General features: G+C 51.3%; 196 protein-coding genes and 9 pseudogenes (1 of these 205 cut by a window edge). 127 read left to right on the forward strand and 78 right to left on the reverse strand.

Annotated features, from left to right (window positions below; genetic code table 11):
- The 12 genes and pseudogenes from AWM70_RS19215 to dnaB form a co-directional block, all read left to right on the forward strand.
- Window positions 1–1,277, forward strand: the 3' portion of a protein-coding gene (locus tag AWM70_RS19215) for an ABC transporter substrate-binding protein (RefSeq protein WP_068699107.1). Its footprint begins 493 nt before the window's first position; 1,277 of the gene's 1,770 nt are visible here — the last part of the coding sequence; the start codon falls outside the window, past its left edge; it ends in the stop codon at window positions 1,275–1,277.
- Window positions 1,278–1,347: 70 nt separating this feature from the next.
- The gene (locus tag AWM70_RS19220) at window positions 1,348–2,310 is read left to right on the forward strand and encodes an ABC transporter permease (protein ID WP_068699109.1); all 963 of its coding nucleotides are present in this window, start codon (window positions 1,348–1,350) and stop codon (window positions 2,308–2,310) included.
- A 12-nt stretch (window positions 2,311–2,322) separates the two neighbouring features.
- Window positions 2,323–3,252, forward strand: a complete 930-nt coding sequence (gene opp4C / locus AWM70_RS19225; RefSeq protein WP_068699111.1) for an oligopeptide ABC transporter permease — start codon at window positions 2,323–2,325, stop codon at window positions 3,250–3,252.
- A gap of 12 nt (window positions 3,253–3,264) precedes the next feature.
- Complete coding sequence (locus AWM70_RS19230) at window positions 3,265–4,272, forward strand: ABC transporter ATP-binding protein (protein WP_237167757.1); 1,008 nt, start codon at window positions 3,265–3,267, stop codon at window positions 4,270–4,272.
- Window positions 4,269–5,234, forward strand: a complete 966-nt coding sequence (locus AWM70_RS19235; protein WP_068699112.1) for an ABC transporter ATP-binding protein — start codon at window positions 4,269–4,271, stop codon at window positions 5,232–5,234. Before AWM70_RS19230 ends, AWM70_RS19235 begins: the two co-directional genes overlap by 4 nt.
- Window positions 5,235–5,525: 291 nt before the next feature.
- Window positions 5,526–6,494 (forward strand): LCP family protein, encoded by a 969-nt coding sequence (locus AWM70_RS19240; protein WP_068700861.1) that lies wholly within the window; start codon window positions 5,526–5,528, stop codon window positions 6,492–6,494.
- 158 nt (window positions 6,495–6,652) lie between these two features.
- A pseudogene (locus AWM70_RS19245) lies at window positions 6,653–7,076 on the forward strand (CBS domain-containing protein).
- Between the two features lie 122 nt (window positions 7,077–7,198).
- A complete protein-coding gene (locus AWM70_RS19250; protein WP_068699116.1) occupies window positions 7,199–7,501 on the forward strand; it encodes a MazG-like family protein in 303 nt (100 codons plus the stop codon).
- Window positions 7,498–8,421, forward strand: a complete 924-nt coding sequence (locus AWM70_RS19255; RefSeq protein WP_237167758.1) for a DUF2232 domain-containing protein — start codon at window positions 7,498–7,500, stop codon at window positions 8,419–8,421. The genes AWM70_RS19250 and AWM70_RS19255 overlap by 4 nt, the downstream gene beginning before the upstream one ends.
- Window positions 8,422–8,433: 12 nt before the next feature.
- On the forward strand, window positions 8,434–10,410 hold the full coding sequence (locus AWM70_RS19260) for a DHH family phosphoesterase (RefSeq protein ID WP_068699120.1): 1,977 nt from the start codon (window positions 8,434–8,436) through the stop codon (window positions 10,408–10,410).
- Window positions 10,407–10,853, forward strand: a complete 447-nt coding sequence (gene rplI / locus AWM70_RS19265) for a 50S ribosomal protein L9 (RefSeq protein ID WP_068699122.1) — start codon at window positions 10,407–10,409, stop codon at window positions 10,851–10,853. Before AWM70_RS19260 ends, rplI begins: the two co-directional genes overlap by 4 nt.
- 1 nt (window position 10,854) lies before the next feature.
- Window positions 10,855–12,216 (forward strand): replicative DNA helicase, encoded by a 1,362-nt coding sequence (gene dnaB / locus AWM70_RS19270; protein ID WP_068699124.1) that lies wholly within the window; start codon window positions 10,855–10,857, stop codon window positions 12,214–12,216.
- Window positions 12,217–12,251: 35 nt separating this feature from the next.
- Here the strand turns inward: dnaB and AWM70_RS19275 are convergent, their stop codons facing one another.
- Window positions 12,252–13,343, reverse strand: a complete 1,092-nt coding sequence (locus tag AWM70_RS19275) for an alpha/beta fold hydrolase (RefSeq protein WP_068699126.1) — start codon at window positions 13,341–13,343, stop codon at window positions 12,252–12,254.
- A gap of 470 nt (window positions 13,344–13,813) precedes the next feature.
- Here AWM70_RS19275 and AWM70_RS19280 point away from each other — a divergent pair, with 470 nt between their 5' ends.
- From AWM70_RS19280 to AWM70_RS19290, 3 genes are all read left to right on the forward strand, one after another.
- On the forward strand, window positions 13,814–15,100 hold the full coding sequence (locus AWM70_RS19280; RefSeq protein WP_068699128.1) for an adenylosuccinate synthase: 1,287 nt from the start codon (window positions 13,814–13,816) through the stop codon (window positions 15,098–15,100).
- Window positions 15,101–15,309: 209 nt separating this feature from the next.
- Complete coding sequence (locus AWM70_RS19285) at window positions 15,310–16,968, forward strand: sigma-70 family RNA polymerase sigma factor (RefSeq protein ID WP_068699130.1); 1,659 nt, start codon at window positions 15,310–15,312, stop codon at window positions 16,966–16,968.
- Window positions 16,969–17,105: 137 nt separating this feature from the next.
- A complete protein-coding gene (locus tag AWM70_RS19290; RefSeq protein WP_068699132.1) occupies window positions 17,106–18,158 on the forward strand; it encodes a Glu/Leu/Phe/Val family dehydrogenase in 1,053 nt (350 codons plus the stop codon).
- A 125-nt stretch (window positions 18,159–18,283) separates the two neighbouring features.
- On the opposite strand, the gene AWM70_RS19295 is transcribed toward AWM70_RS19290, so the two are convergent.
- Window positions 18,284–19,303: an alpha/beta fold hydrolase gene (locus AWM70_RS19295; RefSeq protein WP_068699134.1), complete on the reverse strand. Its 1,020-nt coding sequence runs from the start codon at window positions 19,301–19,303 to the stop codon at window positions 18,284–18,286.
- Between the two features lie 146 nt (window positions 19,304–19,449).
- Between AWM70_RS19295 and AWM70_RS19300 the strand changes: the two genes are divergently transcribed.
- Window positions 19,450–20,334, forward strand: a complete 885-nt coding sequence (locus tag AWM70_RS19300) for a LysR family transcriptional regulator (RefSeq protein WP_068699136.1) — start codon at window positions 19,450–19,452, stop codon at window positions 20,332–20,334.
- 147 nt (window positions 20,335–20,481) lie between these two features.
- On the opposite strand, the gene AWM70_RS19305 is transcribed toward AWM70_RS19300, so the two are convergent.
- A complete protein-coding gene (locus AWM70_RS19305) occupies window positions 20,482–21,420 on the reverse strand; it encodes a hypothetical protein (protein WP_068699138.1) in 939 nt (312 codons plus the stop codon).
- A 316-nt stretch (window positions 21,421–21,736) separates the two neighbouring features.
- On the opposite strand from AWM70_RS19305, the gene AWM70_RS19310 reads away from it, so the two are divergent.
- The 9 genes and pseudogenes from AWM70_RS19310 (at window position 21,737) to AWM70_RS19350 (ending at window position 32,494) form a co-directional block, all read left to right on the forward strand.
- The gene (locus AWM70_RS19310; RefSeq protein WP_083180431.1) at window positions 21,737–22,867 is read left to right on the forward strand and encodes a DUF4097 family beta strand repeat-containing protein; all 1,131 of its coding nucleotides are present in this window, start codon (window positions 21,737–21,739) and stop codon (window positions 22,865–22,867) included.
- Between the two features lie 171 nt (window positions 22,868–23,038).
- A complete protein-coding gene (locus tag AWM70_RS19315; protein ID WP_068699141.1) occupies window positions 23,039–24,034 on the forward strand; it encodes an acrylyl-CoA reductase family protein in 996 nt (331 codons plus the stop codon).
- A 255-nt stretch (window positions 24,035–24,289) separates the two neighbouring features.
- A complete protein-coding gene (locus tag AWM70_RS19320) occupies window positions 24,290–25,042 on the forward strand; it encodes a hypothetical protein (protein ID WP_068699143.1) in 753 nt (250 codons plus the stop codon).
- Between the two features lie 270 nt (window positions 25,043–25,312).
- Window positions 25,313–26,863 (forward strand): M23 family metallopeptidase, encoded by a 1,551-nt coding sequence (locus AWM70_RS19325; RefSeq protein ID WP_068699145.1) that lies wholly within the window; start codon window positions 25,313–25,315, stop codon window positions 26,861–26,863.
- A gap of 194 nt (window positions 26,864–27,057) precedes the next feature.
- On the forward strand, window positions 27,058–27,777 hold the full coding sequence (gene yycF / locus AWM70_RS19330; RefSeq protein ID WP_068699148.1) for a response regulator YycF: 720 nt from the start codon (window positions 27,058–27,060) through the stop codon (window positions 27,775–27,777).
- A gap of 76 nt (window positions 27,778–27,853) precedes the next feature.
- Window positions 27,854–29,527: pseudogene (gene walK, locus AWM70_RS19335) on the forward strand (cell wall metabolism sensor histidine kinase WalK); the annotation flags it as partial.
- A gap of 77 nt (window positions 29,528–29,604) precedes the next feature.
- On the forward strand, window positions 29,605–30,882 hold the full coding sequence (locus tag AWM70_RS19340) for a YycH family regulatory protein (protein WP_068699152.1): 1,278 nt from the start codon (window positions 29,605–29,607) through the stop codon (window positions 30,880–30,882).
- Window positions 30,883–30,935: 53 nt separating this feature from the next.
- A complete protein-coding gene (gene yycI, locus AWM70_RS19345; RefSeq protein WP_068699154.1) occupies window positions 30,936–31,679 on the forward strand; it encodes a two-component system regulatory protein YycI in 744 nt (247 codons plus the stop codon).
- An 8-nt stretch (window positions 31,680–31,687) separates the two neighbouring features.
- On the forward strand, window positions 31,688–32,494 hold the full coding sequence (locus AWM70_RS19350) for an MBL fold metallo-hydrolase (RefSeq protein WP_068699156.1): 807 nt from the start codon (window positions 31,688–31,690) through the stop codon (window positions 32,492–32,494).
- Here AWM70_RS19350 and AWM70_RS19355 read toward each other — a convergent pair.
- Window positions 32,463–32,669: a hypothetical protein gene (locus AWM70_RS19355; RefSeq protein ID WP_068699158.1), complete on the reverse strand. Its 207-nt coding sequence runs from the start codon at window positions 32,667–32,669 to the stop codon at window positions 32,463–32,465. The two genes, AWM70_RS19350 and AWM70_RS19355, sit on opposite strands and share 32 nt — an antisense overlap.
- Before the next feature lie 602 nt (window positions 32,670–33,271).
- Here AWM70_RS19355 and AWM70_RS19360 point away from each other — a divergent pair.
- From AWM70_RS19360 to rlmH, 4 genes are all read left to right on the forward strand, one after another.
- On the forward strand, window positions 33,272–33,487 hold the full coding sequence (locus AWM70_RS19360; protein ID WP_068699160.1) for a hypothetical protein: 216 nt from the start codon (window positions 33,272–33,274) through the stop codon (window positions 33,485–33,487).
- Between the two features lie 59 nt (window positions 33,488–33,546).
- Window positions 33,547–34,878 carry a S1C family serine protease gene (locus AWM70_RS19365; protein ID WP_068699162.1) on the forward strand — a complete coding sequence of 444 codons (1,332 nt, stop codon included), beginning with the start codon at window positions 33,547–33,549 and terminating at the stop codon, window positions 34,876–34,878.
- Window positions 34,879–35,194: 316 nt separating this feature from the next.
- Window positions 35,195–35,362, forward strand: coding sequence for a CxxH/CxxC protein (locus AWM70_RS19370; protein ID WP_068700863.1), 168 nt, complete (start codon window positions 35,195–35,197; stop codon window positions 35,360–35,362).
- A gap of 364 nt (window positions 35,363–35,726) precedes the next feature.
- On the forward strand, window positions 35,727–36,206 hold the full coding sequence (rlmH, locus tag AWM70_RS23960) for a 23S rRNA (pseudouridine(1915)-N(3))-methyltransferase RlmH (RefSeq protein WP_237167937.1): 480 nt from the start codon (window positions 35,727–35,729) through the stop codon (window positions 36,204–36,206).
- Window positions 36,207–36,896: 690 nt separating this feature from the next.
- Here the strand turns inward: rlmH and AWM70_RS23965 are convergent.
- Window positions 36,897–37,889: pseudogene (locus AWM70_RS23965) on the reverse strand (recombinase family protein); the annotation flags it as partial.
- Between the two features lie 6 nt (window positions 37,890–37,895).
- A complete protein-coding gene (locus AWM70_RS19380; protein ID WP_068699166.1) occupies window positions 37,896–38,570 on the reverse strand; it encodes a helix-turn-helix transcriptional regulator in 675 nt (224 codons plus the stop codon).
- 107 nt (window positions 38,571–38,677) lie between these two features.
- Between AWM70_RS19380 and AWM70_RS19385 the strand changes: the two genes are divergently transcribed.
- Both AWM70_RS19385 and AWM70_RS19390 read left to right on the forward strand, forming a co-directional pair.
- A complete protein-coding gene (locus AWM70_RS19385) occupies window positions 38,678–38,869 on the forward strand; it encodes a hypothetical protein (protein ID WP_068699168.1) in 192 nt (63 codons plus the stop codon).
- Window positions 38,870–38,936: 67 nt separating this feature from the next.
- Complete coding sequence (locus AWM70_RS19390; RefSeq protein WP_068699170.1) at window positions 38,937–40,034, forward strand: hypothetical protein; 1,098 nt, start codon at window positions 38,937–38,939, stop codon at window positions 40,032–40,034.
- A gap of 258 nt (window positions 40,035–40,292) precedes the next feature.
- On the opposite strand, the gene radC is transcribed toward AWM70_RS19390, so the two are convergent.
- The 4 genes from radC to AWM70_RS19415 all read right to left on the reverse strand — a co-directional run bounded on the left by radC (window position 40,293) and on the right by AWM70_RS19415 (window position 42,438).
- Window positions 40,293–40,910: a RadC family protein gene (gene radC / locus AWM70_RS19395; protein WP_068699172.1), complete on the reverse strand. Its 618-nt coding sequence runs from the start codon at window positions 40,908–40,910 to the stop codon at window positions 40,293–40,295.
- 111 nt (window positions 40,911–41,021) lie between these two features.
- Window positions 41,022–41,201: a hypothetical protein gene (locus AWM70_RS19400; RefSeq protein ID WP_068699174.1), complete on the reverse strand. Its 180-nt coding sequence runs from the start codon at window positions 41,199–41,201 to the stop codon at window positions 41,022–41,024.
- A 339-nt stretch (window positions 41,202–41,540) separates the two neighbouring features.
- Window positions 41,541–41,759 carry a hypothetical protein gene (locus AWM70_RS19410; protein ID WP_068699178.1) on the reverse strand — a complete coding sequence of 73 codons (219 nt, stop codon included), beginning with the start codon at window positions 41,757–41,759 and terminating at the stop codon, window positions 41,541–41,543.
- Window positions 41,760–42,075: 316 nt separating this feature from the next.
- Window positions 42,076–42,438: a helix-turn-helix domain-containing protein gene (locus AWM70_RS19415; protein ID WP_068699180.1), complete on the reverse strand. Its 363-nt coding sequence runs from the start codon at window positions 42,436–42,438 to the stop codon at window positions 42,076–42,078.
- Between the two features lie 167 nt (window positions 42,439–42,605).
- On the opposite strand from AWM70_RS19415, the gene AWM70_RS19420 reads away from it, so the two are divergent.
- The 4 genes from AWM70_RS19420 (at window position 42,606) to AWM70_RS19435 (ending at window position 45,745) form a co-directional block, all read left to right on the forward strand.
- Window positions 42,606–44,348 carry an S-layer homology domain-containing protein gene (locus AWM70_RS19420; protein WP_068699182.1) on the forward strand — a complete coding sequence of 581 codons (1,743 nt, stop codon included), beginning with the start codon at window positions 42,606–42,608 and terminating at the stop codon, window positions 44,346–44,348.
- 75 nt (window positions 44,349–44,423) lie between these two features.
- The gene (locus AWM70_RS19425; protein WP_068699184.1) at window positions 44,424–44,738 is read left to right on the forward strand and encodes a hypothetical protein; all 315 of its coding nucleotides are present in this window, start codon (window positions 44,424–44,426) and stop codon (window positions 44,736–44,738) included.
- 102 nt (window positions 44,739–44,840) lie between these two features.
- On the forward strand, window positions 44,841–45,032 hold the full coding sequence (locus AWM70_RS19430) for a hypothetical protein (protein ID WP_059050395.1): 192 nt from the start codon (window positions 44,841–44,843) through the stop codon (window positions 45,030–45,032).
- Between the two features lie 110 nt (window positions 45,033–45,142).
- The gene (locus tag AWM70_RS19435) at window positions 45,143–45,745 is read left to right on the forward strand and encodes an ankyrin repeat domain-containing protein (RefSeq protein ID WP_068699186.1); all 603 of its coding nucleotides are present in this window, start codon (window positions 45,143–45,145) and stop codon (window positions 45,743–45,745) included.
- 272 nt (window positions 45,746–46,017) lie between these two features.
- Here the strand turns inward: AWM70_RS19435 and AWM70_RS19440 are convergent, their stop codons facing one another.
- Window positions 46,018–46,419 carry a 23S rRNA (pseudouridine(1915)-N(3))-methyltransferase RlmH gene (locus AWM70_RS19440; RefSeq protein ID WP_068699188.1) on the reverse strand — a complete coding sequence of 134 codons (402 nt, stop codon included), beginning with the start codon at window positions 46,417–46,419 and terminating at the stop codon, window positions 46,018–46,020.
- 226 nt (window positions 46,420–46,645) lie between these two features.
- Here AWM70_RS19440 and AWM70_RS19445 point away from each other — a divergent pair, with 226 nt between their 5' ends.
- The 7 genes from AWM70_RS19445 to AWM70_RS19475 all read left to right on the forward strand — a co-directional run bounded on the left by AWM70_RS19445 (window position 46,646) and on the right by AWM70_RS19475 (window position 54,033).
- Window positions 46,646–47,848: an ABC-three component system protein gene (locus AWM70_RS19445; RefSeq protein WP_151208776.1), complete on the forward strand. Its 1,203-nt coding sequence runs from the start codon at window positions 46,646–46,648 to the stop codon at window positions 47,846–47,848.
- The gene (locus AWM70_RS19450; protein WP_068699192.1) at window positions 47,845–48,336 is read left to right on the forward strand and encodes a three component ABC system middle component; all 492 of its coding nucleotides are present in this window, start codon (window positions 47,845–47,847) and stop codon (window positions 48,334–48,336) included. The genes AWM70_RS19445 and AWM70_RS19450 overlap by 4 nt, the downstream gene beginning before the upstream one ends.
- Window position 48,337: 1 nt before the next feature.
- The gene (locus AWM70_RS19455) at window positions 48,338–50,266 is read left to right on the forward strand and encodes a DUF3732 domain-containing protein (protein WP_068699194.1); all 1,929 of its coding nucleotides are present in this window, start codon (window positions 48,338–48,340) and stop codon (window positions 50,264–50,266) included.
- Window positions 50,267–50,410: 144 nt separating this feature from the next.
- Window positions 50,411–51,556: a hypothetical protein gene (locus AWM70_RS19460; protein WP_151208777.1), complete on the forward strand. Its 1,146-nt coding sequence runs from the start codon at window positions 50,411–50,413 to the stop codon at window positions 51,554–51,556.
- A gap of 19 nt (window positions 51,557–51,575) precedes the next feature.
- Entirely contained in the window at window positions 51,576–51,761 is a 186-nt protein-coding gene (locus AWM70_RS19465; protein ID WP_068699198.1) for a hypothetical protein, read from the forward strand.
- Window positions 51,762–51,838: 77 nt separating this feature from the next.
- On the forward strand, window positions 51,839–53,668 hold the full coding sequence (locus tag AWM70_RS19470; RefSeq protein ID WP_068699200.1) for a DEAD/DEAH box helicase: 1,830 nt from the start codon (window positions 51,839–51,841) through the stop codon (window positions 53,666–53,668).
- Window positions 53,669–53,700: 32 nt separating this feature from the next.
- Window positions 53,701–54,033 carry a hypothetical protein gene (locus AWM70_RS19475; protein ID WP_068699202.1) on the forward strand — a complete coding sequence of 111 codons (333 nt, stop codon included), beginning with the start codon at window positions 53,701–53,703 and terminating at the stop codon, window positions 54,031–54,033.
- A 192-nt stretch (window positions 54,034–54,225) separates the two neighbouring features.
- On the opposite strand, the gene AWM70_RS19480 is transcribed toward AWM70_RS19475, so the two are convergent.
- Both AWM70_RS19480 and AWM70_RS19485 read right to left on the reverse strand, forming a co-directional pair.
- On the reverse strand, window positions 54,226–54,708 hold the full coding sequence (locus tag AWM70_RS19480) for a hypothetical protein (RefSeq protein WP_068699203.1): 483 nt from the start codon (window positions 54,706–54,708) through the stop codon (window positions 54,226–54,228).
- 223 nt (window positions 54,709–54,931) lie between these two features.
- On the reverse strand, window positions 54,932–56,260 hold the full coding sequence (locus AWM70_RS19485) for an IS3 family transposase (protein ID WP_068693520.1): 1,329 nt from the start codon (window positions 56,258–56,260) through the stop codon (window positions 54,932–54,934).
- Between the two features lie 455 nt (window positions 56,261–56,715).
- On the opposite strand from AWM70_RS19485, the gene AWM70_RS22975 reads away from it, so the two are divergent.
- The 7 genes from AWM70_RS22975 to AWM70_RS24140 all read left to right on the forward strand — a co-directional run bounded on the left by AWM70_RS22975 (window position 56,716) and on the right by AWM70_RS24140 (window position 62,744).
- Window positions 56,716–57,075, forward strand: a complete 360-nt coding sequence (locus AWM70_RS22975; protein ID WP_151208778.1) for a GNAT family N-acetyltransferase — start codon at window positions 56,716–56,718, stop codon at window positions 57,073–57,075.
- A 39-nt stretch (window positions 57,076–57,114) separates the two neighbouring features.
- Entirely contained in the window at window positions 57,115–58,674 is a 1,560-nt protein-coding gene (locus AWM70_RS19495) for an SAM-dependent methyltransferase (RefSeq protein ID WP_068699206.1), read from the forward strand.
- Between the two features lie 203 nt (window positions 58,675–58,877).
- Window positions 58,878–59,618 (forward strand): SDR family NAD(P)-dependent oxidoreductase, encoded by a 741-nt coding sequence (locus AWM70_RS19500; RefSeq protein WP_068699208.1) that lies wholly within the window; start codon window positions 58,878–58,880, stop codon window positions 59,616–59,618.
- A 442-nt stretch (window positions 59,619–60,060) separates the two neighbouring features.
- Window positions 60,061–60,267 carry a winged helix-turn-helix domain-containing protein gene (locus AWM70_RS19505; RefSeq protein WP_068699210.1) on the forward strand — a complete coding sequence of 69 codons (207 nt, stop codon included), beginning with the start codon at window positions 60,061–60,063 and terminating at the stop codon, window positions 60,265–60,267.
- A 20-nt stretch (window positions 60,268–60,287) separates the two neighbouring features.
- Window positions 60,288–61,664, forward strand: coding sequence for a sensor histidine kinase (locus AWM70_RS19510; protein WP_068699212.1), 1,377 nt, complete (start codon window positions 60,288–60,290; stop codon window positions 61,662–61,664).
- Between the two features lie 96 nt (window positions 61,665–61,760).
- Window positions 61,761–62,429, forward strand: a complete 669-nt coding sequence (locus tag AWM70_RS19515; protein ID WP_068699214.1) for a hypothetical protein — start codon at window positions 61,761–61,763, stop codon at window positions 62,427–62,429.
- 180 nt (window positions 62,430–62,609) lie between these two features.
- Window positions 62,610–62,744: a hypothetical protein gene (locus tag AWM70_RS24140; RefSeq protein WP_257784533.1), complete on the forward strand. Its 135-nt coding sequence runs from the start codon at window positions 62,610–62,612 to the stop codon at window positions 62,742–62,744.
- 172 nt (window positions 62,745–62,916) lie between these two features.
- Here AWM70_RS24140 and AWM70_RS19520 read toward each other — a convergent pair whose 3' ends face one another.
- The gene (locus AWM70_RS19520) at window positions 62,917–63,870 is read right to left on the reverse strand and encodes an aldo/keto reductase (protein WP_068700865.1); all 954 of its coding nucleotides are present in this window, start codon (window positions 63,868–63,870) and stop codon (window positions 62,917–62,919) included.
- Window positions 63,871–63,971: 101 nt separating this feature from the next.
- The gene (locus tag AWM70_RS19525; RefSeq protein WP_068699216.1) at window positions 63,972–64,790 is read right to left on the reverse strand and encodes a helix-turn-helix transcriptional regulator; all 819 of its coding nucleotides are present in this window, start codon (window positions 64,788–64,790) and stop codon (window positions 63,972–63,974) included.
- A gap of 683 nt (window positions 64,791–65,473) precedes the next feature.
- Between AWM70_RS19525 and AWM70_RS19535 the strand changes: the two genes are divergently transcribed.
- Complete coding sequence (locus tag AWM70_RS19535) at window positions 65,474–65,986, forward strand: hypothetical protein (RefSeq protein WP_068699220.1); 513 nt, start codon at window positions 65,474–65,476, stop codon at window positions 65,984–65,986.
- Between the two features lie 200 nt (window positions 65,987–66,186).
- A complete protein-coding gene (locus tag AWM70_RS19540; RefSeq protein WP_237167759.1) occupies window positions 66,187–66,987 on the forward strand; it encodes a nitroreductase family protein in 801 nt (266 codons plus the stop codon).
- Between the two features lie 66 nt (window positions 66,988–67,053).
- On the opposite strand, the gene AWM70_RS19545 is transcribed toward AWM70_RS19540, so the two are convergent.
- The gene (locus tag AWM70_RS19545; RefSeq protein WP_068699224.1) at window positions 67,054–67,719 is read right to left on the reverse strand and encodes a TetR/AcrR family transcriptional regulator; all 666 of its coding nucleotides are present in this window, start codon (window positions 67,717–67,719) and stop codon (window positions 67,054–67,056) included.
- 147 nt (window positions 67,720–67,866) lie between these two features.
- Here AWM70_RS19545 and AWM70_RS19550 point away from each other — a divergent pair, with 147 nt between their 5' ends.
- Window positions 67,867–69,303 (forward strand): MDR family MFS transporter, encoded by a 1,437-nt coding sequence (locus AWM70_RS19550; RefSeq protein WP_068699226.1) that lies wholly within the window; start codon window positions 67,867–67,869, stop codon window positions 69,301–69,303.
- 162 nt (window positions 69,304–69,465) lie between these two features.
- A complete protein-coding gene (locus tag AWM70_RS19555) occupies window positions 69,466–70,863 on the forward strand; it encodes an MATE family efflux transporter (protein ID WP_068699228.1) in 1,398 nt (465 codons plus the stop codon).
- Between the two features lie 125 nt (window positions 70,864–70,988).
- Here the strand turns inward: AWM70_RS19555 and AWM70_RS19560 are convergent, their stop codons facing one another.
- A complete protein-coding gene (locus AWM70_RS19560) occupies window positions 70,989–71,966 on the reverse strand; it encodes a helix-turn-helix transcriptional regulator (protein ID WP_068699230.1) in 978 nt (325 codons plus the stop codon).
- A 118-nt stretch (window positions 71,967–72,084) separates the two neighbouring features.
- Here AWM70_RS19560 and AWM70_RS19565 point away from each other — a divergent pair, with 118 nt between their 5' ends.
- The 3 genes from AWM70_RS19565 to helD all read left to right on the forward strand — a co-directional run bounded on the left by AWM70_RS19565 (window position 72,085) and on the right by helD (window position 75,694).
- Window positions 72,085–72,576 carry a GyrI-like domain-containing protein gene (locus AWM70_RS19565; RefSeq protein WP_068699232.1) on the forward strand — a complete coding sequence of 164 codons (492 nt, stop codon included), beginning with the start codon at window positions 72,085–72,087 and terminating at the stop codon, window positions 72,574–72,576.
- 18 nt (window positions 72,577–72,594) lie between these two features.
- Window positions 72,595–73,059: a phage tail protein gene (locus AWM70_RS19570; protein ID WP_068699234.1), complete on the forward strand. Its 465-nt coding sequence runs from the start codon at window positions 72,595–72,597 to the stop codon at window positions 73,057–73,059.
- Between the two features lie 208 nt (window positions 73,060–73,267).
- Entirely contained in the window at window positions 73,268–75,694 is a 2,427-nt protein-coding gene (helD, locus tag AWM70_RS19575; RefSeq protein WP_068699237.1) for an RNA polymerase recycling motor HelD, read from the forward strand.
- Window positions 75,695–75,781: 87 nt separating this feature from the next.
- On the opposite strand, the gene AWM70_RS19580 is transcribed toward helD, so the two are convergent.
- Complete coding sequence (locus AWM70_RS19580) at window positions 75,782–76,495, reverse strand: DUF421 domain-containing protein (RefSeq protein WP_068700867.1); 714 nt, start codon at window positions 76,493–76,495, stop codon at window positions 75,782–75,784.
- A gap of 194 nt (window positions 76,496–76,689) precedes the next feature.
- On the opposite strand from AWM70_RS19580, the gene AWM70_RS23550 reads away from it, so the two are divergent.
- Entirely contained in the window at window positions 76,690–76,854 is a 165-nt protein-coding gene (locus AWM70_RS23550; protein WP_169823475.1) for a response regulator, read from the forward strand.
- Window positions 76,855–77,040: 186 nt separating this feature from the next.
- Here the strand turns inward: AWM70_RS23550 and AWM70_RS19585 are convergent, their stop codons facing one another.
- The 4 genes from AWM70_RS19585 to AWM70_RS19600 all read right to left on the reverse strand — a co-directional run bounded on the left by AWM70_RS19585 (window position 77,041) and on the right by AWM70_RS19600 (window position 81,015).
- Window positions 77,041–78,333, reverse strand: coding sequence for an MFS transporter (locus AWM70_RS19585; RefSeq protein ID WP_068700869.1), 1,293 nt, complete (start codon window positions 78,331–78,333; stop codon window positions 77,041–77,043).
- A 317-nt stretch (window positions 78,334–78,650) separates the two neighbouring features.
- The gene (locus tag AWM70_RS19590; protein WP_068699239.1) at window positions 78,651–79,850 is read right to left on the reverse strand and encodes a macrolide family glycosyltransferase; all 1,200 of its coding nucleotides are present in this window, start codon (window positions 79,848–79,850) and stop codon (window positions 78,651–78,653) included.
- Between the two features lie 24 nt (window positions 79,851–79,874).
- Window positions 79,875–80,636: an SDR family oxidoreductase gene (locus AWM70_RS19595; protein WP_068699241.1), complete on the reverse strand. Its 762-nt coding sequence runs from the start codon at window positions 80,634–80,636 to the stop codon at window positions 79,875–79,877.
- A 16-nt stretch (window positions 80,637–80,652) separates the two neighbouring features.
- Complete coding sequence (locus AWM70_RS19600) at window positions 80,653–81,015, reverse strand: MerR family transcriptional regulator (RefSeq protein ID WP_083180437.1); 363 nt, start codon at window positions 81,013–81,015, stop codon at window positions 80,653–80,655.
- 156 nt (window positions 81,016–81,171) lie between these two features.
- On the opposite strand from AWM70_RS19600, the gene AWM70_RS19605 reads away from it, so the two are divergent.
- The 4 genes from AWM70_RS19605 (at window position 81,172) to AWM70_RS19620 (ending at window position 86,051) form a co-directional block, all read left to right on the forward strand.
- Window positions 81,172–81,852 (forward strand): YdeI/OmpD-associated family protein, encoded by a 681-nt coding sequence (locus AWM70_RS19605; protein ID WP_068699243.1) that lies wholly within the window; start codon window positions 81,172–81,174, stop codon window positions 81,850–81,852.
- Window positions 81,853–82,058: 206 nt separating this feature from the next.
- The gene (locus AWM70_RS19610; RefSeq protein WP_068699245.1) at window positions 82,059–82,784 is read left to right on the forward strand and encodes a hypothetical protein; all 726 of its coding nucleotides are present in this window, start codon (window positions 82,059–82,061) and stop codon (window positions 82,782–82,784) included.
- Window positions 82,785–82,823: 39 nt separating this feature from the next.
- On the forward strand, window positions 82,824–84,155 hold the full coding sequence (locus AWM70_RS19615) for a polysaccharide deacetylase family protein (RefSeq protein ID WP_068699247.1): 1,332 nt from the start codon (window positions 82,824–82,826) through the stop codon (window positions 84,153–84,155).
- Between the two features lie 195 nt (window positions 84,156–84,350).
- Complete coding sequence (locus AWM70_RS19620; RefSeq protein WP_068699249.1) at window positions 84,351–86,051, forward strand: histidine kinase N-terminal 7TM domain-containing diguanylate cyclase; 1,701 nt, start codon at window positions 84,351–84,353, stop codon at window positions 86,049–86,051.
- A 107-nt stretch (window positions 86,052–86,158) separates the two neighbouring features.
- Here AWM70_RS19620 and AWM70_RS19625 read toward each other — a convergent pair whose 3' ends face one another.
- Window positions 86,159–86,977 (reverse strand): SDR family oxidoreductase, encoded by an 819-nt coding sequence (locus AWM70_RS19625; RefSeq protein ID WP_068699251.1) that lies wholly within the window; start codon window positions 86,975–86,977, stop codon window positions 86,159–86,161.
- 234 nt (window positions 86,978–87,211) lie between these two features.
- Between AWM70_RS19625 and AWM70_RS19630 the strand changes: the two genes are divergently transcribed.
- Window positions 87,212–87,673 (forward strand): hypothetical protein, encoded by a 462-nt coding sequence (locus AWM70_RS19630; RefSeq protein WP_068700872.1) that lies wholly within the window; start codon window positions 87,212–87,214, stop codon window positions 87,671–87,673.
- A gap of 132 nt (window positions 87,674–87,805) precedes the next feature.
- Here AWM70_RS19630 and AWM70_RS19635 read toward each other — a convergent pair whose 3' ends face one another.
- Complete coding sequence (locus AWM70_RS19635; protein WP_068700874.1) at window positions 87,806–88,888, reverse strand: GntR family transcriptional regulator; 1,083 nt, start codon at window positions 88,886–88,888, stop codon at window positions 87,806–87,808.
- A 351-nt stretch (window positions 88,889–89,239) separates the two neighbouring features.
- Between AWM70_RS19635 and AWM70_RS19640 the strand changes: the two genes are divergently transcribed.
- Genes AWM70_RS19640 through araA form a run of 3 tightly spaced genes read left to right on the forward strand, consistent with a single transcriptional unit; the run spans window position 89,240 to window position 93,011 of the window.
- Window positions 89,240–90,844, forward strand: coding sequence for a xylulokinase (locus AWM70_RS19640; RefSeq protein ID WP_068699253.1), 1,605 nt, complete (start codon window positions 89,240–89,242; stop codon window positions 90,842–90,844).
- A 16-nt stretch (window positions 90,845–90,860) separates the two neighbouring features.
- On the forward strand, window positions 90,861–91,556 hold the full coding sequence (locus AWM70_RS19645; protein WP_068699255.1) for an L-ribulose-5-phosphate 4-epimerase: 696 nt from the start codon (window positions 90,861–90,863) through the stop codon (window positions 91,554–91,556).
- 30 nt (window positions 91,557–91,586) lie between these two features.
- Window positions 91,587–93,011 carry an L-arabinose isomerase gene (araA, locus tag AWM70_RS19650; protein WP_068699257.1) on the forward strand — a complete coding sequence of 475 codons (1,425 nt, stop codon included), beginning with the start codon at window positions 91,587–91,589 and terminating at the stop codon, window positions 93,009–93,011.
- Window positions 93,012–93,149: 138 nt separating this feature from the next.
- Here the strand turns inward: araA and AWM70_RS19655 are convergent, their stop codons facing one another.
- From AWM70_RS19655 to AWM70_RS24060, 9 genes and pseudogenes are all read right to left on the reverse strand, one after another.
- Window positions 93,150–93,464, reverse strand: coding sequence for a hypothetical protein (locus AWM70_RS19655; protein WP_099093111.1), 315 nt, complete (start codon window positions 93,462–93,464; stop codon window positions 93,150–93,152).
- Between the two features lie 213 nt (window positions 93,465–93,677).
- The gene (locus AWM70_RS19660) at window positions 93,678–94,478 is read right to left on the reverse strand and encodes an SDR family NAD(P)-dependent oxidoreductase (protein ID WP_068699259.1); all 801 of its coding nucleotides are present in this window, start codon (window positions 94,476–94,478) and stop codon (window positions 93,678–93,680) included.
- A gap of 154 nt (window positions 94,479–94,632) precedes the next feature.
- Window positions 94,633–94,830 (reverse strand): annotated as a pseudogene (locus AWM70_RS19665) (tRNA-binding protein); the annotation flags it as partial.
- A gap of 48 nt (window positions 94,831–94,878) precedes the next feature.
- Window positions 94,879–95,202 carry a putative quinol monooxygenase gene (locus AWM70_RS19670; RefSeq protein WP_068699261.1) on the reverse strand — a complete coding sequence of 108 codons (324 nt, stop codon included), beginning with the start codon at window positions 95,200–95,202 and terminating at the stop codon, window positions 94,879–94,881.
- 104 nt (window positions 95,203–95,306) lie between these two features.
- The gene (locus AWM70_RS19675) at window positions 95,307–96,401 is read right to left on the reverse strand and encodes an FAD-dependent monooxygenase (RefSeq protein ID WP_068699263.1); all 1,095 of its coding nucleotides are present in this window, start codon (window positions 96,399–96,401) and stop codon (window positions 95,307–95,309) included.
- Window positions 96,402–96,446: 45 nt separating this feature from the next.
- Window positions 96,447–97,298 (reverse strand): SDR family NAD(P)-dependent oxidoreductase, encoded by an 852-nt coding sequence (locus tag AWM70_RS19680; protein WP_068699265.1) that lies wholly within the window; start codon window positions 97,296–97,298, stop codon window positions 96,447–96,449.
- 348 nt (window positions 97,299–97,646) lie between these two features.
- On the reverse strand, window positions 97,647–98,222 hold the full coding sequence (locus tag AWM70_RS19685) for a TetR/AcrR family transcriptional regulator (RefSeq protein WP_068699267.1): 576 nt from the start codon (window positions 98,220–98,222) through the stop codon (window positions 97,647–97,649).
- 243 nt (window positions 98,223–98,465) lie between these two features.
- Complete coding sequence (locus AWM70_RS24055) at window positions 98,466–98,798, reverse strand: SDR family oxidoreductase (RefSeq protein ID WP_250637501.1); 333 nt, start codon at window positions 98,796–98,798, stop codon at window positions 98,466–98,468.
- 124 nt (window positions 98,799–98,922) lie between these two features.
- A complete protein-coding gene (locus AWM70_RS24060) occupies window positions 98,923–99,213 on the reverse strand; it encodes an SDR family NAD(P)-dependent oxidoreductase (RefSeq protein WP_250637502.1) in 291 nt (96 codons plus the stop codon).
- Between the two features lie 278 nt (window positions 99,214–99,491).
- Between AWM70_RS24060 and AWM70_RS19695 the strand changes: the two genes are divergently transcribed.
- Window positions 99,492–99,908 carry an MmyB family transcriptional regulator gene (locus AWM70_RS19695; RefSeq protein ID WP_237167938.1) on the forward strand — a complete coding sequence of 139 codons (417 nt, stop codon included), beginning with the start codon at window positions 99,492–99,494 and terminating at the stop codon, window positions 99,906–99,908.
- Window positions 99,909–100,184: 276 nt separating this feature from the next.
- On the opposite strand, the gene AWM70_RS19700 is transcribed toward AWM70_RS19695, so the two are convergent.
- Both AWM70_RS19700 and AWM70_RS19705 read right to left on the reverse strand, forming a co-directional pair.
- Window positions 100,185–100,532 (reverse strand): winged helix-turn-helix transcriptional regulator, encoded by a 348-nt coding sequence (locus AWM70_RS19700; RefSeq protein WP_068699271.1) that lies wholly within the window; start codon window positions 100,530–100,532, stop codon window positions 100,185–100,187.
- 160 nt (window positions 100,533–100,692) lie between these two features.
- Entirely contained in the window at window positions 100,693–101,439 is a 747-nt protein-coding gene (locus tag AWM70_RS19705; RefSeq protein ID WP_068699273.1) for an SDR family NAD(P)-dependent oxidoreductase, read from the reverse strand.
- A gap of 608 nt (window positions 101,440–102,047) precedes the next feature.
- Here AWM70_RS19705 and AWM70_RS19710 point away from each other — a divergent pair.
- Window positions 102,048–102,548 (forward strand): DinB family protein, encoded by a 501-nt coding sequence (locus AWM70_RS19710; protein ID WP_068699275.1) that lies wholly within the window; start codon window positions 102,048–102,050, stop codon window positions 102,546–102,548.
- Between the two features lie 80 nt (window positions 102,549–102,628).
- On the opposite strand, the gene AWM70_RS19715 is transcribed toward AWM70_RS19710, so the two are convergent.
- Genes AWM70_RS19715 through AWM70_RS19725 form a run of 3 tightly spaced genes read right to left on the reverse strand, consistent with a single transcriptional unit; the run spans window position 102,629 to window position 106,576 of the window.
- Complete coding sequence (locus AWM70_RS19715; RefSeq protein WP_068699277.1) at window positions 102,629–103,828, reverse strand: Ger(x)C family spore germination protein; 1,200 nt, start codon at window positions 103,826–103,828, stop codon at window positions 102,629–102,631.
- Window positions 103,821–104,924 (reverse strand): GerAB/ArcD/ProY family transporter, encoded by a 1,104-nt coding sequence (locus AWM70_RS19720; protein ID WP_068699279.1) that lies wholly within the window; start codon window positions 104,922–104,924, stop codon window positions 103,821–103,823. Before AWM70_RS19720 ends, AWM70_RS19715 begins: the two co-directional genes overlap by 8 nt.
- Window positions 104,925–104,947: 23 nt before the next feature.
- Window positions 104,948–106,576 (reverse strand): spore germination protein, encoded by a 1,629-nt coding sequence (locus AWM70_RS19725; RefSeq protein ID WP_068699281.1) that lies wholly within the window; start codon window positions 106,574–106,576, stop codon window positions 104,948–104,950.
- Between the two features lie 348 nt (window positions 106,577–106,924).
- On the opposite strand from AWM70_RS19725, the gene mqo reads away from it, so the two are divergent.
- The 3 genes from mqo (at window position 106,925) to AWM70_RS19740 (ending at window position 112,763) form a co-directional block, all read left to right on the forward strand.
- Window positions 106,925–108,415, forward strand: coding sequence for a malate dehydrogenase (quinone) (gene mqo / locus AWM70_RS19730; protein WP_068699283.1), 1,491 nt, complete (start codon window positions 106,925–106,927; stop codon window positions 108,413–108,415).
- 196 nt (window positions 108,416–108,611) lie between these two features.
- A complete protein-coding gene (locus AWM70_RS19735) occupies window positions 108,612–111,536 on the forward strand; it encodes a glycoside hydrolase family 3 protein (RefSeq protein ID WP_068699285.1) in 2,925 nt (974 codons plus the stop codon).
- Between the two features lie 174 nt (window positions 111,537–111,710).
- Entirely contained in the window at window positions 111,711–112,763 is a 1,053-nt protein-coding gene (locus AWM70_RS19740) for an SMI1/KNR4 family protein (RefSeq protein WP_068699287.1), read from the forward strand.
- 188 nt (window positions 112,764–112,951) lie between these two features.
- Here AWM70_RS19740 and nspC read toward each other — a convergent pair whose 3' ends face one another.
- From nspC to AWM70_RS19770, 6 genes are all read right to left on the reverse strand, one after another.
- Window positions 112,952–114,079, reverse strand: a complete 1,128-nt coding sequence (nspC, locus tag AWM70_RS19745) for a carboxynorspermidine decarboxylase (RefSeq protein WP_068699289.1) — start codon at window positions 114,077–114,079, stop codon at window positions 112,952–112,954.
- A complete protein-coding gene (locus AWM70_RS19750; RefSeq protein ID WP_068699291.1) occupies window positions 114,080–115,330 on the reverse strand; it encodes a saccharopine dehydrogenase family protein in 1,251 nt (416 codons plus the stop codon).
- 614 nt (window positions 115,331–115,944) lie between these two features.
- The gene (locus AWM70_RS19755) at window positions 115,945–116,793 is read right to left on the reverse strand and encodes a hypothetical protein (protein WP_068699293.1); all 849 of its coding nucleotides are present in this window, start codon (window positions 116,791–116,793) and stop codon (window positions 115,945–115,947) included.
- Between the two features lie 110 nt (window positions 116,794–116,903).
- Window positions 116,904–117,548, reverse strand: coding sequence for a peroxiredoxin-like family protein (locus AWM70_RS19760; protein ID WP_068699297.1), 645 nt, complete (start codon window positions 117,546–117,548; stop codon window positions 116,904–116,906).
- A 235-nt stretch (window positions 117,549–117,783) separates the two neighbouring features.
- Window positions 117,784–118,416, reverse strand: coding sequence for a TetR/AcrR family transcriptional regulator (locus tag AWM70_RS19765; protein WP_068700878.1), 633 nt, complete (start codon window positions 118,414–118,416; stop codon window positions 117,784–117,786).
- 64 nt (window positions 118,417–118,480) lie between these two features.
- Window positions 118,481–121,882 carry a DEAD/DEAH box helicase gene (locus tag AWM70_RS19770; protein WP_068699299.1) on the reverse strand — a complete coding sequence of 1,134 codons (3,402 nt, stop codon included), beginning with the start codon at window positions 121,880–121,882 and terminating at the stop codon, window positions 118,481–118,483.
- A gap of 139 nt (window positions 121,883–122,021) precedes the next feature.
- Between AWM70_RS19770 and AWM70_RS19775 the strand changes: the two genes are divergently transcribed.
- The 3 genes from AWM70_RS19775 (at window position 122,022) to AWM70_RS19785 (ending at window position 127,504) form a co-directional block, all read left to right on the forward strand.
- Window positions 122,022–123,071, forward strand: a complete 1,050-nt coding sequence (locus AWM70_RS19775) for a threonine aldolase family protein (protein WP_068699301.1) — start codon at window positions 122,022–122,024, stop codon at window positions 123,069–123,071.
- 234 nt (window positions 123,072–123,305) lie between these two features.
- A complete protein-coding gene (locus tag AWM70_RS19780) occupies window positions 123,306–124,559 on the forward strand; it encodes a sensor histidine kinase (RefSeq protein ID WP_068699303.1) in 1,254 nt (417 codons plus the stop codon).
- A gap of 239 nt (window positions 124,560–124,798) precedes the next feature.
- A complete protein-coding gene (locus tag AWM70_RS19785; protein WP_068699305.1) occupies window positions 124,799–127,504 on the forward strand; it encodes a right-handed parallel beta-helix repeat-containing protein in 2,706 nt (901 codons plus the stop codon).
- 112 nt (window positions 127,505–127,616) lie between these two features.
- Here the strand turns inward: AWM70_RS19785 and AWM70_RS19790 are convergent, their stop codons facing one another.
- The 5 genes from AWM70_RS19790 to AWM70_RS19810 form a co-directional block, all read right to left on the reverse strand.
- Window positions 127,617–129,638, reverse strand: a complete 2,022-nt coding sequence (locus tag AWM70_RS19790; protein WP_068699306.1) for a methyl-accepting chemotaxis protein — start codon at window positions 129,636–129,638, stop codon at window positions 127,617–127,619.
- Window positions 129,639–130,067: 429 nt separating this feature from the next.
- The gene (locus AWM70_RS19795) at window positions 130,068–130,802 is read right to left on the reverse strand and encodes an MBL fold metallo-hydrolase (RefSeq protein WP_068699308.1); all 735 of its coding nucleotides are present in this window, start codon (window positions 130,800–130,802) and stop codon (window positions 130,068–130,070) included.
- Window positions 130,803–130,914: 112 nt separating this feature from the next.
- Window positions 130,915–131,907: a sigma-70 family RNA polymerase sigma factor gene (locus AWM70_RS19800; RefSeq protein ID WP_068700880.1), complete on the reverse strand. Its 993-nt coding sequence runs from the start codon at window positions 131,905–131,907 to the stop codon at window positions 130,915–130,917.
- Window positions 131,908–132,000: 93 nt separating this feature from the next.
- Window positions 132,001–132,456: a carboxymuconolactone decarboxylase family protein gene (locus tag AWM70_RS19805; RefSeq protein WP_068699310.1), complete on the reverse strand. Its 456-nt coding sequence runs from the start codon at window positions 132,454–132,456 to the stop codon at window positions 132,001–132,003.
- Between the two features lie 192 nt (window positions 132,457–132,648).
- Window positions 132,649–137,172: a S8 family serine peptidase gene (locus AWM70_RS19810; protein WP_068699312.1), complete on the reverse strand. Its 4,524-nt coding sequence runs from the start codon at window positions 137,170–137,172 to the stop codon at window positions 132,649–132,651.
- Window positions 137,173–137,445: 273 nt separating this feature from the next.
- Here AWM70_RS19810 and AWM70_RS19815 point away from each other — a divergent pair, with 273 nt between their 5' ends.
- Together AWM70_RS19815 and AWM70_RS19820 are read left to right on the forward strand one after the other, a co-directional pair.
- Entirely contained in the window at window positions 137,446–138,504 is a 1,059-nt protein-coding gene (locus AWM70_RS19815) for an LLM class flavin-dependent oxidoreductase (protein WP_068699314.1), read from the forward strand.
- Window positions 138,505–138,747: 243 nt separating this feature from the next.
- Window positions 138,748–139,659, forward strand: coding sequence for a DMT family transporter (locus AWM70_RS19820; RefSeq protein ID WP_068699316.1), 912 nt, complete (start codon window positions 138,748–138,750; stop codon window positions 139,657–139,659).
- Between the two features lie 153 nt (window positions 139,660–139,812).
- Here AWM70_RS19820 and AWM70_RS19825 read toward each other — a convergent pair whose 3' ends face one another.
- Window positions 139,813–140,853: a zinc-binding alcohol dehydrogenase family protein gene (locus AWM70_RS19825; protein ID WP_418303189.1), complete on the reverse strand. Its 1,041-nt coding sequence runs from the start codon at window positions 140,851–140,853 to the stop codon at window positions 139,813–139,815.
- 123 nt (window positions 140,854–140,976) lie between these two features.
- Between AWM70_RS19825 and AWM70_RS19830 the strand changes: the two genes are divergently transcribed.
- The 5 genes from AWM70_RS19830 to AWM70_RS19855 all read left to right on the forward strand — a co-directional run bounded on the left by AWM70_RS19830 (window position 140,977) and on the right by AWM70_RS19855 (window position 146,979).
- The gene (locus AWM70_RS19830) at window positions 140,977–141,357 is read left to right on the forward strand and encodes a winged helix-turn-helix transcriptional regulator (RefSeq protein ID WP_068699322.1); all 381 of its coding nucleotides are present in this window, start codon (window positions 140,977–140,979) and stop codon (window positions 141,355–141,357) included.
- Window positions 141,358–141,626: 269 nt separating this feature from the next.
- Entirely contained in the window at window positions 141,627–142,079 is a 453-nt protein-coding gene (locus tag AWM70_RS19835) for an acyl-CoA thioesterase (protein ID WP_068699324.1), read from the forward strand.
- Between the two features lie 30 nt (window positions 142,080–142,109).
- The gene (gene fabF / locus AWM70_RS19840; RefSeq protein ID WP_068699326.1) at window positions 142,110–143,351 is read left to right on the forward strand and encodes a beta-ketoacyl-ACP synthase II; all 1,242 of its coding nucleotides are present in this window, start codon (window positions 142,110–142,112) and stop codon (window positions 143,349–143,351) included.
- 36 nt (window positions 143,352–143,387) lie between these two features.
- Complete coding sequence (locus AWM70_RS19845; protein WP_237167760.1) at window positions 143,388–145,046, forward strand: class I adenylate-forming enzyme family protein; 1,659 nt, start codon at window positions 143,388–143,390, stop codon at window positions 145,044–145,046.
- A gap of 592 nt (window positions 145,047–145,638) precedes the next feature.
- Window positions 145,639–146,979, forward strand: coding sequence for a glycosyltransferase family 2 protein (locus tag AWM70_RS19855; protein ID WP_068699330.1), 1,341 nt, complete (start codon window positions 145,639–145,641; stop codon window positions 146,977–146,979).
- Between the two features lie 247 nt (window positions 146,980–147,226).
- On the opposite strand, the gene AWM70_RS19860 is transcribed toward AWM70_RS19855, so the two are convergent.
- Both AWM70_RS19860 and AWM70_RS19865 read right to left on the reverse strand, forming a co-directional pair.
- Window positions 147,227–147,634, reverse strand: coding sequence for a DUF1453 family protein (locus tag AWM70_RS19860; RefSeq protein WP_068699332.1), 408 nt, complete (start codon window positions 147,632–147,634; stop codon window positions 147,227–147,229).
- A gap of 185 nt (window positions 147,635–147,819) precedes the next feature.
- Window positions 147,820–147,987: pseudogene (locus AWM70_RS19865) on the reverse strand (IS200/IS605 family transposase); the annotation flags it as partial.
- 71 nt (window positions 147,988–148,058) lie between these two features.
- Between AWM70_RS19865 and AWM70_RS19875 the strand changes: the two are divergent.
- A pseudogene (locus AWM70_RS19875) lies at window positions 148,059–149,209 on the forward strand (IS3 family transposase).
- 4 nt (window positions 149,210–149,213) lie between these two features.
- On the opposite strand, the pseudogene tnpA reads toward AWM70_RS19875, so the two are convergent.
- Window positions 149,214–149,549, reverse strand: a pseudogene (gene tnpA, locus AWM70_RS22980) (IS200/IS605 family transposase); the annotation flags it as partial.
- 491 nt (window positions 149,550–150,040) lie between these two features.
- On the opposite strand from tnpA, the gene AWM70_RS19880 reads away from it, so the two are divergent.
- Both AWM70_RS19880 and AWM70_RS19885 read left to right on the forward strand, forming a co-directional pair.
- Window positions 150,041–151,192 carry a sensor histidine kinase gene (locus AWM70_RS19880; RefSeq protein ID WP_169823476.1) on the forward strand — a complete coding sequence of 384 codons (1,152 nt, stop codon included), beginning with the start codon at window positions 150,041–150,043 and terminating at the stop codon, window positions 151,190–151,192.
- A 78-nt stretch (window positions 151,193–151,270) separates the two neighbouring features.
- On the forward strand, window positions 151,271–151,984 hold the full coding sequence (locus AWM70_RS19885; RefSeq protein ID WP_068699339.1) for a response regulator transcription factor: 714 nt from the start codon (window positions 151,271–151,273) through the stop codon (window positions 151,982–151,984).
- A gap of 119 nt (window positions 151,985–152,103) precedes the next feature.
- On the opposite strand, the pseudogene AWM70_RS19890 reads toward AWM70_RS19885, so the two are convergent.
- The 4 genes and pseudogenes from AWM70_RS19890 to AWM70_RS19905 form a co-directional block, all read right to left on the reverse strand.
- A pseudogene (locus tag AWM70_RS19890) lies at window positions 152,104–153,645 on the reverse strand (catalase); the annotation flags it as partial.
- 214 nt (window positions 153,646–153,859) lie between these two features.
- Window positions 153,860–155,158 (reverse strand): ABC transporter substrate-binding protein, encoded by a 1,299-nt coding sequence (locus tag AWM70_RS19895; RefSeq protein WP_068699343.1) that lies wholly within the window; start codon window positions 155,156–155,158, stop codon window positions 153,860–153,862.
- 124 nt (window positions 155,159–155,282) lie between these two features.
- Entirely contained in the window at window positions 155,283–156,122 is an 840-nt protein-coding gene (locus tag AWM70_RS19900) for a carbohydrate ABC transporter permease (RefSeq protein ID WP_068699344.1), read from the reverse strand.
- Complete coding sequence (locus AWM70_RS19905) at window positions 156,122–157,006, reverse strand: carbohydrate ABC transporter permease (protein ID WP_068699346.1); 885 nt, start codon at window positions 157,004–157,006, stop codon at window positions 156,122–156,124. Before AWM70_RS19905 ends, AWM70_RS19900 begins: the two co-directional genes overlap by 1 nt.
- Window positions 157,007–157,178: 172 nt before the next feature.
- On the opposite strand from AWM70_RS19905, the gene AWM70_RS19910 reads away from it, so the two are divergent.
- The 3 genes from AWM70_RS19910 (at window position 157,179) to AWM70_RS19920 (ending at window position 162,678) form a co-directional block, all read left to right on the forward strand.
- On the forward strand, window positions 157,179–159,104 hold the full coding sequence (locus tag AWM70_RS19910) for a cache domain-containing sensor histidine kinase (RefSeq protein ID WP_068699347.1): 1,926 nt from the start codon (window positions 157,179–157,181) through the stop codon (window positions 159,102–159,104).
- A complete protein-coding gene (locus AWM70_RS19915) occupies window positions 159,101–160,735 on the forward strand; it encodes a helix-turn-helix domain-containing protein (RefSeq protein WP_068699349.1) in 1,635 nt (544 codons plus the stop codon). Before AWM70_RS19910 ends, AWM70_RS19915 begins: the two co-directional genes overlap by 4 nt.
- 233 nt (window positions 160,736–160,968) lie before the next feature.
- Window positions 160,969–162,678, forward strand: coding sequence for a methyl-accepting chemotaxis protein (locus AWM70_RS19920; RefSeq protein ID WP_068699351.1), 1,710 nt, complete (start codon window positions 160,969–160,971; stop codon window positions 162,676–162,678).
- A 218-nt stretch (window positions 162,679–162,896) separates the two neighbouring features.
- Here the strand turns inward: AWM70_RS19920 and AWM70_RS19925 are convergent, their stop codons facing one another.
- The 6 genes from AWM70_RS19925 to AWM70_RS19950 all read right to left on the reverse strand — a co-directional run bounded on the left by AWM70_RS19925 (window position 162,897) and on the right by AWM70_RS19950 (window position 168,727).
- Complete coding sequence (locus AWM70_RS19925) at window positions 162,897–163,505, reverse strand: response regulator transcription factor (protein WP_068699353.1); 609 nt, start codon at window positions 163,503–163,505, stop codon at window positions 162,897–162,899.
- Window positions 163,502–164,626, reverse strand: coding sequence for a sensor histidine kinase (locus AWM70_RS19930; protein WP_083180443.1), 1,125 nt, complete (start codon window positions 164,624–164,626; stop codon window positions 163,502–163,504). Before AWM70_RS19930 ends, AWM70_RS19925 begins: the two co-directional genes overlap by 4 nt.
- A gap of 41 nt (window positions 164,627–164,667) precedes the next feature.
- Complete coding sequence (locus AWM70_RS19935) at window positions 164,668–165,414, reverse strand: ABC transporter permease (protein WP_068699357.1); 747 nt, start codon at window positions 165,412–165,414, stop codon at window positions 164,668–164,670.
- On the reverse strand, window positions 165,404–166,363 hold the full coding sequence (locus tag AWM70_RS19940) for an ABC transporter ATP-binding protein (protein ID WP_068699359.1): 960 nt from the start codon (window positions 166,361–166,363) through the stop codon (window positions 165,404–165,406). The genes AWM70_RS19935 and AWM70_RS19940 overlap by 11 nt, the downstream gene beginning before the upstream one ends.
- A 208-nt stretch (window positions 166,364–166,571) precedes the next feature.
- On the reverse strand, window positions 166,572–167,414 hold the full coding sequence (locus AWM70_RS19945; protein ID WP_068699368.1) for an aldo/keto reductase: 843 nt from the start codon (window positions 167,412–167,414) through the stop codon (window positions 166,572–166,574).
- An 83-nt stretch (window positions 167,415–167,497) separates the two neighbouring features.
- Window positions 167,498–168,727 carry an MFS transporter gene (locus AWM70_RS19950; RefSeq protein WP_068699370.1) on the reverse strand — a complete coding sequence of 410 codons (1,230 nt, stop codon included), beginning with the start codon at window positions 168,725–168,727 and terminating at the stop codon, window positions 167,498–167,500.
- Between the two features lie 183 nt (window positions 168,728–168,910).
- On the opposite strand from AWM70_RS19950, the gene AWM70_RS19955 reads away from it, so the two are divergent.
- The 7 genes from AWM70_RS19955 (at window position 168,911) to AWM70_RS19985 (ending at window position 178,616) form a co-directional block, all read left to right on the forward strand.
- The gene (locus AWM70_RS19955) at window positions 168,911–169,294 is read left to right on the forward strand and encodes a winged helix-turn-helix transcriptional regulator (RefSeq protein ID WP_068699372.1); all 384 of its coding nucleotides are present in this window, start codon (window positions 168,911–168,913) and stop codon (window positions 169,292–169,294) included.
- A gap of 231 nt (window positions 169,295–169,525) precedes the next feature.
- On the forward strand, window positions 169,526–171,487 hold the full coding sequence (locus tag AWM70_RS19960) for a beta-N-acetylhexosaminidase (protein WP_068699374.1): 1,962 nt from the start codon (window positions 169,526–169,528) through the stop codon (window positions 171,485–171,487).
- A 313-nt stretch (window positions 171,488–171,800) separates the two neighbouring features.
- Window positions 171,801–173,597, forward strand: a complete 1,797-nt coding sequence (locus tag AWM70_RS19965) for a cache domain-containing sensor histidine kinase (RefSeq protein ID WP_068699375.1) — start codon at window positions 171,801–171,803, stop codon at window positions 173,595–173,597.
- Window positions 173,594–175,195 carry a response regulator gene (locus AWM70_RS19970; protein WP_068699378.1) on the forward strand — a complete coding sequence of 534 codons (1,602 nt, stop codon included), beginning with the start codon at window positions 173,594–173,596 and terminating at the stop codon, window positions 175,193–175,195. Before AWM70_RS19965 ends, AWM70_RS19970 begins: the two co-directional genes overlap by 4 nt.
- Window positions 175,196–175,405: 210 nt before the next feature.
- Window positions 175,406–176,752 (forward strand): extracellular solute-binding protein, encoded by a 1,347-nt coding sequence (locus AWM70_RS19975; protein ID WP_068699380.1) that lies wholly within the window; start codon window positions 175,406–175,408, stop codon window positions 176,750–176,752.
- 104 nt (window positions 176,753–176,856) lie between these two features.
- Window positions 176,857–177,732, forward strand: coding sequence for a carbohydrate ABC transporter permease (locus AWM70_RS19980; protein ID WP_068699382.1), 876 nt, complete (start codon window positions 176,857–176,859; stop codon window positions 177,730–177,732).
- Window positions 177,729–178,616 carry a carbohydrate ABC transporter permease gene (locus AWM70_RS19985; protein WP_099093113.1) on the forward strand — a complete coding sequence of 296 codons (888 nt, stop codon included), beginning with the start codon at window positions 177,729–177,731 and terminating at the stop codon, window positions 178,614–178,616. The genes AWM70_RS19980 and AWM70_RS19985 overlap by 4 nt, the downstream gene beginning before the upstream one ends.
- Before the next feature lie 111 nt (window positions 178,617–178,727).
- On the opposite strand, the gene AWM70_RS19990 is transcribed toward AWM70_RS19985, so the two are convergent.
- Window positions 178,728–179,021 (reverse strand): small, acid-soluble spore protein, alpha/beta type, encoded by a 294-nt coding sequence (locus AWM70_RS19990; protein ID WP_083180444.1) that lies wholly within the window; start codon window positions 179,019–179,021, stop codon window positions 178,728–178,730.
- A gap of 191 nt (window positions 179,022–179,212) precedes the next feature.
- Between AWM70_RS19990 and AWM70_RS19995 the strand changes: the two genes are divergently transcribed.
- Window positions 179,213–179,482 (forward strand): ACT domain-containing protein, encoded by a 270-nt coding sequence (locus AWM70_RS19995; protein ID WP_068700886.1) that lies wholly within the window; start codon window positions 179,213–179,215, stop codon window positions 179,480–179,482.
- A gap of 82 nt (window positions 179,483–179,564) precedes the next feature.
- Window positions 179,565–180,920 carry a PFL family protein gene (locus tag AWM70_RS20000; RefSeq protein ID WP_241270817.1) on the forward strand — a complete coding sequence of 452 codons (1,356 nt, stop codon included), beginning with the start codon at window positions 179,565–179,567 and terminating at the stop codon, window positions 180,918–180,920.
- A gap of 167 nt (window positions 180,921–181,087) precedes the next feature.
- On the opposite strand, the gene AWM70_RS20005 is transcribed toward AWM70_RS20000, so the two are convergent.
- Complete coding sequence (locus tag AWM70_RS20005) at window positions 181,088–181,354, reverse strand: hypothetical protein (protein WP_068699387.1); 267 nt, start codon at window positions 181,352–181,354, stop codon at window positions 181,088–181,090.
- 308 nt (window positions 181,355–181,662) lie between these two features.
- On the opposite strand from AWM70_RS20005, the gene AWM70_RS20010 reads away from it, so the two are divergent.
- From AWM70_RS20010 to AWM70_RS20045, 8 genes are all read left to right on the forward strand, one after another.
- The gene (locus AWM70_RS20010; protein ID WP_068700888.1) at window positions 181,663–184,419 is read left to right on the forward strand and encodes a bifunctional diguanylate cyclase/phosphodiesterase; all 2,757 of its coding nucleotides are present in this window, start codon (window positions 181,663–181,665) and stop codon (window positions 184,417–184,419) included.
- Between the two features lie 38 nt (window positions 184,420–184,457).
- Window positions 184,458–186,107 (forward strand): thiamine pyrophosphate-binding protein, encoded by a 1,650-nt coding sequence (locus tag AWM70_RS20015; RefSeq protein ID WP_068699389.1) that lies wholly within the window; start codon window positions 184,458–184,460, stop codon window positions 186,105–186,107.
- Between the two features lie 319 nt (window positions 186,108–186,426).
- Window positions 186,427–186,804, forward strand: a complete 378-nt coding sequence (locus AWM70_RS20020) for a Na-translocating system protein MpsC family protein (protein ID WP_237167761.1) — start codon at window positions 186,427–186,429, stop codon at window positions 186,802–186,804.
- A 183-nt stretch (window positions 186,805–186,987) separates the two neighbouring features.
- Window positions 186,988–187,770 carry an ABC transporter ATP-binding protein gene (locus AWM70_RS20025; protein ID WP_068699393.1) on the forward strand — a complete coding sequence of 261 codons (783 nt, stop codon included), beginning with the start codon at window positions 186,988–186,990 and terminating at the stop codon, window positions 187,768–187,770.
- Between the two features lie 55 nt (window positions 187,771–187,825).
- Complete coding sequence (locus AWM70_RS20030) at window positions 187,826–188,710, forward strand: ABC transporter permease (RefSeq protein WP_068699394.1); 885 nt, start codon at window positions 187,826–187,828, stop codon at window positions 188,708–188,710.
- Between the two features lie 44 nt (window positions 188,711–188,754).
- Window positions 188,755–189,795, forward strand: a complete 1,041-nt coding sequence (locus AWM70_RS20035; RefSeq protein ID WP_068699396.1) for an ABC transporter substrate-binding protein — start codon at window positions 188,755–188,757, stop codon at window positions 189,793–189,795.
- Window positions 189,796–189,837: 42 nt separating this feature from the next.
- Window positions 189,838–190,470 (forward strand): cysteine hydrolase family protein, encoded by a 633-nt coding sequence (locus AWM70_RS20040; RefSeq protein ID WP_068699397.1) that lies wholly within the window; start codon window positions 189,838–189,840, stop codon window positions 190,468–190,470.
- Window positions 190,434–192,056 (forward strand): MFS transporter, encoded by a 1,623-nt coding sequence (locus tag AWM70_RS20045; protein WP_068699399.1) that lies wholly within the window; start codon window positions 190,434–190,436, stop codon window positions 192,054–192,056. Before AWM70_RS20040 ends, AWM70_RS20045 begins: the two co-directional genes overlap by 37 nt.
- A gap of 166 nt (window positions 192,057–192,222) precedes the next feature.
- Here the strand turns inward: AWM70_RS20045 and AWM70_RS20050 are convergent.
- The 3 genes and pseudogenes from AWM70_RS20050 to AWM70_RS23320 form a co-directional block, all read right to left on the reverse strand.
- Window positions 192,223–192,911, reverse strand: a pseudogene (locus tag AWM70_RS20050) (ATP-binding cassette domain-containing protein).
- 477 nt (window positions 192,912–193,388) lie between these two features.
- A complete protein-coding gene (locus AWM70_RS20055) occupies window positions 193,389–194,012 on the reverse strand; it encodes a hypothetical protein (protein ID WP_068699401.1) in 624 nt (207 codons plus the stop codon).
- A gap of 91 nt (window positions 194,013–194,103) precedes the next feature.
- On the reverse strand, window positions 194,104–194,712 hold the full coding sequence (locus AWM70_RS23320; protein WP_151208780.1) for a hypothetical protein: 609 nt from the start codon (window positions 194,710–194,712) through the stop codon (window positions 194,104–194,106).
- 274 nt (window positions 194,713–194,986) lie between these two features.
- On the opposite strand from AWM70_RS23320, the gene AWM70_RS24365 reads away from it, so the two are divergent.
- A complete protein-coding gene (locus AWM70_RS24365; protein ID WP_169823477.1) occupies window positions 194,987–195,154 on the forward strand; it encodes a hypothetical protein in 168 nt (55 codons plus the stop codon).
- 260 nt (window positions 195,155–195,414) lie between these two features.
- Here the strand turns inward: AWM70_RS24365 and AWM70_RS20060 are convergent, their stop codons facing one another.
- Window positions 195,415–196,173 carry a hypothetical protein gene (locus AWM70_RS20060; protein ID WP_083180446.1) on the reverse strand — a complete coding sequence of 253 codons (759 nt, stop codon included), beginning with the start codon at window positions 196,171–196,173 and terminating at the stop codon, window positions 195,415–195,417.
- A gap of 40 nt (window positions 196,174–196,213) precedes the next feature.
- A complete protein-coding gene (locus tag AWM70_RS20065) occupies window positions 196,214–196,765 on the reverse strand; it encodes a GNAT family N-acetyltransferase (protein WP_068699403.1) in 552 nt (183 codons plus the stop codon).
- A 558-nt stretch (window positions 196,766–197,323) separates the two neighbouring features.
- Here AWM70_RS20065 and AWM70_RS20070 point away from each other — a divergent pair.
- Entirely contained in the window at window positions 197,324–199,279 is a 1,956-nt protein-coding gene (locus tag AWM70_RS20070) for a fructose-1,6-bisphosphatase (RefSeq protein WP_099093115.1), read from the forward strand.
- Window positions 199,280–199,372: 93 nt separating this feature from the next.
- Here AWM70_RS20070 and AWM70_RS20075 read toward each other — a convergent pair whose 3' ends face one another.
- Window positions 199,373–200,332 carry a GNAT family N-acetyltransferase gene (locus tag AWM70_RS20075; protein WP_068699407.1) on the reverse strand — a complete coding sequence of 320 codons (960 nt, stop codon included), beginning with the start codon at window positions 200,330–200,332 and terminating at the stop codon, window positions 199,373–199,375.
- 267 nt (window positions 200,333–200,599) lie between these two features.
- Between AWM70_RS20075 and AWM70_RS20080 the strand changes: the two genes are divergently transcribed.
- The 17 genes from AWM70_RS20080 (at window position 200,600) to AWM70_RS20160 (ending at window position 221,743) form a co-directional block, all read left to right on the forward strand.
- Window positions 200,600–201,994 carry a glycosyl hydrolase family 28-related protein gene (locus tag AWM70_RS20080; protein ID WP_068699409.1) on the forward strand — a complete coding sequence of 465 codons (1,395 nt, stop codon included), beginning with the start codon at window positions 200,600–200,602 and terminating at the stop codon, window positions 201,992–201,994.
- A 191-nt stretch (window positions 201,995–202,185) separates the two neighbouring features.
- Entirely contained in the window at window positions 202,186–203,151 is a 966-nt protein-coding gene (locus tag AWM70_RS20085) for a polysaccharide deacetylase family protein (protein WP_083180448.1), read from the forward strand.
- On the forward strand, window positions 203,148–203,789 hold the full coding sequence (locus AWM70_RS20090) for a YveK family protein (protein WP_068699415.1): 642 nt from the start codon (window positions 203,148–203,150) through the stop codon (window positions 203,787–203,789). The genes AWM70_RS20085 and AWM70_RS20090 overlap by 4 nt, the downstream gene beginning before the upstream one ends.
- A 95-nt stretch (window positions 203,790–203,884) precedes the next feature.
- A complete protein-coding gene (locus AWM70_RS20095; protein WP_068699417.1) occupies window positions 203,885–204,883 on the forward strand; it encodes a Gfo/Idh/MocA family protein in 999 nt (332 codons plus the stop codon).
- Window positions 204,884–204,940: 57 nt separating this feature from the next.
- A complete protein-coding gene (locus AWM70_RS20100) occupies window positions 204,941–206,278 on the forward strand; it encodes a nucleotide sugar dehydrogenase (RefSeq protein WP_068699419.1) in 1,338 nt (445 codons plus the stop codon).
- Between the two features lie 36 nt (window positions 206,279–206,314).
- Complete coding sequence (locus tag AWM70_RS20105) at window positions 206,315–206,899, forward strand: acyltransferase (protein ID WP_068699421.1); 585 nt, start codon at window positions 206,315–206,317, stop codon at window positions 206,897–206,899.
- Between the two features lie 2 nt (window positions 206,900–206,901).
- Window positions 206,902–208,026, forward strand: a complete 1,125-nt coding sequence (locus tag AWM70_RS20110) for a DegT/DnrJ/EryC1/StrS family aminotransferase (RefSeq protein ID WP_237167762.1) — start codon at window positions 206,902–206,904, stop codon at window positions 208,024–208,026.
- Window positions 208,027–208,032: 6 nt separating this feature from the next.
- Window positions 208,033–209,628: a lipopolysaccharide biosynthesis protein gene (locus tag AWM70_RS20115; protein WP_068699423.1), complete on the forward strand. Its 1,596-nt coding sequence runs from the start codon at window positions 208,033–208,035 to the stop codon at window positions 209,626–209,628.
- Window positions 209,629–209,665: 37 nt separating this feature from the next.
- Complete coding sequence (locus AWM70_RS20120) at window positions 209,666–211,456, forward strand: polysaccharide deacetylase family protein (protein ID WP_068699425.1); 1,791 nt, start codon at window positions 209,666–209,668, stop codon at window positions 211,454–211,456.
- 5 nt (window positions 211,457–211,461) lie between these two features.
- Window positions 211,462–212,850 (forward strand): glycosyltransferase family protein, encoded by a 1,389-nt coding sequence (locus AWM70_RS20125; protein WP_151208781.1) that lies wholly within the window; start codon window positions 211,462–211,464, stop codon window positions 212,848–212,850.
- Window positions 212,847–214,130 (forward strand): O-antigen ligase family protein, encoded by a 1,284-nt coding sequence (locus tag AWM70_RS20130; protein WP_068699428.1) that lies wholly within the window; start codon window positions 212,847–212,849, stop codon window positions 214,128–214,130. The genes AWM70_RS20125 and AWM70_RS20130 overlap by 4 nt, the downstream gene beginning before the upstream one ends.
- Window positions 214,096–215,250: a glycosyltransferase gene (locus tag AWM70_RS20135; protein WP_068699429.1), complete on the forward strand. Its 1,155-nt coding sequence runs from the start codon at window positions 214,096–214,098 to the stop codon at window positions 215,248–215,250. The genes AWM70_RS20130 and AWM70_RS20135 overlap by 35 nt, the downstream gene beginning before the upstream one ends.
- Window positions 215,183–216,436: a glycosyltransferase family 4 protein gene (locus AWM70_RS20140; RefSeq protein WP_083180450.1), complete on the forward strand. Its 1,254-nt coding sequence runs from the start codon at window positions 215,183–215,185 to the stop codon at window positions 216,434–216,436. The genes AWM70_RS20135 and AWM70_RS20140 overlap by 68 nt, the downstream gene beginning before the upstream one ends.
- Window positions 216,433–217,866, forward strand: coding sequence for a sugar transferase (locus AWM70_RS20145; RefSeq protein WP_068699430.1), 1,434 nt, complete (start codon window positions 216,433–216,435; stop codon window positions 217,864–217,866). Before AWM70_RS20140 ends, AWM70_RS20145 begins: the two co-directional genes overlap by 4 nt.
- Window positions 217,867–217,904: 38 nt before the next feature.
- A complete protein-coding gene (locus AWM70_RS22990; RefSeq protein WP_083180451.1) occupies window positions 217,905–219,071 on the forward strand; it encodes an LCP family protein in 1,167 nt (388 codons plus the stop codon).
- A 70-nt stretch (window positions 219,072–219,141) separates the two neighbouring features.
- The gene (locus AWM70_RS20155) at window positions 219,142–220,083 is read left to right on the forward strand and encodes an NAD-dependent epimerase/dehydratase family protein (RefSeq protein WP_068699432.1); all 942 of its coding nucleotides are present in this window, start codon (window positions 219,142–219,144) and stop codon (window positions 220,081–220,083) included.
- A gap of 244 nt (window positions 220,084–220,327) precedes the next feature.
- The gene (locus AWM70_RS20160) at window positions 220,328–221,743 is read left to right on the forward strand and encodes a hypothetical protein (RefSeq protein WP_068699434.1); all 1,416 of its coding nucleotides are present in this window, start codon (window positions 220,328–220,330) and stop codon (window positions 221,741–221,743) included.
- Between the two features lie 134 nt (window positions 221,744–221,877).
- Here AWM70_RS20160 and AWM70_RS20165 read toward each other — a convergent pair whose 3' ends face one another.
- Window positions 221,878–222,468 carry a P-loop nucleotide/nucleoside kinase family protein gene (locus AWM70_RS20165; RefSeq protein WP_068699436.1) on the reverse strand — a complete coding sequence of 197 codons (591 nt, stop codon included), beginning with the start codon at window positions 222,466–222,468 and terminating at the stop codon, window positions 221,878–221,880.
- A gap of 272 nt (window positions 222,469–222,740) precedes the next feature.
- Between AWM70_RS20165 and AWM70_RS20170 the strand changes: the two genes are divergently transcribed.
- Window positions 222,741–223,238 (forward strand): glutathione peroxidase, encoded by a 498-nt coding sequence (locus tag AWM70_RS20170; protein WP_068699437.1) that lies wholly within the window; start codon window positions 222,741–222,743, stop codon window positions 223,236–223,238.
- A 156-nt stretch (window positions 223,239–223,394) separates the two neighbouring features.
- On the opposite strand, the gene AWM70_RS20175 is transcribed toward AWM70_RS20170, so the two are convergent.
- Window positions 223,395–224,522: a DUF4179 domain-containing protein gene (locus AWM70_RS20175; protein WP_068699438.1), complete on the reverse strand. Its 1,128-nt coding sequence runs from the start codon at window positions 224,520–224,522 to the stop codon at window positions 223,395–223,397.
- On the reverse strand, window positions 224,509–225,048 hold the full coding sequence (locus tag AWM70_RS20180; RefSeq protein ID WP_068699440.1) for an RNA polymerase sigma factor: 540 nt from the start codon (window positions 225,046–225,048) through the stop codon (window positions 224,509–224,511). Before AWM70_RS20180 ends, AWM70_RS20175 begins: the two co-directional genes overlap by 14 nt.
- Window positions 225,049–225,288: 240 nt before the next feature.
- Here AWM70_RS20180 and rlmN point away from each other — a divergent pair, with 240 nt between their 5' ends.
- Window positions 225,289–226,347 (forward strand): dual-specificity RNA methyltransferase RlmN, encoded by a 1,059-nt coding sequence (gene rlmN / locus AWM70_RS20185; RefSeq protein WP_068699442.1) that lies wholly within the window; start codon window positions 225,289–225,291, stop codon window positions 226,345–226,347.
- A 120-nt stretch (window positions 226,348–226,467) separates the two neighbouring features.
- Here the strand turns inward: rlmN and AWM70_RS20190 are convergent, their stop codons facing one another.
- Window positions 226,468–226,980: a hypothetical protein gene (locus AWM70_RS20190; protein WP_237167763.1), complete on the reverse strand. Its 513-nt coding sequence runs from the start codon at window positions 226,978–226,980 to the stop codon at window positions 226,468–226,470.
- Window positions 226,981–227,135: 155 nt separating this feature from the next.
- Here AWM70_RS20190 and AWM70_RS20195 point away from each other — a divergent pair, with 155 nt between their 5' ends.
- Window positions 227,136–227,429: a DUF6509 family protein gene (locus AWM70_RS20195; protein WP_068699444.1), complete on the forward strand. Its 294-nt coding sequence runs from the start codon at window positions 227,136–227,138 to the stop codon at window positions 227,427–227,429.
- Window positions 227,430–227,542: 113 nt separating this feature from the next.
- Here AWM70_RS20195 and AWM70_RS20200 read toward each other — a convergent pair whose 3' ends face one another.
- Window positions 227,543–227,911 carry a DUF423 domain-containing protein gene (locus AWM70_RS20200; RefSeq protein ID WP_099093116.1) on the reverse strand — a complete coding sequence of 123 codons (369 nt, stop codon included), beginning with the start codon at window positions 227,909–227,911 and terminating at the stop codon, window positions 227,543–227,545.
- Between the two features lie 223 nt (window positions 227,912–228,134).
- Between AWM70_RS20200 and greA the strand changes: the two genes are divergently transcribed.
- Together greA and AWM70_RS23555 are read left to right on the forward strand one after the other, a co-directional pair.
- A complete protein-coding gene (greA, locus tag AWM70_RS20205; protein ID WP_068699448.1) occupies window positions 228,135–228,614 on the forward strand; it encodes a transcription elongation factor GreA in 480 nt (159 codons plus the stop codon).
- A gap of 188 nt (window positions 228,615–228,802) precedes the next feature.
- Entirely contained in the window at window positions 228,803–228,961 is a 159-nt protein-coding gene (locus AWM70_RS23555) for a hypothetical protein (RefSeq protein WP_169823478.1), read from the forward strand.
- A gap of 115 nt (window positions 228,962–229,076) precedes the next feature.
- Here the strand turns inward: AWM70_RS23555 and AWM70_RS20210 are convergent, their stop codons facing one another.
- Window positions 229,077–229,370, reverse strand: a complete 294-nt coding sequence (locus tag AWM70_RS20210) for a VOC family protein (protein WP_068699450.1) — start codon at window positions 229,368–229,370, stop codon at window positions 229,077–229,079.
- A 53-nt stretch (window positions 229,371–229,423) separates the two neighbouring features.
- Window positions 229,424–230,428, reverse strand: coding sequence for an asparaginase (locus AWM70_RS20215; protein ID WP_068699453.1), 1,005 nt, complete (start codon window positions 230,426–230,428; stop codon window positions 229,424–229,426).
- Window positions 230,429–230,686 lie beyond the last annotated feature (258 nt).

The following is a 230,686-nucleotide window of genomic DNA, read 5'->3' on the forward strand; positions in this document are numbered from 1 at the left end:
ATTTTGCATTGAAAGTCCTCCTGGATCCTACCTATGACGGCGAATCGGATCTGACACTGGCTAACATTGTGGGAACCAAAGAATATAAAGAAGGCTCCGCTACAGAGATCTCTGGCGTGAAAATTATCGACGATAACACGATTCAAATCGATGTAACCGATTATGACGCCTTGACGCAAGTATATCTGGGTACAATTCCTTTCATTTCTGAAGCTTATTATGGCAAAGGCTTCAAGAAAGGCAGCCTGGATTCCATTAAATCCTTGAACGCGAAACCACTTGGCAGCGGCCCATACGTATTGAGCAACTACAAAGCAGGCCAAGAAGTTGACTTTACAGCTAACGCTGATTACTTCAAGGGCGCTCCAAAAATTCCGAACCTGATCTACAGAGTAACTACCGAAGGTACTAACCTTGCTTTGATTCAATCCGGTGAAACGGATATGGACAATATCACGGTATCCCCGGATAACATTGAAGAACTTAAAGCAATGGGCTTTGTAGATGTAAACATTCTGCCTAACAACGGCTACGGCTTCATTGGTATGAACCTTAAAGAAGACAAGTTCGCAGACCAAAAGGTTCGTCAAGCCTTGACTTACGGTTTGAACCGTAAAGATATCGTAGAAAGTGTCTACGGCGATTATGCGAATGTCATTGACATTCCCGAATCTAAAGTATCTTGGGCATATACAGATGAAGGGATCACTCACTACGACTTCGATCCAGAGAAAGCTAAACAGCTCTTGGATGAAGCGGGCTGGAAAGTAGGTTCCGACGGTATTCGTGAGAAAGACGGCAAGAAGTTTGAAATTAACTTTTCAGCTACCGCGGATAACCCGGTTGTAGATGCGCTGCTGCCAATCATGACTCAGAACTATAAAGACTTGGGCATTAATTTGAAAGCTGAAACGCTGGACTTCAATGCGATCATGGACAAAGCAGACAAAGGCGATTTCGATATGTACTTTGCAGCATGGGGCTTGACACCTGACCCAGACAATACCGTTTACATCACTAATGGTGCACAAAACCGCTTCGGCTACTCCAACGCTACTGTTGATAAACTGATGGCTAAAGGCAGAAAAGAACTGGATCTTGAAGAACGTAAAAAAATCTACAAACAAATGTACCAAGAGCTGAACAAAGATGTTCCAGCCATCCTGATGTATCAAAGAACCAACATGTATGGCATCAGCGGCCGTGTAAGCGGATTTGACCTTTCGCCGTATAAAGATTTCGATTTGAGCTTGTATCAAGCAGAGCTTCAACAATAAAACATCACAAGGATATGCTCAGCTCCATTAGGAGCTGGGCATATCGATTTATAAGCCAGGAGGAATTAAAATGAGGCAGTATATCATCCGGCGTCTTCTGCAGTTGATTCCTACGCTGATTGGGATCTCGATTATTGTGTTTGCGATTTCGGCAATGGTTCCGGGGGATTTCATTACGGCGAAGAACAATCCGAATATGACCGCAGAGAAAGCAGAGGATCTCAGACACATTTATGGTCTGGATAAACCGGAATACCAACGATATTTTATTTGGGCAGGCAACATGCTTAAAGGAAATATGGGGGACTCTCTGCAGCATAAGATGCCTGTAACCTCGGTCATCAATACTTATGTCTGGAATTCCTTTATTATTGCTTTCGCAACCTTGATCTTAAGCTGGATTATTGCAGTGATAACCGGGGTATTCTCGGCCAAATTCCAATATTCCTTTTTTGATAGGATAGTCACGTTAGTAGTCTTCTTATGTATGTCACTACCGTCGTTTTTTATAGGCCTTTTATTAATTAAACTATTAGCACTGGATTGGAAGTTGTTCCCGGTCGCGGGGATGACGACAGCCGGGCTGAATGCTAGCGGATGGGCTTATATCAAAGATGTAGCTTATCATATGTTCCTGCCGACAGTTGTATTAACGATGCTTAGTACAGGCAGCCTTACCCGATATTTCCGGGCAGGCATGCTTGAGGTAATCCGTCAGGATTATATCCGGACAGCACGAGCAAAAGGACTTAAAGAGGTTACGGTTATCTTCAAACATGCACTTCGAAATGCGTTGCTGCCAGCGATTACATTGCTTGGCTTTGAATTGCCGGCTTTGTTCAGCGGGGCGATGATTCTGGAGAAGGTCTTTGTTTGGCCGGGTATCGGGCAAGTCTATCTGGAATCTATTAATATGCGGGATTATCCGTTTATGTTAGGTTTTACGATATTTTTGGCTGTATTAACACTCCTGGGTAATCTGCTCGCCGATGTTCTCTACGGAATTGCAGATCCAAGAATTCGCTTAAAGTAGGAGGAGGTCCAGATGTCCTTGGAGGCAACATCAGTAGATATGAATACCCAAGTACCAGCGAAACCAGTTAAAGCCGATTCTCCGTGGAGAATTGCGGTTCGTCGATTTATCGGGAACAAACTGGCTTTTGGCGGACTTATCATCGTTATATTAATGTTTTTGATCTGTTTCTTAGGCCCATTATTTTCGCCCTACAATTTGTACGATTATAAATTAACAGACAAGAATTTGGCACCCAATGCTGCCCATTGGTTTGGAACAGACAAACTGGGAAGAGATATTTTATTGCGGACCATGCTTGCCGGCCGGATTTCCTTAACGGTAGGCTTGGTTGCAACGATTATTACAGTTTTGGTGGGAGCAACGCTTGGTGCGGTGGCAGGTTTCTATAAAGGTTTTGTAGATACCATCATCATGCGTATTGCGGATATTTTCTCTTCAATTCCGAGCGTGCCTATTTTGATTATTTTCGGTACGGTTCTGTCGGACTTGAAGGTAGACCCTGCTAACCGGATCTATTTCCTGATGTTAAGCATAGGTATTTTAAGCTGGATGGGTTTAGCCCGGCTTGTTCGAGGGCAAATCCTGACATTACGGGAGCAGGAGTTTATGCTGGCGACGGATGCTTTGGGGCTTAAAGATAACCGTAAAATTTTCCGTCACCTTCTGCCCAACACAATTCCGATTATTATCGTTTCTGCAACTTTGAGTGTAGCGGGCGCGATTCTTGCCGAATCTGCACTTAGTTTCTTGGGGATCGGCGTTATTCCTCCAACACCATCATGGGGAAATATGATCTCTGCGGCTAACAATCTGATTGATTTCCGTAAGAGACCTTGGCTGTGGATTCCGCCGGGCATGTGTATCTTGATCACTGTAACTGCGGTCAATCTGATTGGTGATGCCCTCCGTGATGCCCTTGACCCTAAAATGAAAAAGTAGGAGATACGATCTATGGCTAAACAAATGGTGGATACCAAGACACTCGTAGAATTCAAAAATTTGAAAACCCACTTCCATACATCGGCCGGGGTCGTGAAAGCGGTTGATGATGTAAGCTTTAGCATAAGAGAAGGCGAAACCCTTTGCGTCGTAGGGGAATCGGGCTGCGGTAAAAGCGTTACAGCGATGTCTCTGATGAGACTGATCGAAACGCCTCCGGGAGAAATTGCCGGCGGAGAAATTCTGTTTGAAGGCACTGATTTGCTAAAGCTCAGCAAAAGAGAAATGAGCCGGCTTCGCGGCAATGAGATCGCGATGATCTTCCAGGAGCCGATGTCTTCCCTGAACCCGGTATTAACCATCGGGGAACAAATCTCCGAACCCTTGATTATGCACATGAACATGAACCGCAAAGAGGCCAAGCAACGGGCGATCGAGCTTATTACGCTTGTAGGGATCCCGCGGGCGGAAGAAATTTTCCACGCGTATCCGCACGAGCTGAGTGGCGGCATGCGGCAGCGGATCATGATTGCGATTGCGCTGAGCTGTGATCCAAAGCTGCTGATTGCCGACGAACCGACAACCGCGCTGGATGTAACGATTCAAGCCCAGATTCTGGACTTGATGCGTGATATCAAATCCAAAGTCAACACGTCCATCATGCTGATTACGCATGATCTTGGGGTCGTAGCCGAGATGGCGGACTTTGTAGTTGTTATGTACGCCGGCAAAGTCATTGAGGAAGCGCCGGTTATCGATTTGTTTAAAGACCCTCAGCATCCTTACACTAAAGGTTTGCTGAAAGCCAAACCGGTTTTGAACCAGAAGCAGGAACGTCTGTATTCTATCCCGGGCCAGGTGCCAAATCCGGTTGAACTGGGCAACAACTGTCATTTCCATGACCGCTGCGAGTTCTGTATGGAAATCTGCAAAACAAAAGCGCCACCGCTTCGTACGCACGGCGACAGCAAACATAAAACAGCGTGCTGGCTGTATGAAGAGGAGGGAAAAGTACAATGACAGAAGCTTTAGTTGAAGTCCAGAATCTTAAGAAGTACTTCCCGATCACCGGAGGCGTGTTCTCTCGTACAGTCGGAAATGTTAAGGCGGTTGACGGCGTTACCTTTACGATCAACAAAGGCGAATCCTTTGGCCTTGTAGGCGAGTCGGGCTGCGGAAAAAGCACGATTGGCCGTACGCTGCTCCGCTTGAATGACAAGACGGAAGGCAAGGTTTTATTTAAAGGTCAGGACATTCATGAATTGTCCAAATCCGAGCTCAGAGCTATACGTCCGAAGATGCAAATCGTGTTCCAGGATCCGTTCAGTTCCCTAAACCCAAGAATCAAAATCGGCGAGGCCATTGGGGAAGCACTGCTTAGTCATGGTTTGGTTGACCGCAAAGATTTGAAGGACCGTGTAATGGAAACTCTGAAAATTTGTGGTCTCGCGACTTATCATTACAATCGTTATCCGCATGAGTTCTCCGGCGGTCAGCGCCAGCGGATTGGAATTGCCCGCGCGCTGATCCTTAATCCTGAATTTATCGTGGCGGACGAACCGGTATCGGCGCTTGACGTATCTATTCAGGCTCAGATTATCAACCTTTTGTCCGATCTGCAGGAAGAGAAGCAGTTGACGTATTTGTTCATTTCCCACGATCTGAGCGTTGTTGAGCATTTGTGCAACCGCGTAGGGGTCATGTACCTCGGTTCAATGGTAGAAATGGCAAGCAAGGAAGAATTGTTTGGCAATCCGCTGCATCCTTATACCAAAGCGCTGATGTCGGCCATTCCGATTCCGGACCCGACTTTAAAGCGCGAACGCATCGTGCTTCAAGGCGATTTGCCAAGCCCCGCTAATCCGCCATCGGGCTGTAAGTTCCATACCCGCTGCCCAATGGCAACGGATCTGTGCAAGCAGCAGGAACCGGAGTATCGCGATGTGGGCAACCAGCACTTTGTGGCTTGTCACTACGCTTAATCTGGCAAGAGTGAACTATGGATTGGGGTCCTTGGCTCACGGGTACTAGAATGTTATTTTCTGTTGAGGATCTTCGTCATTCCTAACAAATAGAGAGGGGGGCCGGTTTATTTACCGTGTCCTTCTCTATTTTTTTCCTTTTTTTATTTCCTCATCCGTTGATAGGGGTTACAATGGTAGATAAGTGTGTTTTCCCAGCAAATTCGAGATCCAGGATATAGTTTTGGAGGATATAAGGAATGGAGAAAAGAAGGAGTATCCGGAGAAAGAAAAAAAAAGAGCGGTAAGGTACTGGCGATTGCGCTGCTGGTACTGATTATTGCGGGCGGCGGAGCTTATGTTTTTCGGGAGCAGCTTGCTTTGGCGGCTTTTGATTTGTTCTTGTCGGGAAGCGTGGAGAAGCAGTTGGAGAAATCTTATGCGCCGCTGGAGAGTGAGGCACCAACCTCAATTCCGGTTAAAATAGAAAAGAGCGCTCCTTTTACAGCGCTGCTGCTGGGAGTCGATCAAAGAGACAATGAGCCGGCCCGCTCGGATACAATTATTTATAGCGTGGTTAGACCCGAAGACTCCCGTGTCCTTCTTGTATCCATTCCCCGCGACACTTATGTGAATATTATCGGGAAAGACAAGAAAGATAAAATTAATCACGCTTACGCTTTTGGCGGCGAGAAGATGGCCAAGGATACGGTACAGCATTTTCTGGGGTACCCTGCCGAATATTATGCGGCCATTAACTTTAACGGGCTTAAAGAGGTGGTTGATGCTTTGGGCGGTGTTGAGCTGCCGATCACGAAAGATATCGTGAACAAACAAGCCGACCATGAGAAATTTACGATCAAAGCCAATCAGCCGATTTATGGCGGTGTGGATGCGCTGAACTATGTACGATACAGGGAAGACAGTGATTTCGAGCGGACTAAACGTCATCAGATCTTTCTGAACGCCTTTGTGAATCGGGTGCTGAATTTGAATCAGGTAACCAAAATCCCACAGCTTATTGATATTATGGGCAAGAACTTCAAGACGGATATGCCGCCTTCTATGATCATTGATTTATCCAAGCAGCTGCTTACGGGTGAGCACCCGCAGATGAGCAGCTTTACCATCATGGGCGAGGGCAGACGGATTGACAATATTTTTTATGATATGGTGAATGAGGACGATCTTGCTTTTGCCAAACAAATGATTGAGAATTGGACCAACCCGGATACGTCCGCAGATGAATTGCTGCTGCCGGAAGCCCGGCCCCAGGACTGAATGTTTGCTCAATAGCGCTCATAGATATATAGTAAAATTAGTGAAGATACAAATGAACTTCGGCAGTCCGGGATCGGCTGCCGATTTTTCGCTAAAGCGACGAAAGATCAAATTTAAATGAAAAGCAAGACGCGAAAGGTTAGGGAGGCACTTGTTTTATGAATATTGCATTTTTTTTTACTTCCAAAAAGTGAAGTAGCTGCAATGACCGAAGATTCCACGCTCAGGCAGACGCTGGAGCGGATGGAGCACCACCGGTATACGGCTGTTCCCATTATTGACAAAGAAGGCGAGTATGTCGGAACGGTGACGGAAGGGGACCTGCTGTGGTACATGAAAAATTCGAACGGCCGGGTTCATTTTGAGAACGCTTCGAAATTTCTGCTCAAAGATGTACCGCTCCGTGTGCATAATAAACCTGTTCGGATAGATGCGGACATGGAGGATTTAATTAATTTGGCCAAAGTGCAGAACTTTGTCCCTGTAGTGGATGACCGCAACCGTTTTATCGGCATTGTGCGCCGCAGCCAGATCATCGAATACTGCGAGAAGCTGGTAACCAAGGAATCCCAGTCGCAGTAAGACTTATTTCCCATTGGAAAGCGGGGCGCTTACAAAGCAAGGCGGCTTCTTTAGCATCCGGCATTTATGTTATAATCGGGAATAAAGCTTGTTCCCGCTGGTGAAAAGGAGCGTTCTCTAACATGCATAAAGAAATGGATGTTGCCAAACGTGCAAAAGTCATTGAGTGGCTGAAGACGGAGGTTGTGGACCACGTATCCCGGTTGTTCAAATCGTTATGGGAAGGAAGCAGTCTGAAAGTGGTGGACAGCTTGGCCAGTCTGGTGGTCAGCTGCTATATTTTGGGCCGCCGGTTGGGGATTTCTTATGGAGACCTCGATGCAAGCATTGTAGAGAAGTTGAAGAAACATAAACAAGAAGGTCACCAGCTGGAGGATTGGTATCAAGATATCTCCGCCCTGGAAGAACATATGCGTAAGAGGTGAACATATTGAAATTGCGCTGGACATCCATCGCTTGGAGCATCGTTTATTTGCTGCTGCTCCTGTCTTTAAAATCTCCATTGATTGTGATTACTTCATTTTTTATGCTGCTGCCGGGTCTGGTGCTGTTTACACTGCTGCCGATCCGTTCGTTTATCGTGCATATCATACCGATCCTCGTGATCGTGGCTTTGCTGGCTGGACCGGCTTATGTCCTGTTATCGATCTACTTCCTCATTCCGTCGATGCTGATGGGGCTTGCTTACAAGCGCAGGGCAGCTGCTTTTAAAGCGATTGCGATTGGCGCAGGCACAATCCTCGTGGAATTTCTGATTGTGCTGCTGCTCAGTAAAGCATTGTTTGATTTTAATTTATCAGAGCTGATCGAGAGTACCTTTAACATGACGGCAGCTCCTCTTGAGGGCATGTCAGGAGAAACGGTAGCCGGTTCCATGGGCTTAACGTCCGATGCGATTGAACAGCTGTCGCAATTGACGGTCAGACTGCTTCCTTTTACCCTTTCGGTCTGTGCGCTCGTCATTGCCTGGGTAGGGCATGCGCTGGCGCGGCCAACACTTGCCAGTCTGGGCCAGGTCGTTCCCAAGCTGCAGCCGCTGAGAACCTGGAGACTTCCGCGTTCTTTGGTATGGTATTACCTCGTGGCGCTGCTGCTCAGCATGTTCGTAGGAAGCGGATCCGGGTTTCTAAATACCGTTCTGCTGAACATGATCCCGATGCTCGGGTTCTGTTTCATGATTCAGACGGCAAGCTTCTTCTTCTTTCTCGCTTATGAACGCAAGTGGAATGCATTTATTCCGATTGTGCTTATCATTGTCATGTTGTTCTTCCAGCCGCTGCGGATTATCGGCATTTTGGATATTTTATTCCCGCTTCGCGACAAGATTTCCAGATCTGGACGATAAGGGTGAGAAGGCATGCCTAAACTATTGCAAAAAAGATGGCACGGCTACCAGTCCGTTTGGGCCTTTGCCCTGCTGCTTCTGCTGGTCATCTTCATTTCGGTGTACAATTGGGCGCTTGGGCTGATCGGGCTGGTGCTGGTTTGTGTACTGGCTTTTACGATGCTGAAGGCTGAACGGCGGTTCAGAACCGAGCTGGTCAATTATGTGACCGATTTGACTTACCGAATCAAGAGGGTAGAAGGCGAAGCGATCAGCCGGCTGCCATTCGGGGTTATTCTGTACAGCGAGGACCAGACGATTGAGTGGCATAACCGGTTTATCTCCGGCGTGTTCGACCGGAATTCGGTTGTGAATCAACCCTTGAAGGAACTGCTGCCCCAGCTGCCGCCGCTGAGCCGAAAGGATCAGGAACAAGCTGCTGCGGTCGCCGAGGTGCTGGTTAATGAACGGTACTACCGGCTGACCATTGTGCCGGAGGAACGGCTGATCTATTTCCAGGATATTACCGAATTCGCGACGCTGCGTGAGCGCTATGACAATGAGCGTCTGGCGCTGGGAATTGTGATGCTGGATAACCTGGATGAAGCTTCCCAGGGGATGGACGACCAGCAGCGTTCGGCGCTGATTGCACGGATGACAACGCTGCTGACCGATTGGGCGAAGCAGTACCGCGTCTACTTGCGGAGGTTGTCGTCCGAGCGGTATCTGATGATGCTGGACCATAAGGCGCTGCAGGAGATGGAGCAAAGCCGGTTTGTCATTCTGGACGAGGTGCGGGAAATGACCGCGGATCTGAAGGTGCCGGTGACGCTGAGCATCGGCCTCGCTTTCGGAACCGAGCATATCAGCGAGCTGGGCGAACTGGCCCAATCGAGTCTGGATATGGCGCTCGGTCGCGGGGGCGACCAGGCTGCGGTGAAAGCCGGTCAGCGGCTGTCCTTTTACGGCGGCAAATCGAACGCCGTAGAGAAGCGGACGCGGGTGCGGGCCCGCGTCATTGCACACGCGCTGCGCGACCTGATGCAGGAGAGCGACCGCGTGATCATTATGGGCCACAAAGTACCCGATATGGACGTGATCGGGGCTTCAATCGGCGTGATGAAGGCCGCCGATCAGTATAAAGTGGAGGCCCATATCGTGCTGGAGGGCAGCAACCCGGGCATCGACCGGTTGATGGAGCGGATCAAGCAGGATGAGCCGCTGGCCAAAAGGTTCATTACGCCGGACCTGGCGCTGGAGATGATGACAGAGCATACCCTGCTTGTCGTCGTAGACACCCATAAAGGTTCGATGACGATCGAACCCCGGATTGTAGAGCGGGCAAGACGGGTTGTGGTGGTGGACCATCACCGCCGCGGCGAGGAGTTCATCAACGATGCCGTGCTCGTTTATCTGGAGCCGTACGCTTCTTCGGCTTGCGAGCTTGTCACCGAGCTGCTGCAGTACATTCACGAGAAGGTTCAACTGAGCCCGCTGGAAGCTACGGCTCTGCTGGCAGGCATTACCGTGGACACGAAACATTTTGCGCTTCATACTGGATCACGTACCTTTGAGGCCGCAGGTTTCCTTCGGCGAAGCGGCGCCGATACGGTGATGGTGCAGCGGATTTTGAAGGAAGACCTGCAGGAATACATTGAGAAAGCCGAAATTATTAAACATGCACGTATGATCTACGGCCACATCGCTCTAGCGGTAACCGAGCCTAACCGCAAGCTGCCGCAGCTGCTGATTGCCCAAGTAGCGGATACGCTGCTCAATATGACGAACGTACTTGCTTCTTTCGTCATCAGCGAACGACCGGACGGTCTGATTGGAATTAGCGCCCGTTCGCTGGGCGGCATGAACGTTCAGGTTGTCATGGAGCGGCTGGGCGGCGGCGGCCATTTAACGAATGCGGCGGCCCAATTGGAGGGAACTCAGGCAGAAGCCGAGGAGAGACTCCTGGCCGTGCTGGAATCCATAGACAAGGAAGAGGGGTTATTCGAATGAAGGTTATTTTTCTGAAGGACATGAAAGGCCAAGGCAAAAAAGGGGAAATCAAAGAAGTATCCGAAGGATATGCACAGAACTTCCTGCTCCCGCGCGGAGTTGCAAAACCGGCTACTGAAGGCAATGTGAAAAGCCAGGAAATGCAGAACCTGTCCGAGCAGAAACGCAAAGCCCAGGAGAAAGAGGAAGCGATTGCGCTCGGCAAAAAGCTGGAGGAAACTACGGTTAACCTGAAAGCGAAAGCCGGCGAAGGCGGCCGGCTGTTCGGCGCTATCACCAGTAAGCAGGTTGCCGAAGCCTTGCAGAAAGAGCACGGAATCAAAATCGACAAACGCAAAATTGAAATGCAGGACCCGATCCGCACTTTGGGTGTAACCCAGGTGCCGGTGAAGCTTCATCCAGATGTAAAATCGACGATGAAGGTACACGTCGTGGAGGAATAAGATGGGCGGAGATCTGATGATTGACCGGATCCCGCCGCAAAATCTGGAGGCGGAGCAGGCCGTGCTTGGCGCGATTTTGCTCCAATCCGAAGCCCTCATCACCGCCATGGAACGTGTCCGGGATGAGGATTTTTACAATACGGGCCATCAGCTCATCTATGAGACCATGGTCGAGCTTGGCGAAGAGGGGAAACCGATTGACCTGGTGACCCTCACGGCCCGTCTTCAGGACAAGGGTCAGCTTGAAAATATCGGCGGGGTCAGCTATTTGGCCAAGCTTGCACATGCCGTGCCAACTGCGGCTAACGTGGATTATTATGCCCGCATTATCGAAGAGAAGTCGATGATGCGCCGGTTGATCCGGACGGCTACACAAATCGTCAGCGACGGTTATACAGGCGGCGAGGATGTCGGCGATCTGCTCAGCGATGCCGAGCGCCGCATTCTGGAAATATCCAACCGCCGCTCCGGCAGCGGCTTTATTGCTATCCGCGATGTGCTGATGGAGGTGTTCGAGAAGGTCGAAACGCTCCACCAGAACCGGGGAAGCACCACCGGGGTTTCCTCCGGCTTTGTCGATCTGGACCGGATGACCTCAGGCTTCCAGCGCTCCGACCTGATCATCGTGGCCGCTCGTCCTTCCGTAGGTAAAACCGCCTTCGCCCTCAACATCGCGCAGAATGCGGCCGTACGGGGCAAAGAGACGGTGGCCATCTTCAGTCTGGAGATGAGCGCCGCGCAGCTGGTGCAGCGGATGATCTGCGCTGAAGCGAATCTGGACGCAAACGTCATGCGGACAGGTGACATCAAAAGCGATGACGATTGGTCGAAGCTGACGATGGGCATTGCCGCTCTCTCTGAAGCGGAAATTTATATCGACGATACGCCGGGCGTAACAGTGGCTGATATTCGCGCCAAATGCCGCCGTCTCAAGAAAGAGCGCGGCCTTGGCATGATCGTCATCGACTACCTGCAGCTCATTCACGGCCGGGGCAAGGCCGGCGAGAACCGGCAGCAGGAAGTCTCTGAAATCTCGCGTACGCTGAAGCAGATCGCGCGTGAGCTGGAAGTGCCGGTCATCGCCTTGTCCCAGCTCTCCCGGGGTGTGGAGCAGCGGCAGGACAAACGTCCGATGATGTCCGACCTTCGGGAATCCGGTTCAATCGAGCAGGATGCCGATATCGTAGCGTTCTTGTACCGGGACGATTACTACAACCAGGAAACCGAGAAGAAGAACATCATCGAAATCATCATCGCCAAGCAGCGTAACGGCCCGGTCGGGACCGTGGAGCTGGTGTTCTTGAAGAATTACAATAAGTTCGCCAATTATGAGCGGGCGCATACAGATGCATTTGCGGGCTGACGTTTAACGTCGGGCCCGTTTTATTTTCCGGGAAATCATGATGCTCCAACTAAAAAACAGAAAAAGGGCAGCATTAAAAAATGCCGCCCCTTAAATTCAGGACTTTCTAAGTTTCTTAAAGGTTCCTCGTATATCTTCGACAATGGCTTCCGGATTCTCCCATCCTGTGAAGTGTCCTCCTGTCTCATGAGCTTTAAGATAGGTTGTGTTGTACCACGCTGCATCAGGACTACTGATGAACGCTTGAACACGATTCTCTGTAGTAACGCCTGGAGGATTCTCCGCCGCAAGGAAGGTAATCCCGGTAGGTGCTTCGACGATCGGGGTCCGATCATGGGAAGGCTGCAAGGATAGCGGTTCGCGTTCGTGTACATCCGAATAGTCATCTCTATGCTATTGCTGAACCAGTAAATAGAGGCCATAGTCAGAATCTCGTCTTTGGTGTATTTGCTTTCAATGTCTCCATTTGTGTCCCCCCACTTTAACCAGCGGGTCATGATCCAGGCAAGAAGGCCGACCGGGGAGTCATTCAGTCCATAGGACAAAGGTGCAGAGTCAAGCATATGGACGGCAACGTGAGAGACGTAAGTTCGTTGGAACTTAAGAATGCCATCCCGAATGTCATCAGGTGTGCCTTCAGGAACCATAAATCCGTTAGTTAGATCCCATGGACGTTCCCCCTGGAAGATATTGAGCAGAATAGCATGGCCCAAATGGATGCCATAAAGAGAATTTGCATATTTGTGGCCAAGCTGCCCCGTAATTAAAGCACCATAATCCGAACCGCTGGCCGCATATTTTTGATGTCCCAGGGTTTGCGTCATAAATTTATGGAAAATATCGGCGATCTTCCCGAAATTCAAATCGGGTTTATCAAGCGGTGTGGAGAAGCCAAAACCTGGAAGGGAAGGGACATAAACATCAAAGGCATCTGCAGGATCCCCGCCGTAGGCCGCTGGATCTGTTAAAGGACCAATCACTTTGCTCCAGTGCCAGAAGGTCCAAGGCCAGCCATGGCTAATAATTAGCGGAATAGGGTTTGGACCCTTGCCAGGCTCATGAATGAAGTCGATGGATGTATTCCGTTTTGACCCGAGTGATTTATGAAAGAATCGAGTTGAACTCATTCGTAAATCTTCCATAAGCTCAGGCAAATAGCTGCATAAGCACTTTGGGAATCCCTCGATAGAAGGCAAGGATTTCGGAAACAAACAGGCCAACCCTTTTAGATCGAATGTTCATTCTATAATATAAAGGGTTTGTTGCGTTCCGTCAATAGCTCAAAATGCTCCCTTTCTTTGGATTGAAGGATTCTGGAATAATGCGTGGATTCAGATACACACGGTTGCAGAATTGCGTTCATTTCCGAACGATGTCAACAGCTGGGTGTGGAATGTTCGCTTTTTAATTTGACTTTAAAATCGCAGACTGGTACACTGAAATTGCTGCCGCAGTGTGGCAGATCGTTAAAGCGATTTAGTAGTCAGGAGAATACCGGGGCAGGACTGCTTCAGGATTCTTTGGCCTTGTCATGGCTTTATAGCGGTTTTTATGGCATAGAAAATTAGATGCGTTAAGCATTCGCGGAGGTATGTACATGTCGACAGTAGTTGTTGTGGGAACGCAGTGGGGAGACGAAGGTAAAGGCAAAATTACGGATTATCTGGCAGAGAGCGCAGATGTGGTGGCGCGCTACCAAGGCGGTAACAATGCCGGCCACACAATACTGATTGACGGGAAGAAGTACAAGCTGAGCCTTATTCCGTCGGGTGTTTTTTATGAAGATAAACTTTGTGTGATCGGGAACGGCATGGTAATTAATCCAGAAGCGCTGCTTCAGGAGATTGCTTATATTCGGGAAAATGGTTTTACAGCGAATAATTTGAAAATCAGCGACCGGGCGCATGTGATCATGCCTTATCATATGGTACTTGACGCGCTCGAGGAAGACCGCAAAGGACCGAACAAAATTGGCACAACCCGTAAAGGGATCGGTCCGGCGTACATGGATAAAGCCGCACGTACGGGCATTCGGATTTCCGATCTGATGGATGCGGAAGAATTCGAACTTAAACTTCGCCATCTGATGGCCGAGAAAAATCATATTATCCAGCAGGTATACGGTGCTGAGCCGCTGGATGTAGAAGAAACGCTGAAGAAATACCTGGACTATGCCGAGCAGATTCGTCCTTACGTGACGGATACTTCAGTTGTGCTGAACGATGCCATCGACGAGAACCGCAAGGTGCTGTTCGAGGGTGCTCAAGGCGTGATGCTGGATATCGACCAAGGCACTTATCCGTTTGTAACGTCTTCCAACCCGTCGGCCGGCGGCGTCTGCATCGGCTCCGGCGTTGGCCCGTCCAAGATTCAGCAGGTCATTGGCGTTGCCAAAGCCTATACGACCCGCGTAGGCGACGGCCCATTCCCGACCGAGCTGTTTGACGCCGTCGGTGATCAAATCCGTGAAACGGGCCATGAATACGGCACCATAACCGGCCGCGCGCGCCGCGTAGGCTGGTTCGACAGCGTGGTTGTCCGCCATGCCCGCCGCGTCAGTGGTCTGACCGGCTTGTCCCTGAATTCGCTGGACGTGCTGACCGGACTGGAAACGGTAAAAATCTGTACGGGTTACAAATACCGCGGCGAAGTGATCACGCATTACCCGTCGAGTCTCAAAATGCTCGGTGAATGCGAAGCGGTATATGAAGAGCTGCCAGGCTGGTCCGAGGACATCTCCGATGCGAAGACCCTGGAAGATTTGCCGGAAAATACCCGGCGCTACGTGGAACGTGTATCTGATTTGACCGGGATTCCGATCGCAATCTTCTCCGTCGGCCGCAACCGCGAGCAGACCAACCAAGTATTGCCGATTTATATCTAAGTTCTATCTAAGAATGGTAAGTTAACGTTGTCCGGTAAAGCCGCAGTCTTTCTCTATGGAGAGGCTGCGGCTTTTTTTGCAGGCCGGGCGGTAATGCACGTAATGCAGCTTCATTTACGCCGCGTATCCTACAAGCGGATCGCCGGACGTAACCTTTTGCCTCCCTGCGGGCACCTGTTAATGAAGCATACGGGAAGGAGATGAGCTACATGCCAAAACGCAGCGGCAGACGGCCCGGATCTTCCGTCAGTCCTGATCAGACAGCTGGATTGAAGAGAGAGGTCCGCCAAAACCAAGAACAGCAAGAACAGCCGGTCCATTTGCTGGTCCGGCAGGCGGCGGGCGGCGATCAGAATGCTGTGGAGGAGCTGGTCAGACGGTTCAGCGGCATGGCGCTGGCAGTGGCTTATGATAAGCTGCAGGACCCACATCTGGCGGAGGATGCGGTTCAGGACGCCTTGACGGAGGCTTTGGCCAATTTGCGGAACCTGCGGAAGCCGGAGGCTTTTCCGGGCTGGTTCAAAAGGATGGTGGAGCGAAAAGGCTACAAGCTGCTCCGAACCCGGACTAGACAAGACCGGGGTGCCATATCCGATGAAGAAGTGATGCGGCATCAGCCTGCCCATAATGGAGAAGGCGATCCTGCGCTGGTATGGGAGCAAAGGGAGCTTAGGAATTCGTTATACGCTTCTATTGAGGGACTTTCACCCGGTCAAAGGCTGGCAGTGAAGCTGTTTTATTTGAATGGCTATTCGCTGTCCGAAATTTCGGCTTTTCTCGGCATTTCGGTTGCCGCTTTGAAAAAACGGCTGTTCGACGCCCGCTCCCGGCTCAAACAATCGCTCCCCGTTGCTGACTTTATTCAGGTCTACAGCCATCTTTATGAGGGAGGAACACGTATGCTGCATTTGGTCAACGGCGATCACGTCGCAGAGAAATTAAAACAGGGGGAGGTTCAAGGAGATATCCTGCCTTGGCGGGAGCTTTATACCTTTGGACCGGTAGCGTTCGATATGAGAAACGAGGAGCTGCGCAAACGGCGTGCTGCTTATCTGGAGCATACCCTGGGGATTCCGGAAGATTTGTATATCGGTCAATGTGTAGAACAGGAGGCCAAACTCGAAAGAGCCGGTCAATATGATGAGATTGTTTTATGGTTTGAGCACGATTTGTACGATCAGACCATGCTGGCTTATTTATTAACCGAGCTTGACCGGTTGGGTCCGTCCTCCGGAGCCGGCCAGGTCCCGATCAGCCTGCTGTGCATCGGGGATTTTCCGGGGATCGAGATTTTTCGGGGCTTGGGACAGCTTACGCCCGAGCAGCTAGCCTCTTTGTCGGGAACATGGAAACGAGTCGGGGAAGCCGAGCTTATGCTGGGCAGGAAGTTCTGGGAGGCGTACACTTCCCCCGACCCGAAGGTCCATGCAGCGTTTCTGAAAGAGGATTTAAGCGCGCTTCCTTTTGCCAGATCTGCTTTCGAGGCTCACCTGGCCCGGCTGCCCTCGGCATTTAACGGACTGGGTTTGATGGAGCAGACTGTGCTGGAATTGATCGGGAGCGGTATCCAACATCCGCATGAGTTATTCCGGCAGGCTGGCCTGCGGCTGAATGTCCTCGGGTTAGGGGATTTGGAGTTTTGGTATGGGTTAAGCCGGATGTGCCGGGGCCCGCAGGCTCTGCTGAATATCCGGGGACTCAGCGCTTTTCCGGATTACAGGCATACGGCTCCGGACTTCAGGGATTGTACGCTGGAACTCACCTCGTTTGGCCGCCAGGTGCTGCAAGGAGAGCAACATGCAGCGGATCTGGCAGATGCCGGGCTTTGGGCAGGCGGCCTCAATGGGGGAGCAGCGGAACCGGAATAAAGATTATAGTTCATGTCAGGTATATTTATCTTCTCTTAGGCGCTGCTACGGACCTGCCCTTCACCCGCTGAATACACTGAAAGTCAATGAATCTATTCAGCTGTGGCATCATCAGCGGGAACAAGGAGATGAAGGAGATGCAGGTTTGGGAAGCGATGGGTGGCGGAGGATTTGAAGAGATTATTTTTGCAAGCGACCCGGCAAACGGGCTGAAAGCCGTCATCGTCCTGCACAATACGCAGGCCGGCCCCGCCCTCGGCGGCTGCCGGATGTGGAACTACGCTTCCGAAGAGGAGGCGCTGGCGGACGCGATGAAGCTGGCGCGGAGCATGACCTACAAATCGGCCATCTCCGGTCTGCCTTATGGCGGCGGGAAGGCCGTAATATGGGGCGACCCGTCCAAGGACAAATCGGAAGCGATGTTCCGTTCGTTCGGCCGGTTTCTGCAGCGGCTGAACGGACGGTATGTCACCGGGGTGGACCTGGGCACCACCGTGCGGGACATGGATGCCATTGCCCAGGAAACGTCTTATGTCACGGATATGACCGGCACGCTGGGCGGGAGCGGCAATTATACGGCCGAAATGACCGCTTACGGCGTCTATTTGGGCATTGAGGCCTCTTTGCAGGAAGCGGAGGGCAGCCGATCGCTGGCGGGAATCAGGGTCGCCGTCCAGGGGCTCGGCAAAGTGGGTTATGCTCTTTGCCGGTATCTGCGGAAGGCGGGGGCGGAGCTGCTCGTGAGCGACGTGAACGGAGCGCTCACGGACCGGGCAGTCCGCGAATTCGGCGCCTCGGCGGTATCGCCGGGCGCCATCTACGCGCAGGACTGCGAGGTGTTTGCGCCATGCGCACTAGGCGGCGTGCTGGACCGCCGGGTGCTGGCGCAGCTCTCGTGCCGCGTGGTGGCCGGCGCGGCTAACAATCAGCTGGCCGGGCCTGAGGCGGCCGCTGAGCTGAAAGCCCGGGGCATTCTGTATGCCCCGGATTACACCATCAACGCCGGCGGCATTATTGCCACGGCGTTGGAGCTGGCGGGAAGCGGCGCCGAGGATATCCGGCGCCGCGTCGAAACCATCGGCCCTACTTTGGCCGAGGTGTACCGCCTGGCCCGCAGCGCTGGCCTGGACACGGCGCAGGCGGCAGGCCAGCTAGCTGAAGCGAAGCTGGCGGCCCTGCAGCGGCCGTGATTATTCCGGGTGTCTCGATTAGCTGCAACAAACAAACCTCCTGAGGAACGAAGCTCCCTGCTCCGCTCTTCAGGAGGTTTTTCAGCTGTCAGCCCCCTCCAGCCAGGGCCTTCGCCAACGATCTTTTATTCGTGAGGGCCAAGGGCTAACAAGCGTTTCAGGTTATCATCAATAAACAGATTATCCGCACTGTTGATTCCACGGCCGGCAAAATGGCCCCAGATGGACGGAATTGGCTTAAAGTCGGCATTAGGCATAAATTTGGCTTCGTAGGCATTATCGTCGGCTGAGCAGAAGAGGTCCGTGCTCCCCGGCATGATGCAGGCTAGAGCCTTAATGCTTTTAAGCGCCTTCTCGAAATCCCCGTTGTAGGAAGGATTCGCACTAATATCTGCATGCTGGCCTGTCTCTAACATGGCAAGTACATTATGCGGATCCATCTTCATAAAGCTATGCTCCCAGACCCCGGTCACAAAGGCTTCCAAGGAGTCAAAACCTAACTCCCGGTACAGCTCCTCCCTATAAAACGCCTGTGACAGTCCCCATCCGGCATAAACCCGGCCAACGGCGCGCATGTCTTCGGAAGTCAGCTGGTTTAGCTTGCTTGAATCAAAGCCTGTTCCTGCCAGCAGCGCGGCCTTCAGACTGTCCAGCACCACAAACGTATGAGGCCAAGTCTTGGCAATTCCCGCGAAAGGCGCAATTCGTTCCACCATCTCCGGGTAACTTGCCCCCCACTGAAAGGCTTGAATGCCGCCCATGGACCAGCCCACTACGAGTGCGATCTTTTGAATGCCAAATTTGTCGGTCACCAGCCGATGCTGGAAACTAACGTTGTCATAGAGGGTTACCTGGGGAAAATGAGCCCGGTCAAACGGGGGGGCCGTGTTGCTGGGAGATGAAGATAACCCGTTGCCCAGCAGATTGGGAACGATAATAAAATATTTGTCCGGATCCAGAGCCATTCCGCTGCCAATCAGCCATTCATTCTGAGTATGCTGGTCACCAAATGCAGTCGGATAGACGATAACATTATCTTTCTGTGCATTTAGTCTCCCATAAGTCTTATAGGCCAGGAAAGCGTTCGGCAAAATCACTCCTGATTGCAAGGCGACATCACCCAAATTAAAAATTTCATAATCCATCTAGAGGCCTCCCTTCAAAATGAAACCACATGTTCAAGGTCAGTTGTGATTTCTTGTGCTTAGTATAGAGCTGTGATACTCTCAGTGAAAGTGAATAGAAATCATAGTAGTATTCAATAATTTTGAAGGTATGGGGGTATCGTTAGATGGAGCTGCGTCAACTGAATACATTCTGTACGGTTGCATCAACCTTAAATTTCACTCGGGCCGCAGAGGTGCTGAATTACGTGCCCTCCAACGTCACCATGCAAATAAAAGCCTTGGAGGAGGAGCTGGACGTTCGTCTCTTTGACCGCTTGGGCAAGCAGCTGGTTCTCACAGCAGCGGGTAAACGCTTTTTGATTCATGCCCGGAGCGTTCTGGATAAATTGGACGAAGCCCGCAGCGTTGTTCACGATAACGAGTCTTTAAGCGGTACTCTGACGATAAGTGCCAATGAGGTTATTTGCGCGTACCGGCTTCCTGCTGTCTTTCGGCGCTTTCGTTCGCAGCATCCCGGCGTTCGTCTGATCTTCCGCTCCGTTCCCAATCAAGAGCTCAAACAAACGCTTTTTGAGGGAAGCTCAGATATCGTCTACATGCTTGACGAACCTATTCGCTCGAGCGGACTTGCCGTAGAACCGCTGCTGGAAGAAACCTTCCGCCTGTTTGCTGCTCCGGATCACCCGCTTGCCAGGCAAAAGGAGCTGCAGCTGGAGGATTTTCACGGAGAAGTGTTCCTGACCAATGAAAAAGGCTGTCCTTATCGAACCATGTTTGACCGGTCATTTGAGAAAGAGGGCATTGACAGCATTACGTATTTAGAGTTTCAAAGTGCGGAAGCCATTAAACAATGCGCCATTTCGGGAATCGGTATAGCTTTTCTCCCAGAAATCGTAACGGAAGCCGAGGTAGAGCGCGGTGAACTTGTTGCCCTTCCCTGGCAAATTCCCGATCTGCGTGTGTATACACAGATGTTGTGGCATAAAGACAAGTGGCTTTCACCCATCCTGTTGTCTTTCATAGAAGCGGCGAGAGAAGTTCTGGCTTAAACGCCTGTGGACTAAGGGCATGCTCCAAAAGGGTCCGGCGGTGTGAAGAATAACCTTCGAGACGCGAAGGCGTACCCGTCAGGCTGCCCATTCTGGAGAAGCATAAGCATTAGCAGGAAACTTGGGAAGAATGAGTCCGGCAAAGGGCTAACGGCCTGCCTCAATGGCCCCCGTTTTGTTCTCCAGCACATGGGCGGTCACCAGATAATCCCGGTCCTCGTGGTCATCATCTACAAAATCCCACAGCAGGGTATACTCTGCGTGAAGCTTAAATTTCTCCAGAATCGGCTTCTGCAGATGAGCAAATGTCCCTGGCAGGCATAAACCCGCTTGGGCGAACTCGGACAGATGCTTGTAAACCTGGCCAAGGTTGTCCCGGAGCCGGCCTTCGGTCAGCGCTTCGGCTTTCAGCCTGGCCGGGCTGAGGGAGCCGGTTTTTTTCAGCTGCTGAAGCAGCAGGACATCCGTTAAATGGATCACAACCCCGCGGTCCATCAGCCGCTCATGCAGGCCATCAAAGATACTCACATGAATCCGTTCAATCAACCGGTCCAGCTGGGCGCCGAATTCGGGCGTATACAGAGTTCTGCTGTTCTCCTTGTAGAAGAAAGCCGAAATCAGCTGCGAAGAGAAACAGAGGTTCATAACGACGTCAAAGGGCGGCTTCAGTTTGGAAAAATCAACGGAGGGGGTGAGCGATGCCGCCTTCTCTTTCAATTCGCCCAGCGTTTGGACCTCGTTCCCGATTCCGGTCAGGTCGATGATCGCTTTGCTGAACTTGCCCGGCTGTTCGGCTTTGGCCAGAAGGCGGTCAAGCGCCTTCTCATCAATATCGACAATCGTGATCCGTTCAAAGACAGACTCGATAAATGAGATCGGCACATCATTCCCATTCCCAGCGCCGAGCAGCAGCAGATGCCCGCGTCCACATCCGCTTCCGGTCAGCGTCTGCTCCAGCACCCGGCGGATTTGTTCCCGGTAACCGCTCCAATGCTCCCAGTCATGCCGGGTTGTATGGTTTCGCAGCGTATTGGCGTTGCGGATTTTGGCGTAGGGGACGTGGACTCTTCTCTTAAATAGATTCATAGCGGACTCCCTTTTTTCTATAAGATCAAGATTTAAAGTTCTATTTCGAATATGGCGCGATTATATCGCTTTTTGCAAGCGGGGGACAAGTTTAATACGGTTTTAACGAAGAGTGTTCAAAATAAAAGCAGGAATCAAGCAGCATTTGCAGTTGTATTTACTTCCGGAAAACAGGAGAATACAAGTATCAGGCTCTATACATACTCCATGATGTTCCACAGAAGCTGTAAGGAAGGGTGCACCAAGCGGGCAACAGGGATTTAGCCATCATCGTGAACTTGGCACCAGGCAAAGTCAAACATTCAGAGGGGGAAGGATGTTGAGGAGAGACAGGCAATGGACCAAACTGCTGGCGGGCGTCTCGCTGGGGCTGATGCTCTTGAGCACCGGCTGTACGCACGAAACGGGCCTTAACGGCAAAGAGAAAGGACTGGCGGCTGCGGCCGCAGAGGAACTTGCTGGCGTGCTGGACTCGTCAGAAACTGGAACGTCCGGAATGCCTGAATCAGCAGGAGTGCCAAAGTCGCCTGAAACACCGGGCACACTAGAGGATGACGGAGCAATCCGTACCGTAACAGATGTGCAGAAATTCACATTTGACAAAGGCGTTATGACAGAGGAGATTACCAGCAAGCTGAAAAAGGTCGCCATTTCCAATGAGAACGGAACGGTTCAATTAAAGCAAGGCACGGGTACGCAGCTCGAAATCCATACGATTATTGAAGTCGGCAAAGCGACCCAGGAAGAGGCAAAGAGTCTTGCTGCCCAATCGGAAGTACAGGTGAAGCAGGAACGACGCCAAAATCTTACCATCAGCGCCAGTACGAGGTCTTCCAAGTCTCAAAGCGGCCATGAGGTGAGCATCCACATGATCATCTCGCTGCCGCAGACCTTCAAAGCCGACTTGAAAGGCAAAATCGGAAATGGCGATGTAGTGATATCGGATTTGCCGGAGACGGGAAAGATCAAATGGGTTACGGACAATGGCAGCCAGACGATCAGTCGGGTCGGTGCCGACCTTACTCTCCAGTCCGGGAACGGCCGTATTCAAGTTCAGGACGCCAGAAGGAACGTGAAAGCCGAGGTTTCAAACGGCCAGATTGAAGCGGTTCAGGTGGGGGGGGCGCTTGACACCAAAATCAGCCGCGGCCAGCTTGTCGTCCAAGAGGCGGCTTCCACCGTGAAGGCGGCCGTTGAGACCGGGAATATTGCCATTGCCAGCAGCCAAGTGGGCGGGAATTGGCAAGTATCGTCTGAGGTCGGGGATATCAGGCTCGCTTGGCCGAAGGAGGCTTCGGTCAAAGTGGCTGCCGCTGCTTCACTGGGTCAGGTTTATTCAGATTTTGACCTTAAGCTGAACAAGAACCGGGCATCCGGTTCGCTGAATAAAGGCAAATACAGCATTAAGGCTTCTACGCTCGGGCAAATTCAGCTGCAGGAGAGCTAAGGGGTTACCTGGTTTCTGCGGGGCCAGCGCTCTACCGGTGGGCCATGCCAATGGTGCAACTGCAATGGCCCAAAGGCAATGGTGTAACTGCAATGGCCCAATATTCAATTGGTCAGGCCGCCGGTCTCGCGGCACCACACATCCATCAAGTACAACCATGGGGGGATCCAAATGTCTGAAACATTTAAAGCACTGCTCGTCGAAAATGAAGAAACCTTTAAAGTCGGCATTCAAACCGTCTCGCTGGCAGATCTGCCGGAAGGCGACGTCCTGATCAAAGTTGTATACTCCAGCGTCAACTACAAAGATGGGCTGGCTAGTATTCCGAACGGCAATATTTTAAAGACCTATCCGTTCATTCCGGGCATTGACTTGTCCGGTTATGTGGTTTCCTCCAGCAACGAACGGTTTAAACCCGGACAGCCGGTGATTGCAACCAGCTACGGCATCGGGGTTTCGCATTTCGGCGGATTCAGCCAATTCGCCCGGATTCCGGCGGAATGGATTGTTCCTCTGCCGGAAGGGCTTGATCTGAAAGAGGCGATGATTTACGGGACGGCCGGTTTTACGGCGGCTCTGTCGATCCAGCGGCTGGAGGAGAACGGGCTGGCTCCCGGATTTGGCAAAGTGCTGGTGACGGGCGCCACCGGCGGGGTCGGAGCTTCGGCCGTAGCCATGCTGTCCGTCAAAGGTTATGAGGTGGAGGCCAGCACGGGCAAATCCTCGGAAACGGAATACCTGAAGGCGCTTGGCGCGTCCGAAGTCATTCCCCGGATTGAGGAAGAAAGCGACAAGCCGAAGCCGCTGAACAAACAGCTCTGGCAGGCGGCCGTGGACCCGGTTGGCGGCCGGACGCTTGCCTCGATCCTAAGCCGGCTGGCTTATCGCGGCTCCGTTGCGGTGAGCGGACTGACCGGCGGGACGGGGGTCCCGACCACGGTGATGCCGTTTATTTTACGCGGCGTGAACCTGCTTGGCATTGATTCGGTCTTCTGTCCTTATGAGATTCGGGTAAAAGTATGGGAACGGATGGGCCGGGATTTAAAGCCGACCGACATGGAGCAGCTGGTCAGCCGGGAAATTGGGCTGGAGGGTCTGCCGCAGGCACTGGACGATATTTTGAAATCGCGGACAAGAGGACGTATTCTGGTCAATATGGAAATGTGAAGAAGCTGAAACAAAGAAATAAACGGGAAAAGGCCTTTCTGAAGCGTGCGAGCGCGCTGGAGAGGTCTTTTTTTTCGAAGTTTTTGATAGGGAAGGTAGAAAACGGGCGTCTGGCGGGCATACTGGTTACCACGGAACCGGAGCCTGCGCACGCCTAAAGAGGAGAGGGGCGGGACCGGTCACAGCAGGCAGTTTCAAGCTCTAATGCTGATTTATTCGCATGTGTTTGGCCTGAGGTTAAGGAGGAATAGGAGAATGAAATGGGTTAACCGCATTTTGCTGGGGGCGGCAGCGACGATTCTGGTCTGCGCCCTGACTGTGCTGACCACCGGACTGGTCGTTAACGCTTATGTCCAATCGCTGCTGAGCAGCTTGAACATCAAATGGGAAGGCCAGCCCTCCGGATTAAGCAGTGTGCTAAAGCTCGGCTGGGGCGGCCCGTCCACTAACAAATTGTCCGGGGAGCAGGAGCCGGATCATCAGGCTGCACGTGGGCTGCCGGGCGGTGCTGACTTGGGTGGAGGTACGGATGAGGACGGTGCAGTTGAGGGCGGTACGGGCGACGGATCCGGAACCCCGCCAGCATCAAGCACAGACGGAGCCGGAGGTTCCGGCGACGGAAGTACAGGCGGTACGGCCGGCGGTGGAAGGACAGGTACCGAGGCGGCAAACGGCCAGGCAGCAGAAGACTCCGGCGGCACTTACACCGACGAGGATGCGCTTCCGGTCATGGGCAGCGGCATCGCTTCGGACGCGGCTGGGAAGCAGGGGGAGGAGCCGGTCGTCACACCGGATCAGCTGTCGGCCAAGAAGGACGATATTCCGGCGAAAGAGAAAGAAGAAGTGTTCTCCATGCTGATGAACAAGCTGCCGGAGAACGAAATGCAGAAGATTACAACGGCCATGGAAGGTGGCCTGACAGAAAGCGAGCTGCTTGAGATCCAGCAGATTCTGTCCAAGTATTTGAGCAAAGACGACTATGCAAAAATGCTCGAAATCCTCAAATAAATTCAGCATGTTCACAAAAGATTTGTAAATTCTGCTCTTTAAAATGAGAATCCGAATAGAAAAGAAAATTTTAGAAGAAATCGGACTAACCAAGCTCAAACCCGCGGCTGACGCGGGTTTTTCTCATTTGTGAACAAAGTTGAAATTGTTCCCGAGGCTATGTTAAAGTTAGCATAGTGTAAAAAGGTTAAAATTTTGAAACTATTTTTTGTCGAATGTAACGGTTTAAAACCAGGTTTGACAGCAAGTTTCAGGGTGAAGGAGAGCAAGATGAACGATCTGAATCAGGAACAAGTTCAAAAGGACCAAGCCCAGTCGAGGTTAATGCAGTTTATTAAATCCAGAAAAATCATACTGAGTGCAGGCACGGTCCTGCTGGCTGGCGGCATCTTTCTGGCCGGTCATCAATATGTCGAAGCTAACAAAGTCCCTTACTACCATGTCTATTATAATGGCCAGGAGATTGGCGGCATCAAAACTACGTCCCAGCTGAAGCAGGCTTACAAGGAGAGGCAGGCCGAACTGGACAAGCAATATCCGGACGCGAACATCGTCTTGCAGACAGACGGCGTAACCACCGAGCTGCAAAAGGAATATAAAGCCGATGTAGACAGCAAAGCTACGCTGGACAAGCTGGAACAGCTGCTTCCCTACCATGCGGAAGGCGTTGAGATCAAGATCGACGGGAAGACTGTAGCTGTAGTGAAAGACGAGGAAGCGGCGGCAGCCGTTCTTAATCAGGTAAAAAACAAATACGTCCCCGGTGCGGCTCCAGTTTCCGCAGAGGCGATTAAATTGACCAGCCTGTCGGCCAGCGGCAGCACGGCCGTTCCGACGCGGCTAGCCAAAACGAAGAAGTCAGCGGCCGCTGATTCCGCAGCTTCTACCTCTGCTCCTCAGGTGGAATCCGTCAAGTTTGTGGAGGATGTTGAGGCAGAGCCTTATACCGGCAGCGCAGATCAAGTCCTGTCAGTTGAAGAGGCCGCCAAGCGGCTTCTGCAGGACAAAGAGGAATCTGTCACTTACAAGGTGAGAGAAGGAGATACCATCTCCGCGATTGCCAAACGGATGGGCACGACGCAGAAAGAAATTTTTCAGCTGAATCCCGGTTTGTCCGAGCTCAAGATGCAAATCGGCCAGGAATTGAACATCAAGAAGGCGAGCCATACTTTGACGGTTCAATCCGTTGAACGAACTTACACATCAGTGGTAACCGAACCGCCTGTGGAGACTAAAACCAATCCGGAGCTGGCCGCAGGCAAGACGGTCATTGCTTCTCCGGGCGCGCACGGCAGCAAGATTATGAACTATCAGGTCATTAAGGAGAACGGGCAGGTCGTCAGCAAGCAGTTCATCGGCCAAACCGTGACCAAGGAGACCTCGCCGAAGATTATCGTCAAAGGCACCAAGAAGATCGTTAAGGCTTCAGCCCAAAAAACATCAGCAGGTTCGTCCTATATGTTCGCTTGGCCGGTATCTTCGCCGACGATTACAAGTCCTTTCGGCACCCGCTGGGGAGATATGCATAAAGGCATCGATGTGGTCTCCTCCAACCATACGATCAGGGCTGCAGCGGACGGCAAAGTTACTTTCACCGGTGTGAAGACGGGTTACGGCAACTGCATCGTGATCAAACACGCCAATGGATATGAAACTTTGTATGGACATTTGAGCAAAATCAGCGTCAGCAACGGGGAGACCGTCAGCCAGGGCGACAAAATCGGCGTCATGGGCAGTACAGGGCGCTCTACCGGCACGCATCTGCATTTCGAGATCCATAAAAATGGAGAACTTCAGAGCCCTACGAAATATTTGAACTGATCTAACTAAATAAAGCATCCTATTTCTATAGCAGACTAGAAACCGGAACCATCCGCCTCGGCGGGTGGTTTTTTCGGTTGGGAGCCGCGATAAGAGAAGGCCGGATTTTTTGAAGCAATTTAGGAGGAGACTATCCAGGTATGCTAAAATAGAGCCAGAACAAGAAAGCTGGTTAGGCGGGTGAATCTATTCATATGCAGGGGAAAATCCTGGTCGTAGACGATGAACAGCCGATTGCGGATATTTTGAAATTTAATTTGGAGAAAGAAGGCTACGAGGTCATTCTGGCCTTCGACGGCATTGAAGCCGTGGAGCTGGCTTTCTCGGAGCGGCCTGATCTGATTTTGCTTGATCTAATGCTGCCGGGCAAAGACGGGATGGATGTGTGCCGCGAGGTTCGGGCCCGGCTGGAGACGCCGATCATCATGCTGACCGCCAAAGACGGCGAGATCGACAAGGTGCTTGGCCTAGAGCTGGGAGCGGACGATTATGTGACGAAGCCGTTCAGCGCCCGGGAGCTGCTGGCCCGCGTGAAGGCGCAGATGCGCCGCCAGGCGAAAGCCCAGGTGTCAGGGGAAGAGGCGCCGGCCGTCCCGCAGGGCATTCATCTGTATGACCTGTTTATTGATACGGACATGTATACGGTGTATAAGAACGGTGAACCGCTGGATCTGACACATCGCGAGTATGAGCTGCTTTATTATATGGCCCGCAATGCCGGAAAAGTGATGACGCGCGAGCATCTGCTCCAGGCGGTGTGGGGGTTTGAATATTTCGGCGACGTCCGGACGGTGGACGTGACGATCCGCCGGCTGCGGGAGAAGATCGAAAGCGATCCGGGCAAACCGGAGGTTATCCTGACCCGCCGGGGGCTCGGTTATTTGATTCGCAGTACGAAGAATGGCGGGTTCTAGTATGAAGCTGCCTTCTTTCGTCCGCACGATTCAGGCGCGCCTGATCATAATTTACGTGCTGCTGATCCTGATCGCCATGCAGCTGATCGGCGTCTATTTCGTCAGCGCGATGAAGAATTCGCTGATCAGCAATTTCACAAAGGATCTGGAATCCCGGGCCGAGCTGCTGTCGGTGCTGGTGGCCCAGAATTTGGGCGGAACGACGGCCGGAGCGGGAGCCGCTGACGAGTCCTTGGACAACCTGCGGGTGCTGGCGAACAACCTCTTCAACATCAACGGAGCTGAGATTCAGGTGCTGGACGCAAGCGGCAAGGTGCTGACGACGTCCAAACCTTCCCACGCCGACTATGTCGGGCGCAAGAATACGCAAACCGTGGTCAGCCGGGCTCTGCAGGGCATCAGCGACAACGAGGAATATATTATTGACGATGACGATATCCGGAAAAAGGTCGTTGCCAAGCCGGTCGTCAGCGGCGGCAAAATCGTCGGTGCCATCTACATCGCCGCTTCCATGAGCGATTTGTACAGCACGATGGAGCGGATTAACAGCATTTTTATATCAGGATTACTGATTGCCCTTGTGCTGACGGCCATTCTGGGCGTCATTCTCGCCCATACCATCACGTCGCCGATCAAGGAGCTGACCCGACGGGCGAATGCGGTAGCGGAAGGCGATTTCAACCAGATCATGCCCGTGCTGGGCAGCGACGAAATCGGCCAGCTCAGCCATGCGTTCAACTACATGACGAGCCGGCTGCGCGACGCGCTGGCCCAGAATGAGGAAGAGAAGGAGAAGCTCGCCTCCATTCTGACGAACATGAGCGACGGCGTAATCGCTACCGATGAAGCCGGGAAAATCATCCTGATGAACCGCCGCGCAGCCGCCATGCTCCAATTGGAGCATGACGAGAACGGCCGGGACATCGCGGATGTGCTCCAGCTGCCTTCGGCGCAGCAGGAGAACCTGCTGCAGGGCACGCTGCCGCCAGCCCTGCTGGAGACGGGCGGAACGCAAGGCGAGCTTTCGCTGGTCCGCGTGACGTTTACGCCGATCCACCGCAGGGGGCTAGGCATCATCGGCACGATCGCCGTGCTCCAGGACGTGACGGAGCAGGAGAAGCTTGACACGGCCCGGCGCGAATTCGTCGCCAACGTGTCGCATGAGCTGCGCACGCCGCTCACGACGATCAAGAGCTATACGGAAGCCCTTGAGGACGGGGCCTTGGAGCATCCGGAGCTGGGCCCACGTTTTGTGCATGTCATCCAGAATGAAACGGAGCGTATGATCCGGCTGGTTACAGACCTGCTGCACCTGTCGCGGCTGGATTCCAAAGAAGCCTCGCTGCGCAAGCAGCAGACCGACCTGAGAGAAATGCTGGAGGATGTGGAGGACCGCTTCGCCTTCCAGATGAAGCAGAAAGGCATTACCTCGCATATTCAGCTGGAAGACGAGATCGACCCGGTCTGGATGGACCGCGATCAGATTGACCAGGTGCTGGACAATCTCGTTTCTAATGCGATGAAATATACGCCCGAAGGCGGAGCCATCACGATTGGAGCCGCCGAGACCGAGGACGGCATGGTCGAAATTTCGGTCGAGGACAATGGAATCGGCATTCCGAAAAAGGATTTAAGCCGCATCTTCGAGCGGTTCTACCGGGTTGACAAGGCCAGATCGCGCAATATGGGCGGCACCGGGCTCGGTTTGTCGATTGCCCGGGAAATTGTAATGGCTCACGGAGGCAAGATTGAGCTGTATTCGGAGCTCACCAAAGGCACAAAGGTGACCTTTACGCTGCCCATCCGGTCTGAAGGGAGCGAACAGGCATGAAAGAGACGCTGAAATCGGTTGCGCTTGCGTTTCTGATCGCGGCCAGCCTGGTACAGAGCTATTTCCTTATTTACAGGCTGCCGGGCACCAATCCGGTCGTGAAGACGGCGAACGATTACGTCGCCACGGAGAATATGGGAGTGGAGCTGGAGGCTTCCAGCATGATTTTTCCGAAGCAGCTGGTGGTGCATCTGGGCGGTAATAAACATACGGTTTTCTATCCGGATTCAACATTCTATAATCTGATCTTCTCCCGTCTTCAGGGGCGGCAGTTTGACGGCTTCCAGCGGGATGTGGCGCAAAGCCGGGACTGGGCGAAGATCCGCAGCGAAGATGAAGGCATCGAGCTGGAGTTCGGGACGGGGGTTCCGGTCCCGCTGCTGCAGAAAATTATGCAGATTGCGCCGGATCCGCTGTTTGAGAGCGAAAGCATTGACCGGATTTTTCTATACAGCTCCAAGAACGAAGACAAGGTGCACGTCTTCTTCTTCAGCGTACAGGGCGATGTCGTCTATGAAGCGGCCAAAGCGGACTTGACGGTGCAGGATTTGAAGCAGCATGTGGATTTCGGGCGCAGCTGGATGCCTTATACGCTGGTGGATAATACCTATTATGTGCCGGACAAGCCGGTCGAGATGGTGGAGAGCACGATGGAGACGGGCCAGTATACGCTGGAGCAGATGCAGCGCAGCTTGTTCTTCGATCCAAGCATTACGCGAAATATCCGGGAGAAGGACGGCTCGGAAATCTACACGGACTCCAAACGGAGTCTGCAGGTCAGGCAGAACCGGAACTGGATCAACTATACCGATCCGGCGGTTCCGGCGGCCGGCGAGACCAGCCCGGACAAAAACGCGCTGTCCGCGGTTGACTTCGTGAACCAGCATGGCGGCTGGAGCGGGCGTTACCGAATGGAGCTCGGGGCTGAGACGGACGGCAAACAAACGATCCGCTTCCAGCAGTATTACGATAATTACCCGATTATTGATGTGCCGGATTTCCACTATGGCATCATGAGGCTGGAAATGCGCGAGGGTACAACGACTGTGTATGAACGTTCGCTGATTTATCTGAAGACGGAGAATCAGTCCAAACGAATGGTCCAGCTCCCTTATGGCGAGGAATTGCAGGCTCGAATAGCAGCAGCGGCCAAGGGCAGCAAGGTAGCGGCGCTGTATCCGGGTTATTGGCCGTCTATGGGAGAGGCCGGAATGACGCTGAAGGCGGTATGGGTGCTCGAGCTGCAGGACGGGACCGTACAGGTGCTGCAGTAAGCAGACGGCGGTGCTGCCTGCACAAAACCGCAACGTGAAGGAGGTTAACGGATTTGGATTGGAGCCGGGCGAAAAATGTGCTGATCTACGCGTTTTTACTGCTGAATCTGGTGCTGGGCTACCAGCTTTGGAACGATTTGCGCGAGCAGGCGGATGAAAGTCCGGATCTGACCTCTCTCGCCGGTAATGTGCAGAGAGCGATGGACAACAAGAACATCAAGGTAGCCGCCGCGATTCCAACGGAAACGCCGGAGCTGCCTAAGATCAGCTACCGGTTTGTCGATGCGAATGGCGAGAAGCCGATGATGCTGGACAAGACGGTGTACAGCAAGCTAATTTTTTCACCTGAGGAATTGGTTTCGGGACTTGCGGACAGCATTCCCGACATTGGCAATTACCGCTATGACCCGGTAGAGGACGGAGAAGGGAAGTTTGTGATGCATCCGCTGGTCGAAGGGAAATATCCGCTGTTCCGGGTCAACCTGGTGCTTTACTACAGCGAACAGCGGATTGTCTCCTATACGGAGCAGCGGATCGAAATCAGCTCGATCGGGGAGGAAGAAGGGCAGCGAGTGCTGTCGGCCTCCAAGGCGCTGGGCAACCTGGTAGAGAACTATTTGCCGAATGACTCGGTTGTCAAATCGATTGAGCTCGGGTATTATGGGGAATTGTTCAACTCGGATGCGCAGGTAGCTGCACCGGCATGGCGTTTTGCGCTTGAAAGCGGAGAGGTGTTCTATGTGCAGGGCATCAGCGGAGATGTCATCAGCGCCGGGAGTGACAAAACAAAGGAGTAATGGGGAAAATGGGTATACGCTTTACGGTATTGTCCAGCGGATCAACGGGGAACGCCACGGTGATCGCTTATGAAGATATTAAATTGATGATTGACGCAGGCTTCAGTGCCCGCCGGATTGACGAGCTGCTGGCCGAGAGGGAAGTAACCGGCAGCGAGCTGAACGGGATTCTGGTCACGCACGAGCATTCCGATCATATTAAGGGACTTGGCGCGGTGGCGCGCAAATATAATTTGCCGGTGTATGCCAATGAGCTGACCTGGGCCGCCATGGAGAAACATATCGGGGCGATTCCGGACGAGAACCGGCGGATGTTCGGCACAGGGGAGACGCGTGATTTCGGCTCGCTGCGGGTAGAATCTTTCCCGGTGTCGCATGATGCGGCCGAGCCTGTGGGCTACTGCTTCTATGATGGCAAAGAGAAGCTCAGCGTCGTAACCGACCTGGGATATGCCAGCGACCGGGTGATGCAGGCCATCTCCGGTTCGGACGTGCTGGTGCTGGAGGCGAATCATGACGTGGAGATGCTGCGGATGGGCCGTTATCCGTGGAACCTCAAACGCCGGATTCTCGGCGATATGGGGCACTTGTCCAACGAAGCGGCGGGCGAAGTGATGAGCCTATTGATGAACGGCCGCGTGAAGCGGACGTATCTGGCTCACCTGAGCCGCGAGCACAACATGCTCGACCTGGCGAAGATGTCCGTCCGGGAAGCGATGGAGGATCGCGGCTGCTTCTTCAAAGACAGCGAGTTCAAGCTCTGCGAAACGTATTATGACCGCCCTACGCCATGGGATAAGGTGGGGGATTTATAAACCCGTCCAGCCGGAGGGCCCGTTCCTCGATTTCTTCGCGGGTAAGGATGCCTTTTTCAATTAAGAGCTCCATCATCACGCTGAGCATCAGCAGATTGTGGTAATGACCGTCCTTCAGATCGGCAAGCTTGGCGAGCATATTGACTTCGTTCATCGGGGAGAAAGAGGATTCCATCGTTGATCGCTCCTTGATCCTAAATTTTAAAGGGTTGAAGTGGACAGGACACTGGGGTCCGGGCTTTTATCTTGCATGAAATTTCGAGAGATATTTCCGAAAGGCTCAGTCCGCTTGGCTTGGCCGGCTTTCCGCAGAGATGACGGGGGCCGGTTTTTTTTTGCAGAACAGGGTAAAGTCGGCCGGGAAAAAGGGTAATAAAAAGGGTCGAGAGACGGCTTGCAGCGGTGCTTAAGGAGGCCATAAGGCCTTTTGTCGAAAAAGGGTCCCGAATTGCCGATATTTGGTTCATTTTACCTATATGAATGGTCTTCAATGGTAGGCAGATTGTGATAAAATGAATCTATCAATGGTTACTAGTATAGTCGCCAGGCTGGCGAAATATTCCTGAATTCGTCGATGCTCCCAAAGAAGGGAATCGGCTTGAAGAAATTCCTGGGAAGAAGAGCAACAATCCCGTCTGTTTAACCGTTAGATAAGAGAAGGTATAGGAAAAGGTACGGACAGCTGTTACGACTCGCCGCAGCGGCGAAGCTGGATCCTGATGGGAAGCCGTTGAAGCAAGTGACGGACTGAAGATGGACCGGGCAGCATGAGCATAATTGAGCATTTTGAACCAGAACAATGACCTGGAAACGGAGCTTCGGAAAGAAGCGGCTTTAGGGGCAGCAAAGCTGGAGAATATCGGCTATCCGGCCGCATATGATGAAGATGGATTCTGCTCTGCGGCCCCTTTTACCTCCTGTTTTGAAAATGAAATGAAACGCGGTGGAACTGGCCGTGTGATCGGGAATCGCCTTCCGGATGTTTTTGGCTGAGACAGCCGGAAGTGACAGCAGCAAGCAGCCGGAAGAAAGCACGGAGGGGAGCATGTTAAATGGGATTGTTTGATGATGAGTTTTATTCCACGAAAGTATCCAGAAAGGCCCGCATGATCAAAGGGGCCGAAGGAAAATGGAGCACCCCGCGCAAGACCCGCAGAGGGTTAACCACAACACAAATTGCCGTTCTTTGTTCGGTAGTCAGCTCAGTGATTGCTGTTATTTTGTTCAGTTATATTACAGGACTCCCCTCCTCGACCAAACATGCCGGTGCGCTTGCAGTCAGCGCAAGCAGCGGCGACGATTATGATGAGAAGATTATACAGGCTTCAGCCAAGGTCCGCCCTGCGGTGGTCAGCATTGTTAACTATCAATCCGGGAGCATGTCCGAAAGTGTGCCTGAGGACCCTTCCTCCTCCTCTTCGGCACTCGGCTCGGGTGTCATCATCAAGAAAGACGGCGGCAAGGCTTACATCGTGACGAATAATCACGTGATCGAAGATACTCGCAACCTGGTTGTTGTGACGGCCGATGGCCTGTCCAAGAAAGCCAAAATTGTCGGCCAGGATGTGGTTACCGATATCGCTTTGCTGGAGATTGACGACAAAGGGATTACCGCGGTGGCCGACATCGGCGACTCCACCAAGCTGCGCCTTGGCGAGACGGTGATTGCGGTCGGCAATCCTCTGGGTCTCAGCGGCACGCAAACGTCCGGCATCATCAGTTATACGCACCGGATCGTGCCGGTGTCTCTGAATCAGGACGGCGTATATGACTGGGAGCAAGAGGTAATCCAGACGGATGCCGCCATTAACGAAGGCAACAGCGGCGGCGCTTTGGCCGATTTGAACGGCAAGGTGATCGGCATCAATACGATGAAGATTGCCGATACCGGGGTTGAAGGGCTTGGCTTCGCAATTCCTACGGATCAAGTGATGAAGACGGTTGATGAACTGATGAAATATGGCAAGGTTTCCCGGCCTTATCTCGGCGTGTATTCGCTTGACCTGGATAATCCGTATTCGCCTTTGACGGATGAGCAGCGCCAGGACTTGAAGCTTCCGGAGGATGTGAAGCAGGGTGTTCTTGTGCTGGAAGCCCATGGACCTGCCGCCCAGGCCGGCCTGGAGCTGAACGATGTCATCGTCCAGCTTGACAGAACGAAGATCACTTCGACGCTGGAGCTGCGAAAATATTTGTACGACGATAAAGAGATCGGCGAGAACATGGACGTGACCTTCTACCGCGACGGCAAGCTGCAGACGACTACCGTGAAGCTGATCGAGAAGCCAGCCGATGCGGAAGCGAATCCGGATGGCGATGGTTCGTCGGATCCGTCCGGTCAGGACGGAGCGGAGCAGGATCCTACAGAGCAGGGGAACGGTTAAGGCGGAAGGCTGCCTAGGCGCTGCCTACGCTGGTTCCCGGGAACATCTGGAGCGTTGGGGCGTTCCGGGATCATACAATACCTTCCTGTTGGGACCGCTGGAGCTGACTTAGCCGTACGCTGGGTGGGAGAGGTTCTTGCCAAGCAGGAAAGAGGAAAAGCTGCAGGGAAGACGAATAAACAAAGGCAGGAATTCCAAACTAATGGGTGTTGGGATGCACAGCAGCAGGCCGTTCTTCCGGAGCGCTTGGGGAGGCGGCTTTGCAGCAAACGTCCGGCCTTCAGGGCCGGGCGCAAGAGAGAGGATGCTTGACGGAATGTACGTAGTATGCAAAGAACATCTGGAACTGGCGATCGACATGTTTGTGGATGAATATGAAGATGCGCCTGACGTCGTAGACCTGAAAGAAACCGAGTTCGCTGACTGGGATCCCCCGGCCAAATGCGCGGAATGCGAGAAAGCGGGACAGTTCTTGGTGGTATAAGGGACTTGGATTTTGAAGGAGTAAGATTGCAAGACTCCTGAAGAAATAAGTGACTAACTGCGTAAGGGATTAGCTGAGTAAGCGAAAAGAGCGGGTTGACCGGGAGCGGAAGCGTACGGTTGAGGCGCTCTTTTTTGTGTGCTTCGTTGTGGGTGGTTCGTTCTGGACTCCGTGATTGGACAGAATAGTTGAACGGAGGGATTCGGCATAGGGGAGACATATTTCGGGGGATTTTTTTAAAGAATATAATGGTCGGAAGAGTGATTTGTAGGAAGGAAAATGGCGGGGGAAGAATGGGAAATTAGAGAAGGCCTGTTGGATTCCTTACCCCTTAACCGTTTACATAGATGGAGGTTTTTAAATTTTGTTTATTCAAATTATCGGTGTAGGCAAATTGAAGGAAAAATATCTGGTCCAGGGCATAGCCGAATACGCCAAACGCCTTGGCCCGTACGTGAAGTTCCAAATCATCGAGGTCCCCGATGAAAAAGCGCCCGACACCCTCAGCTTCGCTGAGGTCGGCATTGTCAAAGACCGCGAGGGCGAACGCATCCTCGCGCATGTGAAGGGCGATGCGCATGTCATCGCCCTTACGCTCGACGGCAAGCTCTGGAGCTCGGAAGAGCTTGCCGCAGAGCTCGACAGGCTCGGCACCTACGGGTCGAGCCATGTCGTGTTCATCATCGGCGGCAGCCACGGGCTCGCCGATGCCGTGCTGCGCCGGGCACAGCAGAAGCTGTGCTTCGGGCGCATGACCCTGCCGCATCAGCTCATGCGGCTGGTGCTGACGGAGCAGATTTATCAGGCGGTGAAGATAAATCGGGGGGAACCGTATCGCCTTTAAGGGTAAAATAGAAAGGGACTCCATGATGGAATCCCCCCGATTTTCACCGGATAAGCTGTTGCCTGAATCCAGCATCCACGCTTCAACAGGAGCGATGTAGTTGTATGACTCGTCCGCCGCAAGGCGGGTAAGCAGGTTGAAGGAATCGTGGTTGATGCGATCAATCGTAAAGTCGAAGTGCAGATGGATAGCCTTGACCTGACGACCCTTGCCCCGTGGTGCTTCCGGGGTGATCTGGATGCTCTCGACCATTAGCCGCAACAGTACTTTCTGTTCTTCGGCATCCACCGCCATCAGCTTGTCTTTTATGTGCATCAATAGATGATGCAGGGCGGTTGCGTCAACAGGTGTGCTGTTATCCTCGGCGATCTTTGCTTCGATAGCTTCAAGATTCTCTTGTAGCTGTTCATGTTGCGTATGTGCTTTCATAAGCTCAGGTTTGAGAATCGGGACTAGATCAGGTTCATTCATCAGGTTGTCCTTAAGCTTTTGCAGCTTTCTGCCCACGTTGTTCATTTCATCCAGTATGGCCTTCTTTTCTGCCTGTAACGGGGCCTCTGCACCCAAACGAAGCTTGTTGATGTTGTCTGCCAGTTGCCGGGCAATGTCCGGTCTGGAGGCGACACGTACAAGCTCCTCAAGCAACTGCTCCTCGGCTACATCCGCACGGATGCTATTGGAGCGGCAGACCGTTTTTCCCTTGTTATGAAATTGCCCGCATGTATAGTAGCGGTATGATTGACCTTTGGCTCCTTTGGAACGAGCCGGAACCATCCCGTGACCGCATACCGGGCATTTCAGCAGTCCGCTGAGAATGTAGGGCTGATGGGAGCGGGCTGGCTTGTAGGAGCGTTCCCCAAGCTTGTTATGGACGCTGTTCCACAGCTCTAGTGGAATTAGCGGGTCGTGTAAAGCATCCACCAGCAGAAAATCCGGGTTCTTCCCTTTTCGGCGTTTCTCCGCCCAATCGACAACCTGATTGTATCTGATCTTTCCAATGTACATGGGATTGTTGAGGATCGTCTTGATGCTGTTTGTACTGAAGGGCTTGCCTGTCTTCGACCGATAGCCTTCTTCATTGAGCCGCCGGGTAATGGCCTTGAAGCCCATACCCTGATCGGCATACTCAAAGATTTTACGGACGATGACGGCTTCGTTCTCATTGATGACAAGTTCCTTGTTCACGCTGTCGTAGCCCAGCGTTTTTCCTCCGTTGTACCTTCCTTCCTTGGCTCGTTGCTCCATTCCCATCCTCACACGACCAATGATTGTGTTACGTTCCAATTCGGCAAAGGAGCCGAGAATCTGGAATGATGCCTTTCCGAAAGGAGTCGTTGTATCAATTTGTTCACTTAAACTTACCAGTCTGACTCTTTTTCGTTCCAAAGTGTCGTTGATTTCCAGAACATCCTTCAGCTTGCGGGCCAGACGGTCAGTTTTGTAGATGACCAAGATATCAAATTTATGCTGGCTTGCATCCGTCAGCAGCTTTTGCATTTGTGGACGGCCGGAGATGCTTTTTCCGCTTTTCCCTTCGTCAACATATTCACTTACGATCTCAAAATCATTACGTTCGCAATACTTTCTGATCTCGTCAATCTGTGCGGTAATGCTGAATCCTTCCTTGGCTTGCTCTTCGGTGCTTACACGGGCATACAGAGCGGCTCTGATTGCAGGGGTCATAGGGTGTTAGCTCCTTTCATTGTCTCCTTCAGGTTGGTAGGTTGCGATAAGCTCATTGCGTGCTTTTATCCAGGCATCTTCCGGAATGGATGGATAGGCTTGAGGATAGATTGCCAAAGCGTTGTACAACTCGGATGCAACAATAACCGGATGCGGCTGAGTGTATAGTTTCTCGACGGTTTCCGTTGCCTGAAACTCACTGATGAGCCGGGCAAGAGCCGAGATAAATTCTGGCTTGTCCAATGGCCTGTAGGAACGAAGATCATGAATGAGTCTGACGGTGTTATCGTTTCGATACTCATACAGTACGGCACCGATAACGGAGGTTCGTGCAATCTCTTTTCCGGTTTCTGTGAGATTGTCATCATTGCCCGCAGGCTCACCGATGGCAATAGGACGGTAGGGACCTTCATAGAAGTCGTCAGTCAAGGCATCGAACGGCAATCCGAGGTCTTGCGTGATTTTGTGCATCAGTTGATAGGCAGGCTTCTTGGAATCGCCACGTTCAATGGAGATGATCGTCTGATGCTTGACGCCAATGCGTTCACTGATTGCAACGGTGGTGAATGCTTTATCCGTATGAAGCTTGCCAATTTCCTTCCGAAACAGGCGAAGGCGGCTGCCAAGATCAGCCGATCTCAGAAGCTCAAACTCCTCCGGTGTTAATGTACGACGCGGCATAACCGAATCAGTCCTTTCAGTCAGGGTGATATTTACAGCCAGTATAAACCATGCTATATTGCTTGTAAATAAGTATTAATACTTAAATATAAATATTGGAGGCTGTTATGGATTACATAAAACCTGTAGAGATTGATCTGAATGAGATGGATGATGAACCGTTCCGGCTCTATTATGAGAAGCAAGCTAAAAAGGAACAGTTCACCAGACAGCTTGCATATACATTGAATAAACTTCTCGATTCCGGGCAGGAAATGCAAAATAACCGTTGCTCCCCAACAACTGGTCTGCAAGAATGACACGCAACCTCCTTCAAACCCTTATCCAGCAAGGCTTCCCGGCAGAAAAATATAACGGGGTGAGTTCATGTATATTTATCCAACCAATCGTACTCAATCAGTTATGGAGACACAGCCTGTCATTCAGAACATCCTTGGCAGACAGAAGGTTGAGCCGTTTTATTGTCCTTACGATAAACTTGTCTTGGCAGCGGATAGCTGCCCGGATTCGAGCTTCATCAGGTTAATTCGGCCCGCGAGAATCTGGATTGACGATGATGATTTCTATTACAGACACAAGTTCCTGCATACCCTGTTCAGCGTTTGCTGGGGGCAGATGAATCCTGATGCCGCAACAACGTCAATCATGATCAATCCGTGGAAGCATCAGCTTACGCCGGATGACATTATGCAACTGGTAGAGCTAGTCATGGGCAGTATACATTCCGTCAAAATAGCCAGCTTTGATGAAAAAACAGACCTGCTCCGAAGTATGAACGCCGAAGAAACTGCAAAAAGACTGTACGTAGGTTATCAACGCAAGCCTCCAGAGGACTACGAACAACTTGGGCAAACTTACTATTACGGCAGTCGGTCAGGTCAGCAGGTCAAGAACTATGATAAAGCCGAAGAGCAGGGCAAACATGACCAAACATGGACACGCATTGAGCGGACGCGAAGAATTCGCGACAAGGTCAGCAGGGCCACGCTCAAGGATTTCCTCTACAACGAACGACAGGATGCTTTCAAGCACACGGTGCTTGTAGATATTGACAAGATTGATGGCAGAACCAAGATACAGCGGCTTCTCAAGGCAACAGGAAGCTTTCAAGAAGCATTCATGAATCTTGACGCCGCGGAGAAGCGTAAGTTGAAGCGACATGAAATATTTGCATGTCCTTCTGTTGATCTTGGCTCCTTGTTTCGTACCGAGCTTGACAGATGGATGTCGCTGTCGCCAAAGCTGTACTCTGTCTTCAAGACGTATGCCTTATTCAGAGAATGCTGGAGCGGCAAGAGTGGCTACGGACAGCTTGACCACCAATTGGACTGGAGCAATCTGCAATCCGGTACTGCTACGCTGACAACATCTCAGAGAGTAGTGATGGATAGTTACTCAGGCAAATGGAACTACGGAAGCTATGGCAACTCTTTTAGCTGTATACCGTGCATCGAACAGAGCTAGTCAAGGCCGAGCGGATGCGAGCTTGTTTCAGTCTTGACTGGCGGCTCGTTACACCGACACTCTATTCCGTCCTTGGCGTTAGCCAAGGGACGCCACGCGGCGAGTGACGGGAGGTGAAGGAGGGCAGTCGTCCTCCTTCGGCCCTCAGGGCAGTGGGTGGTTTGAACTGCACGTATGATGCCGGGACGCGAGCGATAGCGAGCGGCTCCATCACTCTATCTATTTCAATTCGGTTACAAATAACTCATCTATACGGGTCTACATTAGCCCTTGCTCTTTCATAGAGACGTAGCGACCATCCCCCAGAACCAGATGATCCAGTACATCCACGCCGACGATGTTCCCGCTCTCGACCAAGCGTTTTGTTAGCTGGATGTCTTCCGGCGATGGAGTCGGGTCGCCACTGGGGTGATTATGGCATACCAGCACAGAAGCCGCAGAACGCTTTACAGCGGTACGAAATACCATATGAGGCGTGACAATAGCGGCATTGAGTGAACCAATTGAAAGTGTTTCTGGTTGTCCGATCAAGTGATTCTTGGTATTCAGGAACAGTACGACGAAATGCTCCTGTTGCAGATACCGTAGCTCGGGCATCAACAGGTCAACCGCATCCTGCGGCCTGCGGATGATCTGCGGTATGGTGTTGGTAGGTCTGCCCAACTTGCGTGCTAACTGCAACGCGGCGGTAATCTGACGAGCCTTTATTTTGCCTACGCCCTTGATTGACAACAACTCGAACTCAGTGACGTTCATCAGCTCTTGCATGGTAGGAAAACGGTCAAAGATTTCATCAATAATGTATGAGCCGGGTTTCTCAGCGAGTGCATCGCCTAGCAGTGATTTGATCGTAGACAATTCGTTCGGATGGTTCATATTTACTTCCTCCAATAAACGCAAAAGGGAGAAGTCAGATTCGACTTCTCCCATTGCGTGATATGATGTTGTTCGGTATGATGATTACATGTTAGTTTTCTTTGAGTCGCCTCATTTGTGGGCGGCTTCTTTTTCTATTTCTTCAATCTGCATCTGAATCAGGACGAGCCTTACAAGAGCCTGAGCGTATCTCCTGCCGTCCTCTGAATCGAATTGGGCATCTGTGTCCATCATCTGCATTGCGACTTCCAGACGGGCTTTCTGAGCAATTAAATGCCTGAGCTTTTCCACGTTCCTCACCTCCCTTCAGGAAAATAAAAATAGCCTGCTGTCGTCTCCTGACGATGCGGCCATCTGCATAATTCCTATTCAATTGAGCCTTTGTGCAATTCAGTTGCCAAAACACTGTGCGGACTAAACTTCCATTCGCACCGTACATGGCTGAGCAGTGAATTGAATCAGCATCGTCACTTGCCCGTTCTGGAGTGCAACAACTGCAAATCTCCGTTCATCCAATTGCACACTGTAGATGAATCCCTTCTGTTCGCAAAATCCTAAATACTCTTTGGAACTGTTATTCTTAAAAGCCTGATAGTTCATTGTCTGATCTTCCTCTCTGAATAAATTAGCTTACGCCTTGACGATACGTTCTTGGTGCCACTGTAACTGCTGTGGAAACTCACGGCGAAAGTAGGCAATCATCCAGCGTGCGGCAGTGTCTTCATCCACCTGATACGTTCGGCGGCAATAGATGTACAACACCGTTCCGGCCATGCGAATGCCTCCGTTCATGACCAGTTGCTTCAGCAACTCTTCCATCTCCGCAGGTAAGCCTTTCTTAACAACCATCTGCATTCATCTCCTTTATCCGGCGTCATCTCACAGCCGATGATCTTGTCTCTGTCAGGCAACGACAAATAGCCCACTCAGCGTTTAAGCGGGCTACTTTGCGTATGCTGTTGTTCGCAGTGGTGATCCATTCAAGTGATCTTGAGTGATCGGAGCCAGCAACAGCAAAAGATATGAAAACAAAAAAAGGACTGCGATCTACTGTAATCAACAGCAGAAGCAGTCCATGTGGGGAGGGGTGGGGCATGAAACGGCAGGCCCACCCCTTTGTTATTTAAGGCGTGGTGCCTCGGGGAAATTGGTATATTTTTCTGGCCTATATGCGGCGGCTATCGCCTTTTTCAAATGTATCCACAAACTCTTGAACAATCTTAAGTAAAAATCTGATTTCTTGAATATCGCGATTAACGAGTAATGGTTGAAACATTTCGATTAACTGGTGTTTATCCTCATTCATTATGTTGGTGTCTTCATAAAGGAAAAGTTCATGGGGCTTGATCTTTAATGCCTGCATAATCTTCTCAAGCGATTCTAACGAGATATTGCGTGCCCCTCGCTCTGTATCTGATAAATATTTCTCACTTAAACCGGACAATTCGGAAAGTCTCTCTTGTGTTATTCCCTGTGCCTTACGGACAAGCCTGATCTTCTCACCTACCATTTTCACAAACTCGGACATGTCATCACCTCTACTACCAAGGGTAGAGGACATGTATGAACAGCATAACACCATTAAAGTTCATCTTAAGTACATTTATAAGTGACCTTTTGAGTCGTATATAGTAAAATATGCCTGATGATACTCATCAAAATAGATTTCAATTTTTGTTAAGGGGGTACAACAGCATGATTAGAAAGTTTTTTATTGGCATGGCTGTAACTGCACTAGCGACAGGATACATAGTGACTACAACAGCCTCCGCCGCATTGCCAACCTACGGAGAAGAGTGGCAGAACGCAGAAACAACACAACAAAACGTAAGCTTCACCGATCTTCCATCGACACATTGGGCTTACAACTACATAGCCGAGATGGTGAACCGCAAAGTAATCAGCGGCTATCCTGACGGCAAATTCAGGCCGAATAACACGATCACACGGGCTGAGTTCGCAAAAATCATGGTCACGGCTTCCGGCATCACGCCTAAGAAGGTAAATTATTCTTCCTTCTCCGACATCCCGGCAACCAATTGGGCTTCGCCATTCGTGGAATCCGTGAAGGACTACATGACTGGTTATCGAACCGCAGACGGCAATTATATCTTTAATCCAACCGCACCAGCAACTCGTGAAGATGTGGCTGTCGCCCTCGTCAAGCTTAAAGGCTATGACGCTAATCGCCTGCCAGACCAAAGCACCATTGAAGCGATGTTCAAGGACTACGCTGGCATTTCCGAATCCGCAAAGAGCTATGTTGCCTTGGCAGTGGAGAATGGGCTTGTATCTGGCTTTCAGGACGAGACGTTCCGTCCGCAGGCGACAATCACCCGTGCAGAAGCAACCGTTATGCTTTGGAGGGCTTATCAATATGGCAATGACAACAAAGAGATCGGCGGCGGACAGACAACGACGAACCCAACACCAACTACTCCATCCACACCAAATCCAACTACACCTGGTTCACCTGCACCGAACACACCTGTAGATCAACCATCTGCATCCACACCATCCGCAAAATTTACGGTAGAAACACTGGTGGGAGGCTCAGGTGCTGGTGATGTAGATGGGCCTGTGCGGACAGCAAAGATCAATCAGATTGACAGCATGGTCGTAGATAAGAGCAACAATGTCTACTTCCTCGACAGTCAGAAGATGAAGATACGCAAATTCAATAGCTCTAACGGTACAGTTGAGACATTCAAGACAATCAATCAGGATTTCAATTGGGATTACAAGGATGCAGATGGGAATGCGAAGCACTATGACTACAAAAATCTCACGCCGCTGAAACTGGCTTACAATCCGGCTAGCAACAAGCTATACCTCGCGGCCAAAGTATCTGCAAGAACAATCTTTTATGACATCACAGGGGGAGTCAGCGTAGCGGCCTATGACTTTGACCATGAAGAAGCTCGCTTCGTGGACTTTATTGCTTTTCCAGATGCGGAAAGCATCCTGTATGGCGTTACTGGCACTCATGAGTCTCATGTTTATGAAGGTAGGTTGAATCAATCTCAGGTCGAGTGTATCGCCAGCAGCACAAGCTACAATGCTCTGGATCTGTCCGATTACTATGGCTACGCTCCTGTCGCCGCCGCTCATGCAACTGCAAACAATCTATATGTGTTTGGTCGGAGCAAAATGTACAATCTGCAACTGTTTCCTGTGAAAGTGGATATGGTTGCTGAATATTCGGATATTCGATTCGACAGTGTAGCTGCATACAACGGGAAGCTGTATATGAGCAATGCAGGAACCGTCTACGAAATGGGAACGGGCGGAAATATGACGACCTTCATCAACGAAAATGACTTGATCTACAAGGACGGGACACAGATTCGCCAGATGAAGCAGATGGACTTCGATAACAGCGGCAATGTCATTTTCTACGACGACGCCAGCAAGTCCATCCGCAGAATCAACCTGTAATCCATTTGAGAGCGGAGTCGAAGCTACTTGATGGCTTCGCTCTTTTTTTAAAGCAATGTTGAAGGGGGAATCGAAATGAACTTCATTGCAAGAGTCATAGCACAATTTATTGGGAGAATTGTCGTCGGCTTTATCATCGTCGGGTTGTTCATCGTATCTTATTTTCTTGTCATGGATTTCGTTGTAGGCGGTTTTGCGGAAGAAAACATGAATGGAATTCTGATTGTCACAGGCATCTACATATCGGCGTTCTTTTATCTGTTCATTAACACACCAATGAAGTACGCCTTGATTATCACTGCGTTTACCGGATTAGGTAGTGAGCTTGCCAAGGAGCTTGCAACCGATGCCGCCAAGAAATCCATTCAGGATGAATTGGAGCGGTATTGACAGCGATGCGGACGAGAAGACGTAGTTGCGGATGACACATATCCGCAGTGGACGATAAATTGCAGAGCAAAAGTACAAGGGGAGAAAGGACTGAATAAACGAATGGAAACAACCGCATTGATGCTGAAGATCGTCGGAGCCATTATACAAATTACCAGCATTGCCTACACAATCACAGCAATAGCGAAGAAGAAACGTAAACACATCTGGATTGGCATCGCTTTGTTTGTTGTTGCATTCCTGCTGCTGAATCAGGCAACGCATATGGAAGATCGGCTTCGCGGCGGCTATTGAGCCAGAGAGGATTTTAATGAAATGACTCTGCGAATGATCAGAGTTGGTCTGGGGTGGATGACAATGAAAATGCGGAGGGTGTATGAGATTGGACTCCTGTTGCTTTGCCAATGGCTCTGACAGGATGCTCCATTTTAGAGCGTGTGCTGACTTCTCAGCAGTCTGAACAAAGAGTAACGGACGGCATGTTCACAGAGCTAAATTCAGCAATCATGGAAGGAAATCTGACCGAGGTACGACGACTACTGGATGGGGGAGCTTCGCCAAACATCGCGGCTGATTATGGAGTTGGATCGGAGTCGATTCCTGTAGGTAACTTGTCGTTGGCGGTCAACTTCAATGAAGACCCGGTGCCGATGGTGAAGATATTGCTGGAAGCGGGGGCTGATCCGTCAGAAGACTTTCCTGCTATGCACGATGCCATAGAGAAGGGCAATCTGGAGGTAGTGGAGTTGTTTGCTCAATACAGTGCGGATGTAGATAGCGGTCTGCAATCCGCAGTGATGCTCGCTCAGGTTGCTATTGTACGTATGTTGCTGGATCATGGTGCTGATCCGAATAAAGGCGTGACGCTGGCGAGGACGACCTACAATGCAGGTATGCTGAAACTGCTTGAAGAGGCTGGAGCTACAATCGACAACAGGCCAAGGCATGAAACGCATCTAGAGGACTACATCAAAACAGAAGAAGGTGGGGTTATAAGGATACATTGAGGTGGGCGAGTAACATGAACAGCGGAGAGGATGGAGTTTGTCCTTTCCGCTCTTTGCATGTTTATAGGCCATTGCCGCGAGGTTGGATATTCTCAGTTGCACCTATGTTACAAAACTTTGGTTTAGAGAATATATAGAATAGACACAGAAGTCCGAAGTTTTCTAAGTATATATTAGGAGCACTTTAAAGGCGGGAATTCTGGTGATAATGCGGTGTATCGGTAAAATCAAAGCAAATCTTATTAAACACGCCCAATAGCATTAATTGATTATTATTTATGGTAGGGATGATTGTGGATAATACGGAATGCTCGATAAAGTTGCTCAATCAATATAGTTGTTTGCAATCCTTTGTCCATGTCCATTTGACTCAGCATCAGTTTCTCATCGTATGGTGCGGTTTCTGAGCCGATAATAATGGAGATATCCGATGTCCCCGAAACTCCTAAATCATTAATCTTCTCCGCAAGTTCCTCTGACGACAGCGATTGCTTGGTGTTGGTCACAACAATCTTATAGCTGCTGTCACTAAGCTTCTTTTCAAGCTGATCCTCTCTTTTGAGATGAATTAGCTTAATTGTGCAGTATCGACTTAAACGCTTTTCATATTCCTTTATAGCTTCAAGATAGAACTTTTCTACTTTTTCGCAGATTGTATATATTGTGAACCTCATGACGATACCTCAATTTTAATATGGTAATTTATCAAATGAATGGAGATATTATAGCACCTTTCTGTTCTTTTCAGAAATTATATTGCTTCTTAATCGGAGCTGGGATGGTTCTTAAGACCAATAGGAATCGAAAAATAGTCCGTTTGTACGGGGAAAGGATTGATAAAAAAATAAACAAGAATTAAGATAGAATAAGATAGGGAAAATTTGGTTGATAGGACAGGGGTTGATTAAAATTACTGACTTTTCGGCTAACGCACAGGCTCTGGGATACTTCTACCAGGCCAGATATGCATTATATATGTTATTGAAATCTAATCCTGATTTACATATTTCCATTGAAAAACTAGATGACATTGCTTTTGAAAAAGACGGAACTCCTATTGAACTAATCCAAACAAAACATCACATGAATTCTGTTTCTTCTTTAACTAATTCTTGTTCTGATTTATGGAAGACCATACGTATTTGGAGTACAGCAGTTCAAAATGGTGAAGTCAGCACTGAATCGATAAAATTCACTTTGATTACGACAGGAGTAGCTCCAGAAGGGTCAATTGCCAGTAAATTGTATCCTTATCAGGAGTATAGGGACGTTCAAACAGCTCTATCACTTCTTAATGAGGTTGCTGAAAAATCAACAAGCCATTCAAACAGAATGGCATATGAGGTTTTTTTGGGATTATCTGAGATACAACGTGAACAACTAATAAGTTGTGTTTACGTTTTAGATGCTTCTCCTAATATAGTGGATACAAAAGAAGATATTCTAAGAGAACTAAGGTATGCTACAAGGCCGGAATTTAAGGAAGCCGTCTATCAAAGGTTGGAAGGCATTTGGTTTAACAAAGTGATACAACACTTATCCAGTGATTCATTGAACACAATTTCGCAAACCGAGATTGTGGATTACATAAATGATCTTCAAGAGCAATTCCATCAAGATAATCTACCGATCGACTTTTTAGATTACATTGCTCCCGCAGAAGAATCAATTGCCGAGCACCAAAGAGTTTTTATTGAACAATTAAAATTGGTTGCAGTTAGTCAGCCTCGTATTCAAAAAGCCATCAGCGACTATTATAGAGCTTATGAGCAGCGTTCAAGGTGGGTAAGGGATGAATTGTTATTTGTAAATGAACTTGAAATGTATGAGACGCGGTTGATTGATGAATGGGAACGACGTTTTGAAGCTATGAAAGAGGACTTTGAGGATGATTCTGAACCACAAATAAAAAAGGCTGGAAGAGCACTATTCAACTGGATGGACCAGGAGGCTAATATCCACATTCGCCCACGTTGTACAGAACCATATGTAATGCGTGGGAGTTACCATCTGCTATCCAACCAACTAAGAGTAGGTTGGCATGCTGACTTTATCAATAGACTTGAGAATATAATAGAAAGATCCTTGGAGGGAGTGAGATGAAGTCTTGGTATGAGCGTCCTCAGGAGATTGCATATCTTTTAAATCCAGCCTTTTGTGGTGAAGTTATTCGTCGGAGTATCACAAAATACTACGAGAATACAGATATACCATTTCAGTATCCTCTTTTGTATTTAATACTACCTATTGTATTACATAGAGTGACAAGGGATAAATTCCCCTCTTCTAGCCGTAAGCAGATGCATGTTTGGTTACAAGAAAACCAGAGCGTTCGTATAGGCTTTGCAAGCAGGGCAAAGGAATTAGTTCCGATTACTAAAGAGTCAGTTATCTTTTTAATGCAGTTAGATGCGTTGGCAATTGATAATAATGGAAACGTTCAAGTGCCTAAATATAGAAAAGTGAAATTAGATGGACATACAGATGGTGAGATAGCCGAGATAATGAATAAGGCAGAAATGATAGGTAAATGGTTTTCTCGTGCAGGAACTGTCTCAACAATATACACCATGTGGGGAGTGAAACCTTAAATTGCAGATACTGGAGATCGTGTTATATAGCCACAAAGGGCAAAAACGAGTTGTAAATTTTGAACCTGGGAAAGTCAATATTATTACGGGTAGTTCAGGTACTGGAAAGTCGGCATTAATTGAGATTGTTGAATACTGCTTGGGTAGAGGAAAATGCCTCGTTCCCGAGGGAATTATTCGTGATACAGTTTCATGGTATGGAGTAAGATTGAAGTTTGAATCTGATGAAGTATTTATCGGGAGAGCTAATCCAGCAAAATCAGCTCTTAGCACAAATGCATCTTATTTGGAAATAGGTAGTGTAGTTCCTAGCCCAGATAGTATCCCTGTAGCAAACACAACTAGCGATGCAATCTCGGACTTCTTGACACAGAAGATAGGAATTTCACCTAATATTCATACGCCCCCTATTGGACAAACAAGAGATGCATTAGAAGCAAATATTAAACATGCTCTTTTTTACTGCTTCCAGCAACAAGACGAAATCGCAAGTAAGAGATATCTATTCCATAGACAATCTGAAGACTTTATGAAACAAACAATAAAAGATACTCTGCCTTACTTTTTAGGAGCTATTCAAGAAGATAGGTTAGCATTAGAGCAAGAACTAGCTCGTTCTAAACGGGAATTGAAGAAAGCGGAGCAAATACTAAAAGAAGCTGAATTGATAAGAGGAGAGGGCGTTAGTAAGGCGGTTGGCCTACTCTCAGAAGCACGTGAAGTTGGTTTAATTGATGCCGCGGCAAACTACCAAAATATCGCATTAGTCGAACTGGTAAGGTTGCTACAACCTTTATCAGAATGGAAACCAGGAGAAGTTGAGTTTCCTGGAGCTGAAAAGTTAACTCAACTTCAAGTTGAGCTTCATAGAACTAGAATTGATTACAATGAGAAAACTGAGGCAATTAGGGCTGCGAGAACTTTTGTCAATGAAGCAAATGGATACGCTGAAGAAGTACAGCAACAAGAATTTAGACTGGAGTCAATAAACTTATTTAATACGGGTAACCATGATCCTAACACTTGTCCACTATGCTCTAGTTACGTGGAAGAATTAGCACCTCATGCTACTGCAATTAGTAATTCATTGCAACAGGTGAGAGAAAACTTGGAAACCGCTGTGAAAGAGCGACCGAGATTGAGGGAATACATTGAGAATCTGGAGAGGGAGCAAGAAGGATTATTAAAAAGGATTCAAGAATTGAATCAAGAGATTGACGGCATTTTTCGAGAACAGACTGCAGCTAGACAGCTACGCGATTTGAATGTTAGGCGTGGTAGAGTAGCAGGGCGTATTAGCTTATGGCTAGAGAGTGTTAATGTAGACAATGACATAACTAAATACGTGGAAGCAGTAAATCAAGCTAAACAAAAAGTAATCCTATTAGAAAGTCAATTAGATGAGGAAAATAAACAAGAAAGATTGCAATCAATTTTAAATCGAATTGGAATTCAAATGACAGAATGGTCTAATAATTTAAATTTGGAGCATAGTGGCGATCCTGTAAGGTTTGATCTGACCAATGTCACGGTAGTAATAGATAGAGAAGACAGACCAATAACTTTAGAAAGAATGGGTAGTGGGCAGAATTGGGTAGCATATCATTTGTTGGTGCATTTGGCACTTCACAAATTTCTTGTTCAACACAGCAGACCAGTACCTAGATTTTTATTTTTGGATCAACCTACACAGGTTTATTATCCTAGGGATCAAGACAGCGAACTTCTTGGCTCTATAAACCATCTTATTGATGATGATAAATTGGCAGTAAGAAGGATGTTTGACCTTATATTCAATGTTATTGAGAGCCTTTCGCCAAACTTTCAAGTAATTATAACAGACCATGCAGACTTGGCGGATTCTAGGTTCCAATCTGCTGTTGTGGAACGATGGAGAGGAGATGCATTAATTCCAGACGATTGGCGGTAGACTCATCTATACTTAAATCGTTGTTATCACAAAATGATTGATTAATACGAACAATAGATTGAACAGACGGGATCCAAATTAATAAAGAACTATTTTCCACAATGGTATGGGGTGAGGTCTTCGCTTAAGAGTGTGAGGATGCATATGAAGAATACAAAAAAATTATTGTTAAAAGAGTCTACATTATTAGTAGATCTTGCATTCATTTTCTTTATTTTATGTGGAGTTAGCACAATATTTGTTATCTATACCCCAAAAGAAGTATTAGTTAGAATAATTGAATGGAATCGTGATTTGGAGTGGTCACAAAATTGGTGGGGACTGTATACAGTCTATTTAATTGAAGCTTTTTTAATTTCTTTTTTTTGGGATTTAATATTGTACAGGTTCTTTTTTGTAACAAACTTTTTCTATAGAGAGTTAACGAATCGATTAATTAAGAAAAGATGGTTGATAGTTAAATTGATTCGAATAAAATATGGCTTTGATAAGATATACTACTACTTAAGACCCGGGATGATTAAAAGTTCTAGTACGAGTGATAAAGAATTAATTGATGAGATAACGGCTCCTAAAGTATATGAATGGATTAAGTTTCTGTTCTTCGTAGTAATATCATTTCATTCATTACTAGCTGGTATTTTAACATTTTTAACCTATGAAGGATCCCCAATAGGTAAAGTTATTAGTTATAGCAAAGATAAATGGGGGGAGGGGCTTCATTTTTTATTAGACAACTTAACGAAATTATCTGCGGTTGTGGTGTTTGTGTTGTTAATTTTCTTATGGTATTTCGTAAGTAAATATGGTGTGACAAGAAGAGCCATCGCCCAGGCTAATAAGAAGAAATTAGAAGATGTTATACAGTTATTTAGAAAACTGGATGAACCAATTAGTAAAGTTATTTTGAAGGGCTCCGAAAATATTCAATATGCTTTTAACTGTTATGATCTAATTCAAGAGTTTTGGGTTTTCAATAAATACCCGAATGTATTTATAAAGAGTCATAGAAATTACTTAATAACAGAGTGGGAAAGAGAAGGCTCAAATTATTTTTTATTCAACGATATTGCTGAAATAGATGATGTAATTAAAGGCCTTGAAATTCTAAATTCCCCAGAAAATAAAAAATTCACATATTGGTTTTCAAGGTACAGATTTGAACTGGTAAGGTTTATAAACATGACAAGCATTCGCGTTGATAAGTTAGGGACATACGATAGACTCCTTTTCACTAAAAAAGGATTTAGCAGCATTACAGAAAAAAAAACCTTCAAGATTTGTTGTTAAAGATGAAAACGTTAAACATATGAATGTAGAAAAACTAAAAGATGAAAAAGACTTTTTTATCCGTTATGTGCTGAATAGAAATATTATCGAAGGAATAGAATTACTTTATGCTTTTTATAGATACATTGAAACATTGAATAAAGTAATGCACATTGAATCAGATAAGCTTGGTAGGGGAATTCGACTATTTACTGGTAAGGAATAAGGTGGATGCTCTTATCAGCATGAATTGATGCATAATGTAAAAATTATATGGAGGCATAAACTATCAGGGGGATAAATATGTACTTTCAAAAAACATTTGCTCACATTGAGGGAAATCCTAACCTTCGAGAACCACAAGTTCAAGGATACTTAAGAGTGAAAGAATATTTTGAATCTCCAGTTGATCATAAACCTGCGTTAGTTACTTTGCCTACAGGAGTGGGGAAAACTGGACTTATGGCTATCTTGCCTTACGGCATAGCTAAGGACAGGGTTTTAATTGTTACTCCAAATCGGACAATTCGTAATACAGTTACTGATAGCCTTGATCCAAGATACGAGCATAACTTCTGGTGGAATCGCAAAGTCATTAATGTTCCATCCAACTTGCCTGAAGTTATTGAATATGAAGGTGATCCAAGAACACTAGAACAAGCCAAAATTGTGATTACTAACATTCATCGAATTCAATCCCACAATACAAGTTCATTATTACAGAAGGTACCGCGGGATTTTTTCGATATGATTATTATCGACGAAGCACATCATTCTCCAGCAGCATCATGGGTAGAGATGGAAGATTATTTCAATTCGGCAAAGATTGTTAAAATAACGGGTACTCCTTTTAGATCGGACAAAAAGGAAATCTATGCTGAGGATATTTATTCATATCCGCTCAGTCGGGCGATGATAAAAGGCTACGTGAAGCAGCTTGTAAAAAAAGAGTATATACCAGATCAGTTGACCTTCAAGGTACAAGGATTTGAGGAAGACGTATCATTGGAGGAAGTATTGAAACTAAAAGACAGCGACTGGGTGGAACGAACGGTAGCCTACTCAACACAGTGCAGTGAAGCTGTTGTAAAAAGAAGCCTCCAAATCATGACTGAGAAAAGAGAAGCAACAGGAGTACCTCATAAAATCATTGCTGTTGCTTGTTCCATTGAACATGCAAGGGAGATTAAACAGCTATACGAGGCGGCAGAATGTCCTGCATCAATTATACACAGTGACATGGAACCTTCTGAACAAGATCGGGAAAGGGTGGACTTTCACAATGATCGAACGCATGTAATTGTAAATGTCGGAATGCTTGGTGAAGGATACGACCATCCCTACATCTCTATTGCCGCGATATTCCGGCCATTTAAGAGCTTATCGGCATACGCACAATTTGCAGGAAGAGCATTGCGTTCAATACCGGATGCAAAAGACGCGGCAATAGATAATGTTGCACATCTCGTATATCACAACGCACTTGGACTAGAGGAGCTGTGGGAGTACTACAGTAAAGAACAACAAAAGGCTGAGATCATCGACCGGTTAGAGAAATTATTCGAGGAGAATGAAGGTGGAGGCTCCTCTGACGGTAATGGTGGATCAGAGCTTGATGTTGGGGAAGCTAGACAATCAGAAAGCTATAGAGAAGAACTGAAGACATTTGTTGGTGATGAAACCATATTGGAAGCGTATGAAGAGGCAATTCGTCAGAGCAGAAACAAGACCGAAGAAGCATTAGAAGCACTAAGGTCAAAGGGTATTCCGGTTACTGACGAGATGATTAAACTTATCGAAGGGTCTACGTTTGAAGATATTGCGAAATCGAAAAGACCCGACCTTGAATTGAAAGAGCGTCGACAAGAATTAAAAACATACATTGAAAATGGAATCGCGGAAATATTAACTGCAAAGGGTCTGAACCCCAAAGGGAAAGCAGAAGATATTGCTACAAAGTTGGGTTATTATCGTGATACACAACTAGCCTTAGATGGACTATGCGTCAAAATAATTAACGAACAATTGCTGAAGGCGATTGGGTATCCAAGAAAGCAATGGTCTATTGCCGACTTTAAGCAAGCAAGGCCACTGGCTGAAAAACATGTGGCATATTTATCGGAAAGACTTTAGAATGAGTTTATTAACCGAAAGGAGGGTAACAATTGCTTAGTGTGCAGGAATTAAAAGTAAAGTTAGCACATGTTCTTGCCAATAAGGGGATTCCTCCTTTTGTGTTGGCAAACAATATTAGCGAAGCAAATTATGATGAGATTTCCCTGTACAAACGAGATCAAATGATTATCGTTGACATGTACTACAAAGATGAAGAAACAGGTGAACCGCTACAATTTAGGTATACGTACAACAAGGAAGAGGTACTGCTCAAATCAGAAATGATAATAGCAGGACGTTCAAGTGTAATGTGGGATAGAGAAGCAGAAATAGCTAGTTTGAGCAAGCAAATTCAGCAAGCTGAAGCTTTGGTCAAGTTATAAGCGTGAGGGGCCTAGGAGATGATCCAGGCCCCTTTGCTTTTGAGGTGTGTAGCGGAGTTTAGTTTACCCTAAAAACCGATACGGTGAACCGTATCACAAGTAGGGCGAAATTTTATGAGAAGAGGCCGCTCCAGTGTGTTAATTGTATTGTCTTTTGGATATTACTGTTGTTGCTAGTTGGCAACAGTACGCTCAGCTAACATGGCGTACTAATTCCTTTAGTTCCTTTACCGCCTTCTTTTTGATCAATCTATTTTTGATAATCATGTCTTTATTTTTACGGTGAATCTTTTTTAGGTATTCTGTATGTTCGTTTTTATGAGCAATTGGGATGAAAAGATTACTTACAAAGAAGAGGACAATATTTCTGATTTTCTCTATCGTCTCAGCGGGAATCTTCATTTTGTAAGTTGAACTGTCATCATGGATGACAAGGCTTGAATCTCTCTGAATAGCTTTGTAGTCGTAATCAAAATGATAAAATTTATGGGTATACAGATGTTCGTCGCGAATATCGTTTCGTAGGGGATTCCTTTCGTTAAAGATTCTACGATTATCCAGAAGTGTCGGATCGATCTCCCCACGGATAAACTCCCAATTTTTCTTGATGGAAGTGGTCTCTGTAACATACTCCAAGTAATCGTAATACTTAGGGCCAAATTTTCGAAGGTTCATTACATTGACGACCTTCTCCATTAAGATACGGAATTGCTGTAGTGGAAAATACTCATAACCTACCCGGTAATGTAAACAATTGTTGTATTCAAAGGCGAGTCGCTTCAGTGTTTCCTTGATTCGTATTTCAACGTCATTTTTCGGATTGTATTTTTGGAGGGCCTCCTTCAGAATGAACTGTACCCTTTGTCAAGGACACTTGTAAAAAAAGGGACTTGTGGTTTTAAGCCGCAGATAAAAGATGATTCCTGTACTGTACAGGAGTCATCTTTTTACGTCCCCATTGATATCTGTGGTTGTTGTAATACTGTATGTATCGGTTTACTTCCTGTTTGAGGCTCTCGAAGGTTGTACAGCTATGGTGATCCACATGGTCTTTGAGATGACCAAAGAAAGACTCCTGCGGAGCGTTATCCCAACAGTTACCGCGTCTGGACATCGACTGGCCAAGCTTGTACTTCTTGAGCAGCTTTTGAAAGGCTGGGCTTGTATAGTGGCTGCCCTGGTCGGAATGGATAAAAGCTCCTTTAGGCAGTTTAAGCCGCTTTTGCTTCATCAACTTTTCTACGGTATCAGCTGCTAAATCCAGCGTCATTCGGTCCGAGAGATGTTGAGCCAAAACTTCGCCTGTGGAAGCATCCAGTAAGGTGGATAAATAGGCCATTTGGGAAGATCCATAAGGCAGATAGGTGATGTCCGTGAGCAGGGCGAGACCGGGGATTTCTTTTCGGAAATCTCTTTGCAAAAGATTGGGCACGGTCCGGTGCTCCTGAGTGGCTTTGGCCATTCGTTTGTAGGGATTGGGTTTCCGGTGAGGACAGACGATATTGAATTTTTTCATGAGTCTGCGAATCCGTTTGAGGTTATACACAATGCCAAACTCATTCTCTAAGGTCATCTTGATGGAGCGAGCTCCTTTCTTGAAACCTCGGCGATCAAAGGCTTTCTTCACCCACTTTACGCTTTCCTCATCTTTTTGAGCTCGTTTGATGCGTACATCCGCGGTTTGCAGGTAATGATAGTAGCCAGATCTTGAGACCCCTAGGAGCTCACAAAAATACCGGGTCATCCGCTTAAATCCCTGGTTCATTGCTTGATGAATCCATTCAAATCTATGACTTTCGCTTGGATTGTTTTTCTCTAAGCATAGCCTCCTTTCGTTCTTGTCGAACTTTTTTAGCAAGTCAATCTGCGACTCGAGAAGTTTGATTTTCGCTTCTTGTTTGGCCATGATTTCAGCAGGTGTAAGCTCTCTTTGCCGTGGACGTCCTGAAGCCCCTCTTCTGGAGTCGGTGAGTCCGATAATCCCATCCCGTTCGTAGGCCTTCTTCCAACGATCTGCGCACTGCTCCACCCGCGTCATGCCGATGAGAGACACGTCAAATCCAGCCGTCTCAAAGATTTCTCTAGGTGTTTTCCCTGACAGATACTGATCGATGAAAAGGCGTTTAAATTCATCTGTGTATGTTAATGATTTTTCACTAACCTTAGCGATATATGGATTTTTAGATAAAGCCTTGCGCTCTGCTTGGTTAAAATGTTTCTTACTCATGTCATCCCCTCCATTGCCTCTTCCAGTATACAAAAAGTACCCATAGCCCAGACACCTTTTTTTTCAAAGTGTCCAGTCTATGGGTACCAGTTTAGCCCAGACACCTTTTTTTTCAAAGTGTCCAGTCTATGGGTACCAGTTTATAGAGAGCAGCATTTTTGTTATATCGGACCAAATTCTTGTACCCGGCCATGGACAAGAACTTGGTCCTAAACTCCACATCATTGGATCTAGGCAGTAGTTTGAATAATTGCTTTAGTTACATAGCCATTCAAGTACAGGGAAACGATAGTTGAATCATCCAAAATCAGGCCACTGACTACTTCTGTGACCTTCTTTGCATGTTACATAAGCTTGATTACAGCACCTAGGGCGGGATCAAAGGTTGGCAATTATACGTTACGGCTGCTTCTTTTGTATTCATGATGTTTGAGGGAGTGAAATTATGTTGACCGATGTCATCATTCGAAGTGCGGTCGCTAGCGATGTCAATGCGCTGCGCGACATTTCAGGTCGTCGGCTTCGCGTCGGTACGTCCTGTCGGCGGCTTTCTCGAGCTTGAGGACCTGTTCACTGATCCCGATTGGATGCGCCAAGGCGTTGCGAGCGCACTGATCGCCAACATTACGCATCGCGGCTTACACATAGAGGTGTCCGCCAACCCGCTCGTTTTGGGGTTTTACGAATCGGTGGGTTTCGTCGTCAGGGGTGTCGCTGACACAGAGGGTGGGCCGGTGCCCCGGATGTACCATGGGAAGCAGCTTGCCTACGATAGCGCTGCTTTCCAGCAGGCAGGAATTTTTAATAAGTGCTAACATGAAATCGAACTAACTTCAGAGAGCAGGGTCGCTTAAATGACAAGCAACAAGGAACAACATTACCGATTCAGTGAGGCGCCGATATGGGATGTGCAGCGCCGGTATTATGAGGAACAAGGAACGAAGGCTTGGAACAATGACCAAGTTCCTCAGTATATAACGAGTAATCCGATGATCGCTGCCGCTTATGCGGAAGTCATGTTTGGTTTTCTTCAAGATCGGGCGAATAAGGGGGAGGATTCCGAACCCGTCGTTATTGTGGAGCTTGGAGCAGGAGCGGGGCGGTTTGCTTATCATGTGTTGGATGAGTTGTGCCGGCTGAGAGACTACGCGGGGATTTCCTTGCCTCCATTCCGCTATGTAATGACGGATTTGGCGCTTAACAATGTACTGGCGTGGAAGGAACATCCGGCTCTGCAAGCTTTTGTTGCCGAGGGATTACTGGATTTTGCCCAATACGATGCTGTCCATGATACCGTACTGAATCTCGTCGTATCTGGCACGGCGATCAATGAAAGGGAGTTAAAGCAGCCGTTAATCGTTGTTGCGAACTATTTTTTTGACAGTATTCCGCAAGAGTTGATTTATGTAGGCGACGGAAAAATTTATGAAGCCGACGTTTATGTCCAAGGTCTCGAACATATGGATTCGCTAAAACCATCAGAATGGTTGGAACGAATAAAGTTGCGTTATGAGCACCGACGGGCACCTGAGTACGAACAGGAAACGTATCCTTACCGTGATGTGATTTCTACCTATCAGGAGCACCTGGAAGACTCGCACATTTTATTCCCTGCTGCTGGTTTAACTTGTTTAGAGCGTTTGAATCTTTTATCGCAGGCTGGATTCTTGTTGATAACGGCAGACAAAGGAGATCACTTGCTGGATCATTGGAAATTCGCGGAACCGCCGGAGTTGATTTTGCATGGAAGTTTTTCTTTGACGGCAAACTATCATGCGATCCAATATTTCTTTGAGCAAAGGGGAGCCCTGGCGTTATTCCCCCTGCATCATTATAACAATATCAATGTCGGGTGTATTCTCCATTTGGACAAACCAATGGAATATGTAAATTCGAGGTTAGCTTACCGTCGATGTATGGAACGGTTTGGTCCGGACGATTTTTTTAATATGAAGGTATGGGTAGATCGTCATGTAGAGAGCATGGGCATGCAGGAATTATTAAGCTTTTGGCGTCTGGGCGGATATGATGCGGAGTTTTTTATTCAGAGCGTGAAGCAGATATCCCGATTGTTGCCGGATGCAGACGACGATGAGAAGCAGGACCTGCTCAGGGGCATCCAGAAGATGTGGTCATCGTACTATGTCATGGAACAGCGTTATGATCTTGCGCTTGACGCCGGATTGATTCTGTTTGAAATGGGGATGTTCGAACACTCCAAACAGTGTTTGGAAATATCGGTACAGCAAAACCCGGATGAGGTCGTATCAACCGTATATTATTGTCTGGCCGTCTGTTGTTTCGAGTTAGAGATCGAAGAAGAGGCATGGACGTACGTCAGAAAATTATTGGAAATGGAACCTGGTCATGAAGAGGCATTGGCATTAATGAACCAGTTCGATAGCAACATTTAGGCATACCAGTTGCCTTCAGCAGAGAAAAGAGGGTTATACTCTACTTGAAATGTGAAGCTTGACTTCAACTAAGATTTAAGTCCTATAATGAACCTGTTGTATCGTATCAAATGATCTAAGGCGTTATGGAGAATGCTAACGATTGTTTCGTTTACGATTACGTGTGTGTATCCAAATAAAAAACGAAAAGGGGTTCATTCACTATGAAAGCACTTGTCACGGGCGCAAATAAAGGAATTGGTTTCGAAATCGCTCGAAGTCTTGGGAAACGTGGTTATGATATTCTTGTTGGGGCGCGTGATGAAGCCCGTGGACGGGCAGCAGTCGAAAAACTTGTCGCAGAAGACCTACAAGCGGCGTTCATCAAGATTGATTTGAATGATTTAGACAGCTTGCGCGAAGCGGCTAAAAGGGTTGACTCGCTCGATATTTTGGTCAATAATGCTGGAATTCCTGATAGTGCCAAGCCTGGGCGTGCGCCGCTCGACATCGCCAAACCTACCATGGACTATACAACTGAGGATCTGCGCACGACGATGGAAACGAATTTTCTAGGCACCCATGAACTCATAAAAAATCTGCTGCCATCTCTGACAGACAACGCAAAAATTGTCAACATCACCGTCCCCATTTCGCCGACCGACTTTTGGCACCCGCTTGCTTACATTACGAGCAAAGCAGCACTTAATGTGATGACACTGACCTTCGCTTACGAGTTCGAAAAAATGGGCAGCCACCGCCAGATTTTCGGCATCATGCCTGGCGCTGTCGCAACCGACTTGAACGGCATGGAGGCTGGTGGACACGGCGGATTCGTCAAGTCTCCCGAAGCTGCTGGAGAGCTGAGTACTGACATTATTGTGTCTGATAAGAATCAAAATGGGCAAATCATTCAGTACGATGGTAAGATCGTTACCGATTATGAGATTCAGCTGAGAGGCTAGAAACATCAATATTCTGTTATTGATATGGCTTCGGACGTTCCTTTAGGGCACCCTTTCTCGGGTGCTCTAAAACGCCTTGCCAAACCTATCTATGCGCTGGAAAGGAACCTAACAGTTCGGACCTAAAAGTCGGCTAGATACTATAGCGGGAGTTTGAATGATCTAAATATAAAACGCGCTTAAACCAGAGACGGCCCAATGCTGATTGAGTAGGGCTGTTTTTTTAGGGTTGTCTTTTTGTTGACAAGGAAGCAATACCAAGATAAGATAACATTGTTTACTGGGAAACAAAACGCAATTTAACAAATCAATGGAAGTTCGTCGACGATTGAACGATGGACAAGTTTGGTTTCACCGCCAGACGGGTCTGCCTATCTAATCACGCAATCTACAGTCTTTTTTTATGGCTAATAGGAGAGTGTGAACATGAATATGGTTTCGTGTGATTACTGGTATCATTGAATTCGTTGCCGTTACAAGGGATGAACTTTTGGAGCTCGTGTGGGGCTATGATTATTTGGGGGACAGCCGCAGCGTGGATATGACCATCATGCGGTTAAGAAAGAAGCTGGAGGATGACACGGAAAATCCTAAATATGTGAAAACCGTCTACGGCTTCGGCTACCAGCTTGGAGGTGGCTCCAACTGAAATATGCAACGCGGCTGCTGTTGAATTATTTATTTTTCTCCGTATTATCCTTTGCCATTATTATTATTTCCGTGAATAAAGCTATCGACTATTTTAGTTTTGTGACTATAGAGAAGAAAATGATGAAGCAGGCTGACTTGTATGAGCTGTCTTTTAGAGAAATCCTTGCCATGCAGGATAGAACGCCGGCTGAGGAATCGTCTGCCGAGGTGGCGAGGGCCGTTTTGGAAAGGCTGAAATCTGCAGGCCAGGAAGTGCGGATCTACGACAGCAGCCAGAAGCTGTTGGGATGGGCCGCCGATGGAATTATCATCAATAAGGGAACGCCTCCAATGTTTAAGGAAAATATCCAAAATGCCCTCAAAGGGAATTATGCTTATACGATTACCGACGCCAAATTGCTCTATTTCGCAGTGCCCATTCAAGATAAATATTATCAAAACAGCTTTGTATTTGAGTTTGTTGAGGACCTTTCGTATTTCTACGTGATGATGGATCAAATCCGCTACATTTTGTTTGCCGGGGCGGCAGGATTTCTGGTTCTAATTACGCTGGCAAGCTTATTTATTGCCCGTAATACGACAAAGCCGATCCAATATCTGCTTGGGGCCACGGAGAAATTCTCCAAACAGCAGTTCCAGCGGGTTAAGTTGAACAGAAAAGACGAGCTGGGGATGCTTGCCGCAGGACTAAACCAAATGGGCATTCAATTAAATGAATATATCCAGCACCAGAAGCAGTTTGTCTCGAATGTTTCTCATGAACTGAAGACACCGCTTGCGGCCATCCGGGGATTTTCCCAATATTTATATGAGGGTGAAAATAAGGACAAGGATTTGCAAAAGATCTATGCTCATCTTGTAAATGAATCGGACAGGCTGACCCTGCTTATCAATGAGCTGCTGCTGTTAGCCCGGTTTGACAAGGCGGGTTCGGATGAAATGGGCAAGGAAAAGACGGATTTATCCGGGTTAACCGAAAGTGTGGCCGCAGAAATGCGGTCAAAGGCGGAGGACAAAGGTATCCTGCTGGACATCAAGCCGGGAAAACAAGTCTTCGCCGTCGTCAATCCAACCCTGATGTCGCATGCAGTCGCGAATATTATAGATAACGCCATAAAGTATTCCCATGCCGGCAAACGGGTTAGAATCGAGACGTTTATCAGGCAGGAGACGGGGGTCATCCAAATAAGGGACGAGGGCGTCGGGATCCGTGAAGAGGAAATTGCCCGGGTGCAGGAGCGATTTTATCGGGCGGAAAATGCCCGCGTGGCCAAAGGTTCGGGATTGGGGCTCTCCATATGCAAAGAAATTGTCGAGAAATTTGACGGTAAATTGGAGATGGAAAGCGAAGTGGGCGTAGGGACCACCGTGTCCATCCTGCTCCCTTTAGCGTGAAGTTACAAGAATGATACAAGATTGTGATTAAACTAATAATTTGTTTTCATATGATGACTTCATAAGATTAAGAAATCATTATGGGAGGGTAACCGTATGAAAGCATTAAGCAAACCAGCAGAACTAATGCTGTCTATAGTCCTTCTTGGGACGTTATTGGCGGGATGTCAGGGAAACGGGGAAAGTAGTTCGCCGGAGGCTTCCGCTCCCGCCCCTTCATCGAGCAGTAACCCGGCCGGCGGAAGCGCCGATTCCGGGGTAATCAAGGAAGGAACGATTCCCAAGGACGGGAATGTGATCCTGAAAGAGCTTGCTTTTGTCTACAAGGACAATACCATTGCCCTTTCCGATATCGTTGACGACGCAAAACTCGAAAGCATGCTGGGGAAAGCGGAAGAGAAAAAATCCCACACCTATACAGCAGACGATAAGACTAATATGGATCAGCTAATTGGCCGCACAAAAAATCTATACACCTTTCCAGGGCTCGAAATCGAAACCTTCAATACGGGAGAAGGGACCGATTTCTATATCACTACGATTGAAATTACCGCCCCTGAATATGCCACAATCCGCAATATTAAAGTCGGCGACAGTCTTGAAGAGCTTAAGAAAACGTATCCCGAAGGGAACCTGACGGGAAATGGAGCGACCAGCGCGGAGGATGAATACCGGTATACGTCGGCCAACTATGTGGATGTAATGACGTTCCATATCAAGGATGACGAAGTGGAAAGCATTGAAATGTACACGCTTCTAGATTGAGTGTTATGAAGTTCGCTTAACCTTAACACTAGTCAAGAAAATGCGGCCCAAGGTTCCTTATTTAGATAGAATTCACGGGCCACGTCTTCTGACCGCCGTCGCAGATGCCGCTTGGTTCAAGTATCATACCAGCTGCTGCAGGAGCGGAAAGAGCTGGTGGAGGGCTGATACATCAAGACCATGGAGTATGAACTCAAGCTGAGCAGTGATGAGGAAGAACTTTCAGCGGCCCTGGCGAGAACAGGGATAGCGAAAAGTGAATTACACCGAAAAGGCTGGTCAGCGGTCTTCCTGCTTGTATCGGAGGAACTTTGAGAATCATCTATAATTGATATAAAGGCCTCGCGTGCAGGTAACTTCAGGGGGTGTTTTTCTTTATCAATACTACAGAAACAAGGACAGAAAGAACGCTGGGGAATAAACCAACTTTAGCCGTACGGGTTCCCACCGTACGGCTAAAGTTGGTTATAAAAAGCCACGTGCTTGATCAGAAGGTGCCGAAGCGGCTGCCTGCGGCCACACCTTTGGGGGAAATGCGTTCAATCTCGGCCAGATCGTCAGCTGTCAATTTAACTTTTATCGCACCTAGGTTTTCTTGTATACGTTCCAACCGTTTTGTTCCCGGAATGGGAACAAAACGCTCGCCTTGTGCCAGGAGCCAGGCTAAACTCAATTGAGCCGGGGTGCAGCCCTTTTCGGTGGCCATTTTCTCAATCAAGGAGACGACCCCAACGTTCTTGGCGAAGTTCTCACCCTGAAACCGCGAGTAGTAGCGCCGGTAGTCGTCTTCCGGCAAATCCTCGAATTTCTTGATCTGGCCGGTCAAGAAGCCGCGGCCAAGGGGACTGTAAGGGACTAGACCGATACCGAGCTCCTTAAGAACCGGAAGAACCTCATCCTCCACTTCCCGGCTCCATAGGGAATATTCGGTTTCGACAGCGGTAATGGGATGTACCGCATGTGCCCGCCGGATCAGTTCGGCCGGCGCTTCCGATAACCCGATATATCTGATCTTCCCTTGCTTAACGAGGTCAGACATCGTGCCGACTGTTTCCTCAATGGGGATATTAGGATCGGGACGATGCTGATAGTATAGATCAATGTAATCCAGTCCAAGGCTGTAGAGACTGGCATCAACAGATTTTTTAATGTAGGCGGGATCCCCTTTTGGACCCTGTCCGTGTGTAATCCCGAACTTGGTGGCAATAACGGCCTGATCTCGTCGGTCTTTAAGCGCGCGCCCGACAAGCTTCTCATTTTCCCCGAAACGTCCGAGCTGGTATTCTGACCCGTAAAGATCGGCAGTATCAAACATCGTAACACCCATATCCAGTGCTCCCTGAATGGTTCGCACCGATTCATCGTTATCAGGCATCATCATCGTTCCGAGACCGATAGCCGACACTTCAAGTCCTTCATTCCCTAGTTTTCTTTGTTGCAGCATAAGATTCCCTCATTTCTGGATTAGGATCATTTGAGCATAGGTTTATCCTAATTGATCCTGTCAGAGGCAACCACACAACGTTTTTACTAGTAAAAAACTTAACAGTCTGTAGTTGAACTATCTATAACCGGTGTGTAAATGCAAATGTTAATATCCGGTCGATCCGTCAGATTGACCAATGACTGAATATCATAATGGACAGTTTGCTGGACAGCAGAGGACTGTAAAGAGATCCGTTTTACTTTCTTGAGTTGAATCTCATACTGATTCCAGATTCGTTCGAATTCGGAGCTGTTCTGAGTAAGATGCTTTACTGTCTCCTCAAACCAAGGATCATCCCTGTGTTGATCATAATAAGTTCGGAACACACCTACCGAGTACCTTGAGAATTCCTCTATATTCAGAATTTGACGTCGCATTTCTGAATCTTCGAACAACAAACGGATGAAGTAACGTTCCTTGACAGGGATGGAGCCGAAGTCGAAGAACATCTCCTCGGCAGCCTTGTTCCATGCGAGCACTTCAGTCCTCTCATTGGTTATATGTGAAGGAAATGACAGCTGTTCGATAATCCTCTGCATCTGCGGATCCACGGCAGCTGCGGCCAACAAAGGGGTCTCGGCAGCATGAGGGTTCCATAACTGATATAAATGTCCCTTTTCTTCAGGAGATAAACGGAGGGCAGCCGCGATGCTGTCAATCACGTCTTTCGAAGGGGTCAAATCCCGTCCTTGTTCCAGCCATGTATAGTAGGTGATGCTTACACCCGCTAGTACGGCAACTTCTTCCCTCCGTAATCCAGGTGTCCTTCGTTGGCCGTTTGTGATCTCCACGCCTGCAGCTCCTGGAGAAAGTCGCTCCCTGCGTGATTTGAGAAATGCCCCCATTGCTTTCGCTTTGCTGCTCGTAACAGTCATAGATCGAACACCACCTAGAATGGGAATTTGAGAAATTTCATTAGCATAAAAAGCAACTTTAAAATAGTATAGCATTTTTACTATTCAGCCAACTGTTCACTGGTTGCTTTCGTTCAACTTGTTCTCATCAGATCCCGTGTATTTTGGGCAGTTCTTGTATAAACTAATCCCAAATCATTGAAGACAAGACGGTGACCTAACATGTTAACGGTTTGGACGTTTCTAATTTTAGCAGCGCTATCTTTTTTTTCTATGTACGTCTTAATAAAGAAAATGAACGTTATTAATGTCTTGGGCAGTTATTTTTTTTCAAATGTGCTGATCACGAATACAGGTGTAATTATTAATTTGAATTTAAAATTAACCAAACAAGATCCATCCAATCCTCTTATTTTTTGGACACAGAAAATTCCCGAGTTATCCCTCAAGCCGGCGTTGCTTTTGTGGATGATTTATATTTTGTTTTCTAATCGGTCTTTGATCAGTAAAGGGATTTATGCTCTCATTTGCTTAATCGCGCTGGTTTCCATTGAGTTATTTTTTGTCCATATTCAATATTTGCAATGGGTAAAATGGAATGTCTTTTACACCTATTTGAGATACGGTTTGATCCTTGTAATATTGGCTGTTTACTCTTTCTATTTACAGAAACTGATTAATAAAAACAAAGAGGTAAACACGATATGATTTTACCCCTCCCACAGAAATTTGATATGAACGAAATATTTATTATCTTTTCTACCGTCATGCTGTTTGCCTTGATGTTTGTAGTGCCCAGACGAGTGTCTGCTGTCACCATCATGGTTATTTGGACCTTTAATGTCTTTCTTGCTTTGTTGGCTGATATTATCCTTAGTGTAAAACCCTATGAACTTTATTTTACGGTCGATCACCAAACGCATGAACTCTTTGATGTAATCCTTCACTTTATCACTTATCCTGCGCTTCCTTACTTTGTAGTAAACGTTTATAGATTTAACAAACCCCAAGGCCTGAAATATTTCCTTTATCTTATTTTTTGGGCGGTGTTGGCGATCACAAGCGAATGGATTTCGGTGAAATTTCATGTGTTTACCTATACCGGTTGGAAGCTGTATCTATCCTTCCTGGTTTATTTGGCTGTATTTGCCGTCAATATTTGGCTTGCAGGTTTTATTGAAAGGAGACATCCTTACAAACGGACTTCAGTTAGTTGAATAGGGCACGTGATAATGGACACACCAGGTTTATTCAAGCCCTTTCCCTCCCTCGATTCCTTTCTTATAAGGAATTCAGATGGATAGGAAATTGCCTGGACTAAATCCGATAACTAAAGGCGAAGAAATCAGAATAGGTTCCCGGGTAGTGGACACCCCTAAAGAAAATTCGATAGAATTAAAGAAATATTTTTGGGGGAGTGAGTGCTTTGGAATTTAACGACGTCATACACGGCCATACATCTATTCGTGAATATGAGGATAGGGAAGTAAGTCAGGAGATGCTGGATCAAATTTTGGAGGCAGGGATTCGGGCATCTTCCAGCGGTAACATGCAGTCTTACTCCATTATTGTAACGCGGGATAAAGAGCTGAAGAAAAAGCTGTATACGCCGCATATGGAACAATCAATGGTGGTGGATGCCCCGGTTCTGCTGACTTTTTGTGCGGATTTCAACCGGATGAGAAAATGGCTGGAGCTGAACGATGCTCCGGTTCATTTCGATAATTTCATGAGTTTTATGATTGGCGCCATTGACGCCACTTTGGCTGCGCAGAACGTCGCTTTGGCAGCGGAAAATGCGGGACTCGGCATTTGCTACATGGGCTCAACGCTTGCCAACTGTGATCAGATTGGTGAACGGCTGAACCTGCCGCCCAATGTCGTCCCTGTAGTAGGTTATTCACTGGGTTATCCGGCAGAGGCGCCTGCCCTTCGCGACCGGCTGCCCATGAGCGGGCTTGTTCATTACGAGCAGTACCAGGATTATTCGGAGGAAGACATTCAAGCCATTTATAAAGAAAGAAATGAAAAGGGATGGCAGCGGTACATGAGTGTTCCCAGACTTAAAGAGATGATAGAGGAATTGGGATTAAAAAATCTGGCTCAAGTCTATACGATCGCCAAATACACGAAGGAATCCCACCTCGAATTTTCACAAACCGTGCTGAACTATTTGGAGAAGCAGAACTTTATGAAAAATGACGCTGATTCGAATTGAAATTTAAATGTATTCAGATCAGCGTTAGCAAATAATAAGGATGAGCGGAGCACCTTTCGCTCATCCTTATTTATTTTCTTTTAATACAAGAGGCAGAAAGATCAAATCCACAATCTCGACAACGGCCTCATCGGTCAGCGGCGTATGCGTCGTAAGCAGCTCGAACCGGATCAGGTCTACAGGTAGGGAAATGACGCGTTCGGGCAGCTCCTCGACCTTCACCTCTCCGCGACGTTCCGCGTTCTGCAGAATATTTTTCATGGCTACGACAAGCAAATCCTCCGATCGCGGAGGCAGGGTCAGGTTGGAATGCAGCTCCGCCCCATGAAATTCAACCATCAGACCATGAATCGTCTCGGCCCCGATTATCTGCATCAGTTTATTTAGCCTGTCCAGCAGGGCAAGCACGTCTTGTCTCAGATTCCCCGTGTCCGGAGCTTCCAGGGAAGGTTTGGGGATATGTTTCATAAGCGCGGCGATGACCAGCTTTGCTTTGTTTGGCCATCTTCTATAGACGGCATTCTTATTGGTCTTCGCCCGTGCAGCGACAGCTTCCATCGTCAGCCGGGAATAACCGTTCTCCTGCAGTTCTTCCCATGCCGCCAAGAGAATGGCATTCTCCAGCACGTCCCCGCGCCGCCGCGACTTTGCCGTTTGTTCCTTCCCCTGATTTCCCCGTTGTCCTTCTGAATTGCGAGCTTTTGATTGATGATCCTGCGCATGTTCCGCCATATCAAATTCCTTCTTCCCAAGCTGAATTTCGTTCCTTCTTGAGGGCTCTTGTAAATAGTATATTGCATTTTCTCACGAATGGTAATATGATGACATCAAATAAGGTACGGTACGTACTGTACCCTAAATAATCAAGGAGTGGATAACATGGCTAAAAGTGAAGCAGAGGTCCTCATCAAACCTCCCAAAGAAAAAATAGACCCCGGTATTTTGAAAATTGCACTTATTCTGGTGTTCGGCGCTATCGCTTCCCAGCTGGATTCAACGATGGTCAATGTGGCGATTCATACCCTCGCAATGGACCTGCACAGCACGGTGTCGGCGATTCAGTGGGTCATCACGGGTTATGTACTGACCATGGGCCTGGCGGTTCCGATTTCGGGTTGGGCGATTCAGCGGTTTGGCGGGAAAACTGTATATATGTTCTCCCTGTGGGTATTTCTCATTTCTTCCGTTTTATGCTCTCTGGCGTGGAACCCCGGCAGTCTGATCTTCTTCCGGCTAATTCAGGGGATTGGCGCGGGACTGCTCATCCCGACGATGCAGAACGTGCTTGTTCAATCGGCAGGAGGCCGCGGCCTTGGCAAGCTGATTTCGATCATTAGCATTCCGGCCCTGCTGGGTCCGATTCTTGGCCCGGTCATTGGCGGGCTGATCATGGACAATATGAGCTGGCGGTGGATCTTCTACGTGAATATTCCGATCATGATCGCCGCACTTTGGCTGTCTTGGAGACACATTCCGGAGGATCAATCAGCTAACCATAAACCAAGGCTGGACGTGATGGGATTCCTTTTATTGTCCCCGGCGTTTGCAGTTCTGATTTACGGCATTTCGCAAATTAGTTCACATGGACAGTTCCTCTCGGCGGGCGTGCTTGTTCCTTTGGCCGCCGGACTTGTTCTGCTCGCTGCCTACATCGTGTATGCCTTGCGATCAAGCCAGCCTCCGCTGGTAGATTTGCATTTATTCCGTTCCCGGCATTTCCTGGCGTCGAACGCCACCTTGTTTCTGTCGGGTATGGTCATGAACGGGGCGCAGCTCCTGCTCCCGCTATATTACGAGCAGGTTCGCGGCGAAAGCGTACTGATGACAGGGATTCTCTTGATTCCTCAAGGGGTAGGGATGCTGTTGACACGAAGCTGGATCGGGGGAATGGCTGACCGGGTTGGGGCAAGGAGCATCGTCCTCGTCAGCTTGGTTGTGACCCTTGTCGGCAGCATCCCCTTTGCATACGCAGGGGCGGATACCAACCATTTTCTGTTGGGCGCGGCGCAGTTTGTACGGGGGGCGGCGTTAAACGGTATCCTGATTCCGATTATGGTTTCCGCGTATAAAGGATTAAAGAAGGAGCAAATCCCGCATGCAAGCATCTCTACACGGATCTTCCAGACCGTTGGGGGCGCGTTCGGCTCCGCCGTCCTGGCAACCGTTATCGGGCAACAATTGCAGGGAGGGGCGGAGGCCAGTCTTACCTCTCTGGTCCATGCGTATCAAATCGCTTTCTGGTGGACTGTAGGGTTTGCTGCTGTCTGCTTTCTGCCGGCCCTCTTCCTGTCTGGTCGAGAACAAATAAAGGGGTAAATGGAGTTTGGCCGCAGCCTGTGTCTGCGGCTCTATTGAAACGTCCCTATTTTACCAAACGTGCACATTTAAATAAATTTCTCCGTAGACGTACGGAGCCCGCGGGAGCTACACTAGGAAAAGCGACAAGGAATAAATAAACTTAGCGGGAGCTTGTATAACGTGACCTTATTAGACCGTACTCCATCATGGAAGAAACTTAGCTTGTTCGCCGTAACATGGCCTATTTTTATCGATTCGGTACTGCGGATGCTGCTTGGCACAGTCGACGTGTTTATGTTGAGCCGCATTTCCGACGAGGCTACGGGGGCAGTGGGTTTAGCCAACGAAATCATTTATTTCTGCATTTTGATGTTCGGTTTTGTCGGAATCGGTACCAGTGTAGCGGTTACCCAGTATATCGGTGCCGGAAGGGAGAAAGAGGCGAGCCGAATTTCGGCGATGGCTATTTCGCTCAACCTGATCTTCGGGATCCTTGTCAGCCTTGTTCTGGTTGGTTTCGGGGAATCCCTGCTGCGGCTGCTGAACTTAAACCCCGAACAAGTTGACATCGCAAGCCGTTATCTGAAGATTATCGGCGGATTTATTTGGGTTGAGGCGCTTTCTTATGCGGTGTCGTCGGTCATTCGTTCGAGCGGGAACACCCAAAGCGTGATGTATGTGACCTTGGGCGTCAATGTCCTGCATATCACAGGGAACTATTTGCTTATTTTCGGTAATCTCGGTTTTCCGGAATTGGGCGTTACGGGGGCTGCCGTTTCCACGGTGATTAGCCGTTTGCTCGGCACAGTTGTTCTATTTCTCATTTTGTATCGCCGGGTCCCGGCACCGATTCGCCGCAAGGATTACGTTTCCTGGAAAGCTTCTTATGTCAAACAGATTACGAGTGTCGGATTGCCGGCGGCGGGCGAACATCTTTCCTGGCAGTCGCAGTATCTCATGGTGATCAGCTTTGTCAACATGATCGGCATTACGGCGTTGAATACGCATGTTTATGTCATGAACATATCGAATTATTTTATGGCGCTGGCGATGTCGATCGGGGCGGGGACCGAAATCATTGTCGGGCAAATGGTCGGCTCGGGGGACATGAAAGCGGCTTACCAGCGGTTGATGAAAAGCGTGAGGATCAGCTTCATGTTGACCTTGGTCATCGTTGGGGCGGCCTCAATATTCAGGCATCAGCTGATCAGCATGTTTACCGATGACCCTGAGATCATTGCGGCGGGAGCGGGTATTTTTCTGCTGTCCATCGTGCTTGAACCCGGAAGAACCTTTAACACGGTGATCATCAATTCGCTGCGTGCGGCCGGGGATGCACGCTTCCCCGTCTTGATGGGCATGATCTCGATGTGGGGAGTTTCGGTGCCGCTGGCTTATTTGCTCGGTGTTCATTTCGGGATCGGACTGCTCGGCGTATGGATTGCTTTTACGCTGGATGAATGGCTGCGCGGGGTGATGATGCTGCTCCGCTGGAGAAGCCGGGCCTGGGAGAAGAAAGCGCTGGTGAAGCCGGCTGCTGTTCCGGACAACGGCGTGGGTGTGAGAGCGCAGGCTTAATCAGATGTGTAACCATCTACGCTTCGATTGGATGACCTTCCGTTCCCAAGACGGTTGGCTTCAACAAAGGTGACGATCAGAAAAGGTAGACCGCTATCCTTGGTGAGGGACGGTCTACTTTTTCTTTAAGTAGGTAAGCAAAGTCTCTTGAAGTGATCCAGCCTCCCCCGCAGCCCCTCCAAAATCTCCTCTGGTGCTTCTCTAATCCTTGCATCCTCCCCCAGAAATAGCATCCAGTTCAACATTTCCGCCAATTCTTCGGGTTTATCTGCCTGCACAAAAGTACTTACAACCGCCGTGGTTTGATAAGGATCCGTATAGGCAATAAATGCTTTTAAGGGATGGTATTTCTTGTACTGGGCAATAGCTCGCGGTCCCACTTCAAGGACAAGATTGATTTCTTCTTCCTGTTTGCCGAGTTTTTCAAAGATCTTCTTCGGACTTAACCTTCTCTTCTCCGGATAGGGCGTGACATCGGCCAGTTGGTCCACGGGAACAATCCTTTTCTTTCCGTCCTTTAAGTCAAAGCCTTCGATCGCCCACAGGCCCCTATTATGATAAAGGTGCAGAAGGTAAAGAGAATAGGTCCGGATGATCTCCCCTTCTTTAACGCTGACCGTTAAATAGCTGTCCATAAGCAGGTTCTGGATAAGCTTCTCCAGCATGGGGTGGGGAAGGTCCGAAAGCTCAAGCAGATCCGGATTATGAGGGTTGGTTCCTTCAAATAGGAGTATCTGATTCAGCAGCACAAGATCGTCCTGCTGGGTTGCTGAGATAAGGCCCAGTAATTTCTCGGCTAAGGACTGCCGGCTCTTCAGATACGGAAGCTGCGCATTTCTGGTGGCCATAAAGGCAATAAACAGCGCTTTAACCTCGTTATCCGTAAAACGCACACCAGGCAGGAGCGTGTTATGCATCACAAAATAACCGCCATCCCTGCCGACCTCCGCGACAAGCGGCATCCCCAGGGCTTCGATTTCCCGGATGTCCCGGATCGCCGTCGAACGGGAAACGCCAAATTCCTGCATGATTTCAGCAATGGTAAAGCGGGAACGGTTGTTGATATACCGCATAAGGGTGTTAATCCGTTCAACTTTTTTCATGGAAACTCCTAAACAGGTCCATTTTTTGATACTATTTAAGGCTATCATAAACTCATCAAGAACAGAAAACAACTCGACATCCGCTGACTAAATTTGAAAAAAAGGAAGGTTATAACCAATGACAAACTTTACGTTGGAAGAGAAAGACAGCTTTATCGTGTATGGACTGGGAACCGAGCTTAAGAGCCATTACACGGACTTTGCCGGCCTAAACAAGGAGAAATCCGACTTCTGGCAGGCGGTCAGCGAGGATGGCAGGCTTGATGCGTTAAAAGAGCTGGCTGCGAACGACTACCTTTTTGTAGTAAATGAAGCGGTGAACAACAAGATGATGTTTTATGCCGGTGTCCTGACAGAGGAAGCGCAAGCGGCGCCAGCAGCGGAAGGGTCCAGGGTAATTCAGTTCCCTAAAGGAGAATACCTGGTGGTTAGAGGGGAAGGGAAGACGGTCGATGAATTGAATACCAAGCTGACCGGCCTTGCCTTTGGTCAAGCCCTGCCGGAAGCCCAGCATCATGCTTATGTAGGCGGGCCCAATACAGCGGTTGTGATGGGAGAGCAGGAAGGCTTGCTTGTCGGCGAGATGTGGATTCCGGTTGTAAGGAAATAAAGAGAGGGGCTGTCGGAAGTGTCTTATATCGTTGATTTTAAAAAGGTTTCCACAGTGGGGCTGGAATCTTCGCCTGTGGCAGAAACGCTGGCCGGTCTGCGCGCCAATGAAGCCCGTTATTTCATGAATAAATACAAACATGAATTTACGGTTGTGCCGGCTGAAGAAAGCCAGGAAACGCTGGATTATGTTAACCGGGTCTTGAAAGAGGAACGGGACATCGTGTTTGCGGCTAAACCTTTGGAGACGTCGCGTTTTCAGGTGGAGAATATCGACTGGGCTTTCGTTTTTTATGAGAGTGGACTTGAAGTCAACGTCTTATATACGGTGGATGACCCTAAGAAACGGGCCGTCGGCTTCAAGCTTTCCGAGGGAATGGAAGTACCGGCCGAGCTGGAAGGGAAGTTTAAGTTTGCCCGGCAGAAGTCAAAATTGGCTGGAACGATTCGCGGTTCGTTTTTTGTTATTAAAGGCGAATATTAATTAAAAAAAGCAAAACCCGGCAAATCTGCCGGGTTTTGCTATGTATATTAAATTGCGTATAAAGAGCCGCTATGGTATCATGAAAAAACCGTGCGTGCCTTTTTTAAAAACCTCACAATAAACCTATCTTATCTACACTTTAATCTTACCATAGGACACAGCGGTTGTCAAATGTGCTTTTCGGAAATATCGGAAGGGGTGTTCGGGAATGGTCAACGAGCAGGATTGGAACCAGGAGCAGGAACGGCTGAGTGAGGTGACGGGACAGCTGCAGGAGCGAATCGCCGAGCTGGAGCCGGAGGTGGACGGACTGCAGAACCAGGCGGGGGAAATCCGCAAACGCTTCTGGGAAGAAGTAACCGTCAATACGGCTTCCGATGAGGATTTTGAGGAAACGTTCCACAGCATCAAACAGCAGGAAGCGTTGTTGTCGGAACGGGAGCGGAGCTACCGGCTGAAGCTGCAGCAATGGAAAAATCTGCAGCGGCTGCTGCCTTCTCCTTACTTCGGGCGTATTGATTTTACGGAGAATGGGCTTGGCATCAAAGAGCAGGTTTATATCGGGGTATCGTCTTTCGTTGATTCAGAAGGCTTGAATTTTCTGATTTACGACTGGCGGACGCCTATTGCGAGCATGTATTACGACTATTCCCCCGGGCCGGCCGCATATGACACGCCGGGCGGACGCATCGAAGGCGCTATGGAGCTGAAACGGCAGTATCAAATCCGGAATGGCCAGCTTCAGAACGTATTCGATACGAGCTTAACCATCGGCGATGAGTTGCTGCAGCAGGTCCTCGGCAAAGGTGCGGACTCGCAGATGAGGAGCATCGTGGCGACTATCCAGAAGGAGCAAAACGCGATTATCCGCGACGACCAAAGCCGGATGCTCATTGTTCAAGGGGCGGCGGGCAGCGGAAAAACCTCAGCGGCCCTGCAGCGCGTGGCTTATTTGCTTTATAAAGACCGGGAGCGGTTAAAGGCCGATCAGGTCGTTCTTTTTTCACCCAATCCGATGTTTAACAGCTATGTATCGACCGTGCTTCCCGAGCTCGGCGAAGAGAACATGCAGCAGGCGACCTTCCAGGAATACCTGGAGTACGGGCTTGGCGCCGCGCTGCGTTTAGAGGATCCGTTTGACCAGATCGAATACGTGCTGACCGAACAAACCACGCGGGAGTATGAAGCCCGGCTCAAGGGGATCGAATATAAGGCGTCGGCCTCCTTCCTTCAAGCCCTACAAAATTATGCCGGGTGGCTGGGACAGGAAGGCATGCGGTTTAACGGCATCCGGTTCCGGGACCGCGATCTGATCACGGCTGAGCAAATGGAAGCGCAGTTTTACAGCTATGATCCTTCCATCCGGCTCGCGGTTCGTGTAGGTATGCTGCAGGAGTGGCTGCTGAAGGAGCTAACCTTGCTGGAGCGCAAGGAGCGAACGGAGCTTTGGGTGCAGGAGGAGCTGAATTACCTCGATAATGAGCAATACGCCGCCGTGCATAAGGAGCTGCATAAAGAGAGAGGCGTTTTTGATTTTGCCGAGAAATATGAAGAGATTCAAGAACTCCTGCAGAACAAACCGCGGCGGGATGAGGGCGACTTCGATTATGCAGAGCGGGAGGAAGAGCTGCTGAGCCGGCAGATCGTTAAAGAGCAGTTTAAACCGCTCAGAAGAAGCGTGAAAAAGATGCGATTCATCGACATGGCTGGACTGTATGCCCAGTTGTTCGGCAGCCCGGACGTTTATGCGGCGATGACGAAGGAGAAGCACATTCCGGAGCATTGGGCGGAGATTTGCGAACAAACCCGGGAGAAGCTTAGCCGGCTCGAGTTGTTCTACGAGGATGCGACGCCGTTTCTGTATCTGAAAGAGCTGGTCGAGGGCGTGCGGATCAATACGCAGGTCAAACACGTCTTCGTCGATGAAGGCCAGGATTATTCGATGTTTCAATATGAATTTCTGAATAAACTGTTCCCCCGGGCCCGCATGACAGTGCTCGGCGATTTTGGCCAGGCCATCTTTACCCAGGCCACAGAGCTGTACGGGGCGGATTCGCCGCTGATCCAGCTCTATGGGGAGCCGGACACCCGCTTGATTCGGCTTGTCCGCAGCTACCGGTCCACCCGCGAGATCGTGGAGTTCACGAGATCCATGCTGCCTGGCGGCCAGGAGATCGTGCCCTTTGACAGAAGCGGAGGGAAACCGCTCCTCACGCAGGCGGCAGGTAAAGGTCAATTGGCGGCGCAAATAGCGGAAGATGTGGCGGTGCTCCAAGCGGAGGGTTTTGCCTCTATCGCGGTTATTACCAAAACCGCCGCCGAAAGCATCGAAGCCCACAGCCTGCTGACTGCTCACGGAGGCATACAGTTGCGGCTCATTACCAAAGAGACGCCAACCTTTGAGAACGGAGCCGTGGTCATTCCCGCCTATCTGGCGAAGGGTGTGGAATTCGACGCCGTTCTGATTTACGACGCATCTGCGGACGTTTATCACCGGGAAAGCGAACGCAAGCTTTTTTATACGGCTTGTACCCGCGCCATGCACCGGCTTCAGCTGTACGCTGCGGGGGCGTGGACGCCGTTCATCAAGGCTGTGGATGCTTCTTTGTATGAAGTGAAAGAGCTGAGAGATTAAAAGCGCGAACAGCAGAAGCGGTACTAGAGGCACTCCATTTGGAGTGCCTTTTGTTTTAAATAGCACAGGTACAGGGGCGCCCAGCCCCTAATGCTGAATTGGCGGCAGGTCCGCTGAAATGGGGTCGGAGATATAAATCTGGCCCTCCTGATCGATGGAGGCAAAGAAAATATCCTCCTGGCGCAGGCCTTTAGCTTGCAGTTGGGCATCCAGCCAGGATCGCTCTTTGTGAATATAGCTTAACGATTCTTCATAGACGACACCTTCCACAATCAGGGGATAAGATACATCCTTATTGGGTTTAGGAAGTCTCGTATGATTCGGGAGCGGAGCGGAAGGGGACTCCTTTTTATACACGGTTAACTTGCCGTTAGCCTCGAGAATCGCAAATTCGACATCGGCGATATGGAAGACATCTTTTTCACGCAGCATTTGCAGAATGTTATCTATGGAGTACCTTACTTTCTTCAGGTTTTGGACCACAAATGTGCCCTGGTTGATGACAATAGTCGGCTCGAAGGTGATCAGCTTACCGAATTTTCTGGATTTAATCACCAGGAATGAAACGCCCCGCTGCAGGAGGGCAATTAGTACAATCGCAACAGCCGTATGGATATGATTAATGTTGGGATCAGCAATATCGGCCCCAACGACCGCTCCCAAAGCGAGGATGACGAGAAAGTCGAACACCGGAAGCTCGCCGATGGATCTTTTGCCCATAAACAAACCAGCAATCAGCATGAGGGGGAAGATCGTGATGATCCTCCCGGCTACGAGAAGCGAATCTTTGACGGTATCCATCCACATTTAGACTTACCCTGCCTTTATCAATAATTTGTCAGGCGTTTTAATGGGTATCTTACCCTATTGTTCCTTTAACATACCCGGCGAATCCCGATACTCCCTGCGGCAGGACAGGTGTACATGAAATTATCTGCTTCTTTTCTTACAAGAAAAAGTGAATAATTTCCATGTAGAAGAGAGGGGTGTGTGGCATGGAGCTACGGTTTGCAATTGTATTTCTCAAAGAAGCCGGATTTGAGATCGTTACTTGTATGAGCGGCAAGGCAGCCTGCATGTCAGCCCTCGATGAAACCCCGGTGGATGTAGTCCTTATGGATATTATGTTAGGCGATACGATGTCGTCCTGCTCAAACTGATTGCAGAAGGAAAGACGCAGCAGGAAATTGCCGATATGAAGGCTGGGAACGATATGCCGCCACGACGCTGCGTGTCGACCGTACGCTGATGGCCGAATGCTTCTCCAACATTATCAGCCATGCGGTGGAAGCTATGTCCGGACCGGAGCATCCCTTTGTGTTAGCGGCGACAGGTTTAGCAGCGGGTTAACGGTTTGTAGCGCCGGGCTGGGATTCGGCTGTCTTCCCGAAGGCCCGCCGGCCGGCCAGCCCAACCCCAAGTGCCAGCAGAGTAAGAGCTGCTGCCAGCACATACAGATTTACAATGCCGATCCATTCGGCCAGCCCGGCCATAGCCAGCAGCGAAATGCAGAATACGAGATTCAGCAGGGAGGCTTGGGCCGACAGCACCTTCGGCAGCGTTCCTTTGTCTACGCTGCGTTGAATCAAGGTGCGCCGGTTGATGACCGACAGCTCGGCGAACGGTCCCATCAGCAGCACCAGAATGAGTGCGATAACAGGGCAGGTGGTGAGCGCGTATAAGGCGGTCAGGATGCCGTACCCGGCCATGCCGATCAGCATGGCGGACAGGAAGCGGCTGCCGATGGTCCGGACCAGTGCAAGCACCAGCAGTCCGCCGCCAACAGTCCCCGCAAAATACGCCGCATTAATAAAGCCCCACCATTCTTCGCCTTGTCCTAATGCAACCTGAACGAAAGCGAGTGTAAAAGCACCGACCCAGACCGACCCGCCAAGCATGTCAATGATATCCATAAAGGTGAGCAGCCGCAGGTTTGGCATTCGCCAGATCATTTTCCAGCCTTCAGTCAGGGTATGCCATCTGGAAGACGGAGCAGGGGGATTGGGATCAGATGAATCCGCGGTTTGCAGCTCTGCTTGCTCCACAGGTTCAAGCCCTGCCGGCTCTTTGACACCCAGCGTCATAGCTGCCGCCAGTCCATAGATGACAGCGGTCAGCAGCAGGGTATGACTGGGCCCCAGCCAAGCGACGATCATGCCGCTTAGCCCCCAGCCGGCAAACTGCACTACCTGGTCGCTCACGCTGATCAGGCTGTTGGCTCTGAGCAGCCCCTGCTCATGCTCCACTAGCCGCGGCACAAGCGCGTTGCGGGCAGGGACTGTCCAGCCGTCAAGGAAGGACATAATAAATACAAGCGCAAACACAAGGACAAATGAAGCGCTGCTCCCGTTAACCTGCAGGTAGACAGCCAGACCTACGAACAGCAGAAACTGGCCCGTCTGCGACAGAAGCAACAGGGCGGGCAGCTTGAAGCGGTGGATGAGCAGCGGGGCGATCAGTCCGCTAATCATCTGGGCGCCGCTGCGCATCAAGGGCATCAACGCAGCAGATACCAAAGATTCGGTCTGGTTAAGCACCAATACCGTAAGCGCCATAATGTATAGGACATCTGCAGCATTTGCCGCCGTTTGAGTAGTCCACAGATAATAAAAGGGACGAGTTAAGGCTGATGATTTCATTACAAGCGGGTCTCCAATTCTAAAGGTGCAAATAAAAGATGTAAAACAGGAAGATAAGAACAAGGATACGTGAATTTGCAGGTTTTTACAATTGAATTCGATCATCAAGCTCGTTTGGACCCTGGGAAAGGCCGGTTTAAGCTGCTCGTCCGCTGTTCCCTTCAAAAAGGGCAAAACGACAAAAAGAAGCCGCTCCACATCCATGGAAAAGCCTGAATACCGGATGTACCAGGTTCCCATGAAAGAGGAGAGCTTCTTTTATTTGCGGCATGATGTTGAGCTGCAGAGCGAACTATAAGGAGAAGCGTAATGCCTATTTAATTCAGCTGCAGACCACGTCTATATTTCAAAATCTCTTCAGCGGCTTGCCGCTGCCCACCCGCCTTCCGGAACGAAGCGCCAAGTTCGGCAGCGGCCGCTCGCATGGAGTCATCCTCCAATACGCGTTCCGCCGCCGCTCGGAGATCCTCGGCCGTCAGGTCCTGCTGATTGAATTGAAGGCCCGCGCCTAGCTCGGCCACACGCCGGGCCAGGGCCGGCTGGTCGGCGCTTTGCGGGATAACAATCAGGGGCACCCCATAATAGAGACCTTCATGAACACTGTTCATGCCCCCGTGAGTGATGAACAGACCGGCACGCTGCAGCACCTCGAGCTGCGGTACATAAGGGCGGACGATAAAATTCGCCGGAAGGCTGCCTAACGCCGCAATCTCTGTTTGTCTGCCGACAGACAGAATGACGGTATATTTCGTATCGGCGAAGGCCGTCAAACAAAGCTTATAGAAATCCAAAGCTTGATTAAAAACCGTACCGAGCGAGATGTAGATCAGGTTCTCCGTGCCTGCATCCAGCAGCAGGGACTCCTGTTGCGGGCGCGGAGCCAGGGAAGGCCCTACGAATTTGTAGGTATCATCAAAGCTTTCTCCGCCTGGCTGGAAAGCTTTCGAGGTGTAGACGAGCGTCATCGGTGCAGGATTGCAGAAGATTTCGTAGGCGGAGCCCGCCTGCACCTCGTATTTGGCTTCTGCCTCGCTGATCAGCTGCCGCAGCTCCTGTTCAGCTTGTTCGTTTACCTCGGCCGGATAAGCCTTCAAGAGCTGTTCCTGCATAAGCTCGAAATCGGCCGGTCCCACGGCGAAACTGGTGCAGGAGCTGATGGCCGGAAGCTTCAGAATCTGCGCCAGCAGGCGTCCGCAGCCGAACATCGAGTCATGGATCATGTAATCGAACCTTTCTCCTTGAATCTGCTCCAGAACGCTTGGAATCACAATGTCAGCTGTACGCAGCAGGCCGCTCACTCGTCCCCAGGGACTTCTTCCCCCGGCAAGGAAAGCTTTTACAAAGGCCTCACCGTCAAACGTAATCACCTTTGCCCCGGTCGATTCGGCGAGTGTCCGGAATGAGTCGGATACGAAATATACGACTTCCTCACCGCGGCTGATCAATTCCCTGATAACGCCCAGGGTCGGCTGGATATGGCCTTCAGAACCTCCGTTGATCCATAACACGCGTGCCATAAGTTCATCACCTTCAATTGCAAATTAGTCGATCATGTTTTTGGTTGCACTGTACATCTTCGCGGTGTATTCGTCGATTTCGTCCCGCGACATGCGCAGGCGGGGTGCCGACGACCCATATCCGATTTCTTCCTGGCCTGCTTTCAATCCTTCAAAAATGCCATCAGCGAAGGCGTCCAGCGGTTCTCCGCCTGTATGCAGGCCTGTTCCGCCCAGATCGGTATTAACGGCCGGAGGAGCTACTTCAATCACTTCCACGGAAGTCTCGGACAGCTGATGTCTAAGGCTCATGGTGAAGGAGTGAAGCGCCGCTTTCGTTGCCGAATAAATTGGAGCGATGACAAATGGAGTAAAGGCCAGACCGGAGGTCACGTTAAGGATGGCCGCCGCTTCTTTTTTCGCAAAATAAGGAGCAAACAGCATGGAGAGGTGGAAAGGAGCCTCGATATTCGTGGCGATTTCTTGATTGAAATAACTCCAATCGTTCTTCGCGTCTGCCCGCAGGACACTGAATCGCTGCTGGATGCCTGCGTTGTTCACCAGCACATTAACTTCCGGATAATTGGCGGTTACCCAATCAAACAAGGCTGTCCGGTCCGCTTCCAAGCTCAAATCACTTGCACGCGTAATCAGGCCGGGAAGTTTCTGTTTCGCTTCCTCAAGCACCTGCTCTCGCCGCCCGGTTACAATCACCTGGTTGCCGGCTTGGATAAAACGTTCTGCAAAAGCCAGGCCGATGCCGGAGCCTCCGCCGGTAATAAGGATCGTATTTCCTGAAAGTTTCATATCTTTTCCTCATTTCTTATGATTTTTGATGGGTATATCGATCAATCTTATAATCAATGCTCTTTAGGGATTCCGTCATGGATGAAATTTCAGCCAGCACCTTCTGCTTGTGCGCCTTCATCATCTCAAGCCGCTGTTCCACCGTGCTGTTCCCTTCCACTACCCAATCCATGTACTGCTTAATACTGCTTATGGGCATGTGGGTGTTTTTTAGGCGAATTACGGTTTCAAGCAGAGCTGTTTGATCTTCTGAAAATAACCGTCTGCCCGCTCCATCACGTTCAATAAAGGGCAGCAGCCCTTTCTTTTCATAATAGCGTATCGTGGATTCCGGAATATTAAATTTAGCTGAAACCTCGCTAATCGAATAATACTTCATTTTGGAGACCTCCATCATATCCTTTCTCGTCGACAGGAATAGGATACGACTTAAACTGTGGTTTAAGTCAAGCCCGCAATCCAAGTTGTTCAGCTATTTTATTTAAAGAGTATCGGCGAAAATAAGAAATAAGAAACCTGTTAGGAGGATTCCGATATGACCAAGTCCATTGTTGAGAAATTGAATCTGAGCAAATTTAAGCAGAGGGCTGTTCTGAACCAGCCGGCGGATGACGACAGCCTATCAGAGCTTAAAGAGCATGATACGGAATTGGCGAACGGTCCATATGATCTGATTTTTGCGTATGTTCTTGATATGGGTTCCCTGAAGGAGCTGGTCCGGAAAGTGATCGACGGCGGCCTTTTAAATCAAGGGGGATATTTGTATGCCGCCTATCCGAAGAAAGGCAACAAAGTCTACCCGACGTATATTCATAGGGACAGTCTATTTGAAGGGCTGGGAGCCGGTGAAGACGGATATATAGGAGCAAGCAGCCTGAAGTTTGCTCGTATGGTGGGTTTAAACGAGGTATTCACCGTAGTTGGCTTCAAAGCGGAGAAACGGAGCAGTAAAGATACCCCAGACCCCTCTTCCAAGCCAAGCGGGCGTGTCGACGATTACCTGCCCCTAATCCCTGACGTAGAGCGGGATCTGGAAGACAGTCCGCAGATTCTGGCGTTCTATCAATCCCTTACCCCCGGCTACAAGAAGGATTGGGCCCGGTACATTTATAGCGCCGTACAAGAGAGCACAAGGGCCAAACGAAGAGCAGAAATGAAACAGATTTTAGGCGAGGGCTACAAAAGCCTTGACCATTACCGGCGGGGAAAGTCCTAAATAGAGGATAGTAGCAGAGGGTACCCATACAAAGCGACAGTGTATGGCATAAAGACCTACTTTGCAAAAGATATAGATTCTTTTGGACTATGTAAATTAACGCAAATAGATACTTTTGAACCAATTAAAAACAGGTGTTTTCCACTATAATATAGAGTATAATTTTCGACATTTGTCAACATTTTCCTAGAAAAGGTGAGTTCTCTATGTTTTCTCCTTTCCAGAAGAAGAAGGGTAGTTTTGAGCAGCAATCGCAAGAGGATTTAGGCACAGGGAGGGGTTTGGTTCCTTCCGAAGAGGAAGTGCTGGGTGAATCGGCAGAGTTTGAAGCAAGTGAAGAGCCGGCAGGTGCAATTTTTGTTCACAATAAAAGTCAGATGGACAAAAGATCGCTTGATCTCGTCTTTGCCGTGGAGCAGATGATCAAGGCCAAGCAGCATCTTGAGGTCAGCTTTAATGATTTGCAGGACCGTTTGGGTCATGCCCATGGACAAAATGACAGGCTGAACAGAGATCTCAAGAATTTGGGCCAGGTGATCGAGGAACGCGAGAAAAGCATTATGGAGCTTGAGCAGCGGCTGAGCGACAAGAATTTGAAGGTCGATCAGATGATGGAGGACTACAGGGAGCTTCAGGCCACGTTGTCGGGGGAAATAGAAGAGCTTAAAACGGTGATCGAGTTCGAACGCCAGAACTACAAAAGTCTGCTTCAGAAGTATAACGAAGCGGCGGCGGATAAGAACAAGAAAATCAACGAGCTGGAAGAGAAGAATTCCAGACTCGAAGTGGAGCTCTCCCAGATGAAGCAGAAATTTGAAGCCCTTCGTCAGGAGAAGACCCATCTCCTCAATCTTGTAAACGATTTTACCAACCGGATGACTTCTCCATTTGCAGCAAACGGAGACCCGCTTCATGGAAGTTCAGCTGAATAAGTTCATCTAGGGCCGGACAAAAAGAAGGATGAAGATCGTATGGAGGCATACAGCACGCAGGTAGTGGAACTGCTGTCGCTTGGGAAGACCTCTGAGGGTATCCATCAAATGAAGGTCGTCGTCACCCAAGAGGACAAGCAGGATAGTTATTTAATAGATATTGACGAGTTTACATTTCTGGAATTGGAAGCCTGCCAGCCGTTGTGTGAAGGACGGGCCCGGATTTCTCTTTATCCCAAATGGGATCCTTACCGAAATACATATTATAGCAGTATCATCAGAACTACAGGTTTTTCCCGGGAGACTTTGTATTTTGCCTGCAGCAAAGAATTTCAGAACCAGATCAAGCAAATGAGACAAGGCCAGCTTCCGCCGGCTTCTGCTAACGGCAAGCAGCAGGAACGGCGGGGAAGATCAGCATCAGAAGAACACGCTGCAGAGGTATCCGATGCGGGTTGGACCCGTTATTTGCAGCCCTTATATACCCGAGCACCCAAAATGGCCAATCTGCTTTTGGTCGGGTTTATTTTCTTAGTGCTTATCTCTATTCCTTATCACAGCAAAGCCGACCCGGCAGGGTTGGCGGACGGACACGCAGACGCAGCACAGGAGGCCGAAGAAAGCAAAGGTTTCCATGAAGCGGTTATTCCCGCCTTCGCTACCCAGAAGAGGCTGGATCAGCTTGAGGCCGCTCACCCCGCGCGCCCGGCGGGGACAAAGGCGGGCGCTTCCGGCAATCTAACTGCGGATAAAGAGGTTCTGGACGAAGGGCAGAAGAACTACAAGATCATTGACGTCGCTGAAGAGAAGAAATTATTCGGATTGCCTAAAGGGTATGTGGCGTTGACCTTTGACGACGGGCCTTCACGATTTACCGAGAAGATTGTAGACATTCTGTCCGAGAACAAAGTGGCAGCAACCTTTCTGTTCGTCGGCCAGAACGCCAAACGTAATCCGGACGCCGTGATCTACGCTAGCCAACACGGCATGTCCATCGGCAATCATTCCTGGGATCACCAGGAAATGACGAAAGTGGCTCCGGCCGAGCAGGTTCAGAACCTGGCGGAGACGGCCAGCCTGCTGGAGTCCTTAACGCATACGCCGGTTACTTTGTTTCGTCCGCCATACGGTGCGGTTGACGACAAGCTGTTTGGCGTGGCAAGAAAGCAGCATATGAAGACGCTTATGTGGAACCGGGATCCCGAAGACTGGAACCATAAGCGGGCAGTGGATATTGTCCGGTATTTCCACGGACTTGAAGCCTCCGGAGGGATTTATGTGCTTCATGAAGACAAGAGCACGCTTGAAGCGCTTCCGGATATCGTGAAATATTTGAAGGATAGACATTTGACGTTTGCTATTTTTAAATAATTTTTGAGATTGATGAAGACCATCGACGGATGGTCTTTTTTGTGCTTTTCCAGGAAAGCCGGAGGGAATTTTTGTATTTAACTATTTTTTATTAAGGAATATACTAAGAACAAGAATCTTCTAATTGAGAATAACTGGATAAATAATAACATTTTAAAAGGAATTAGAGCCGACGGATGGAAAAGGAGAAGTTTTGTGAACCTATTAGCATGGTATGATCTTTTTTTGTTCCTTCTATTGTTTGCTTTATTTGTTTATATGTTTGCTACCGTCCGGATCACCAACTTGCGTAAGGCTTACTTTCTGTTTCATTTCTTTATGATGCTTTGGCCGCTCTGCCAATTTGCTACGGATATTATTAAGGATCCGGAAATGCAGCTGTTCTACGTTACGTTGTCCTTTGTTTCTTTATCCCTGCTCGGCAGCGGTTGGCTGCTGCTGACTATTTTCCTTACCGGCTATTCCGGGCGGTTGGGAAGAAGGTCCCGGATTCTGCTGGTGCTGCCGGCGGTGATTGCCGCTGCCGGAGTAATGGTGAACCCGTTTCAGCTGTTTGTCCGTCCGCTGGAGGGCGGCTATATGCATAGAGCGTATGGCCCTTGGTTTTGGCTGATGATCGCAATCCTGTTGAGTTATTTTTTTGCATCGCTTTCTTTGCTGCTGAGGACCGTCAGGAATTCCAAAACGCTGCTGGCGATTCGCAAACAAGTGAAAATCACCCTATGGGGGATATTTGTATTGGCCACTTTTGCCTGCAGCGATCTGATTCTAAATGTGGTGCTGAGGAAATGGCTGCCGATTATTCCCGGTTTAACTTCGGTGGGGATTTTTATCTCCGCTTTGTTCTTCGGCTATGTGATCAAGAGATATAACATGTTTGATCTGGTCTCCATTGCGCATGAAGATATGATCAATACCATTCCTTACGGCATCCTGGTATTGGACGAGAATGAGTCCGTTATTGAAGTCAACACGGCGCTGCAGCGGTTTATGGATCTCAGTTTGGGCGACTATTTCGACCTGGAGAGCTTCCTTGATTCGGTACGTGTGGAGGGCAGCAGCAGGGAATTTCTCGAACATTACCGACATAAAGACAATACGTCAGCAGAGCTGGAGATTATCTTTGAGCGGGAAACCGTGCGGCATTTCATTTTGCAGGCTGTCCCGATTTTGGACGCTAACCGGCTGCAGATTGGCCGGATCCTGACGTTTCAGGATGTGTCCCAGGAGCGCTATCTCGTTCAGGAGCTGAACCGGCAGAACGAAATCCTTCAAGAGCGCAACCATTCCCTGGATAGCATTCGCAACGAGTTATACATAGCTAATCAAAGATTAAAGGAAATGGCGCTGACAGACAGCTTGACGGACTGCTATAACCGTCACTATTTGACCCAGCATCTGACGCATGAGGTTGCCGCTAATATGCAGATGGGGACGCCATTTTCACTCATCTTGTTTGATATTGATTTCTTCAAATCAATCAATGACCGGTATGGGCATATAATAGGGGACGAAGTCCTTTATCGTACGGCGCAGACGGTCAAGCAGTCGATTCGGAGCACCGATATTCTAGCCCGTTATGGCGGGGAGGAGTTTATGATCTATCTTCCGGATACGGACCGCAAGCTCGCTGAAGTCCTGGCAGAAGAAGTGAGGCTGCTGGTGGAGTCCAATCATATCCGGGTCGGGCAGAATCCTGAACCGGTAGCCATTACCATCAGTATGGGGATCTTGTCGGTTGACGATTTCACCGGGGCCAATGAACCTGCCGAGGACCAGCTGGAAGATTATTTAATGGGGCTGCTTGCAGAAGTGGACAAGGCGCTTTATAAAGCCAAGGAGAAGGGACGCAACCGGATCGAAATTGCAGACTTCCAGCCTGTATATTGGGGCTAAACTAAGAAGAAGAGCCGGTTATCGGAAAGATAGCCCGCTCTTCTTCGTTCCTATGACATGCCTATGCTATTTTCATTAAACTGAATGTTCACTCTAATCAACTTGCATTAAAAATTTTTAGCCATAGCCTCCAAATAGTCTTCAATCGGCATGGAATTTCTGAGGGCCATCAGGTTGTTACCGGCTTCTCCGATAACGGTGCGGAATTTCTTGCTTTTCCCGGTCGCCAGATCCACGATAGCGTCGACGATGATTTGAGGGTCGTCTAAAGTACCTCTGGACTCCGAGTTCATCATCATATTTTTTAATTTCAGGATCATTTCATCATAGTCCTTCACGTTCTCATCCTGGCTCCAAGCGATGCTGTCCGTAAAATGGTTGCCTTTCGAGCCGCCCTGCTCAATCAATCTCAGCTCGATATTAAACGGACGCAGTTCATAATACAAGCCCTCCGTCAATCCCTCCAAAGCAAACTTGGACATGTTATAAAGCGACCCGAGCGGCACGGCCGTCGTGATGCCCATGAACGAGCTGATATTGATAAACATGCCACCGCCGTTAGCCCGGTAATGCGGCAGAAATTGGCGGATCACATTGATCGGTCCCCGAGTGTTTACGGCGAACTGCCAGTCGATTGCAGCCTCTTCGGCCAGCTCAAGCGGACCATAGGTCCCCATTCCGGCATTATTGATAACCACCTCGATGGTCCCGAAAGCTTCTACAGCCTGCTGCACGGCGGTCTGGACCTGATCCACCCGGGTCACGTCCAGCTTAAATATTTTAATATTGTCATATGCGGTTAGTTCTGTTTCTTTCTCGGGGGTGCGCATGGTCGCGGCTACATTCCAGCCCATTTGGGCAAAGCGGATGGCCGTTAATTTGCCTAACCCCGAACTGGTGCCTGTAATAAAGACGGTTTTACTCATGGTTTATCCTCCTAAATTCATTTTAAATTGAATGTTCATTCTAAAAAAACCAAAGTATTCTTTGGATAGAACGTTCATTCTAATCCTAAAGCATCCTTCCCTTTTTGTCAAAAGGGTGCCAGCCGCTTGGAGAGCCTCAATGCTAATAGATGCCTCCGGAGGATTCATGCATAAGGAGGAATCCAACCGTGCAAAATATTCCGGTATAAGAAACTAAAGGAGGGACGAATGACCGTGAGCAACCAACTTATTTTATGGGCGACATTTGTGATCCCGTGGGCCAGTTTAATTTTTATGAAGAAGGACAGCATCCGAAGATACCTTCCGGCGGGCATGATGTCTGCATTCTTGAGTATTTTGGTTTGTGATATCGGGGTGGGCTGCAATTGGTGGGCTTTTCGGGAAACCACCTACCCGCTGGGAGTCTTCTCTTCGTACGTCTATGGATTATTTCCGGTCGTGCCGATGTGGATCTTGTATTTCACATATAAACGGTTCTGGCTGTTCTTCGGGGTGGAGATCTTGGCGAACGCGCTCTTCGCTTTTGTCATTCTGCGCTGGTTCGACAGGCTGGGGTTAGTCAGCTTTAATAGAGGCTGGCATGTATTTATTGCCGAGATTCTGATTACGCTGATCTTCTACGGATTTCAAAGGTGGCAGGAATCGGCCCGCCAGGAAAACCGCGTGAGGCATTGATTTTGATGGTATAAGCTGGTTTTAGAAAAAGGCCGGAACGGTGGAGCACAGGCCAAAAAAATCAAGCCGCGGGCGGCTGCCCACGGCTTTTCTGCTCCTGTACTGTCTAACATAAACGTCCAACGGGAAGGACTATCTCTTGTTTACCGTCTCGCCTTCGATCAGCACGGGCTGATAATAGGTGCTGCTGGGCAAATCCTTTTTCCCCTGCAGCTTCTTGATAATCCAATCCGCTGCATCACGGCCCATTTGCTCCTGCGGATGGGTCAAGGTCGTCAGCTTGATGTTTGCATTTTTAGCAATATAGGAATTATCCTGCCCAATTATTGACAATTCGTCCGGTATGGAGAGCCCCAGTTGTCTGCATACATTTACGACCTCCAGCCCCACCTCGTCGTTATAACAAACCAGCGCGGTCAATTCCTCTCTGTTGTCGTCCAGAAATTTCCTCAAATTGGCGTTTAGAGCATGTTTGGTTTCGGTATTAAAAGAAAGCACCTGCTCCGGCCGGAACCGCAGCTTGGCTTCCCCCAGCGCTTTTATATACCCCTTCATGCGGTATTTCCCCTGCAGGTCGTCCATTTTGGCAACCAGCCCGATCTGGGTGTGTCCTTTGGCAATCAATTCCCGGGTCGCCAGATAGCTGGACTGTACGTCATCCAGGCAGAAGAAAGGCACGTCCAGCTCTTCATAATAAGCGTTGATCATAATAAATGGCACATCCTGCTCTTTAAACGACAGGTAATAAGCGATATTGGGATTGTACAAATTGCTTTTGGTAGGCTCGATAATCAGACCGTCTACGCCGAAGGAGAGCATCATTTCCAAAGCTTTCTTCTCCTGGGCGACGTCATTGTTAGTGCTGGCCAGAAGCAGCGAATAGTTATCTTCGTTCAGACGCCCCTCAATGCCGCGGATGATCGAAGGGAAGATGTAATCGGAAATGTAAGTCGTAATCACGCCGATCGTTCGGTTGGCCGGATTCCCGCCTGACTTTGACCGGTATTGATTGCTGACATAGGTGCCGGACCCTTTCTCGCTTCTTAAAAATCCCTCGTTGGACAACTCCAGAATCGCCTTCCGAACCGTCTGCCGGCTCACTTTGTAGGTCTCCTGAAGCGCAGCTTCCGTCGGGATTTGATCCCCCGGATTGTATCCTCCCGAAAGAATCTGACTTTTAAGCTCCTCTATAATTACCTGATATTTAGGTTTCACGCGATCCTCTTCTTTCAAAGTTGTTCGTATTCCTATTCATGGGTCTGAAAAATTTGTATGGTCGTATTGTATCACTCTTTTTTGAGTGGGGAAAGAACCCTGCTCTATTTGTACGTACAAATCCTTTATGAATAATGGTTGGCAAATAAATAATTCGCTTTCATAACTTTAAATGTATCTCTGTATAAATAGATATGAGCCTTTAAACGAAGTTATGGTTTTATATATGTATGTATAAATATTATTAATAATTGACAAATGTACGTACATAAACCTATACTAGGCCCATAAAGGAAAGCGCCTTCTTCTTACATATGTAGGAGGGGAACGATAGCGGGGAGGGAGTGCAAAGTGTCAGACCAGGCAAAGGTGAAGCAGTCAATCTCCCGGGGAGAGACTTCCTTGGGAATCGAATTCGGTTCGACCCGGATCAAAGCGGTGCTGATTGATTCCCGTTTCGAAACCATTGCATCCGGAAGTTATGAATGGGAGAACCGCCTTCAGGACGGATTCTGGACGTACAGCCTGGCGGATGTGATGACGGGGCTTCGGGAAGCTTACAGCGAGATGAAGCAGGAGGTAGAACGTAAATACGGCATCACGATTCGAACAGTCGGCTCAATCGGCTTCTCGGCTATGATGCATGGATACATGGCTTTTGACAGCTCGGGAGAGCTGCTGGTTCCTTTCCGAACCTGGCGCAATGCGACCACCGGCGCTGCGGCCAAACAGCTAACGGATTTATTCCAGTTCAACATCCCCGAACGGTGGAGTATTGCCCATTTGTATCAGGCGGTTCTTAACGGGGAAGACCATGTAGCCCGTATTGATTACATGACTACCTTATCCGGCTTCATTCACTGGCTGCTTACCGGTGACAAAGCCATCGGCATCGGGGATGCGTCCGGCATGTTCCCGATTGATGAATCCGCGCAGGATTACAACAAAGCGATGCTCGAACAATTCGACGAGCTTGTTGCTGATAAAGGGTATCCTTGGAAGCTGAAGGACCTGCTGCCCAAGGTCTATGTCTCCGGCGAGCAGGCCGGCGTGTTGAGCGAAGCGGGAGCCGGAATGCTGGATCCCTCGCTGGACCTGCAGCCGGGCATCCCGCTGTGTCCCCCGGAAGGCGATGCGGGAACGGGAATGGTCGCTACGAACAGCGTACGCAAGCGCACCGGCAACGTATCCGTGGGAACGTCCGTATTTGCGATGATGGTGCTGGAGAAGGAACTATCCCAGGTTTACCCGGAAATCGACCTGGTTACGACGCCAAGCGGAAGTCCGGTAGGGATGGTGCATGCGAACAATTGCTCCAGCGATATGAACGCCTGGCTGGGGTTGTTCCGTGAATTCTCCGAGGCGATGGGGCACCAGGCCGATTCGGAGAAACTGTTCGGCGTCATGCTTGGCAAAGCTCTGGAAGCCGATCCGGACGGCGGAGGTTTGCTCAGCTATGGTTATTACTCCGGCGAGAACCTTACCGGTCTTGAGCAGGGCCGCCCGCTGTTCGTCCGCTCGCCTGAAAGCCGGTTCAACCTGGCCAATTTTATGCGGACTCACCTGTTCTCCGCATTTGGCGCTTTGCGGCTTGGCATGGAGATTCTGACGCAGCAGGAGAAGGTGTCTATTGACCGCATATGGGCGCATGGCGGCTTATTCAAGACACCGGTAGTAGGGCAGAAGATCGTGGCAGCAGCGATGAATACGCCGGTTTCGGTCATGGCGACGGCCAGCGAAGGCGGAGCCTGGGGCATGGCGATTCTGGCTTCCTATATGAGCAGCAAAGAAGCGGGAGAGGGCCTGGAGGACTTTCTAGACCACAGAGTCTTCAAAGACGTGCCTGCTCTGGAAATGGAGCCGGACGAAACGGATGTTAAAGGCTTTGAAGCGTTTATCAAGCGGTACAAACAAGGCTTGGCGATTGAGCAGGCCGCAGTGGATTATCTGGTTTGAGTAAGGAGGGATAAACATGCTGGAACAGTTGAAGGAAGAAGTCTATCAAGCGAATCTGGATTTGCCCAGACATGGGCTTGTGAAATATACGTGGGGAAATGTAAGCGCGGTGGACCGCGAAAGCGGATATTTTGTGATCAAACCGAGCGGCATCGAATACGACAAACTGAAACCGTCTGATATGGTCGTCGTCGACCTGGAGGGCAACGTAGTTGAGGGACCCTACCGGCCTTCCTCGGATACGCCGACCCATGCCGTGTTATACAAGCACTATCCGCAAATCGGCGGCATCGTGCATACCCATTCCACCTGGGCAACGGTTTGGGCACAGGCAGGTTTGGATGTGCCTGTCATGGGCACTACACATGCGGATACCTTCTATGGTTCCATTCCTTGTGCCCGTTTCTTGACGAAAGAAGAGGTTGATCGGGATTATGAGGCGGAAACCGGCCGAGTTATCGTTGAAACGTTTGAAGAACGAGGTTTGGATGTACTGGCCGTTCCGGGCGTGCTGCTGCACGGCCATGCGCCGTTTACCTGGGGGAAAGACGCCAAATCAGCGGTGATGAACAGCGTTGTGCTGGAAGAGGTTTGTAAAATGAACTTGTTCGCAAGGGAATTAAACCGTTTTGCGAAAGAACTGCCGCAGCCGATTCTTGATAAACACTATTTGCGCAAACACGGGGCCAATGCTTATTACGGACAGAAATAAATCATTTTTTAGAAAAGGGGAGGATGGTCAATGTCAACCTTGGGAGCGAAGGAGTTTTGGTTTATCGTAGGTTCGCAGCATCTTTATGGGGAAGAAGCGCTGGCGGAAGTGAAGGCCCATGCGCAGACCATGACCGATGCTTTAAATGAAAGCGGGCTACTGCCTTATCCGCTGGTTCTGCAGGAGCTGGCCGTTAGTGCAGACACAATCACAAGCCTGATGAAAGAGGTCAACTACCGGGACGAGGTGGCCGGCGTCATCACATGGATGCATACGTTCTCACCGGCGAAAATGTGGATTCGCGGAACAAAACTTCTGCAGAAGCCCCTGCTTCATCTCGCTACGCAGTTCAACGAAAGCATCCCTTGGTCGACGATCGACATGGACTTCATGAACCTGAACCAGGCCGCGCATGGCGACCGGGAATACGGCTTTATCAACGCCCGGCTCAAGAAACGCAACAAAATCGTGGTCGGGTATTGGGAGCGCCCGGAGGTGCAGCAGCAGATCGCGGCTTGGATGGACGTGGCGGTGGCCTACAACGAAAGCTTCAACATTAAAGTGGCCCGCTTTGGAGATAACATGCGCAATGTTGGCGTTACCGAAGGGGATAAGGTGGAAGCGCAAATTCAGTTTGGGTGGACGGTGGACTATTTTGGCATTGGCGACCTGGTCGAATACGTGAATGTGGTTAAGGATGAAGAGGTAGACCGTTTGTTCAAGGAATATGCCGAGCTTTACGAATTTGATTACGGTGCCTATAGCAGAGAAGATTGGGAAGCCAGCGTTAAAGTGCAGGCCCGTTATGAAATTGCAATTAAAAGATTTCTGGACAACGGCGGGTATAAGGCTTTTACAACAAACTTTGAAGATTTGCATGGCATGAAGCAGCTTCCAGGACTGGCCGTTCAGCGCCTGATGGCACAGGGATACGGCTTTGCCGGTGAGGGGGATTGGAAGACGGCGGCGCTGGACCGTTTGCTGAAAATCATGAGCCATAACCAGTCCACCGGCTTTATGGAGGACTACACCTACGAGCTGGCCCCTGGACAGGAATCGATTCTCCAGTCGCATATGCTGGAGGTGGATCCGACCTTGGCCGGGAATAGACCGAAGATCGTCGTCTCCCCGCTTGGCATTGGCGGCAAGGAAGATCCGGCACGTCTGGTGTTCGATGGCAAATCCGGCGACGGCGTTGTCGTTTCAATGGCTGACTTTGGCACACATTTCAAGCTTCTGATCAATGAGGTTTCCGCCTTTGAGCCGGCGGTTCCGGCTCCCAAACTTCCCGTAGCCCGCGTGCTTTGGAACGTGAAGCCGAACTTCCAGGACGGGGTGAAAGCCTGGATCGAGAACGGCGGCGGGCATCATACCGTGGTTTCGCTGAACCTGACAACGGATCAAATTGAAACCTATGCCAAGCTTGTAGGACTGGAATACGTGATCATCAAGTAGGGGGAGGTTGCAGCTAGCCTGAGCCCCAAATCATAATAGTCAGCCCGCTTACGGGGCCTTACAAATCAGGCCGGAGCCAAAGCTCCGGCCTTTTTGTGCTATTCTACAATTTTGAGTCTATTCCGTAGTTTTAAACCTTTATTTCTCTATCCACAAAAAAAGGTAGTGCTTACCATTAAGGCGATATTCCCAAACGCGTACTTTTCCTTCATATCTTCTATGTCTGACTAATTCATAAACAAGGGCATGGACTAACTTAGGATCAGTTGAGATGTATCCATTGTAATCATGACCTATTTTATTGTAAGAATCAGATAGTACCCATTCAGAGGCTTCTCTTAATGTATCGAAATGTACATGGTCTTCAAACCATGTAATACCCTTGGGTAATTTACTATTTTTTAATTTATCCGGAAGAGCCTCCAAATAACTTCCATCGCCATCATAATACATTTCGTTTAATTCCCCTCCTCCCGCTTATGAATCCTTAACAATAAATACTCCTTGGTTGAGCAGAACTTATCCCTCCGGAATCACCGCTAATGGAGAAGTTAAAAGATTTGTTATTAAACTAACTTTCCCGTTAGCTTAATGAGGCTGCGATACATTTTCGTGGCAACCTCATTAACATCCTTTATTTAACTATCATTTCACGACCCTTTCGGTTTAAATCGTTTTAATCATATTTCCATCAATAACATAATCCGCTCCGGTAATCATTGAAGCCCGCTCCGAAGCAAGGAAAACTGCAAGGTTTGCAATATCTTCGGCTTCTGCAAATTTCCCCAAGGTTATACCAGCCATTTTAGGCAGCTCTTCAAAAACTTTTTCGGAATCCATCGCTGCAAATGAACCGATTGTTTTGGCCATTCCGTTTTCAGGGTCTTGCCACAAAGGGGTTACTACCGGTCCAGGGGAGATTGAGTTAACTCTAATATTTCGGGGTCCAAACTCACCAGCCAGCATTTTCGTCAAATTATTAAGTGCCGCTTTGGTAGTGCCATAAATAGGCAATAACATTTCGGGCATCCGTGCATTTACTGAAGAGATATTTACAATTGCCCTCTCATCGTTCTTTAGGATATGCGGTAATGCTGCTTGAGTAAAACGAACAACGCTAAACAAATTTAAATCATAAAGTTGTTCCCATTCCTCATTTGGCGTAGCCAAAAAACCTTCTCCTCTTCTCTTGTCAACCGCCCCGATACTATTGATTAAAATGTCGATTCTGCCGAACACTTCACCGAGTTTCTTAGAAAGTTCAGCTGTATTGCGTTCCATACTGACATCAATCGGTAGATGTTTGACTGATTTTTTTTCAACAAGATCAGCCAATTCCTCCGTTAAAGTCCGACTTACCGCGACGACACTTGCCCCTTCCTCGATAAATTTTCGAACGATAGCGAGTCCAATTCCTTTACTTGCTCCGGTAACGACAGCTACTTTATTGGTTAATTTAAGATCCATGTTTACCTCCTAAAGCTTCCGCTTTTAAAATTTAAATTTGATTTCCAAGCATTATTCCTTTGATGAAAACAATGTTTACAACTAATTACATCGTACAATTTAGGTAGATCCTTATTTTCACGCAATAGGTGTTCCATTAGGCATTTCAGTATCCGGCTTTAATAGAATTCCCTATAATTTCCTCAACCTTGTAATGCTTAGTTATTTGTGCACTTGAGGATTTCAGCCCGATCTCCGGTCCAAAATCAATTTTTAGCTTTATCGCAGGGATCTTTGCTTCTTCAAAAAACTCCGCTTCCTTAATCGTTCCGACACGGATATCTAGTGCTGCAAAATCATCGATCGTTGCCAACGTTTGGCCTCATCCCCACTAAAGCCTTTAACCCCTCGGTGCTGCATTTTACTGCGCTGGGCGGAACGGCTGCAGGAGTCGAATCCCTTCCTCAATAGATCCCTCCATCAGTTCTAAAAGCTGGGGCACCAGTTCCTGCATCCGTGGGGCGCTCAGGTGCCGATCGAGAGCATCCCGGTTTTCCCAGCGCTCGTAGATGATGAATGTACCGGGCTGGCCTTCTACCTCGTGAGCCTCATAGTCAATATTGCCCAAGTCGTTGCGCGACGGAGTGACAGCAGCGGTCATAAATGCCTTCATCTCGGCTTCTCTCCCTGCCTTAGCTCTTGCCTCCCAAAGTACAGTAACGTTACGGTTCTTTGTATCGTTCATTCTAATTCCTCCTAATTTATAAATACTTCGATTTTGGCTTTACCGTTTTCTCGGGGGGTCAAATTCCCCGTTTACACTTGTATCAATGGCTTAGCTTAATGCTGTTATAAGCTCCCAAAAGTGCGATTAAAGCCTTGGCCCGCAAAAACATCTTGACGAACTATATCTAAACGGCGTGTTTGATATTCGCTCAAAGCATTTATTATCGAATTCGGATACTTTTTAAGGGCATCCATAATGGCAACCGTATCATCAAGTGAGTCATTAAAGCCTGCCCCTGTCATTGGCGACATGGTATGTGCTGCGTCGCCGATCATGGCAATTCTTCCTTTTGACAAGATATTAGGGATGTATTCATTAACAGGTGCCCCGATTAAACTGCGATCCTTAATTGCGATTTGCAAAACGGCATCCTCTTCTTTACTCCAATTGGCTTGGCTGGTTTGTGATAATTCTTCTAGCAGCGAATCCGGAACAGCTTCACCGTATAAGGAATGCTGAGCAATCCCGTCCTTTAACACGCCTAATTCAGACAGCAATGGATTATGCGAGTGATCAAACCAGCAAAAACCTATCCACCGCTGGCCGGGCTGGGTTCCCCCCTCTTTCCCCGGCATCACCGCAGTTGTCAATTTACCGGCTGCACTATCGCTGAAATAAGCGCTCGAAAGCTGCCGTTTTCTCCAGTCCCTCTTTGGCAGTAAATTTTCATCCACTTTCCCTACCCAAGCCAGATAGCCAGCATAATCTGCAAATGGTTTGTCAGGGCTTAAATAACGGCGGACCATACTTCGATATCCATCTGCGCCAATCAAGAAGTCTCCTTTAAACGTCTGCTCCTCTTCACTGGTAGCCCAGGCAGATGATTCATTTTGCCCAACACTAGCAATTCGTGTATGGTGCTGAAGGGTAATGCCAGGTTCTTTAGCGACTGCGTTGAGTAAACGTTCTTGAATGGCTGACCAGGCTTCAACATGGTTGTTACCATTGGATGCCAAGTGTCTCAATTCTCGTTCAATTTCACTATTATGATAAGGCTTTGTGTGTAAGCGAATAAAAGTACCATTTCTTAAGGATGAATCTGCAGCACGTTCAAGAATGGTCACTGTATAACCAGAACGGGATAACGCAAGCCCCATCATTAGACCACCTAAAGATCCACCTACAATAATGGCATGTTCAACCTGTTGTTGTGACATGATTCCTTCTCCTGTTTTGTAATGGGGAATTCGTAAAAAAATCCGTTACTGCAGCTTCATCTGGCTACGGAGCATCCGATCGAGGAGTTTGTCGGGGAGAATACGGACCAGTCGGGTCAGCAGGGCCGAATCGCGGCCGACCGTATAGCGGGTGCGCGGCTTGCTTACGTGGATGGCTCGCGAAACCACGGCTGCCACTTTCTCGGGGCGGATACCGGCCGTAGCCCAGGTTTCAGCCTGAGCCTTCACGGCATCAAAAAGACGATCATGGCGCCGGTGCTGGTCCGGCGTCATCAATTTCGCCAGCCGCTCCGCTGTCGTAATCCCTTGTTCCGACAGGCCCGTGCTAACGCCACCCGGCGTGATCATGATGACCTTGAGGCCAAACGAGGACATCTCTCTGCGGAGACTGTCATTGATCGCTTCCATAGCATACTTTGCAGCCGAATAAATGCCGAACCCGGGCATGGAAACCTTGCCCCCAAGCGAACCGATATTGACCACTCGCCCTCCGCTGTTCAGCAAGGCCGGGGTAAGCGCCTGAATAACCGCGACCTGTCCGATCACGCTGACTTCGATCTGGCGGCGAAATTCATCCAGCGGAACCATCTCGAGAGGGGCATTAACGGCGATGCCGGCATTGTTGACCACGGCCCGCAAAGGGCGACCAAGCGGATCTAACGCCACCCGTTCGGCCAGCGCCTTTAGGGTGTTGATACGGGTAACATCGACGATCACCGGTTCGATATTCTTGCGTTTAATTTTGTCGGCGTCTTCCTGACGACGAACCCCTGCTAAAACATGAAAGCCTTCGGCGGCAAGCTGCTCCGCGGTAGCCCTGCCGATGCCGCTGGACGTACCTGTGACGACGACCAGTTCTTGAGTTTTGAATGGCATAGTAACCCTCCTGAGTTTGATAAGATGTGGATCACGGTATAGCACTGTTATACGGTTATTATAGCACTGCTATATAAAGTTGTCTATAGCGGTGCTATATTTTTTTGAAGTGTTGTTCTGTGGTCTGAACATGGCTTTGACGGGCGCGCGTGATGCACTCGGCGTGCCACATTTCACCTGTCACACTACTGGAATCCAAGAGAACGAATGCTCGCATCCTCCAAACATAAAAAAGATCGCCATCCTCCCGGAGGTCCAGGTTGGATAGGCGATCTTTCTTATGCGTCTTCTAGTATCTTCTAAATTGAATATTTGCCTGGAGTCTCCAGGCTCTGTCACCCGAATCCTTCATTCTGAATCGTTGTCTGTCCTTGGGATCAAAATGATCTGCATGACGCTTTCCCGAATGAGATCAACGACGTCGGGCTGGGGTGGGGGTGCCTTACGAACCTGGGCTGTCACATACAGCCAAGAGGCCGTATTGGCGGAAGCCCAGACCAGATCTGCTGCTGCCTCAGCGGACACAGCCAGTTTGCCTTCGGCGGCGGCTCTCTGAATATTTTTTACCAGGGCTTGGTACGACTGATCTGCCGCCTCGATATGGGCACCCTCAAGCAACCGCCCCATCATCGCCGCATAAATCCGAGGACGGGCTGCCGCGAAGCGGACATAGTCATCCCATCCTTGACGAAGAGCGATCTCTGGAATGGTGGACTCCACAGCGGCAATCTTGCTTTCAAATAACTGTTTGAACGCTTCCACTATAGCTGCACTTAGGAGCCCATCGGCACTGCCGAAATGGTGATAGAGAGTAGGCGCTGTAACCTGCGCGATGGCAGTTACGGCTCGCGTCGAAAATTGGGCTCCTCCCTCCTCTTCGAGTACCTTAAGAGCAGCTGCTAATATTTTGTCATATGTGTTCATACGTCCATTATAGCAGTGCTATATCCGAATGTCCATTAGGAGGGTTGTACTCCTGTGACCAATATTCCTGTATTGGTGACCAGATACCTAATTCAAGGGCTATGATCAAGTCATAATTTCACATGAATCGTACGGAATTAGCAGTATAAATAAGTGCAAAGCGGAGATATTTGTGAGGTACAGCCTCTTCCGGGTGGGTTTTGATGGAAGAGGCTTACGTTCACCGTTCATATTTCAAGAAACTTAAACCAAGGTAGAACCGCCATCTACGACAATGATCTGACCGGTGGAATATTTTTCGCGCATTAGGCAGAGATATGCCTCAGCGCCGTCCTCCGGTTCACCGACTCGCCCAACCGGCAATGATTTCCCAGTATGTTCATACATTGCGTTCCGTTGTTCCTCAGGAATACCGTCCCACAACCCGGTACGCATAAGTCCGAAGCAAACGGCGTTGACGCGATGCCGGCTCAGCTCGACGGCCAACGCCCTTGTGGGTGCCTCAACAGCGCCGCATATGCTGGCTGAGACAGTAAACCCCTTATGAGGACGAACTCCGGCAACGCCGGAAGTCAACGTAATTGACCCTCCCCGTCTGATGTTTCGGCTGCCATATTTGGCGCCATGAACGCTCCCCAGTATCGCACGTTAAACAATCGGCGTACTGTATCGACATCGGTAGTGTCCAGACTTTCAACCGTCAGTGGGTCGCCGGAGTAAAGACCAAGTGATCGAATTCCCCGATTTCGCTGAAAAATTGACGAACTTGTTCCTCATTTGTCAGATCAACCGCATATCCCTGGCTGCCTTCGGACAAACGCGAAACGGCACGGTCAGCTTTTTCTTTTTGACTGGACACAATGACCAAGGATGCCCCTTCCCATGCAGCGGCTTCGGCTGCCGCAAACCCGATTCCGGACGTTCCTCCAAGAACAACAACACGCTTGCCCTTGAAACTATGCCCACGTTCGATCTGTTCTGACTTCACCATAAAATTCTCCTTCGTATTTGATGGTTGGACTGACCTTGCAATATGATGCTCTTCAGCCGCGATCAGCTAATCCATGGAACAGTACGGATCTCCGACTCTCCTTCACGACGGAAGATAAGTAGATTATAATGAGTCATAAAATCGGCAAATAGGTCTGGATTTATAGTACCAAAAGCGGACGATTCCGTTCCCATTTCCCTGCAGCGGATTCTGGACAGAATGGGACCTACCCGGCCTACATTATCGACAGGCACTGGAACGTTCTCGCATGGAACCGAATATCGGGGACGTTATGTGGAGACTTAAGCCGAGCCCCGGAGCTCGAAAGAAATATGCTCTGGCGCGTCTTCGAAGTAGAGGACAGCAAGTCTCGTATCGTTAACTGGGAGAATGTCGCCTCTACGATGGTGGCTCATTTCAGAAATCGGTTTGCCTTGTACATGAACGATTCGTGGTATCAAGGGCTATTCAACAAGTTATATGACAGGAGCAAGGAGTTCAGAACGTTATGGGATCGACAAGAGGTTTCCGGTATATTGGAAGGGGAAGAAATAATCCGTCTTCCAGAAGCTGGCCTGCTGACTTTCCGTTACCCTACGTTTACAATCTCTGAAAGCAGCGTTTTTGCAATGAGGGTGTTCACGCCACATGAAGACTCAGGAATCGATGAACAATTGGAAGAGTTACTGAAGTAAGTTCATGATCCCAAAACAACATTTCTTTGTTGCCGCAGTTTTCTGCATAAAGGCCCTATGTTATTGTGAAAGAAAAAGTACCGCAAATGAAAAAATCGCCCGAATCCTGATCACGCTAGGTGGCCGGACTCGGGCGGTTTTCATTTTGAACAGCTACCATCGGCAATCGGTACAAAGTTCTTGTCTTTGGTTTAGGGAAAGAACTTGTACCGATAAAACAAAAAAAGCCGCTAAAATAGCGACTTCAAATGGGACTACGCTCTTGTCCCCCGACAGTTAATCCAGATACAAAATCTCAATCTCGCCCGGAGCGAAGGATTGCTCTGCGTAATTCCCCCCCCAATCACAAAGCGAACTCAAAATAGGTTCAAGTGATTGACCCAGTTCCGTCGTTGAATATTCCACCTTAGGCGGTACCTGATTGTACATCTTTCTGCGAATTAATCCGTCTGTTTCCAGTTCCCGAAGAGTTTGAATCAGCATCTTTTGCGATATATTATGAACGAGTCGCTTAAGCTCTCCCGTCCGTTTAGGTCCTTTTATTAAATAGTACAGAACAAGCCCCTTCCACTTTCCTCCGATAACCTCTAGTGTAACTTCCAGTTCACAGAAAAATGTTTTCATATCAATGCACCATCTCCCGACCTAAGAATATCCCCTTCATGTATCGCTTGATCCTTCAAGGATCACTGAAGGAACAATTGAACGTTACATGGAGGGGATAATACAATCGCATTTAAGTTGATTTAAAAATCTTTGTCGTTTGAAAATTATTATGTCCTGGTTAAACTTGAGCTACTCCGCCATCTACGAATAATTCAACGCCGTTCATATAGCTGCTTTCATTAGAGGCTAGGAACATGACAGCATTGGAGATCTCTTCAACCTGCCCCACTCTGCCGAGCGGAATATCATTTTTTGCCTGTTCCAGGACATGATCTAGTTCAGAGCCAAATAACTCATCGTACGCCGGCGTTACGATTGTTCCCGGACTAAGGATGTTTATACGAATTTCGGTCCCTCTCATATCAAGAATCCAGCTGCGGACAAGCTGTCTGATCGCTGCCTTGGATGCACCATAGATACTAAACGCTGGCATCCCCGTCGAGCCAGCAGTGGATCCCGTTAGAATAATCGAGCCTCTTTTATTTGGAAACAAAGCTAATGCCTTTTGTACTGTAAAGATGGTTCCTTTCACGTTGACATCGAAAGTCTTGTAGTATTGTGCTTCTGTAATTTCTCCTAATGGAAGAAATGACCCTAGTCCGGCATTTGCAAAGAGAATGTCCAAGTGTCCCTTTTCTCGCTTAACGGTTTCGAATAATATATCTAGATCTTCCGATTTAGATATGTCACCTCGGACACCTGTAACATTCTTTCCGATCTGCTTTACTGCTTCATCCAGTTCACGTTGTCTGCGTCCCGTGATAAAAACGTAAGCCCCTTCTTTTACGAACTGTTGTGCCGACGCGAGACCAATGCCGCTTGTACCTCCGGTTACAACTGCTACCTTCCCGTCAAATTTCCCCATTCTAGTACACTCCTTTTATAATGATTTATATGGTATAGGATGCTCTGTCTGCCTCATAAACCTCCTATGAACGATAGTATGGGGGAAAAGTTACAAGAAAAACAGTACCCACTTTTTTGTGATATAGTCACCAAAAAGTGATAATTGAGGCGGCACAAGCGCTAGGTATTCCCATTAGCAAGACGCCAAACTAACAATAAAGTTGCGCTATCAACTGCCCGTTAGCTTAATATTGTGTGGGTTGGATAAACGTTTGCTGGGTATGGTGCTCTTAGCTGTCCGCTTGGTTTCAAAACACCGGCAGAAATAAGACTAAAGGTAACTTCTGTTGGCTGACCTAATAATACATATCCAAATGGAGTAATTTCAATCCCCCATTGGAGATCTTTGCATGGCGTTTGTTGAGATGTAAACATGGTTTCACCCATCAAGCTTGTTACTCTGCGGGTAAGTATAAGTACCCGAAGGAAGTAGGGTATCAGTATTCGCGAAAATTTTGTTCTGTTGATGACAGGATCTGTCACTATTAAAGATTAAGATAAGAGCGTGGAAGGGAAACTGAAGCAGAAGAGTGATTTGAAAATTTAAAAGGCCAGGAGAGATGAGGCATGTATTTTACAGTACAGGATTGGATTGCTGAATGGAACAAAGAAGCGGCATTAACCCAGAAGGTTCTGGATGCTTTAACGGATGATTCGCTACATCAGCAGGTGTACCCGGAGGGCCGCACGCTGGGAAGAATCGCCTGGCATTTTGTCTCTAACATCCCCGATTATTTGAAGAAATTCGGAGTGGAGGTCGCTAAAGTTCCCTATCCGGATGAGATACCGTCAGCCAGGGAGATTGCGGAGACGTTCAAAGCGGTGAGCCTGCAGGTTGCGGATGCTCTGGAAGCGCAGTGGACGGAGGAAACTTTGAAGCAGACGCAAAACGCCTTCGGGAGAATGGAATCGAATGCTTCCATCTTTATGGGTTTGATCAAACATATTATCCACCATAGAGGACAAGCCACCGTGCTGATGCGCCAGGCCGGGCTGCAAATTCCCGCAGTATACGGGCCTTCCAAAGAAGGCTGGGCCCAGCTCGGCGTAACAACACCCCCGCTTTGATCCTACGTTAACCCCTTTATAACCGGTGTGAAAAACGAATACCGACTGCAGCATGCAGCCGGTTTTTGGTTTATGGAGCTTCAGTCCTCCGTAAATGAACCGAAATCTGTAATCTTCAGCTTGTAGGAGAAGGAAACTTTTGACCGGCTGAACGTTTCGTCCCAGTCCTCCTTAACCCTCTTCCAAACCGCAGGGTGCTCAATAGCTAACCTGTCGCCAAAGCCGGCTCCATCCACTTTATATTTGGACTGCAAATCATGCATCAGCTTCTGCATCATTTGAGCGAGCCTCTCCTGAACGAACTGGCCGGCTTTCTCCGCGAATTCGTTGGAAGACGGTGTATCGCTGTTGTTCCACGTTTCGATAAGACGGCCTTCCGTGGAGATAAATACCTTGAACGAAATAGTGTCGCCGTCAACGTAGCTCCGGATCTTGGATTTCATGGACTTGACCTCATAAGTGAGCGGCTCGTTGTCCCAGTCGTACGTTTTTATCGCTCCCGAATGCCCTTTGCCGGTAAGCCAGGCCAGACATTCGGTATCCTCCTGATCCAGGCTTCCAATCCAATGACCCGTAGAACCTCGGATAATGCTTGCGCCGGATAATGCGATTTCACCGCCTCCTGTGACCAGGTTCTGCAGGATAAAACTTTTTTTCGAATGCATTAGCGCGTCCAGCTTGGATAAGGAGACGACATTCAGCACTTTGCTGGTTCTCTGCAGGCTTCGCTGCATCCCTATGATGTGAAAGGCTGGAATATCATTCGGCTCTGTTGTGATCAAGGCATCCTTGGCCAAGCCCTCGGTAATATAGACTGCGGTGCTGGGCCGAATGTCGTTGTCACGCAGTACAAAATCCGTCACCTGCTCTATCGTTTGTTTCCTCAGCAGGTCGGCGGACATGATCATTACCTTTAGATGATGGCCTATGATCGGCCGGTCAAGACGGATGGAGAACTGGCGAAAGATTTCAAGCACGGAGTCTCCGCTGCCAGAGACGTTATGATAGGGTCTCTTGGCTGCCCCTTTATTTTTGTCCTGCGTCCCGATGAGTTTTGTAGGCACGATCTGGACGGTAACCATCACTTTATCCCGTTTGGTGTAACCTCCTCCTTTGGCCTCGAACTCTTTCTCTGTCGGGGCAGGTTCTCCCCGGTCAAGCGCCATGCCGGGGTAGATCGCCAAATCCTCGATTTCCTGGGAACTCCAGCACCCCGCCAGAAGCATCGGAAGGAGCAGCAGACACAAGCTGACCCCGATCCGTGCAATTGTTCTATACATGCTGTTTCAATCCTTTCGTGCGGAAGAGCCAAATTAAGGAAAGCAATACCGGCAGCAGCAGAAACAGGATCAGCCCCATCATGCCGATGGCACTCCCTAGCGTAAACAGATCCTGAACGCTTTTGGGGACCATGGCCGACAGGAAAATCAGCGGGACCATGCCCAGGGCAACCGGCATGAAGGAACATTTGAAGACCTGGGATACCCCCAGCGAGGCTTGGAAAAAGAAGCTGCAAAAGTTGCAAAACATTTGCATCAGCCAAACCACCATAAGGGGGAACTCAAGCCGCTCTACAAAGAACCCGGTGATTTCAAAGCTTCGAACCAGATCGAAGGTTGGCCAGGTGCTGGTAATGATGGAGTCGATCGACAGGCCGCCAATCACGAAGATGACCGTCAGAAGATACAAGCAGATCGGAATGGCGATTCCGCCCAGCATCGCCTTGGCGGCCTGGTTGGGATGCTGCATGAAGGCAACCAGCGTCATCACGACCTCGCATCCCGTATAGATCAGGATCGAGGATTTCAAGCCGCGAAATACCGGGAGAATTCCGTCACCCAGCACAGGACGCAGATTGTTGATATCGAATATGCGCAGGCTCACGCCGAAAGAGACAAGCAGCACGAACAGGGTGATCGGCAATACGATTTGAAAGACTCTTGCGATGGAGTTGATGCCGCCGCAGACCAGGTAGGTGCCGGCCCAAACAAAGGGAAGGGTTACAGCCCAGATGGGGGTGCCCTCGAGCAGGAAGAACAGCGTAACTTCGGCCAGCGTACGGATTTCAAAGCCGGCAGTAATGACGAAATAAAGGATCAGCAGCAGGCATAGCAGTCCGCCTGGGAACTTTCCTACAATTCTTCCGGCATACTGAAAAACGGTCTGGCCCGGGAACCGCTGGCAAAGCTTGACCATGAGCAGAATGACAAACACGATAATGACGCCGCCCAGCAGGATGGTCAGCCAGGAGTCGGGGGTCTTCATGGCTTGGGTGATGCTTCGCGGCATCGTGAGAATACCGGCCCCCAGTATAGTATTTGTAAGAAATACAGCAGCTTGCGAGGTCGTGATTTTATCATCAGTACGAACAAACAAGGCCATCCCTCCTACTATAAGTTTTAGGACTTCCTTTTGCTTTTTTGCGTTTTAAGCATGGCCGGTCTCTGCCTCATCAAAGAAAGAGGCGCCCGGAAGAAGAGATCCTTCCAGTCTCTGAGACGGAAAGGAGACGCCGGGGTCAAATAGGGAACTCCGAAGCTCTTGAGTTTGGTCAAATGGCTGCACAGTAGCAGGAAGAACAGAGTTGTGCCAAACATGCCGAGAACCGCCGCAAACAGCATGCCGACAAAACGCAGCACTCTCAGGGTGATGCCGGCGCTGTAAACCGGAATGGAGAAAGAGGAAATAGCTGTGACGGCAACCACAATCACCAGGAAAGGGCTGACAATCCCCGCCTGAACGGCAGCATCCCCGATGATGAGACCACCGACGATTCCCATGGCCGGGCCGATCGGTTTTGGCAGCCGAATTCCGGCTTCCCGCAGGATTTCGATAGAGAACTCCAGAATCAACACCTCAATGAACGGGGGAAAAGGAACCCCCTGCCGCGTTTCGATGATGGACAAGGCCAGCTCTGTAGGGATCAGGCCGGGGTGAAACGCAATAAACGAAATATAGAACGCAGGTGCCATCAAAGATACAAAGGCCGCTACAAAACGCAGCATCCGGAGCAGCGAGCCTGACAGCCAGCGATCATAATAATCCTCGGGGGATTGAAGCAGCATGCTGAAGGTTGTCGGCACGATAAGAGCAAAAGGCGTGCCGTCCAACAGAAGGGCTATTCTTCCTTCCATCAGGGCATTGATGACCCGGTCGGGTCTTTCGGTATTATGAACTTGCTGGAAAGGGCTCGAATAGCTATCTTCAATCAACTGTTCAACGTATCCGGACTCGGCCAGGAAATCGGCGTTGATTTTCCGGATGCGAGCCGTTACCTCCTGCAGAAGCTCTGGGTTGACAATGTCCTTCATATAAGCGACCACAAGATCCTTCTGAATGCTTGTACCGATCCGGAAGCCTTTCATTTCCAACTGATCGCTGTAGCCCTGGCGCCGCAGCATCGAGGTATTCTCGCTCAGCACTTCCGAGAAACCGAGCCGCGGACCACGCAGCAGTGCTTCGGATAAGGGCTCCGAAATAGAACGGTTGGACCCGTTCGGCAGCTCGATCAGGAATCCGCTGGGCAGCCCTTCGATCAACAGTCCGGCAAATCCATACAGCACGGAACGGTTAAAGCTGTCCAGATCAGGGGCTTCGGTCAGAATGTTGAACGGCAGCTGTTCCCCTGCCTTCCCGGAGCCGGAAAGGGACTCTTGAGTAGCCTCGAACGCCAGAAATTCCATGATGCGCATATTGAGCAGAGCTTCGCTTTGCATGCCGTCAACGAAGTAGAGCGTGGCCCGGGCATTCAGCTTGGTCATCGTAAATTCCCTCGCCGTCAAGTCGCTGTTGGCTCCAATCCGGGAACGAATCGTCTCGGTATCGGTTTGATAGTCCCCGCTGAAGGGGGTGCTGGAGGGGGTGGCGTCAGCATCGGATGCCGGCTTCTTGGAAGCGTCGTTTCTTCGGTCATCAATAAGCGAATAAAACCGTTTGTATATTTTGCTGGCGAGAATAGGGACCAGAAGAGCTATCAAGGCCTGAACAAAGATCTTCCAGTCCGGGATTTGACGAAGGATGAAAGACATAAGTCACAATCTCCCTGCTTTGAATTAATGAATGTATAGGGAGTTTTCCAAATTTTTGACGCTTTTAGTCATCTTTTTTCAAAGAAACGAGCAGCAAAAACGAATACGTCTATGTAAGCTCTCGCTCTTCTGCGGCGAATAGGTGAAGGTGGGCCGTGGTAATTATCTGATTTTTAGATCTATAAAAAATGAAATAAATGATTAAAATCTCCAACCATTAGTGATAAACTAAGATCAGGATTGGTCCAGAAAAAGGTATGCGGCCAGGCCGTATATCAGGTTTGTTTGGCGACTAAGCAGGAGCGCATGTATCCTTCCTGCAAATTGTGGGGTAGAAGGACGGTAATGATGAGCAACCGACAAAATCAAACTGAAGTTATTTTAATTGGTGCCGGTATCATGAGTGCGACTTTAGGGTCATTGCTGAAAGAACTAGTCCCGTATTGGAGAATCACCGTATTTGAACGGCGCGGCGGGGCAGGGGAGGAAAGCTCCAATGAATGGAACAATGCGGGCACGGGACATTCTTCTTTGTGCGAGCTTAACTACACCGTAGAACAGCCTGATGGAACCATTGATATTAGCAAAGCAGTCAAAGTTAACGAGGAGTATCAATTCTCCAAGCAGTTTTGGGCGCATCTCGTCAAGAGCGGACGGGTACCCGATCCGCGGGACTTTATTATGCCGGTGCCCCATATGAGTTTTGTGCAGGGCGAGCGGGACGTTGCTTTTTTGAAAAAAAGATTTGAAGCGCTTTCAACCAACCCGCTTTTTCCAGGCATGGAGTTCTCTGACGATCCGGGCAAGCTGAAAGAATGGATTCCGCTCATGATGAAAGACCGCACGGTTAATCAGCCAATCGCGGCTACAAGAATCGAAACGGGCACGGATGTTAATTTCGGAGCGCTGACGCGCATCCTGTTCAAGCAATTAAAGGATCAGAATGTTGATATTCACTACAACCATCAGGTAAAGGATATCAAACGAGCCGCGGACGGCTTGTGGGAAGTAAAAGTCAAGAATTTGGGGAACGGCATGACCGAACGTCATGCAGCCAAATTCGTTTTTATCGGCGGAGGCGGAGGCAGTCTGCATTTGCTCCAGAAATCCGGTATTCCGGAAGGGAAAGGCATTGGCGGCTTTCCGGTCAGCGGACTGTTTATGGTGTGCAAGAAGCCGGAGATCGTGCAGCAGCATCGTGCCAAAGTGTACGGACAGGCACCTGTCGGCGCGCCGCCGATGTCTGTACCCCACTTGGACACCCGGGTAATCGACAGGAAAGAATCGCTGTTCTTTGGTCCTTTTGCCGGTTTCTCGCCGAAATTCCTTAAATTCGGTTCGATGTTCGATCTGATTACCTCTGTAAAACTTCATAACCTGACTACGATGCTGGCGGCCGGGGTTAAAAATTTCCAGCTGACCAAATATCTCGTCCAGCAGCTGATGTTATCGAAGGAGCAGCGGATCGAGGCTTTGCGGGAATTCGTTCCGGACGCCAAAGGCGAAGACTGGGAGCTGGTGGTTGCGGGACAGCGCGTGCAGATCATTAAAGATACTGCGGCCGGCAAAGGGACGCTGCAATTCGGCACCGAGGTGATCAGCGCAGCAGACGGCTCGATAGCCGCTTTGCTTGGTGCTTCGCCAGGAGCTTCCACCGCTGTTTCGGTTATGCTGGAAGTCATCCGCAGATGTTTCCCGCAGCATTTGAAGGAATGGGAGCCGAAGATTAAGCAAATGATCCCGTCCTACGGCTTGTCTTTAGTGCAGCATCCTGAACTTATCCAAGATATTCATATCTCCACCGCTGAGGCGCTCGGCCTCGGGAATCGTACCCATTAGGGCGAGCAGGGTTCCTGAGGGCGGGACCCGTTGCGATAGGGGCTCCGATAAGGGCGTAAAGGGCAGACCGGCCGGTCTGCTCTTTTTTTAACTTTTCATCCACTAATATTCTATGAAAAAGCCTCTAATTATTCGGGTAGCCGGGGGAAGCTGTGTTAGGTAAAATGACGCGTAAGGACTGACACTAAGGAGGTTCATGATGTCTACAACAGCTTATCCGTTTCAGAACACGTCCCTTCCGCTGGAGGAACGGGTGAACGATTTGGTTTCCCGGTTCACGCTGGAGGAGAAAGTGGGGCTGATGATTCAATATCAAACGGCCGTCGAACGTCTTGGAGTGAAGGCATATAAACATGGCACCGAAGCGGCCCACGGCATGGCCTGGCTCGGGGAAGCCACCGGTTATCCGCAGCCAATCGGCCTGGGCTGCACCTGGGATATCGAACTGATGCAGCAAATTGGCAGCGCTATCAGCGATGAGGCGAGAGGGTTCTACAAACGAAACCCGGAAATCAACGGATTGACCCTCTGGGCGCCTACCGTCGATATGGAGCGGGATCCGCGCTGGGGCCGTACCGAAGAAGCGTATGGCGAGGATCCGATCTTGGCCGGGAAGCTGACGGCGGCTTTGGTTAAAGGCATCCAAGGCGATCATCCGACTTATTTGAAAGCGATTGCGACGTTAAAACATTTTATCGCTAATAACAACGAGGTTGGCCGCGGTGATCAGTCGGTCAGCATTGATCCGCGCAATATGCGCGAATATTACCTGAAGGCTTTTGAAATCCCGTTTAAAGAAGGCGGCGCCCAGTCGATGATGACGGCGTACAACGCTATCAACGGTGTTCCGGCCAACCTGAATCCGGACGTGAACGGCATTGTGAAGCAGGAATGGGGCATGGACGGCTTTGTGGTCAGCGATGCTTTTGACGTATCCGGTACGGTTCGCGATCACGGTTATTTGGACAGTTACAAGGAAGCGGTGGCCCGTTCGATCAAGGAGGGCGGCATCGACAGCTTGACCGACGACGGCGAGCTGATGAAGCAGTCGATTCGCGAGGCGCTGCAGGAAGGGCTGCTGACGGAAAGCGATCTCGATGCGGCGCTGCGCAATACGTTCCGCGTCCGCTTCCGGCTGGGTGAATTCGATCCGGAGGAAGAGAATCCATATGCGGCGATTGGCGAGTCGGAGATTCTTCATCCGGAGCATGCCAAGCTCGCCCGAGAAGCAGCTGGCAAAGCCATCGTGCTGCTGAAGAACGAAGGCGGCATGCTGCCGCTCCAGGCCGACAAGCTTAAGAAGGTGGCGGTAATCGGTCCGCTTGGCGGCACCGTATACCGCGACTGGTACAGCGGCTCCCTTCCTTATGCGGTTACGCCGCTGCAGGGTATCCGGGAGAAGCTGGCCGGTCATGGCGCGGCGATCGCGTTCAGTGAAGGCACGGACCGTATGAAGCTGAAGGAGAAACAAAGCGGCCGGTATGTGCGGGTACAAGATGGCGGGCAGGCGGCCTTGGCTGCGGACGCAGAGACCGCGGAGCAAGCCTCCGTGTTTGAGGTCACGGATTGGGGCTGGAGCAGCCATACGATCATCGCCGAGCCAAGCGGTAAATATTTGACGACCGATGACCGCATCGTTAAGGCCTCCGCCGACCAGATCTGGGAATGGTTCACGAAAGAAGTGTTTCTGGTTCGTCCGGCGGAGGCGGGAGCAGAAGCAGGAGAGGGATTGGATCCCATAACCCTCTCCACCTGGAACGATAAGCCGGTTACCGTGAAAGAAGAAACCGGCGAGCTGCTGGTCGGCAGCGGCAGCGCTGAGGAGACCGCTAACGAGATCAATGTTGCCGGCGCGGCCTCCGTTGCGGGACGGGAAGAGGAGTCGGCCGCAGCGGCTGTATTCAAAGTGGAGAAGGTAACGGATAAATTCCAGGCTGCCAAGGAAGCGGCAGGCGCTGCGGATGTAGCCCTGGTATTCGTTGGCAATCATCCTTTGATCAACGGCAAGGAAACGATCGACCGGCCGGATATCACCCTGCCGGAAACCCAGGAGCAGCTGATCAAGGAAGTGATGTCCGTGAATCCGAACACGATTGTTGTGGTCGTGGGCAGCTATCCGTACGCTCTGAACTGGGCGGATGAGCATGTTCCCGCTATCGTCTATACGACTCACGCCGGACAGGAGCTTGGCCATGGCATAGCGGATGTGCTGTTTGGCGATGTGAATCCGGCCGGCCGCCTGAACATGACCTGGTACAAATCGGTGGATCAGCTGCCGGAATTTATGGATTATGACATCATTCAAAGCGGCAGAACCTACCGGTATTTCGAAGGAGAGCCGCTGTATCCGTTTGGACACGGCTTGTCTTACAGCAGCTTCCGTTATGAAGAGCTGAAGCTGGATCAATGCCGGGTTAAGGCGGATCAAGATGACGCCATCGGCGTTACCGTCCGCGTGACCAACACCTCGGACCGTCCGGGCGAAGAAGTGGTGCAGCTGTATGGCCATGCCGGACAGTCGCGCGTGAAACGGCCGCTCAAACAGCTGCTCGCGTTTCGGCGGGTTCGGATTCAGCCGGGCGAGACGGCTGAAGTGAGCTTCACACTGCCGCTGTCCGAGCTGGCCGTGTGGGATGTGACGCGCGAGCGCTTCTGCGTGGAGACCGGTCCCTATGATCTAATGGCCGGTCCGTCCTCAGGGCATCTGCCGCTCAGCGCGGTGGTTCAGGTGCAGGGCGAGGTGATCCCGCCGCGCGACCTGAAGCAGCCTGTGAAGGCGGTCAACTATGACGCCTGCGAAGGCGTGCTGCTCGGCGAATGCCGGGAAGACGGCAGCGCCGTGGAAGTGAAGACGCAATCAGGCTGGATTGCGTTCAAGGACGCCGAGTTTGGCGATGGCGCCAGTACGGTGAAGCTGCGCGCAGCCAGCCGAACGGCGGGCGCGGCCGAAATCCGGCTGCAGGGGCCGCACGGCCCGCTTGCGGGACGTGCCGAGCTGACAGCCGGAGGCGCGCAGGAGTGGCGCGCTTACACCGCCGAGCTGAGCGGCGTCAGCGGGCGGCAGGACATCTATATTGTCCTGACCGGCCAAACATCGCTTAGTACCTTCCAATTTCAATGATCGGGCGAATATGGACAATGGATTTAATGATTTCAGAGAGGAAGTCCCCTTTTACAAGTCTCCTGGTAAAGGGGGACTTTTTGCTTTCTGCCGCTGCTGAGAGGGCTGTAGTGGAGAGTGCCCCTGTGCAGATGGTATAATTTACATCGAATTTAGTATCGGGAGGCATGAAGGATGAATGAGGATCTTCGGGCAAGGCTGGAAGCGTATCATGAAGCCGATGAATACGAGCAAATTGTAGAGGCTGTCGGTGAAATTCCGGCTGCGGATAGAGATTATGAGCTGGTCAGCCATTTGGGCAGAGCCCTAAACAACCTGGAGCGTTATGAAGAGGCGGCGGCACAGTTCCTGACGGTGGCGGAAGAGGGGAAGGACGATCCGCTTTGGCATTACCGCTTGGGACTGGCTTACTACTATCTGGAGCAATATGAGAATGCCAAACGGGAATTTACGATCGCCGATCAGCTGGATCCCGGGGATGAAGATACGCTGGAGTTCCTGGAATGGATTCGGGAGAAAATGGAGCAGGAACCCGCAGCCGAGCCTGGCGAATCCTCTGCATCTGAGGCGGAAGGCAAAGCTGCCGTGAATGATGCAGCTGACAAAGCTGACGAAGCTGACGGGGCAGAGACAGCTAATGCTGCTGGTGTCCCTGCTGCAGTCGGAGCAAACGTGCTTGCAGAATCGACGGCGGCTTTGGCTTCTACGGCTGTAGGCAGCGGAACCGGAGACTCCGATTTTTGGGAGGACAGCGCAGAAGCGTCTGAAACCTATGTGCTTGCTCCGCCTTCGGACGAGCTGATTGCTTCCGTGGAAGAGGAGCTTGTCTTCAAGCTGCCGTCTGACTACGTGGAGTTTATGAGAATACATAACGGCGGCGTTCCCCGCAATCGGGTATTCCCTGTACAGCAGGTTGCTGCTGAAGAGCCGATTACCATTTCCGCCATTCTGGGCATCGGCCGTGACAAAAGCCATTCGCTGTGTGGAGACCGCGGCAGCCGTTATCTGATCGAGAAAGAAGGTTTCCCAGAGTTCGGCGTGGTCATCTGTGAATGCCCGGACGAACATCAGGCGGTTATGCTGGATTACCGGGAAGCCGGCAACGACGGCGAACCGGAGGTCGTTCATGTGGATGGAGGGAACAAGAACAAAGTCACGCGGCTGGCTCCGAATTTCAGTGCCTTCGTTCAGGGATTGGCAAGAGATACAAGAAATACAACCGAATAAGCAAACGGTATGAAAGATAAAAACGGCTGCCCCACTTTCAAGGGGCAGCCGTTTTTGGATGGATTGGCCGGGCCGTTGAGGCGCCAGCCTTGACGTAAGCCAATTTCGTCGAAATTTCAGGGCTTAAAAAATGCGGACACAAGTATACTTGAATAGGGCTTTATTTCGTTTAAGCCAAACCGCTCCGCTTACGCAAGACGCATTTTGAAATCTTCATATCCGAACTCGTGCTGGACCTTGCAGTCCCCAGATTTCTCCTTCAGCACAAGAGCGGGAAGCGGCATGCCGTTAAACGTGGTGTTCTTCACCATCGAATAGATGGCCATGTCGCCGAAGACCAGCCGGTCGCCGGGCTTCAGAGGTTCATCAAAGGAATAATCCCCGATGTTATCCCCGGAAAGGCAGGTCGGCCCGCCGAGGCGGTAAGTGTAGGCCTTCTCGCCGGGTTCACCGGAACCAAGCAGCGGCGGACGGTAAGGCATCTCCAGCACGTCCGGCATATGGCAGGAAGCGGAGGTATCGAGAATCGCGATATCCATGCCGTTTCTCATTGTATCGAGCACCGTAGTGACCAGGTAACCGGCGTTCAGCGCAACCGCTTCGCCCGGTTCCAGGTACACCTTCAAGCCATATTTGGTTTGCATCCGTTTGATGCAGGCTTCCAGCAGCGGAATGTCATAGTCCTCTCTGGTAATATGATGGCCGCCGCCGAAGTTGATCCATTCCATCTTGGACAGATAAGGCCCAAATTTCTCTTCGATTGCATCCAGCGTGGTAGCCAGATCATCCGAATTCTGCTGGCACAGCGTATGGAAATGCAGACCGGAAATTCCGTCAAGCAGATCAGGACGGAAGTTGTCGATCGTCACGCCGAATCTGGAGCCCACGGCGCAAGGGTTGTAAATGTCGTGTCCTACCTGGGTGGAGCATTCCGGGTTGATGCGCAGGCCAATCTTCTTGCCGGCCGCCAGCACCTTGGCTCCGAATTTCTCCACCTGGGAGAACGAGTTAAAGATAATATGGTCGCAAAGCGAGATAATCTCGTCAATTTGATCTTCGCGGTAAGCGGGGGCAAAGACATGGTTTTCTTTGCCCATTTCATCGTGTCCGAGGCGTGCTTCATAAAGACCGCTGGACGCCGTGCCGCTCAGATATTTGCCGATCAAAGGATACGTGGTGTACATCGAGAAGGCCTTTTGAGCCAAAATGATGCTGGCACCGGTACGTTCCATGACTCCGGCCAAAATTTTCAGGTTGTTCTCCAGAAGCTGTTCATCTACTACGTAACAAGGTGTGGGCAGGTCTTCAAACCGCATTTACTTCACAACCTCTGCTTCCCGCTTAGCGGACTTCTCGTCTTCCGGATAAGCGTCAACGATTTGCGGATTGAAGTCTTCAACCCATGGAAGTCCCCATTGGTTCAGGGCGTCCATGAATGGATCCGGATCGAACTCTTCGACGTTGTAAACGCCCGGCTTGTTCCAGTGTCCTTGCAGGATCATCATCGCGCCGATCATGGCCGGAACGCCGGTTGTGTAAGAAACAGCCTGGGAGCCCACTTCTCTGTAGCATGCTTCATGGTCACAAACGTTGTATACATAGTAGAGTTTGTCTTCGCCGTCTTTTTTGCCTTTAAAGATACAGCCGATGTTCGTTTTGCCTTTCGTGCGAGGTCCAAGGGATGCTGGATCGGGCAGAACGGCTTTCAGGAACTGCAGCGGAATGATTTGTTTGCCTTCGAATTCGATCGGCTCAATGGAAGTCATGCCAACGTTCTCGAGTGCTTTCAGGTGTGTCAGGTAACTTTGGCCGAAGGTCATGAAGAAACGGATGCGTTTCAGCCCGGGGATGTTAGCCGCCAGGGACTCCAGCTCTTCATGGTACAGGAGATACATGTCTTTTTCGCCGACTTCAGCGAAGTTGTAGACGCGTTTGATCTCCATCGGTTTGGTTTCGATCCACTCGCCGTTCTCCCAGTATCTGCCGTTCGCGGAGACCTCGCGGATGTTGATCTCAGGGTTGAAGTTGGTGGCGAAAGGATAACCATGGTCGCCGCCGTTGCAGTCCAGGATGTCGATATATTCAATTTCATCAAAATAATGCTTCAGAGCATAAGCGGAGAATACGCCTGTCACGCCCGGGTCAAAGCCGCTGCCGAGCAAAGCGGTGATGCCGGCTTTCTCGAAACGCTCGCGGTATTCCCACTGCCATTTGTATTCGAATTTCGCTGTGTCTTCCGGTTCGTAGTTAGCCGTATCCATGTAGTGCGTTTTGGTGGCCAGGCAGGCGTCCATGATGGTCAGGTCCTGATAAGGCAGAGCCAGGTTCATGACGATGTCCGGTTTGACTTCGTTGATCAGGGCGATCAGCTCGTCAACATTGTTGGCGTCAACTTGAGCCGTCGTGATTTTGGTTTTACCGCCGTCCAATTTCGCTTTCAGCTCGTCGCATTTGGATTTTGTGCGGCTGGCGATGCAGATTTCCTCAAACACTTCGCTGTTCTGAACACATTTGTGGACCGCTACGGAGGCAACTCCGCCCGCTCCGATAATAAGCGCTTTTCCCATTTTCTCCATTCTCCTCTTCATCTTTTTTTGTGAGAAACAGTCACGTAACAAAATAAAAAAGCAAGTGAACAAAACGCATCAACTGCGCATCATCACTTGCTTGCGATATCATTCGAAATTAAGAAAGCCCTAAAAATGACCGGACAAGCCCGGCATCCATCAGCCATAAAAAATCCTGTTATGGATAAGCTCTTAATATTCAAATATATCGGGTTGGGATCAGAGTCTATTTAGCAAATAATTCGCCTTTACCACTCTTATTGACCGTTTCACAAGTTGATGTGCAGATGCACTGGTTGTAAAGTAACCAACTTATAAAATTTGAGCTTTTAACTCAATCAATAAGGCAACAAGAGTTGCCAATCGGCATTTGACCCGGCTGTCCGTATGGCCTTAACTTCTTGAAGAAGTGGTCAAAAATTATCTGCTTGGAAAGACCTGAATAAATATATTGAATATTAGCTTTCCAAAAATCATGCAAACCCATAATAACAGGTACTGCCCCAAAGAGCAATGGAAAAATATAATTTTTTTGAAATATCTTAAATAAGTTTTTTTTTCGTTTCTGAACGGTGGTTGATTTTATTTCAGCAAATTCTCAGCTTGGCTGGGCTCTAGAATCTGCCCGGTTGACGTCTCCAGCCGGCGAAGACGTTATTCGCATAGCTCGCCCAAATCATCAATAAAGAAGCGATGGCGAGATAAATCAGGGTATAGAACCAAAATGCCGTATGGATGACAAGCACCCCTGTTCCGTATAGAACCATATCTACTGCATAAACGAGCAGAGGCGCCAGCAGACGCCAGCCCAGCTTTGAGAAGCGGAACGTAAATAGGGCGAAGATCAACCCTTTAACAAATCCGACCAATGACGCAATGAACACATCGTCTCTATATATACCCGCATAGAACCCGTAATGGTAGAACCGTAATCCGGCAACGGACATGATGAACATGACGGTGGCCGCATTGCTCCAGGATATCATCCAAAGCGAAACAAACCTCACCCATTTGGGTCCGGATCTGAGGATGCCTGTCCACCATCGGGCCAAACCAAAGAAGAACAGAAGGGCTGCGAAGGTGTACTCCCGCCTCCACCAAAGCCTCCGGTAAATGCCCAGGTGCTCGAACACCCATTCAACGCCGAGCAGGCTGAGAGCAAGACAAACAAGCCACTGGAGCGTCAGGGAATAGGCCGACGCCAGCAGGGCGAGGGCAGGAATTATGAACAAATTCGAGGGGAAAGATCCCAATATGTTATCGTAATACGGTTTGGATAATACAGCCGGGAGATACAGATAGCCGTCCCCTACGACCAGAACCCAGAACTCGGCGACAAAAACCATCCCGGAGAAACAGAGGAACAAGGCAATGAACCCAGGTTCCCGTTTGTTCAGAACTGCAAAAGTTAAAAGGGCGATGCTGAGCAGAGCAAGAAGTAAATAAGGAACAAAGTTAGGCATTGGGCATGCCCCCATTTTCTTCTTAATATATCTCCGGTGCCGGGGGGTTATTCATGACAAGAGAAAAGGCCCTTCACGGGAAGGGCCTGACATGTCTTCGCATTTTTCGATTACAGCTTTCTTAACTCATCCAGAATATCTTCGGGGTCAAACCGCTGCATAAAGTCCGGATTCACGTAAGCCGAGCGGATGGTGCCGGATTCGTCGATCATAAAAGTGGACGGGATCGGCAGAATCCAGCGGTTTGTCGCGTTATATTCGGCCAGATCCATCCCCATCTTGTTCTTCATGATATCCTGGAGGTACTCCGGAACGTCGTACAAGATGTTATAGAAGGCTGCAACCAGGCCATGATTGTCGCTGAGCACCTGGAAGGTCAGCTCTTCCTTCTCCTTCTGGGACAGCGTGTTGTCCGGGCTCTGTGGGCTGATCGCTATGAGTTGGGCGCCAAGCTCCTCGATTTGAGGCAGAACCTTCTGGTAGGCCTTAAGCTGCATATTGCAGAAAGGACACCATCCCCCGCGGTAAAAAGTCAATACGACAGGTCCTTTGGACAGCTCGTCGTACAAATTAACCGTTTCTCCTAAAGCATTTTTCAAAGTGAAATCTTTGGCCTTCCGCCCTTCCTTCAAACCAAAAGGAATTCCCGATTCCTGCTGTTCCCGGATCTGCCGGAACAATTCAGACTGGATTTCCAGAGGTGTATGGGCAATAAATTCTTGTTTGGCATCCGCCAGCGATTGAGTTAAAGACATAATAGTTCCTCCTCTTGGAGCTTAATTCCTTTTGTCGTGAAGTTAAGGGTTGTATGTTTTGGAGTAATTGCTCCATTTTCTCTTGACTTCATCTTACTTGAATTTTTTTGGAGTGTCAACTCCAAAAAATAAGCTTGCTGTTCAGACATAAAAATCCCCCCGACCCTCTATGAAGGGTTCGGGGGGACGGACCGGAATGAGAGTAAACCTCCTTTGCTTGTTAGATGGGCAAGACCTAGATCAGATGTGAACGGATATGCTCGATCATGGCATCGAGTCCGGCTTCAAGCGGACCGGCCTCTTTGTGTATCTTCGAGAGCAGCAGGCCGCCCTGCAGGGCGGACAGCACAGCAAGGGCCAGACGTTCTGGACGCGCATGCTTCTGCATTTCGCCGCGATCGTACATGGCCTGAAGTCCTTTGCGGATGGCCAGCTCCCATTTCAGGAAACCGGCGACCAGCTCCTCTCTTGCGGCTGGCTCCAGATCGGCCAGTTCACTTCCCAGCGAACCGATGGGGCAGCCGCCCAGAAATTGCTGCTCGGTCTGGTATTGGACAATCGCATCACGCCAGGCCTGCAAGGCTTCTATGCTGTCAAGATGGCTCAGCAAAGGCTCCTGGGAGCCCAGCACCTGTTCATTCTGATAAAGGATCACGGCCAGCACGAGCTCCCGCTTCTCTTTGAAATAATGATACAGCTGAGAAGAGCTGACGCCTGCTTCCTGCTGAACATCCTCAACGCTGGTACCGGCCACCCCGCGCTCAAACATCAGTTTGGCAGCAGCGGCGACGATGCGGGCGCGGGTCTCCTTCCCTTTCTTCGTCAGCTTCGGTTCTTTGACGGTATGGTTTTCCTTTGTCGTATTCATGTTCTCAGTATAGCAAAGTGGAGTCTGCAATCCAAAAATCAAGGACGGCTTTCCTAAAAATAGCTTACAGCATTAAAATCTCCCGCAGCTCCTGCTCGGTCAGGGAAGAACCGCCAGCGGCTTCTCCCCCTTGGCCCATCACTTCATCAATAAGCTGCTTCTTATTGTGCTGAAGCTCGTACATTTTCTCCTCCATTGTATCCTTGGCGATCAGCCGGATCACCTGGACAACCTCCTTCTGCCCCATACGGTGAGCGCGGTCTGCAGCCTGCTGCTCGACGGCCGGGTTCCACCACAGGTCATAAAGGATGACCGTGTCGGCTCCTGTCAGGTTAAGACCGGTGCCACCCGCCTTCATCGAGATCAGGAACACGTCCATTTCGCCTTCGTTAAAGCGGCGGCAAAGCTCGACCCGTTCCCGAGCCGGCGTAGATCCATCAAGGTAGAAATAAGGAATACCCACATCGTCCAGCGCGCCGCCGATCAGTCCGAGCATTTCCGTGAATTGGGAGAAGATGAGCATCCGTTTGCGGTTGGCCCGTCCTTCCTCCACGATCTCCATCAGCTGCTCTAGTTTCGCAGAGCTTCCCTTATAGCCCTCTACAAACAAGGCCGGATGGCAGCAGATCTGGCGGAGCCGGGTCAGTCCGGCGAGGATTTTGATCCGGCTCTTCTGGTAACCGTCTACGCTTAGATGCTTCAGCGTATCCTGCTGGAGTTTGGCCAAATAAGCGGCGTAAAGCTTCTTCTGCTCGGGCAGCAGCTCGGTCGGCTTCATGGATTCGATCTTCTCCGGCAGGTCTTGAAGCACATCCCTCTTCCATCTGCGGAGCATAAAAGGTTTCGCCCGTTTGGCGACTTCCTTACGCGTTAGATTGCCGAAGGTTTTCAGATCCTGGAACAAGGCCGGGAATACGACATGGAAAATAGACCACAGCTCCTCCAGACGGTTCTCGACCGGAGTGCCTGTCAAAGCGAACCGGAATCCGGCCTGGATGGACTTGACTGCCCGTGCGGTTTGGGTGCCGGGATTCTTGAACGCCTGCGCTTCATCCAGAATAAGCGTGTGAAACGGCCCCTTGGCATACTGCTCTTGATCCCGCAACAGAAGCGGATAGGAGGTTACGACGATATCGACTTCCTCAAGCCTCCTTAGCTTGGCTGCCCGCTCCGTCTGAGTGCCGTCCGCAATGAGCACCCGAATGTCCGGCGCAAACTTCCGCAGCTCGTCGCGCCAGTTATAGATGAGCGATCCCGGCGAGATGACAAGGGCCGGCCGGTTCTGCTGCCTGATCTCCGGCAGAACGGAAGCGATGTAAGCAATGCTCTGCAGCGTTTTGCCCAGCCCCATATCGTCGGCCAATATACCGCCAAACCCGTAATGAGCGAGCGTTTTGAGCCATTGATACCCCAGCTTCTGATAATCGCGAAGCACCGGCGAAAGCGAGGCCGGAACCGGAAAATCCAGGTTGTCCGGATTCCGCAGATTGTCCAGAAGCTGTCTGACCGGACGGTCCAGCTTGACGATTCCGGAGCCGGAGCTTGGGCTGATCAAAGGCAGCCCTCGGGTTAAAGGCAGCCTGATCTTGTTGCCCTCGATCTCGTGGTGCAGCAGTCCCGTCTCCTTGAGGAACTCGGCCATCTCCTGCAGCTCGCCGCTGTCAAGCGGCAGCAGGGAGCCGCTTGGCAGGCGGTAATATCTTCGTTTCTCCTCCAGGGATTTAATCAGGCTGCGGATTTCCGTCTCGGGAATCCAGCCCATGTTCAAGCGGAACTCCAGCCAGTTCAGCGTTTCGGTGGCCGATACCTGAAGGCTGACCTTCGGCAGCTCATCCAGCTTGTGGACCCGGATCTTCACCGCTGTTGTGGCATAGACCTTCAGCAGCTTCTCCAGCTGCGGGACGACCGTATAAAGAAAATGGAACTCGGGCTCTTCCTCGTCCATATAGTATCCGGCTTCTGTCTTCGTGAACGGCTGCTGCTCCAGGATGTCGAGGATTTGCTGCTCTTTCTCGGCATCGCGGACCAGAATCCGGTGGCTGCCCGGCTGCGTGCGCTCCTCCTCCAGCGGGTTAATGACCACCGTATCGTATTGAAACTCCACGGCGGCGAGCAGCCGGTCACGGACCCGGTCCAGGTACAGCTTGGCCTGGAGCGGAGCCTGTGTAACCTTCCCGGCGACAGCGGGGGCGATGCTGACGGAGCCAAGACGCTTGAAGCCGGGAACGGCTTTTTTCATAAAGGCTTCGATATGGCTGCCCGGAACCTGGACCGCGAGCGAATCGCCTTTGGAGATCCCCTCTTCGAGAATGGCTTTCAGCTCGGCCAGCTGCTTGCAGGTCTTGGATGAAAGCGGCAGCAGTCTGCCTTCAAGGAATGCCAATCTATAAGGCTCCAGGACTTTGATTCGTTCCAGCCCCTCTGCGCGCCATTCGTAATCTTCAGACCCGGAGCCGGCCTTGTCCAGCTCGAAACGAAGCGGCAGCGGCTCCTCCGAGACGGAGATGCCTTCATATTTCTGCCCTCCGTCCATAAGCGTCACTTTGGGAGCCCTAAGCAGCAGCGGCAGCAGGTTCTTCCAGACCTGCGGGGGGAGCAGCAGCTGGCGGCCGCTGCTTGCTCCCGGCGCAAAAATAGCTCCTAGCCGGTCTGTATCCCGGTACAGCGCGCGGTCCTGCAGCCCTTCGCCAAGCAGCTGAAGGATGGCCTCATCCTCTGCGGCAAAGCTGTGCAGCTCAGGATCGTAGCTGAACCTTGGCGCGAGGACGGCGCTTTCCCCGCGGCGAAGCTGATCCAGGAAGGAGGCGATATTTTTGACGATATACAGGGATTTAGGACCGACCTTCAGCTCGATGCCGAACAGGGCGGTGTGCGGGTTAAATTCGAGCAGTTTGATTATGAACTCGACCTGCAGCAGGCTCCGGGTTTCGACCAGTGTGCGGTTATGAACGGGTCTTACCGGCCTGTCTTCGAAGAGGCCAAGGAGACGTTCGGCGAGGGCGAAGGCGGGGGCGGGGGAGTCGCCTCCGCTTTCCGGCTGGTTCAAGCCGAGCGAAGCGGGAGCCGAGGGAGTCAGTCCGTCAGGAGTCCGGGGAGCAGGACGACCAACGCCAGCCGGAGCAAGAAGGGCACCAGACTCGCGGCTCACGCCGAGCCTATCGTTATCGGCCTGCTGAAGCTCGTACAGCCGGAGCAGCACGGCTGCAACGTGGCAGCAATAGGCATCGTAGGAATCCAAAGTAGGACAGGAGCAGACGGCCTCCGGACGGCCATTGCGGCTAAGTTTTTCTAAATCCAGCTGGGCTTGGTGACGTCCTTGGTGGGTGACTTCCGCCGTATAGCGGCCGGTTCCCTCCTCAAACTGGATAAACGACACCTTTTGGCCGCGGTTGATCCGTTCCCCTTTCTGATAGGCGTAGGCTCCGCACCACTGCTTGATCGATTTCTTGGTTAATTTGATACTCATCGGACCGGTCCTTTCCATCTTGATAGAACAGATGTTTGTTGGATTTATTGTAGCACAAAAAATCCATTGCCCGGTCTCCTGCTGGATTGCGTATAATAGAAACCGCAGGGTTAAACGGTTAAATGGGAGGCAGACAGCCATGATTCGATTTGAAAGCGACTATACGGAAGGCGCCCATGTGCGCATTTTACAGAGACTGCTGGAGACCAACGAGGAGCAAACGAGCGGTTACGGAACGGACGAGCACTGCGAACGGGCGCGGGAGTACATTCGTACGGCCTGTAGGGCGCCGCATGCGGACGTGCATTTTCTGGTGGGGGGCACGCAGACGAATACGACGGTAATCGCATCAATTCTGCGCCCGCATCAAGGCGTAATCGCCGCTGTAACCGGCCATATCGCCGGCCATGAGACAGGGGCAATCGAGGCGGCCGGGCATAAAGTATTGACCGTGCCGAGCGAAGACGGCAAAATCACAGCCGCGCAGGTCAAAGAAGTATACGAAGCTCACTGGAACGACCCGACCCATGAGCATGTCGTCCAGCCGGGCATGGTGTATATCTCCCAGTCCACAGAGAACGGCACGATTTACAGCAAAGCTGAGCTGGAGGCCCTCCATCAGGCAAGCCGGGAATGCGGCCTGCCGCTGTTTATAGACGGAGCCCGCCTGGGTTACGCTCTTGCGGCTGCGGACAGCGATGTCACGCTTGCCGATCTGGCCGGGCTGTGCGATGTATTTTACATTGGCGGAACCAAGGTCGGGGCCATGATGGGCGAAGCGGTGGTTATCGTGAATGAAGCGCTGGGCAGGGATTTCCGTTACCATATCAAACAAAGGGGCGGCATGCTGGCCAAAGGCCGGATGCTCGGCATTCAGTTTGAGACTTTGTTTGAAGACGGCCTATACCTCGAAATATCCAAACATGCGGTAGAGATGGCGGACCGAATTCAGCGGGCGATCGCGGAGCTGGGGTACTCCTTCAAATATGCTTCGACTACGAACCAGCAGTTTCCAATCCTTCCGGACAAGCTGCTGGAGGAACTGAGATTGAACTATACGTTCTCCACCTGGGAGAAAACGGCAGACGAGCATTACACCGTTGTGCGCTTCTGCACCAGCTGGGCGACCAAGGCGGAGCATGTGACCGGATTGATCAATGAGATCAAGCGGCTGCACGCTCAGTTATAAGTTTGTTAAACAAGGGAGTATTGCGTTTTTTCCACACACGTCGTTGAACGGGCAGCAAGGCATTCGAAGATTCCCTTCGGGTGCCTTTTTATTTTGAACAGACATGTCAAATTTTTCTCAAGATTAACTTTACTTGCCATATCGAGGTATCGTAAAGTTCTATAGTATAGACCCAAGCCCAAACGCACATAGACTCCGTTCTCCCACACCAAAGGTCGAAAGGAAGATTGAATCTTGTTTGAAGCTTTGCTGCTGAATTTCCTGTTTCTGCTGGTTCCTGTGGTGATCTACCTGCTCTTTTTCGAGAACAGACCACATTCGTTTAACCGCTGGCTTCTTGTTCTGCTGTCGGCGATAACGATGAGTCTATGCATGATTCTGCCTATACGGCTCGAGACGGGCTTTACCTTTGATTTAAGATACATTCCATTTATTCTTGTGGCTTTGTTCGGGGGTTATGCCAATGTGCTTCCGTTATACGCCATATTAAATATTTCCAGGTTTTATGTAGGCGGGGAAGGAGTTCTTCCGTCCTTTCTGTTCTCAACGTTTGTCCTGCTGCTGGTGCCGCTGTTTAGCAAGAGGTTTATTCTTTTATCCCCCAGGAAAAGGATTTTGGCCGCCTCCACGGCTTCCTTTCTGATGATGGCTTGCTATTTGATCAGCCTGATCTTTGTGATCGGACACACGGACCGGCAGTTCTGGATCCTTACGCTTAACGCCTTGGCCACCTATTCGATTATGACCGCCATTATTATGATTCTAATCGAACGAATTCTTGCCAATATCCAAAAACGTGACCGAATGATCCAGACCGAGCATCTCAACGTGGTCAGCGAGCTGGCGGCGAGCGTGTCGCATGAGATCCGGAATCCATTAACCGTGACGAGCGGCTTTTTGCAGCTTCTGAACCAGTCTAACAACCTTTCCACGAGGGAAAAAGAGTTCATCGACCTGTCGCTTCAGGAGCTCCAGCGTGCCGAACAAATTGTCAGCGACTTCCTGTCTTTTGCCAAACCGCAATCGGCCAATATGGTCTATTCCAATATGCAGGAGGAGCTGGAATACACCAGAAATATCATCCTGCCTTACGCCTCGATCAACGAAGTGGAGGTGCAATTTCGCTTCAATAACAAGCTGAAGACAAGTTATGACCGCAATCAGGTGCAGCAGTGTCTGATCAATTTGTACAAGAACGCCATAGAAGCTATGAAAAGCAAAGGGGGCGGCGTTCTGAGCATCGATATATCGGATAAGAAACAGAACATCATGATCAGCATCCACGATACCGGGGTGGGCATGACCAAGGAAGAAATTTCGCGTCTGGGCAAACCGTATTATTCGACGAAATCGGAAGGAACCGGTCTTGGCATGCTGATGGTGTACAGCACCGTTCACAAGCTGAAGGGGAGCATTGAGGTTCAGAGCGAGAAGGGCCACGGTACAACCTTTCTGCTGACCATTCCGGCCGAACCGCTGCCTTCGTGACTTAAATGGATAAAGCTCAGGCGGCCGCCCGGCCGCCTTTTGTTTTGGGTTGTACCCCTTGCAGGGGAAGATAAACTCGACGCAAGTCAAGGACTTGATCGAAAGTCCGGATTTCGCATGTAAAAGTCCGGATATTGCCCGGAAGCCCGGCTTATGATGAAACTGCCCAAACAGACGATGGAGGCCCAGTTCCCACCTTCATGGTCAGGGTCAGATCCCCATTAAGAAGGAGGCATCCCATGTTAAGGAGATTCACTTCGGACAAGTTGATCGTTTATTTGCTTACCCTGTCGTTAATCGTTCTGCAGACGCCTTTCTCCCCGTCTGCCTTTGCGGCATCCGCGGTTTATGAAGCCGAATCGGCTATGTTGTCCGGCGGCGCTGCTCAAGCCGGCGATCATACAGGTTATACGGGAAGCGGTTTTGTCGGCGGGTACACCGATGGCAACAAAGGCAGTGCTTCCACCACTTTTTATGTAAGCGTTTCCCATCAAGGGGAATATGCAGCTGAGCTCCGGTATGCCAACGGAACCGGCTCGGCCAAAACACTCAGTCTCTACCTTAACGGAGCCAATCTTAAACAAATCTCGCTGCCGGCCACTTCGGACTGGAATACTTGGGGCACTCAATTGGAAAAGATTCAGTTGAACGCGGGCAGTAACACGCTTGCCTATAAATTTGATGCTTCCGATACAGGCAATGTGAATTTGGACCATTTATCGCTCAGCGCTTCGCTGGGAACCAACCTGGCTTTTGGTAAATCCGCTGCGGCAAACTATAATTATCCAGGCTTCTCAGCAGCCAATGCGGTAGACGGTAGCAGCTCCACTTATTATGAAGGCGCAGCGGTCAGCTATCCGAACACGCTGACCGTTGATCTGGGAAGTGTGCAAAATGTGGATACGGCCGTACTCAAGCTGCCGCCCTCATGGGGAGCGAGAAGCCAGACTTTTTCCATACTTGGCAGCACCAACAATTCAACCTACAGCACGCTTGCGGCCTCCAAAGCTTATACGTTTGACCCGGTTTCCAATAATAATACGGTTCAAGTTTCTTTGACGGCTGCGGCTGTCCGGTATGTAAGAGTGAGCTTTACGGCTAACACGGGGGCAACCGGTGGCCAGGCAGCAGAGTTTGAAATTTATAATACGGGTTCGGCCGCGCCTAGTCCGTCTCCTAGTCCTTCGCCAACCCCAACCCCGACGCCGACACCGACGCCGACACCGACGCCTACTCCAACACCAACGCCGTCCCCAGGCACTTACGGGGCGACTATGCCTTATGACACCTTTGAAGCCGAAGACGTGTCTCACACGGGAACTGTCATCGGCCCGTTTACTACGGCGGGAGATCTAGCATCAGAGGCATCGGGCCGGAAAGCGGTCAAGCTGACCTCCGCCGGACAATATGTGCAGTTCACGCTGTCTAAAGCGGCTCAAGGCTTAACCATCCGCTACGCGCTTCCGGATAATGCCGACGGTACGGGCATCGATTCGGCTATCAGCCTGTATATTGGAGGTACTTTGTACAAAGACGTGAACCTGACGTCCAGATATGCCTGGAATTATGGGGAATGGAATACGGAAGGCGGACAAATCAGATGGTCCAACAATCCAAACGCCGTTTCTAACACACCGCACCATATGTATGACGAAGTTTCGGTTCTGCTGGATCGGTCCTACCCGGCCGGAACCGTAATCAAGCTGCAGCGGAACTCTTCGAACCTGAATTTCGGCTCGGCGGCATACGTGGCCATAGATCTGCTGGAGGCCGAGGCTGTTCCGGCACCGTTAACGATGCCTTCGAACTTCGTGTCGATTACCCAGTACGGCGCTTCTGCCAATGACGGCGTAGATGACACCGCTGCCTTCAACAGTGCCATCAATGCCGTCAAGAATTCCGGCGGAACGCTGAAAGGCGTCTGGATTCCGGCAGGCACTTTTACACTGAACAACGGCACTAAAGGAGCGGGCTATGACGGTACAGGAACCCGGCTGTATCTGGATAGCGGCATATCTGTCAAAGGCGCAGGCATTTGGTACTCCAAGCTTTCGGGCGATTATGCGGGATTTTATTTGCGGGGCGGCAATGTCACCTTGTCGGATTTCAAAATCAGCGCGAGCGATATCATCCGGGATGATTACAATGGCGTCTCCGGCATTGAGGGGAACGGCACAAATGCTACCCTGACCCATCTGTGGATCGAACATACCAAAGTGGGGATTTGGCTGACTAATCAAACGAGCGGAGCGTCCGTCTCGAACAACCGAATCCGGGATGTCTGGGCGGACGGCCTGAACCTCCACTATGGCACCTCCAACACAACAGTGACCAACAACTCGATTCGCAACAGCGGAGACGACGGCATGGCCATGTGGTCCGATACCTATCTGGATACAAACAACACGTTCAGCTATAACACCGTACAGCTTCCAACCCTAGCAAATAATATTGCCGTTTATGGGGGGAAGGACAACCGGATTATCGGCAACCTTGTGACGGATACCGTGCTGAGCGGTTCAGGGATTTCATTTGGCACAAACTTTAATCCGCCGTCTTTGACCGGAACGCTGACCATCCAGAACAATAAACTGCAGCGGACAGGTTCGATGCATCGGGATTACGGATATCCAATCGGCGCTGTTTGGGCTTATTGGGTCAATAACAACGGAAAAGCGCAGAATCTGTCCGTGAACGTCTCCGGCAATACGATTCAGGACAGCACCTATTCCGGCATTTTTGTAGAGGAGCCGGCACCCGGCATTTCAGTCCAGTATGCTTCCAACACCATATTGAATGCTGGTACTTACGGGGTATACATCCGAGAATCGGCTTCGGGCGCTTCAACCTTCATGAACAATACGGTAAGCGGGGGAGCGCCTTCCGGACAATTCAAGAACGACTCTCCGAATTTTACGGCTTCTGGTACGGGGAATAGCTGGTAGAAACGGTTGACCAAGAGGGGAATGCCATAAAAAAGCAGCCCGCAGCGGGATAATTACTTCCTGCTGCGGGCTGCTTTTGCAAAGAGCATAGTGGTCTGGTACGGCGGATTTGCTAGATTTGACTAGTCTTAAATTTTGCCACCAGTTCTTCCAATTCGAAAGCCATTAAACTGAGCGACTCGGAGGAAGCGGAAATTGTCTCCATGTAGCGGTGCTGTTCTTCCGCTTTGGCGGAAATGCCGCTCAGCTCTTCCAGCGCGCCTCTTGAAATGCTGACCATTTCCTGCATGGAGGCCGAAACCTCCTCGGTGCTGGCTGAAAGCTGCTGGGTAGCCGCAGAGACTTCGTTGATCTGATTGGACACTTCGCTTACGGCGTGAACGATAGTGGCGAAGACATTGCCTACCTGCTCGATCTGAGCAACGCTCTTGGATACCTCTTCTCTTTCTGCCGTAATGGAATTGGAAGTCTCGGCCGCAGCATCGCGGATTTGCGACATGATGTCCGCAATCGTTCCGGTCGACCGCGCGGTTTGTTCGGCGAGCTTCTTCACCTCGTCGGCGACGACTGCAAAACCTCGGCCGTGCTCTCCGGCGCGGGCAGCCTCAATAGAGGCGTTGAGGGACAACAGATTAGTCTGCTGTGCAATCTCCGAGATGTATCGGACAATCTGATCGATCTCCGAGGAGTGCGACTCCAGCTTCTCAATCATAGCTGCTGAACGGTCGGCGGCCTGGCTGACGCTGGCGATCTGGACGACCGCGGCCTGTACGACCTGATCCCCCTGCGAAATTTGCTCCTGAACGTGCATGGTTCTTTCGTTTACAATGCTGGAGGATTCAGCGATCCGCTGGATACCGATCGACATTTCCTCCATCGCGGATGCCGATTGTTCAGAGCCTTCAACCTGCACTTCGGAGCCCTTCGTCATTTGAGCGACGGCGCGGGCGGTTTGCTCCGTGGCGCTCAAGGAATCCAGTGAAATTGCCGTTAGCTGCTTAGAGGATGCGGCCGTATGCTGAACGGCTTCCCCCAGCTTCTTCAGGGTCAGCGTGAACGAATCCAGCATCAGATTGGTATGCTCCTTGAGCTGCTCCATTTCATCCCGGCCTTTAACCGGAAGCCGTTCGGTCAGGTCGCCGCCAGAAGCCTTCTTCATGAGCCGGATCAGCACATAAACTGGGCGGAGAATATAGCTCGCTGTGAAATAAGAGATCACGGCTATGACCAGGGCGCACACCATAATAAAAATATAACCAAACTGCTCCGAGTGCCGGGCGTCCTTCATCAAATCGCTTTCTTCCCCTGCGGCCACCACCCGCCAGCCGGTTAATCCGACCTGAGTATAGGAGGCCATTTCAGAGGTTCCATCTTGTGTTTTGTAGGTTGTACTTCCTTGCTGGTTCCTTAGAATGTCATGCTCAAAAATAGCTACAGCTGCGGGGGATTCGAAATCCTTTACGTTTTTGCCGATCCGGTCCGCTTCCGGATAAGCAAGGTATGTACCCGTCTTGGACAGCAGGAAAGCGCTGCTCGTCTCGCTCATTTTATTGCGATTAAGCTGCTCCAGGATTTGACCCGGACTCACCACAGCCTGGATAACACCCACGAGTTCGCTGGCGTCCCCCAGCAGAGGGTAGTCGATAATAATGATGTTCTGTTTCGTTTCAAGATCCTGCGTAATATCAGAAATGCCGACGTTCTTCTCTTTCTGGATTCGCTTAAAATTATCATATTGCGATATATCAAACGTTTTGGAGGATTCATTGACCAAATGCCCTTGTCCATCCGAAAAAGCATAGGAAATCACGTCCGGGTTCATCGCTTTCATCATTTTCAGCTGAGCTACGACCGTCTGTGAATTCCCCTGCAGAAAAACATCCCGGTACTGCTCCGCCATGGATTCCAGAGCGGCTACCTTTGACTGCAGCAGATCATTAAGCTGACTTGCGTTGGTAGACGCGATAATCGCCTGCTGCTGCCGGATCTCCTTCACCAGAATGCCCGAATAGAGACGGGTAGAAATTGTAGCGACAAGCACGACGGGGATAACCGTCAGGACGAGAAGGAGCGCAATCAGCTTGAGCTTTAACGACAGCGATCCCTTTCTGAACTCTCCCAACCTAACCTTCATAAACCAAACTTCCTTTCTCATTATGCGATATCTGAGCTGCTATAGAATTTGCGCAGATTGTTCCAGTGTAGTATAGATTCCTGCGAAATTCCATGCTGAGTAATGGATAAATTTACAACACGAAAGAGACGGCGTTAACGGGTGCGGGTTTCATGATTTTAATAGGCAGGAAGATGCCTGTATGTAAATATAGAGAGGGGACGGCTTCTTCCGCCGCGCTAGAGGTTATCGGAGGCAAGTGAGGCCGGGGATCGAAAATGGAACAACCGGAGCTGGCGCAGCTCCGGTTGCTCTTTGGATATGGAAGCATATATGGCGATGGCGATCACCATAGCTAAATTCATCGGTTGCCTAAAGCAAAACCGCAGACCACCGATGGACGGAGAGCCGTCCAGGGGTTGTGAAAGGACCGAGCGGTCTGAACAGGCGTTAAATATCGTAAATCTTATGCTGCTTCAGGAAGTCCATGCCATCGGTCTTTCCTTCAAATTGATCAAACTCGTCCCCATAATGCATGAGCGAAATCATGGCTTTAATAGGTTCCGGGAACGACTTCAGCTCCTCCAGCGTAGTATGCACCGCTCCCTGACCAGTCAGCTGGCATTCGTGGAAGATTCGGCGCACGCCGCGTTCGTTCACGAGCTTATAGACCAGGTCCGGCTGAAAGGTCATGTCCGCGCTGTAGAAGACGTCGCCGTTCAGCAGCAGGGAATAGCTGTTCTTGCCCGGCATGTGAGGCGTCCGGAAGATTTCGACGGTGAGGCCTTTGAACAGCTCGTAGGTTTGTCCTTCCTTCAGCGGGCGAACGTCGAAGAAAGCATCCAGACTATCCACGCCTTCCTCGCCCATGGCGCCTTTCAGCGTGTTCTCCCAAAGCGGCTTGACCAGCGTCTCAGCAATATACAGAACTGGACGTTTCTGGTAGATGAATTTGCACTGAAAGCCGAATTCCTCAAGTCCTCCAACGTGATCGCCGTGAATGTGCGTAATGAGGCAGGCATCAATATCGCCAAAATTTTTACCGAGCTGGTAAAGGGAGGCGGGCGCTGTAATGCCGCAGTCGATCATCAAGGTGAAATCATCGCCGAGCAGCAGGGCGTTGTTATTATAGTTTTTCTTGGCGAAAGCACTTCCCGTGCCCAGCATTTGCAGCTGTAATCCCATAATAGAGTCCTCCTTGGAATGTGAGTCCTTTGTCTAACCCGAATAGTATCATAAAAAAGGGACCGGCCAAAGAGGGGGAACCGCGGTTCCCCCTCTTTGGCCTGGAAATGGATTATTTGTTCCTTTGCTGTTCGCCCGACAGGAAATTGGAGATGCGCTTTAGCTTCTGCGGACTTACGATCAAATACAGGCTTTGGATCTGCGTCTGATCCTGGCTGAGGGCCAGGCATAACACCGCCGAAACCTGGTCCTGCTCCCGAAAGATAAGCTGAAGCTCCCCGTTTACCGGAAGGCATACAGCTTCTGCTTTCCGCAGAGTGCTAAAGATACGCGGGGAGCTTAGCAGCGCCAGCACACCCTTGCGGCCTTTCATTGGGCGAAGCACGGTATGGACGGAGTCGCCGCCATCTGAAATAAAGACCGGCTGCTCGGCAAGCAGCGCCAGCAAAGACCGGGTGTCGTGGGCCATAAAAGCTTTTGTGAAGCGTTCCAGCAATTGCCGTCTATCCAAGTCCTCCCCGGGCGGAAAAGCATAATGGTTTTCCGGAAGGAGCCCGCCTGCGGGCAGATTTTTACGGGCGCGACTGTAGACCTGCCGGCAGTTGCTCTCCGTCTTGCCAAGCATTTCTGCAATTTCTTTATAGGAGTACCTGAAGGCCTCGCGAAGTATAAAGATCGCACGCTCCAGCGGGTTTAACCGTTCGAGCAGGACAAGAAAAGCGTACGAAATCATGTCCTTCTGCTCTGCTACAGCCTCCGGGGCAACCGGGGTGCTCCCGTGCGAGAGTTCGGAGTGGGGGAGGGAGGCAGCCGCCGAACCGGCATAGCTGAAGGATATATCACCACCGGAGCCGGGAAGGGGTTCCGGGAGCCATTCTCCCACATAGGTTTCCCGCTGCTTGCGAGCGCTGTTCAGCAGGTTCAGGCAACGGTTTACCGTCATTTTGGCGATATAAGATTTGGGGTTTTGAATTTCCTCCCTGGGTTTCTGCTGCAGCTCTATAAAGCAGTCCTGGATTATGTCTTCCGCGTCCTCCATCGTCCCCAGCATGCGGTAAGAGATGGATAAAGCGTATCTTCGGTAGCCGTAATACCAGTCTTCCAGAGGGACCCCCGGCGGGCTGCCCGTTTCTTGAACTCTATGCGATGAGTGCGCTTCCTGTTTGTTGCCAGGCAATGAAGCGGCCTCCCCTCAGTGTCAGTGTGCTCCGAAACAACCCGGATACATGCCGGTGGAAATAGCGATCCGGTTCCAGTTGTTTATAGTATTGATCGCCATAATCAAGTTCATATATTCCTCTTCGCTGAAATGTACTCTGATCCGTGCATACAAGTCATCGGACACGCCGCCCTTATGGATCAAGGTCACGGCTTCAGCCAATTCAAGAACGGCGCATTCTTTCTCCGTGAACAGGCCCGGTACTTCGTGCCATAAGGCGATCAGCAAAATTTGATCCCGGTAATCGCCCAGCTTTAGCAGGTCTTTCGCGTGCATGTCCAAGCAAAAAGAACAGCCGTTGATTTGCGATACTCTGATCTTAATCAGTTCATATAATACTTTATCAGGAACATGCCCCGATGCGAACCCCTCCAAGGTCTTCATGGCCTGATAGGCTCCTGCATTTGCTTTCATATGGTTGAATCTTAAACTCATTTCCTTCGCCTCCGTATGGTTAAATGGTCTACCTAATAGGAGACAAGATGGCTTACGGATTTGTGACAAAGACAGAAAATAACAGCATTTATAGAAGTGGATTAGCGGGCGGGGACAAGTCTTTTCACCAAACAGAAGGGCAGCTGCCGGGTTCTACCGGCAGCTGCCCTTGATGGGGATATGACTTCTACCTTAATTCGTGAAGTCTCTAAACATTCGGTATACGACTACAGCCGCTTCCGCCCTTGTTGCCGATTGGCCGCCGTTGAAGCGGTTATTGGCGCTTCCCTGCATGAGGCCGAGCCGGGAGACTTGGTCCACGGCTGCTTGTGACCATGAAGGGATCCCCGCCTGATCGGCATAATGGACAGGTTGTCCGCTTCCTGCTCCGGCATTAGCACCGCCTAATAGATTGAGGGATCTCGATAAAATAGCGGCCATTTCCGCCCGGGTGATGGTCCGGTTCGGAGCAAAGGTATGGTCGGCATAACCGCTGATTATTCCCTTGGCAACCGCGGTTTGAACGGCCTGTGCATACCAGCTCCCGGCCTTTACATCGGTAAACGGAGCCGGTTTGGCGCTGGTCTCCTCCTCAAGCCCGAGCGTTCTGAGCAGCAGGGCCACAAATTCTGCGCGGGTTACCTCTTTGGCAGGCGTAAAGTGGTTTGCGCCTGTGCCCGCAATGATATCTTTGGACGACAATACTTCAATTGCGTTAGCCGCCCATGGATAATTCGATGGGCTTACATCTGCGAATGCAACCTTCCTGGCCATGAACAGATAACGGCCGGGGCTGGTAATCTTGGCTGAGATCTTTCCGTCTTTCAACCGGCCAATATGCTGGATCAAGCCGCCCCCAGGCGTAATCTCATAAAGATTAATGGTCTCCCCGTTCAAGCTGCCGATAGGGAGGGCTTCCAGCGGAAGGGCAACGTCAGCCGGCTCCGCAAGGGATGCCGCGTTGATTGCAGTCCCATTTGTGTTCAGCAGTGAGAAGTCATAATAAATGCCAAGCGGTGTATAGCTATTATTTAAAGCAAGACTGCTCGTCAAACGTTTGGTTTCTGACTCGGATGCCGGTTTTACTTCGGCATAAGCCGCATTGGCCGGCAGGTTCGCCTTGGCTGGAAAGGTTACAGTAAAGCCGTTATCCAGGGCAAGGGTGGTTGGCCCGCTGGTCGAAAGGGCCTCTCGTTCTCCTTCATCCGGAGTTTGCGGGATAACGGGCTCGCTTGGCGTCGGGCCGCTAGGTGCCGGACTGCTCGGCGCCGGAGCGCCAGATGCCGGGGCTCCAGATGACGGAGCGCCTGACCCCGGAACGCCGGGTGCCGGATCGGAAGGCCCCGTGGAGCCACCGCCGCCACCGCCGACGCCGCCCGCAGCAGCGCTTGCAACGGTAACCCCGACTTGCGCGGTTAAACCTTCATATTGGATGGCGATTGTGGTGCGGCCGGGTTCTTTCCCCGTAATGAGTCCGCTGCTTACTCCTGCAATTTGAGGGTCGGCTGCGGTATAGGACGCTGCCTTGGAAACGTCATGCTCCTTGCCGTCGGTTCCCGTATAATAGACCTCCAGTTGCTGGCGTCCGCCTTCCTGTAAAGAAACGGATGAAGGCTGTACTCGCAGCTTAGGCTCTTTAAGATTAAATTGTAACGTTTGGGCTGGATTAATCTGGCCGTTCCCGGCGGCATCATATACATAAAGCTTGTAGCTATTGCTGCCAGAGGCAACAGGCACCTGGATGGTGAAATGTCCGCTGCTGTCGATTGTCCCGTCTGCTTGTTTCATTTGTCCGTTAGCCTGATATGCAGCAGCTACACCGATCAAATCGTCCAGGTTCAGGTCCTTGTAGCCAACCAGCTGATCGGCGAGCAGATCATAAGTGATTGTCCCGGATATCGTGCCGGAATGGCCGGCTGGATCTAACTTGATGCCCGGATCGTCAAGCTGGAATTCCGGAGCTTGGGTATCGACCAGGAATGAGGTCATCTGACTTTTTAACGGAACGGAATCTCCCAAGGTGCTGCCTACATAAGGCACAAGGAAATATACCCCGTCTGGAAGAATGTCGCCGTTTATAGTTCCGTTCCAATCCTCGATCCTGTAGCTTCCCGGGTTCAGTCCTTCACCCTCTTTTGTTTCAGCCAGCGTGCCTATCCACGCTCCTCCATCTGCCGGATAGACATCCAGGGAGAAATAACCGGTGGATTGACTCAGCGTAAATGAAATATCAGCGGTATCCGCTGTTCCGTCTGCATTCGGAGAGAAGGCAACCGGATCGACTGTCAAATCAGATACAGCATCGCCCTGCGGAGCATCACCGACATATAAAGCCATCGGGATCCGGATCACATCGCCGTTCCCCTCAGAGGTCAAAGTGAGCTGCCCTTCATAAAGCTGCTGCTGCCGAGCCGTATCGGCTACCTGAATGGACACTTTGAAGGAATCCTGTCCATCCGCCTGCAAGCTTATGGAAGGGACAGAGGTCTCCGCTTCACCCGGGGCATCCCCATACCAGGAGGTGGTAATGGAATACTCGCTTGCGGCATGGGAGAGATCCCTGACCTCCACCTCGCGGTCATAAGTTTGGCCGGAGCTTACATATCCCAGGGAGAGACTGCCGGTATAGTAAGGGGTCGAAACGCCGCTTTCAACCGATTGGGTGGACTCTTTCACTATAGCCAAAGCAGAGGCGTTCATAGTCTGATCAAGGTCAATCCGGCCGGCCCCCTGATCCATAAAGGAATAGCGATCCCCGCTCTGGTTGTTCATATTTATGGTGTTGTTCATCATCAAAGCTTTGAGCTCGTCCGGGGCAAGTTTCGGATAATACTGCTTTAGCAGCGCCGCGGCGCCTGCGATATGAGGCGCAGCCATACTTGTTCCGCTTTCAGCTTCGTACCAGCCTTCATATTCAGGCACGCTGGATTCGATGTTTACGCCCGGAGCTGACAGATCAGGTTTGATTTTATAAGAAGGTTTGGCCGGTCCCCGGGAACTGAATGAAGCCAGAGTATCCTGCTCCACCGCGCTCCCGAACTTGGCGTATTGCGTCACCAGGGCCATAGCTGCGCGGATGGCTTCCCCATCCGTGCCTGAAAGAGCATAAACCGGAATGTGAATCGAGGTATCCCCGCCCAGCGTTCCGCTCTCCAGCGCTTCAGGAACATTATTATAAATGAGGACTGCAGCAGCGCCGGCTTGCTGAGCGTTTTGTGCTTTTGCCGAGAAGTCGATTTCCCCGCGCTTAATCAAGGCGACTTTTCCAGTTACGTCTTTCCCTGAAAAATCCTCAGCTCTGCCTAATCCGGCATCCACCAGCTCGTAAGAGCCGCTCAGACTTCCTTGATCTGAAGATTGATCAAACCGATTCATCAGAAAACGGACATTCTCCATGGGCATAACTGTGACGACAGGTATGGTCTGCGGAGAGCTGGAGGCGCCGACCGTAATCGCCATTTCCGAGGTTCCCGGGTCCCCGACGGTTGCTGCGCCGGGACCGGAGTTTCCGGCGGATACCACGGCCACTACGCCGGCTAATACGGCATTGTTCAAAGCCACGGATTCCGCGGAATTCTCATTATTGCTCTCTGAGCCCAAGGAGAGGTTGATCACGTCCATCCGGTCTGCTACGGCCCTCTCAATGCCGGCGATGACCGTGTCCGTAGTTCCGCTCCCATAGGGACCCAGCACTTTGTAGGCATGAAGCTCGGCCCTAGGAGCTACGCCTGTAACGCCGGGCTGTCCGTCAGTCCCAGCCCCCTGGCCTGCAATAATGCCGGAGACATGTGTGCCATGAGAGGTCCAATAAGGGTGACCGTCTTCGTCTTTTTCCGGGAGGTTCGGGTTCTGCTGTTTGGCTTTCTGGTAGTCCTCCACGGTTGTTTCATAAGGCTCGGAGTCGTTATTTACCAAGTCGTATCCCCAATCACCGGTCAGGATTACGCCTTGCAGATCCGGATGATCCTTTGCGATCCCGGTATCAATAACTCCCACTTTAACTCCGTTTCCTTTGATGCCTTGCTCCCAGAAGGAGCTGCTTCCGATAAACTCGGCGCTTCCAGCAGGTGAAGCTGGTTCTGCCGAAGCTCCATCCTCCTCGGTAGCGTACACCTTGTTGTTGGGGTAGACGGCTTTGACGCCGGGGAGAGCCAACAAATCGTCTACTTGATCAGAGGGGATGGTCAAAGAGTAACCGTTAAAAATGCCGGAATACTGCCGGTGAAACTGGGCATTCAGTTTGTTCAAAGCTTGAGATTTAAACGTCTGCTGTTCCAGCCGGATGCTGGATTTATGGGCTTCTGACGAGCTGGAACGTAAAGTGTTTTCCTTGGCTTCATATACCTTCACAGGTTCTTCTTGAAGCTCAACGATGATGGAAACAGGCTCTTTGCTGTCTGAAAAGGGGACGAAGCTTTCCGGTTCGGTGGATACCTCGTCGGAAGAATCCTGTTTCTCGATGGCTGGTGTTTCGCCTGTGCTTGTGCCCGGCTCCTGCTTAGCCTTTAGGCTGGATAAATCCCTGTCCTGCAGCTTGACGTTGTCGCTCTTGATTAAGGGCTCGGAGGAAAGCGGGGGGACATCCAGCTTGGGAGTCAAACGGGCATCTCCCTGGCTGTCCGGACTAACAAGATTTTCCTGAGCGTTTACTCCTGGCAGGGCTAGCGTAAAGGCCAGCAAGAAGCTTGCTATACTTGCGATGATTCTCCTGCTCAAACTCTCATCTCCTTCAGGATGTGGTTAACTGCGTTTAGAAAAAGGCGATTAGTATATATACCCAGCTTTGGCGCAATGAACCGGTTCCTGGCTAGCTTGGGAAAATGGTCCCGGCTTTCCTGCTTGCAAAATCCCGCAAAAAGAGGCAAAATAGAGGAAGTATAAATATGTAACCAACTTACAAATGTTTAGTTATAAACAGGAGAGATTACGGTTTACCGATTGGTAAAAGCTAAAGGTACAGCAACCATGATCATTTAGGAGGGATTTTCCGTGGAAATAGGAATCAGCACTTTTGTAGAAACAACGCCGGATCCCAAGACCGGTGAAGTCATCAGTCACGCACAGCGTTTGCGCGAGGTCGTAGAGGAAATTGTTTTGGCCGACGAGGTAGGCCTGGACGTGTTTGGCGTCGGTGAGCACCACCGCGCTGATTATGCAGCCTCCAATCCGGCGATTGTGCTGGCTGCGGCTGCGCCCCAAACGAAACGTATCCGTTTGACCAGTGCGGTAACGGTACTGTCATCGGCAGATCCGGTCCGTGTATTCCAGGATTTTGCCGCCCTGGACGGCATTTCGAACGGACGTGCCGAAATTATGGCGGGCCGGGGTTCTTTTATCGAATCCTTCCCGCTGTTCGGATACGATCTGAACGATTATGATGAGCTGTTTGACGAGAAGCTGGAGCTGCTGCTCAAGATCCGGGCTTCGGAGAAAGTCACCTGGAAAGGCGGGCACCGTCCCGCCATCAACGACCTTGGCGTGTATCCTCGCCCGGTTCAGGATCCCCTTCCGGTCTGGATCGGCAGCGGCGGCAATCAGGAGTCCGTCGTCCGTGCCGGTCTGCTCGGCCTGCCATTGGTGCTGGCCATTATAGGCGGCAGCCCTGTGCAGTTTGCGCCGCTCGTTGATCTGTACAAACGGGCAGCGGCGCATGCCGGGCATGATGTATCCAAGCTGCCGGTTGCTTCGCACTCCCACGGCTTTGTCGCCGAGGAGACGGAGCTTGCGGCGGACAAATTTTTCCCGTCGACGCAGGCCGCCATGTCCAAGCTGGGCCGCGAACGCGGATGGGGACGCTACGACCGGGCGGCATTCGATGCGGCTCGCAGCTTCCAAGGGGCATTATATGTCGGAGGCCCCGAAGCGGTAGCGAACAAAATCATCCATCTGCGCAAGCATGTCGGCATCACCCGCTTTATGCTGCATACGCCGGTCGGCACTATGCCTCATGCCGAGGTTATGCGGTCGATCGAGCTGCTTGGCAAGGAAGTCGCGCCTCGTGTCCGCGAAGAAATCGCCAAATGGGAAGCTGAAGGCGGAGCGAAATAAATGGCTTCGCAGGCCGTTAATCCTTAAATCTTTAATCACAATAGAACAGAACGTCCAGAGAACGTCCAGGCGATCGGGAGTGTCCGGCATCGGCACCCCGGCTTTACGCTTTGGGCGTTTTTTTTTATCCGAAAAATGTTCAGCTCTACTCTGTTTTTCATGGTAAACTTTTCAAAGTGCGCCTTTGTCCCTGCTTGTACGCGGATTAATTTCCTAACCTGATATAGAAAGAAGGCATGTCCTATGAACCGTTCGCTGTACTTCGCTTTGATTCTCTTGAGCTTGATTTGGGGAGGGTCTTTCCTATTCGTTAAAATCCTGCTGGACGACTACGGTCCTTGGGGGGTGGCTTTTATGAGATCATCCTTTGGCTTGGTTGTGATCGTGGGGATTATGCTTGTCACTCGCAGGCCGTTTGGATTCAAAAATATCCGCTGGCTGCCGATGGCGGCGATTTCCCTGATTAATACAGCTGTCCCCTGGGCGCTGATCGGCTTCAGCGAAACCCGGCTGACCAGCGGCATGGCTTCCATCCTGAACGCGACCACACCGCTCTGGACTCTCGTTATTGGTGTGGTGCTGTTCCAAGCAGCTACGACTCGCAGGCAGTGGCTTGGGATGGTCATTGCGCTCGTCGGACTTGTGATTCTGGTTGGGCTGCGGCCCGGCACTTTGACCTCGGTAGATCCTGTTGGGCTTACAGGCATGCTGGGAGCTACCTTGTGCTACGGCTTCGGCACGCAGCTGACCAAACGTTATCTGCCGGGATTGACGCTGTATCAGACGACCTTTGGCACTTTGGTATCGGCAATGCTCGGCAGCGGGGTTATGGCCTTTTCCACGGAACAAGTCTCCTTCGCTCACCTGGCCTCCCTTCCTGTACTTGGGGCTGTTATCGGCCTCGGGGTGTTCGGCTCGGGTCTCGCTTATGTCCTATTTTACTTTATGGTGCAGAAGGGCAGCCCCGAGTTTGCCACCATGGTCACTTACCTTGTTCCCGTAACGGCGCTGGTCTGGGGATTCACGCTGCTGGACGAAACGGTGAGCTGGAACATGCTGGCCGGTTTGTGTTTTATTCTCGGCGGAGTTTATTTAGCGGGCAGCAAAGGCAGGAAGAAGACACCGGGACGGGAGCAGGAGATCACAGCCGTTTAGCCTGCCGGCTTAAAGAGCGTCCATTGGTTGACCAGGCTGCCTTATAGAAAAAAAAACAAACAACCATGGAATCCCTCGTCGGGACCCATGGTTGTTCCGTATATAATGAAGAACTTGTCCTCAGCCCGGGGCCGGGAATTCCAACCCCTTCCCTTAACCTTCAAAGTTCTCGAGCACCAGCTTGCCGATCATGCGGTTCTCTTCAACTTGGAGATGGGCCTTGCGCAGGTTGGCGGCATTAATCGGCGAGAGGGTCTCCGTCAGCGTGGATTCGATGCGGCCTTGTTCAATCCAGTCGGCCAGTTCATCAAGCAGCCGGTGCTGCTCAATCATATCTTCCGTTTCATATTTGGAGCGGGTGAACATAAACTCCCAGGCGAAGGTTACGCTTTTGTTTTTGAGCAGGGTCAGATCCAGCGGCTCGCTGGTTTCCACAATGGAGCAGATGTGGCCCAGCGGTTTGATGACGGCCTCCATGGCCTTCCAGTGTTTTTCGGTGCTGTGCAGGCACAGGATGTAATCGACCTCGCTAATGCCTTCTTTCTCAAGCTGGGTGCGGAAATCCTCATAATGGCTGATCACGTAGTCAGCCCCGTGGTCACGGACCCATTTCTCTGTTTCCGGACGGGAGGCCGTCCCGATAACGGTCAATCCGACTTCACGGGCCAGCTGCAGGGCAATCGAACCTACGCCACCGGCAGCCCCGATGATCAGCAGCTTTTTGCCTTGGTTATCCTCTTTATTTTTGGAGATGGCAAGTCTTTCGAACAATCCTTCCCACGCCGTAATGGCCGTTAATGGCAGGGCGGCAGCTGCCGCGAAATCCAGATTTGCCGGCTTCCGGCCCACAATCCGTTCGTCCACGAGATGAAACTCGCTGTTTCCGCCCTGGCGGATAAGGCTGCCTGCATAATACACCTCGTCTCCCGCTTTAAACAGGGAGGTTTCGGAGCCGGTTTGCTCAACGATGCCGGCAACGTCCCAGCCCAGAATTTTTGGTGTTTCCTCGACTCTGGCTTTAGGCGCTCTCACTTTAACGTCCACGGGATTTACGGAGATGGCTTTTACGCGGACCAGCAGGTCGCGGCCGGCTGGCACCGGTTTCTCCACCTGCAGATCCTGCAGACTTTGTTCATCATTAGCCGGTAAATAGCGGTATAATCCAACTGCCTTCATTTGTTCTGTCATGTTCATTTCCACCTTTCGAAATAAGAATTGTCGTAAACTCAATATATGTGATATAGTTCTCGATAACAAGTACACACATTAATGTTGTATAGGCACATAAAGTATACTGTAAACGGGAGGTTATATAAGATGAGAAATCGAAAAAGCGGCTATGGCGAATGCCCGAATGGTGAAGGATGTCCGGTTGAATATACGCTTGATGTAATCGGCGGCAAATGGAAAGGCGTGATCCTTTATCACCTTCTGGACGGCAGAAAACGGTTCAATGAGCTGCGCAGAATATGCCCGACGATTACCCAGCGAATGCTGACCCTGCAGCTCCGCGAGCTGGAAAGTGACGGCATCGTGGAACGGATCGTTTACCAGCAGGTTCCGCCTAAAGTAGAATACCTGCTAACCGATTTCGGCATGACGCTCGCACCGATTATCGCCGCCATGAAAGAGTGGGGAGTCACCTATAAGAACAAGGTCGGGGAAGTCCGGACAGACGGCAGAGCCGAGACGGAATGATCTGGGACCAACTCTAAATAGAATGAACTCAGAGCCTTTTCCTGTCTGTTAACCGGCAGGGCGAGTTTTTTTTATTTTCAAAAAGGCGGTTCATGCAGGTATGTCCAGATCTGTTCCGGGTTATCCAGTATATAGGGGATAAAAAAAACACTCGCTAACTTTTTGTTCGTAAATTTTAAAAATAAGCAAGACAAAGAACCGAAATCATATATAATTGTATATATAGCAATATTGAAATAAAACGATGAACAGTTAAGGAGGGAGCGCTTATGCCGGATTCTTACCCTCTTTCCGTAATGGGAATGAAGGTGACCTGGGGCGATTGTGACGCGGCGGGTATTTCGTATTATGCAAGAACGTTTGACTGGTTCACGAATGCCCGGATGAAGCATCTTGCCGACTATGGGCTGCCTTACATGCCGACCTTCCATGACCTCGGCATCGCGCTTGTATGTCTAAAGGCTGACTGTGAATACAAAAGAATGGTACGTCCGGAAGAAGAAATTACGGTACATACTTCCTTAACGACGCTGACGCGTACCCGGATGGCATATCAATACCGGATTTATAAACAGAACGGGGATTTGGTTGCCGAAGGGACAACCTTCCATGCTTGTGTCGACCCGGAAGGCAATCCGTTTAATTTGAAACGGCGGCATCCGGAGCTGTGGGAGCAGCTGATGGAGAAATGGCCCGTATTTCAAGAACGGGAAGCAGATTGATCATCAATCGGTAAAAATGAGGTGCAGCAAATGGCAAAAGAGCCAAAAGACCGGATCGTCATCACCGGGATGGGGGCCGTAACCCCGCTTGGAATTGGCGTCCAAGAATACTGGAACCGTTTGAAAAATGGGGAAACCGGCGTAGCCCCAATTACCCGGTTTGACGCCAGCGGCCTTCCGGCCCAAATCGCCGCGGAAGTGAAAGACTTCGAGCCGGCCGATTACATGCCAAGGAAGCTTGTCGGTCAAACGGATATTTTTATGCAGTTCGCCTTGGCGGCAGCTGCAGAAGCGCTGGAGGACGCCAAGCCGGATGCCGCCCCTGAGCGGATGGGCGTTGTGCTCGGCACGGCACTGGGCGGGATTGCAACGACGACAGCAGCTCAGGAGCAGGTCACCAAAAGCGGCAGCTTCCGGGTGAGTCCGCATTTGGTGCCCAAGATGCTTGGTAATATTGCAGCTGGTTATATCGGCATTACATATGGGTTTAAAGGGCCTAGCCTGACGCTCAGCACGGCTTGCTCTTCCAGTGCCGATGCTGTTGGCATGGCCTCGATGCTGCTTCGCAGCGGACAAGCTGATGCTGTCCTGGCTGTTGGGGCGGAGTCGATTCTGTGCCAGCTGATGGATGCGGGCTTGTCTACAGCAAGGGCGCTGTCTACACGGAACGAGGCGCCTGAGAAGGCCAGCCGTCCGTTCGACTTGAACCGCGACGGATTCGTCATGGGTGAAGGCGGAGGGGCGCTTGTGCTGGAGACGCTGGAATCGGCGCTGCGGCGCGGAGCGGATATTAAAGCCGAGCTGCTCGGTTATGCCAACAGCAATGATGCTTATCATGTTACATCGCCCGAACCGGAAGGACGAGGCGCTATTTTGTGTATGCAGAATGCGCTGCAACAGGCCGGAATCGGGCCGTCCGCCATTGATTATATCAATGCGCACGCTACGTCGACCAAGCTGGGTGACCAGATCGAGACGAAGGCGATCAAAGCTGTATTTGGGGAGCGGGCTTACAAGCTGGCTGTCAGCTCGACCAAAGGCGCAACCGGCCATTTGATGGGGGCCGGCGGCGTAACGGAGCTGATTGCCTGCATTCAGGCGATCCGTGAAGGCGTTGTTCCACCTACGCTTAACTATGATACGCCGGACCCGGAATGCGATTTGAATTACGTGCCGAACCAGGCGCAAGAGCGTGAAGTGAACGTGGCGATGTCCAATTCGTTTGGCTTCGGCGGTCAGAACGCCTCTTTGATCGTAGGCAAATTTATCTGATTTTATCAACTTATCCGATTTGGAGGGAGATCTAACGTGGAATACACTTATGACGTGACTATGTTCAAAGAAACCTTTGAGCATGAATATACTTATATCAAAGGATTTATGCGCAATGTGCACCGGTTCGCCAGCCGGCCGGCCGTCACCTGTACGCAGCGTGAACGTACTTGGACTTACAGCGAGCTGAACCGGGACGTAAATAAGCTGGCGAACGCCCTGCTGGCTGACGGTGTATCGAAGAATGAGATCGTCACTTACCAGCTGCTGAATTCCGTGGAATTTGTGCTCAGCTACCTTGCCCCGCAGAAGCTCGGCGCGATCAACTCTCCGATCAACTTCCGTTTATCCCCTGGCGAAACCGCCTATATTCTCGATGACAGCAAACCCGCTGTATACATCTATGATGCAGAGATTAAGGAAATCGCGCTTCAGGCTTTGGAGATGGCTGCTCATCAACCGCGCCGGATCGTGATGGTCGATCTGACAGGTCATGATAACGAAGCGCCTGAAGGCCATATCACCATGTCCGATTACCTGGCCGGTCAATCCGATCAGGAGCCGCAGACCGATGTCCGTCCTCACATTTACGATGAGAATACCCGTCTATATACGTCCGGCACCACAGGAAGACCTAAAGGCGTGCCGCTCAACCATATTAATGATGTGCTCTCCGCTCATGACGTTGCGATGCATTTCCCTTTAAGTCCCGTTGATAAAACGATGAACATGAGCCCTTGGTTCCACCGCGGCGGCCTTCATTCCGGCGGTCCTACACCTACGCTGTACGTGGGCGGCGAAGTGGTCATTCTCCGTTATTTCCATCCCAAGACAGCCCTTGAATTTGCCGAGAAATACGGGATCACTTTCCTGATCGGCGCACCGCCTATGCTGAAAATGCTGCACGACAGCCAGCTCAAGACGCCGTCCGATCTGTCGAAGCTGAAAGGCATTGTTACGATGGGGGCGCCTTTGGAGCGCGAGGACTGCATCAAATACCAGCAGGTGCTGACACCGAACATCTTCAACGGTTACGGCACAACGGAGGCGTTCTGGAACACCTTCCTGCGGCCTTACGACCTGCCTGAAATGACCGGTTCGGCCGGACGTTCCTGTACCGATGATGACATGGCCGTCGTTAAGGTCTATCCGGACCGCAAGGCCGAGCCTGACGACGTTGTGGCCAAAGATGGCAGCGAAGTCGGCGAGATCATCGTTAGGGCGCCTGGGAAGACCACGTATTCTTACGTCAACAATCCGGATCAAAGCGAGAAGGTGTTCTATAAAGGCTGGATCTATATTGGCGATATGGGGACTTGGGATGAGAACGAGTTCGTAACCGTCGTTGGCCGCAAGAACGACATGATCGTCTCCTCCGGTGAGAATATCCATCCGATACAGATTGAAGAAATTCTGAACCAGCACCCTGGCGTCAAGGAATCGGTGGTGGTCGGCGTGCCTGACGAGCTGCGCGGCGAAGCCGTGGTCGCTTACATCATCAAGGATGATCCGGAGCTGACTGCCAAAGAGCTCAACAAATACTGCAGCAATCATCCGATGCTGGCGGCTTATAAGAAACCGCGCTTCTACCGGTTTATTGATGAACTGCCTTACACGGCTACCGGCAAAAAGAAACATTTTGTCGTCAGAGCTTTAGCGGTGGAGGATCAGAAGAACGGGCTGCTGGAGCGATAATCCCGAACAGTAAGAAACGAAACGACCGTGCAAGAGGTTGGTCCTCGCACGGTCGTTTTTATTTTTATTATGAATGAAGAGCTGCGGGTTTAAGAGAAAACCGCGCCTTAGCGGGTGGTTGATTTATGATATAATTCTAAATATTAGAAAACGGAGGTGGTTTCAACATGGTCATGGAGCCTAGCCAACTAAACTCGGTAGATGAAGATCTTGCTCAGAGAAGAGCTAAAGAGAAAAAGGAAGACGTCGACTATCATCGCAAGCCTTTGTTGAGACACCTCGTGAATACCTTGATTGTATTGGGCATTCTTGCCATAGTTGTCTTTGTTTTTGTTATCTTAATTGCAAATTCCAGATAATTGGATTCTGAACAAGTTTATGCTGCTGCATACGCTGCTTCATCCAGGACCAGTCTGTGGCGGGAGGTCCGGTAAGGGTAGCCCTGGTGGGTCAGCTTCCTTCTTAGTTCATGCAGAGCTTTAAGATCTCCGCTCAAAGTCTCCTTCTGCTCCCATTATCCAGCCGGAAGCAGGGCGTGTCTGCGTATGGTCCTTCCTTGCTTTGCATAGGGTGAAGGAGGGGGGGATGACGGATGATCATCGCGGTGTTATCAGCAGAGCAGACCATAGCAGCCAGACTGACAGTCGATTCAGTGAAGGAGCTTTTCCCTGATGCCGAGCTGGTTTCGTTAAGGACGGAGGAATTGCCGGAGTTCCGGACATTTTTACAGGGAAGCGGAGATTCGTTCTGTCTGACCCTGCGGGCCGGCGTCCGGCTGCTGCCGGATTTCAAGAGCTATTTGGAGCAGGCCGTATCCTCTCCGCAAGCCGCCTGTTTGGACCTGTGGCGAATGATAAGAGACAGGGAGGAGGCTGGAGAAGCCGGGACGGAGCCGGATGAGGGCAATGAATTTGACGAAGGGCCGTACCTCTGGAGAACCGAAATGCTGGCTCAGACCGGCTTTGCGGGAAGAGACCGGCTGCCTTTTGCAGCTTATATAGAGCTTGAATTGTGGAACCGGCTGATTGCTGCCAGGAGGTTCTCTGCGCAGCAGGTCAAAGTTCCGGTGAATTCAGGCTGGCAGGATGACAGACCGAAGCCGCCGAGATGGCAGAACAGCCATGAAGAACGGGGCTTTCTTATACCTATGCTGAAGCATCAGGAGGTTGTGCCGCTGGACAGACCGCCGCTGTTCTCTGTATTTATGATCCTGCATAATGAAGCCGCTAATGTCCCCTGGGCAATCCGCAGCGTCATCAACCAGTCCTTCAGGGACTGGGAGCTGCTCATCGTAGACGACGGCTCCGGAGATGGTACAATTGAGGCCATCCACACTTATTTGGAGGAGGAGTACCTCGTACCCCTGGAACCAGACAACCGCCGCATCCTGATCCTCAGAAACGAAACCAACCGTGGAAAAAGCGCGGGCCTAAACCAGGCGCTGCAAGCCGCCCGCGGCCGATGGGTAGTTGAGCTGGACGGGGATGACTGGCTGGGGCCGGACGCCCTCATGGACCTTCAGCAAGCGGCCGACAACTCGGCTTCGGAGCGGGTGTTGTGGTACGGAGATTATGTGGAGTGGCAGGAGGTATCCGGCGGCAGGCTCTTCTATGTTGGAGAACGTAGATTTGAACCCCCGTACACGGCAAGCCGGATTACGGCTGAAGGATATCCTGCAGCACCTCGCTGCTACCGGACCGACGTTCTGCATAAGCTTGGCGGCTGGGCGCAGAGCGATCCCTACGGCGGCCGTCTGTATGAAGATATGCATCAGCTGCTCCGCCTTTCGCCGGAGGGGCCTTTTGGCCACATTCCTCGCCTCCTTTACCACCGGCGGATCAGAAAGGGCAGCATAACGAAGCGGCATTCGGCGGAATATCGCAAATGGCGGGCATGGGCGGCTGCCGTTTATGGAGAAACGGGGCCGCTCTGATGCACGGCGTCCGAGAAAGAAGTACCTGGTGTATGCCTGTGATGTAGCTGTTATCGGGCATGCCCGTCCTGACCGATAGGAGCTGACCCGGCGGCTGGCCGAGCCGTTTGCCAAGATGGACTGGGAGCATTACCGGCAGGAGAGAAGCTGGTAGGAGGATGGAAAAATAAAAAAAAGCTATCCCGGGCTGTGATCCGTCGGACAGCTTTTTAACTTTTCATACGGCTTTATAGCCTTGGGGAAAGGCTCAGCTTCTCCCGGTTTGTTCCCGGCCTTGGAGCAGCGCGGAGCGGATTTCCGGATGAAGCCGGTACAGCAGGAGGCCACGGACGGCCCAAGCGACACCGATGCCGGCGAAGATCAGCCAGTTGCCTTCCGAGAAATGAGTGAATCCGTCGGCTCCTTCAAATACCCAGCGGACCAGCAGCCGGTAGGCGAGCAGAACGATCCAGCACAGAAAATAACCGAAGCCGCCTTTGGTGTACAGCTCCCCTCCCCGGTACTCAAGCCGGGTGGTGTAAGCCTGGCCGATACCGACCACGGCGGCCAGCAGCACCGTGACCAATAGTTCGGCAGCGCTTTGGCCCGGAAGCGGGTGCGGCATTGATCGCAGCATTTCGTAGAAAGCGATGATCGGCAGCAGGAAGAACTGCACGCGTCTTACTTTTCTTGCTTTAAATTGTCTGAAAATAACGAAAAATCAGAACCACCCGTCCAACGGGTGGTTTGCACTAGGGGTATAACCCCTTGTTGCCAAACTGCGCCTAAAGACGCTAGCCTGACCACAAAGCGTTCAGGCTCAGTGTTATTTGTCTCTTTCACTTACCAGTTAAACTGGTTTTACTTTTTCTTGCTCTTGTTGCTGCTGAATGGATCTTCATACTCTTTTACACTCAGCTTATCCACTGCCTGGTCATGTGCCTCTTGCTCTCGAATGTATTTGGCGACGGTGGCTTCATTTAGCCCCACTGTACTTACGTAGTAGCCTTCCGCCCAGAATTTACGATTCTGAAGTTAGACTGAATAGTAGACACAGAATATACTGAAAGGAGCAGCATTAGAAAAGGAGACTGTGTCCCATGAAAAAACCTGTGTATGACGAAGCCTTCAAGCGTCAGACGGTGCAACATATTAAGGAAAGTGGCCAAACGGTGGCGGAAGTCGCCCGAGAGCTGAAGATCAACGACAACACCGTGTACGGTTGGGTTAAGAAGTTTGGAACAGATCCGGAAGTGGTTGCAGCCCAGGTGTTCAAATCGGACGAGCATCAGATGCGGGAAATGCAGAAGCGAATCCGAGAGCTGCAAGAGGAAAATGAAATCTTAAAAAAAGCGATGCACTACTTCGCGAAAGACCGTCGGTAAAGTATTCGTTCATTCATGAACACCGCTTCGAGTACCGATTGGAGAAGTTGTGCATTGTCCTGAAAGTCTCTCGTAGCGGGTACTACAAATGGCGGTGCAGACCGGAAAGTGAACGAGAAAAACATCACCGGGAGATGACGGAGCACGTCCGTAAGGCCTACGAAGAGTCCAGAAGGCTTTACGGGAGCCCGAAACTCACCAGGCAGTTGAATCGTCAAGGGATTCAGATCTCCGAACGCACGGTCGGTCGAATCATGAAAAAACAAGGCTTACGCTCACGTACCGTAAAGAAGTACAAGGCGACTACCAACTCCAAGCATGCGCTTCCCGTTCAAGACAATGTGCTGGGCCGCGAGTTTCAAGCCACGAAGCCGGGGGAGAAATGGGTAACGGATATCACCTATGTCTGGACCGTGGAAGGATGGTTGTATCTGGCGAGTGTCATGGACCTATACTCTCGCAGAATTGTCGGTTGGCAAATGGGTGAGCGGATGACCAAGGAACTCGTGATTGGGGCCCTTCAGCAGGCCTATGGCCGAGGGCGTCCAGACCCTGGATTACTTCACCATTCCGATCGGGGAAGCCAATACGCCTCTCACGATTACCAGAAACAGCTGTTAACATATGAGATGATCGGAAGCATGAGCCGAAAGGGGAATTGCTACGATAATGCCTGCATCGAGTCATTCCATAGTGTCCTCAAAAAGGAACTGATTTACCTGAACCACTATGAAACGAGGGAACAAGCGAAGCAGAGTATTTTCGAGTACATTGAGTTCTTCTACAACACTCGGCGTATCCATTCCTCTATTGATTACCATACCCCCATGGAGTATGAACTGCTTTACCTAAACCAGGCTGCTTAAAATCTGTGTCTACTATCTTGACAGAGGTCCAATTCCCATACTTATACTTCAAATTGGCATGCTTCTCAAAGATCATGAGTGCGCTTTTCCCTTTTAAATAGCCCATAAAGGAAGACACAGATATTTTCGGTGGAATCGCCACCAGCATGTGCACATGATCCGGCATCATATGTCCTTCTAATATCTCGACTCCCTTGTATTTACATAGACGCTTCATGATTTCAATTAGATCTCGTCTCACTTGATTGTAGATCTCTTTACGTCTATACTTCGGGGTGAACACAATGTGATACTTACACATCCACTTTGTGTGCGCTAAACTAAAGTTTTTATTTGCCATTTAAGACCATCCTTTCGAATTGAGCCTGAACATCTCAATTTTATCGGGATGGTCTTATTGGTGTAACCCTAGATCCCTCCACCCGCATAGCGGGTGGTTTTATATTTCGCGCGTTTCACGCGCTCAACAGGCTGAAGCCTAAAAATAATAACTGCCGCGATCAGAAGCGGCACAATAAACTCGTTCAATGGATGTTCCTCCTAAATGGTTTTGGATTGTATTTTCGTTTTGCGTCAATGAAACTGTATACAGCTTATCAGTCTTCCGGGTTCTAGCGCCTCTGCCGGCAGTTGATTTGTTTAAGTTCTTTCTCTATCCGGAGATAGAGAAGAGATCCGGACCGGTTATGATACAATGGCCATAAACTTATCGGGAATCAGAGGTCGAATCGGAGATACAGAAGTCAAAGAGGAAAGAAGGAGCCCATGTTGTCCGCAGGTAACAAAACAAGACTAAGATCGTTCAGACGGTATACGCTAATAACGATCGCGTTGGCTTTTTTTCTTTTATCCGAATATCAGCCCGGAAGCGGGGCAGGGGTCTTTATTTTAGTTCCTTACGGGTTTGTGTATTTTTGGCTGTTTGCCAACCGGGGCAGGGGCTGGAACGGGCTGGAGATCGTTGTTCTGCCGCTGTGCCTAATGGCTGGGGTGGCCATCGGGTATTTTGCCGGCGGAGAATATCCGGGGCCGAATCTGCTTTGGCCGTTGATCTTCTTCCTGGCCGTTCCCCCCAAGAAATTTGAATGGACAGCGAGGGGGCTCGCGGCCTGCGCAGGCATTGAGATTGTGATTTTAACGTACAGCGGGAGCATTCCCTATACAGCGCTCTTTGCTGTCTTTGGCGTATATATGGCTATTCAGGGCCGAGCCCGGCTCAAGAATGCCTACAGCGTCATCCAGCAGCAGCTCAAAGAATTGAACAAGACGCACGAAGAGCTGCAGGAGGCTCATAAGCAGCTGCAGGAAGCGACCGTAAACTCGATGCGGTATGCCGCGCTTTCGGAGCGCACGAGGATAGCCCGGGATATTCATGATGGCCTCGGCCATCATTTGACCTCGATGATTGTGCAGCTGCAGGCGCTCGAGATGATGCTGGAAAGCGAACCCGAGGCTGCTCCCGAAGCCGTGGAAGGTTTGATCCGGACGGCCCGCGCGGGGATGCAGGAGGTTAGGCTGGCCGTGCATGAATGGAAGGAAGATGAAAGCGGGTTAGGTCTGGCCGCCCTTCGGGGGCTGATTTCGCAAACCGCTGCAAATACAAATCTCCGCATTCAATGGGAGGAGACCCAGGATTTATCCGATTGGGACCCGGCCATGTCGATCGTGCTTTACCGGATTCTGCAGGAGGCGTTGACCAACGTCATGCGCCATGCGGAAGCGGACGAGGTGAAGATCCGTCTCCTTGAAGAAGATGATTTATTAAAGGTAACCCTGCAGGATAACGGGAGTTACCGCCATGAACCCGGCCAGCCGCTCGGCTTTGGCCAGCAAGGCATTCAGGAACGCTGTCAATCGGTTGGCGGCACCTGCCGGTTCGGGCAAAATGAGCCCAGCGGGCTGACCTTGACGATCGAGCTTCCTCTTCGGCCGCCCGGTTTTAAAGCGAAGGACAAGGCCGAGCCATGCGACTTTGACAGCTGAGGCGTCAGCGCGGGGAGAACGGCAGCCTTGGATTGAAATGAGGAAGAAGCGGCGTTGAAGAAGACGTTTAGCCACTTCATGCAGGAGGAAGATATTTTGGATATTTGGAAACCCATTCGAATCGTGCTGGCAGAGGATCAATTGTTAATTCGCGAGAGCCTGCGTTTTATTCTGAACCATCAGGAGGACATGGAGGTGGTCGGCGAAGCGGGGGACGGGGAAGAGGCCGTCGAGGTAGCGCAGAAGACCCGGCCTGACCTGATGCTGATGGATGTGCAAATGCCTAAAGCGACAGGGCTTGAGGCCACCGTGCAGATCGTAAAGCAGCTGCCCGGCGTCAAAATCGTGCTGCTGACGACCTTTGATATCCAGGACTACGTATTTGATGGAATTCGGGCCGGAGCCTGCGGATACCTGCTCAAAGATACGCCTACGAAAGAACTTTTATCAAGCATCCGGGCCATCTCGGCCGGGGCCGCTTTATTCAACAGCAAGCAGGCGGGTTCCGTCATGTCGCAGTTCATTGCCCTGAAACCGGAAGGGCCGGAGGCGGAATCGAACACGGAGGGGGAGAACGTTCCTCAGGCCTTCCTGCTGGAGCCGCTGACCGAACGGGAAAAGGAAGTGCTGCAGCAGATGGGCTACGGGAAGAAAAATGGGGAAATCGCTGCAACGCTGTACGTTTCCGAAGGAACCGTAAAAACGCATGTCCACAACATTATCCAGAAGCTTGGCGCCCGGGACCGGACCCAGGCGGTGGTGCTGGCGATCCGAAGCGGTTTGATTGATTAAATGCAAACGAAACACCCGATCCGAAGTCCCGCGGATCGGGTGTTTGATTTACAATGCCATCAGGGGGAGGCCTCTGACTTATGTCGGAAGCCTCCCGCCTTAACTTGTTTTACTTAAACTTAATAGCCGTCCGTCTTATGTCCGGATTTCTCCGCGATTTCCGCACCCTCGCGGAAGGCGGCGGAGCCGGTATGGCTCATGCCGGCTTTGGCTTTGTCCAGGCCGTCCTTGACTCTTTGCCCGTAGTCAGCGTCAGCTTTGGTGAAATGCTCGATCATTTTCTCCTGGATGACCGGCTGGCATACTTTAAGCGCATCCACCAGGTTGCTGATCAGCTCGTCGCGTTCCCAGTCCTCGAATTTGCGGTACGTTTCGCCGGCCTGCTTGTAGTCGTTGGTCCGTTCGATAGATTGACGAACCAACTTGGCATTGTAGGAAGGCTCGTGATCCTTGCCGGCAGGCGGGGCTTCCTTTAATCCGCCGAGAGAAGACGGCTCGTAATCAACATGAGGGTTCTGGCCCGGTGCCTTGTCAACACGGTATTCCATCTGGCCGTCGCGCTGGTTGGTGGCGACATGCGTCTTCGGCGCATTGATTGGCAGCTGCAAATAGTTGGTGCCAACGCGATAGCGCTGAGTATCGGAATAAGCAAAGGTGCGGCCCTGCAGCATTTTATCGTCGGAGAAGTCCAGGCCGTCCACCAACACGCCCGTCCCGAAAGCCGCCTGCTCCACTTCGGCGAAATAGTTCTCCGGATTTTTGTTCAATACCATTTTTCCGACTGGCAGGAACGGCCATTTCTCCTGGTCCCACAGCTTGGTATCGTCCAGCGGATCGAAATCCAGCTCTGCATGCTCGTCGTCGCTCATGATCTGCACGCACAGCTCCCATTCCGGATAGTCGCCGCGCTCGATCGCTTCATACAGGTCCTGAGTCGCATGGCTGGTGTTCTTGGCCTGAATGGCGTCGGCTTCCTTCTGCGTCAAATTCTTAATGCCTTGTTTAGGCTCCCAATGGTATTTGACGAGCACCGCTTCGCCGTCCTTGTTCACCCATTTGTAGGTGTTGACGCCGGAGCCCTGCATTTGCCGGTAATTGGCCGGAATCCCCCAAGGAGAGAAGACGAACGTGATCATATGAATCGCTTCCGGGCTGTTGGCGACAAAATCGAACATGCCTTCCGGATTGGCCAGGTTGTTGACCGGATCGGGGCGGAACGAGTGGACCATGTCCGGGAACTTAAGCGGGTCTCGGATGAAGAATATCTTCAGGTTGTTGCCGACCAGATCCCAGTTGCCGTCTTCGGTATAGAATTTAGTGGCGAACCCGCGCGGATCGCGGAACATCTCCGGGGAATGCCCGCCATGGATCACCGTGGAAAAACGCACAAACACCGGCGTCTGCTTCCCCGCCTCCTGGAACAGCTTGGCGCGCGTGTATTTGGACACAGGCTCGTCGCCGACCTTGCCGTAGGCCTCAAAGTAGCCGTGCGCACCGGCGCCGCGCGCGTGAACGACGCGCTGCGGGATACGTTCGCGGTCAAAGTGGGACATTTTCTCCAGAAAATGATAGTTCTCAAGCGTCGAAGGCCCGCGGTCGCCGACCGTTCTGATGTTCTGATTATTGGTGATCGGGTGGCCCTGACGGTTCGTCAGCGTCATGTTGTTGTCCTTTTGGTCCATTATTAGCTCACACATCCTTTTAGCTGGTTATAGATGTACTTTTTGCCAAGGGAAATGGAATTATGCGGAAGTGGGGAAATTTAAATATTTGTTTGATAGGACAAGAAGGACCCCACTCTCTATAAAACCGGAGAGCGGAGTCCTCTAATCTGTGTCGTTGAAAACGGATTAAGTTTGAATTGCAGCGGCCGTCTTATTTCTTCATCATATCGGCAACGGTCTTATCGAATTTGGCCAGCATTTCGTCTTTGCTGATGCGGCCGCCTTGATATTCCTGCATCGCTGCGCCGAAGCCTTGGGTCGTGCCGTCCGGGAAGCGGTCCCAGAACCAGCCGAGCGCCGTAGAGTTCAGAGCTTTGACGCCGTCGGCGATGGCGCCGATATCTTCTTTCGTAGCGTCGATGTTCGTTTCGGCAGGCATGAAGTGGAACTCCTGCGTCAAATATTTTTTGCCGGTATCGGAAGTCACCATCCAGTCCAGGAATTTCTTCGCTTCGTCCGGATGAGCGGATTTGCTGTTGACGATCCAGTTGTTCGGCACGCCGATCAGCACATGGCCGGCCTGGTCGTTAATGGAGATCGGCAGCACGCCGAGGTTTAGGTCCGGATTAACTTTGTCGATGTCGCCTTGTACCCAGTTCCCTTGCGGCAGCATAGCCGCCTGACCGGCCGCGAAGGTGGCCACCTGAGTCGCATAGTCGGTGGTCAGCATGTCCTTCTGCGCGTTCTGGAACACGAGATCCACGTAGTTGAGCCACTGTTTGAATACTTCGTTGCCTGCGGCCGTCGTTTTGCCGGCTTTCCAGTCCTCCACGAATTTGGCGGGGTCCGGCTGGTTGGCGATCGCCACGTTCACCATATGGATGCCGAGGGACCACCATTCATTGGTCGCTTCAAACGGCGTGATACCGGCGTCTTTGAGTTTCTTCACCGCATCGGTCAACTCGGGCAGCGTTTTGGGTTCAGTTGTAATGCCCGCTTTGGCAAACAGATCTTTGTTGTAAATGATGCCGTAGCCTTCCGTATTCATCGGCATGCCGTACAGCTTGCCGTCCACGGTGGTAGGCGCTTTAGTCGTTTCCAGCAGGTTCGGCACCCACGCTTGGTCGGACAGATCGGTTGCCCGGTCCATGTAAGGCTCCAGCGCGGCGTAGCCGCCGTTGTTGTAGATTTCAGGCTCTGTGCCGGACGCGATGGCTGCTTTCAGCAGTGCGCCGTAATCTTCGCCGCCGCCGTGCGTTTCCACGTCGACATGGACGCCGGTTTCCTTCTCGTATTCTTTCGCCAGCTGATTGAGCTGCTCGGCAATTTCCACTTTAAACTGGAACACCTTGATTGAAACGTCTTTAGCAGGAGCGTTGCTGGCGGACGTACCGCTGTTCGTGCTGCTTCCGCCGTTGCTGGCTGAATTGCCGCTATTGTTAGAACCGCAGCCTGTGGCCATAACCATGGCGAGCAAAGTAGTGACCCCGACCATTAGAACCTTTTTCATGTTTGGAAATCCCCTTCCAAATCTTTATTTTGTAAACGTTTACTTCTAACTCAAGTATAGAAACGGATGATTGTTTCTGCGACTTCCTGCATTGAACAAAAAGGTGGAACATATTGATTTTGAATTATCCTTTAACCGAGCCGGCGGTGATGCCTTCGACAATATATTTTTGCAGGAACAGGAAGAAGATAATGACCGGCGCAATGCCGATGGCAAGACCCGGAAGGGCCAGGTTCCACTGCTTCGTATATTGCCCAAAAAACTTCGTGATCCCGATCGGGATCGTCGTCAGGTCGTTGTTGCCGCCGATCAGCAGGACCGGAAGCAGATAGTCGTTCCAGATCCAAAGCGTGTTCAAAATAATGTTGGTCACGATGATTGGCGTCAGCAGCGGGAACACGATTTTCCAGAATACCCCGTAAGGGGAGCATCCGTCAACCACCGCGGCTTCTTCGATTTCTAAAGGCACCGATTTGATAAACCCGTGGAACAGGAACATCGAAAGCGCCAGACCGAAGCCGAGATAACAGATGATAATGCCGTACAGGTGCCCCCGAATCTCCAGCAGGGACGTAATCCGCACCAGCTGGAGCATAACGGATTGAAATGGAATGATCATGGACGAAATCAGTACGGTGAACAAAATTTTATTAAAAACGGTAGGCCGCCGCACAAGGCGGTAAGCCGTCATGGAGCTGATGATAACGATGCCGATGACGCTGCAGATCGTAATAATAAACGAGTTCCGGAACACCAGCGGGAAGTTGATGGCGTCCCAGACCTTCGAGTAATTGTCCCAGAGGAACTGCTTTGGCCAGGAGGCCGCGTCGATCAGAATTTCGCCTAAATTCTTGAATGAATTCACAAGCACAAAATAAAACGGCGACAGGAACAAAAGCGCCAGCAGGATCGCCGCAATTTCCAGGATCAGGGTCGAAACTTTGTAGCGTTCGCGGGTTTCCATCAGGCTTCGACCTCCTTGCTTTTCGTAATCCAGACCTGAACAACCGTAATGATGGATACCGCGAAGAAAAAGATCATCGCTTTGGCCGTGCCCAGCCCGTAACGGTTATTGTTCAGCGCTTCGGCGTAAACGTTGAAAGCCAGCGACTGGGTGGAGGTACCCGGCCCGCCTTTCGTAAGCGACAGGTTAAGGTCGAACATTTTGAACGCGTTGGAGGTGGTCAGGAACAAACAAATCGTGATCGCCGGCATGATCAGCGGCAAAATGATTTTGCGGAGCAGCTGCCAGTAGCTGGCGCCGTCGATGCGGGCCGCTTCGAGCAGATCCTTCGGCATGCCGGCCAAAGCCGCGATATAAATGACCATCATATAACCGGCCGTCTGCCAGATAAAGACGATGCAGATGCCCCAGAAGGCCGTCGCAGGGGTGCCGAGCCAAGGCAGGTTAAACAGAGGAATATGCGTCAGATCGCCGATCGCGCCAAACCCCTTGGTGAAAATAAACTGCCAGATGAAGCCGAGCAGGATGCCGCCGATAACGTTTGGCAGGAAAAAGACCGTCCGCAGGGCGTTCTTCGCCTTGAGCGGTTTGGTCAGCAGCAGCGCCAGCAGGAAGGCCAGCACATTTGCGCCGATGACCGTAGCCAGCGTGAAACGTAGCGTAAACCCGAAGGAATGCCAGAAGTTCGGATCATCCGTAAAAATTCGTGTCAAGTTGTGCATGCCCGTCCATTTGGCTTTATCAAGATCCAGACCGTCCCAGTCTGTAAAGGAGTAATAGAAGCCGAGCAGAAACGGAATAAAAACGATGGCCAGGAAAAACAGCACGCCCGGCCCTACAAAAACCAGCTGCTGCATCCATTCGCTGCGTTGTTTGCGTGTCATAAACCTTCTCCCCTTTCGTATTGTGAGTATACTTGCTGAAGCGGGAGACCGAACACCGACTATGATGACGGAGAGGGTGGATTATATTGACATGGCGTTTATAATGACTTATACAATAAAATCGTAATTGAAAGCGTTTTAGGAAAGTCGTGAAAATGGGGGACAGGGACCGATGATCCGCAACAGCATCCGCAAAAAGCTGCTTATTTTACTGCTCGCCGCCACCATGATTCCCATCTGTTCATCCATCGTGATTTCTTACTACTACACGCGGCATTCCGTGACGGAGACCGCTATCGAGCAGAACTCCAGCCGGATCGAGCTCGGGAAGCTGAACGCGCTGAATTATTTTAATACACTCAACCAGCTTTCAGTGTCCATCTACAGCGGCATCAATGTAGCCGACTCGCTGTACACCTATCTGGAGAATACGCGCAAAACCCCGGTGAGCACCTCGGAAGCGGTGGCGACCAGCTACGACCCGGTTTATATGCACTTGTTCAACCTTTACCAGACGGATAAAGATATTTACCAGATGCATTTCTATATCGCAAACGGCAGCCAGTCGAATTTGTGGGTGAACGGCTATTTCCGCCGCGAATATAACCCCGGATACCGGATGCCGAAAAATCAGGACGGCGAATATAAAGCTTTTATCCAGCCGACGCATATCAACAACCAATACGGGCTCAAGGACGCCCTGCCTCTCTCCAAAATCGCCGAAGTCCCGGTATTTACGCTGAACAGGCCGATGTATCTGGCCCCTACGGTCGCCGTGCTTGGTTATCTTTCGATCGATGTAAGGCTGGATGGCTTGAACCAGATCTTCGATAATCTTTATAGCCCGGAGCGCCATGAACAGTTGTACCTGCTGGATCAGGACGGGCGGTTCCTCTATTCTTCGCAGGCGGAGGATTACGGCACGGTGATGCAGGAGGGCTGGGAGAAGAAGCTGAAGGCAACGGAGGGAAGCGGGCACTTCGAGTGGAGGGACGGCAGCTTTTCGGGAATTATTTTCTACGATCATCTGGATACGGGTTACATGAACACAGTCGTGGTGAAAAAGATCCCGTTTACCGATCTCTACCACAGCGCCAACGAATTGACGGGCATCAATTCCGGCATTGCCGCGGCTTCGCTCATTGTGGCGATGATCGGCACGGTGCTGATTTCGCTGCAGATCACCCGCCCTCTTAAGCAGCTGCTTCTATACGTCAAGAAAGTACAGAAAGGCAACCTGCTCGTGCCGATGAATGTGGCCAGCAGCGACGAGATCGGTATTCTGGCCCGAAGAATGGAAACGATGATGGAGACGATCGACGAGCTGATCCTGCGCGAATACAAACTCGAGCTGGCGAACAAAACCAACCAGCTTAAAGCGCTGCAGGCCCAGATCAACCCGCATTTCCTTTATAATGCGATGCAGCTGATCGGCACCCAGGCGCTGCATTCCGGTTCAACCAACACGTACCGGCTCGTGGGCAACCTGGCCAAGATGATGCGCTACAGCATGAACAACGAGGAGACGGAGGTTCCGCTGCGCCGCGAGATTGAGCATGTGAAGGCTTATTTGGAGCTGCAGCGGGAACGCTTTGAGGGTGAACTGGAATACAGCCTGGACTTCGAGGAGGCCACGCTGCGGATTACCGTGCCGAAGATGCTGCTCCAGCCGCTGGTAGAGAACTATTTCAAACACGGTTACGACGGCCGGATCGGCAAAGGCGACATCTCGCTGAGGGGTTATGTGGAAGGCGAAGGAAAGCGGCTTGTCCTGCAGATCGACGATAACGGAACCGGCATGGAGCCGGAAGCTCTGAAGCGGCTGGTCCAAAGGATCGAATCCATGGATCAGGGAACGACGGTGCAGGGCCAAGAGCGTCAAACGGAAGAGAAGGCCCATAGCGAGCTGGAGCTGCTGTCAGCGGGCGGTGAAAGCAGGAGCAGCGGCGAAGGCGGCATTGGATGGCTGAATGTTGTATCCCGGCTGAGGCTGCAATACGGAAACGGCGTGGCAATTCGTCTGGAGAACCGGCCTAGCTCCGGGCTGTCGATCCGGATCATGATCCCACTGCAGGGTGAGAAGGAGGACTTAGGATGAAAGCATTGATCGTAGATGATGAGAAACATGTGCGCGAAGCCATCAGAATGCTTGTTCCCTGGCAGAATTGGAACATCGACACCCTGCTGGAGGCGACGGATGGCCAAATGGCGATCGAGCTGATCGAGAAGGAGCGCCCTGGGCTGATTTTTACCGACATGATGATGCCGGTCAGAAACGGGGTTGACCTGCTCCGCTGGATGCATGACAACAACGTGGCCGGGAAGACGATCGTCATCAGCGGTTATGACGACTTTGAGCTGACGAGAAACACGATCCGCTACGGCGGGCTGGATTATATCCTGAAGCCCATCGAACCGGAGGAGCTGATCCGCGCGGTCGATTCTGCGGTTGCCCAGTGGCGGCGCGAGGAGGAAGGACGGCAGGCCGCGGTGAAGCGGGGCATGGAGCTGAACCAGCTTAAGCCAGTCTATCTGGACAAGGCCTTCTCGCAGCTGATCGAAGGAACGGAGCTGCACGGGGCCGCGGCTGGCCTGGAGGCCGAAACGGGCCTTCCGCCGGGCAAACCGCCGGTCAGGCTGGCCCTGCTGACGCTGGAAGGCCTTCATCCGGCCAATCTGCGTTCTTTTTCCGCCAATGAAGATCTGTTTTATTTTGCTGTGCTGAATATTTGCAACGAGATTCTCGGGAAGGAGAAAAGCGGGTACGCCTTTTCCTACTGGAACGGCCGTCGGGAGGTCGTCATGGTGCTGTGGAGCCGCCTTGGGCAGGCCCATGAAGTGATGCGTCATGTGCAGGAATGCTGTCTGCGCACACTGCGGACTTCTTTCCACATCGGCCTTGGGCAGGTGCACCTATTCCCGGATGGGCTGCGGCAGGCCTATGCCGAATCGAAGAAGATCCTGCAGCAGCGGAACCTGCTGGAGAACGATTCATGGGTCCATGCGATTGAGGACGGCCGGCCAGGAAGCGTCGTCCCGAAAGGCGGGCCTCATTTGTCCGATTACGAAAGCCGGATTCGTCTGGCGGTCTTCAGCGGGCAGCCGGCCGAAATCCGGCGCACTGTGCACGAATGGACAGCGGCCGCCGCGGCAGCAGGCCGGATCACGCCGCACCAGCTGCAAATCTGGGGCAGCGAATATGCGGTGCTGCGTCTGCAGTGGGCCAAGGATTGGCTGAGCGAAGAAGAGCTCCCGGCCGAGCTTCAGCAGCCCGGCGATGCTTTTGAGGTGAAGGTGGAGCCGGACGGACTTTTTTCGCTGGGAAGCTGGGAGGAGCGGCTGTCAGGGGAGCTTGCCGAATTCGCGAAAACGCTGCATGCCCTGAAGCAGCAAAACGGCAGCGTCATTCATCAGATCCGCAAATACGTGGAGGATCACTACCGGAAGGAAATTTCCCTCCAGGATATTGCGAATCAGTTTTTTCTAAGCCGGGAGTACATTTCCCGCAAATTCAAGCAGGAGCTGGGCGAAAATCTGTCCGACTACATCGGCCGGATCCGTATGGAACACGCGAAGAAGCTGCTGGGCAACCCGAGCTTGAAAATCGTCCAGATCGCGGACAGAGTCGGCTACCCGGATGAAAAATATTTCAGCAAGGTGTTCAAGAAGCATACCGGACAGACCCCAAACGAGTATCGGAAGCAGCAGAGCGAAGCCGGGGGCTGCTGAACCAGATGTCGACGCATGCCTGATTGGACTGCGGCGTGGGCTCAACTATCCCTCTTCATAAAGGCAAAATCTCTAAAAATGAAAACAGATGAAAATTTTCTGGGTTTTATGCTTTGTTTTATATAGACAAGGTTCGACACTAATTTTAGAATTCAATTATAAAAGATGGGCCAATGTCCAAGTTATCCCAGTCTTTTTAATATTTTATTTATAGGCAGGAATGGGGTTTTAGTATGAAAGGGAAAATGGGCATTCGGGTTAAATTGGTCCTGTTTATGGTCGTGGTAGTGCTTTTGGGAACAGGGGTCATTGGTTATTACGCCGTATCCACTGCGCAGAAGGATATTCTTTCAACGGCCCACCAGAAGCTGCTGGGCGATTTGAATACGGGGAGAATGCTGATCGACAAGCTGTACCCGGGGGATTGGTCCGTTAAAGACGGCAAACTTTACAAGGGCGAGCAGGCCATCGATGAAACGTTAACGCTGCTGGATGATTTCGGCAAGGAGACGGGGGATACGGTTACGCTGTTCCTGGGGGATACCCGCGTGGCCACCAATGTAGTGCAGCAGGACGGCTCGAAAGCAGTCGGCACAAAGGTCTCTGACAAAGTAGCAGACATTACGCTGAAGCAAGGGCAGACTTATGTGGGAGAGGCCATGGTGGTCGGGCAATCCAACCAGGCGGCTTACGAACCGATTAAAGATGCGTCCGGCAAAGTGATTGGCATCTGGTATGTTGGTGTTCCGGCAAATCCGTATCAGGATACGGTTGACCGTTTTGGCGAACGGCTGATTTTATTTGGTCTGATTGAACTGGTGCTTGCGGTGGTGCTCATCTGGCTGCTGATTGTTCAAAGCCTTAAGCCGCTGGTTTCCATAACCAAGGTTGCAGAAGAGGTGGCGGCAGGCAATCTTCGTGTTCAGCTTAAGGAGTACCGCTCAAGGGACGAGATCGGCCGTTTGACTTCGGCGATTTCCGGCATGGTACTCAGCCTTAAGAACACCGTTACGGAGCTGAATGAGAATATTTTTGCATCGGCTGATCAGGTGGCAAAGGCTTCCGATGGCATGGCCAAGGCGCTCGAAGAAATGACGCAGTCCTATCAGGCCGTGGCGAGCAGCAACCGGCAAATGACGAAGGAAGCAGGCACCGGGCATGAGACGGCGCTGATTTCCTCTCAGGTGCTGGAGGAGCTGTCCGATTTGATCCGGAAAGCGAACGAACAGGCCGCCGAAGGGCAAAGCGACTCCGTGCGGACCAAGGAAATGGCTGAGAGAGGACGGGAGACCGTACTGCAGACCTTGTCTCTGATGGAGTCCATTCAAGGACGCTCCAACGAAACGGGCGGCCTGATCGGACGGCTTGAGGAGCATTCCCGGAAAATCTCCGACATTACAGTCACCCTTTCGGAGATTGCAGCCTCCACGAATTTGCTGGCCTTAAACGCTTCGATCGAAGCGGCGCGTGCCGGAGAGTCCGGACGCGGTTTTGCAGTAGTAGCCGGGGAGGTCCGCAAGCTGGCCGAGCAGTCTGACCGGGAAGCTGCGGAAGTAGCAGGACTGATCCAGGTGATTACCGCAGACATTCGTGAAGCGGTCTTATCCAATGAACGCAGCCGGGAGGAAATTGTCCGCGGTACGATTGCCGCGCGTGAAGCCGGTGATGCCTTGCAGGACATTTGGCTGGCAGCGACGGGAACGGCAGATAATATGAACGGGATCATGCAGATGACCACGGAGGAAGTAGCCGGATCTGACAGTATGATTATGCTGAACCAAACCGTAACGGGCATTATGAAGGACACGCTGGATCTTTCCGAGGAGGTTGCGGCCAGCACGCAGACTATGGCTGAGGAGATCGAACATCTGGCCTCCGCCTCTGAGGAACTGAATGCAATGGCCGAGGAGCTGAAATCGAACCTGGGCAAGATTAAGGTTTAGGTTCGGACAAGATATAGAAGTGAGATGGAAGTGAATAATTGATAAAGAAGCGGTCTCAGCAGGTCCTGATTGGACCTGAGAGCCGCTTCTTTTTTAACACCACTTGGCTCAAAATCCGCGCTTGATCACGGTGAAACACTCCGCCGTAGGGCCTTGTACTTGTAGCCGTATAGCCCTATTGCTCGTTGCCTTGCTGCTTTATTGCTCGTTACCCTATGTTAAACCAGCCATCCGTTTGTCTCGGCAATATTGATCGCTTCGATCCGGTTTTTGGCCCCGAGCTTTTGCATGATTTTCGATACGTAGTTCCGTACCGTCCCCCGAGACAAATACAGCTTGCTCGCAATGTCATGAATGGCAAGTCCGTCTGCGACCAATCTCAATACGGCCTGTTCACGCTCAGTCAAAGGGTTCACCGCTACGGCTTCCCACAAGCTGAGTGACAGCTCCGTGCTGACAACCCGCTCTCCCTGATGAATTGTTCGCAGGGCGGCGCTAAGCTCATCGACAGGGGAGTCCTTAAGCAGGTATCCCTTCACGCCGGCTTTCAGAGCCCTTTGGAAGTAACCGGTGCGGGAGAAAGTGGTCAGGATGACCACTCTGCAGGGATGGCCTTCTTCCTTCAGCCGTTCGGCAACGTCGAGCCCGGTAAGCTTCGGCATTTCAATATCCAGCAGACAAATATCAGGATTCAGTTCCCGGACCAGCTTTAAGGCTTCTTCTCCATTTTCGGCTTGAGCCACGACCTCGATGTCTTCCTCCATATCCAGCAGCAGCTTCAATGCGCCGCGCAGCATACCTTGATCCTCAGCAATTATAACTTTCATTGGACGCCTTCTCCTGTACTTAAATTCCGGGCTATTTTGGGGACAGTCAGTCGGACACGAGTTCCCTTTCCAATCACGGCTGTAAGCTCCAAGCTTCCATTAATCAGAGCTATACGTTCTTTCATGTTGCTCAGCCCTGCTCCATGAGTCCAAATGCCTTCTTGCTCCAGCCCTATGCCATTATCCGAAATAGTCATAGTAAAAGCATGGGGTTCCTGCACAAGCCCAATCTCGCAGCGGGCAGCCTTGCTGTGTTTGACGATGTTGGTCACCGACTCGCGCAGGCACATGCCCAGCACGTTCTGGACGAAGGGCTCGAGGTCCAGATCACCGGGTTCTCCGAGTTCTCCGTTATCACCGCTGTCTCCGCCTGAATGTTCCACCTTCAGTTCAATTCCGGCGGCAAGCAAAATCTGTTTGGCATGGCCTATTTCACCGGCTATGGTGACCGAAGTCATGTCGGACACAAGCTCCCGGACTTGTTTAAGGGCCGCCCTGGCAGCCCAATGGATATCTTTTGCTTCCTGTACGGCTTTGCCGGGCTGCTTGTTAATCAGCTTCTCCACGAGTTCGCTCTTCAAGGCAATCAGGGATAACGTATGGCCAAGCGTATCATGGAGATTTCGGGAAATTCGCTGCCGCTCCTCCTGCTTGCTGAGCCGCGCGATCTCCTCATTCGCCAGGTGTAATTGTCCCTTCAATTCCTGGGAGCGCACGCCTCCCCGAATGCCAGTCGGAACGATAACGGCCACGATCATGGCCGGTATCAGATTCAGCAGATCGCTTTCAGTAAGGAAAGAAGAGGCGTAGATAAAGTAACCGGCCAGAAGAACCGCCAATAGGACCATGTGGAAACGGAACGTCTTCGGATTTGGCAGGAATGCGATAACGGGCGTGACGAAGAAGACGAGATACAAGTAAGATGGCTGCCATAACAGGGTGAAATAAGCGATGATGATCAGTTCGGCGAACAGATAATAGACCATCCTTGCGGGGTCCCACCAGCTCAGCAGATAAGCGGCGACGAAAAGTGCCAACACGGTGAAGCCCAGGCCCTTTTCCAACGCATGACGGGACAAAATATCGGTTACGGGGAAGGCCAGGTAAACTAGCCATATCACCGGAAAGAGGTACTTCCTTTTCTTTGAGAAAAAAAACCACGTCAGATCGCATCCTGTCTTTTGTTCAGATAGGAAGATAATACCACAAACAAGGCTGCGTAGACGGCCAAAGTCAGCAGGCTTGAGCCAGAGACGCCGTGGCCTGCGGCCAGACCCCAGGCCCCGCTGCCAAAACGGTAAGAGGGCATAAGCTCCATGATTCGCTGAAGAACGGGGGACATCGCCTGCTTAGGGAACCATAACCCGCCAAGAATGGAAATGCCCATGTAAACCAACTGGGAGACCACCTGTACCGCATCGGTGTTTCGCAACTGACCAAGCAGGGTGCCCAGTGCCATAAAGGGGAGTGCTCCGGCCCAGATCCACAAACCGCAGAACAGCCACTGCTCCCAGCTCATGACAACGCCTTTAAACAGGCTGCCGAGCAGAAACATGAAGAGGATAATTCCGGCGTTGATGACGGAGGTCGAAACCATTTTTGAAGCCACATAGACGGAAGAAGACAGGGGCGTAATTCGGAGCAGCCTATTGTATCCGGAGGCTCTTTCCGCTGCCAGCCGGCTGCTAAGGCTAGTAATGCTGGAGCCGAGCACGCCGTATACGGTCATCGACATCAGATAATAAGCCTTCCACTCGATTCCGCCAATCTGCATGGCATCCCCAACAACGCTGGTGAAGATGAAATAGAAGAGTGCCGGCATGAGCAAGGCAAAGATTACAAATCTTCTGTTCCGCAGTGTCCGCAAAATTTCAGCCCGGCATTGGGCAGTCATAGCTCTAGACAACATGGCGCTTCTCCTTTGTGCCTGTTTTATTCGTTTCACTTGCTCTATCTGTGCTCCCGCTTCCCTGAACCAGATTACGGAACGCTTCCTCCAGCCCTCCAGTCTGGATTTCGATGTCCCGGACGTCAAGATTCATGTGGACTATGGTAAAAATAACCCGGTCCGTATCCAGGCTGGTCAACTTGACCCTTCGGCCGTTCCAGACCGCTTCCTGTACACCGGGCAGCTGCTCCAGCTGCCGGGGCTGAAGCTCTGGCCCTGCGGTGAAGTGAATCGACTTCCGACCAGCAGCCTGCTTCATTTCAGCCGGTGATCCATCGGCGATCAGCCGACCTTCATTGACCACAAGAATCCGGTCGGCCAGCTGGTCCGCTTCCTCCAGATAGTGAGTGGTCAGCATAATCGTTTTGCCCTGGTCCTGAATGGTCCGGACAGTGTCCCAGAACATCTGCCGTGACATGACGTCCATCCCGGCTGTCGGCTCGTCAAGGAACAGTACTTCCGGATCGCCGGCCAAAGCCAGGGCAAAAGCCATCCGGCGTTTTTGACCGCCTGAGAGGGAGATGGCCATCTTGTTTTGGACCTCATCAAGGCCTGCGATACGAAGCAGCCGCCCCAAGTCCATCGGATGGCTGTAATAGTGACGGAACAGGTCCACCGCTTCCCGGACCTTTAGTCCGGGCACCATCTCTGAGTCTTGCAGCATTGCACCGATTTTGCCGCGCACTTTGGCATCCCTAGGGCTGCCGCCCAGCAGTTTGACCTTCCCTCGGGTAGGCTGCTGAAGTCCCAGCAGCATCGAAATGGTGGTGGACTTGCCTGCCCCGTTTGGACCAAGCAAAGCCACCAGGCTGCCCGGCTCAACGGAGAAGGACAGGTGATCAACGGCGCATTTGCCGTTTGGATATTGTTTGGTCAAATCGTCGAGGACGATAACCGGTTTGGCATTCATTTATGATTTCACCCCGTCATCAAATTGGATGTCTTAAGACTACCTGAACGGGAGAAATCGAAACAGGCCGATTTGTCATGAAACCGGGGTGACATTTGTCATGCGGACTTGGACCGCGGCCATACAAAAAGCCGCCGAAAGGCGGCCCTGCTGTTCAGGCGGCCCTTCGGCGGCTTTGCTTTTTCAGAGAATAACGTACCCGTGCTTCTTAGAAATCGAAGTTGTCCGGATCCGGACCTACGCGGTGGTTCTGGTTCATGGCATCAATGGCAGCCATGTCTTCGGCGCTCAGCTCGAAGTCGAAGATCGAGGCATTCTCGATAATACGGTGTTCTTTGGTCGATTTAGGGATGGTTACGATCCCGTTTTGAATGTCCCAACGCAGGATAACCTGAGTGACGGACTTGCCGTATTTCGCGCCAATGGCCTTCAGCTCTTCGTTGTCCAGCAGCTGACCTTGCATCAGCGGGGACCAGGCTTCGATTTGGATGCCTTTCTGCTTGCAGTAGTCGCGCAGCTCTTTCTGAGTCAGGCGAGGGTGAAGCTCGATCTGATTGACGGCCGGCACAACCTCTGCATCGGCGAGCAAGTCTTCAAGATGATGAATTTGGAAGTTGCTGACGCCGATTACTTTGATTTTTCCCTGCTTGTACAAGGTCTCCATCGCTTTCCAGGCTGCTTTATATTTGCCTTCTTTAGGCCAGTGGATCAGGTAAAGGTCCAGATATTCCAAGCCCAGCTTGTTCAGGCTGACTTCGAAAGCGGCCAAAGTTTCCTCAAAGCCCAGATCGGCATTCCATACTTTGGAGGTCACGAAAAGGTCTTCTCTTTTCAGGCCGGCTGCTTCGAGCCCTTGGCGGATTCCGTTGCCTACGCCTTGCTCATTGCCGTAAATAGCTGCAGTATCAATGCTGCGGTAGCCGTTTTTAATGGCTGCAGCTACAGCTGCCTCCAGCTCCGCGCCTTCTTCCACCTGAAATACGCCAAGACCAAACCAAGGCATTTGAGTGCCGTTATTTAATTGTACTGTGCTTTGCAGATTCAAACTCATGATTCCTATTCCTCCTGAAATTTAATTGTATATATAAAATGAACGGATGCATGGCGTCCTTTACAGAGCAGCCATGGCTTCGTTCACTCCATAGCCTCCGTTAATCCTTTTGAAACCTGGGTGCCCCTTTTAGGGTTCCCTTTCTTCTCCAAAACGAGACTGATTGCTGTAAGAGCTGCCGCTGCGGCGACCATGATGGCCCCTACCCACGCGGTATGAACCAATCCCAGCGTATCGGTAATGATGCCCCCGAGGTAAGCCCCGAGCGCGATGCCTGCGTTGAAGGCTGCTATATTCAGTGCCGAAGCGACATCGACCGCTTTGGGCGCGATTTTTTCCGCCAGAAGAACCACATACAGCTGCAGCCCTGGAACGTTCATAAATGCCAGCAGGCCCATGAAGAAGATGGTGATCAATCCTACAGCTTGATAAGGTGCCGTAAAGGTCAGCACAAGCAGGATTATAGCCTGTAAAATAAACATGCCGAGCAAAGCCCGCAGCGGCTTGCGGTTGGCTGCTTTCCCTCCAATAACGTTGCCGATGGCAATGGCAATTCCGTAGAGCAGAAGGAGAAGGGCAACGGTGTTCTCCGCAAAACCTGTCACTTCATGCAGAAGCGGCGACAAATAGGTGAATACTACAAAGGTTCCGCCATAACCAAGCGCCGTTATCAGAAGGGCGAGGATGATCTTGCCGCTCTTAAACAGCTTAACCTGCTCGACCATCGGCGTTTCGGTCCCTTTCCGCAGTCCGGAGGGAACCAGAATCAGATTGCCTATAAAGGCCACGATGCCGACGGCTGCAATGGCGATAAAGGCGACTCTCCAGCCGAGCTGCTGTCCGATAAAGGTGCCGATCGGCACACCGGTAACGGTAGCTACCGTGAGTCCGGAGAACATCATCGAAATCGCGCTGGCTCTGCGGTTCTCAGGCACGAGGTCTGCAGCAATCGTCGAGCCGATCGACATGAACACCCCGTGCGAGAAAGCGGAAAGGACGCGGGCGACAAGCAGCAAAGCAATGCCCTGCGAGGCTGCCGCCAGGCTGTTCCCGGCAATAAAGACGACCATGATCGCCATCAGCAGCGTTTTCCGCGGCACGCTGGCCGTAAGCGAGGTCAGGATCGGGGCGCCAAAGGTCACCCCGAGGGCGTATAAAGTAACCGTGAGACCCGCAAAGGTCACGGAAATGTTCAAATCATCAGCAATCAACGGAAGCAGTCCTACGCTGATAAACTCCGTCGTTCCGATTGCAAAAGCACTTATCGCCAAGGCTAGCAGCGCCAAGGTGCTTCTCTGTTTATTAAGCTCCATGTTTTCTCTTGTTCACTCCTACCTTGTAGAAATCACCGGCCGGTAATGTTATTATGGGTGAGCGGGATTCATTTGAATAGTACGTACTTATTTGTGCTATAGGCACCAAAAAGTTATCTATATAAGTATTTATATATAAATGCAGAAGCTACAGTTTCTGCTGCCAGGAGGAATCGAATCGTTATGCCAGAAGTAGAGAAAACGCCAAGAACCAAGAAATACAACATTTCCGTTGAAGCTACGCTTGAGGTCATCGGAGGCAAGTGGAAATGCGTCATCCTTTGCCACCTGACGCACGGCCGCAAGCGGACCAGCGAGCTGAAGCGCCTCATGCCGGCCATCGCCCAGAAAATGCTGACCCAGCAGCTCAGAGAGCTTGAAGAAGACGGCATTATTAACCGGATCAGCTACAATGAAGTGCCGCCAAGAGTCGAATACGAGCTGAGCGAATACGGCTGGAGCCTGAAGCCGATTCTGGATTCGCTCTGCAATTGGGGCGAGCAGCATATCATCCGGGAGTACGGCGACAAATTCGCTGTGCTGGAGGATAATATTTTGAATCACTGATGCACAGGACTTACAATATTAGAGGTTAAAAAATCGGGAAAGCCAGCCCAAGAATGGATGCATTCTTCGGCTGGTTTTTTTCTTTTTCAAGTCCATCTTTGTATTGCCCAGATAGGCGCATTAAGATACCATAATAAAAAACAACATAACGTCATAATGTTTGGCGGGAGCACGACTCGAAAGCACCAAGCAAATCCGATTACAAAATAAAAATAACGGAGGTAGCAGAGGATGAAGCTGCGTTTTGAAGGGGAAACAAACGGTTTGTTGCCGGGAATCGGGATTTTAGCAGCGGAACTAGGCGTTGAGATCCGGGATGAGGGGGATACCCGAAATGCGGGAAATGACGGAAATGCCGGGATTCCGGGTATTCCAGTAGAGGTCTCGGTTTCCGTTAGCGGCGGTCTGGAGGTTGGATGGGACGGAAGTAAGGCCTATATTCGGTATGAGCTGAAGCACCAGTTTTTCCGCGGACTGGGTTTACTCGTACAGCATACACGGAAGGGGCAGCCGTTTCAGATCAAGGAAGAGCAGCAGTTCGAACTCACGGGGCCGATGTTTGATCTTTCGCGCAACGGGGTCCTCACGGTCGAAAGCTTTAAACGGATGCTGAACAAGCTCGCTTTAATGGGTTTGAATACGGTCATGCTGTACATGGAAGATACATATGAAATAGAAGGCGAGTCCTATTTTGGCTACATGAGGGGCCGCTATTCGCAGGCGGAGCTCAAGGAAATCGACGACTATGCCGACCAATTCGGCATTGAGGCGTTTCCGAGCATTCAGACGCTTGCCCATCTGGAGGAGTTCCTGAAATGGGAGGCGGCATCGCGGTATCGGGACACTAAAGGGGCGCTTCTGGTCGGGGAGGAAGCCACGCTGGATTTGATCCGGCGCATGATCGAATCGGCGACGGCGCCTTTCCGCAGCCGCAAAATCCATATTGGCATGGATGAGGCTGAGGAGCTGGGACGGGGCAAGTTTTTGGATAAGAATGGCTACGTCGGCCGTTTCGACATCATGACAGGCCATCTGGACAAGGTGCTGGAGATCGTCCGCGAACGCGGCCTCGAGCCGATGATGTGGAGCGACATGTTCCTGAAGCTCGCTTCGGCCAGCGGCGCCGATTATTACAATTCCGATACGACCATTCCCGAAGAGATGGCCAGCCGCATCCCGGAAGACGTCTCGATGGTTTATTGGGATTACGGACTGAAGGAAATGGAGGAATACGGGCAGCAGGTCGCCAAACACCGCCCGTTAGGCGCGAATCTGGCTTTCGCTGGCGCGGTATGGATCTTCAACACCTTCGGCGTGAATTACGGGCTGTCCCTGAACGCTTCGGACAACGCGCTGCAGGTGTGCAAGCAGGAGGGCATCCGCGAGGTTTATGCGACGATGTGGGGCGATGACGGGAATGAAGGCAGCCCCTTTGCGGCGCTCTTGGGCTTGCAGCTGTATGCCGAACATGCCTACTCGGCGGCGAAACCCGAATGGGAGCGTGTGGCGGAACGGGCCGCCTTCTGCACGGGCATCCAGGCGGACAGCTATTTGCTGCTGAAGGACCTCGATGAAACGCCGGGCTCCGAGCCGAATAACCGGGCGCAAAGCAATCCTTCGAAGTTTCTTCTCTACCAGGACGTGCTTCTCGGGTTATTCGACAAGCAGATCGAAGGACTGGAGCTCTCCGCCCATTATGCCGATTTGGAGCAGCGTATCCAATGGGCCCGAAAGAGCGGAGGCACTGGCACAGCCGAACTCCTGCGGATGCCGGAGAAGCTGTGCGCCGTGCTAAAGATCAAAAGCGAAATCGGCATCCGGCTCAAACAGGCCTATGACATTCAAGATCGCGCCGCATTGAACCGGGTGGCCCAAGAAGAGCTGCCGCTCATTGCCGCTGCGGTCCGCGAACTTCGCGATGCTCACCGCATTCAGTGGTTCAGCATGTTTAAGCCGTTCGGCTGGGAAGTGCTCGATATCCGCTACGGAGGCGTAGTAAACCGCCTGGATTCCGCGGCGCAAAGACTGCTGGATTACACAGAGGGGCGCATAGCCCGCATCGAAGAGCTGGAGCAGGAACGGCTGCTGTACAGCTCCAACAACCGTTTTAACCATAAAGGGATCGGCTGGTGCAGCTATTATTACCGGATGGCGTCGCCGAACGTCTTTTTCCACGTCTTGAATCCGCTATAACGTTCTGGAAATAGCATAGAGCAGACATGAATTGACTGCATTAGAAGGAGCGGCTGCACCGGCTGCCTAGTATTGGCTCGTCGGTGCGGTCTTCTTCCAGGGAATTATTATTCATTTTTGCGGTGTTTATTTCAGCCAGATCAGTAAGCGCTTCCATAAAAGCTAACCGCCTTGTCCTTAGGGCCTTTCTCCGAGTTCCTCTTCAAACCCAATCGACAAAATTCTTCATTTCCCCCTTGGTCTGACACCGGGTGTTAGGACGGGTGCACCGTTTGTGTTGTAGAATGTGAAAAACAAAAAACGGGGTGGTCGGATGTGGTTCAGAAATTCATTAAAAAGCAAGCTGTCGGTGCTGCTGATTGCGGCCATCGTTTTTCCGCTGCTGGCTACGGGCATAGTCTCTTACCGCATAGCTTCCAATCTGACGGAAAAAATCGAGAAGCAGTCCGGCATGAACACACTACAGCAAATTTCGGACAAGCTGGACTTCATCATCGGCGATGCGGAGAACATGTCGGTCTTTATCATTGGCCAGAAAAATATCCAATCCTACCTCGGCAGCGATAGGTCGGACATTTCGTTATATTCGCAGAACGTTGCCTTCCTGATGAATCTTGCTTCCTCCAAAACCTATATTTCGAACATCACGATTACCTCAAATAAGGGTTATCCGGCTTTGTCCAACACGACGATTGTCCGTTCCGGTTTGCCGGAGGTGATGCGGGCCAATGAAGGGAAATATAACCTGGCTGTCAAATGGTGGACCCCGCTGTACGAGAATCAGACGACGGACAACGGGCTCAAACAGGTATTTACGCTGGTCCGCCCGATCCGCAGCACGGACAAGTTCCAAAATTATGGAGAGCTGTCCATCAGCATTGATGCCCGGGAAGTGCAGCGTATGCTGGAGAACGCGGCCTGGAATGAAAGCGGGCATTTGTGGCTGATTAATGAGGAGAACCGGGTGATGGTCTCCCAGAAGGGGGAGGGGCTGAATCAGCTCCTGGGGGACAAGATTTCGCATCTGGGCACGCTGCCGGGTGCTGAAGGGGTTGAGAACGTCAAGCTGGGTGATGAGAGCAGCACCTTGCTCTACTACACGGTCCCGAGCTTGGGATGGAAGCTGGTTGGCGTTATTCCCACCCATATTTATACGGCTCAGAACCAGTATGTGCTTACGCTTACGGCTTGGGCTATCGGTATTTCAGCCCTGTTTGCAGGCCTGCTGGTGCTTTATTTCATTACCTGGGTAACTCGGCCGCTCATCAAGGTAGCGCGAAAGCTGAACAAGATCGATCCGGATGAGCCGATCCGTCCATTTGAAGTCAAAACTACAGATGAAATCGGCATGCTGCTGCGCAGCTATAACCGGCTCAGCGACCGTATCGAGCGACTCAAAAGCCAGCTGCAGCTAAATGCAGCCAAGAAAAAGGAAGCCGATATCCAGGCCCTGCAGGCCCAGATTAACCCGCATTTTCTGTACAATACGCTCTCTTCTATCCATTGGATCGCTTTAATGAACAAGCAGAAACCGATTGCCGAAATGGTCGGGGCGCTTACCGATTTCCTCAGGTTCAGCCTGAATGACGGGAAAGAGTTCTGCACAGTCGGTCAGGAGGTGGCGCATGCGCAGAACTATGTGCGCATTATGTCTAAACGATTTCAGGACAAATTCGAGGCAACCTTCTTCATTGATCCGTCGATCCAGGATCAGACTATGCTGAAGCTTCTCCTTCAGCCTTTGATCGAGAACAGCATTATGCACGGCATTCAAAAGCGGAGGGAGAAGGGGAGCATTCTTGTTCAGGGCGAGCTTCGGCCGGGAGCGATGACTTTCACGGTCGAGGACACCGGCATCGGTATGGAAGAAGCGAAGCTCAGAGAGATCAGACATGCGCTGCAGCTGGAGAAGGACAGTATAGAAAGCCAGGCTGAGCCGGACACGGCTTACGGTTTAGCCGAAACGGTGAAATCCGGTTACGGTCTGGGTAGTGTTCACCGCAGGCTGATACTGCACTATGGAAGCGAAACCGGACTCCAGATCGAAAGCGAGCCGGGTACCGGCACAAGAATAACCTTCACTATACCTTTACTGGAGGGATCGGCATGAATGTTTTGATCATAGATGACGAGGTGATTATCCGGACGGGGCTTTGTACGGTGATCGACTGGTCGGAGCTTGGCATGCACCTGCTTCCGCCCGCAGAATCCGCGGAGGAGGCGCTGGAGCGTCTTCTCACCGAGCGTCCGGACATCGTGCTCACCGATATCCGGATGGCCGGTATGGATGGTATTCAGCTGGCCAAGGAAATCAGGGAGAAGCTTCCGGATGCCGAGATTATCATCCTGACCGGCTATGACGATTTCGGGTTCGCCCAGCGGGCGCTGCGGCAGGGGGTAACCGACTATTTGCTGAAGACAAGCGATCCCGAGGAAATCATCAAATCCGTGATGAAAGCCAAACAGAATCTGCAGATGAAACGGGAACTGAAGAGGCAGGGGGATGTTCAGGCGGCTGCGCTCCGCAAGCAGCATTTCGAGGCATGGCTGACCGGAAACGCGGCGGGTAGCGGAGATCCGGACGGTCTGGTCTACAAGTCGGTAACGGAATGGCTGGAGCAGACCGGTGTCTTCCGGAAACTGCCGGACGGCCGTCCCCAGGCGATGCGCGTCCTGCTTGTAGGCGCATCCGGATGGGGACATGACCGCTTCTCCGGCTTAATGCTTGGAGCGGCGGAAAGCCAGCTGTCTGAGCTGCTATCCGGTATTACACTGCTCAGGAACAACATGATCATTGCCGTAGCCGGCGTGACGCCGGGATGGTCCGGGGAGCGGCAGCTGGGAAAGGTGATCAGCCGGGTCCGAGATACGCTGAGATGTGATATTTTTGCTGCAGCTGGAAATGAGGTCTACGCCGCCGGGGAGCTGCGCCGTTCTTATGAGGAGGCCCTGAAGGTTTACGAATACCGGGTCGTGTTCGGGGATAGAGGGCTGTTTGAGCTGAAGGACGTGGAAGACCGCCAGGGCGGAAGAACGGTCTGTTCAGAGAGGGAGGAAAGCGAACTGTCTTCCCTGCTGATGAACAACAACGGCAGCCAGCTCCACGATTGGACCACTGCAATCGTCAGGGAACGGCTGGAGGACCCCGAAACGACGCCGGCCGCTCTGCAGGCGTTCCTTCAATCCATTGTAATCGGGGCCCATCGCTGGCTGGACAGGGCGAAGGAGACAGCCTCGGCCGCGCAGTCGTCAACGGGGCAGGCGGGTGCCGGAGCGACGCCGGCCATTTCCTTTGAGCCGGGTGTTGTCCTTGAAGATGAGCTGTTCAAGCTGCTACTGTCGGTGATGAATGAGTTCCACCAGCTCGTCAGTGACGGCAGGTATTCTTACATACATCGGGCCATTGCCTATATCCGCAATCATCTCGGCGAGCATTTGACCCTGCAGCAGGTGGCGGGTTTCGTGCACCTCAACCCTAATCATTTCAGCGAGGTTTTCAAACGGGAAACCGGTCAGGGCTTCAGCGAGTTTGTGATCCGTGAGCGCATGCAGCGTGCGGCAAATATCCTGCTGACTACGCAGAAGAAGATCAGTGAAGTGGCAGGGGAAGTAGGTTACGAGGATATTAAATATTTCAGTCAGCAGTTTAAGAAAATGATGGGAAGTACCCCCACGGAATATCGACAGCTTTCCGGAGACGGCGTCTAGTTCTATGAAGTACCTGACATGTATATAACGTGTAATGGCCGCGATTTAGGACCGGACAAACCGGATTTGGCCTGATTCACGAACGATTAGCTGACATGAGTTTGATGAACCGAATTTTTTCCACCCTCCGACTGGAGATCATCTCCTTACCGCTCATCCTCCGCAATCTTATACTTTTAAACATAAATGGAACCAAAGGAGGGGTCTTAAATGGCAAAGAAAAAACCAATCGCAATTCTCGCTCTGTTACTATCGTTTACCCTGCTGCTCGCGGCTTGCGGCCAAGGGGGGAATAACACGCCAACCACCGGTGCGGCAGGGACGGACAGCTCCAAATCCCCTGGAGAGAAAATCAAACTGTCCATCTGGCATAACTTCTCCGGCGACGATCTGAGAGCCAAGGTTGTACGGGAACAGATTGAGAAATTCCAAAGCGAGCACCCCGAGGTCGAGCTGGATGCACAGGCGATTCCGCCGGATGGATACCGTCAGCGTTTGAAGACGGTGGCAGCCGCGAATGAAATGCCGGACGTCTTTTTCGTTCAATCCGGTACCTCGATTAAAGAGTTTTATGATGGCGGGCTGATTCAGCCGATTACCTCCGTGCTGGATGAGCATCCGGACTGGAAGAACAACTTCATTTCCGGTTCGCTGGACACCCTGTCCTTTGACGGCCAGGTTTATGCCACGCCGCTGAGCGGCTCGGCCACTTCCTTCCTGTTCTACAACAAGTCCCTGTTTGAGAAATACGGCGTCAAGGTTCCGACCACATGGGACGAAATGATGACGGCGGTCAAAACGTTCAACGACAACAAAATCACGCCGATTTCGCTGGGGAATAAAGCCTCCTGGCTGGCGCAGTCCAGCATCCTCTCCTCGCTTGCGGACCGGGTGACCGGTACGGACTGGTTCTTGAAGGCTGTGAATCAGGACGGGGCGAAGTTTACCGATCCTGAATTCGTGCAGGCCCTGCAGTATTTCAAGGACCTGGCTGATGCCAATGCGTTCCAAACCGGCTTTAACAGCCTGGATAACACCCAGATGGAGCAGTATTTTGCCGAGGGCAAAGCCGCGATGATGATCGACGGTTCGTGGGCGCTGACGAACATGGCTGCAGCAGCAACGGAGGAGCAGCTCAGTCAGATCGACATCACCGTGCTTCCGTCCGTTCCCGGCGGCAAAGGGGATCCGAATTCGATGTCCGGCGGCTCAGGCGGCGGTTTGGCACTCAGCAAAACCGTCACGGGCGACAAGCTTAAAGCCGCTTTGGACCTGATCTATACGGTCAGCGGTCCGGAAGCGATGCAGGCCATCGCGGACAGCAACTCGATCGTCACCTACAAGGTTGAGCCGGATCAGTCCAAAGTTATGCCGCTGTTCTACAAAGCGTTTACGCTGTACAAATCACTGAGCCTTACTCCGGTATATGATGCTTATTTGACCTCTTCCGCGACCGACGCGGTAAACAACGGCCTGCAGGAGGTGTCCCTGGGCGGCGATCCGAAAGCGATCGCCCAGAAGATCCAGGATGCCCAGGCCAGGGATCTTGGCAAATAACCGGCCGTTCCTTCACTCATAAAAACAACTTCCGGACGATATCCGCCCCCGCCTTTCAAAGGGCGGGTATCGTCCATCCCTGCATCTTTGAAAGGAGGCCGGTTATGGCGTTCGTGAACCGTCTTAGAGGGTTTGTGGTGATCGGGCTGCTGCCCGCTCTCGTTTTGTATGTGGTGTTTGTGCTTGTGCCGATCGTCTGGTCGGTTTATTACGGATTTTATAACTGGAAGGGCATTGGCGCAGCCAGCTTTACCGGTTTGGACAACTATGCGGAGGCCCTCCGCGACCCGATTTTCTGGCGGGCGTTGAAGAACAACCTGATCATTGTGGCCGCCTCGATTCTGGGGCAGCTGCCGGTCGCGCTCGTTCTATCCTTGATTCTCCGAAAAAGCACCCTGTTCCACCGCTTTGTCCGCTCGGCCGTTTTTATGCCTATGGTTGTCTCCACCGTCGTCATCGGCATGATCTGGGGATATATCTATCACCCTCAAATCGGTATCTTAAATGTCATTTTGCAAAATATCGGGCTGGGCTCCTGGATTCGTGACTGGCTTGGGGATGCCCGCATCAATATGTATTCGGTCAGCGCTCCGGTCATTTGGGCCAACATCGGCCCTTATCTGATTATCTTTATCTCGGCGATTCAGAACATCCCGTCCGAAATGGAGGATGCCGCCAAACTCGACGGCGCAGTCCGGGCCAAATGGCTGTATCTCATCGTCATTCCGATGATCTGGGATACGATCAAGGTCGCCATTGTCCTCTGCATCTCGGGCAGTTTGAAAGCCTTTGACCTGATCTATATCATGACGGGCGGCGGTCCGGCCCAATCGACCGAGCTGCTCGCCACTTATATGTACAATAATACGTTTGAAGTTTTCCGTTACGGCTACGGCTCCGCCGTTTCCTCGCTGATCATCGTCATCAGCCTCATTCTCGTGCTCGGCAGCCAGCTGCTGATGAGAAAGAGAGGGGTATGATGAATCTGATTTCACCTGAAACCCTGACGGGAAAAACAGTCCGCAGACCTTTGCCGCGGCGCCGGAAATCCGGCTGGCTGTGGGGAGTCGACACGGTGCTGCTGGTTTATGCCCTTGCAACGATTTACCCGCTGCTGTGGTTGTTTATCAGCTCCTTCAAGTCTGTGCGCGACTTCTCGGCCAATCCGTTCGCCCTGCCTTCGGTCTGGCAGTTTGAGAATTATACGCGCGCCTGGGAAATTGCCGGTATCGGAAGGGCATTTGCCAACTCAGTCATCGTAACGCTCGGTTCGCTTGCCCTGACGCTGATTCTCGGCACGCTTACCGGCTACATTTTGTCACGGCTGAACTTCCGGTTTAAAGGCGTAATTATGGGTTTGTTTGTACTAGGCATGCTGATTCCGATCCACAGCACGCTGGTACCGCTGTTTATCATGATGAAGAATCTGCACATTCTCGACACCTATGCTTCGCTGATTCTGCCTTATGCGGCGTTCGAGCTGCCTGTAGCGATCTTTATTGTGGCGGCCTATCTGACCTCTGTACCCAAGGAACTGGAAGAAGCGGCGATGATCGACGGCAACGGATATTGGGGGATTTTCTGCCGGATCATTATGCCGCTTGCGGTTCCGGCCATGGCAACGATCTCGATTTTGGGTTTTCTGCGTTCCTGGAACGACTTTGCATTTGCGCTGGTGTTTATCAATGACCAGTCCTTAAAAACGCTGCCGCTCAGCTTGTCCATCTTCTCCGACGGCTACGGCACGGATTACAGCCTGACGATGGCCGCGATGTCGATTGCGGTAATTCCAACGGTGATTGTGTACCTGATTTTCCAGGAGCAGATCATGAAAGGCATGGTAGCGGGGGCGGTTAAAGGTTAAGGGCTAAGCTAATTTATTTAGGTAAAAAAAGAAACCGGAAACGGTGCGCCGATCGGCGGCCATTTCCGGTTTGTTTTTCGTTAACGGCTCGTTAACGGTTAAATGAGGAGCTTATCTCCCGCTCCCGCCCGAATCCCCGCCGCTCAGCTTCTCCTGAGCCTGGCGGATCATTTCGCGGACCATCGAGCCGCCGATGGCGCCGCCGATTTTCCCGGCCTGCTCGGCCGTCAGATCGCCGTTATCGCCATGCTTGAGCGGAACGCCGAGCGACTGGGCCACTTCATATTTGACGTCATCCGGCTGCTCGGGGTTCACTTTGTAGCCTTCCTGGCGCATAGCCTCCGCCTTAAAATGCTGAAGCGCCCGGTCTGCACCCGGTCCTCTGCCTGATCTTCTTCTAGCCATATCGAATCAGCCTCCTTTAACTTGAGGGAATCCGGTCTTAGAATGCCCTGATTTCAGGGCTTTATGTCCAGATGGGGGAACAGCCCGTTTTTGCCTGTTTTTACATTGAAGCGGCGTTGGACATCTGCCATAATAATGAAATTAAGGTTTATGAATCAATGACGGACGAACACAGAGGGGGCTTTTGTTTCATGAAAGGGATTATTACTGTGCTCGGCAAGGACAAGGTAGGCATTATCGCTAAAGTCTGCACGTACCTGGCCGAACAGAACGTCAACATTCTGGATATCTCGCAGACGATTATTCAGGGTTATTTCAATATGATGATGATCGTCGATATTACGGCTCCTGCCAAAAGCTTTGAGGCGCTGATTGAAGATCTGCAGAAGCTTGGGGCGGAGCTGGGCGTGGAGATCAAACTCCAGCATGAGGATATTTTTAATACGATGCACCGGATTTGAGCGGCCTGACAAGCCAATAATGGCAGGATGGGTTTGGACACAATAACAGCAATTAGCAGGCACGGGAGGAAGGAATACGATGATTACGCTTGGAGAAGTGCAGGAAACGAACAAGATGATCCGGGAGATGAACCTGGACGTGCGCACGATTACGATGGGCATCAGTCTGATGGACTGCGCGCATTCGGATTTGCAGGTCTTTAACCGGAACATCTACGATAAAATTACAAGGCTTGCCGAGAAGCTGGTCAAGACAGGCGAAGACCTGGAACGCCAATTCGGCATTCCGATTATTAATAAGCGCGTATCGGTCACTCCGATTTCGATTGCGGCCGGCGGCCTCAAGACCGATTCTTACGTGCCTGTTGCCGAAATGCTGGAGAAAGCGGCCAAAGAGATTGGCGTCAACTTTATCGGCGGATTCTCCGCATTGGTGCATAAAGGATTCACGGAAGGCGACCGCAAGCTGATCGAAAGCATTCCGGAAGCCTTGTCCGTCACAGAGCGCATCTGCGCGTCGGTCAACATCGGGTCTTCGCGCAGCGGCATCAACATGGATGCGGTGAAGCTGATGGGCGGCATCGTCAAGAAGACGGCGGAGCTGACAGCGGACCGCGATTCGGCGGGCTGCTCCAAGCTGGTCATCTTCTGCAATGCCGTTGAGGACAACCCGTTTATGGCCGGCGCTTTCCACGGGGTTGGCGAGCCGGAGTGCGTGATCAATGTCGGCGTCAGCGGACCGGGCGTGGTCAAGCGGGCTTTGGAGGAAGTGAAGACCAGCGACTTTGAGACGCTCTGCGAAACGATTAAACGGACGGCGTTTAAAGTGACGAGGGTCGGCCAATTGGTCGCCCAGGAAACTTCGAAGCGCCTCGGCGTGCCGTTTGGCATCGTCGATCTGTCGCTCGCGCCGACGCCGGAGATCGGCGACTCTATCGCGGAAATTTTCCAGGTCATGGGCCTGGAGGAGGCGGGAGCACCCGGCACAACGGCGGCGCTGGCGATCCTGAACGACAACGTGAAGAAAGGCGGCGTGATGGCGTCTTCCTACGTCGGCGGACTCAGCGGCGCCTTTATCCCGGTCAGCGAAGACCACGGCATGATTCAGGCCGTGCAGAAGGGCGCGCTGACTCTAGAAAAGCTGGAAGCCATGACCTGCGTCTGCTCGGTCGGCCTAGACATGATCGCGATCCCTGGCGACACCAGCGCCGCGACGATTTCGGGCATTATCGCCGACGAAGCTGCGATCGGCATGGTCAACAACAAAACGACGGCCGTCCGCATCATTCCGGTAATCGGCAAGGGCGTCGGCGAAATCGCCGAATTCGGCGGTCTGCTCGGCTATGCTCCGGTCATGCCGGTGAACGGCTTCAGCTGCGCCAGCTTCATTGACCGCGGCGGCCGGATTCCGGCGCCGATCCACAGCTTCAAGAACTGATCTCGCGCAGCTGAATGAGCCAAACCCAGCGACTGCGGGAAACTCAAAAAGCCGTTCCCGGCAGTGACAGGCCCCTGATCAAGTGACGAACCCAGCCTACCTGGATAGACTGGGACTTGACAGGGGTTCACCTTTAACGGGAAACGGCCTCTTTTTTTGGAATAAGGCTACAGAACGCCCTTCTCTTTCTTGAACGACTCTGCGAAGGAGGACAACTCCGGTTCGCCGGCAAAGTTAACCGTATTGCCATCCGGGTAGATCACCGCGAATTCGTACAGGGTTTCATGTTTGTCGATCGGGTTATCTCCTTCGGAGAAGCCAAGCTCTTTGATCGGATGACGGTGCAGCTCGCTGCCGTTTTGGCTGTAAGTAATCAAATCGCCGTCCGCGATTTCGTAACGCATGTTATGAAACACAATATCTTTTTTAGCCATAGGGTTATTCCCCTCCAATTCTTCAAAATCATCCCTATTACTATTTACCACGCACAAGAGATGTAAACATCAATGACGAAATCCTGACGAATTACAAAAAAACATGGCTCTAATCTCTAATTTAAAATAGGAAAATCCAAATTGGCGTCGAATCCTTGTTAGGAATGCTAATTAAAAATAACATTTACCCGTATATACACGGTTATATTTAACCATTTTAACAGCTTTGCTATCGCATAACGGACAAGGAGAGGAAGTGTATCGTGAAGGACCAGACCAGGTATTCTCGACTTGCAAATATAACCAAGATGATCAACACCAAGCTGGAGCTCCGGGAGATGCTGCAGTATGTTACGACGGCCATATCGGAGGAGATTGTGCAATGCGATTCGGTCGGGATCTACTTGCCGGAGGAGGATGGAAGCTTCAGAGGGTACGTGGGCAAGCCAGATCTGATCAACGGCATGTCGCTGGATATGCATGTGATTGATACAAGCTATGATCTGCTCGCCAAGGAGGTCATCGAAACCCAGAAAGTGATTTACATTCCCGATACCTCCAAGGATAGCCGGCCCGATCCGCGGGCGGTGCAGGGATTTCAGATCAAATCGCTGCTGGCGCTGCCAATCTGTTACGAGCAGGAGCTGTACGGCCTTGTCTTCCTGTTTGATTACGGCAGCCAGATGAATTTGACCGAATCGGAGATTCAGTCCGTGGAGGCCTACGTCAATATGGCAGCAGTTGCGATTCGCAATGCCAAGAACCTGACGCATAAAGAGAATCTGCTTGCCGAGAAGCAGATGCTGCTTGATCTGACCCGCGACTTGTCCCTGTCTTCGAATATGCAGGAGGTTCTGGACAACTGTTTCTCTTATGTAGGCAAGGTGCTGAAAAATTTCAACCCGGCCGTTCATTTGGTTGACCCGCTTGCCGAGCGGTCTATCCGGCCGGTCCAGCTAAGCAAGGACAGCCACTGGACACAGGAAGACTGGATGGCTACCCATCAGGCGGTCCAGTTCGACATGAGCAATGACGCGCTGTTTCAGGAAGTGATGCGCACCAAGAAAGCCTTGCTTGTCTATGATGTCATGCAGGACGAACGTCCCAACCATGAAATGTGCAGGAAGTTCGGGATTATGGCGATGTACCTGTTCCCGCTGATCTCCATGGGCGAGGTCCTCGGCGTAATTGCCGTCGTGGACTTCGAGAAGAAGGAGCGGGTTTATTCGGATGCCGACATTCAGTTGACTCAGTCTATTGTAGATGCCACGGCATCTACCATCTCCAACCTGCTCTACCGGGAGAAGCAAGAGGTGATCATCGAGGACCGCACGATGGAGGTTCGCGCCAAGAACAAGGAACTGGAACGAGTGGTCACCGAACTCCGCCAGATCAGCCGGGAACGCGAGCTGATACTGAATTCAGCGGGTGAAGGGATCTTCGGCCTTGATCTGGAGGGCAACATCACTTTCTGTAATCCGGCAGCCGAGAATATGCTCGGCTTTGAGAAAGGCGAGCTGATCGGCCAGTCTTATCATTTGATTTTTGGCGGGAAGAATCTCGATCTGCTCAAATTCTCGGCTTCGGCCAACCGCAGCTGGAACAACTTTCACCTTGAAGAGTCGTTCTTCCGCAAGGACGGGACCGAGCTCCCGGTGGAGTATGTCATTTCCTCCATTCATGAAAGCGACCGGATTGTCGGCGATGTGGTGACCTTCAAGGATATTACGCAGCGGAGACAGATGGAGGAGGAGATCCGTTATCACGCTTATTTTGACAGCGTTACCGACCTGCCAAACCGTGTGCTGCTGAAGGACCGGCTGAATCAAGGCATTACCTACGCACAGGTTGACGGGGGGAAGCTCGCGCTGCTGTATCTGGATCTGGATCGCTTCAAGCTCATTAACGATACGCTTGGCCATACGTCCGGCGATCATCTGCTCCGTGAAGTCGCTCTGCGGCTCAGTTCCTGCGTGCCTAAGAACGCCACCGTCTCCCGCCAGGGCGGCGACGAATTTACGGTGTTTCTGCCGGATACCGCTGGCAAGCGGGAGGTGCTCCGCATCGTCAACCAGGTGATCAATTCCTTCTCGAAACCTTTTTATTTAGGGGAGAACGAAATTTTTATCACGGCGAGTATCGGCATCAGCATGTATCCGGAGAACGGCGAGAGCAGCGAAGAGCTGATCAAGAATGCCGATACGGCTATGTACAAAGCGAAAGAAATGTCCGGCAACAGCTATCACTTTTTCAGTACCGGCATGGATACGCGGGCGTTCGAAATCGTTAAATATGAGAATGCGCTCTACAAGGCGCTGGACAATAACGAAATTGAAATTTACTATCAGCCGCAGATTGATTACCGGGACCGGACGCTTGTTGGCGTGGAGGCGCTGGTCCGCTGGAATCACCCGACGGAAGGATTGATTTCGCCTGATGATTTCATTCCGATTGCCGAGGAAACAGGCCTGATCATTCCGATCGGAGAGTGGGTGCTGAAGAACGCCTGCAAGCAGCTGAAGGAGTGGCATGACTTGGGCGGTCCGCCGATCAGCGTATCGGTTAATCTGTCTGTCCGTCAATTCGAGCAGAACAATCTGTTCTCGGCAGTGAAGAGTATTTTGAAGAAAATTAATTTATGCCCGCATTACCTCCACCTGGAGCTGACCGAAAATCAGATTATCAAGAACACCGAAATTACGCTGAAGACGATGGAGCAGCTGCTGGATCTAGGCGTGAAGATTGCCATTGATGATTTCGGGACCGGTTATTCTTCGCTGGGTTACTTAAAGAACTTCCCGATCAGCACGCTGAAGATTGATAAATCGTTTGTGCAGGATCTGGGCAAAAGCGATGTAACGGCCATTACGAACACCATTATTACGCTGGCTCAAAATCTAAACCTGAATGTCATTGCAGAAGGGGTGGAAACTTTGGAGCAGGCTGAGTTTTTGTCTGCCCGTGACTGCTTCCTGATGCAGGGGTATTATTTTGGCAGCCCGATGAAGGCGGAGGAAATTGCCCGTGATTATTTGAAGCTTTCCCGAATCGAGAATGGGATCTAATTCAGAACACTACTATCTTTTGGAGGCTAGGAACGATTATGAAAGCAGCTCGTTATGTACTGGAATATTTGAAAAACAGCGGAGTAGAATATATTTTTGGCATTCCGGCCGGATCCGTTAACGTGATCTTTGATGAGCTTTATGAAATGCCGGAGATTACGCCGATTATCACCAAACACGAAGGCGCGGCTTCTTACATGGCGGCTGCTTATGCCAAATATGCGAGCAAGCTGAGCGTCTGCATCGGCTGCAGCGGTCCGGGCGGGACGAACCTGGTGACCGGAGCGGCCAACGCGATGCGCGAGCACCTGCCGGTGCTCTTCATCACCGGAGCCGTGCCGATGAATACGGTAGGCTTGAACGCTTCGCAGGAGCTGGATGCGGCACCGATCTTTGCGCCGGTCACCAAATACAGCGTTCGTGTCAGCGAGTCCAAAGATGTGCTGGCTGAAGTGGCCAAAGCGGTCGAAATCGCCGTATCCGGCGTGCCGGGGCCGGTGCATGTGGCCCTGCCGATTGACGTGCAGGCCGGACAGGTGGAACATGCGGAGCTGCCGGCGCCTGCCGTCAGAACCCCGCTCGTGCCGGATGCCGACACGATCAAACGAGTAGCAGAGGAGCTTGCGAAGCGCAAAGACGGCATCATTATGGCCGGACAAGGCATTCGCGGCTCGGTGGATCAGCTGATTGAGCTGGCTGAGCTGCTGAACTGGCCGATTGTGACAACTCCGGTAGCCAAAGGATATCTGACAGAGGACCATCCGCTGAATGCCGGTGTGTTTGGTTTTGCCGGTCATGAATCGGCTTCCAGCCTGATCAATACGGAAGTGCCTGACCAGGCGCTGCTGGTGATTGGCTCCAGCCTGGGAGAGACGGCTACAAACAATTACAACGCGAATCTGAACAAAGGACGTTTCACTGTGCAAATGGACTTTGATTCATCGGTGTTCGGCCGCAAATATCAGGTGGATATTCCCGTGCTAGGCGATATCAGCCTCAGCCTGCTGTTCCTGATTGACGAGCTTCGCGCTCTGGGGCTGGAGAAGAAAGGGCGCGGCGAGCTGCGGACAGTGGAGAAGCCGGAGCCTCATGTGCTTACGGAGGAATACAATACCAAAAATGTGTTCACGGCCCTGCAATCCAGCCTGCCGGCCAATACCCGGTATACGGTGGACATTGGCGAGTTCATGTCTTACGTGATTCATTATATGCGTGTGGTTGACCGGCACAGCTTTGATATCAACGTGCATTTCGGCGCGATGGGCAGCGGCATCAGCTCGGCTATCGGCGCCAAGCTGGCCGATCCGGAGCGGCCGGTAGTCAGCTTGACGGGCGACGGCTGTTTCTTCATGCACGGTATGGAAGTGCTGACCGCCAAAGAATACAACCTGCCGATCCTGTTCGTCGTTATGAATAATGCCCGGCTCGGCATGGTTTATCATGGTCATAACCTGCAGTACAAACGCACGCATGCTTCATTCGATCAGCAGGAGACGAATATTGCAGCGATGGCAGCAGCCATGGGACTGCCGAGCTTCCGGGTGAGCAGCCTGGAGGATTTGAACCATGAATTTCTGCAAGGTTTCGCGGATCTGAAAGGTCCGGCCGTGTTGGAAATCGCCTTGAAGGATAACAGTATTCCGCCGATGGGCGACCGCGTGAAGTTCCTTTCTTCGTTTGGCAAATAAGCGCACACCAAGAATGCATGAAAGCGCCAGGAAAGTTTCCTGGTGCTTTTTTCTTTTGACGGCGGGTGTCTTGCGAACTTGGAGGGGAGTGGGATCGTAAGGGGCTTCACTGATTACGGCGTGATGTCTGCTAATTATTACGCTATACATGACATATAAAGTTATGTTATTTTACCTATGGTTAATGAAAAATCAGCATTTATTTACGAAAAAGGCTTGACTGCACGTCAGGTTTGCCTAATAATAGGATTCATATTAAGCGTCTTTCATAGATACACCCGAAGTTGTGATAGATTTACTGACATGAAAGGGTGCGGGAATGATGGTATGCGCTGGCGATTTCAAGCAGGAGATTCTGAGGATTTACAACGCGATAAACAAGAAAATGTTTAACGCCGGTGTGAAGCAGCAGAAGGTCGATTTTGTCGGCAATAAGATCATTATTCTGTCCAAGAACGCCAGAGTTCCAGTTCTGAAGCTGTTGGACGAAAGTTATCCGCAAACGACCCGCCAGCTGGACCTGCTGCTCTTTCAGCTGATCAAACAGGAAATCAAGGAAGAATTGAGGAAACAGTTTCAATTAAATACCGTCACCGTGCTCAAAGACTATGATACAGAGACCGAATTATCCGGTACGATCATTATTCTTGAGCGTGACGTGGAGGATTATCTGAATGAACTCCCGGAACTCCGATAGAAAGCACCTTCAAGCCCGGACTTGAAGCGTGATTTCAGGAGAGCTGGTTGATCGTCAGTTTGGAACCTGCTGCAGATGCGCCTTGGCGTTTTGCGTGCAGTGGACTGGACTGGCGATTTTTTATACTCATTTTTAGGATTTCAGAAAAGTTTCAAGTCTATTTTTCACGAGGAGGAGACAGGGATGACCCACAAAATCGAAATTAAGGGCGTCAGTAAATGGTTTCGCAGAAACGGTGAAAATATCGCGGCTATGCAGGAGACCAACCTGCAGATCGAAGCGGGGCGTTTCGTCAGTATTATCGGTCCCAGCGGATGCGGCAAGTCTACCTTGTTCAATATCATCGCCGGTCTGATGCCTCCGTCTACGGGTCAAGTGCTGGCCGATGGCGAGAACATCGTCGGCAAAGCCGGCCATGTCGGCTACATGCTCCAGAAGGACATGCTGCTTCCGTGGCGGACGATTATGGACAACATCATTTTGGGCATGGAGGTCCGGGGCGTTCCTTATAAGGAGGCCGCGAGCAGAGCGCTGCCGCTGATGGAGAAATACGGGCTTAAAGGGTTTGACAAGCATTACCCGAAGGAGCTGTCCGGAGGGATGCGCCAGCGGGCCGCGCTGCTGCGGACACTGCTGTACGACAGGGACATCATTTTGCTGGATGAACCGTTTGGAGCGCTGGATGCACAGACCCGATTGACCATGCAGAACTGGCTGCTGCAGATTTGGGCCGATTTCGGCAAAACCGTCCTGTTCGTTACCCATGACATTGATGAGGCGATTTATCTGGCGGACGATATTTACGTCTTCTCTCCCAGACCAGGCCGGATCAAGTCCAAAATCACGGTTACGATGCCGCGGCCGCGCCATACCGAAGATATGACCTCTCCGGCGTTCATGGAGCTGAAGCATCACCTGATGGATCTGCTGTCAGCCGGCCACGAGGATGTGGAGCATATTTCATAGCCGCACTAGACACTAGCCTTTAATCCTAAATAACAAATATGAGGAGGAATGAAAGATGGAAACTGCACGCCAAGATGCTTTTGTCATTCATACCGTTAAAGCCGTGCCGCCATCCGCCGAGCCGGTGAGAAGCCTGGAAACGGACTCGGTTCCGCTGATCCTGGACGAGGAGGCCTTGGCCCGCAAAAGGTCACGCCGGATCGCCATCGGCCGCCTGCTGGTTGCTGTAATGATCTTTGTGGTTTGGGAGCTGTTCACCCGTTTCGGCTGGATTGACAAATATTACTGGAGTTCGCCGAGCGCCATTGTCCAAACGATGTGGACCGGTCTTACGCAAGGCACCCTGCTGGCGGATATCGGCTATACCTCTGCTTCGACGGTGATCGGCTTTATTGCCGGAACTTTGTTTGGCTCTGTGCTAGGCTTGTCCTTCTGGTGGTCGAAATCCTATGCCGGCATCAGCGAACCGTATTTGATTATTCTTAACGCACTGCCAAAGCTGGCCTTGGCGCCGGTGCTGGTGATTCTGCTTGGGATCGGCTTTTTCTCCAAGGCAGCGCTGGCGTTCTCGATGACGGTGGTGGTCTCGGCTCTCTCGGCCTACAGCGGTGTTAAAAGCGTTGACCCTGATATGGAGAGGCTCATGTACTCCCTGGGCGCCAAACGCCGTCAGGTATTCGCCAAGGTGGTCGTTCCGTGGTCGATGCCGTGGATGATCAGCAGTTTGCGGATCAATATCGCTCTGGCGCTCGCCGGTGCGATCGTCGGCGAGTTCATCGCCTCCAGCAAAGGCGTCGGCCGGATGATCATGTATGCAGGCACGATCCTGGACATCAACCTGGTTTGGGTAGGCGTTGTGGTGCTGTCGGCGCTGTCCATAGTCATGTACTGGGGCGTTGTTCTTCTTGAGAAATGGCTGGCCAAAGGTTTTGTGAAGTAAATGGTGAGTAAATAAAAAATTCAAAAGGGATAGGGGAATCGGGTATGAAGATCAAAAAAAGAGCGATACCGCTGCTGCTGCTTCTTGCATTAAGTATGGGACTGCTGTCCGCCTGCGGCAATAAAGAGGCCGGGACGGCCGATGCCGCCGCTGCCGGAAGCGGCAAGCTGAAGAAGATCGTCATCGCCGAACCGCTTCATTCTACCGGTTATCTGCCGCTTTATTTGGCGCAGCGGGAGGGTTATTTTGCCAAGCAGGGGCTGGATGTGGAAGTGATTCAGGCTGCGGGCGGCGCCCATATCACGGCGGTGGTCAGCGGCGATGCCTGGGGCGTTATTGGCGGCGTGGAATCCAATGCGCTGGGCAATAAGAACAGCTCCGACCCGATCGTATCGGTCGTGAACACGGTCAACCGCGCTAACGTTTATCTGGTCGCCAAGAAAGGACTGGCTCCGGCAGGCGATTCACCGGAACAGATGAAGGAGTTCCTGAAGGGGAAGAAAATCGCGGCAGGCCGCCACGGCGGTACGCCAAACCTGCTGACCCGCTACTATCTGATCAGCCTGGGGCTGGATCCGGAGAAGGATGTTACGCTGCTTGAGCCGGCAGATGCTTCAACCGTGGTCACCATGGTTCAGCAGGGGGCGGCTGATATTGCCAACGGCGCCGAACCCCAAATCAGCGATGGCGTAGCCAAAGGCGTATGGGATGAACCTTTTTACAAGTTCCATGACCTTGGCGACTTCTCATATTCCGTGCTTAGCGTCAAGAAATCCACGATTGAGAAGGACCCGGAGACGGTGCAGAAATTCACGAACGCGATTCTGGAAGCATTAAAGACCGTGCAGTCCGATAAGGAGCTGGCGACCAAAGACCTGAAAGCCGAATTCCCTACGCTGTCGGATGACGCGATTAAAGCCTCCATGGACCGGGCTTATGCGGATAACCTGTGGAGTCTGGACGGTCAGATCTCCGAAGCGGCGGTCAAGCAGGATATGGACGTGATGATCCAAACCGGGATTTATTCGGGAGATTACAGCTACGCGGACCTGGTGGATATGCAGTTTGTGAATCAGGCCAAATGAGAAGGTTGGCATTTTATATAAATCCAATAACGAGGTGTGACTATGAAGACATTGCAGGAGCTTGTAACGGACAAGAAAGCCGCTGTTGTCATTGTTGATGTGCAAAATGATTACTGCCATCCGGAAGGTTCATTAGGTCAGAGGGGCGCCGATGTCAGCGGCGTAGCGGAGATGATGCCGAATTTGCACCGGCTGCTGGACAGCGCGAGAGCGCATGAGGTGCCGCTGATCTTCATCCAGACCTTCCATGAGGATGCCACGGATTCGGAGGCCTGGAGGGAACGGTCGGCCGGCAACTCGGCCCAGGTCTGCCGCAAGGGCAGCTGGGGAGCGGAGTTTTTCGAAGTGGAGCCTGCAGCAGGAGAAATTATTGTCAATAAACACCGGTACAGCGCTTTTATCAACACCAGGCTCGACACGGTGCTGCGCACGCTTGGCATTGAGACGCTGATCATGACGGGCGTGAGCACCAATGTATGCGTGGAATCGACGGCCCGGGACGGCTATATGCTGGATTACCATATTGTGATGCTGAAGGATGCCTGTGCTTCGTATTCCCGGGAGGCGCATGACATGACGATGACCAATATCAGCGGTTACTTCGGTACCGTCACCGACACGAGCGAGGTTATTCAATTATGGGATTACAGCCGGGAAACAGCCGCGCTGCGCTGATCTCCGGCCGGGAACTGGCTGAAGGTGAACAGGGAAGACGCTGGTTAACGCCGTATACCATCTGCCTGGGGGCCTTCCTGTCGAATCTGTCGGCCGGCATGTTCAACATCGCGCTGGTGGACATCTCCGGTGATTTCGGGGTCCAGCTGGCCTCCTCGCAGTGGGTGGTGACCGTTTACCTGCTGATGATTACGATCTGTTTGCCCGTGATGGGCAAGCTGGGCGATACGTTTGGCAAACAGAAGATTCATAATACAGGTTATTTTCTCTTTATGCTGGGTGCGCTGCTTTGCGCTTTGGCGCCTTCCTTCAGCCTGCTCGTTGTCTTCCGGATTCTGCAGGGCTTCGGGGCATCAATGTATCAGGCGACGAACATGGCGCTGATCGTCTCTGTCTATCCGGAGCGCCAGCGCGGCAAGGCTTTGGGGCTGATCAGCACCTTTGTGGCTGCCGGCTCGATGACCGGGCCAAGCCTGGGCGGCTTCCTGATCGAGTGGTTCTCCTGGCGCACGAATTTCTGGCTGCTGGCCGCGGTGGCTTTGGGGGCCTGGCTTCTAGCCATGAAGTATATCCCCAAAGAACGCCGGTCCGGCCAGCAGAGCCTGGATTTCATGGGTGCTGCGCTGTTCGCTGCGGCGTTGACTGGTCTTGTAACGGCGCTAGGCATGGGCGGAAGCTGGGGCTGGACATCCCCGGCTGTGCTGCTGCTCCTGCTGCTGTTTATGGCAGCGGCTGCGGGGTTTATGGTCTGGTGCCGGCCGGGGCGCTGGGGGGAGCGGAGGTGGAGGGGGGCTGGCGTTAACGGCTCCTGGGAAGGTCAAGCCGATGACAAAGATAGAAGCTTGTCGGATTCTCATACCGATGCGGCTGCCTCCCCTGTCCTTGGGGGCCTTTCGAGCTCCCGTTCCCATCCTTCACGGGCGTCCGCCCCGTTTCTGGATCTGGACCTGTTCCGCGACTTCCGCTCGAGCACCGGCATCCTGATTACGATCGTCAGCTATATGTCCGCTTTCGCGGTGCAGCTGCTGATGCCGGTGTTCCTGCGGACGGAGCTTGGCATCAGCCCGGCAAGCACAGGGCTGATGATGATGGGCTATCCGCTGGCGCTGATTCTATCCGCGCCGATCAGCGGGAGCCGCTCGGACAAGCAGGGGCCGATTCCGCTGATGACCAGCGGACTTATCGTGATGGCCGCGGCGCTGGCCGTGCTGGGCGTGATGACGCCGTCTTTTCCGCCTTACGTGATCGTGGTCATGATTGTGCTGCTGGGCGCGGCCATGGGGATGATCTCTTCGCCGAACAACAGCCTGGTGATGAGCCGGGCGCCCAAGCAGCAGGCCGGACTGGTCAGCAGCATGCTGGCCTTGTCCCGGAACCTGGGCATGATGTTCGGCACGGCTGCGGCGGGTTCCCTGCTGGCCAGCGGGGCCGATGCAGGAAGCGGCGGGGGAGCCGCGCTGACGGCGTACCATACGGTATTTTCCATGTGTGCGCTGCTGGTAGTGGTGTTTCTGTCCCTGTTCCTGCTGGCCTCTCGGCAATCAAGGAGGAGACAGACTGAGGAGTCGCAGGCGGCGGGGCGTTGAGAGGAATTGATGAGTTGGAGACCATGAGGAAGGTAGATCGAGGGCGGTGGAAAGGCAGTTGAAATTGAAAGGCAATTGAGCAATTGAAAGGCAGTGTAAGGATTATTCCTTGGCACTGCCTTTTGTTGTGCAGCAGATAACGTTTGTGTTTGCTCCCGTTTGGGAACTAATAAAGCTGCTCTAATTTCCGCTGATTAATCTGGTAAACATGGTCACTTAGCAGGTCAATATCCTCCTTATTATGACTTGTCAGCAAAATAGTTTTCCCGGCCTTTTTGAAGTCAAGCAGCATCTGCCGAATGTTGGTTACACTGTCTTGATCCAAGCCGTTAAAGGGTTCATCAAGCAATAACACTTCCTGATTTTCCATAATAGCTTGTTCCATAATAGCTTGGCAATGGCTAGTTTTTGCTTCATCCCCAAGGAGGAGTTTTTTACTTTCTGCTTCAGCTCAGGATCTAAACCGACCCGCCGCATCACTTCTTTAATGTCCTGGTCGGTGATCAAACGTTGAATATCGGCTAATTTTTTCAGGTTCTCAAATCCGGATTTGCTCGGGATATAACCTGGGCGATCAATAATAATGCCCAAGTTTTTAGGGAAGGTGGTTCGTTTTGTCCGATATTTGGGATCCATTTCGATGGTTCCTCCATCTGGTCTCATGAACCCGCAGATCATTTTGAATAATACCGATTTCCCGGACCCATTAGGACCTATGATTCCATATATGCGGCCACTGTCGAACGAGGCGGCGGCCTGCTCAAAAAGCAGAGTTCCTCTAAATGAGTTGCTGAGGGTTAATGAGAATCCTTCCTTCGATAATCCGAAAAATTGGCCATAGAAATAGTCCCAAATGCTATCCAATGAGTTTGTTTGCCCAGTTGCCGACGACAACAGGCCAACCAAACACAGAAGGAAATAAGTCCAATAGGCTTTGGTTTCTTTGATCCAGGTAAAGATTTTGAATCGAAGCTTTGAAAGCCACACGATTAAATATAGATAGACTATTATTCCAACCAGATAACGAATGGAAACACCCACGATGGAAAAACATAGACGGTTGAGGACAAAATCATGAGGATTCTCCATTTTAAGCCAAGCCATCCAAGGGGGAATCATTGGATAGTAGGCAAGGCGCCAAAGACCGACCTGGATCTTTGGAAGTTGGCCTTAGGCAGTTTTCTCCATGTATCTTAGAAGTCACTACAAAAATATTACATAATGCCTATAAGAAAAGCAGCGCCAGTGATTTGTCCTTTCGACTATTAAAGGCCAATATGTTACTGACCGGCCCGGTGATGGAGCACTGTTCATAGCCAACTGCTCGATTCTCTAGTTTCCTACTAAACCTATAACCTCTGTAATATCTTGATTCAAAGAGGCCATAGCGGATGTATACGCTGATCTCGCAATAAATTCCTTCGGATAACTCGTAATATTATACAAACTCAAATCATTGGTAGATTGTGTCCATAGTTTAGAACTTATTGTTTTTAGTAAGACCTTCACTTGCTCCCACCTTTCAGGGAAATCTCGGGCGTCTTTTTGTGTAAATAAATATTTATTCAACTGATATATCATACTTTGTAAATTCTTGTTCGTTTCGATAATATTATTAAGTTCATAATGATATTCACTACTATCCATTTTTTTGATTAACATTTCTAGGTACGAATAATAATCAGAACTACTTCCCATTAAATATCCTTGGGAAAATAAATACGCTTCATTGGGTCTATTATACTTCTGGCTTTCTATTGCTAATAGAAATCTATAAGCACTTTGTATACGACTCGAGTAATTAGTAAATATACTAGATTTTTCTTCATTAACTAACTCTTGGGTTGCAGAAGTTTTGTCCAGGTTGTGGTTAGTCAAATAGAATTGTATTAAATTTGAAAAAAGCACAGCTAAAGCTGTAATAACAATACACTTGATTAAAAAATTTTTTTTCAATTGTTCAGCCACCCCTCTATATAAAACATATTTAAATAAAAATAAAGTAAATGGAAACTCACTCCATTTACTTTATTTTATCAATTTTGTATTAATTTGAAAGTGTAACTGAAGCAGTAGCCGCCTTCGACCAGTTTGTTTCTTTGGATGTTACTGTATAGTTGATACCTACACTGGCTGAACTACCCCAAGTCCAGGATGCTGTTCCTGTATATGTCGTTGTCTTGGAAGTCAAATCATAAGTATGGGTATATTTTGCTGCTGTAGTTGTTTGCCCTGTCGTTTTTGCAGATAATTTTGCATAAGCGCTTACTGAAGTTGTATTTTCGGCGTCAAAGTTGTCATAGATATTAAATAGTATTGTTCCTGCATTTCTTTGATCAGCATCAGCCAACCACATATTTGCACCGGATGTTCCATTCGCAACGTAATCAATTTTTTTAGGGTCCCAATTGATGGAGACTACATCATATGAGGCTGGGTAGCTTTCATAAGTGGCATTAACAGGAAGCGTATCTTGTTTTACGACTTGTACCCAAGCATAGTATCTTCCACTATCTTTTGTAATATAATTGGTAAGAACTCTTAGATGTGGTTCAAGTGAGTTAATAGACAGTCCCCCATCACGGCTAAGTTCATTTCCTTCATCATCTAAAATCACGGAATTACTTGACAACACTTCAATGCCTTTGGAATTCAAGAACTGTATAATATCCTGATGAGTGGCGCCTTGATCTGTTATTTGATCAACTTGCCGTAATACTTGGCCAAAATCCTCGTCATCCTGAACTGCATTTGCATCTGCACCAGCAATTCCTGATAAGCTACATAAGACAAAAGAGATGGCTAATAAAAAACAAACTTAATCTTCTTCACCTATATAATCCTCCTTGATATATTTTTGGTATAAAACCAATTATTAGTATAATTCACCATATAAATAAGTAATCCAAAGGATTTTTAAATCTTCGGATGTGCAATGGAAATATTCACTTTTGTTGCTGTTGATTGGACAACGGCCTAAAGAAACACTCAAAGAGCTGGAGCCGGATATTCGTAGCCTTGCCTACCATCCTAGTACAAGTGAACAAGAGGAAGGGGATGAACTGGCCAAGGAAACACTAACCGGCTTGTTGTGTTGAAGTCATTTAGGAAAAGAAAATAGAAATCTTGAAGTAACTGTTATTCCGAATCAGTATAATAAAATCTTTTTTAAACAGAATTGAATATCATTCGATGTACCAAGGAGTGCCCACAAGTATGGAATATAAGCCGCGTTGGTTGAAAATGCTTAAAAGTGGTTTGGATTTGAAATCAAATAATAAATTTATGTATGCAGAACAAAACCACATGAGCTAGCCCATGTGGTTTTGTTCTTCGTCCCTTATTTAAAATCTAAACCTCACAAATCCATATACTTTTCCCGCAGCGTCTGGATGATTGCGCCCATCGTTTGGCCCTTGAAGGCATCTGGAACAGGCTGCCCGCCCGGATGAGCATAGTAGAGGCTTTCCATGCCGTCCTGCTCCTCGGCTGTATAACCCAGTCCGATCAGCTTGCTGCGCAGCTCTTCCGGCAGGCGGGCCAGTCCGGTATGCTCCCTGAAGTAGCCGGTGGGGGAGACCCGCACGTCTACGTCGCCGGGGCCGGTCCATACGAGCACGAGGTCACGGGAGGTGCGGACGATCCACTGGCCTTTGGAATGCAGGGCAATCCGGCACTGCTCCAAACCGGCGATGGCGTCAAGATTGACGCCGAACACGGCATTGATGAGCTTGCGAAGCTCAGGGCCGTTCGTGCGGAGTTCCTCCGGCAGTGTGGCGAGCTGTTTGTCCATGGCAGCGGATGAATCCAGTGGAGCGTGAGTTTGGGTTGACGTCCGTTCCAGCGTTGTCGCTAGCTCAGGGTCAGCGTTCAGGACAGGAACCCGATTAAGCTCAATGCCGAAGACGTCATCCACGATACAGAATAAGTCGGCGCTGCTGATGGCCCCTTTATAGGTCAGCAGCACTTTATCCATCAGCTCCGCTTTGCTCAGCTTGCTGATGGATTCGACGATTTGCTCCTTGGAGAGAGAGGCCTCTTGCTCCAGGCGCAGTGCTTCAGCGGCACGTTCGATTAGTGATTCCGGATAGATGAGCCCGTTTGATGTATCCGTCATGTACACGTTCTCCTCCTGTGTTTGAGTATGTATAATTTCCCTACTTCTTCCGCTCCACATATTCGCTCTTCAAAATACCCATAACAATCATGTCCGCATACCGGCCCTGGATAAAATGTTTTTCTCTCAGCCGGCCTTCTTCCTTAAATCCGCATTTCAAATAACAATGGTAGGCGCGTTGGTTAAAATCAAACACTTCGAGCTGCAGCCTGTGCAGGTTCATCCGGTTAAACGCAAACTCCTGCAAAAGTTTGATCGCCTGGCTTCCATATCCTTTGCCCAAGTGCTCCCGATTGCCAAGGACGATGGCCAGCCCGGCGGACCGGTTTTTCCAGTCCAGCTTGAACAGGTCGATCTGCCCGATGTATTCCTCCGTGTCTTTATGGGCGATGACAAATCCCCGCTGATGAACGTTGTTGTTGTCCAGCATAGCGTTTAGAAACTGCTCCGTTGCCTGCTCGGTATGAGGATACAAAAAAATATCGGACAGGTTGTCTACGATCTCCGGATCGTTAACCCAGTTTCTGATGTAAGGCAGATCGCTGCTCTGATATTCCCGTAAAATAATCGAGTCGCCAAGGATTCTCGGCATAGGGGTCACTTCCTTTGTTTGAGATGCGCGGCATCCGCTTACCACGAAGCACAGGAAACAGATAATCTCATTATAAACTTCAGAGCCGGAGATGTTAATTAAAGGTTTTAGGCCCCACTCGCAAATTATCCGCAGTGTGCTCCCTCTGCGCTAGCCGGAGAAAGCCGGTGGGCCACATAACCGCGGCGGGTCATGCTGCACAGCAGCGAGTTGATATTGTTGTCGTCCTCAGCAGCAAAAGTGGATATTTTTACCGAGAACGGCGAAATTTATATGTGAATTGAAATTCTTAACCACCATCACCTTCTGAGGAGATTCAGGATTCAGGGCCTTCCATGTTGGAGAATCGTATCATTCGGAATTTATCAGAAGTTGAACCCTCTACTCGGGCAGCCTTTGCAAGATATGCTAAATCTCAGGATTTATGCTATGATAGAACATGCAACTATAAAAAAGTTTGTATATATTTATTTGTTAGCATTAAGGAAGTTGTTACCCATCTTATCGGATTCATTTACATCCTCCTAAAGCTCGGGGTAAATAAAGAAGTGTGACATTATGAACTGTTTAAAGGGGGACATCATTTTGGATGCGCAATTTCTGGACTTACTGGCCCAAAAATATGATTCTGAAGAGAAAGTCGTAACTGAAATCATCAACCTTGAAGCGATATCCAATCTCCCCAAGGGAACCGAACATTTCGTCAGTGATTTGCACGGAGAGTTCCAGGCCTTTCAGCATGTGCTTAGAAATGGATCGGGCACTGTAAAGGAGAAAATAAGGGATTTGTTCCGTGAGACATGGACGGAGAAGGAAATCAGCGATTTTGCTGCGCTGGTATATTATCCGGAAGAGAAATTGCAGCTGGTCAAGGGGGATCTCAGCAATAAGCAGTCCTTGAACCAGTGGTATAGACAAACGATCGAACATTTGATCAAGCTGGTTTCTTACGCTTCCTCCAAATACACGAGGTCCAAGCTGCGCAAGGCTTTACCGGAGCAGTTTGTTTACATTATCGAAGAGCTTCTGTACAAGAACGAAACGATTAATAAGGAATCCTATTATGAGGAGATCTACCGGCAGATCATTTCTTTGGGCCAGGCAGACAAACTTATTGTAGGGCTTGCTTATACGACCCAGCGTCTGGTGGTTGACCACCTGCATGTCGTGGGGGATATTTATGACCGCGGGCCCGAGCCGGATCAAATTATGGATACGCTGATCCAGCATCATTCCGTCGATATTCAGTGGGGCAATCATGATGTGCTGTGGATCGGGGCTTATGCCGGTTCCCTGGTTTGCCTTGCGAATATTATCCGCATCTGCGCCAGATACGACAACCTGGATATTATAGAAGACGTATACGGAATCAACCTGCGTCCGCTGCTGAATTTGGCAGAGAAGTATTACGAGGACAATCCGGCTTTTAGACCCAAGCTGCAGGCCGATCACACGCTTTCCGAACAGGAAATCCTGCAGATCACCAAAATCCATCAAGCCATTGCCATGATCCAGTTCAAACTGGAGATTCCGATTATCAAGAGACGGCCGTACTTTAATATGTCTGACAGGCTTCTGCTTGAGAAAGTTGATTATGACCGTAACGAAATTACGCTTGGCGGAAAGACGTATCCTCTGGAAAATACCTGCTTCGCCACCGTAAATCCGCAGCAGCCGGAACAACTGCTGGAGGAAGAACAACAGGTGATGGAGAAACTGCTCTTTTCCGTTCAGCATTCCGAGAAGCTGGCTAGACATATGAAGTTCCTGATGAAGAAAGGCAGCCTGTATTTAAAATATAATGGGAACCTGCTCATACACGGCTGCATTCCTTTGGATGAGGAAGGAAATATGGAAGAAATGCAGATCGAAGACAAAACCTATTCGGGACGCCAGCTGTTGGACGTCTTTGAGTCTCATTTGCGGTATGCCTTCGCGCATCCGGAGGAAACCGATGATCTGTCAACGGACATGGTGTGGTATATCTGGACGGGTGAATGCTCTTCGCTTTTTGGAAAGAGGGAAATGACCACCTTTGAACGGTATTTCATTAAAGACAAAGAAGCCCATAAAGAGAGAAAGAACCCTTATTACCGGTTGCGTGAGCATGAAGAAATCTGCCGGAACATTCTGCTCGAATTCGACCTTGATCCTGATCATGGCCATATCATTAACGGCCATACGCCTGTTAAGGAGATTCGCGGAGAAGATCCGATTAAAGCAAACGGCAAGATGATCGTCATTGACGGCGGTTTCTCCAAAGCTTATCAATCCACAACCGGGATCGCCGGATACACCTTGTTATATAATTCCTTTGGCATGCAGCTTGTAGCCCATCAGAAATTCAATTCCAAAGAGGATGTGCTTTGCAACGGCACGGATGTCTTGTCCGTCAAAAGATTGGTGGATAAGGAACTGGAGAGGAAAAAGGTCAGGGAGACCAATGTTGGTGAGAAATTGCTGCGTAAAATCTCAAATTTGAAGGATCTATTGGAGTATCGCTATATGCATTGATTTAATGGATGAAATGGAATGGAAAGATGAGTTAATAAAGCCGAAAAGCCGCCTTGGGCGGCTTTTTCTAATGGGATTCGCGGACCAGGTCCGCTAACCGCCGTATTTATTCCTGTATCCTTGCAGGCCCCGTCCCCATTCATACCCTGTCCTCAGAAGATGTTTGAGGTTTTTCTTCTGCACCACATAATAGGGAACCAGCTCTGCGCCCCAAGGCGCTTTGGACTTGGAGACTGAAGGGATATTTGCGCCGGCAAAGTCGAAATAAGCAAAGCCGTCCCGCGACAAATCCTCAAAGGCGTAGCTTTGGGACAGCTGGACCACTCCGCTCGTGATATGCTCGCTTTTGCTTCCAGCCACCCAGCCCTGAGCCAGTCCGGATTCCCAGGCCAGAACAACACTTGCGCTAACCGCCTTCCCGTTCGGCGCATAACAAACATAACAACGGAGAACCTTGTCGCCAAGCAAGCTCCGGGCAAGCTCCAGATCCTCGACGGTAAGCTGATGGCTGAAGCCCTTGCGCTCCTCCGTTCCCTGCAGGCAGTCCAGGATATCGGCCATGTTTACGGATTTCTCCGTACGGTACCCCATAGCGGCTGCTTTCCTAATCTTCCCCCGAATTTCGGAGCTGGCTTCTTCCAGCTTAAAGGGCAGCTTCAAATAATAAGTGTACTTCATCCAAACGTGAAAGCCGCTCCAAATAAAAGGACGCATATCCGTTATTCCGGGCGGAAACACAATACCGGCTGAACCCATATGGGCTTCCAGCTCGGGAATCAGCAGCTTTGCCGTTTCGTGCCAGCGGCTGCTTAGCTTATGAGACTTCGACGCCGCGCCAGGATAAAAGGTAATCGGATGGTAAGCATTCAGCGGCGGTAGAAACCACTTTCCTCTTTTCCCCTCAAAAAATAATCCCTCGCCATAATAATCCGAATCTTCGTTCTGGAATCTCCGAATGACGTACCGGCAGCCCCATTTGAACCGGTTAAATTCAGCCCAGCCGGACAGGTCCGTTCCTGCTGAGCTGCAAGCTCCTTCGTTTATTCCGCTCATTTCAATAATGGCTCCTTGTTCTCGAATATTTGCTTTCCTTGGCCTAAAGTCATGCTTGTCTGCCTACAAGATATGTGCCGTGCCGCTTTTTTATGCCGTTTCATAGGGTAGAAGGAACCTTTTCTTTGGCAGTTTCTTGACAGTAGGGAGAATAGAACCGGTGCGGGCGCGGCAAACTAGGATATTGCTTTTTGCTTGCTTACTATGACCGCCTGCCCCGTCAGCCGGGCGCATTCAGCGAGACTTAGCCGAATGGAGGAATGGCCCATGAAGAGGAATCTATTTAAGGGTTTTACCCTGGTGCTTTTTATTCTTTCAGTAATTTTAGGTTGGCCGGCATCGAAATCCGATTCAGAGCCCGTGCTGAAGGTAAGCTCCACGTCCATGCGCATGAATGTGAAGGACTACGGCGTCAAAGGCGACGGACTGACCGACGATACGGCGGCGCTTCAGAAGGTTCTCAGGCTGGCTGCAGGAGGCGGCCGAACGTTATATTTTCCGAAAGGCACTTACTTGGTAGACAGCACTAAAGATTTGATCATTCCGGGAGGAACCCTGGTTACCGGCGATGGGGCGGGTACAGTGTTAAAAGCCAGTTCCCGGACTTTCGGCTGGGAGCTGCTGCGGGCAGCGGGTTCGGATATTACGGTCAGCGGAATGACACTCGACGGGAACAGACAAGTCAACCGGGTGATGGTTGTGGGAGGGGGAAGCCAGCGTGTTACTTTGTCCGGTCTGACGGTTGCCAATGCCTCTCAGAACAGGGACCCTGGTGGTGAAGGGTACGGCGAGGTGGTGTGCGGAATCCTTATATACGGCAATACCAGGCAGGTAACCGTCAGTGGAGTTGAAGTCAAGAATATTAGGGCGATCAACGCCCGCAGCGGCGATCCTGTGGCAAGGGGCATTTACGTGACTACAACCTGGGGTTCTCAGGAGACAGTGGCTAAATCTATTACGATCCAGGGGTCCCATATTCACGACATCGGTCCGGCTGACGACGGCGATGGCATCTACTTTGAAGATCCCGGCATGGACAGCGGCCGCGGGCAGGACTCGTCTAGTGTGATTGCCGGCAATCAGTTGGATCATATCGCCAAACGCGGCATTAAAATATACGCCCAGGGCATTAAGGTACAGGGCAATCATATAACGAACTCCTATCTTGGAAATAACGTCTTTCAAGGCGGTTCTGATAAAGGCCGGACGGCGCCGGATATGTATTCGGCAATCAGCGTGTACGGCAGCAATAATATCGTGGATGGCAACGCCATTGACGGTATCGGCAGCTTTTATGCAGCAATAGAGGTTACGGCAGGGGAGCCCGTCAGCCATATCACCATTACCAACAACAGCATCTCTATGGGGGCGCAGAGCCAAATCAAAGGCACAACGGCGATTCGGCTGGGAAGCCTTTCGGATTTTAGCATAAGCGGCAATGCGATAACAGGCGGAGAAAGAGGGATCTGGACCTGGCAGAACGCCTCAAACGGAGTCATCAGCGGCAATACGATTGTGGTGAAGCAGGGAGGCGGCATTGACTTGTCCACCTATTTGCCGGGATATGTGCAGCAGAATATCCGGGTGATTAACAATAAAATTACGGCAGGTACCTTTACGATCCGCCAGGCAGCGAGCAATCGGAATGTGGCCATTCAGTAAAACGGCACTATATAGGTCTATTGACCTAGAATAGCTGCCGTTTTTTTTTAATAGAATCTGAGGAATACAAGTTTTGGAAGCGGTCCTGAGACCTTCCGATACGGAAGAATGGATGGATGATATGCTGCTGAATCAGGGTTTTTTTCGTCATATCGATCGACTTTGAACTGTATTGGGGACTGAGAGACATCATGCCGCCGGACAAGTATAAGCGAGAGCTGCTGCGGGAAAGAGAGGCCATCCCCCGGGTGCTGAAATTGTTCCGGGAGCAGGGCATTCATGCCACCTGGGCAACCGTCGGCCTGCTGTTCCTCCGTCATAGGGAAGAGCTGACTCCGTATTTGCCGTCAAGGCTGCCTGATTATACCGATCCTGCACGGTCTCCCTATCCGGCTTTATTAAGCCAAATGGTAGGAGAGGATGAGGCGCAGGACCCCTCCCACTATGCTTCCTCCCTGATCCGGATGATTGCGGAGACGCCTTATCAGCGTATCGGGACGCATACGTTCTCCCATTATTACTGCAAGGAAGCCGGACAAGCCGCCGCTGATTTTGCGGCCGATCTGCAGGCTGCCGTCCGGGTGGCCGAGCGGGATGGGGTTGCGCTGGAGAGTCTGGTTTTCCCGCGGAACCAGCTAAGGGAGGACTATCTTGGGGAGCTGCGCAAGGCGGGGATCCGCTCCTTCAGGGGCAACCCGGATCATCCGCTGTACCGGGAGGGCTACAGCCCCCATGACCGGCTGCCCAAACGGCTGCTGCGCCTGCTTGATGCCTATCTCAATCTATCCGGCTACCACACTTACGTCCCTGGAAATGAATTTCTGAATCCAAAGGATTGCGGCAGGGAGGGGGATAGGCTTCCGCTTAATCTACCGGCTAGTCAATTCTTGCGCTCCTATGACCGAAGCTTGCGCCTGCTTGAGCCGCTACGGCTGCAAAGGATTCGGAAGGCCATGACCTACGCGGCCAAACACCGCAGGATCTATCATCTCTGGTGGCACCCCTATAATTTGGCGGACCGTGAAGGCCGGAGCTTTAAGCTGCTAGAGCGGATAGTTGCCCATTATAAACACCTGGAGCAAACCTATGGGATGAGAAGTGCAGGCATGGAAGAACTGTGCGATTGGATTATGGGACAAGAGGAGGAAAGCAAGTGAACGGTGTTTTTCTGGGAAAAGCCGTCAGCAGGCATTACGTGGCTTTTGTGGTTACAATTGTGCTCTGCGTTGGCTGCACGTATCTGCTAAACCTGCTGATTAAGCCAAGCTATCAGGCTGAGGCCAGTCTGGTTGCCAACATAGGATCTACAACGAATTCCGGAACCTACAATGAATTCCTGGCCAGCCAGATGCTGACCAAAACGTATGAGAAGGCGATCCAAAGCCGTTACATCGCAGACGAGGTGATCAGCAGGCTGGGCCTTAAACAAACCGCCTATGAACTGCTCAAAACGATTAATGTCCGCACCGATCCCGGGACGCTGGTGATCATGCTGTATGCCAAAGCCGACGATCCCAAGCAGGCCGTGGAAGTGGCCAATGCGTTTGCCGATTCGTTTATCGCCGATTCCAAACAGATCGTCCAGAACGCCAATGTCACGTTACTGGACAAGGCAGATCTGCAGCAAGCCTCTATCCCGGTCAGCCCGAAAAAGACATTTAACCTTGCGTTGTCAGTGTTAATCGGACTTTTTGCCGGTCTGAGCGTGACGGTATGGCTGGAGAAACGCCAGCTGTCCCGCAAGAAGGCGAGGCTCCGCAAGATCGGCGTAGAGCTGCCGGAGTTGTCCGCCTGATGGATCGTCTGATCCATGCATGTGGCGGAATCGTGTGACGGACTCATGTCATACGAGGGATTCTTTTGGAATTATGGCTCGAGGAGGGGTCAGGAATGATTTATTACGGTATCGCCGGCTGCGGTCATATTGCGGCTAAACATATCGAAGCTATCCGGCGCACGGAAGGCGCCGTGTTAACCGCCATATGCGATCCCGATGCGAAGCGGCTTCATGAGGCTGCAGGCCGAACAGGAGCCGCTGCTTACGCCACCCTGGGGGATATGCTGGCCCAGGAAAAAAAGCTGGATGCCGTCTGCATCTGTACGCCCAGTGGCCTTCATGCCGAAATGGCCGTCATGGCGGCGCGCGCCGGCAGACATGTAGTGATTGAGAAGCCGCTGGCGCTGACCGTGGAGGACGGCGAGTGGATCGCGAAGGCGGTTCGCCAAAGCGGAGTGAAAGCGGCGGTTGTGCATCCGAACCGGTATCGTCCCGCGGTCAGGGAACTCAAAGCCGCCTTGGATCGCGGGTTGTTCGGCCGTCTCGGACACGTCAGCGCCGTGGTTAGGTGGAACCGGGATCAGGCGTATTACGATCAGGCAGCCTGGAGGGGCACCAAAGCCATGGACGGCGGCGTGCTGATGAACCAGGCGATTCACAGCCTGGATCTGCTGCTGTGGCTGTTCGGAGATGTGCGGCAGGTCAGCGCGATGGCGGAAACCCGGCTCCGCCGCATGGAAGCGGAGGATACGGCGCTGGCGCTGCTTCGCTTCGAGAGCGGCGTATTGGGCACAGTTGAAGCCTCAACGACCGTCTACGCCGGCAATCTGGAGGAGTCGATCAGCGTGTTCGGGGAAGACGGCTACGGGGTAATCGGCGGGAAGACGGCAAGCTGGATTCGCCACTGGCGCTGCAGCTCCATGAGTGAGGAAGAAGCGGCGGCGCTCATCCGGCTGATCGAAGCCGAGCCTTACGGCATCCCCGGCCATGAACAGATAATCCGGGACATGACGGCTGCGATCCAGGAGGACCGGGAGCCGTCCGTAACGGTTGAGGATGGACTGCGCTCAGTACGGCTGGTTCTGGATATTCTGGGGGCTGCCAAAAGCTAGGCGCCGAATTGGAAGTTATACAGAATTCACTTTAGTTGTTCAAAATGGGGGATAACGATGGTGCGGGAATCGGTCGAACAAGAGCGGCACAAAGAAACGCTGCTCGCCAAATTCAGGAACAAAACGGCGGTCATAGGCGTCATCGGGCTTGGTTATGTAGGGCTGCCTCTGGCTGTGGAGAAAGCCAAAGCAGGCTTTCGCGTTATCGGCTTTGACGTCCAGGCCGCCAAAATTGACATGGTCAACCAGGGAATGAACTATATCGGGGATATCGTGGATGACGATTTAAGGGAGATGGTGGCCGCGGGGCAGCTGCGGGCGACGGCGGACTACGGTTTTATCGCCGAGGTCGATGCGGTGGCGATCTGCGTGCCAACCCCGCTGGATAGTTATCAGCAGCCGGATACGAGCTATGTGGAGAACTCGGCGGCCGAAGCGGCCCGCTACCTCCATCCCGGCATGCTGGTTGTGCTGGAGAGCACCACTTATCCCGGAACCACCGAAGAGCTGGTCAAACCGGCGCTCGAGCAGTCCGGCCTGGTGTGCGGCGAAGACTTTTTCCTAGCCTATTCGCCGGAAAGGGTAGACCCCGGCAACCGGTTGTTTAACACCAAGAACACGCCCAAAGTGGTCGGCGGCGTGACTCCCGCCTGCTCAGAGGTCGCCGCGGCGCTGTACCGGGCGGTTTTGGAAGGCAGCGTGCACGTAGTCTCCAGCCCTTCCGTAGCTGAAATGGAGAAAATCTATGAAAATACTTTCCGCCATATCAACATCGCTTTGGCCAACGAGATGGCGCTGTTATGCAGCCGGATGGGAATCAATGTGTGGGAAGTGATCGAGGCGGCGAAGACGAAACCTTATGGCTTTATGGCTTTCTACCCCGGCCCGGGGCTCGGCGGGCACTGCATCCCGGTCGATCCGTTTTACCTGACCTGGAAAGCCCGCAAATACAGCTTTCATACCCGGCTGATCGAGCTGGCAGGCGAAATCAATCAGACCATGCCGGAGTTTGTGGTGCAGCGGATCGCCGAAATTCTGAACGAGCAGAGAAAGCCGCTGCACGGATCAATCGTTCATGTGCTTGGCGTGGCTTATAAAAAGGACATTGATGATTACCGGGAATCTCCGGCGCTTCACATTATCGGTCTGCTTGAAGCCAGAGGGGCTAGGGTCCGAGTCAGCGACACCCATATCCCGAGCTTCCATAGGGGAGGGACGTTTTACGAATGCGTGCGGGTAACGGAGGAGCTGCTGGCAGAAGCTGACCTTGCCGTCCTTACAACCGACCATTCCGGCTTTGATTACGACATGCTTGCAGACAGCAGAACGCCGTTGTTCGACACCCGCAACGCCCTCCGCGGCAAAAGGAAGCCGGAGCACTACTATTTGCTGTAACAAGAGTTCAAAATGCTGAGCAAAGGAGCGGGCGCTATGGGGGATTATTTTGCGCATCCGACAGCGGTGATCGATGACGGCGCCGAAATCGGCGAAGGGACAAAGATATGGCATTACAGCCACATCTCCGCCCGGGCGGTGATCGGACGAGGCTGCAGCCTGGGGCAAAACGTGTATGTGGCGGATCGGGTTATGATCGGCAGCGGCGTCAAAATTCAGAATAATGTATCCGTCTATGAAGGAGTAGAGCTGGAGGACGACGTGTTCTGCGGTCCCAGCATGGTATTTACGAATGTGCGGACACCGCGGTCTGCTTTTCCCCGGAACACAAGCAAGGACTATCACCGGACACTCGTCAAAAAAGGGGCTGCCATCGGGGCTAACGCCACCGTGGTGTGCGGCGTCACAATCGGCGAATGGGCGTTTGTCGCCGCCGGAGCGGTCGTGACCCGCGATGTTCCGGCTTACGCCTGCGTCGCCGGTGTTCCGGCCAGGCGGATCGGATGGACCTGCCAATGTGGAGGCCGGTTAAAGTTCGAGCTTGCGGCCGCGTGCTGTCCGGACTGCGGAAGACAGTACGTAAGGGAAGACGGCTGTATCGTCAAATTAAGGGAGGAATAACGATGGAAACTCGGCGGATGAGCCGTGAACGGATTCCGGTGCTTGATCTGAGCCGTGAGGTCCGGGAACTGAAGCCCCGGATTCTGCAGGCGGTCGAGGGTGTTTTGGACAAAGGCGTTTTTATTATGGGCGAGCAGGTAAAACGGCTGGAGCAGGAGTGCGCCGCCGAACTGGACGCCGCTTATGCAGTTGCACTGAACTCGGGCACGGACGCGCTGATGATTGCGCTGCTGGCAGCCGGGATCGGACCGGGAGACGAGGTGATTACGACCCCGTTTACGTTCTTTGCCACTGCCGAAGCGATCAGCCGGGCAGGAGCAGAGCCGGTATTCGTGGATGTGGATCCGGATACCTTTAACCTGGATCTGGTCCAGCTGGAGCGGGCTATCACGCCGCGGACAAAAGCAGTCATTCCCGTGCATCTGTTTGGACAAACGGCCGACATGAAGGGACTTATGGAGATTGCGGAAGCCTGCGGGCTGCTGGTAATTGAAGATGCCGCGCAGGCATTTGGAGCTGAGCATCTGGGCCGAAAGGCCGGCACGATCGGCCATATGGGCTGTTTCTCTTTCTTCCCTTCCAAGAACCTTGGCGCGTACGGGGACGGAGGCCTGCTGGTCACGAACGATGCAGATCTGGCGGAGAAAGCCCGGATGCTGCGGGCTCACGGCTCGCGGATCAAATATTACAACGAAATGATTGGCTTCAATTCCAGGCTGGACGAGATGCAAGCGGCCATTCTCCGGGTTAAGCTGCCATATACCGCGGAATGGAACGAACGCCGCCGCCGGGCTGCTTCCCTGTATAACAAATTGCTCGGCGATATTCCCGAGCTGCAATGCCCGGCTGAAGCAATCGGTATGAAGCATGTATACCACCAATATACGCTGCGGGTGAAGAAGGGCCGGAGAGACGGTCTGCAGGCCGCCTTGGAGGAGGCCGGCATCAGCACCGCCGTTTATTACCCGGTTCCTGTACACCGGCTGCCGGTCTACGCTGCGCTGAAGATGTCTCTGCCTGTTGCCGAGCAGTTGGCGAATGAAGTGCTGTCGCTGCCGATCGGCCCTTATTTGGATACGGAAACGCAGCTGTTTATTGCCGGAAATATTGCGGAATATTTCCGTTAACCCCCTATGGCTGACCGTGCGAAAGTCCGTATGACCAGCCGGCGGAGCGCCCGAGAGATCGTCCGCGGGAGTACCCGGAGGATCGCCGGAATAACGGCGACCCTGACCGGGAGACGTAAGAGCACTCGCCTAACCGCCTGCCTGAAAAGGCTGCCGATTGACCGATTTATCCGGAATGTCGCCGTGCTGGCCGGGGGCACGCTGCTTAGCCAGATTTTGATCTTTGCCGCACTGCCGCTGCTTACCCGGCTTTATACACCCGAAGAATACGGCACCTTCTCGATGTATGTGTCCATGATTGGCATGCTTTTGATGCTTGTATCCTTTGCGTACGAATATGCGATTACGCTGCCGGAGGATGACCGGACAGCCTCGGAAATCGTCCGGTTGTGCCTGCTGATTTGCGTTGCCGTAAGCCTTCTGGTGTTCGCCGCCATGGCAGTGCTTCGGCGGCCGCTCGGCCGCTGGCTGAATGAACCGGATCTGCCGAATTATTTCGTGCTGTTTGCGGTAAGCCTGCTGGCCTCCGGCTTCTACCAGATCTTAAGCACCTGGGCTGTGCGCAAACAGTATTTTCGCCGGCTCTCCCGTACCAAATACACGCAGAGCATCGGCCAGATCGGCGGCCAGCTTGCGTTTAGCCTGCTCCACCCGGGCCCGGTGGGACTGATCGCCGGAGATATTGCGGGCCGTTCGGGAGGGCTGCTGCCGCTTTGGCGCCAGTGGCGCAGGGACCATGCCGCCTCACAGGGGACAGAACAGGAGGTTTCTCAGGCTGGCGGCCTGACACCCGGCCGGTTAGCCGGGCAAACGGCTGATTCACAAGCGGCTTTGACGGACTCCGGGACTGCGGCGTTCATGGTGTTCATGCAAAGGCGTTTAGGCTGGAGCCGCCTCAAAGAGGTGGCCTGGCGGTATCGCCGTTTCCCCCAATTGTCGCTGGCCTCCAATGTACTGAACAGCATAGGAATTTATCTGCCAACCGTGCTGCTGGCCGCTTTCTATGGGACATCGGCTGCGGGCCTGTTCGCGCTGGGCCAGCGTATTCTCGGCGCGCCGATGACGCTGCTGGTCAGCGCCGTCCGCAGCGTTTATCTGGCGGAATCGTCGGCATACATGCAGACGGATCCATCCAGACTGGTGCCGCTCTTCAGACGGACGGTGCTCCAGATGCTCGCTGCCGGGGCGGCGATCCTCATTTTGTTTGTGGGAATAGCTCCGTTTGTGTTTGCTCCTTTATTCGGAGAGGAATGGAGCGGTTCTGCCGGTTATATCCGGCTGATGTCGGTCATGTACCTGGGCCAGTTCGTCGCCAATGCGGTCGGAACAACCATTGATGTGATGGAACGCCAGGATCTGCACCTGCTGCGCGAGATCATCCGGACGGTTATGATCCTCGGAGCCATTCTGGGGGCCCGTTACAGCGGGCAGGATGCAGGCACAGCTGTACTTCTGTTCAGCGCCGCTTCTACGGCCGGTTATATCCTGCATTTGGTTTTGTCCTGGTGGTCGATCCGCAAATACGGAGTCCTGAAGGCTGGGCCGAAATCCGATGAGAGTCTTCCCGGTCCGGCCGAAGGCTTGCAGGGCGGCGGGGATTAAGAGAATCGGAGAACCCTGTAAGGAGGTTATATTGCCTATGCTGATGCTGATCCTGCGTTCCCCCCGGCAGCGTAAGCCGGAGAGAGCATATATCTATGAGGTGCTGCTGGGCGAGTTCCTCGGCCTGCCTTACAGGGTGGAGTACGAAGACCGCAGCAGCATTGAAATCACGGTTCAGGAGGACCGTGGGAGGGGCAGTGGGCACGGAGGCGGAGAAGCCGGTGACGTCACGTTGTTGTCTCGTAGGCTGTCGGCACAGGGCGCCTGGAATGATGGAGGGGAAGTGAACGGGAGCGTAAACGGAAGTGTGCTGGAGCTGGCCGACGTGCTGTTTCAAATGCCGGAGGGAGACTGGCTGACCCCGCGTTCGCTGCCGCGGCTTCCGCTGGTTCACTGGGATGCCGGCCGGGCGGCCGGACTGGGACTCGAACTTCCCTCCGGTCTGCTGAACACGCGGGGAATTCCCGTTCTGTACGGATTGGGGCCAAACGCGGCGTTCAGCTCTAGCGATAAGGAGGGGCAGCGCTCCCGCCCAAGCCGCTTATATCTGGAGCGTACACCCAAGGGGCTGTGGTGCGGGATCGATTTGTTCGGGGGCAGCTTCTTTATGCTGACGAGATACGAGGAGCTGGCCGATCCTTCGGGCCGCGACCGGCATGACCGGGCGACTGCGGCCGGTTCCATAGCGGCGAGAGCCGGATTCTTGAACCGGCCGATCGTAAATGAATACGCCGAGCTGCTGTGGGCGGGGCTCTGCTGCCTCTGGCCCGGCCTGCAGCGCCGGAAGCGCCGGCTGAGGCTTACGGTCAGCCATGACGTGGATGTCCCTTATCTCGCGCTGCGCCGCAGCGGAGGAAGCCTGCTGAAAGAAAGCCTGGCCGATTTGCTCCGGCGCAGGAGCCTGGAGCCGGCCTTGCGTAAGGCCCGGACGCTGCTGCACCGCGCCGGCGATTATAGGGCAGACCCGTTTAATCGCTTTGCCTGGCTGATGTCGCTGAGCGAAATGGCGGGTGTCCAGAGTTCTTTCTACTTCATTACAGAAGAGACGGCTCCCGGGCTTGACGGCAATTACACGATGGCAGACCCGGAAATCCGTGGTCTGCTGCGGGAAATTCACCTTCGGGGCCACCGGATCGGGCTGCATCCGGGGTATCAAACCTACTTGCATCCAGAGCGGATTACCCGGCAGTTCGGTCTTCTTCGCGAGGCGGCCGAAGCTGTGGGCATCCGTCAGGACGTATGGGGCGGGCGCCAGCATTACCTGCGCTGGAGAGCGCCGGACACCTGGCAGCACTGGGAAGCAGCGGGGCTCGATTATGACAGCACCTTGAGTTATGCGGACCAGGCGGGTTTCCGCTGCGGCACCTGCTACGAATACCCCGTGTTTAATCTCCGTACCCGGCAGATGCTCCGTCTCCGGGAGCGCCCTTTAATCGTGATGGACCAATCGATTCTGCATCCCGATTACATGGGACTTTACGGAAAAGCGGCTGTTCAAGCCATGCGTCATTATTTTGAACAGTGTGCGGCTTACGCAGGGGAATTTACCTTGCTGTGGCACAACAGTCAGCTGGTGCGGCGGGCTGACCGGCGGCTGTACCGGGACTGCCTGAGCTGGTTTCAACAAGGCGCCGAGAGTCCCGGGAGCCCCAACAGCCCCGACAGTCCGGACAGTTCCAGGAGCTCCGATAGCACGGAGAGTAAGCGGCGGGCTTATGCCCATCGGTTCAAAGATACCGAAGAGATTCAGCATAACCAAGACGATAAGTCTAATTCGGACAGCCTGGCGGTTCCGATCGGATTTGCCGGCAGGAGATCGAGGAGGTGAAGGGCGTGAGAATTGCTTATTTGATTCATTGGAATGAAGGGGCCGAAAGCGGAGTGCTGAAAAAGGTCATGCACCAGGTCACCGAATGGCGGCAGCAGGGGCATCAGCCTGCGCTGTTCCTGTTTACCTGCCGGCCCAACGAGGACTGGAGCCGCGCGTGTGCGGAAGCCGGGATTGAACTGACGGTTCAGGTCTATAAAGGGTACTCAGGCCGTATGGCCGACTTCGGCTTGCTTGCCAAAAAGGTTCGGAGATGGCAGCCGGAAGTGCTGTACCATCGTTTCGACTTGTATTATCTCGCCCTTCCGGGTCTGCTGCGGGCCGTTCCTTCGGTGCTGGAGATCAACACCAATGATATGGCCGAGCTGCGGATGGAGCAGGGGTTCCGTTATTATTACCATTCCTTTACGAGAGGAAAAGTTCTGTCCGCTGCGGACGGCCACGTCTATGTGAGCCGCGAGCTGTCTGAAAGCGAGCATTACCGCCCGTTTGCGAAGCCCTCCATGGTGATCGGCAACGGGATTCAGCTGGAAGCGGCTGGTGATGGTCCCGTAGCCGGCGAACGAGACAACAAAGAGGCTGCCGAGCAGGAGGAAGACGCAGTCAGCCCCCGGGCTCCCCGGCTGGTCTTCATGGGGTCGGCGGGTCAGTCCTGGCATGGACTTGATCATATCGCCGAATTGGCTTCGCTCAAACCGGATTGGAGGTTTGACCTGATCGGCGTGGAAGCCGGTGAGCTCGAAGGACTCCGGATCTATGGGGCTGATGACTCGCAGAGTTCAGCGGGACTCGGTTCCAAGTCCCAGGATTTCGTTAAGGCAGGTGAGCGGCCGAAGGTCCGGGTTGCTTCCAGGACAGGCAGTACATCAGGGGTTGCGGAGACTGGAGCTGGGGCCACGGAGGAGTCCAGTCAACGCCCATCAGCGTTAGCGGGAGAACCAGCTTCCGGAGATCCGGCAAAGGGGAAGGGGGCGGGCACAGAACTTCCGCAGAACCTTTTTTTCCACGGTAAAATGACCCGCAGCGCCTATCAGCCCCTGCTTGATCAAGCGGATATCGCCGTAGGTACGCTGGCTTTGTACCGCAAGCATATGACGGAAGCGTCCCCTTTGAAGGTCCGGGAGTATTTGGCCAACGGGCTGCCGGTAATCATGGCCTATGAGGATACCGACTTTCCGGCAGAGGTTCCATTTCTATTAAAGCTCCCGGCCGAACCCGATCTAATACGCAGGCATTTAGGCAAGATCGAGCAGTTCGTGGAGGCGTGGAAGGGCCGGAGAATCGGCAGGGAACAGGTCTCCCATTTGGACACGCGCTTTAAGGAGGCCGTGCGTCTTCGGTTCATGGAGCATATAGCCGCTCTGCGCACCGGCGGGAATGGGAGCGGACCATGAGCCTGGAGACTGTTCTGATCCTTGTTGTTCTTGGCAGTATGCTGGTTTTTCTCGCGCAAAGCGTGCTGCACCTGGGCCTTGTTCTCAACCCGGCGTTTCTGTTTGGCCTGTGCCTGTATTTCGATATGATCGGTTTTTTCTATAAAAAAGTGATGCCCGGCAACGCGCTTCTCATCCTCGTAGCTTTTCCACTCCTCTTAGTGCTCATCATTGTACTGCAAAGGCCGCTGCGGCCGCTCGGCATGCTGGATAACGGGGGGTTATGGCTGTGGGCGGCCTTCTTCGGCTACTGCATCGTGTCATTTGCCTGGTCGCCCCAGCAGTCAGGCGGGCTGTCCAAGCTGCTGCTGCTGTTCGCGCACGGCGTCCTTCCCGGGCTCTATACCTACATCTTCTACAAGAAATACAACACCTTCTCCTGGTCCTTCGCGGCTCTGTTTGGTCTCGCTTATGCCATTATTCATCTGACGTTCGGCGTCTATACCGCCGAATATCCGGGGCGTTTGACACTGCCGGGGGATAATCCGATATTTAATGCCCGGATTTCGCTGCTGACGGTAACGATTTGCCTATGGGGCCGCGGGATTCCGCTTTGGCTGAGGCTCGCGGCAGGAGGGACGGCGCTGGTATCGGCGATTCAGACCCAGTCCCGCGGCCCGCTCGCCTTTTTCATCCTGGCTAACCTGCTGATCCTCGTCTGGAGCGTGTATCGTCAAATACGGGCGAATGGAAGCCGGGCTCGTTACCTTGCGAGAGGTTTGAAAGTGTCGGCGGTGCTGTTCGTCATAGCCGGGGGGGTGGCTTTTGCGATGAGAGGACCCCTGCTCGAGATGATTGAATCCAGCCGGTTTGGCGTGCTGATCGACAAGAACCAGCTCGAGGGCGACGACAACTACCTGGGCAGAGTGGGGCTGCAGCTTGAGGCGCTTCAGGCCTTTGAAGAGCATCCTTTCTTTGGCCTCGGGCTGGGCGGCCATACTCCGCCGGTAACGGACGAATTTCCGCACAACGTGCTGCTTGAAATGGCCAGCGAACTGGGCATTACGGGCATTGCCCTCTGGTCGGGGGCGTTTCTCTACACGCTTTATGCGGCGAGGCGGCAGCCCGTTCTGCTGGCGCTCCTGATCCAGTCGCTGGGCTGCGCGCTGGTCAGCGGAGACTTCGGCTATAACTTTGAGTACGTGTTTATTGCCATGGTCGCTTTGGCTTTCAAGCCGAAGCGGGAATACGAAGGAGCTGCGAAATATGAAGAAGGTTCTCTTTCTTATCACAGGGCTTGATTATGCCGGAGCCGAAGCGCAGGTTGTTCAGCTCAGCCGGATGTTTAGGGGAGCCGGCTTTGTCGTCCAGCTGATCAGCATGATCGAACCGGCTGCATATCTGGAAGAGCTGACAGCCATGGGCGTGGGGGTGCTGACGCTGGGCATGCGCAAGGGCGTGCCCGATCCGCGGGCGGTGTTCCGGCTCAGACGGCTGGTGCGCTCCTTCCGGCCGGATGTGGTGCACAGCCATATGGTCCATGCCAATCTGCTGGCCCGGGTGACACGGCTGTTCGTGCGGATGCCGGTGCTGGCCTGCACCGCGCACAGCATTCATGAAGGCGGCCGGATTCGGACCTGGCTGTACCGCTTGACGGACCGGATGTGCGACGTCATGACGAATGTCAGTCAGGAGGCGGTCAACCGCTATGTCACCATAAAGGCTTCTCCGCCGGATAAAATCCGTCTGATGCCAAACGGCATTGATATGGAGCGGTTTTGCTTCTCGGCAAGGGCCCGCATGCAGATCCGTCAGAAACTGGGGGTTGAAGGAAGGTTTGTATGGCTGGCTGTAGGTCGTCTAGCTCCGGAAAAAGATTACCAGACCATGCTGGGGGCCTTCTCCGAGGTCTGTAGGTCCTTCCCCCAAACGATGCTGCTGATTGCCGGAATTGGTCCTGAGGAGGCTGAGCTAAAGCGGTATTGCGAAACTGCAGGGTTAGGGGAACAGGTTCGGTTCCTGGGCCTGCGCACCGATATTCCGGAACTGATGCACGGGGCGGACGCCTATCTGATGTCCTCCAAGTGGGAAGGCCTGCCGATGGTACTGCTTGAGGCCGGAGCCAGCGGCCTTCCCATTGTGGCGACGGATGCTGGCGGCAACCGTGAGATCGTGCAGCATGGAGTCAACGGCTATTTGTCGACGCCTTCGGACCCGACTGCATTAGCTGGGGAAATGCGGAAGCTGCTGGGGTTGTCCTCCCGCAGGCGGGCGGCGATGGGGAGGCTCAGCCGCGAGAGGATCAGCAGGGATTACGATATTCGGGCAATCGCACGAAGATGGGAGGTGCTTTATGAGCAAGCTGAACGAAGCAGAGGCAGAAGAGGCAAGCTGGAGCGGCGTTCGGGAGTTCCCTTGTGAGGGGAATTCGGCTGCTTCTTCTCCACCTCCGCGTAAAGCCGCTTACGTAGCCACGGTTTATTCGCATCTGGCCGCCTTTCATCTCCCGTTTATGGACGATTTACGGCAGGACGGCTTCGAGGTGCACGCCTATGCTGCCCGGGACGGACGGCGGGAGGAAGTGGAACAGGCGGGATTTGAATGCCGGGATCTCCCGTTCAGCCGGAATCCGGTGAATCCGGGCAATTTCAAGGCTTGGTTGGGCATGTACCGTATGTTAAGGCAGGAGGGATATGAGGTGGTGCATGTCCATACGCCCAATGCCGGGTTTATCACGCGGCTTGCCGCGCTTGCGGCGGGAACCGGGAATGTTTTTTATACGGCGCACGGCTTCCATTTCTTCCGGGGGGCTCCGCTACTCAATTGGCTGATTTATTATCCCCTTGAACGGCTTGCCGCGCGCTGGACCGATGTGTTGATTACGATCAACGGCGAAGATTTTGACAGGGCCTCCCGCTTCAGGGTCAGGGGCAGAGTTGTGCAGCTCCCGGGTGTAGGGGTGGAAGCGCCTGATAAACGGGGCATGGACGAGGCGGAGAAAGCAGCACTCATGCAGGAACTGCAGATACCCGCCAATGCCTTTATCCTGCTCTGTATGGCGGAGCTGAACGGCAACAAGAATCAGGCTCAGCTGCTCCAGGCGGTTCAGCGGCTCCGGAAGAACGGTATTCCCGTCTGCTGCCTGATTGCAGGGGCAGGGCGCTGCGAGGAACGTTACAGGAGGCTGGCAGAGGAATTGGACATTCAGGATTCCGTCCGGTTCCTAGGCTTTCGCAAGGACGGGTTTAAGCTGATGGCGGCTTCAGACGTGGTTGTACTGCTTTCTCGGCGGGAAGGATTGCCCAAGGTTCTGCTGGAGGCGCTGGGGAATGGCAAACCGGCCGTGGTCACGGACATCCGGGGCTGCCGGGATCTTGTCGCCGAGGGCTTTAATGGCTTCCGGGTTGCCCCGGGGGATGTCGCCGGTACGGTTCGGGCGCTCGGCATGCTGTATCGCAATCCGGATCTGCTGCGGCGAATGGGCGCAGCCGCCAGTTTTTTTTATGAAACCTACCGGCTGGAGAAGGTTCGGGATTTGCTGAAGGAGCTTTACCGGAGCATTGAGCCGGGTTTGAAGGAACTGAACGCCGGGAGGGACGGAAGATGAAGCTGTTTCGACAAGGCTGGCTCAAGCTGGCGGTGTTGCTGCTGGATGTAGGCGGCGTGTATGCCAGTTATCTGCTGGCTTATCTGCTGAAGTTCTCCGGCCGGATTCCGGCGGATGAATGGGTCTCTTTTCTGGACTATGCGCCGTGGCTTGGTTTGTTGACCGCGGTTACCTACTATTTCTTCAACCTTTATGACTTTGCGGGCAGACGGAAGCCGGCTTTGCTTCTTTATAATCTGGTGCTTGCACACCTGCTGTTTGTGGCCGAATTAATTGCTGTGAATTATTGGCTGAAGACCTTCAGCTTGCCTCGATCGGTAGTTGCCACGGCTTTTGTAGCGCAAGTGCTGGTGACTTTCGGTCTGCGTCTTCTCTTGTTCTACATTCAAGCCAAAGGAAGCGGACGGAGAAAGGCCCTGGTCATCGTCAGTGGACATTCCACGGACCTGCTGATGCTGGAGAAATTGCGGCAGACAGGGGCTCCCTGGCTGGAGATTACCCGGGTTATTACCGTCCCGGCCGTGCAGGCCGACGAGGCTGCCCGGCTGGCAGGCATCGACTGGCAGGAGGCGGAGGTGCTGATGATAGGACAAGGCGTTCCGGAGGGGGTTCGGAGCGAGTGGATTCGGGAAGCGGGAGAACGGCAAATGGAGGTGCTGCTGATCCCGGGGTTCTATGAGCTGTATCTGGTCAAGGCCGAGGCCCAGCAGATCGACGATCTGCTCGTATATTCGATCATGCCCCCTCATCCCACGCTGCCGGAACGGCTGTTAAAAAGAGGGCTGGACATCCTCTGCTCGTCGCTGCTGTTGATCTTCACCTCCCCGCTGCTGTTGGCTATGCTGCTGCTCATTCCTGCCACCTCCAAAGGCGGGGCGCTTTATGTGCAGGAGCGGGTTGGACAGCTGGGCAAACCGTTCAGGCTGCTCAAATTCCGCAGTATGGTGGATAAGGCGGAGCAGTCCACCGGACCGGTGCTGGCGGGGGATAGGGATCACCGGATAACCCCGCTGGGCCGGATGCTTCGGGCAACGCGCATCGATGAACTCCCGCAGCTGTTTAATGTGCTGGCCGGGCAGATGAGCCTGGTTGGACCCCGGCCGGAGCGGGCTTTCTTCATTGAGCAGTTCAAAGAGGAACTTCCCTATTACACCTACCGCCTCATGGTCAAACCGGGACTGACCGGGCTGGCCCAGGTGATGGCCGGTTATGCGACTACGCCTGCGGATAAACTGAGGTATGACCTCATGTATATGAAGAATTATTCCTTGCTGCTGGACTTGAAAATTTTATTCCAGACGCTGCAGGTTGTGCTCAACCGGGAGCAGGCAAGGGGAGTGAAGCAGGCTGCGGAAGACAAGAAAGGGCAGGAGCTTGCCTGGGCAGCTGCCGGTGAACCTTCCTCCCAGCCGCCTGCGGCTGCAGAGTAGAAACGGGATTTAAACGGCGAAATCAGGAGGGACAACCGATGAGAAGCAGAAGGAGACAGCCCAAACCGAAACGCAAGCTCAGAACCATTGCGCTAATCGCCGGTTGTGCTTTGCTGCTGCTTGCAGGAGCCGGGGCAGCGGCGATGATCCGGTTGTCGCCGGAACATCATTTCCGCACGGGAAATATTCCGGTTGCAGCTATACCTGAAAGGGATGCTGGAGGAGAAGCGGCTGCGGCCATAGAGTCCGGCAGCGGCACTGGCAGCGGGAACGGAAACACTGAAAACAATGTGCCACCGGAAGGCTCGGCGGGTTTGAACGGGAATGGCAGCAGTCGAAATGGCCAAAGCGGCAGTGGGAGCCGGGAGGGGGATAACTCGGACGTATTAGCCACGGGCCCTTCAGCGCCCGTTTCGTCCAGCGGATCGTCCGAGACTAGGTTCAATCTGCTGCTGCTGGGCATTGATGCGCGTGAGTCGGAGGATTCCCGGACGGACGTTATGATGTTGGCCCATGTTAATCTGGACCGGCATCAGGTGAATCTGATCTCTATTCCCCGGGATACCCGGGTGAACCTGAAGGGCGTCGGTTATACCAAAATTAACCACGCCCACTTGGTAGGAGAGCTCAAAGGGGGGAGTCATGCCGGAACGTTAGCTTCGCTTCAGGCGGCAAGCAACCTGTGCGGGTGCACTATCAATTATTATATGAAAACCAATTTCGCCGGTTTTGTTCATTTTGTCGATTCGATAGGTGGTTTGGACATTACCCTGGAGGAACCGGTTAAATTGACTTACGCCCATCGTACCCTGCCGGCGGGCCGCCAGCATCTGAACGGGGACCTCACGCTGAAGCTGGTCCAGGAGCGGCATTCCCTGGCCTCTGGAGATATCAACCGCCAGCAGAATCAAGCGCTGGTCTTGAAGACTCTGCTCCGAACCCTGCTGCAGCCGGACAATCTGGTCCGGATTCCAGGCCTGCTCAGCCAGGTGAAGAAGGATATTCTGGATACGAATTTAAGCGACAGCGATATCATCAGCTTGTCCCTGCTGGCCAAAGACTTACAGAGTGAAGACATCCAATATGAGCAGGTTCCCGGGCGCAGCGGGAAAGCGAAGGACCCGCTGGTGGGGAAGGAACTCTATTACTGGATTCCGGACCTCGAGGCCTGGGAGCGTCTCGCCAAAAAGCTTTTGGAAGACTAGTCTACTTGAAGCCTCTCCTTCATATATTGGAGGACAAAAGCACTAATTGTGAATGGGAGAGTCGAATGCGATGAAGATTGTTGTTACCGGAGGAGCCGGGTTTATCGGCCTGCATACGGTTGAACTGCTGTTAAGGCAAGGGCATGAGGTTGTTGTTGTGGATGATCTGGAGCAGGGTACGCGTACTTTCTCCGGCCCGAAAGTCGCCTTTTATCCGCTGGATATCAGTTCAGAGAATCTGTCCGCCGTGTTTGCCGCCGAAAGACCTGAAGCTGTTATTCATCTGGCCGCGCAGGTCAGCGTACAGCGTTCCCTTGAATTTCCTTCCCTTGATGCAAGGCACAATATCGTTGGCACCGTGAACCTGCTGAAGCAGTGCGTCGATTACAATGTAGCCAAGCTTGTGTTTGCATCCTCGGCCGCTGTTTACGGCAATGCGAGCGAGCTGCCGATTTCGGAGGGTTCGCCGGCCGAGCCGTTGTCTTTTTACGGGGCATCCAAGAAGATCGCAGAATTTTACATACAGATGTTTGCGGAAAGGTACGGATTGAATTATGTGATTTTGCGATATGCCAACGTGTACGGGATACGGCAGAACTCCAAAGGAGAGAGCAGCGTCGTCGCTTCCTTCGTGAAACGAATATTGGAGGGGGATCGGCCCTGGATCAATGGGAACGGAGAACAGACAAGGGATTTCATCTATGTCAAGGACGTGGCTGCCGCGAATGCGGCCGCTCTCTTCCAGGGCGAGAGGGAAATACTGAATGTCGGCAGCGGACGCCCGGTTTCTGTAAATGAGCTGTTCCGTCTGATCAGGGAGATTTGCGGCCAAGGGGGGCTGGAGCCGGAATACCGCCCTTTCAAGCCGGGAGATATTCTGGACAGTCTGCTGGACAACCGCCGAGCTTTGCATGTGTTGGGCTGGGAGCCTGCCTATTCGATGCTGGACGGGCTTAAAGAGATGATTCAATACGAAAGGGAACTTCGCAGAGAGATAAAGATGGGATTTTAAAAATAAAAAGGGAATGATTGTAAAACATTCCCTTCCTCAAGCATAAGATATATCGATCATCTGCTTGGTTAATCGCTGTGATTCCCCCTCTTAAGCGGCGGGCAACTAAGCCGGGAACCGTCCTGCAAAGGGCGGTTTTCGGCGTTTCCCGGCTCCGCTTGAACCCATGCCTACCCCTTTGCATACATATAACCACCGGACTTGTTGTTAGAGGTTCAGGCGGAAGCGAAGGGGTGTGACAGCAGTGGGTATTCATTTGACGGCCCTCCACTGGGTATATCTGGCTTTTATTGTGTTTATTATGGCCCTGCTGGTTCGGCGGCGCGATACGACGATGATTTGCGTGGCCGGGATCTTTACGCTGGGTCTTATAGCTACGGAGACCTTAAGCGGCTCGGTTTCGGGTATATTTAATTCCTTTATCTACGCCACCAAGGAACTGATGGGGACGATTATGATTATCTCCATTATTGTTGCGATGAGCCGGGTGCTGATTGTTACCGGCATTAATGAAACGATGGTGGCTCCGCTGACCCGGTTTCTGCGCACACCTGCGCTGGCTTACTGGGGCATAGGGCTCATCATGATGATAACGTCGTTTTTCTTCTGGCCGTCACCGGCGGTGGCCCTGATCGGGGCCGTGCTGCTTCCGGTGGCATTGCGGGTAGGTCTGCCGGCGCTTGGTGCGGCGGTAGCGATGAACTTGTTTGGCCATGGCATAGCTTTATCAGGTGACTACATTATTCAGGGAGCCCCCAAGCTTACCGCGGATGCGGCAGGTCTTCCGGTTTCCAGTGTGATGGAGGCCAGCGTGCCGCTTGTCGTGGTTATGGGTCTGGTCACCACCGTTACGGCTTACTGGATGATGCGGCGGGATCTGAAAAAGGGAACATTCCGCGACGGCTTGGTCACAGGGAGAAGCGGCACCGGGGCTTTGGCCTCTGCGGACAGCCCGGATCACACGCCCGCAATTGTCCATCCGGCTGCCAAGCGAGCCCTTGCCATTCTTGTTCCAATCCTGTTTGCCATTGATGTGATCGCCATGTTTGTGCTGCATCTGCAAGGCGGAGACGCCACGGCCCTTGTCGGCGGAACAGCCATCCTGATCCTGCTTGCGGTGACGTTGTTTGCCCACCGGAACAAAGGGCTTGAGCAGATGACATCTTATTTGATCGACGGCTTTGTGTTTGGCTTTAAAGTGTTTGGACCGGTTATTCCGATTGCGGCTTTCTTCTATTTGGGCGATGCAGCGTTTACGGAAATGTTCGGCAATGTTCTGCCGCAAGGCTCTCAGGGGATCGTCAATGACCTTGGCGTAGCCCTGGCGCATGAAGTCCCGCTGAATAATGTCGCCTCGGCCATAACGCTGACGGTTACCGGTGCGATTACCGGCCTGGACGGCTCGGGTTTCTCGGGCATTTCGCTCGCCGGTTCGATCGCACATCTGTTTGCGACAGCGATCGGCTCCGGAGCTGCGACGCTGACCGCCCTCGGGCAGGTTGCTGCCATCTGGGTCGGCGGCGGTACGCTGATCCCTTGGGCACTCATCCCGGCAGCCGCGATCTGCGGCGTCAGCCCGTTTGAGCTGGCCCGGCGCAACCTGAAGCCGGTGCTGATCGGCCTGGCCGTCACAACTGTAGTGGCGATGTTTCTGATTTAGCATTCAGCACGATAGTATTTCTGTTTGAATTTGCACATGAAACGATTTCTGGTTAGTCCCAACAGCCCGGCAGGGGTTCCTGTCGGGCTGTTTTTATAACTTGGATTACGGCTTGCCTTACCTATAACCTGTACTTACTCTGCATGTTCGCCGTGCTCTCCATTGATATTTTCCTCAACATTCCTTGTGTGAGGCAGCCTAAACCGGCCGTCCTCCAAAAGATCCAGCACAATCTCGTCAGGCTGTTTCGTTGTCGTATCGTACAAATACGGCTTGTTAGCCGGTGAAGTCTCTAATTGATTAAGCAAGAAGAGCGAACGATCCAGGGAATCCGGGTCTCCACGGCGTTCGAGCCTATTTTTCAAGATTTCAGCGTCGGCTCTAAGCACTGCATAACGAATTTCCGCATGGAAATCGGCTATTTGTTCTTTAAACCATTCGAGTTCCTCTTCGACGACAAAATCAATCACCACATTTAATCCGTCCTGAAGGAAAGTACGGGTGACTGCAGCTAAATTCGTCCAGGTGACGGACACCCGCCGCTCCCAAGAAGTCGAGTCTGCGGCGCTTCCCTCGTTAAACATATGGAATAAATGGTCGCCTTCAATCATCACGCAGTTGGGGAGCTTCTTCGCCAACTGTTTGGATACGGTGGATTTGCCGGTGCCAAGTGGACCGGAAATAAGGAAAATCAATCGTTTGCCGCTATTATTCGAATTCGTCATAAGCGATCTCCTTTAAAATCATGGATCGGTGGTTCTGACAGCTGCAACTTCTCTTTCTCAATCTATCATTTTTGATTCTTACTAAATAGAAAAGTCCTAGATTTATAGATTTTTCAAAAAAAGCTCTCTGTTTGCTGTTTGGTCTTAACCATCCTATTCCATACCCCTTCTTTTTTCCCTCCTCCAAAAGTTCTATAATGAACTTACCGCACACCAAGAATTAACGAATGAGTTGAATATACAGGAATAGAAACGTGAAGGAGGCAGTCCATATGTCCATTTACGACATCGAAGTCGAGACGATCCAGGGGAAACACGGGAACCTTTCGCCTTACCGGGGCCAGGTGATGCTGATTGTGAACACGGCAACCAAATGCGGTTTTGCACCCCAGTTCAAGGGCCTTCAGAAGCTGTACGATCAATATAAGGATCAGGGCTTTGTTGTGCTTGGTTTCCCGAGCGGCCAGTTTGCCAATCAAGAGCTGGAAACGAATGAAGAGGTAGCGGAGGCTTGTGAAATTAATTTCGGGGTCAATTTCCCGCTGTTCGCCAAAATCGACGTCAACGGAAAAACGGCCCATCCGTTGTTTCGTCTGCTGACGAATGAAGCGAGGGGGCTCTTCGGCTCAAGAACGATCAAATGGAATTTCACCAAATTCCTTGTGGACCGCGATGGCCGTGTACTGAAACGTTTTGGCTCCAAGGATACGCCGGAGAGCCTCGAAAGCGAAATCCGCAAAGTGCTGGACAGCAGCAGCGTTCACGCTTAGGGCGGCTGTTTAGATTGAGTTCTTCGGTTCACGACTTCCGCTTTATCTTATTCATTATGGACGGGGATGGGAGTCAGACGAGGATTATCCGGTAATCGGATATCGTAACCATACAAACAGACCGCGGGAACTCCCGTGGTCTGTTTATTTATTAATTTATTTAATGGCGGGCGGCAGTTCGACTTTGGCTTCAAGCTCTTGGATATACTGGCTGTCCTTTACCTCCTCGGTAAAGTCGTCTTTGATCACAAAGGGTTTGATAATCAGATATTTGCTTGTTGCTGCTGTAGTAGCATAGCGGCGGTCAAAGATCAGCGTGTTTCCTTCGAAGGTCCCTTCTCCATTTAGAGAAGGCAGACGGCGGCCCTGATCATCGAATACGGCTATACCGATCCCGTTCATCCGGCGTTCTTCCTTGGCTGACAGGGTATCCGAATGTTTATAGGTCAGCGTGGTCATGATCCGTGTAGTCACAGGAGTAACAGAAACCTTCGTAACCATCATGGTGTAGTCATCGCTTGCGGTTTCCAGGTTTGGTGAAAATACGGCTCCGACATTCGTGGTTTTGTGGAACGGAATATCTAAAGTGAATTCGTGATCCATCCCGTCGAGCTTTAAGGTGACGGTGGCATTGAAGGCAGCAGGAGCCTCATGGCCGCCGGATTCGGGAAGGATTTGTTCAAACACAAGGGTGTTTGGCTGGTTTTTTCCTGCCCCGCCATAGAACAGGCCTGCGTCTGTAAGCGAGTTCCACTCGCCTGTCCCTTGGCCGTTTGCGTTTAACACTACCTGCTCAACAGCACTGCTGAGCTTCATCTTTTTCTTCCCGTTGAAATAAATTCCTTCGTTAAGATTCGGAGCGTCAACGGTTAAGAGAAAGGCAGCGCGTGTGCCGTCATAAATCGTTTCCGTTACCTTCAGCTTCACCTTCTCATAAGCAGCCAGGCTGTTCATGTTTGCGGTCATGCCAAGCTCACCTGCCGTGCGGAGCCCGATATCGCCTTGAATCGAGCTGAAGAGGCTGCTGATGATGGGAAGGTTTTTGATGGAATCTGCCATAGCCGGAGAAACAAAAGCCGAAGCAAACAGTCCGATACCGAGGACTCCCGCTGCAGCAGCGGTATAACTCCAGCGGCGGAGCCGGGTTTTCCGCAGTGGAGCGTGTCCCGCCTGACGGGCGATCAGATCATAGGTTTCGTCCAGGCGTTTTCTTACCAGCGGGGACATCTCCGGATGGAGGCTGTCAGCCTTTTTCAACTCTTGTTCCCATTCAGATACTGCCATAATTCATCTTCCCCTCTCGAAATGTAGATAACTGATTTTGGAGTGTGTCGCGCGCCCGCATCAGCCGCATTTTTGCCGCGCTTTCGGAGATATCCAGGGCCAGGGCCACCTGGCGAAGCGGCAGATCCTCAAAATAGTGAAGAATAACCGCAAGCCGCTGCGGCTCCTCCAGCTGGTCTACTGCATCCCTCAAATCGATCTTGTCGTATTCATTACTAGCGTATACGGCAGCTCCGGCGGGGATTTCGGCATAGACATCTGTACGTGAGCGCTGGGCCAGAAGATTGTGGCATTCATTGATCAGAATCCTGAAGATCCAGGTTTTGAAATACTGGGGCTCCTTTAAGCCGGGAATGGCCTTGAAGGCTTTCAGTAGGGTTTCCTGGAGAGCGTCTGCGACGTCTTCGTCTTTGCCCAAAATGGATTTAGCCATGTAGTGAAGGGACTTCTCGTGCTCCTTGACCAGAGCGATAAAGGCCTCTGCATCTCCGGCTATCGCTTTTGCTGCAAGTTTAGCGCTATTCATCAGGCATCTCCTTTCCTTGTTTTGTGCTGCTATTATTTAGACAGGGCGGACCGGCGGATGGTCACATCTCTTGAAAAAAGTTAGGCCAAGACTTGTCCCGTGCCAATCATTCCCCTTGTGTTAGAACGTAAAATTTGGGACAATGATAGGGTTATACGCCTTTTAATAACTGTTGATCTTTATGGCTGTGCATGAATCTTTGTACGAAATTTCTATAGATCGGAAAGAGGAAACAAAAACATGAACAAACCCACCCTTTACGGATTTACGTTAGAGCAGCTGTCGGTTTGGCTGGAGGAGCACGGTCACAAGAGATCGAGAGCTATTCCGGTCTGGGAAGCCTTGTATCGCGAGCGCGTGACTTCTTTTGAAGCGATGACCGGCGCTAACGCTGCTGTTGTAGAGCTGCTGAAAGAACATTTCGTGCTGCAGACCATGGAAGAACACACCCGCCAGGAGTCGGTGGACGGTACGATCAAATTCCTGTTCAAGCTGCAGGACGGCAACCTGATTGAAACCGTTTTGATGCGGCAAAAATACGGCCTTTCCGTCTGCGTCACCACGCAGGTCGGCTGCAACATCGGCTGCAGCTTCTGCGCCAGCGGCCTGCTGGCCAAAAGCCGCGATCTGACCTCGGGTGAAATCACCGAGCAGATCATGAAGGTGCAGCTGCACCTGGACCGTGCCGGCAAGCGTGAACGGGTCAGCCATGTTGTGGTAATGGGCATCGGCGAGCCGTTTGACAACTTTGTCCATATGGGCAACTTTATCCGGACCATCAAAGACGCTAAAGGCCTCGCGATCGGGCCGAGAAGCATCACCGTATCCACAAGCGGCCTGGCCGGCAAAATCAAGGAATTCGCCGATTCCGACCTCCAGGTCAACCTGGCGATTTCGCTGCATGCGCCGAATAACGAGCTGCGGACGCGGATCATGAAGATCAACAAAGCGATACCGATCGAGAAAGTGCTCGAAGCGATGGATTACTACTGTGAGCGCAGCAACCGGAAGGTAACGCTGGAATACATTCTGCTGCGGGACGTCAACGACCGCCGCGAGCATGCGGCTGAGCTTGCAGAGCTCATCAAGGACCGGAAACAGCAGGTTACCGTTAACCTGATTCCGTACAACCCGGTGGATGAGCACAGCCAATACCAGCGCAGCGACCGGGATACGATTCTTGCGTTCTACGACGAACTGAAGAAACAAAACGTCAACGTCAGCGTCCGCCTTGAGCACGGCACCGATATTGATGCCGCGTGCGGACAGCTGCGGAGCAAGCAGATTAAAGGGGCGTAAGAGAAACGATCGCTTCACGCCAAAAAATAAACCGCCTCCCGGTTAATCCGGCTGGCGGTTTGTAAATTGAGCCCTTTAAGCTGTACGGCTTAAAGGGCTCTTCTTGTTGCTAACCCGAAGTTACATCGCTTTACCCTTGCGTACAAACATCATCAGACACCCGGCAATAACCAATACGGCTGCGATGATCGGCTGACCGCCGGCCAGGCTTCCCAGCAGGGAGCCGATCGAGAACACGGCGAAGAACAGCACGGACAATACGGTCAGGATATTAATCGGGATCAGCAACCATTTGTTGCGGTTGCCGAACCAATACAGCTCAAACAAACCGGCGGCAGGAGCCAGCAGGAACCCTGGCCACATCATGTCCCAATTATCGAACAGCATGGCAATTTGGCAGACCAGGGCCACAATCAGCAGCACGCCGCCCGGCACGAGCACGCCGACTCCGCGGCGCTGGAGAATAGAGAAATACAGCCAGTGAAAAAATACAGCCACGGGAAAGATAAACAACGTGGGCCAGAAGTAAGTAAAGGTGGAGCCTGTCGTCCAATGGATTTCCCCCTTGATGAGCATAAAGATGCCCAGCAGCACCAGAATCGGGCCCAGGAAAGCAATACGGTCAACTTTCAAAAGGATTCACTCCCTAACGTGTTTTTAGCTGTCCTCAGCATAACACGGGGATAGGTGGTTGTCTTCATTCCCTGGAGTGTAAAACATATCGGTCTTGAGACTGAGTGTGGTAGAATAAAGGACGAATTTATTCAGAAAAGAGGATGTTTAACCGCATGCTGAATGTTAAAGATTATACAGCGGAATATGTCAAAGATCCGTTTGGCATTTTGACCGGCAAAAGATATGAATTCCGAATCAATCTTGAGATTCCAGAGGACGACGACCTCTATACCGTGAACGGTGTATATGCCCGCGTTATCGTGAAAGACGATAACGGCGAAGTCCGGGTAGTGAGTTATGATCTGGTGGAGCGCGGTACGGACAAAATCCTGGAGTTTGATCTTGAGGATGATGAGGAAGCCGAGCTGGAGCAGTTCTGCAAGGAGCATCTGCCGGAAGAGGAGTAAGGGCCGACTGGTCTTTGGCTGCTTAGCTGTAGATACCGAATAGAAGTTTCAAAGAGATCCGCCCGTCAGGGCGGATTCTTTGATTGGGCCGGCGGACACGGCCGCTCCACCAGCTAACCCTGTATAGCCGCAATAACCACCAGTATCCAAGCCGCCAGAAAAAGCACCCCGCCAATCGGCGTGATCGCCCCCAGCTTCCGCGCGCCGCTTAAGCTTAACGCATACAGGCTTCCTGAGAAGAGAAGAATCCCGCCGGTCATCAGCCATCCGGCCCATGAGATCAGCGAGCTGTCCGCAAGCTGATCCCCAGCCGTCCCAAGCAGGAGCAGACCCAGACCGTGAGCAATTTGATACTGAATTCCGGTCTGATACGTCTTCATCTTTTCATCCGATAATTTATTCTTTAAGGCGTGGGCGCCGAATGCGCCAAGCGCGACGGCCAGGAACATCACAATGCCGCCTAATCCTAACCAAATATTCAATGTCAAACACCTCCTAACAGCCATACTAAGACCGGCACACTCCTGCAGTCAAATGCCAAAAAAGGCGAGGGTGAGCATACCTGGCGTTATTATGCAGGTTAACGGGAACAAGGAAAATAGGGAATTAAGCGAGTACAACCTGTCCTGAAATGGTATAATATGCATATAATTAGTTAGGGAAGTAAGAATGGCCAAATACAAAGAAGCTAGGAGATCGTAAATCATGCCGAATGAAGACGAAATCATTTTAACCCCCGATGGTGTTGCCAAACTGGAACAGGAGCTTGAAGAGCTCAAAACAGCCGGGCGCAGGGAACTTGCGGAGCGGATCAAAATTGCGCTCAGCTACGGGGACTTGAAGGAGAACAGTGAATACCACTCGGCCAAAGACGACCAGGCTTTTATGGAGACCCGCATTTTGACCATTACGAACATTCTCCGCAAAGCCAAAGTGGTGGAGAATCAGGGCACCGATGTGGTCGCTATCGGCTCTATTGCTGTTCTGAATGACCTCGAATTTGATGAGCGGATCGAATATCAGATCGTCGGCCCTGCCGAAGCGGACGTGGCAGGCAACAAAATTTCTTACGAAAGTCCTCTGGGCAAAGCCCTGCTCGGACATAAGGTTGGAGATGTCGTAGAAGTGGAAGCTCCGATCGGGATTATTAAATACGAAGTGCTGGATATCAAGCAGGGATTGTAGACAGCACCAGCATGATCTGAGAAGTTGACCCTAAGAAAGTGGACAACGAGCCACCGTGTCCGGGAATTTTCCCCCGGGCATTTTTTGTTTTTGCAGCGATTGGCCCTTGATGGGCATGTTGCGGCAATGATTTTTTTCGCATCAAAAATGAAGATCGGGGGATTCTATGGCCAAAGGGGGAATAATTAATGCCGAATCACCGCAAGGACATCGAAACGGATGGAAATCCTGAAACCGTCTATGAAGACACCCGTGTACACGAGCATCCCATCCTGCCGGCTCCCAAGCAGTACACTTCCAAGCCCACCCGGGAAACAGAAGGACCCGATCGCGTAAAGCGAACCTGATTTTAGGGGAGGGGCCAGATCCTCCGAAAAAAGTCAAAGAGCCAGGAAGCCATTTCCTGACTCTATTTATGTTGCGCTCTTTAGGCCATAAATTAAAGGTTCATTTCATACCTACTCATTGCTTACGGCTCACGGTGCTTTCCTCGCTGATCAAGGCATGCAGATTAAGGTCCGGGTCATAGAAGAAGACCATCCACGTCTGGATGCCATGCATTTCGGCAATGACATGAGGTTTGTCCCTGAATTCGACGCCTTTGCCGAGAAGCTCCTGATAAGCCTCCTGAATATGCTCAACTCCGAAATAAAGGACGGAGCCCGGAGGGGCAAAATCGCGCCGTCGCCTTGCCAGTGAAAGGTTCTGCTGCTCGCATGGAGAATAGAGTTGTTCAATTTGTAGACCATACGCCATCCTCCTTCAATGGACTGACGCCAAGGCCGGAGCTCCGGCGAAGCAGGCCGCCTTTAAAGCATGCCCGGCTTCCGGAACTCCTCGGCATAGTTCGTGTCCATGATCTTCGCGACTTCAGCGGGCTCCTGTGTTTGGCCGAGCGCCCACATCATTTTGGTGACAAGCGCTTCAGTGGTCATATCGTATCCTGGAATCACGCCTTTCTCCAGCACACGCTGCCCCACTTCATAAATCGTTAAGTCGCCGCCTTCGTAAGGACATTGTGTAGTCACCACGATCGTCATGCCTCCGCGCATCAGTTCCTCAATTTTATTGATCAGGCTGCGTTCTTTGAAAGGAACTCCTCCCAGGCCGAACCCTTCAATCACAATCCCTTTATATCCAAGCGAATGGATGGCATCGAATATATGAGGGTTAGTCCCCGGAATCAGCCGCAGCAGAAAGACCTCCGAGCAATAATTGTCATTATAAGGATACTGGACAAGCTGCCGCTCCGGCAAGTCCTGGTTGTAAATCAACTGCCCATTTACGATAGTTCCGATGTAGGGATAGTTGATGCTTTCAAAGGCATTATAGCTCCGTGTCCGGACTTTCGAGGCCCGGGTGCCGTTGATGATTTTGCCGTTAAAAACAACGAACACGCCTGGACGTTCTCCGCAAGCTGTGATGAAGGAGTCGATGACGTTTTTCTTCGAGTCGGAATGCTCGGCCAGAATGGAAACCTGGGAACCGGTAAGGACAACAGGCTTGGCGACCGTTCCCAGCATAAAGCTGAGCGCCGAGGAGGTGTAGGCCATTGTATCCGTACCATGGGCAATCACGATCCCGTCATAATGATGCAGGGAATCATGAACAAGCCGGGCAATCGCTGCCCAGTCCTCCGGCTGGGTATTGGTGCTGTCCATGCTCATCAGATCGATCGCGTCGATCCGGCAAATCTCCCGAAGCTCGGGAATCTGTTCCAGAATATGACCAGCGCTTTGGGTCGGAGTCAATCCGTGCTCCTGATAGGTAGAGGATATAGTTCCGCCCGTATTTATAAATAGAATAGTTTTCATTCAAGCCGTTCTCCCTGTATGATACAAAATCAGACACCCTGACGCAGGGAAAGGACGTCTGCTGTTTTGTATTTTACTATGAAACGACCGGTGGATAAATGGGTGATTCTCCCTCGTTCGACAAGGATTTGTTGGTTATGGGCCGGTGTCGCCTGAAGAACGGGGGAAACAGAGCCTTAAGGATAAAACTGGTATTTATTTAGTAATCTAGTTAAAATGGAAAAGGATAATGTCTCTTATCTAGCATTTTATCATAGA

Source organism: Paenibacillus yonginensis (genome assembly GCF_001685395.1).
GTDB lineage: Bacteria > Bacillota > Bacilli > Paenibacillales > Paenibacillaceae > Fontibacillus > Fontibacillus yonginensis.

What these genes read in the sequence shown, in the direction of transcription:
- AWM70_RS20105 (WP_068699421.1), top strand. Translation starts at nt 206,315, where the DNA reads ATGGGGGATTATTTTGCGCATCCGACAGCGGTGATCGATGACGGCGCC.
- AWM70_RS19525 (WP_068699216.1), bottom strand. Translation starts at nt 64,790, where the DNA reads ATGACTGTTACGAGCAGCAAAGCGAAAGCAATGGGGGCATTTCTCAAA.
- AWM70_RS19235 (WP_068699112.1), top strand. Translation starts at nt 4,269, where the DNA reads ATGACAGAAGCTTTAGTTGAAGTCCAGAATCTTAAGAAGTACTTCCCG.
- AWM70_RS19825 (WP_418303189.1), bottom strand. Translation starts at nt 140,853, where the DNA reads ATGAACATGACAGAACAAATGAAGGCAGTTGGATTATACCGCTATTTA.
- AWM70_RS19470 (WP_068699200.1), top strand. Translation starts at nt 51,839, where the DNA reads ATGTACTTTCAAAAAACATTTGCTCACATTGAGGGAAATCCTAACCTT.
- AWM70_RS19290 (WP_068699132.1), top strand. Translation starts at nt 17,106, where the DNA reads ATGCAGGTTTGGGAAGCGATGGGTGGCGGAGGATTTGAAGAGATTATT.
- AWM70_RS20100 (WP_068699419.1), top strand. Translation starts at nt 204,941, where the DNA reads ATGGTGCGGGAATCGGTCGAACAAGAGCGGCACAAAGAAACGCTGCTC.
- AWM70_RS24140 (WP_257784533.1), top strand. Translation starts at nt 62,610, where the DNA reads ATGGAGTATGAACTCAAGCTGAGCAGTGATGAGGAAGAACTTTCAGCG.
- mqo (WP_068699283.1), top strand. Translation starts at nt 106,925, where the DNA reads ATGAGCAACCGACAAAATCAAACTGAAGTTATTTTAATTGGTGCCGGT.
- AWM70_RS19970 (WP_068699378.1), top strand. Translation starts at nt 173,594, where the DNA reads ATGAATGTTTTGATCATAGATGACGAGGTGATTATCCGGACGGGGCTT.
- AWM70_RS19325 (WP_068699145.1), top strand. Translation starts at nt 25,313, where the DNA reads ATGAACGATCTGAATCAGGAACAAGTTCAAAAGGACCAAGCCCAGTCG.
- AWM70_RS19585 (WP_068700869.1), bottom strand. Translation starts at nt 78,333, where the DNA reads ATGAAATCATCAGCCTTAACTCGTCCCTTTTATTATCTGTGGACTACT.
- AWM70_RS19310 (WP_083180431.1), top strand. Translation starts at nt 21,737, where the DNA reads ATGTTGAGGAGAGACAGGCAATGGACCAAACTGCTGGCGGGCGTCTCG.
- AWM70_RS19565 (WP_068699232.1), top strand. Translation starts at nt 72,085, where the DNA reads ATGACAAACTTTACGTTGGAAGAGAAAGACAGCTTTATCGTGTATGGA.
- AWM70_RS19315 (WP_068699141.1), top strand. Translation starts at nt 23,039, where the DNA reads ATGTCTGAAACATTTAAAGCACTGCTCGTCGAAAATGAAGAAACCTTT.
- AWM70_RS19260 (WP_068699120.1), top strand. Translation starts at nt 8,434, where the DNA reads ATGCCTAAACTATTGCAAAAAAGATGGCACGGCTACCAGTCCGTTTGG.
- AWM70_RS20180 (WP_068699440.1), bottom strand. Translation starts at nt 225,048, where the DNA reads ATGAATAGCGCTAAACTTGCAGCAAAAGCGATAGCCGGAGATGCAGAG.
- AWM70_RS20145 (WP_068699430.1), top strand. Translation starts at nt 216,433, where the DNA reads ATGAAGCTGTTTCGACAAGGCTGGCTCAAGCTGGCGGTGTTGCTGCTG.
- AWM70_RS20170 (WP_068699437.1), top strand. Translation starts at nt 222,741, where the DNA reads ATGTCCATTTACGACATCGAAGTCGAGACGATCCAGGGGAAACACGGG.
- AWM70_RS19275 (WP_068699126.1), bottom strand. Translation starts at nt 13,343, where the DNA reads ATGAGTTCAACTCGATTCTTTCATAAATCACTCGGGTCAAAACGGAAT.
- AWM70_RS19715 (WP_068699277.1), bottom strand. Translation starts at nt 103,828, where the DNA reads ATGTATAGAACAATTGCACGGATCGGGGTCAGCTTGTGTCTGCTGCTC.
- AWM70_RS19610 (WP_068699245.1), top strand. Translation starts at nt 82,059, where the DNA reads ATGTTTTCTCCTTTCCAGAAGAAGAAGGGTAGTTTTGAGCAGCAATCG.
- AWM70_RS19775 (WP_068699301.1), top strand. Translation starts at nt 122,022, where the DNA reads ATGATTCGATTTGAAAGCGACTATACGGAAGGCGCCCATGTGCGCATT.
- AWM70_RS20035 (WP_068699396.1), top strand. Translation starts at nt 188,755, where the DNA reads ATGAAGATCAAAAAAAGAGCGATACCGCTGCTGCTGCTTCTTGCATTA.
- AWM70_RS19725 (WP_068699281.1), bottom strand. Translation starts at nt 106,576, where the DNA reads ATGTCTTTCATCCTTCGTCAAATCCCGGACTGGAAGATCTTTGTTCAG.
- AWM70_RS19755 (WP_068699293.1), bottom strand. Translation starts at nt 116,793, where the DNA reads ATGCCTAACTTTGTTCCTTATTTACTTCTTGCTCTGCTCAGCATCGCC.
- AWM70_RS19415 (WP_068699180.1), bottom strand. Translation starts at nt 42,438, where the DNA reads ATGTCCGAGTTTGTGAAAATGGTAGGTGAGAAGATCAGGCTTGTCCGT.
- helD (WP_068699237.1), top strand. Translation starts at nt 73,268, where the DNA reads ATGGTCAACGAGCAGGATTGGAACCAGGAGCAGGAACGGCTGAGTGAG.
- AWM70_RS19230 (WP_237167757.1), top strand. Translation starts at nt 3,265, where the DNA reads ATGGCTAAACAAATGGTGGATACCAAGACACTCGTAGAATTCAAAAAT.
- AWM70_RS20045 (WP_068699399.1), top strand. Translation starts at nt 190,434, where the DNA reads ATGGGATTACAGCCGGGAAACAGCCGCGCTGCGCTGATCTCCGGCCGG.
- nspC (WP_068699289.1), bottom strand. Translation starts at nt 114,079, where the DNA reads ATGCGGTTTGAAGACCTGCCCACACCTTGTTACGTAGTAGATGAACAG.
- AWM70_RS19905 (WP_068699346.1), bottom strand. Translation starts at nt 157,006, where the DNA reads ATGACACGCAAACAACGCAGCGAATGGATGCAGCAGCTGGTTTTTGTA.
- AWM70_RS19910 (WP_068699347.1), top strand. Translation starts at nt 157,179, where the DNA reads ATGATCCGCAACAGCATCCGCAAAAAGCTGCTTATTTTACTGCTCGCC.
- AWM70_RS19550 (WP_068699226.1), top strand. Translation starts at nt 67,867, where the DNA reads ATGGCTAAAAGTGAAGCAGAGGTCCTCATCAAACCTCCCAAAGAAAAA.
- AWM70_RS19465 (WP_068699198.1), top strand. Translation starts at nt 51,576, where the DNA reads ATGAATGTAGAAAAACTAAAAGATGAAAAAGACTTTTTTATCCGTTAT.
- AWM70_RS19600 (WP_083180437.1), bottom strand. Translation starts at nt 81,015, where the DNA reads ATGAAGTATTATTCGATTAGCGAGGTTTCAGCTAAATTTAATATTCCG.
- radC (WP_068699172.1), bottom strand. Translation starts at nt 40,910, where the DNA reads ATGAACCATCCGAACGAATTGTCTACGATCAAATCACTGCTAGGCGAT.
- AWM70_RS19300 (WP_068699136.1), top strand. Translation starts at nt 19,450, where the DNA reads ATGGAGCTGCGTCAACTGAATACATTCTGTACGGTTGCATCAACCTTA.
- AWM70_RS19320 (WP_068699143.1), top strand. Translation starts at nt 24,290, where the DNA reads ATGAAATGGGTTAACCGCATTTTGCTGGGGGCGGCAGCGACGATTCTG.
- AWM70_RS24060 (WP_250637502.1), bottom strand. Translation starts at nt 99,213, where the DNA reads ATGGTGAAGTCAGAACAGATCGAACGTGGGCATAGTTTCAAGGGCAAG.
- AWM70_RS19990 (WP_083180444.1), bottom strand. Translation starts at nt 179,021, where the DNA reads ATGGCTAGAAGAAGATCAGGCAGAGGACCGGGTGCAGACCGGGCGCTT.
- AWM70_RS22975 (WP_151208778.1), top strand. Translation starts at nt 56,716, where the DNA reads ATGTCATCATTCGAAGTGCGGTCGCTAGCGATGTCAATGCGCTGCGCG.
- greA (WP_068699448.1), top strand. Translation starts at nt 228,135, where the DNA reads ATGCCGAATGAAGACGAAATCATTTTAACCCCCGATGGTGTTGCCAAA.
- AWM70_RS20195 (WP_068699444.1), top strand. Translation starts at nt 227,136, where the DNA reads ATGCTGAATGTTAAAGATTATACAGCGGAATATGTCAAAGATCCGTTT.
- AWM70_RS19250 (WP_068699116.1), top strand. Translation starts at nt 7,199, where the DNA reads ATGCATAAAGAAATGGATGTTGCCAAACGTGCAAAAGTCATTGAGTGG.
- AWM70_RS19495 (WP_068699206.1), top strand. Translation starts at nt 57,115, where the DNA reads ATGACAAGCAACAAGGAACAACATTACCGATTCAGTGAGGCGCCGATA.
- AWM70_RS19385 (WP_068699168.1), top strand. Translation starts at nt 38,678, where the DNA reads ATGGATTACATAAAACCTGTAGAGATTGATCTGAATGAGATGGATGAT.
- AWM70_RS19340 (WP_068699152.1), top strand. Translation starts at nt 29,605, where the DNA reads ATGAAAGAGACGCTGAAATCGGTTGCGCTTGCGTTTCTGATCGCGGCC.
- AWM70_RS19985 (WP_099093113.1), top strand. Translation starts at nt 177,729, where the DNA reads ATGATGAATCTGATTTCACCTGAAACCCTGACGGGAAAAACAGTCCGC.
- AWM70_RS19830 (WP_068699322.1), top strand. Translation starts at nt 140,977, where the DNA reads ATGAGAAATCGAAAAAGCGGCTATGGCGAATGCCCGAATGGTGAAGGA.
- AWM70_RS19735 (WP_068699285.1), top strand. Translation starts at nt 108,612, where the DNA reads ATGATGTCTACAACAGCTTATCCGTTTCAGAACACGTCCCTTCCGCTG.
- AWM70_RS19670 (WP_068699261.1), bottom strand. Translation starts at nt 95,202, where the DNA reads ATGAACGATACAAAGAACCGTAACGTTACTGTACTTTGGGAGGCAAGA.
- AWM70_RS19920 (WP_068699351.1), top strand. Translation starts at nt 160,969, where the DNA reads ATGAAAGGGAAAATGGGCATTCGGGTTAAATTGGTCCTGTTTATGGTC.
- AWM70_RS19305 (WP_068699138.1), bottom strand. Translation starts at nt 21,420, where the DNA reads ATGAATCTATTTAAGAGAAGAGTCCACGTCCCCTACGCCAAAATCCGC.
- AWM70_RS20015 (WP_068699389.1), top strand. Translation starts at nt 184,458, where the DNA reads ATGAAAGCAGCTCGTTATGTACTGGAATATTTGAAAAACAGCGGAGTA.
- AWM70_RS19440 (WP_068699188.1), bottom strand. Translation starts at nt 46,419, where the DNA reads ATGAGGTTCACAATATATACAATCTGCGAAAAAGTAGAAAAGTTCTAT.
- fabF (WP_068699326.1), top strand. Translation starts at nt 142,110, where the DNA reads ATGGCAAAAGAGCCAAAAGACCGGATCGTCATCACCGGGATGGGGGCC.
- rlmN (WP_068699442.1), top strand. Translation starts at nt 225,289, where the DNA reads ATGAACAAACCCACCCTTTACGGATTTACGTTAGAGCAGCTGTCGGTT.
- AWM70_RS19285 (WP_068699130.1), top strand. Translation starts at nt 15,310, where the DNA reads ATGCCAAAACGCAGCGGCAGACGGCCCGGATCTTCCGTCAGTCCTGAT.
- AWM70_RS19435 (WP_068699186.1), top strand. Translation starts at nt 45,143, where the DNA reads ATGGCTCTGACAGGATGCTCCATTTTAGAGCGTGTGCTGACTTCTCAG.
- AWM70_RS19750 (WP_068699291.1), bottom strand. Translation starts at nt 115,330, where the DNA reads ATGGGAAAAGCGCTTATTATCGGAGCGGGCGGAGTTGCCTCCGTAGCG.
- AWM70_RS20080 (WP_068699409.1), top strand. Translation starts at nt 200,600, where the DNA reads ATGAAGAGGAATCTATTTAAGGGTTTTACCCTGGTGCTTTTTATTCTT.
- AWM70_RS19430 (WP_059050395.1), top strand. Translation starts at nt 44,841, where the DNA reads ATGGAAACAACCGCATTGATGCTGAAGATCGTCGGAGCCATTATACAA.
- AWM70_RS20085 (WP_083180448.1), top strand. Translation starts at nt 202,186, where the DNA reads ATGCCGCCGGACAAGTATAAGCGAGAGCTGCTGCGGGAAAGAGAGGCC.
- AWM70_RS20175 (WP_068699438.1), bottom strand. Translation starts at nt 224,522, where the DNA reads ATGGCAGTATCTGAATGGGAACAAGAGTTGAAAAAGGCTGACAGCCTC.
- AWM70_RS19280 (WP_068699128.1), top strand. Translation starts at nt 13,814, where the DNA reads ATGTCGACAGTAGTTGTTGTGGGAACGCAGTGGGGAGACGAAGGTAAA.
- AWM70_RS19220 (WP_068699109.1), top strand. Translation starts at nt 1,348, where the DNA reads ATGAGGCAGTATATCATCCGGCGTCTTCTGCAGTTGATTCCTACGCTG.
- AWM70_RS19955 (WP_068699372.1), top strand. Translation starts at nt 168,911, where the DNA reads ATGCCAGAAGTAGAGAAAACGCCAAGAACCAAGAAATACAACATTTCC.
- AWM70_RS19420 (WP_068699182.1), top strand. Translation starts at nt 42,606, where the DNA reads ATGATTAGAAAGTTTTTTATTGGCATGGCTGTAACTGCACTAGCGACA.
- AWM70_RS20065 (WP_068699403.1), bottom strand. Translation starts at nt 196,765, where the DNA reads ATGCCGAGAATCCTTGGCGACTCGATTATTTTACGGGAATATCAGAGC.
- AWM70_RS23555 (WP_169823478.1), top strand. Translation starts at nt 228,803, where the DNA reads ATGCCGAATCACCGCAAGGACATCGAAACGGATGGAAATCCTGAAACC.
- AWM70_RS19545 (WP_068699224.1), bottom strand. Translation starts at nt 67,719, where the DNA reads ATGGCGGAACATGCGCAGGATCATCAATCAAAAGCTCGCAATTCAGAA.
- AWM70_RS19760 (WP_068699297.1), bottom strand. Translation starts at nt 117,548, where the DNA reads ATGTCTTTAACTCAATCGCTGGCGGATGCCAAACAAGAATTTATTGCC.
- AWM70_RS19605 (WP_068699243.1), top strand. Translation starts at nt 81,172, where the DNA reads ATGACCAAGTCCATTGTTGAGAAATTGAATCTGAGCAAATTTAAGCAG.
- AWM70_RS20070 (WP_099093115.1), top strand. Translation starts at nt 197,324, where the DNA reads ATGAACTGTTTAAAGGGGGACATCATTTTGGATGCGCAATTTCTGGAC.
- AWM70_RS19295 (WP_068699134.1), bottom strand. Translation starts at nt 19,303, where the DNA reads ATGGATTATGAAATTTTTAATTTGGGTGATGTCGCCTTGCAATCAGGA.
- AWM70_RS19975 (WP_068699380.1), top strand. Translation starts at nt 175,406, where the DNA reads ATGGCAAAGAAAAAACCAATCGCAATTCTCGCTCTGTTACTATCGTTT.
- AWM70_RS23550 (WP_169823475.1), top strand. Translation starts at nt 76,690, where the DNA reads ATGGAGCTACGGTTTGCAATTGTATTTCTCAAAGAAGCCGGATTTGAG.
- araA (WP_068699257.1), top strand. Translation starts at nt 91,587, where the DNA reads ATGTCAACCTTGGGAGCGAAGGAGTTTTGGTTTATCGTAGGTTCGCAG.
- AWM70_RS19895 (WP_068699343.1), bottom strand. Translation starts at nt 155,158, where the DNA reads ATGAAAAAGGTTCTAATGGTCGGGGTCACTACTTTGCTCGCCATGGTT.
- AWM70_RS19855 (WP_068699330.1), top strand. Translation starts at nt 145,639, where the DNA reads ATGATCATCGCGGTGTTATCAGCAGAGCAGACCATAGCAGCCAGACTG.
- AWM70_RS19675 (WP_068699263.1), bottom strand. Translation starts at nt 96,401, where the DNA reads ATGTCACAACAACAGGTTGAACATGCCATTATTGTAGGTGGATCTTTA.
- AWM70_RS19805 (WP_068699310.1), bottom strand. Translation starts at nt 132,456, where the DNA reads ATGAGTTTAAGATTCAACCATATGAAAGCAAATGCAGGAGCCTATCAG.
- AWM70_RS19460 (WP_151208777.1), top strand. Translation starts at nt 50,411, where the DNA reads ATGAAGAATACAAAAAAATTATTGTTAAAAGAGTCTACATTATTAGTA.
- AWM70_RS20135 (WP_068699429.1), top strand. Translation starts at nt 214,096, where the DNA reads ATGAAGAAGGTTCTCTTTCTTATCACAGGGCTTGATTATGCCGGAGCC.
- opp4C (WP_068699111.1), top strand. Translation starts at nt 2,323, where the DNA reads ATGTCCTTGGAGGCAACATCAGTAGATATGAATACCCAAGTACCAGCG.
- AWM70_RS19615 (WP_068699247.1), top strand. Translation starts at nt 82,824, where the DNA reads ATGGAGGCATACAGCACGCAGGTAGTGGAACTGCTGTCGCTTGGGAAG.
- AWM70_RS20040 (WP_068699397.1), top strand. Translation starts at nt 189,838, where the DNA reads ATGAAGACATTGCAGGAGCTTGTAACGGACAAGAAAGCCGCTGTTGTC.
- AWM70_RS19485 (WP_068693520.1), bottom strand. Translation starts at nt 56,260, where the DNA reads ATGAGTAAGAAACATTTTAACCAAGCAGAGCGCAAGGCTTTATCTAAA.
- AWM70_RS19945 (WP_068699368.1), bottom strand. Translation starts at nt 167,414, where the DNA reads ATGAGTTTGAATCTGCAAAGCACAGTACAATTAAATAACGGCACTCAA.
- AWM70_RS19480 (WP_068699203.1), bottom strand. Translation starts at nt 54,708, where the DNA reads ATGAACCTTCGAAAATTTGGCCCTAAGTATTACGATTACTTGGAGTAT.
- AWM70_RS19935 (WP_068699357.1), bottom strand. Translation starts at nt 165,414, where the DNA reads ATGTTGTCTAGAGCTATGACTGCCCAATGCCGGGCTGAAATTTTGCGG.
- AWM70_RS19625 (WP_068699251.1), bottom strand. Translation starts at nt 86,977, where the DNA reads ATGAGTAAAACCGTCTTTATTACAGGCACCAGTTCGGGGTTAGGCAAA.
- AWM70_RS19820 (WP_068699316.1), top strand. Translation starts at nt 138,748, where the DNA reads ATGAACCGTTCGCTGTACTTCGCTTTGATTCTCTTGAGCTTGATTTGG.
- AWM70_RS19365 (WP_068699162.1), top strand. Translation starts at nt 33,547, where the DNA reads ATGGGATTGTTTGATGATGAGTTTTATTCCACGAAAGTATCCAGAAAG.
- AWM70_RS19580 (WP_068700867.1), bottom strand. Translation starts at nt 76,495, where the DNA reads ATGGATACCGTCAAAGATTCGCTTCTCGTAGCCGGGAGGATCATCACG.
- AWM70_RS19680 (WP_068699265.1), bottom strand. Translation starts at nt 97,298, where the DNA reads ATGCCATTCAAAACTCAAGAACTGGTCGTCGTCACAGGTACGTCCAGC.
- AWM70_RS19950 (WP_068699370.1), bottom strand. Translation starts at nt 168,727, where the DNA reads ATGGAGCTTAATAAACAGAGAAGCACCTTGGCGCTGCTAGCCTTGGCG.
- AWM70_RS19785 (WP_068699305.1), top strand. Translation starts at nt 124,799, where the DNA reads ATGTTAAGGAGATTCACTTCGGACAAGTTGATCGTTTATTTGCTTACC.
- AWM70_RS19705 (WP_068699273.1), bottom strand. Translation starts at nt 101,439, where the DNA reads ATGGGGAAATTTGACGGGAAGGTAGCAGTTGTAACCGGAGGTACAAGC.
- AWM70_RS19915 (WP_068699349.1), top strand. Translation starts at nt 159,101, where the DNA reads ATGAAAGCATTGATCGTAGATGATGAGAAACATGTGCGCGAAGCCATC.
- AWM70_RS19790 (WP_068699306.1), bottom strand. Translation starts at nt 129,638, where the DNA reads ATGAAGGTTAGGTTGGGAGAGTTCAGAAAGGGATCGCTGTCGTTAAAG.
- AWM70_RS19660 (WP_068699259.1), bottom strand. Translation starts at nt 94,478, where the DNA reads ATGGATCTTAAATTAACCAATAAAGTAGCTGTCGTTACCGGAGCAAGT.
- AWM70_RS19795 (WP_068699308.1), bottom strand. Translation starts at nt 130,802, where the DNA reads ATGGGATTACAGCTGCAAATGCTGGGCACGGGAAGTGCTTTCGCCAAG.
- AWM70_RS20075 (WP_068699407.1), bottom strand. Translation starts at nt 200,332, where the DNA reads ATGAGCGGAATAAACGAAGGAGCTTGCAGCTCAGCAGGAACGGACCTG.
- AWM70_RS19655 (WP_099093111.1), bottom strand. Translation starts at nt 93,464, where the DNA reads ATGTATTATGATGGCGATGGAAGTTATTTGGAGGCTCTTCCGGATAAA.
- AWM70_RS20005 (WP_068699387.1), bottom strand. Translation starts at nt 181,354, where the DNA reads ATGGCTAAAAAAGATATTGTGTTTCATAACATGCGTTACGAAATCGCG.
- AWM70_RS20025 (WP_068699393.1), top strand. Translation starts at nt 186,988, where the DNA reads ATGACCCACAAAATCGAAATTAAGGGCGTCAGTAAATGGTTTCGCAGA.
- AWM70_RS19515 (WP_068699214.1), top strand. Translation starts at nt 61,761, where the DNA reads ATGAAAGCATTAAGCAAACCAGCAGAACTAATGCTGTCTATAGTCCTT.
- AWM70_RS22990 (WP_083180451.1), top strand. Translation starts at nt 217,905, where the DNA reads ATGAGAAGCAGAAGGAGACAGCCCAAACCGAAACGCAAGCTCAGAACC.
- AWM70_RS20130 (WP_068699428.1), top strand. Translation starts at nt 212,847, where the DNA reads ATGAGCCTGGAGACTGTTCTGATCCTTGTTGTTCTTGGCAGTATGCTG.
- AWM70_RS20110 (WP_237167762.1), top strand. Translation starts at nt 206,902, where the DNA reads ATGGAAACTCGGCGGATGAGCCGTGAACGGATTCCGGTGCTTGATCTG.
- AWM70_RS20095 (WP_068699417.1), top strand. Translation starts at nt 203,885, where the DNA reads ATGATTTATTACGGTATCGCCGGCTGCGGTCATATTGCGGCTAAACAT.
- dnaB (WP_068699124.1), top strand. Translation starts at nt 10,855, where the DNA reads ATGGGCGGAGATCTGATGATTGACCGGATCCCGCCGCAAAATCTGGAG.
- AWM70_RS19590 (WP_068699239.1), bottom strand. Translation starts at nt 79,850, where the DNA reads ATGGCACGCGTGTTATGGATCAACGGAGGTTCTGAAGGCCATATCCAG.
- AWM70_RS19685 (WP_068699267.1), bottom strand. Translation starts at nt 98,222, where the DNA reads ATGAACACATATGACAAAATATTAGCAGCTGCTCTTAAGGTACTCGAA.
- AWM70_RS20215 (WP_068699453.1), bottom strand. Translation starts at nt 230,428, where the DNA reads ATGAAAACTATTCTATTTATAAATACGGGCGGAACTATATCCTCTACC.
- AWM70_RS19995 (WP_068700886.1), top strand. Translation starts at nt 179,213, where the DNA reads ATGAAAGGGATTATTACTGTGCTCGGCAAGGACAAGGTAGGCATTATC.
- AWM70_RS20120 (WP_068699425.1), top strand. Translation starts at nt 209,666, where the DNA reads ATGCTGATGCTGATCCTGCGTTCCCCCCGGCAGCGTAAGCCGGAGAGA.
- AWM70_RS19645 (WP_068699255.1), top strand. Translation starts at nt 90,861, where the DNA reads ATGCTGGAACAGTTGAAGGAAGAAGTCTATCAAGCGAATCTGGATTTG.
- AWM70_RS19355 (WP_068699158.1), bottom strand. Translation starts at nt 32,669, where the DNA reads ATGGAATCCTCTTTCTCCCCGATGAACGAAGTCAATATGCTCGCCAAG.
- AWM70_RS19425 (WP_068699184.1), top strand. Translation starts at nt 44,424, where the DNA reads ATGAACTTCATTGCAAGAGTCATAGCACAATTTATTGGGAGAATTGTC.
- AWM70_RS19980 (WP_068699382.1), top strand. Translation starts at nt 176,857, where the DNA reads ATGGCGTTCGTGAACCGTCTTAGAGGGTTTGTGGTGATCGGGCTGCTG.
- AWM70_RS20140 (WP_083180450.1), top strand. Translation starts at nt 215,183, where the DNA reads ATGAGCAAGCTGAACGAAGCAGAGGCAGAAGAGGCAAGCTGGAGCGGC.
- AWM70_RS19350 (WP_068699156.1), top strand. Translation starts at nt 31,688, where the DNA reads ATGGGTATACGCTTTACGGTATTGTCCAGCGGATCAACGGGGAACGCC.
- AWM70_RS20210 (WP_068699450.1), bottom strand. Translation starts at nt 229,370, where the DNA reads ATGGCGTATGGTCTACAAATTGAACAACTCTATTCTCCATGCGAGCAG.
- AWM70_RS20030 (WP_068699394.1), top strand. Translation starts at nt 187,826, where the DNA reads ATGGAAACTGCACGCCAAGATGCTTTTGTCATTCATACCGTTAAAGCC.
- AWM70_RS19380 (WP_068699166.1), bottom strand. Translation starts at nt 38,570, where the DNA reads ATGCCGCGTCGTACATTAACACCGGAGGAGTTTGAGCTTCTGAGATCG.
- AWM70_RS19960 (WP_068699374.1), top strand. Translation starts at nt 169,526, where the DNA reads ATGAAGCTGCGTTTTGAAGGGGAAACAAACGGTTTGTTGCCGGGAATC.
- AWM70_RS20010 (WP_068700888.1), top strand. Translation starts at nt 181,663, where the DNA reads ATGATCAACACCAAGCTGGAGCTCCGGGAGATGCTGCAGTATGTTACG.
- AWM70_RS19765 (WP_068700878.1), bottom strand. Translation starts at nt 118,416, where the DNA reads ATGAATACGACAAAGGAAAACCATACCGTCAAAGAACCGAAGCTGACG.
- AWM70_RS19940 (WP_068699359.1), bottom strand. Translation starts at nt 166,363, where the DNA reads ATGAATGCCAAACCGGTTATCGTCCTCGACGATTTGACCAAACAATAT.
- AWM70_RS19710 (WP_068699275.1), top strand. Translation starts at nt 102,048, where the DNA reads ATGTATTTTACAGTACAGGATTGGATTGCTGAATGGAACAAAGAAGCG.
- AWM70_RS19770 (WP_068699299.1), bottom strand. Translation starts at nt 121,882, where the DNA reads ATGAGTATCAAATTAACCAAGAAATCGATCAAGCAGTGGTGCGGAGCC.
- AWM70_RS20165 (WP_068699436.1), bottom strand. Translation starts at nt 222,468, where the DNA reads ATGACGAATTCGAATAATAGCGGCAAACGATTGATTTTCCTTATTTCC.
- AWM70_RS20115 (WP_068699423.1), top strand. Translation starts at nt 208,033, where the DNA reads ATGGCTGACCGTGCGAAAGTCCGTATGACCAGCCGGCGGAGCGCCCGA.
- AWM70_RS20020 (WP_237167761.1), top strand. Translation starts at nt 186,427, where the DNA reads ATGATGGTATGCGCTGGCGATTTCAAGCAGGAGATTCTGAGGATTTAC.
- AWM70_RS20155 (WP_068699432.1), top strand. Translation starts at nt 219,142, where the DNA reads ATGAAGATTGTTGTTACCGGAGGAGCCGGGTTTATCGGCCTGCATACG.
- AWM70_RS19560 (WP_068699230.1), bottom strand. Translation starts at nt 71,966, where the DNA reads ATGAAAAAAGTTGAACGGATTAACACCCTTATGCGGTATATCAACAAC.
- AWM70_RS19450 (WP_068699192.1), top strand. Translation starts at nt 47,845, where the DNA reads ATGAAGTCTTGGTATGAGCGTCCTCAGGAGATTGCATATCTTTTAAAT.
- AWM70_RS19500 (WP_068699208.1), top strand. Translation starts at nt 58,878, where the DNA reads ATGAAAGCACTTGTCACGGGCGCAAATAAAGGAATTGGTTTCGAAATC.
- AWM70_RS20060 (WP_083180446.1), bottom strand. Translation starts at nt 196,173, where the DNA reads ATGACGGATACATCAAACGGGCTCATCTATCCGGAATCACTAATCGAA.
- yycF (WP_068699148.1), top strand. Translation starts at nt 27,058, where the DNA reads ATGCAGGGGAAAATCCTGGTCGTAGACGATGAACAGCCGATTGCGGAT.
- AWM70_RS19925 (WP_068699353.1), bottom strand. Translation starts at nt 163,505, where the DNA reads ATGAAAGTTATAATTGCTGAGGATCAAGGTATGCTGCGCGGCGCATTG.
- AWM70_RS19535 (WP_068699220.1), top strand. Translation starts at nt 65,474, where the DNA reads ATGATTTTACCCCTCCCACAGAAATTTGATATGAACGAAATATTTATT.
- AWM70_RS19885 (WP_068699339.1), top strand. Translation starts at nt 151,271, where the DNA reads ATGCAGGAGGAAGATATTTTGGATATTTGGAAACCCATTCGAATCGTG.
- AWM70_RS19390 (WP_068699170.1), top strand. Translation starts at nt 38,937, where the DNA reads ATGTATATTTATCCAACCAATCGTACTCAATCAGTTATGGAGACACAG.
- AWM70_RS19595 (WP_068699241.1), bottom strand. Translation starts at nt 80,636, where the DNA reads ATGAAACTTTCAGGAAATACGATCCTTATTACCGGCGGAGGCTCCGGC.
- AWM70_RS19740 (WP_068699287.1), top strand. Translation starts at nt 111,711, where the DNA reads ATGAATGAGGATCTTCGGGCAAGGCTGGAAGCGTATCATGAAGCCGAT.
- rplI (WP_068699122.1), top strand. Translation starts at nt 10,407, where the DNA reads ATGAAGGTTATTTTTCTGAAGGACATGAAAGGCCAAGGCAAAAAAGGG.
- AWM70_RS19370 (WP_068700863.1), top strand. Translation starts at nt 35,195, where the DNA reads ATGTACGTAGTATGCAAAGAACATCTGGAACTGGCGATCGACATGTTT.
- AWM70_RS19410 (WP_068699178.1), bottom strand. Translation starts at nt 41,759, where the DNA reads ATGGTTGTTAAGAAAGGCTTACCTGCGGAGATGGAAGAGTTGCTGAAG.
- AWM70_RS19835 (WP_068699324.1), top strand. Translation starts at nt 141,627, where the DNA reads ATGCCGGATTCTTACCCTCTTTCCGTAATGGGAATGAAGGTGACCTGG.
- AWM70_RS19900 (WP_068699344.1), bottom strand. Translation starts at nt 156,122, where the DNA reads ATGGAAACCCGCGAACGCTACAAAGTTTCGACCCTGATCCTGGAAATT.
- AWM70_RS19700 (WP_068699271.1), bottom strand. Translation starts at nt 100,532, where the DNA reads ATGAAAACATTTTTCTGTGAACTGGAAGTTACACTAGAGGTTATCGGA.
- AWM70_RS19965 (WP_068699375.1), top strand. Translation starts at nt 171,801, where the DNA reads ATGTGGTTCAGAAATTCATTAAAAAGCAAGCTGTCGGTGCTGCTGATT.